Annotated in this window: 187 protein-coding genes and 1 pseudogene (1 of these 188 cut by a window edge); 91 read left to right on the forward strand and 97 right to left on the reverse strand. The window is 61.7% G+C overall.

What is annotated here, in order from left to right; translation table 11 throughout:
• Positions 1-356: 356 nt before the first annotated feature.
• The 3 genes from CAG02_RS28235 to CAG02_RS28245 form a co-directional block, all read right to left on the reverse strand.
• A complete protein-coding gene (locus tag CAG02_RS28235; protein WP_085708727.1) occupies positions 357-1,736 on the reverse strand; it encodes a VOC family protein in 1,380 nt (459 codons plus the stop codon).
• 111 nt (positions 1,737-1,847) lie between these two features.
• Positions 1,848-2,786, reverse strand: a complete 939-nt coding sequence (locus CAG02_RS28240; protein ID WP_085708726.1) for an alpha/beta fold hydrolase — start codon at positions 2,784-2,786, stop codon at positions 1,848-1,850.
• A gap of 16 nt (positions 2,787-2,802) precedes the next feature.
• Positions 2,803-4,257, reverse strand: a complete 1,455-nt coding sequence (locus tag CAG02_RS28245; RefSeq protein ID WP_085708725.1) for an NAD(P)/FAD-dependent oxidoreductase — start codon at positions 4,255-4,257, stop codon at positions 2,803-2,805.
• Between the two features lie 184 nt (positions 4,258-4,441).
• Between CAG02_RS28245 and CAG02_RS28250 the strand changes: the two genes are divergently transcribed.
• Together CAG02_RS28250 and CAG02_RS28255 are read left to right on the forward strand one after the other, a co-directional pair.
• Positions 4,442-5,515 carry a diguanylate cyclase gene (locus CAG02_RS28250; protein ID WP_085708724.1) on the forward strand — a complete coding sequence of 358 codons (1,074 nt, stop codon included), beginning with the start codon at positions 4,442-4,444 and terminating at the stop codon, positions 5,513-5,515.
• An 84-nt stretch (positions 5,516-5,599) separates the two neighbouring features.
• Positions 5,600-6,835 (forward strand): M20/M25/M40 family metallo-hydrolase, encoded by a 1,236-nt coding sequence (locus CAG02_RS28255; protein ID WP_085708723.1) that lies wholly within the window; start codon positions 5,600-5,602, stop codon positions 6,833-6,835.
• Between the two features lie 218 nt (positions 6,836-7,053).
• Here the strand turns inward: CAG02_RS28255 and CAG02_RS28260 are convergent, their stop codons facing one another.
• From CAG02_RS28260 to CAG02_RS28310, 11 genes are all read right to left on the reverse strand, one after another.
• Positions 7,054-7,749: a transposase gene (locus CAG02_RS28260; RefSeq protein WP_085708722.1), complete on the reverse strand. Its 696-nt coding sequence runs from the start codon at positions 7,747-7,749 to the stop codon at positions 7,054-7,056.
• A complete protein-coding gene (locus CAG02_RS28265; RefSeq protein ID WP_085708721.1) occupies positions 7,746-8,519 on the reverse strand; it encodes a hypothetical protein in 774 nt (257 codons plus the stop codon). Before CAG02_RS28265 ends, CAG02_RS28260 begins: the two co-directional genes overlap by 4 nt.
• 141 nt (positions 8,520-8,660) lie before the next feature.
• Entirely contained in the window at positions 8,661-8,840 is a 180-nt protein-coding gene (locus CAG02_RS28270; protein WP_085708720.1) for a hypothetical protein, read from the reverse strand.
• Positions 8,841-9,111: 271 nt separating this feature from the next.
• A complete protein-coding gene (locus tag CAG02_RS28275; RefSeq protein ID WP_085708719.1) occupies positions 9,112-9,981 on the reverse strand; it encodes an oxaloacetate decarboxylase in 870 nt (289 codons plus the stop codon).
• 160 nt (positions 9,982-10,141) lie between these two features.
• Complete coding sequence (astA, locus tag CAG02_RS28280; protein WP_085708718.1) at positions 10,142-11,176, reverse strand: arginine N-succinyltransferase; 1,035 nt, start codon at positions 11,174-11,176, stop codon at positions 10,142-10,144.
• Between the two features lie 55 nt (positions 11,177-11,231).
• Positions 11,232-12,248 (reverse strand): arginine N-succinyltransferase, encoded by a 1,017-nt coding sequence (locus CAG02_RS28285; RefSeq protein WP_085708717.1) that lies wholly within the window; start codon positions 12,246-12,248, stop codon positions 11,232-11,234.
• A 118-nt stretch (positions 12,249-12,366) separates the two neighbouring features.
• The gene (locus tag CAG02_RS28290) at positions 12,367-13,716 is read right to left on the reverse strand and encodes an APC family permease (protein WP_085708716.1); all 1,350 of its coding nucleotides are present in this window, start codon (positions 13,714-13,716) and stop codon (positions 12,367-12,369) included.
• 87 nt (positions 13,717-13,803) lie between these two features.
• Positions 13,804-14,556, reverse strand: a complete 753-nt coding sequence (locus CAG02_RS28295; protein ID WP_085708715.1) for an N-formylglutamate amidohydrolase — start codon at positions 14,554-14,556, stop codon at positions 13,804-13,806.
• Positions 14,540-15,871, reverse strand: a complete 1,332-nt coding sequence (locus CAG02_RS28300) for a glutamine synthetase (RefSeq protein ID WP_085708714.1) — start codon at positions 15,869-15,871, stop codon at positions 14,540-14,542. The genes CAG02_RS28295 and CAG02_RS28300 overlap by 17 nt, the downstream gene beginning before the upstream one ends.
• Positions 15,868-16,512, reverse strand: coding sequence for an isochorismatase family cysteine hydrolase (locus CAG02_RS28305; RefSeq protein WP_085708713.1), 645 nt, complete (start codon positions 16,510-16,512; stop codon positions 15,868-15,870). Before CAG02_RS28305 ends, CAG02_RS28300 begins: the two co-directional genes overlap by 4 nt.
• 2 nt (positions 16,513-16,514) lie before the next feature.
• On the reverse strand, positions 16,515-17,369 hold the full coding sequence (locus CAG02_RS28310; RefSeq protein WP_085708712.1) for a MurR/RpiR family transcriptional regulator: 855 nt from the start codon (positions 17,367-17,369) through the stop codon (positions 16,515-16,517).
• Between the two features lie 320 nt (positions 17,370-17,689).
• Here CAG02_RS28310 and CAG02_RS28315 point away from each other — a divergent pair, with 320 nt between their 5' ends.
• Both CAG02_RS28315 and cobF read left to right on the forward strand, forming a co-directional pair.
• A complete protein-coding gene (locus tag CAG02_RS28315) occupies positions 17,690-18,262 on the forward strand; it encodes a histidine phosphatase family protein (RefSeq protein WP_085708711.1) in 573 nt (190 codons plus the stop codon).
• Entirely contained in the window at positions 18,259-19,014 is a 756-nt protein-coding gene (gene cobF / locus CAG02_RS28320; RefSeq protein WP_085708710.1) for a precorrin-6A synthase (deacetylating), read from the forward strand. Before CAG02_RS28315 ends, cobF begins: the two co-directional genes overlap by 4 nt.
• A gap of 107 nt (positions 19,015-19,121) precedes the next feature.
• Here the strand turns inward: cobF and ftrA are convergent, their stop codons facing one another.
• The gene (ftrA, locus tag CAG02_RS28325; protein ID WP_085708709.1) at positions 19,122-20,096 is read right to left on the reverse strand and encodes a transcriptional regulator FtrA; all 975 of its coding nucleotides are present in this window, start codon (positions 20,094-20,096) and stop codon (positions 19,122-19,124) included.
• A 102-nt stretch (positions 20,097-20,198) separates the two neighbouring features.
• Here ftrA and CAG02_RS28330 point away from each other — a divergent pair, with 102 nt between their 5' ends.
• The 4 genes from CAG02_RS28330 (at position 20,199) to CAG02_RS28345 (ending at position 23,692) form a co-directional block, all read left to right on the forward strand.
• Positions 20,199-20,633, forward strand: a complete 435-nt coding sequence (locus CAG02_RS28330; RefSeq protein WP_085708708.1) for a rhodanese-like domain-containing protein — start codon at positions 20,199-20,201, stop codon at positions 20,631-20,633.
• A gap of 255 nt (positions 20,634-20,888) precedes the next feature.
• Positions 20,889-21,668: an ABC transporter substrate-binding protein gene (locus CAG02_RS28335; RefSeq protein ID WP_085686295.1), complete on the forward strand. Its 780-nt coding sequence runs from the start codon at positions 20,889-20,891 to the stop codon at positions 21,666-21,668.
• A gap of 127 nt (positions 21,669-21,795) precedes the next feature.
• The gene (locus CAG02_RS28340; RefSeq protein WP_085708707.1) at positions 21,796-22,908 is read left to right on the forward strand and encodes a succinylglutamate desuccinylase/aspartoacylase family protein; all 1,113 of its coding nucleotides are present in this window, start codon (positions 21,796-21,798) and stop codon (positions 22,906-22,908) included.
• 67 nt (positions 22,909-22,975) lie between these two features.
• Positions 22,976-23,692 (forward strand): alpha/beta hydrolase, encoded by a 717-nt coding sequence (locus tag CAG02_RS28345; RefSeq protein WP_085708706.1) that lies wholly within the window; start codon positions 22,976-22,978, stop codon positions 23,690-23,692.
• A 3-nt stretch (positions 23,693-23,695) separates the two neighbouring features.
• Here CAG02_RS28345 and CAG02_RS28350 read toward each other — a convergent pair whose 3' ends face one another.
• Positions 23,696-24,262 carry a hypothetical protein gene (locus CAG02_RS28350; RefSeq protein ID WP_085708705.1) on the reverse strand — a complete coding sequence of 189 codons (567 nt, stop codon included), beginning with the start codon at positions 24,260-24,262 and terminating at the stop codon, positions 23,696-23,698.
• Positions 24,263-24,348: 86 nt separating this feature from the next.
• Entirely contained in the window at positions 24,349-25,122 is a 774-nt protein-coding gene (locus tag CAG02_RS28355; RefSeq protein ID WP_085708704.1) for a hypothetical protein, read from the reverse strand.
• Positions 25,123-25,269: 147 nt separating this feature from the next.
• On the opposite strand from CAG02_RS28355, the gene CAG02_RS28360 reads away from it, so the two are divergent.
• Complete coding sequence (locus CAG02_RS28360) at positions 25,270-25,809, forward strand: chalcone isomerase family protein (RefSeq protein ID WP_085708703.1); 540 nt, start codon at positions 25,270-25,272, stop codon at positions 25,807-25,809.
• 76 nt (positions 25,810-25,885) lie between these two features.
• On the forward strand, positions 25,886-27,205 hold the full coding sequence (locus CAG02_RS28365; RefSeq protein ID WP_085708702.1) for an Nramp family divalent metal transporter: 1,320 nt from the start codon (positions 25,886-25,888) through the stop codon (positions 27,203-27,205).
• Here CAG02_RS28365 and CAG02_RS28370 read toward each other — a convergent pair.
• Positions 27,202-28,095, reverse strand: coding sequence for a LysR family transcriptional regulator (locus CAG02_RS28370; protein WP_085708744.1), 894 nt, complete (start codon positions 28,093-28,095; stop codon positions 27,202-27,204). The two genes, CAG02_RS28365 and CAG02_RS28370, sit on opposite strands and share 4 nt — an antisense overlap.
• 114 nt (positions 28,096-28,209) lie before the next feature.
• Between CAG02_RS28370 and CAG02_RS28375 the strand changes: the two genes are divergently transcribed.
• A complete protein-coding gene (locus tag CAG02_RS28375; protein ID WP_085708701.1) occupies positions 28,210-28,812 on the forward strand; it encodes an NADPH-dependent F420 reductase in 603 nt (200 codons plus the stop codon).
• A 106-nt stretch (positions 28,813-28,918) separates the two neighbouring features.
• On the opposite strand, the gene CAG02_RS28380 is transcribed toward CAG02_RS28375, so the two are convergent.
• Genes CAG02_RS28380 through CAG02_RS28390 form a run of 3 tightly spaced genes read right to left on the reverse strand, consistent with a single transcriptional unit; the run spans position 28,919 to position 31,500 of the window.
• Positions 28,919-30,100: an acetyl-CoA C-acetyltransferase gene (locus CAG02_RS28380; RefSeq protein ID WP_085708700.1), complete on the reverse strand. Its 1,182-nt coding sequence runs from the start codon at positions 30,098-30,100 to the stop codon at positions 28,919-28,921.
• Between the two features lie 11 nt (positions 30,101-30,111).
• Complete coding sequence (locus CAG02_RS28385; protein ID WP_085708699.1) at positions 30,112-30,777, reverse strand: CoA transferase subunit B; 666 nt, start codon at positions 30,775-30,777, stop codon at positions 30,112-30,114.
• 24 nt (positions 30,778-30,801) lie between these two features.
• Positions 30,802-31,500, reverse strand: a complete 699-nt coding sequence (locus CAG02_RS28390; RefSeq protein WP_085708698.1) for a CoA transferase subunit A — start codon at positions 31,498-31,500, stop codon at positions 30,802-30,804.
• Positions 31,501-31,721: 221 nt separating this feature from the next.
• On the opposite strand from CAG02_RS28390, the gene CAG02_RS28395 reads away from it, so the two are divergent.
• A complete protein-coding gene (locus tag CAG02_RS28395) occupies positions 31,722-32,600 on the forward strand; it encodes a LysR family transcriptional regulator (protein WP_085708697.1) in 879 nt (292 codons plus the stop codon).
• Here CAG02_RS28395 and CAG02_RS28400 read toward each other — a convergent pair.
• Entirely contained in the window at positions 32,584-33,432 is an 849-nt protein-coding gene (locus tag CAG02_RS28400; protein ID WP_085708696.1) for an NAD-dependent protein deacetylase, read from the reverse strand. The two genes, CAG02_RS28395 and CAG02_RS28400, sit on opposite strands and share 17 nt — an antisense overlap.
• A gap of 80 nt (positions 33,433-33,512) precedes the next feature.
• Positions 33,513-34,559, reverse strand: coding sequence for a class I SAM-dependent methyltransferase (locus CAG02_RS28405; protein WP_085708695.1), 1,047 nt, complete (start codon positions 34,557-34,559; stop codon positions 33,513-33,515).
• 448 nt (positions 34,560-35,007) lie between these two features.
• Between CAG02_RS28405 and CAG02_RS28410 the strand changes: the two genes are divergently transcribed.
• The 3 genes from CAG02_RS28410 (at position 35,008) to CAG02_RS28420 (ending at position 37,481) form a co-directional block, all read left to right on the forward strand.
• Positions 35,008-35,541 carry a hypothetical protein gene (locus CAG02_RS28410; RefSeq protein WP_085708694.1) on the forward strand — a complete coding sequence of 178 codons (534 nt, stop codon included), beginning with the start codon at positions 35,008-35,010 and terminating at the stop codon, positions 35,539-35,541.
• 358 nt (positions 35,542-35,899) lie between these two features.
• Positions 35,900-36,739 (forward strand): DUF692 domain-containing protein, encoded by an 840-nt coding sequence (locus CAG02_RS28415; protein WP_085708693.1) that lies wholly within the window; start codon positions 35,900-35,902, stop codon positions 36,737-36,739.
• A complete protein-coding gene (locus CAG02_RS28420; protein WP_085708692.1) occupies positions 36,732-37,481 on the forward strand; it encodes a DUF2063 domain-containing protein in 750 nt (249 codons plus the stop codon). Before CAG02_RS28415 ends, CAG02_RS28420 begins: the two co-directional genes overlap by 8 nt.
• 127 nt (positions 37,482-37,608) lie before the next feature.
• Here CAG02_RS28420 and CAG02_RS28425 read toward each other — a convergent pair whose 3' ends face one another.
• Positions 37,609-38,916: an ATP-binding protein gene (locus CAG02_RS28425; protein WP_085708691.1), complete on the reverse strand. Its 1,308-nt coding sequence runs from the start codon at positions 38,914-38,916 to the stop codon at positions 37,609-37,611.
• Complete coding sequence (locus CAG02_RS28430) at positions 38,913-39,653, reverse strand: response regulator (RefSeq protein ID WP_085708690.1); 741 nt, start codon at positions 39,651-39,653, stop codon at positions 38,913-38,915. Before CAG02_RS28430 ends, CAG02_RS28425 begins: the two co-directional genes overlap by 4 nt.
• Positions 39,654-39,961: 308 nt before the next feature.
• Between CAG02_RS28430 and CAG02_RS28435 the strand changes: the two genes are divergently transcribed.
• From CAG02_RS28435 to CAG02_RS28445, 3 genes are all read left to right on the forward strand, one after another.
• On the forward strand, positions 39,962-40,222 hold the full coding sequence (locus CAG02_RS28435) for a DUF2790 domain-containing protein (RefSeq protein ID WP_085708689.1): 261 nt from the start codon (positions 39,962-39,964) through the stop codon (positions 40,220-40,222).
• A gap of 32 nt (positions 40,223-40,254) precedes the next feature.
• Positions 40,255-40,551, forward strand: coding sequence for a hypothetical protein (locus CAG02_RS28440; protein WP_085708688.1), 297 nt, complete (start codon positions 40,255-40,257; stop codon positions 40,549-40,551).
• 78 nt (positions 40,552-40,629) lie between these two features.
• Positions 40,630-41,844: a cytochrome c biogenesis protein DipZ gene (locus tag CAG02_RS28445; protein ID WP_085708687.1), complete on the forward strand. Its 1,215-nt coding sequence runs from the start codon at positions 40,630-40,632 to the stop codon at positions 41,842-41,844.
• A gap of 25 nt (positions 41,845-41,869) precedes the next feature.
• On the opposite strand, the gene CAG02_RS28450 is transcribed toward CAG02_RS28445, so the two are convergent.
• Complete coding sequence (locus CAG02_RS28450; RefSeq protein WP_085708686.1) at positions 41,870-42,331, reverse strand: GNAT family N-acetyltransferase; 462 nt, start codon at positions 42,329-42,331, stop codon at positions 41,870-41,872.
• A 228-nt stretch (positions 42,332-42,559) separates the two neighbouring features.
• Between CAG02_RS28450 and CAG02_RS28455 the strand changes: the two genes are divergently transcribed.
• Positions 42,560-42,832: a DUF4242 domain-containing protein gene (locus tag CAG02_RS28455; protein ID WP_085708685.1), complete on the forward strand. Its 273-nt coding sequence runs from the start codon at positions 42,560-42,562 to the stop codon at positions 42,830-42,832.
• Between the two features lie 33 nt (positions 42,833-42,865).
• Positions 42,866-43,678, forward strand: coding sequence for a class I SAM-dependent methyltransferase (locus tag CAG02_RS28460; RefSeq protein ID WP_085708684.1), 813 nt, complete (start codon positions 42,866-42,868; stop codon positions 43,676-43,678).
• A gap of 18 nt (positions 43,679-43,696) precedes the next feature.
• Here CAG02_RS28460 and pcsA read toward each other — a convergent pair whose 3' ends face one another.
• Positions 43,697-44,419: a phosphatidylcholine synthase gene (pcsA, locus tag CAG02_RS28465; RefSeq protein ID WP_085708683.1), complete on the reverse strand. Its 723-nt coding sequence runs from the start codon at positions 44,417-44,419 to the stop codon at positions 43,697-43,699.
• A gap of 259 nt (positions 44,420-44,678) precedes the next feature.
• On the opposite strand from pcsA, the gene CAG02_RS28470 reads away from it, so the two are divergent.
• On the forward strand, positions 44,679-45,434 hold the full coding sequence (locus CAG02_RS28470) for a tellurite resistance TerB family protein (protein WP_085708682.1): 756 nt from the start codon (positions 44,679-44,681) through the stop codon (positions 45,432-45,434).
• A gap of 122 nt (positions 45,435-45,556) precedes the next feature.
• Positions 45,557-48,094 carry a DNA ligase D gene (gene ligD / locus CAG02_RS28475; RefSeq protein ID WP_085708681.1) on the forward strand — a complete coding sequence of 846 codons (2,538 nt, stop codon included), beginning with the start codon at positions 45,557-45,559 and terminating at the stop codon, positions 48,092-48,094.
• On the opposite strand, the gene CAG02_RS28480 is transcribed toward ligD, so the two are convergent.
• Both CAG02_RS28480 and CAG02_RS28485 read right to left on the reverse strand, forming a co-directional pair.
• On the reverse strand, positions 48,095-48,496 hold the full coding sequence (locus CAG02_RS28480) for a hypothetical protein (protein WP_085708680.1): 402 nt from the start codon (positions 48,494-48,496) through the stop codon (positions 48,095-48,097). It lies immediately after the preceding gene.
• A 114-nt stretch (positions 48,497-48,610) separates the two neighbouring features.
• Positions 48,611-48,925, reverse strand: coding sequence for a DUF2388 domain-containing protein (locus tag CAG02_RS28485; RefSeq protein WP_085708679.1), 315 nt, complete (start codon positions 48,923-48,925; stop codon positions 48,611-48,613).
• Positions 48,926-49,172: 247 nt separating this feature from the next.
• Here CAG02_RS28485 and CAG02_RS30350 point away from each other — a divergent pair.
• From CAG02_RS30350 to mqo, 3 genes and pseudogenes are all read left to right on the forward strand, one after another.
• Positions 49,173-49,931, forward strand: a pseudogene (locus tag CAG02_RS30350) (MCP four helix bundle domain-containing protein); the annotation flags it as partial.
• A gap of 129 nt (positions 49,932-50,060) precedes the next feature.
• Positions 50,061-50,786 carry a methyl-accepting chemotaxis protein gene (locus tag CAG02_RS30355; RefSeq protein WP_371856525.1) on the forward strand — a complete coding sequence of 242 codons (726 nt, stop codon included), beginning with the start codon at positions 50,061-50,063 and terminating at the stop codon, positions 50,784-50,786.
• Between the two features lie 471 nt (positions 50,787-51,257).
• Positions 51,258-52,907: a malate dehydrogenase (quinone) gene (gene mqo, locus CAG02_RS28495; protein WP_085708677.1), complete on the forward strand. Its 1,650-nt coding sequence runs from the start codon at positions 51,258-51,260 to the stop codon at positions 52,905-52,907.
• Between the two features lie 67 nt (positions 52,908-52,974).
• Here the strand turns inward: mqo and CAG02_RS28500 are convergent, their stop codons facing one another.
• A complete protein-coding gene (locus CAG02_RS28500) occupies positions 52,975-53,403 on the reverse strand; it encodes a nuclear transport factor 2 family protein (RefSeq protein ID WP_085708676.1) in 429 nt (142 codons plus the stop codon).
• A 452-nt stretch (positions 53,404-53,855) separates the two neighbouring features.
• Between CAG02_RS28500 and CAG02_RS28510 the strand changes: the two genes are divergently transcribed.
• Entirely contained in the window at positions 53,856-55,067 is a 1,212-nt protein-coding gene (locus CAG02_RS28510; RefSeq protein WP_085708675.1) for a helix-turn-helix domain-containing protein, read from the forward strand.
• Positions 55,068-55,098: 31 nt separating this feature from the next.
• Positions 55,099-55,731 (forward strand): PQQ-binding-like beta-propeller repeat protein, encoded by a 633-nt coding sequence (locus CAG02_RS28515; RefSeq protein WP_085708674.1) that lies wholly within the window; start codon positions 55,099-55,101, stop codon positions 55,729-55,731.
• Positions 55,732-55,735: 4 nt separating this feature from the next.
• Here the strand turns inward: CAG02_RS28515 and CAG02_RS28520 are convergent, their stop codons facing one another.
• On the reverse strand, positions 55,736-56,602 hold the full coding sequence (locus CAG02_RS28520; protein WP_085708673.1) for a CAP domain-containing protein: 867 nt from the start codon (positions 56,600-56,602) through the stop codon (positions 55,736-55,738).
• A gap of 140 nt (positions 56,603-56,742) precedes the next feature.
• Positions 56,743-57,513: an alpha/beta hydrolase gene (locus CAG02_RS28525; RefSeq protein WP_085708672.1), complete on the reverse strand. Its 771-nt coding sequence runs from the start codon at positions 57,511-57,513 to the stop codon at positions 56,743-56,745.
• 112 nt (positions 57,514-57,625) lie between these two features.
• Here CAG02_RS28525 and CAG02_RS28530 point away from each other — a divergent pair, with 112 nt between their 5' ends.
• Complete coding sequence (locus CAG02_RS28530) at positions 57,626-58,570, forward strand: aldo/keto reductase (protein ID WP_170931655.1); 945 nt, start codon at positions 57,626-57,628, stop codon at positions 58,568-58,570.
• 9 nt (positions 58,571-58,579) lie between these two features.
• On the opposite strand, the gene CAG02_RS28535 is transcribed toward CAG02_RS28530, so the two are convergent.
• The gene (locus tag CAG02_RS28535) at positions 58,580-59,476 is read right to left on the reverse strand and encodes a LysR family transcriptional regulator (protein ID WP_085708670.1); all 897 of its coding nucleotides are present in this window, start codon (positions 59,474-59,476) and stop codon (positions 58,580-58,582) included.
• A 148-nt stretch (positions 59,477-59,624) separates the two neighbouring features.
• Here CAG02_RS28535 and CAG02_RS28540 point away from each other — a divergent pair, with 148 nt between their 5' ends.
• Both CAG02_RS28540 and CAG02_RS28545 read left to right on the forward strand, forming a co-directional pair.
• Positions 59,625-60,650: an NAD(P)-dependent alcohol dehydrogenase gene (locus tag CAG02_RS28540; RefSeq protein ID WP_085708669.1), complete on the forward strand. Its 1,026-nt coding sequence runs from the start codon at positions 59,625-59,627 to the stop codon at positions 60,648-60,650.
• A 90-nt stretch (positions 60,651-60,740) separates the two neighbouring features.
• Complete coding sequence (locus CAG02_RS28545) at positions 60,741-61,937, forward strand: MFS transporter (RefSeq protein ID WP_085708668.1); 1,197 nt, start codon at positions 60,741-60,743, stop codon at positions 61,935-61,937.
• On the opposite strand, the gene CAG02_RS28550 is transcribed toward CAG02_RS28545, so the two are convergent.
• Complete coding sequence (locus tag CAG02_RS28550; RefSeq protein ID WP_085708667.1) at positions 61,934-62,827, reverse strand: LysR family transcriptional regulator; 894 nt, start codon at positions 62,825-62,827, stop codon at positions 61,934-61,936. The genes CAG02_RS28545 and CAG02_RS28550 overlap by 4 nt on opposite strands.
• 114 nt (positions 62,828-62,941) lie before the next feature.
• On the opposite strand from CAG02_RS28550, the gene CAG02_RS28555 reads away from it, so the two are divergent.
• From CAG02_RS28555 to CAG02_RS28565, 3 genes are all read left to right on the forward strand, one after another.
• Complete coding sequence (locus CAG02_RS28555; RefSeq protein ID WP_256576948.1) at positions 62,942-64,342, forward strand: amidohydrolase family protein; 1,401 nt, start codon at positions 62,942-62,944, stop codon at positions 64,340-64,342.
• Positions 64,343-64,355: 13 nt separating this feature from the next.
• A complete protein-coding gene (locus tag CAG02_RS28560) occupies positions 64,356-64,835 on the forward strand; it encodes a DMT family transporter (protein WP_085708666.1) in 480 nt (159 codons plus the stop codon).
• A 69-nt stretch (positions 64,836-64,904) separates the two neighbouring features.
• The gene (locus CAG02_RS28565) at positions 64,905-66,149 is read left to right on the forward strand and encodes an OprD family porin (protein WP_085708665.1); all 1,245 of its coding nucleotides are present in this window, start codon (positions 64,905-64,907) and stop codon (positions 66,147-66,149) included.
• A gap of 43 nt (positions 66,150-66,192) precedes the next feature.
• On the opposite strand, the gene paoC is transcribed toward CAG02_RS28565, so the two are convergent.
• Genes paoC through paoA form a run of 3 tightly spaced genes read right to left on the reverse strand, consistent with a single transcriptional unit; the run spans position 66,193 to position 69,982 of the window.
• Positions 66,193-68,391, reverse strand: a complete 2,199-nt coding sequence (gene paoC / locus CAG02_RS28570; protein WP_085708664.1) for an aldehyde oxidoreductase molybdenum-binding subunit PaoC — start codon at positions 68,389-68,391, stop codon at positions 66,193-66,195.
• Positions 68,388-69,344, reverse strand: coding sequence for a xanthine dehydrogenase family protein subunit M (locus CAG02_RS28575; protein WP_085708663.1), 957 nt, complete (start codon positions 69,342-69,344; stop codon positions 68,388-68,390). The genes paoC and CAG02_RS28575 overlap by 4 nt, the downstream gene beginning before the upstream one ends.
• Positions 69,341-69,982: an aldehyde dehydrogenase iron-sulfur subunit PaoA gene (gene paoA, locus CAG02_RS28580; protein WP_085708662.1), complete on the reverse strand. Its 642-nt coding sequence runs from the start codon at positions 69,980-69,982 to the stop codon at positions 69,341-69,343. The genes CAG02_RS28575 and paoA overlap by 4 nt, the downstream gene beginning before the upstream one ends.
• Before the next feature lie 283 nt (positions 69,983-70,265).
• Here paoA and CAG02_RS28585 point away from each other — a divergent pair, with 283 nt between their 5' ends.
• Positions 70,266-70,475, forward strand: coding sequence for a hypothetical protein (locus CAG02_RS28585; RefSeq protein WP_085708661.1), 210 nt, complete (start codon positions 70,266-70,268; stop codon positions 70,473-70,475).
• A 42-nt stretch (positions 70,476-70,517) separates the two neighbouring features.
• Here CAG02_RS28585 and CAG02_RS28590 read toward each other — a convergent pair whose 3' ends face one another.
• A complete protein-coding gene (locus tag CAG02_RS28590) occupies positions 70,518-70,790 on the reverse strand; it encodes a hypothetical protein (RefSeq protein ID WP_085708660.1) in 273 nt (90 codons plus the stop codon).
• 230 nt (positions 70,791-71,020) lie between these two features.
• Here CAG02_RS28590 and CAG02_RS28595 point away from each other — a divergent pair, with 230 nt between their 5' ends.
• Both CAG02_RS28595 and CAG02_RS28600 read left to right on the forward strand, forming a co-directional pair.
• Positions 71,021-72,085 carry a hypothetical protein gene (locus CAG02_RS28595; protein ID WP_085708659.1) on the forward strand — a complete coding sequence of 355 codons (1,065 nt, stop codon included), beginning with the start codon at positions 71,021-71,023 and terminating at the stop codon, positions 72,083-72,085.
• An 18-nt stretch (positions 72,086-72,103) separates the two neighbouring features.
• Complete coding sequence (locus CAG02_RS28600; RefSeq protein ID WP_085708658.1) at positions 72,104-72,457, forward strand: DUF1428 domain-containing protein; 354 nt, start codon at positions 72,104-72,106, stop codon at positions 72,455-72,457.
• A gap of 15 nt (positions 72,458-72,472) precedes the next feature.
• Here the strand turns inward: CAG02_RS28600 and CAG02_RS28605 are convergent, their stop codons facing one another.
• The gene (locus CAG02_RS28605) at positions 72,473-72,667 is read right to left on the reverse strand and encodes a hypothetical protein (RefSeq protein WP_007957125.1); all 195 of its coding nucleotides are present in this window, start codon (positions 72,665-72,667) and stop codon (positions 72,473-72,475) included.
• A gap of 107 nt (positions 72,668-72,774) precedes the next feature.
• Between CAG02_RS28605 and thpR the strand changes: the two genes are divergently transcribed.
• Positions 72,775-73,314, forward strand: a complete 540-nt coding sequence (gene thpR / locus CAG02_RS28610) for an RNA 2',3'-cyclic phosphodiesterase (protein ID WP_085708657.1) — start codon at positions 72,775-72,777, stop codon at positions 73,312-73,314.
• Positions 73,315-73,566: 252 nt separating this feature from the next.
• Here thpR and CAG02_RS28615 read toward each other — a convergent pair whose 3' ends face one another.
• From CAG02_RS28615 to CAG02_RS28635, 5 genes are all read right to left on the reverse strand, one after another.
• Entirely contained in the window at positions 73,567-74,664 is a 1,098-nt protein-coding gene (locus CAG02_RS28615; RefSeq protein ID WP_085708656.1) for a polyamine ABC transporter substrate-binding protein, read from the reverse strand.
• 102 nt (positions 74,665-74,766) lie between these two features.
• On the reverse strand, positions 74,767-75,651 hold the full coding sequence (locus tag CAG02_RS28620) for an ABC transporter permease subunit (protein WP_085708655.1): 885 nt from the start codon (positions 75,649-75,651) through the stop codon (positions 74,767-74,769).
• The gene (locus tag CAG02_RS28625) at positions 75,648-76,529 is read right to left on the reverse strand and encodes an ABC transporter permease subunit (protein ID WP_371321054.1); all 882 of its coding nucleotides are present in this window, start codon (positions 76,527-76,529) and stop codon (positions 75,648-75,650) included. The genes CAG02_RS28620 and CAG02_RS28625 overlap by 4 nt, the downstream gene beginning before the upstream one ends.
• A gap of 29 nt (positions 76,530-76,558) precedes the next feature.
• Positions 76,559-77,701 carry a polyamine ABC transporter ATP-binding protein gene (gene potA / locus CAG02_RS28630; protein ID WP_007957110.1) on the reverse strand — a complete coding sequence of 381 codons (1,143 nt, stop codon included), beginning with the start codon at positions 77,699-77,701 and terminating at the stop codon, positions 76,559-76,561.
• 219 nt (positions 77,702-77,920) lie between these two features.
• A complete protein-coding gene (locus CAG02_RS28635; RefSeq protein ID WP_085708653.1) occupies positions 77,921-78,682 on the reverse strand; it encodes a gamma-glutamyl-gamma-aminobutyrate hydrolase family protein in 762 nt (253 codons plus the stop codon).
• A 282-nt stretch (positions 78,683-78,964) separates the two neighbouring features.
• On the opposite strand from CAG02_RS28635, the gene CAG02_RS28640 reads away from it, so the two are divergent.
• From CAG02_RS28640 to CAG02_RS28660, 5 genes are all read left to right on the forward strand, one after another.
• Positions 78,965-80,341 (forward strand): glutamine synthetase family protein, encoded by a 1,377-nt coding sequence (locus tag CAG02_RS28640; RefSeq protein ID WP_085708652.1) that lies wholly within the window; start codon positions 78,965-78,967, stop codon positions 80,339-80,341.
• A gap of 78 nt (positions 80,342-80,419) precedes the next feature.
• On the forward strand, positions 80,420-81,910 hold the full coding sequence (locus CAG02_RS28645; RefSeq protein ID WP_085708651.1) for an aldehyde dehydrogenase: 1,491 nt from the start codon (positions 80,420-80,422) through the stop codon (positions 81,908-81,910).
• Positions 81,911-81,962: 52 nt separating this feature from the next.
• Positions 81,963-83,246, forward strand: a complete 1,284-nt coding sequence (locus CAG02_RS28650) for an FAD-binding oxidoreductase (RefSeq protein ID WP_085686396.1) — start codon at positions 81,963-81,965, stop codon at positions 83,244-83,246.
• Between the two features lie 205 nt (positions 83,247-83,451).
• Entirely contained in the window at positions 83,452-84,000 is a 549-nt protein-coding gene (locus CAG02_RS28655) for a cupin domain-containing protein (protein WP_011333561.1), read from the forward strand.
• A 329-nt stretch (positions 84,001-84,329) separates the two neighbouring features.
• A complete protein-coding gene (locus CAG02_RS28660) occupies positions 84,330-85,385 on the forward strand; it encodes a hypothetical protein (RefSeq protein ID WP_139831825.1) in 1,056 nt (351 codons plus the stop codon).
• On the opposite strand, the gene CAG02_RS30360 is transcribed toward CAG02_RS28660, so the two are convergent.
• Positions 85,267-85,776 (reverse strand): DUF6384 family protein, encoded by a 510-nt coding sequence (locus tag CAG02_RS30360; protein ID WP_371856524.1) that lies wholly within the window; start codon positions 85,774-85,776, stop codon positions 85,267-85,269. The genes CAG02_RS28660 and CAG02_RS30360 overlap by 119 nt on opposite strands.
• Positions 85,777-85,828: 52 nt before the next feature.
• Complete coding sequence (locus CAG02_RS28670; protein ID WP_256576949.1) at positions 85,829-86,212, reverse strand: hypothetical protein; 384 nt, start codon at positions 86,210-86,212, stop codon at positions 85,829-85,831.
• A 241-nt stretch (positions 86,213-86,453) separates the two neighbouring features.
• Here CAG02_RS28670 and CAG02_RS28675 point away from each other — a divergent pair, with 241 nt between their 5' ends.
• The 4 genes from CAG02_RS28675 to CAG02_RS28690 all read left to right on the forward strand — a co-directional run bounded on the left by CAG02_RS28675 (position 86,454) and on the right by CAG02_RS28690 (position 89,406).
• The gene (locus CAG02_RS28675; protein ID WP_085708647.1) at positions 86,454-86,843 is read left to right on the forward strand and encodes a hypothetical protein; all 390 of its coding nucleotides are present in this window, start codon (positions 86,454-86,456) and stop codon (positions 86,841-86,843) included.
• Between the two features lie 15 nt (positions 86,844-86,858).
• Positions 86,859-87,281: an HD domain-containing protein gene (locus CAG02_RS28680; RefSeq protein ID WP_085708646.1), complete on the forward strand. Its 423-nt coding sequence runs from the start codon at positions 86,859-86,861 to the stop codon at positions 87,279-87,281.
• Between the two features lie 28 nt (positions 87,282-87,309).
• On the forward strand, positions 87,310-88,329 hold the full coding sequence (locus CAG02_RS28685; RefSeq protein WP_085708645.1) for an AbrB family transcriptional regulator: 1,020 nt from the start codon (positions 87,310-87,312) through the stop codon (positions 88,327-88,329).
• Between the two features lie 291 nt (positions 88,330-88,620).
• Positions 88,621-89,406, forward strand: coding sequence for a DeoR/GlpR family DNA-binding transcription regulator (locus CAG02_RS28690; protein ID WP_085708644.1), 786 nt, complete (start codon positions 88,621-88,623; stop codon positions 89,404-89,406).
• 162 nt (positions 89,407-89,568) lie between these two features.
• Here CAG02_RS28690 and CAG02_RS28695 read toward each other — a convergent pair whose 3' ends face one another.
• The 8 genes from CAG02_RS28695 to CAG02_RS28730 all read right to left on the reverse strand — a co-directional run bounded on the left by CAG02_RS28695 (position 89,569) and on the right by CAG02_RS28730 (position 97,137).
• Complete coding sequence (locus CAG02_RS28695) at positions 89,569-90,852, reverse strand: FAD-binding oxidoreductase (protein WP_085708643.1); 1,284 nt, start codon at positions 90,850-90,852, stop codon at positions 89,569-89,571.
• Positions 90,853-90,885: 33 nt separating this feature from the next.
• Positions 90,886-92,250 (reverse strand): glutamine synthetase family protein, encoded by a 1,365-nt coding sequence (locus CAG02_RS28700; RefSeq protein ID WP_085708642.1) that lies wholly within the window; start codon positions 92,248-92,250, stop codon positions 90,886-90,888.
• Positions 92,251-92,673: 423 nt separating this feature from the next.
• Positions 92,674-94,020: a chromate efflux transporter gene (gene chrA / locus CAG02_RS28705; RefSeq protein WP_085708641.1), complete on the reverse strand. Its 1,347-nt coding sequence runs from the start codon at positions 94,018-94,020 to the stop codon at positions 92,674-92,676.
• A gap of 71 nt (positions 94,021-94,091) precedes the next feature.
• Entirely contained in the window at positions 94,092-94,553 is a 462-nt protein-coding gene (gene moaE, locus CAG02_RS28710) for a molybdopterin synthase catalytic subunit MoaE (protein WP_085708640.1), read from the reverse strand.
• Between the two features lie 3 nt (positions 94,554-94,556).
• Positions 94,557-94,808 carry a MoaD/ThiS family protein gene (locus CAG02_RS28715; protein ID WP_085708639.1) on the reverse strand — a complete coding sequence of 84 codons (252 nt, stop codon included), beginning with the start codon at positions 94,806-94,808 and terminating at the stop codon, positions 94,557-94,559.
• Complete coding sequence (moaC, locus tag CAG02_RS28720) at positions 94,805-95,290, reverse strand: cyclic pyranopterin monophosphate synthase MoaC (protein ID WP_085708638.1); 486 nt, start codon at positions 95,288-95,290, stop codon at positions 94,805-94,807. The genes CAG02_RS28715 and moaC overlap by 4 nt, the downstream gene beginning before the upstream one ends.
• Positions 95,287-96,129, reverse strand: a complete 843-nt coding sequence (fdhD, locus tag CAG02_RS28725; RefSeq protein ID WP_085708637.1) for a formate dehydrogenase accessory sulfurtransferase FdhD — start codon at positions 96,127-96,129, stop codon at positions 95,287-95,289. Before fdhD ends, moaC begins: the two co-directional genes overlap by 4 nt.
• Before the next feature lie 108 nt (positions 96,130-96,237).
• Positions 96,238-97,137, reverse strand: coding sequence for a LysR family transcriptional regulator (locus CAG02_RS28730; protein ID WP_085708636.1), 900 nt, complete (start codon positions 97,135-97,137; stop codon positions 96,238-96,240).
• Positions 97,138-97,435: 298 nt separating this feature from the next.
• Between CAG02_RS28730 and moaB the strand changes: the two genes are divergently transcribed.
• Entirely contained in the window at positions 97,436-97,975 is a 540-nt protein-coding gene (moaB, locus tag CAG02_RS28735) for a molybdenum cofactor biosynthesis protein B (protein ID WP_085708635.1), read from the forward strand.
• Positions 97,972-99,177, forward strand: coding sequence for a gephyrin-like molybdotransferase Glp (gene glp, locus CAG02_RS28740; RefSeq protein ID WP_085708634.1), 1,206 nt, complete (start codon positions 97,972-97,974; stop codon positions 99,175-99,177). Before moaB ends, glp begins: the two co-directional genes overlap by 4 nt.
• A gap of 6 nt (positions 99,178-99,183) precedes the next feature.
• On the opposite strand, the gene CAG02_RS28745 is transcribed toward glp, so the two are convergent.
• Both CAG02_RS28745 and CAG02_RS28750 read right to left on the reverse strand, forming a co-directional pair.
• Entirely contained in the window at positions 99,184-99,981 is a 798-nt protein-coding gene (locus CAG02_RS28745; protein WP_085708633.1) for a MipA/OmpV family protein, read from the reverse strand.
• Positions 99,982-100,081: 100 nt separating this feature from the next.
• Positions 100,082-100,570, reverse strand: coding sequence for a GFA family protein (locus CAG02_RS28750; RefSeq protein WP_085708632.1), 489 nt, complete (start codon positions 100,568-100,570; stop codon positions 100,082-100,084).
• 211 nt (positions 100,571-100,781) lie between these two features.
• Between CAG02_RS28750 and CAG02_RS28755 the strand changes: the two genes are divergently transcribed.
• The 3 genes from CAG02_RS28755 (at position 100,782) to CAG02_RS28765 (ending at position 103,981) form a co-directional block, all read left to right on the forward strand.
• Complete coding sequence (locus CAG02_RS28755) at positions 100,782-101,666, forward strand: LysR substrate-binding domain-containing protein (protein ID WP_085608994.1); 885 nt, start codon at positions 100,782-100,784, stop codon at positions 101,664-101,666.
• 99 nt (positions 101,667-101,765) lie between these two features.
• Entirely contained in the window at positions 101,766-102,881 is a 1,116-nt protein-coding gene (aguA, locus tag CAG02_RS28760; RefSeq protein WP_085708631.1) for an agmatine deiminase, read from the forward strand.
• Positions 102,882-102,883: 2 nt separating this feature from the next.
• Entirely contained in the window at positions 102,884-103,981 is a 1,098-nt protein-coding gene (locus tag CAG02_RS28765) for an extracellular solute-binding protein (protein ID WP_085708630.1), read from the forward strand.
• Between the two features lie 105 nt (positions 103,982-104,086).
• Here the strand turns inward: CAG02_RS28765 and CAG02_RS28770 are convergent, their stop codons facing one another.
• The 3 genes from CAG02_RS28770 to CAG02_RS28780 are packed head-to-tail and all read right to left on the reverse strand — an operon-like array spanning position 104,087 to position 106,610.
• Complete coding sequence (locus CAG02_RS28770) at positions 104,087-104,704, reverse strand: DNA-3-methyladenine glycosylase (protein WP_085708629.1); 618 nt, start codon at positions 104,702-104,704, stop codon at positions 104,087-104,089.
• 3 nt (positions 104,705-104,707) lie between these two features.
• A complete protein-coding gene (locus tag CAG02_RS28775; protein WP_085708628.1) occupies positions 104,708-105,505 on the reverse strand; it encodes an isocitrate lyase/phosphoenolpyruvate mutase family protein in 798 nt (265 codons plus the stop codon).
• A gap of 22 nt (positions 105,506-105,527) precedes the next feature.
• On the reverse strand, positions 105,528-106,610 hold the full coding sequence (locus CAG02_RS28780; protein ID WP_085708627.1) for a bifunctional transcriptional activator/DNA repair enzyme AdaA: 1,083 nt from the start codon (positions 106,608-106,610) through the stop codon (positions 105,528-105,530).
• A 109-nt stretch (positions 106,611-106,719) separates the two neighbouring features.
• Between CAG02_RS28780 and CAG02_RS28785 the strand changes: the two genes are divergently transcribed.
• The gene (locus CAG02_RS28785) at positions 106,720-107,133 is read left to right on the forward strand and encodes a VOC family protein (RefSeq protein WP_085708626.1); all 414 of its coding nucleotides are present in this window, start codon (positions 106,720-106,722) and stop codon (positions 107,131-107,133) included.
• On the opposite strand, the gene CAG02_RS28790 is transcribed toward CAG02_RS28785, so the two are convergent.
• Complete coding sequence (locus tag CAG02_RS28790; RefSeq protein ID WP_085708625.1) at positions 107,130-107,750, reverse strand: LysE family translocator; 621 nt, start codon at positions 107,748-107,750, stop codon at positions 107,130-107,132. The two genes, CAG02_RS28785 and CAG02_RS28790, sit on opposite strands and share 4 nt — an antisense overlap.
• A gap of 273 nt (positions 107,751-108,023) precedes the next feature.
• Here CAG02_RS28790 and CAG02_RS28795 point away from each other — a divergent pair, with 273 nt between their 5' ends.
• Positions 108,024-108,629: a biliverdin-producing heme oxygenase gene (locus tag CAG02_RS28795; protein WP_085708624.1), complete on the forward strand. Its 606-nt coding sequence runs from the start codon at positions 108,024-108,026 to the stop codon at positions 108,627-108,629.
• On the forward strand, positions 108,626-110,863 hold the full coding sequence (locus tag CAG02_RS28800) for an ATP-binding protein (protein ID WP_085708623.1): 2,238 nt from the start codon (positions 108,626-108,628) through the stop codon (positions 110,861-110,863). Before CAG02_RS28795 ends, CAG02_RS28800 begins: the two co-directional genes overlap by 4 nt.
• On the opposite strand, the gene CAG02_RS28805 is transcribed toward CAG02_RS28800, so the two are convergent.
• Positions 110,841-111,626, reverse strand: a complete 786-nt coding sequence (locus CAG02_RS28805; RefSeq protein WP_085708622.1) for a type 1 glutamine amidotransferase domain-containing protein — start codon at positions 111,624-111,626, stop codon at positions 110,841-110,843. The genes CAG02_RS28800 and CAG02_RS28805 overlap by 23 nt on opposite strands.
• Before the next feature lie 142 nt (positions 111,627-111,768).
• Between CAG02_RS28805 and CAG02_RS28810 the strand changes: the two genes are divergently transcribed.
• A complete protein-coding gene (locus CAG02_RS28810; RefSeq protein WP_085708621.1) occupies positions 111,769-112,356 on the forward strand; it encodes a LysE family translocator in 588 nt (195 codons plus the stop codon).
• 57 nt (positions 112,357-112,413) lie between these two features.
• Here the strand turns inward: CAG02_RS28810 and CAG02_RS28815 are convergent, their stop codons facing one another.
• A complete protein-coding gene (locus CAG02_RS28815) occupies positions 112,414-116,079 on the reverse strand; it encodes a hypothetical protein (protein WP_085708620.1) in 3,666 nt (1,221 codons plus the stop codon).
• Between the two features lie 590 nt (positions 116,080-116,669).
• On the opposite strand from CAG02_RS28815, the gene CAG02_RS28820 reads away from it, so the two are divergent.
• On the forward strand, positions 116,670-117,041 hold the full coding sequence (locus tag CAG02_RS28820; protein ID WP_085708619.1) for a DUF6124 family protein: 372 nt from the start codon (positions 116,670-116,672) through the stop codon (positions 117,039-117,041).
• A 41-nt stretch (positions 117,042-117,082) separates the two neighbouring features.
• Here CAG02_RS28820 and CAG02_RS28825 read toward each other — a convergent pair whose 3' ends face one another.
• Complete coding sequence (locus CAG02_RS28825; protein ID WP_085708618.1) at positions 117,083-117,913, reverse strand: AraC family transcriptional regulator; 831 nt, start codon at positions 117,911-117,913, stop codon at positions 117,083-117,085.
• A 35-nt stretch (positions 117,914-117,948) separates the two neighbouring features.
• The gene (locus CAG02_RS28830; RefSeq protein WP_085708617.1) at positions 117,949-118,452 is read right to left on the reverse strand and encodes a VOC family protein; all 504 of its coding nucleotides are present in this window, start codon (positions 118,450-118,452) and stop codon (positions 117,949-117,951) included.
• Positions 118,453-118,714: 262 nt separating this feature from the next.
• On the opposite strand from CAG02_RS28830, the gene CAG02_RS28835 reads away from it, so the two are divergent.
• Both CAG02_RS28835 and CAG02_RS28840 read left to right on the forward strand, forming a co-directional pair.
• On the forward strand, positions 118,715-118,963 hold the full coding sequence (locus tag CAG02_RS28835) for a transmembrane sensor/regulator PpyR (protein ID WP_085708616.1): 249 nt from the start codon (positions 118,715-118,717) through the stop codon (positions 118,961-118,963).
• A 1-nt stretch (position 118,964) separates the two neighbouring features.
• Positions 118,965-120,119: an NnrS family protein gene (locus CAG02_RS28840; protein ID WP_085708615.1), complete on the forward strand. Its 1,155-nt coding sequence runs from the start codon at positions 118,965-118,967 to the stop codon at positions 120,117-120,119.
• Positions 120,120-120,124: 5 nt separating this feature from the next.
• On the opposite strand, the gene CAG02_RS28845 is transcribed toward CAG02_RS28840, so the two are convergent.
• Together CAG02_RS28845 and CAG02_RS28850 are read right to left on the reverse strand one after the other, a co-directional pair.
• Entirely contained in the window at positions 120,125-120,796 is a 672-nt protein-coding gene (locus tag CAG02_RS28845) for a bifunctional 2-polyprenyl-6-hydroxyphenol methylase/3-demethylubiquinol 3-O-methyltransferase UbiG (protein WP_085708614.1), read from the reverse strand.
• 37 nt (positions 120,797-120,833) lie between these two features.
• Positions 120,834-121,982, reverse strand: coding sequence for a GGDEF domain-containing protein (locus CAG02_RS28850; protein ID WP_085708613.1), 1,149 nt, complete (start codon positions 121,980-121,982; stop codon positions 120,834-120,836).
• A 107-nt stretch (positions 121,983-122,089) separates the two neighbouring features.
• Between CAG02_RS28850 and CAG02_RS28855 the strand changes: the two genes are divergently transcribed.
• Entirely contained in the window at positions 122,090-122,482 is a 393-nt protein-coding gene (locus tag CAG02_RS28855; protein WP_085708612.1) for a GFA family protein, read from the forward strand.
• A 38-nt stretch (positions 122,483-122,520) separates the two neighbouring features.
• On the opposite strand, the gene CAG02_RS28860 is transcribed toward CAG02_RS28855, so the two are convergent.
• Complete coding sequence (locus CAG02_RS28860) at positions 122,521-123,351, reverse strand: alpha/beta fold hydrolase (protein WP_085708611.1); 831 nt, start codon at positions 123,349-123,351, stop codon at positions 122,521-122,523.
• Between the two features lie 227 nt (positions 123,352-123,578).
• On the opposite strand from CAG02_RS28860, the gene CAG02_RS28865 reads away from it, so the two are divergent.
• From CAG02_RS28865 to CAG02_RS28890, 6 genes are all read left to right on the forward strand, one after another.
• Complete coding sequence (locus CAG02_RS28865) at positions 123,579-124,511, forward strand: acetoacetate decarboxylase (protein ID WP_085708610.1); 933 nt, start codon at positions 123,579-123,581, stop codon at positions 124,509-124,511.
• Entirely contained in the window at positions 124,508-125,191 is a 684-nt protein-coding gene (locus CAG02_RS28870) for a type 1 glutamine amidotransferase domain-containing protein (protein ID WP_085708609.1), read from the forward strand. Before CAG02_RS28865 ends, CAG02_RS28870 begins: the two co-directional genes overlap by 4 nt.
• 136 nt (positions 125,192-125,327) lie before the next feature.
• Positions 125,328-125,783: a (2Fe-2S)-binding protein gene (locus CAG02_RS28875; protein ID WP_085708608.1), complete on the forward strand. Its 456-nt coding sequence runs from the start codon at positions 125,328-125,330 to the stop codon at positions 125,781-125,783.
• A 17-nt stretch (positions 125,784-125,800) separates the two neighbouring features.
• Positions 125,801-127,963, forward strand: a complete 2,163-nt coding sequence (locus CAG02_RS28880; protein ID WP_085708607.1) for a xanthine dehydrogenase family protein molybdopterin-binding subunit — start codon at positions 125,801-125,803, stop codon at positions 127,961-127,963.
• 1 nt (position 127,964) lies between these two features.
• A complete protein-coding gene (locus tag CAG02_RS28885) occupies positions 127,965-128,543 on the forward strand; it encodes a hypothetical protein (RefSeq protein ID WP_085708606.1) in 579 nt (192 codons plus the stop codon).
• A gap of 62 nt (positions 128,544-128,605) precedes the next feature.
• Positions 128,606-129,571, forward strand: a complete 966-nt coding sequence (locus CAG02_RS28890) for a diguanylate cyclase (RefSeq protein ID WP_085708605.1) — start codon at positions 128,606-128,608, stop codon at positions 129,569-129,571.
• Positions 129,572-129,665: 94 nt separating this feature from the next.
• Here the strand turns inward: CAG02_RS28890 and CAG02_RS28895 are convergent, their stop codons facing one another.
• The 9 genes from CAG02_RS28895 to gloB form a co-directional block, all read right to left on the reverse strand.
• Positions 129,666-130,091, reverse strand: coding sequence for a VOC family protein (locus CAG02_RS28895; RefSeq protein ID WP_085708604.1), 426 nt, complete (start codon positions 130,089-130,091; stop codon positions 129,666-129,668).
• Positions 130,092-130,314: 223 nt separating this feature from the next.
• The gene (fabI, locus tag CAG02_RS28900) at positions 130,315-131,109 is read right to left on the reverse strand and encodes an enoyl-ACP reductase FabI (RefSeq protein ID WP_085708603.1); all 795 of its coding nucleotides are present in this window, start codon (positions 131,107-131,109) and stop codon (positions 130,315-130,317) included.
• Positions 131,110-131,128: 19 nt separating this feature from the next.
• Positions 131,129-132,739: an ABC transporter ATP-binding protein gene (locus tag CAG02_RS28905; protein WP_085708602.1), complete on the reverse strand. Its 1,611-nt coding sequence runs from the start codon at positions 132,737-132,739 to the stop codon at positions 131,129-131,131.
• Position 132,740: 1 nt separating this feature from the next.
• The gene (locus CAG02_RS28910; protein ID WP_085708601.1) at positions 132,741-133,760 is read right to left on the reverse strand and encodes an ABC transporter permease; all 1,020 of its coding nucleotides are present in this window, start codon (positions 133,758-133,760) and stop codon (positions 132,741-132,743) included.
• Between the two features lies 1 nt (position 133,761).
• Positions 133,762-134,835 (reverse strand): microcin C ABC transporter permease YejB, encoded by a 1,074-nt coding sequence (locus CAG02_RS28915; protein ID WP_085708600.1) that lies wholly within the window; start codon positions 134,833-134,835, stop codon positions 133,762-133,764.
• Between the two features lie 4 nt (positions 134,836-134,839).
• Positions 134,840-136,681: an extracellular solute-binding protein gene (locus CAG02_RS28920; protein WP_085708599.1), complete on the reverse strand. Its 1,842-nt coding sequence runs from the start codon at positions 136,679-136,681 to the stop codon at positions 134,840-134,842.
• The gene (locus tag CAG02_RS28925; RefSeq protein WP_085708598.1) at positions 136,678-138,510 is read right to left on the reverse strand and encodes an extracellular solute-binding protein; all 1,833 of its coding nucleotides are present in this window, start codon (positions 138,508-138,510) and stop codon (positions 136,678-136,680) included. The genes CAG02_RS28920 and CAG02_RS28925 overlap by 4 nt, the downstream gene beginning before the upstream one ends.
• Before the next feature lie 165 nt (positions 138,511-138,675).
• Entirely contained in the window at positions 138,676-140,142 is a 1,467-nt protein-coding gene (locus tag CAG02_RS28930; protein WP_085708597.1) for a transglycosylase SLT domain-containing protein, read from the reverse strand.
• Between the two features lie 99 nt (positions 140,143-140,241).
• Complete coding sequence (gloB, locus tag CAG02_RS28935) at positions 140,242-141,009, reverse strand: hydroxyacylglutathione hydrolase (protein WP_085708742.1); 768 nt, start codon at positions 141,007-141,009, stop codon at positions 140,242-140,244.
• Positions 141,010-141,074: 65 nt separating this feature from the next.
• On the opposite strand from gloB, the gene CAG02_RS28940 reads away from it, so the two are divergent.
• Positions 141,075-141,833 carry a methyltransferase domain-containing protein gene (locus CAG02_RS28940; protein WP_085708596.1) on the forward strand — a complete coding sequence of 253 codons (759 nt, stop codon included), beginning with the start codon at positions 141,075-141,077 and terminating at the stop codon, positions 141,831-141,833.
• Between the two features lie 90 nt (positions 141,834-141,923).
• Positions 141,924-142,385, forward strand: a complete 462-nt coding sequence (gene rnhA / locus CAG02_RS28945) for a ribonuclease HI (RefSeq protein WP_039770807.1) — start codon at positions 141,924-141,926, stop codon at positions 142,383-142,385.
• On the opposite strand, the gene CAG02_RS28950 is transcribed toward rnhA, so the two are convergent.
• The gene (locus CAG02_RS28950; protein WP_085708595.1) at positions 142,386-142,691 is read right to left on the reverse strand and encodes a DUF2388 domain-containing protein; all 306 of its coding nucleotides are present in this window, start codon (positions 142,689-142,691) and stop codon (positions 142,386-142,388) included.
• Positions 142,692-142,880: 189 nt separating this feature from the next.
• Between CAG02_RS28950 and dnaQ the strand changes: the two genes are divergently transcribed.
• The 3 genes from dnaQ to CAG02_RS28965 all read left to right on the forward strand — a co-directional run bounded on the left by dnaQ (position 142,881) and on the right by CAG02_RS28965 (position 146,678).
• Entirely contained in the window at positions 142,881-143,639 is a 759-nt protein-coding gene (dnaQ, locus tag CAG02_RS28955; protein WP_085708594.1) for a DNA polymerase III subunit epsilon, read from the forward strand.
• Between the two features lie 154 nt (positions 143,640-143,793).
• Entirely contained in the window at positions 143,794-146,049 is a 2,256-nt protein-coding gene (locus CAG02_RS28960) for an Orn/Lys/Arg decarboxylase N-terminal domain-containing protein (protein ID WP_085708593.1), read from the forward strand.
• A gap of 14 nt (positions 146,050-146,063) precedes the next feature.
• Entirely contained in the window at positions 146,064-146,678 is a 615-nt protein-coding gene (locus tag CAG02_RS28965; protein WP_085708592.1) for a GNAT family N-acetyltransferase, read from the forward strand.
• Here the strand turns inward: CAG02_RS28965 and CAG02_RS28970 are convergent.
• Both CAG02_RS28970 and CAG02_RS28975 read right to left on the reverse strand, forming a co-directional pair.
• Positions 146,644-147,537, reverse strand: a complete 894-nt coding sequence (locus CAG02_RS28970; RefSeq protein ID WP_085708591.1) for a LysR family transcriptional regulator — start codon at positions 147,535-147,537, stop codon at positions 146,644-146,646. The two genes, CAG02_RS28965 and CAG02_RS28970, sit on opposite strands and share 35 nt — an antisense overlap.
• Before the next feature lie 85 nt (positions 147,538-147,622).
• Positions 147,623-147,859 (reverse strand): hypothetical protein, encoded by a 237-nt coding sequence (locus CAG02_RS28975; RefSeq protein WP_085708590.1) that lies wholly within the window; start codon positions 147,857-147,859, stop codon positions 147,623-147,625.
• Positions 147,860-148,045: 186 nt separating this feature from the next.
• Here CAG02_RS28975 and CAG02_RS28980 point away from each other — a divergent pair, with 186 nt between their 5' ends.
• Both CAG02_RS28980 and CAG02_RS28985 read left to right on the forward strand, forming a co-directional pair.
• Entirely contained in the window at positions 148,046-148,603 is a 558-nt protein-coding gene (locus CAG02_RS28980; RefSeq protein WP_085708589.1) for an NADPH-dependent FMN reductase, read from the forward strand.
• Positions 148,604-148,776: 173 nt separating this feature from the next.
• Positions 148,777-150,060, forward strand: a complete 1,284-nt coding sequence (locus CAG02_RS28985; RefSeq protein ID WP_085708588.1) for an arsenic transporter — start codon at positions 148,777-148,779, stop codon at positions 150,058-150,060.
• A 119-nt stretch (positions 150,061-150,179) separates the two neighbouring features.
• Here CAG02_RS28985 and CAG02_RS28990 read toward each other — a convergent pair whose 3' ends face one another.
• Entirely contained in the window at positions 150,180-151,130 is a 951-nt protein-coding gene (locus CAG02_RS28990; protein WP_085708587.1) for a DUF1853 family protein, read from the reverse strand.
• Between the two features lie 113 nt (positions 151,131-151,243).
• Here CAG02_RS28990 and CAG02_RS28995 point away from each other — a divergent pair, with 113 nt between their 5' ends.
• From CAG02_RS28995 to pepN, 6 genes are read left to right on the forward strand one after another with little or no spacing between them, the layout of a single operon-like run.
• Complete coding sequence (locus CAG02_RS28995; RefSeq protein WP_011333623.1) at positions 151,244-152,134, forward strand: NAD(+) kinase; 891 nt, start codon at positions 151,244-151,246, stop codon at positions 152,132-152,134.
• The gene (locus CAG02_RS29000) at positions 152,131-153,105 is read left to right on the forward strand and encodes a metallophosphoesterase (protein ID WP_371856526.1); all 975 of its coding nucleotides are present in this window, start codon (positions 152,131-152,133) and stop codon (positions 153,103-153,105) included. The genes CAG02_RS28995 and CAG02_RS29000 overlap by 4 nt, the downstream gene beginning before the upstream one ends.
• Positions 153,102-153,971 (forward strand): rhomboid family intramembrane serine protease, encoded by an 870-nt coding sequence (locus CAG02_RS29005; RefSeq protein WP_085708585.1) that lies wholly within the window; start codon positions 153,102-153,104, stop codon positions 153,969-153,971. The genes CAG02_RS29000 and CAG02_RS29005 overlap by 4 nt, the downstream gene beginning before the upstream one ends.
• A gap of 29 nt (positions 153,972-154,000) precedes the next feature.
• Complete coding sequence (locus CAG02_RS29010; RefSeq protein WP_085698878.1) at positions 154,001-154,261, forward strand: YeaC family protein; 261 nt, start codon at positions 154,001-154,003, stop codon at positions 154,259-154,261.
• Positions 154,258-155,088: a DUF2797 domain-containing protein gene (locus CAG02_RS29015; protein ID WP_085708584.1), complete on the forward strand. Its 831-nt coding sequence runs from the start codon at positions 154,258-154,260 to the stop codon at positions 155,086-155,088. The genes CAG02_RS29010 and CAG02_RS29015 overlap by 4 nt, the downstream gene beginning before the upstream one ends.
• A gap of 10 nt (positions 155,089-155,098) precedes the next feature.
• Entirely contained in the window at positions 155,099-157,756 is a 2,658-nt protein-coding gene (gene pepN, locus CAG02_RS29020) for an aminopeptidase N (RefSeq protein WP_085708583.1), read from the forward strand.
• Between the two features lie 62 nt (positions 157,757-157,818).
• On the opposite strand, the gene katG is transcribed toward pepN, so the two are convergent.
• The gene (katG, locus tag CAG02_RS29025; RefSeq protein ID WP_085708582.1) at positions 157,819-160,092 is read right to left on the reverse strand and encodes a catalase/peroxidase HPI; all 2,274 of its coding nucleotides are present in this window, start codon (positions 160,090-160,092) and stop codon (positions 157,819-157,821) included.
• A 359-nt stretch (positions 160,093-160,451) separates the two neighbouring features.
• Between katG and CAG02_RS29035 the strand changes: the two genes are divergently transcribed.
• Entirely contained in the window at positions 160,452-162,482 is a 2,031-nt protein-coding gene (locus CAG02_RS29035; RefSeq protein WP_085708580.1) for a TonB-dependent receptor, read from the forward strand.
• Positions 162,483-162,558: 76 nt separating this feature from the next.
• On the opposite strand, the gene CAG02_RS29040 is transcribed toward CAG02_RS29035, so the two are convergent.
• Entirely contained in the window at positions 162,559-164,769 is a 2,211-nt protein-coding gene (locus tag CAG02_RS29040) for an LTA synthase family protein (protein WP_085708579.1), read from the reverse strand.
• Between the two features lie 333 nt (positions 164,770-165,102).
• Here CAG02_RS29040 and CAG02_RS29050 point away from each other — a divergent pair, with 333 nt between their 5' ends.
• Positions 165,103-165,678 carry a hypothetical protein gene (locus CAG02_RS29050; RefSeq protein ID WP_085708577.1) on the forward strand — a complete coding sequence of 192 codons (576 nt, stop codon included), beginning with the start codon at positions 165,103-165,105 and terminating at the stop codon, positions 165,676-165,678.
• A 129-nt stretch (positions 165,679-165,807) separates the two neighbouring features.
• Here the strand turns inward: CAG02_RS29050 and CAG02_RS29055 are convergent, their stop codons facing one another.
• From CAG02_RS29055 to CAG02_RS29070, 4 genes are all read right to left on the reverse strand, one after another.
• Positions 165,808-166,287, reverse strand: coding sequence for a copper chaperone PCu(A)C (locus CAG02_RS29055; RefSeq protein ID WP_085708576.1), 480 nt, complete (start codon positions 166,285-166,287; stop codon positions 165,808-165,810).
• Positions 166,287-166,892, reverse strand: a complete 606-nt coding sequence (locus CAG02_RS29060) for an SCO family protein (RefSeq protein WP_085708575.1) — start codon at positions 166,890-166,892, stop codon at positions 166,287-166,289. The genes CAG02_RS29055 and CAG02_RS29060 overlap by 1 nt, the downstream gene beginning before the upstream one ends.
• Before the next feature lie 156 nt (positions 166,893-167,048).
• On the reverse strand, positions 167,049-168,461 hold the full coding sequence (locus tag CAG02_RS29065; protein ID WP_085708574.1) for an efflux transporter outer membrane subunit: 1,413 nt from the start codon (positions 168,459-168,461) through the stop codon (positions 167,049-167,051).
• Between the two features lie 60 nt (positions 168,462-168,521).
• The gene (locus tag CAG02_RS29070) at positions 168,522-169,316 is read right to left on the reverse strand and encodes a helix-turn-helix transcriptional regulator (RefSeq protein ID WP_085708573.1); all 795 of its coding nucleotides are present in this window, start codon (positions 169,314-169,316) and stop codon (positions 168,522-168,524) included.
• Positions 169,317-169,807: 491 nt separating this feature from the next.
• Between CAG02_RS29070 and CAG02_RS29075 the strand changes: the two genes are divergently transcribed.
• The 5 genes from CAG02_RS29075 to CAG02_RS29095 all read left to right on the forward strand — a co-directional run bounded on the left by CAG02_RS29075 (position 169,808) and on the right by CAG02_RS29095 (position 210,494).
• A complete protein-coding gene (locus CAG02_RS29075; protein WP_085708572.1) occupies positions 169,808-176,218 on the forward strand; it encodes a non-ribosomal peptide synthetase in 6,411 nt (2,136 codons plus the stop codon).
• Positions 176,219-176,404: 186 nt separating this feature from the next.
• A complete protein-coding gene (locus tag CAG02_RS29080) occupies positions 176,405-192,673 on the forward strand; it encodes a non-ribosomal peptide synthetase (protein ID WP_085708571.1) in 16,269 nt (5,422 codons plus the stop codon).
• On the forward strand, positions 192,670-207,318 hold the full coding sequence (locus CAG02_RS29085) for a non-ribosomal peptide synthetase (protein WP_085708570.1): 14,649 nt from the start codon (positions 192,670-192,672) through the stop codon (positions 207,316-207,318). Before CAG02_RS29080 ends, CAG02_RS29085 begins: the two co-directional genes overlap by 4 nt.
• A 66-nt stretch (positions 207,319-207,384) precedes the next feature.
• Complete coding sequence (gene macA, locus CAG02_RS29090) at positions 207,385-208,533, forward strand: macrolide transporter subunit MacA (protein WP_085708569.1); 1,149 nt, start codon at positions 207,385-207,387, stop codon at positions 208,531-208,533.
• A 2-nt stretch (positions 208,534-208,535) separates the two neighbouring features.
• Complete coding sequence (locus CAG02_RS29095) at positions 208,536-210,494, forward strand: MacB family efflux pump subunit (protein WP_085708568.1); 1,959 nt, start codon at positions 208,536-208,538, stop codon at positions 210,492-210,494.
• A 63-nt stretch (positions 210,495-210,557) separates the two neighbouring features.
• Here CAG02_RS29095 and CAG02_RS29100 read toward each other — a convergent pair whose 3' ends face one another.
• The 7 genes from CAG02_RS29100 to CAG02_RS29130 form a co-directional block, all read right to left on the reverse strand.
• Positions 210,558-211,331, reverse strand: a complete 774-nt coding sequence (locus tag CAG02_RS29100) for a helix-turn-helix transcriptional regulator (RefSeq protein WP_085708741.1) — start codon at positions 211,329-211,331, stop codon at positions 210,558-210,560.
• 926 nt (positions 211,332-212,257) lie between these two features.
• Positions 212,258-213,490 (reverse strand): glycolate oxidase subunit GlcF, encoded by a 1,233-nt coding sequence (glcF, locus tag CAG02_RS29105; protein WP_085708567.1) that lies wholly within the window; start codon positions 213,488-213,490, stop codon positions 212,258-212,260.
• A 3-nt stretch (positions 213,491-213,493) separates the two neighbouring features.
• Positions 213,494-214,558 (reverse strand): glycolate oxidase subunit GlcE, encoded by a 1,065-nt coding sequence (gene glcE / locus CAG02_RS29110; RefSeq protein ID WP_085708566.1) that lies wholly within the window; start codon positions 214,556-214,558, stop codon positions 213,494-213,496.
• Positions 214,558-216,057, reverse strand: a complete 1,500-nt coding sequence (gene glcD / locus CAG02_RS29115; RefSeq protein WP_085708565.1) for a glycolate oxidase subunit GlcD — start codon at positions 216,055-216,057, stop codon at positions 214,558-214,560. The genes glcE and glcD overlap by 1 nt, the downstream gene beginning before the upstream one ends.
• 38 nt (positions 216,058-216,095) lie before the next feature.
• Positions 216,096-216,935, reverse strand: a complete 840-nt coding sequence (gene yghU / locus CAG02_RS29120) for a glutathione-dependent disulfide-bond oxidoreductase (RefSeq protein ID WP_085708564.1) — start codon at positions 216,933-216,935, stop codon at positions 216,096-216,098.
• Positions 216,936-217,064: 129 nt separating this feature from the next.
• Positions 217,065-218,564, reverse strand: coding sequence for a glycine betaine/L-proline transporter ProP (proP, locus tag CAG02_RS29125; protein ID WP_085708563.1), 1,500 nt, complete (start codon positions 218,562-218,564; stop codon positions 217,065-217,067).
• 125 nt (positions 218,565-218,689) lie between these two features.
• Entirely contained in the window at positions 218,690-219,526 is an 837-nt protein-coding gene (locus CAG02_RS29130) for a helix-turn-helix transcriptional regulator (RefSeq protein WP_085708562.1), read from the reverse strand.
• A gap of 104 nt (positions 219,527-219,630) precedes the next feature.
• Here CAG02_RS29130 and CAG02_RS29135 point away from each other — a divergent pair, with 104 nt between their 5' ends.
• Positions 219,631-220,587, forward strand: coding sequence for a threonine dehydratase (locus CAG02_RS29135; protein ID WP_085708561.1), 957 nt, complete (start codon positions 219,631-219,633; stop codon positions 220,585-220,587).
• Between the two features lie 102 nt (positions 220,588-220,689).
• Positions 220,690-222,234, forward strand: a complete 1,545-nt coding sequence (locus tag CAG02_RS29140; protein ID WP_085708560.1) for a class I SAM-dependent methyltransferase — start codon at positions 220,690-220,692, stop codon at positions 222,232-222,234.
• Between the two features lie 64 nt (positions 222,235-222,298).
• Here CAG02_RS29140 and CAG02_RS29145 read toward each other — a convergent pair whose 3' ends face one another.
• Both CAG02_RS29145 and CAG02_RS29150 read right to left on the reverse strand, forming a co-directional pair.
• The gene (locus CAG02_RS29145) at positions 222,299-223,423 is read right to left on the reverse strand and encodes an alkene reductase (RefSeq protein WP_085708559.1); all 1,125 of its coding nucleotides are present in this window, start codon (positions 223,421-223,423) and stop codon (positions 222,299-222,301) included.
• Between the two features lie 106 nt (positions 223,424-223,529).
• A complete protein-coding gene (locus CAG02_RS29150; RefSeq protein WP_085708558.1) occupies positions 223,530-224,207 on the reverse strand; it encodes a type 1 glutamine amidotransferase domain-containing protein in 678 nt (225 codons plus the stop codon).
• A gap of 211 nt (positions 224,208-224,418) precedes the next feature.
• On the opposite strand from CAG02_RS29150, the gene CAG02_RS29155 reads away from it, so the two are divergent.
• A complete protein-coding gene (locus CAG02_RS29155) occupies positions 224,419-225,003 on the forward strand; it encodes a TetR/AcrR family transcriptional regulator (RefSeq protein WP_085708557.1) in 585 nt (194 codons plus the stop codon).
• Between the two features lie 4 nt (positions 225,004-225,007).
• Here the strand turns inward: CAG02_RS29155 and CAG02_RS29160 are convergent, their stop codons facing one another.
• Complete coding sequence (locus CAG02_RS29160) at positions 225,008-226,264, reverse strand: CdaR family transcriptional regulator (protein ID WP_085708556.1); 1,257 nt, start codon at positions 226,262-226,264, stop codon at positions 225,008-225,010.
• A gap of 248 nt (positions 226,265-226,512) precedes the next feature.
• Between CAG02_RS29160 and CAG02_RS29165 the strand changes: the two genes are divergently transcribed.
• Genes CAG02_RS29165 through CAG02_RS29175 form a run of 3 tightly spaced genes read left to right on the forward strand, consistent with a single transcriptional unit; the run spans position 226,513 to position 229,850 of the window.
• Entirely contained in the window at positions 226,513-226,782 is a 270-nt protein-coding gene (locus CAG02_RS29165) for a YtcA family lipoprotein (protein WP_085708555.1), read from the forward strand.
• Positions 226,783-226,791: 9 nt separating this feature from the next.
• Complete coding sequence (gene mdtN / locus CAG02_RS29170) at positions 226,792-227,844, forward strand: multidrug transporter subunit MdtN (protein WP_085708554.1); 1,053 nt, start codon at positions 226,792-226,794, stop codon at positions 227,842-227,844.
• Positions 227,841-229,850 carry an FUSC family protein gene (locus CAG02_RS29175; RefSeq protein WP_085708553.1) on the forward strand — a complete coding sequence of 670 codons (2,010 nt, stop codon included), beginning with the start codon at positions 227,841-227,843 and terminating at the stop codon, positions 229,848-229,850. The genes mdtN and CAG02_RS29175 overlap by 4 nt, the downstream gene beginning before the upstream one ends.
• On the opposite strand, the gene CAG02_RS29180 is transcribed toward CAG02_RS29175, so the two are convergent.
• Positions 229,847-230,686 carry the 3' portion of an AraC family transcriptional regulator gene (locus tag CAG02_RS29180; protein WP_085708552.1) on the reverse strand. Its footprint extends 99 nt past the window's final position, so the window shows 840 of its 939 coding nt (coding positions 100-939); its start codon lies off the right edge, out of view — the gene reads right to left on this strand; the stop codon is at positions 229,847-229,849. The genes CAG02_RS29175 and CAG02_RS29180 overlap by 4 nt on opposite strands.

The raw sequence follows: 230,686 nt of genomic DNA on the forward strand, positions 1-230,686 counted from the left end.
TTTCGCCGGTAACCGACATGTACGCTGGTGTTGCCATGGGAGGTGCTCCTTGCGGATAAAGTTAGGGTGCCCGGGAGGCGAAATCGCCCGGTGGGTGCCTGACTGTTATCAAAGAGCGTGCCAGTTTTTCAGAAGCCTTGTAGATCAAGGATATGGCACAGAGGGAACTGTTTCCTGGGCGAAAAAACCTGGATTTCAGGCAAAAAGTGCGCAAGAAGTTGCGCAGTACTGCGCAACTTCTTGCGCACTTGGCTGCAGCCCTTGATGGGCAAGGGCTGCAGCGATTCTGATGGGATTTTTATTACGGGGAACTGCGCAACTTCTTGCGCAGTATGGCCAAGCGCCGCTTCGTCGCGTTATCGGGCAAGCGCCTTCAAACATTCCTCGATCGAACGCCGCTGAGTCTCTGCATACAAGCCCAGTTCATCGATGGTCGAACGTCCCAGGGACAGTTCGAATGACTGCCGGTTGGAGTGCTCGCCATAGTGCGTCTGCGCGGCGTCCCCCAGGTTTGACTGAAAAATCCCCGCCGCACTCACCGGCAGAAAATCTTCGTACACCAGCGGTTCGGCTTTCACATAGCCGTCGCGCAATAAAGCTTGCAGCGAAACCTCGGCGGGACGACCCGCCGCCAGCCCTTTATCTGTCGGGAAATAACGGAAGTAGGCCAATTCCTGCTCGCGCATGCCATCGAGGCTGTCAGGGAATTCGCTGAAGTGGTGGGTCATCAGCGCGTTGTAGCGTGAGGCATTGGCTTCGTTGGGGAAGTCACCCAACTCATCTCGTGCGGCATTCAACAGACGGTCGTACAACGCCCGGCCCTTGGGTGTCAGCGCCGCACCGCGTTGCTCGATTTCGCCAAACCGGGCGCTGTGGCTGCCGCGAGTTTGCGTCTGGTCGGTGAAGGCGATCGGCTCGTCCAGTGCCTTGAAACTGGTCTGGCGCAGGAGGATCGGATGCTGCCGGCGCGGTGGCCCTTCAATCACCGCTTTGGGCGTGATGCCATGCAGTGGCATCTGCGCTTGAACAATGTCGATGTCCAGAGTACGCGGTGTCAGGTGGTTGATGTGCGGGCCCTTGAAGGCCACGACATCGGCGATCAGACGATGTTGGGCGCTAAGGGTCTGGTATTGCGCGGCGGTGACGGTGGCGCTGTGGTGCCAGCGAAAAGTCTCCAGTGCTTGCAGGACAAATTCCCCGGCTTCGGACTCAGTCAGTCCACCAACGGCTTCGGCCTGTTCAATCAGGCGCAATGCCTCTGACGTAAAGATCGAACGCTGATCCAGCACTGATTGGGCGAAGGCCCGCAACTCGGGATCTTCAATCAATTCCAGTCGCAACAACGAAGTGAACACCCGGAACGGGCTGACCTGCAGCGCATCTTCATGCACTGCTCGAAACGCCGTGGAATGCACCGGCACCCCGGCGGGCGTCAGGTCGTAATAACCCACGGGTTGCATGCCCATCACCGCAAACAGGCGGGCGAGGGTGGCCAGTTCGGCGGCGGTGCCGACGCGGATCGCGCCATGGCGCTCCATGTCCAGCCGTTCGATTTCGCCGGTGCTGTGCAACTGACTGGCGATCTGCGGCTCGCGGGCCAGCACTTCGCGGTTGGTCTGCTCCACCAGTTCCATCAGTGCGCCGTACAGCGGCACTTCTTCGCGGTACATGTCGGACATCGCTTTGGAGAAGCGTTGGCGGATCAGGTCGGGGCTGACGAACGGCTGCACGGTCATGAAAAAAATTCCTGGCACGGTCACGTAAAGGATGGAGGAAAAGATCGCAGCCTTCGCCGACGCGGGCAAACGAAGAATCCTACGAACTTCATTCTGCCAACGACTGACCGGTTACCTGTCTGCGCGTGAGTTTTCCCCCAGGAACTCCCGATACAAACGCGCCGTGTTTGACGGCTGCTCGACCATCGGCATGTGCCCGACGCCATCCCACACATCCACCCGCAGATTGGCGATGCCCTTGCTCCACACCGGCACACTGCTGACATCGATCAACCGGTCCTTGCGGCCCCAGAGCAACAGCGCCGGGCATTTGATGTCCGGCAACTTCGGTTCCATCGGCGGACTTGCGCGAAAATCCCGGAAGATTTCTTCCAGTTCGTCCCGCTGTTGTTCGTAGCGCTGGGCAATGGCGTCAAGCACCAGACCGGGTACCCACGGCGGCGAGGCCATGGTCATCGCATAGAAGTGTCGGAATTCTTCCCGGGAATTGATCAGGAACGGATTGTGCCCACGAGCGAGGTGACGCTCCATGTCGCTGGCCTCGGGCGCGGTGACGCCGGCCGGGTCGATCAGTGCCACCGAAGCGATGCGATCCGGGTAGGTCGCTGCCAGCCACGCGGCGATGTAACCGCCCATGGAGTTGCCGATCACGTGGACTTTCTCGACGCCGCAGACGTCGAGCAGCTGAATCATGCGTTTGGCCTGAACCGGAATGTCGTAGCCGCCGCCGGCCTTGAAGCCGGTTTCGCCGTGACCGGCCAGGTCCGGGATGATCACCCGGTACTGCCCGACAAAGTGCCGGGCGAAGCGCAGCCACAGGTTCTTTTCGGCGCTGTAGCCGTGCAGCATCAGAATGCTGCTCGACGCTTCGTAAGGCCCGCCTTGCCAGGTCGACACGGTCATTTCGGCGATCGGCACTTCAATCTTGTGCAGCCGGTACAGTTTCGCCTCCAATGCTGCGCTCAGGTCGTAGAGCCAGTGACCGACCGCCGGGTAGCTCAACCAGCTCCAGGCCACGAAAACTGCGAGGGCGACAAACAGCAAAAGCATCGTGGGTCTTCCTTGTTCAAGACAGAATGTGGTCGGCCGGTTTCAGCGCCCGGGTCAAGCGGTGATAGCTGAAACTGAAGCCGGGAAACATCGCGATCACGTGACCGCTCCTGCTTTGATACCAACTGTGGCAGCCGCCGGTTTTCCAGACCGTGCGTTCCATTTCCCGATGAATCATCTGAGTGTAGGTACGTTCTGCTTCGGGGCGAACTTCGATGCTGCGCAGACCTTTGGCCTGTACGGTACGGATGCAGTCGAGGATGTAGTTCATCTGCGATTCGATGATGAACAGCGCCGAGGTGTGACCGATACCGGTGTTCGGCCCGGTGACGATAAACAGGTTGGGAAAGTCCGGCAGGCTGGTGCCGAGGTAGGCGCGTGGGTATTGCGCCCAGACATCGCGCAGTTTTACGCCGTTTTTTCCGCTGACCGGGTAGGAAATCACGCCATCGGTGGCGTCGTAACCGGTCGACCAGACAATCAGATCGACGTCGATGTGCTGGCCATCCGTGGTGAGGATGCCGGTTTCATCGAGGGCGGCGATACCTTGTTCGCGGCTGTGCAAGGTGACGTTGGGCCGGGTCAGCGCCGGGTAATAGGTGTTGGAGAGCAATACCCTTTTGCAGCCGATGGTGAAGTCCGGCGTCAGTTTTCGCTGCAGTTCAGGGTCAGTCACCTGGCGTTTGAGAAATTTCAGCGCCTGGTTCTGCACCATGTGAATCGCCGGTTTCGAATATTTGAAGGCGATGATCCGGGTTTCGAACTGCCAGTAGATCAGCCAGCGCAGCAGCTTCCAGGCCGGTTTCAGCCCCAGCAGCCAGCGCTGGAAACGTCCGAATTTTCGGTCGGGGCGCGGCAGCACCCAATGGGGGGTGCGCTGAAAGACGTGCAAGTGCGCGACATCCGGTGCAATCGTCGGAATCACCTGCACGGCACTGGCACCGCTGCCGACGATCGTCACGCGTTTACCGCGATAGTCGTAGCTGTGATCCCAATTGTTTGTATGAAAGGTCTTTCCTTGAAAACGATCCCGACCGGGGAAGTGTGGGACGACCGGTTGACTCAGCGGCCCGGTGGCATTGATCACGAACTGCGCGTAATAGATGCCCTTGGCGCCGGTGTGTACGGCCCAGCGTTTTTCGTTTTCATCCCACTCGATGTGCTCGACATTGGCTTGCAGCTCCACCCGCTCGCGCAGGCCGAAACGCTCGATGACGTGTTCGGTGTAGCGATGCAGCTCGGCTTGCTCGGCGAACATCTGTGTCCACGGGTAGGGCGCAAACGACAGCGAATACAGGGGCGACGGCACGTCCACCGCCGCGCCGGGGTAGGTGTTCTGGCACCAGGTGCCGCCGAAAAAGTCCCGCCGCTCCAGCAAGCGAAAATCGTCGATGCCGGCCTTGAGCAAATTGACCGCCGCGCACTGGCCGCCAAACCCGCTGCCGATGATCAACACTTGATAGGTCTGCATGGGCCTCCTTCTTAGAGTCTTTTTCCATTTTCTACCTTTCATGTATAGCCAATCATTTGCCTGCCGTGTGCCGGAAATGGCGGGCCGCGGGGTCGGAGACTGCCGGCCGCTGGCCGGTGATGGCTATTTAACGTTGCCCTGTTAGACTCCGAGCACATCCTTTTGCGGTGTACTCGAGGCCCTTATGGGAAGAACGGGAGGAAAGGGACTTTCACTGGCCAGGAGGCTTTACACATCGCGAACCCTCGGGCTGGTCCTGGGGCTTTTGTGCGTGAGCGTCGCGATGTTTCCGCTCGATCCCCCGGCCTGGGTCTGGGCGCTGATGTTGTTCAACGGTCTGGTCTGGCCACACCTGGCGTATCAGTGGGCACGACGCTCGAAAGTCCCTTACCACGCCGAACACCGCAACTTGCTGATCGATGCCTTCCTTGGCGGCCTCTGGGTCGCTGCCATGCAATTCAATCCGCTGCCCAGTGCCACGACCATTTCGATGATGGCGATGAATAACGTTGCCATCGGCGGTCTGCGTTTTCTGCTGGCAGGGTCGGCGGCGCAGTTGCTTGGCGTCGGTGTCGGGCTGGTGGTGTTCGCCCCGGCCTTCATCCCGGCGACCACTCCGGCGCAGATGTATGCCTGCCTGCCGTTATTGATGCTGTACCCGTTGGCGCTGGGCTGGATCTGCTTTCGTCAGGCCTACACCCTGGGTGTGCAGAAACGTGAATTGCTGGCCCTGAGCCGTACCGACAGCCTCACCGGTCTGCTCAACCACGGCGCCTGGAAGGATCAACTGGAAATCGAGTTTCTGCGCTGCAAAGGGCAGCAAAAAGGCGCGGCGATTGCGCTGATCGACATCGACCACTTCAAGGCGATCAACGACACCTACGGCCATGTGGCCGGCGATATCGTCCTGCGCCAGTTGAGCAAGATGCTCAAGCAGAACCTGCGTATGGCGGACGTGGCCGGGCGCTACGGCGGCGACGAGTTTTGCGTGATCCTGCCGGACTTACCGCTGTTCAATGCGGCGCAGGTGATGGAAGCCTTGCGCGAGCGTTTTTCCTTTCTGGTCTACGAGCAGAATCCGGCGCTGAAAGTCAGCCTGAGCATCGGACTGGCCGCACTCGATCCGGCTCACGGCGATGCGACACGCTGGCTCAATGACGCCGACCAGGCGCTGTACGAAGCCAAGGCGACCGGGCGCAACCGGGTGATCTGTTGCAATGACGACAAGCCACGGCGCGAGGTGCTGGGTTCGGTTTGAACGGATGGGGTGTCGCATCCGGGATAGAGCCTTGCGGCGATGTCAGGTACGGTTCAGTACCCGACACGAAACAAGGATTGATTCATGACGTTCAAATTCCCTCGTTCCCTGCTGGCTGCCGGTCTCGGCCTGACCCTCTCTTTCGCAGCCGCTGACGCCTTCGCCGAACCGCACAAACAGGTGCTGGCCGACGCCGAACAATACAAGTCTGAAGCCCTGAAACTGCTGGAGCGGCTGGTCAATATCGACTCCGGCTCCGGCGATGAAAAAGGTCTCAAACAAGTCAGCGAAATCGCCATCGACGAGCTGAAAAAACTCGGCGCCACCATCGAGCTGGTGCCCAACACCCCGGAAAAAACCAACCACGTGCTCGCCACGCTCAAAGGCACCGGCAAGGCCAAAATCCTGCTGATGGCGCACATGGACACGGTGTTCAAGGAAGGCTCCGCCGCCGAGCGACCGTTCACCATCAAGGACGGCCGCGCCTATGGGCCGGGGGTGATGGACGACAAGGGCGGGATCGTCGCCGGCATTTATGCGCTGAAAATTCTGAAGAACCTCGACTTCAAGGACTACGCGCAAATCACCTTCCTGCTCGACGCCAGCGAAGAAACCGGCTCGGAGGTTGCCACCGACCTGATCAAGAAAACCGCCAAGCTTCACGACGTGACCCTTAACCTAGAACCGGGTCGCCCGGCGGATGGCCTGGTGGTGTGGCGCAAGGGCAGCGCCACCGCGCTGGTCGAGGTCAAGGGCAAGGCTGCTCACGCCGGCGTTGCGCCGGAACTGGGGCGCAACGCGGCGATGGAGGCGGCGCATCAGATCCTGCAACTGGGCAAGCTCGGCGACGAAGCCAAGAAAACCACCATCAACTTCACCGTGCTCAAGGCCGGCGACCGCACCAACGTGATCCCGGATCAGGCCACGGCCAAGGCTGACGTGCGGGCGGCGGTGCCGGAGGAGTTCGACCGGATCGAGAAGGATCTGGCGCGGGTGTCGCAGGACAAGTTGATCCCCGATACGGAAGTGAAGACCTCGCTGCAACGCGGCTTGCCGCCGATGCCGCAGACGGCGGAGTCGGATCGTTTGATGGCGATGGCTCAGGGGATTTATGGCGAGATTGGCCGCAAGTTGACTGAAGAAGGCAGTGGCGGGGCGGCGGATGCCAGTTTGTCGGCCGGAGTGGGGACACCGACGCTGGATGGATTCGGGATTGTTGGCGGCAACATTCATACGCCGGAGGAGTACGCGGAGGTGGAGAGCGTGGCGCCGCGGATTTATCTGTTGTCGCGGATGATTATGGAGTTGGCGGGCAACTAGTCTCCGTGCTTAAGGCGGCAGACCTCAAGGTTTACCGCCCATCAAGCGCCGAGGCGACAGGCCATCAGGATTGTTGCGGCATGTTCCAGAACTGTTTGATTTCGTGAATGTTACCCACGTTGTAGCGAGGCATGAAACTTGCGCATGGAGCAGCGGCGGTGGTCTTCACCGGAGTGCTGATCACGTTGACGCCTGCGTGCAGCAGCGGGGGTCTTCAGTTATCGAGTTGCCTGGTCTACAGATTTCCTTTCTGATTGAGTGGGCAGTGAAGTCTGCTCACGTTGTAACCGGGACAGCATGCTGTCAAAAAGCGCTGTCTCTTGGCGGGCGATGCCGGGATAAGTCGGCACCAGGTTGTCGTCGAAGCACCAGGCTTCTTCGGTTTTGGTTTCCTGCCGGGGATGGATGAGCAAACTCAGCGAGGCGGACATCGTTTCAGGTGGGAGCTGTTTGTGTACTTCCCTTAGCGCAATCATGTGCAGCACCCTACCCGGAATAAGTTTAAGCACTCGTTCTTCCCCGAACTCTGGTCTTCTGCCAGCCTGCAAGGGGGCTTGGTCCAGAATCTCTCGCGATACGGTGGTGTAACCGTCACCACTGTAACCCACGCTATAGAGTTCGAAGTCATGACTGTGATTGAGGTCGTAGATGAAGGTTTCCCTTTCATCATTTGATGTGACCGGCGACCAGAACCCGAGTCGAACGGTAAACAGGTCGTTGGAGTGCAGGACAAATGCATAAGCACCATAAAGTCTGTTTTGGGTGCTGAAACCGTCCTGTTGAATCGAGGTGTAAAGGTACTCGCTCAACAAAGTACGATTCGTGGCGAGTTGACGCAGATCCTCCATGATTTTTGGCCTGTCCAGCTGCAGGTCGTAGGTATTCATGCGCTCAACAAAAGTGTTCAGTTTCATGTGGCTTCGTACTGTTCGAGTAAGTGGTTCAGGCGACTGTTTTGCAGATTTCTCAATAGAGCAGAGTGTTTTAATGCGCTCTGTGGATCCGCTCTGCCGATAATCTGAAAAGCCTTCCAAGCGACAGCGGGGTGGTAGTGATAGATCAGCTCTTCAGCCACTTTGCAGGCACCGGAATCCTGTGCAGCTTCAAGCAGCTCAAGACTCACCAGAAAACGTGCGGCGCTGTCGTCATGGGGAAACCAGGCGATTTTGCGCAATGAGTCGGGGTCGAAAACACTGATGTCGGCAGTTTTTTCTGGCAGATTGATACTCCCAATAAACGCAGAGTGTCCGTTTCCATACGGGTTGCTGTCATAGAGCGTAATACTGCCGTCGATGAACAACGGACGATCGGCATTCACGATGACCAGATCGGCGCGAGTCAGATGTTCATCGTCGCGCCTGTAAAGCTGAACAGAAAACGATTGCCCGTTGATCGCGAACAAAACAGAGTTGCCAGGAACGGAATAGAGTTGTTCAGGCGCTGGCGCGTTGTCAGGCGCTTTGAGGCTGATATTTCCAACTTCATTGCAATATAACGTCAATGTTTTTGTATGGGCGTTTGTTGCGTTCATAATCGCAGCGTGGCGGGACAGGTTTTGAGTGCCAGTTATCGATTCGAGTAACTGGTCTGCGAGCTGGTTTATTTCGGCGCCCATGTTTATTGTCTTGATGCGGGTAATAAGTTGGTCGGACGTTAAGTCTGGGTTGAGCAGGTTTTTTATCATGGGCGTCTCTTTATTTTTATATCGCCAAATGAACTGGCACAAGTGTTGGAGCAGGCTGAAGAGTCTGTTTTTATTTACCGCTATGCAGACGTCAGCGCCTGTGCCTCTTGGTCGCTGACACCTGCACCACAGACCTGTGGTTTAAGATTGAGCGGGCAGGTTGCGGATTTTCTTGATTTCGTGAATGTTGCCAATGTTAAAGCGTAAACCATCCCATCCCGGACAATTGGCGGCGTTGTTAGACTTTGTTGGCGTGTTGATTATTTTGGTTTCGGCATGAAATAGAGGAGTTGTTTCCCAGTTGTCAGTAATTTTTTTCATGGTGGATCCTTGTTTGTAAGTTTTTTATGTATTGTTCGGAATATGTGATTATTTGTTAGGCGTGTTCGTTGCTTAACGGTTTTTATTATGGGGTGTTGATGTCAGGGGTCAATGCTGGATTTGTTATTGGGTGTTTGTGTTTATTTGTTGATGTGTATTGCCGGGCGGAAAGTTGCGAATTTTTAATCTGGTTTCTGTTGAAATCCGGCCGGTGACATTGCGTCTACCGGCCCTATTAGAAGTTGCCAGGTTGCTTCGGCTCAGTTAGCGGTTATTCCTTCACGCTCATGTATTCCTTGGCCCAGAGGATGTATTCCTCAGGCTGGGTGTAGGTGTGGGTCAGTTCAGTGGCGCTCAGGTCCGAGGCCTGGGTGAAGATCTGCCGCTGTTCGCGCAGGCTGTCGTAAGTGGCCTTGATCGCCGCGAAGTAAGCACCGTGGCCGTCGATGGTCACGCGCACACCCAGTTCGGCCAGGCGCTTGTCGTCGCGCAGCGCCGGATTGCCGTAGGTGACCAGCATCAGCGGGACGGTCAGGTGTTCGGCGATCTGCTCGAGCTGATCGAAGTCCTGGATGCCGACCATGCAGATACCGTCAGCGCCGGCGGCCTGGTAATGCTTGGTGCGGCTGATGATTTCCTGGTTCGGCAGGATACCGGCGTTGGTCCGGGCGATGATCGCCATTTCCGAGTCGACCCGGGCTTCCAGTGCCGCGCGGATCTTGCCGACGCCTTCGGCGACGGTGATCAGGTCGGTGGATTTACGGCCAAATTGTGCTGGAAGCAGGGTGTCTTCGATGGTCAGCGCGGCGACGCCGGCACGCTCCAGTTCGACGATGGTGCGCATCACGTTGAGCGCGTTGCCGTAGCCGTGGTCGGCGTCGGCGATCACCGGCAACTGGGCGACGCGGCCGATACGGGTGGCCTGCTCGGCGAATTCGCTGAGGGTGATCAGGGCAAAGTCCGGGGCGCCCAGCACCTGCAACGAGGCGACCGAGCCGCCGAGAATCCCTACTTCAAAACCCAGGTCAGCGGCGATGCGGGCGGACATCGGATCGAACACCGAGGCGGTGTGATAGCAGGTGTCGGAAGCCAGCAGCTGACGGAAGTTACGGCGCAAATCTTGATGAGAAAGCCTGGTCATACGAGTTCCACCAATACAAAGGAATGGAAAGGCTTGAGCAAAGGTGTCAACGCCGAAGGTGAAAAGGCTATCACGCCAATGGGTCAAGGATCATGACGAATTAACGAGGAAGTTAACCAGGAAAAACCTGTTCAGGCTTTCTTGCTGCAGGCAGAGGCGCTCAGGCCGCCACTGCCTGCTGCTGTTGATTGGGCAACGGCACTGCCCGTACCGAGTTGCCCGGCTGCAATTGCAGGCGTTTGGCGGTGAGGCGGTCGATCACCAGACTGCTGCCGACCCGGCGGCCCGCAGCGACGGTGATGCGGCAGTTTTCCAGACGGCGGTTATGGATCAGCCACAGCGGCGCCTGTTCGTCCGGCGTGCCGATGCTTAGCGTCAGTTCCAGGCTGTCGCGCACGGTACGGATGCTGCGGATCGGCGCCTCGATCACCGGGCCACCGTCAAAGATGTCGATGTAGCCTTTGTGGGCGAAACCCTCGGACTGAAGGATCTTCAGCGCCGGTTCGGTGTTGGGGTGGGCCTGGCCGATCACGGCCTGGGCCTGTTCGGTGAGCAGGCAGGTGTACAGCGGCTGGCGTGGCATCAGTTCGGCGATGAATGCCTTGTTGCCCAGCCCGGACAGGTGGTCGGCGTGGCTGAAGTCCATCTGGAAGAAGTGCCGGCCCAGACTGTCCCAGAACGGCGAACAGCCTTGCTCGTCGGCACTCCCTCGCAGTTCGGCGATCATCTTCTCGCCGAACAGATGCGGGAATTCGGCAACGAACAGCAAACGCCCCAGCGACAGCAGACGTCCATTGCTGCCGTGACGCTGGTCGTGGCGCAGGAACAGCGAGCACAGTTCCGATTGGCCGGTCAGTTCATTGTTGAGGAACAGGGTCGGGATCTGCCGCTGGATGCCAAGGTCCGGTGCCGAACTGACGGTCAGCCCGACCCGGTAGTTGTACCAGGGCTCGCGCAGGCCGACGGCGCCGGCCAGGGCGCTGACGCCGACCACTCGCTGTTCGTCGTCTTCAAGCACGAACAGATAATCGGCATCGGCCCGCTCGACCTGCTCGGCGAACGCCCGTTGCGCCCAGCGTACCCGGTGGGCCAGGCGATCTTCGTTGGCGGGCAGGGTGGTGAACCCCGGCCCGGCCTGTTGCACCAGCGTCATCAACGCTGGCAGGTCGCTGACTTGGACCGGACGGACAATCATGCTGCAACTCCTTTTGCGCGCCTGCTCGGGCACTGTCGTTGGGTGAGGGCGCGGTTCACAGGGCAATCAACCGGATCGTGTCGCCAGCGCCGACATTCAGCGCTGCGCATATCGCCGGCGTAAGTGCCAGGGGTTGACCAGGCTGGTAATCCAGCTCGGCGACCACCGCCCTGAAGCCGTGCAGTGCATCGTTGCTCACGAGATAACGACCGCGGGCGTCGATCAGAGGTTCCTCTTGAACCGTTGCGATCTGGCTCTGCACGATCGAACGGATGTTGGCGGTGCGCGCGTACAAGGTCGGGCCGGCATCGAACAGGTCGATGTAGCTGTTGGTTTCAAAGCCCTCGCGCTCAAGGATGTCGAAGGCTTCCTGGCCGTCCGGGTGAATACGACCGATGCACTCCTGCGCCGCCAGCGGCAGCATCGGCACGTAGATCGGGTATTGCGGCATCAGTTCGGCGAGAAACGTACGGCTCTGCAAACCGCACAGGCGCTCGGCCTCGACGTAGGGCAGGTCGAAGAAATGTTTGCCCAGCGCATCCCAGAACGGCGAGTGGCCCTGAGCGTCGCTGTAGCCAACGATTTCGGTGATGACCGCTTCGGCAAATCGTTGCGCGTGGGCAGCGATGAACAGCAGGCGCGCCCGTGACAGCAACTCGGAAAACGGCGTGCGCACTAGTGCTGCGTCGATGTGAAAGCCCCGCAGCAGGGTGTGACCGCTGAGGTCGTGGCACAGCGACAGCGCCGGCACGCCGTGTTCAATGTTCAGTTCCCGCGAAGCGCTGGTGAAGTGGCGGTTGCGCAGGCTGTAGAACGGTTCGTTGAATCCGGCAGTGGCGAGAATTTCCGAGCAGCCGACCAGGCGACGGCTGTCCAGGTCTTCGAGCACGAAAAAGTAATTCTCCGGGCCCTGAGCCGCAGCATCCATGTCGAACGAGGCGCAGGATGCGGCGATTTTTTCGCCCAGGTGCTGGCTGTCATCCGGCAGGGACGTGACGCCCACCAGGCTGTCGCGAGCCAGTTGTTGCAATTGAGGCAGGTCGTTTGGCTCGACTGGACGTAAGACCAGCATGGATGCACTCCTGTATCAAAAGGTTCGGCCCATTCGCCGAACCTGACTATCACTGTCGGTTTCCACGCGTTAAAGCGGCGGTTGCCTGATTTGTTGTCAGACACCGCCCTTTTTCTTGTCAGCCATTGCTCGGGTCAGGCAGCGCGGTACTGGCGCCGAGCTTGTTCAGGAAGAACAGATACACCAGACCCAGAGCGATCCAGATCAGGCCGAGTTTCTGTGCATCGACGCCCATGTTGTACATGATGGCCGCGACGATGCCGAAGCCGATCACCGGGCAGATCAGGTGACGGATCACCTGGCCGGACTTCTGCCGGCGCCAGTAGTAATTGATCACGGTCAGGTGCAGCAGCATGAAGCCGCTCAGGGCGCCGAAGTTGACCAGCGAGGTCAGGGTGTCCACCGAGTTGATGAACAGGTAGCAGATCACCAGCGACAGCACGGCCACCAGATAAATGCTCAGGTACGGCGTGTTGTGTTTCGGGTGGACCTTGGCCAGCACTTTCGGCAGCTTGCCGTCGCGGGCCATGCCGAACAGCAGGCGCGAGACCGCCGCTTGCGAAGTGATCGCCACCGCCACGCCCCAGGCCAGGGCCGTGGCCACGCCGGTCAGGGTCGCGAGCCAGCTGCCGGCAGCGATTTCGGCGATTTCATAGAACGCGGTGTCGGCGGACTTGAAGCCCATGCCGGCGGCCAGATCGGTGGCGATCCAGGTCTGTACGACGAAGATCGCGCCCATCACCACCAGGGTGATCAACGCTGCCTTGCCGACGCTGCGGCCCGGGTCGCCCTTGATCTCTTCGGCAAGGGTGGAGATCGCATCGAAACCGAGGAACGACAGCACCGCAATCGACACCGCTTGCATCAGCAGGGCGAAATTGAAGGTTTCCGGGTGATACAGCGGCGCCAGGGTCAACTGGCCGTTGCCGCCACCGTTGTGCAGGGCGTTCCAGGCGTAAAACAGGAAGATCCCCAGCACAACGAGTTGCGCCAGCAGGAACAGGATGTTCATGCGGGCGGTGAAGGTGATACCGCGCAGGTTGACGAAGGTCGCGCTGACCAGGAATGCCAGAATGAATCCGACTTTCGGGATGTCCGGGTACAAATGGTTGAGCGCCATCGCCGCATAAACGTAAAGCAGCGGCGGAATCAGCAGGTAGTCGAGCAGCATCAGCCAGCCGGCGAGGAAGCCGACGTGTTGATTCAGGCCCCGTTGTGCGTAGGAATAGACCGATCCGGCAATCGGAAAGGCCCGGGCCATGCTGCCGTAGCTCAGCGCGGTGAAAACCATTGCCACCATGCCGATGATGTATGCCAGAGGCACCATCCCCGGTGCCTCGGCGTTGACGTAGCCATACACGCCGAACGGGGCGATGGGGATCATGAAGATCATCCCGTACACCACCAGATCGGTCAGTGTCAGGCTACGTTTCAACTCCTGTTTGTAGCCGAACTCTTCTATTTCCATGAAGCGCAACTCCTTGTCAGCCAATCGTTCGTTTTAGTTGTTATGTCGGTCCGTCGTTTACAGCGTCAGCAGCGTTTACAGCAATCTTCAAAGCAGTGGAGCCAGATAATTTGCCCAGCGGGAAACCGCTTCCGGGCTGCGCAGCAGGTCATTGCGCACCTCGATCAATACCGATTCGAGGCCTCGGGCATCGCCGTGCACAGGCACGGTCATGTCGCCCAGCGGGTCGATTTTGTACGGCTGGTTGCCGGCGACTTTCAGCGGATGCTGACCGAGCCCGTCGAGCAGGCGCTGGGCGTATGCCTTTGCCTGACCGAACAGCACGCCGGCTTCCAGCTCACGCGGCTGGCCGTAATAGATCGGGGTGAAACTGTGAATCCCCACCACCCGCACCGGCCGGCCTTCGGCCAGACGCTCGTCGATCAGTTGTTGCAACCGAGTGTGAAACGGCTTGAACAGGCACTGGCGACGGTATTCGCGGGTGGCTTCGTCGAGCTCGCGATTGCCCGGCACCTGATAGATCTCGCTCTGCGCCGGAATGCTGTCCGGGGCATGGCGGGGCCGGTTGAGGTCGATCAGCAGTCGCGAATAATTGGCGCTCAACAGCGTGGCGCCGATCTTTTCCGACAGTTGTTCGGCCAGCTCCAGCGCACCGATGTCCCAGGCGATGTGTTCACGCGCAGCCGTGTCATCCAGGCCCAGATTGTTCAGGGCTTGGGGGATGTAGCGGCAGGCGTGTTCGCACACCAGAATCAGCGGGTGCGTCGAATCTTCACGGGTCAGGTTGTAGACCGGTCGGGTGTACAACCCAAGCTCGGCGGATTCAGTACAGGCGTGCATAGTGCTCACACAGGTCAGCGGGCGAGAGCTGTTCCGTCAGCGCCAGTTCCTCGGTTTTAAGGGCGAAATACGTGTCGAGCAACGGTGCCGGCAGCGCTGCCATCAGCGCTTCGCTGCGACGCAGGCAATCCAGTGCCTGAGCCAAAGAGGCGGGCAGGGCAACGATGCCCCGCGCCTCGCGTTGTTCGTCGTTGAGTGCATCGGGGATTTCATCGGTGATTGCGTTCAGCGCCAGACGCTGTTCGATGCCCAGGCGTCCGGCGATCAGCAGCGCAGCCATCGCCAGGTGCGGCGAGGCAGTGGCGTCCATGGCGCGGAATTCCAGGTTGTATTGCTTGGCCACGGGTTTGTTGCCCAGGCTCACGGTCGGGCAGATGCGCAGCGCCGCTTCGCGGTTCTGCTGGCCGAGGCAGGCGTAGGACGCGCTCCAGTGGTGCGGCTGCAGACGCTCGTACGACACCGGCGTCGGCGCGGTGAACGCGCACAGCGCCGGCAAGTAATGCAGCACGCCCGCCGCCCAGTGCTGGCCGAGGGTCGACAGACCATTGCTGGTGCCGGCGTCGTACAACATCGGCTGGCCGGCCAGATCCAGCAGACTGACGTGCAGGTGCACGCCGTTGCACACTGCGTCGGCAGCGGTCTTCGGCGCAAAGCTCAGATCCAGGCCCATCTGCCGGGCGATTTCGCGGGTGATCTCGCGCACGTTTACCGCGCGATCTGCCGCCGCCACGCCGAGGGTCGGGCGGCAGGTGATTTCGTATTGATGCTTGCCGTATTCGGGCAAGAACATTTCCGGCTCGACACCGCCGGCGCGCAACGCGCTGAGCAGCCAGCCACCGAATTCCGCGCCCTGGCGCTGGGACTCGAGGGAGAAGGCCAGGTGTTCGGCAAACCCGGCGTGCAGGTTGAATTCGTGTTCGAACGCGGCGTTGACCTGCAAGCCGAGCTGATCGCGATAACGCTCGATTTCATCGCTCAGCAACGTGCGCGGGCAGGCTCCCCAGGGGCGGCCGTCGGTTTCGCGGATGTCACCGTGAATGAAATCCAGCGCCGGGGCGGCGGCATCCGGGCCATTGCCGACCGTGACTCGGCTGGCCAGATCGGGAATCAGCCGCAGATCGCCATAGGCGCCCCACGGATTGCTCGAGGCGATGATGTCCTGCGGCGTCAAAGCGCTGTTGGCCGGCACCCAGCCGCAGCCGGCGGCCTGATAGTGTTCCAGTTCATCGGTGGGAAACGAACGGCCCCGGGTGATGCCGATCAGGTCGGTGGTGACGATGGTGGTCATCGGCAACGGCGACAGGCGTTCGCTCATGGCCGCATCTCCTGCAGCCGGCCGAGCACGGTGTCGGTGTCGGTGATCCAGCAATAGCCCTTGATTGCGTTCAGGCAGGCGTCGTGGCGTGCCTCGGTGTAGGTCGCGCAGGCGTCCGCCACCAGTGTCACCAGATAGCCCCGATCGGCGGCGTCGCGCACGGCCATGTCCACGCACTGGTCGGTGACGATGCCGGCGATGATCAGGTGTCGGGTTTCCAGATTGCGGAGCACGTAGTCGATGTTGGTCGAGTTGAAGACCCCGGAAGAGGTCTTCGGCAGCACGATTTCGTTTTCGGTCGGGGTCAGTTCGGCGATGACCTGTGCCTGCGGGCTGCCCTTGGGCAGGTGCATGTCCGACAGTTTGTGATCCAGCGAGCGGTCGCGGCCGTCGGCGGTCAGGCTTTCGATCAGGGTGTGCAGCACGTTCTGCCGTGCGTCGCGGAAGGCGTTGAGCAGACGGACCTGATTGGGCACCACTTGCGAGCGCGTGCGATTGAGGAAGTACGCGGCGTCCGGGCCTTCGAGGTGCGGGTCGAACTGCGGTTCGAGCCAGGCACGCTGCATGTCCACCAGCAACAGCGCGGTGTGGTCGGTGACAAACGGCAGGTCCCGCGGCGAGCGGTGGGGAAGGCTGAACATCCTTATTTATCCTCCAGCAAGTGGGTGTCGAAGTCGTTGCGCAGGGCATCGATGCCTTCCAGGCGATCGGCCAGGTCCGGGCTGCGCAGGGTCAGGCAAGCAATCAGCGCTTCGACCTGAGCCAGTGCCGGGACCATGGTGTCGAACGGCGAGGCCGACTCCACCGGGGCGCTGATGATCATGTCCGCCAGTTCCCGCAGCGGCGAGGCGTAGATGTCGGTGAACAGCACGACGCGCGCATTGTTGTTCTTTGCCGCAGTGGCCACGCGCAGGGCCTGGGTCTGGTAGCGGCGATAGTCGAACACCAGCACCACGTCCTGGCGTTGCAGGTCGAACAGGCGATCCGGCAGTTGCGCGTTGTCCTCCAGCGCAAAGCAACCGGGGCGCAGCAGACGCAAGTGATTGAGCAGGTAGGTGGCCATCAGGCTGCTGAAGCGCCCGCCGAAGCAGTAGACCTGATGGCGCGTATCGAGCAGCCATTGCGCGAGAATCCGCACGTCTTCGGGTTGGGTCAGGGCCTGGGTTTCCGCCAGCAGGTTGTGGCTGTGGGCCAGATAATGGCTCCAGGCATCGTCCTGATTCAGGTTCGAACGCGGTTGCAACAGCGTGCGCGGCGAGCTCAGGCGATGGTCCATGTCGCTCAGCAGGGCGTCCTGGAATTCGGCGTAACCGCCAAAACCGAGTTTTTTTACCAGACGCACGATGGTCGGATCGCTGACGCCGGCGTGTTCGGCCAGCCGCGCCATGGGCCCGAGGCCGTTGCGCGGGTACTGATCGAGCAAGGCCCGGACGACTTTGCGCTCTGACGGCGTAAGGTCCAGGCCGGGATCAGTAATCAGGTCTCTGAGAGGGGGCATCCGGGCTCCTGCTGGATGGGTGTGTTGAATTCGCTTCACAATCCGTTAAAACAGTATTTATGTAACTGACGTTACATGTCTAGTGAATTTTCCGCAGCGTCCGTGAAGCCCCAAAATGGGGCGAGATGCCCGTGTAGCAAGGGCTACACGTCTGTCGATCGATCTTGTAGTCCATTGCCCATTGTTGTGTCAGACATTGCCGCTTCGTTGAGGGTGGTCAATTGAATGGTGTTGCCCTGAACCCTCCGGTTTACGGCACAATTGCTGCCTTGTCGGCACTTCGCCGGGTGTTTTTTTACCTTCTGACCGAGTGATTCAATGTGCAAGCCACCCGTTTGACCTTGATTTGCCATGCCAGAACCGTCTCACAAAAATTGGCGCGTTTTCCTACGAACGAAGCTGTTGAAGAAAGCGCTGTAGCGTCTGACTCGCTGGCCGCTCGGTTCGAGACGCCACGTCGTTTGATCTGCGGCCCGGAATTGCGTACGCGTCAGACTGCCGAAGGGTTCGGTCACGATGCAGCGGTCGATGAAGCGCTGCGCGATTGCGATTGGGGGCGTTGGCACGGGCAGTCGATCAAGGACCTGCAGCGCAATGAGCCCGAAGCGCTGCAAGCCTGGCTCGAAGATCCCGCCGCCGCGCCTCATGGCGGAGAGTCGGTGGCACAACTCGGTGAACGGGTGGCCGCATGGCTGGCAACCCTGCAAACCTCGCCGGGTCATGTCGTGGCCGTCACGCATCCGTTCATCATTCGGGCGGCGCTGATGCAGGTCCTGCAGGGCCAGGCTTTCCACAGCATTGATGTCGAACCGCTGGCGGTGGTCGAGTTGAGTTTCTTCGGGCGCTGGCGGCTACGCTTGTCCGGCATCGGCACTGGAGGAGACCTTTCATGAAACGCTTGCTGGTCATCGGCATTGGCGCCGGCAACCCCGACTACATCACGATGCAGGCGGTGAAGGCGCTGAATCAGGTGGACGTGTTTTTCCTGATGGACAAGGGCCAGAGCAAGGACAAGTTGATCGACCTGCGTCGTGAAATCTGCGAACGCTACATCACCGATCGTACCTACCGTTTCGCCGAAGCCCACAGCCCTGAGCGTGAGCGCGGCGACGTGGACTACAGCGCCAGCGTCGATGATCTGAACCGCGCCAAGCAGCAAACCTTCGAACGCTTGATCAATGACGAATTGGCTGACGGGCAGTGCGGCGGTTTTCTGGTGTGGGGCGACCCGGCGCTGTACGACAGTACGATTCGCATCCTTCAGGCAATCCTGGCCTCAGGACAATGCGCGTTCGAATTCGACGTAATCCCCGGCATCACCAGCGTTCAGGCCTTGGCGGCGCAGCACAAGGTGCCGTTGAACACCATCGGTCGTTCGATTGAAATCACCACCGGCCGGCGTCTGGCGGCGGGGCAGGTGAGTGATACCGACAGCCTGGTGGTGATGCTCGACGCGGAAGATTCCTACCATCGGGTGGCGGATCAGGAGACAGAGATTTACTGGGGGGCCTACCTTGGCACGCCGGATGAGATCCTGATCAGCGGCAAGCTCAGTGATGTTGCCGATGAAATCGAGCGGGTGCGCAAGGCGGCGCGGGCCGAGCATGGCTGGATCATGGACACCTATCTGTTGCGCAAGCCTTGAGTCACATGTTGTCTGGAATGGCCCATTCGCGAGCAAGCTCGCTCCCACAGAAGTAGGTGGTTATCTGTGGGAGCGAGCTTGCTCGCGAAGAGGGCTGTGAGGTCAACTCATGAAGTGGATCTGATCTCACGCCCAAAGCGCTCGCGATACACCGACGGCGGCACCCCGACCACGCTGCGAAACGCCACGCGAAAGCTTTCCACCGAACGATAACCGCAGCGCTGGGCAATCTGCTCGGTGTTCTGCGGTGTGCTTTCCAGCAACTCCCGGGCCCGGGCCAGACGCTCGTGTTGCAGCCAGGCCTTGGGTGACTGGCCGCTGGCTTCGGTGAATTTGCGCAGGAAGGTGCGTTCGCTCATTGCCGCTTCGCTGGCCAGGTCGCGCACTTCCAGCGGTTCGTGCAGGCGCTCGCGGGCCCACTGCATCACGCGCGACAAGTCGCTGCGCGGGGTCGGGCTGACCGGTGTCGGAATGAATTGCGCCTGACCGCCGGTGCGTTGCGGCGACATCACCAGCCGCCGCGCTACCGAGTTGGCCACCTGGGTGCCGAAGTCCCGTGCCACCAGATGCAGGCAGGCGTCGATCCCCGCCGCACTGCCAGCCGAAGTGATCAACTGGCCGGAATCGACGTAAAGCACATCCGGGTCGACATCAATGGCCGGGAAGCGCTCGGCCAACTCCGAGGTGTAGCGCCAATGGGTGGTGGCGCCATGCCCGTCGAGCAGCCCGCTGACTGCTAAAACAAACACGCCCGAGCAGATCGACAGCAACCGGGCGCCGCGCGAATGGGCATCACGCAATGCCGTGAGCAATGCCTCGGGCACCGGCGCATTTCGGTCGCGCCAGCCAGGAATGATGATGGTGCGCGCCTGCGCCAGCAGCTCCAGACCGCCATCGGCCAGCACCTGAATCCCGCCCATTGCGCGCATCGGGCCTTGATCGACAGCGGCGATGCAGTGCTCGTACCACGGGAATTCGAACTCCGGCCGGGCGAGGCCGAAGATCTCCACGGCGATGCCGAACTCGAATGTGCAGAGGCCGTCATAGGCCAGGATCGCGACCAATCCAGGTGAATCAGGCATTTGGCGGAAAATTCCCGGTGAGTGTCTTGTGCGCCACTGTAGCGGCAAGCAGTGACTCGATAAAGTCTGTTCATCCCTTCACAGACGTAGGAGCAACACAACATGCCCAGCCTGGTTCGCGAAATTCCTGCCGCTCCGTCGGCGATTGCCCTGATGCACTTCAGCAACCGTCTGACCTTCGAAACCGATTGTTCCGACGTCTTCAACAGCCAGGAGGCCGGTGAGGTCGACTTCGTTCTGGTGGACGTGCGCGGGCCGCTGGCCTTCGAGCGCGGCCATGTGCCGGGGGCAATTAACATTCCCGGGCGTTTGCTGACGGCGGAAGGACTGGTGGACTACTCGAAAAACACACTTTTCGTGGTGTATTGCGCGGGTCCCCACTGCAACGGCGCCAACAAGGCCGCAGTGAAACTGGCGGCGCTGGGTTATCCGGTCAAGGAGATGATCGGCGGGGTGACCGGCTGGCTCGATGAGGGCTTCGAATTGAGTATTGCAGCACCGCGAGCCGCGACCCACCCGATTGCCTGCGATTGCTGATAATCAGTGAGTTGCCGCCCTCGGCGGCAACTTTTAATGGCTTTGTCCTACAACCCTTGCACCGCTCTGGCGCACACTTTTCCTACGTGATGGCACTCGCCGATTTTCTGTAAGTATTTGTCGCTTAAACACAATTTGCCCCGTGCGCGCCGCCATAGACTGCCGGCCACTTCGGTTTCTTTGCGCTCCATAGCCCAAGGCCGAACCTGACAATCGAAAGCTGCCAATAAAAGCCTCCGCACACGGGAGTAATAAATGAAAAAGCTGGTTATGTTCGGTGCCCTGGCACTGTCGATGTTGTCCCTGACCGCCGTGGCCGAAGACGCCAAGCCGATCCGTATCGGTATCGAAGCCGGTTACCCGCCATTCTCGATGAAAACCCCTGACGGCAAACTGGCCGGTTTCGACGTGGACATCGGCGATGCGCTGTGTGAGCAGATGAAAGTCAAATGCACCTGGGTCGAGCAAGAGTTCGACGGCCTGATCCCGGCGCTGAAAGTGAAGAAGATCGACGCGATCCTGTCCTCGATGACCATCACTGACGACCGCAAGAAAAACGTTGATTTCACCATCAAGTACTACCACACCCCGGCGCGCTTCGTGATGAAGGAAGGCTCCGGCGTGAAAGACCCGCTGGTCGAACTCAAAGGCAAGAAAGTCGGCGTGCTGCGCGCCAGTACCCACGACCGCTACGCCACCGAAGTGCTGGTACCGGCCGGGATCGAACTGGTGCGTTACGGCTCGCAGCAGGAAGCCAACCTGGACATGGTGTCCGGTCGTATCGACGCGATGCTGGCCGACTCGGTCAACCTGAGCGACGGTTTCCTGAAAACCGACGCCGGCAAAGGCTTCGAATTCGTCGGCCCGACCTACGAAGACGCCAAATACTTCGGCGGTGGTGCCGGTATTGCCGTGCGTAAAGGCGATACCGAGCTGGCAGAGAAATTCAACACCGCCATCAATGAAATCCGCGCCAACGGCAAGTACAAGCAAGTGCAGGACAAGTACTTCGACTTTGACGTGTACGGCCATTAATACGCCGTAGAAAAAAGTGGCCCCGTTGACGCGGTGGCCACTTTTTTTTCGCCTGTGATTTATCCTGTCAGCACATTTTCAATGCAGTCGCTGTCTGGCAGCGACTACAGAATTTCCGGAGTTCCCCATGCAACGCATCGATCATGTTCTGCCCTGGAGCCACCTGGGCAGCGAACGTTCCCTCAGCGTCTTCCGTTACGGCGCCGGCCCGCGCAAGGTCTACATCCAGGCCAGCCTGCACGCCGATGAGCTGCCGGGGATGCGCACCGCGTGGGAACTGAAAAAACGCCTGGCCGAGCTGGAAAGCAACGGCCAGTTACAAGGCGTGATCGAACTGGTGCCGGTGGCCAATCCGATCGGTCTCGATCAACACCTGCAAGGCAGTCACATGGGCCGTTTCGAACTGGCGAGCGGCAAGAACTTCAACCGCTCCTTCGTCGAGCTCAGCGGCCCGGTGGCCGCGCGCGTCGGCGATCAGTTGGGTAACGATGCCGGGGCTAACGTCGCGCTGATCCGCCAGACCATGGGCCAGGTACTCGACGAACTGCCGGCCCCGGCTTCGCAACTGGAAGCGCTGCATCGCCTGTTGCTGCGCCACGCCTGCGAAGCAAACGTCACGCTGGACCTGCATTGCGATTTCGACGCGGCGATTCACATCTACGCATTGCCGCAACACTGGCCGCAGTGGCAACCCCTGGCCGCGCGCCTGAAGGCTGGCGTGGCGCTGTTGTGCGAAGACTCCGGCGGCAGTTCGTTCGATGAATCGTGCTCCACTCCATGGTTGCGTCTGGCGCGGATGTTCCCGGGTGCGGCGATTCCACCGGCCAACCTCGCCACCACCCTGGAGCTGGGCAGCATGGGCGACACCCGGGTCGATCAGGCCCAGGCCAATTGCGAAGCGATTCTGGGGTTCCTCGCCGAGCAGGGCTTCATCAGCGGCGAATGGCCGAAGGCGCCAGAGGAATGCTGCGAAGGCATGCCGTTCGAAGGCACCGAATACCTGTTCGCCCCACACCATGGCGTGGTGAGTTTCCTGCGCAATGCCGGTGAATGGGTCGAGCGCGGTGATGCGCTGTTCGAAGTGGTCGATCCATTGAAGGATCGCGTGACCACTGTATGCGCCGGCACCAGCGGCGTGTTGTTTGCCATCGACCGTGGGCGCTACACCCAGCCGGGCATCTGGCAGGCGAAAGTGGCGGGGCGCGAGCCGATTCGCGCGGGCAAGTTGATCAACGACTGATGACCCCATCTTCCGGATCACAGTGTTAGGCTCTGCCCCGAACCCTGCACTGTGTGAAGGAAGGCTTATGTTGAAGGTGTTTGCTCTGTTGACCCTCTTGGCGTCCAGCGCCGTCCATGCTCAAACCTCGCTGCAAACCGATCTGCCACTGAACTACCTGGCCCAGGTTCACCCGGATGCCGAACAGCGTCCGCTGGTGGTGTTCCTGCACGGCTACGGCAGTAACGAAGCCGATCTGATCGGTATGAAATTTCAGCTGCCCAAGCAGTACAACTACCTGTCGGTGCAGGCACCGATGGCGTTGGGGGAAGGGCGTTTCCAGTGGTTTCGCAAGAAGGGTGACGGTGCCTACAACGGCGAAACCGATGATCTGAAGGATGCCAGCCAGAAGCTGCGGGCCTTTATCGCTGCGGCGGCGCAGAAATATCACGCGCAACCGGACAAGGTGTACCTGATCGGTTTCAGTCAGGGCGCGATGATGACCTACGAGGTTGGCTTGCGGCAGCCGGCGGCGGTCGGTGGTATCGCCGCATTGAGCGGGCGAGTGCTGCCGGTGCTCAAGGGTGAGCTGAAGTCAGCGCAACAGCATCCGCCGTTGGCGATCTTCATCGGCCATGGCACGGCGGATGACCGCGTGCCTTACAGTGGCGCCACGGCCGCCAAAGATCTGTTGGAGACGCTGGATTACAAACCGCAATTTCATGCCTATCCCGGCGTCGGCCACAGCATCAGCGCGGCCGAGCTTCGGGATCTGAACGATTGGTTGCAGCGACTCAATCCCTGAGCATCACTTTTCCTTGAGGATGGTTTTCACCAGGGCATCGTGACCGCTCTTGTCGCTGGCCCGGGAAATCACCTGGACCAGTGCCATGTGCGTGCCGGAGCCTGCGATCAGCGTGGTGTTGAGGGTCTGGCCGCCGCCCTGGGTGGCGGTGCTGTCCACCTGACGCAGGCCGAGGCCGTTGCCTTTCTGGGTCAGGCTTTTCTCGCTGAGCTTGTTGAAGTCCGGTAGTGCCTTGCGCTGGGCGTCGATGAAATCGGACACGGTGCCGTCGAGAAACGCACTGTCGTTGTCCTTGACGTTGTTGCCTTCGGGAATCTGGTTTTCGGCGGTGATGACCACCGTTTTGGTGGCGTCGTTGGTGAACATCGTGCCCTTGGCACCGGTCGGGCCGGCCGGCAGCGGGTCACCGACAAAGCCTTTGGGCAGGACAAAACTGAGCTTGCCGTCGAGCATCGAGACTTTCTCGGTGACAGCCTTCTCTTTGGCCTTGGCTGCCTGAGCATCGAGGGCGCCGAAACCGGCCACCGCCGCCAGCAACAGGACGACGGCTTTCTTGCTAAGCAATGACATTCGAATCTCCGAGGGATGGTCGCGCTTGGGCGGCGATCATCCCACGGAGCACACCCGGCACTCCAGAGCGGTTTGTCCGGGCAGGCTCAGTTTGTCGATGGCGCAGGCGCCGGTTTGGCCAGCAATTGCCGGGTAACCCCGAGCATCGCCACCGAAACGGCCACCGCCACCACGAAGCCGCCGAACCCCAGACTTGGAACGGTCAGCGCCAGGACCAGACAAAACGCCGAAAACGAATACATCCCCGTGGCTGTCGCCCGCAACAACGCAGCGGTAAACGCCGGCCCCCGCGTTTGCTGGGAGAACACCGCCATCACGCTGCCGAGCACCGGGAACACCGCGAGCAATCCGCTCCAGCGCTCGCCGACGGTGCTGGCCAGCATCGTCACCACCAGCGTCAACGCCGCGCCGGCAACCATCCGCCAGATCAGTTTGTCCGACTTCGGCGCCGGGCCACCGACCACCGGTTGCACCTTGGGGAACAGGTACGGCGCGGCGAGCAGGGCGGTCGCAGCGGCGGCGATGGAGAAGGGCAACGACGCCGGAATCAGCGATAGAATCAGCGCGAGCACGGCCCAGACCGACAAAGACACAACCAGCGCCAACGGCCAGTTCGCCCGCTGCGCCACCTGTGCATAGGTGACGCAAAACGCGATCATCGCAAACATGGCCGACAGCGCCGCGACCGCCGATTGCGCGGCAAACGCCGGCCCTTGCTCGATGGCGAGGAAAAACAGAATCGGCCCGACCACCACCGGCAACCCCGACAGCCACCCGGCGACGCTGGGACCCCAACGCTTGCCGGCCAGAGAAATCAGCAGCAGAAAACCGGGAATCAGCAGCAGTTTGAGGATCAGCACGCAAGTGTCTCCATCGGGTCAATGAGGGCCACGTTAGCACTGTCGTGAATGGATTGCCGCAAATGCATGCAATAAATGTATACAAAGTGCCGGGCGTGATCGCCGACTATGCTCTGACTATCAGGGTTTACCGGAGTCGATGTCGCGATGAGCAGACCACCGAAGGTGTTGCGTGGATGCTGCGGAATCGGCTTGTGGGCGCTGTTGCTGACGCCGACCTGGGCCAGTTGGCAGGACGCGGTGCCCGGGGCGCAGATCATCGGCACCGGGGATTTCAGCGTGTTCGGTTTCGATATTTATAACGCCCGGTTGTGGAGTGCCGCGCGTCCGTTGGCTGACGGTCAGCCTTTCGCCCTGGAATTGATCTACCGGCGCAGTGTGTCGCGCGAAGATCTGGTGAAGGCCAGTGTCGACGAGATCAAACGCCTGGCCGGTTCTTCCATCAGCCCGGCGCAATTGGCGGTGTGGCAAGCGCAGATGCAGCAATCGTTTGTCGATGTGCAGGCCGGCACGCGGATTACCGGGGTGTATCTGCCGGGGCAGGGGGCGCGGTTCTTTGTCGGCCAGCAGTTGCAGCACGAGATCGACGACCCGCTGTTCGCCCGGGCATTTTTCAACATCTGGCTGGATCCGCGCACGCGCAATCCCGAACTGCGCCAGCAATTGCTCGGCACTGCCAAACCCTGAGCGCAGCACATCGGCGCTTGGGCGCGTCGACTGAAACGTCTAAGCTGCGTCTTTCGACTTGTTTCTGGATGTGTGCGTGAAATTCAGCTTGCCCAAAATCGCCACCGCGCCATTCTGCCCGCCGGAAGTGGCCGGCAGCGTCCCGGTGGATCCGAATGCCTCGTTCTTCAAACGCGTGCTGCGCTTTGCCGGCCCGGGTTTGCTGGTGTCGATCGGCTATATGGACCCGGGCAACTGGGCCACCGCCATCGAGGCCGGTTCGCGCTTCGGCTACAGCCTGTTGTTCGTGGTGTTGCTGGCGAGTCTGGCGGGCATGGTCGTGCAATGCCTGTGTTCGCGGTTGGGTATCGCCACCGGGCGTGACCTGGCTCAGTTGTCCCGCGAACGCTACAGCACCCCGACGGCGCGGTTGCAATGGGTGCTGGCGGAAATCTCGATCATCGCCACCGACCTTGCGGAAGTGCTCGGCTGCGCACTGGCGTTTCACCTGTTGCTGGGTTGTTCACTGACGTTCGGCATCGCCCTCACGGCGTTCGATACATTGCTGGTGCTGGCTCTGCAAAACCGTGGTTTCCGCCGACTGGAAGCGATCATGCTGGTACTGGTGGGCACCATCGGCGTGTGCTTCTTCGTCGAGTTATTGCTGATCAAACCGTACTGGCCGGACGTCGCCCAAGGTTTCAAACCGTCACTGTCGGCGATCAGCGATGCGGCGCCGCTGTACCTGGCCATCGGCATCCTTGGCGCCACGGTGATGCCGCATAACCTGTACCTGCACACCTCGATCGTACAAACGCGGCTGATCGGCCAGGATCTGGCGAGCAAACAGGACGCGGTGAACCTGGCGCGCATCGACACCATCGGCTCGCTGGCGCTGGCGTTGCTGGTCAACGCGGCGATCCTGATTCTCGCCGCAGCTGCGTTCCATCAGACCGGACATTCCGATGTGGTGGACATTCAGGACGCCTACCACTTGCTCGATCCGCTGGTGGGCGGCGCGTTGGCCAGTGTGCTGTTCGGCGTGGCGCTGCTGGCGTCGGGGCAGAGTTCGACCTTCACCGGCACCATCGCCGGGCAGGTGATCATGGAAGGTTATCTGAACCTGCGGATTCCCTGCTGGCAGCGGCGCCTGATCACCCGAGGGCTGGCGCTGATCCCGGCGTTCATCGGCGTTTGGCTGATGGGCGATGGCGCGGTGGGCAAGTTGCTGGTGTTGAGTCAGGTGGTGTTGAGCCTGCAATTGCCGTTTGCGCTGTACCCGCTGATTCGCATGACCAACGACAAACAGCTGATGGGGCCGTTTGTGAATCGAATGCCGACCAAGGTTCTCGCGTGGGGATTGTTTGTGGTGATCAGCGGCGCCAATGCCTGGTTGATTCTGCAGCTGGCCGCCTAACGGCCAAAGGCACCCACCACAAAGTCAATGAACACCCGGGTCTTGGCCGGCATCAAGGTACGGCTCGGGTAGTACAGCGATATCGCCCCGGCATCGCATTGCCAGTCGGGCAACAGCCGCACCAGTTCACCACGCTCGATCTGCGCGCTGACATCGGGCAACACCAGCATCGTCACCCCTAGGCCCAGCAGCGCAGCCTTGCGCATGGCCATCGGATCGTTGAGCACGATGTCTGGATTCAGCAGAGCGCCGGCCTGTTCGCCAGCGTCGTTGTGCATTTGCCATTGGCGGATGCGTCCTGTGCGCAGGCCACGCATGACGATGCCCTGGTGGTCGGCGAGGTCTGTCGGATGCCGGGGCAGGGTGCGTCCGGCCAGATAGGCCGGCGAGGCCACTGCCAATATTTCAGCGGACGCCAGTCGCCGTGAAACCACGCCGGGCGTCAACTCGAATCCTCCACCAATCGCCACGTCATAACCCTCGGCGATCAAGTCCACCTGACGATTTTCGAAGTGCCATTCCGGGCGGATCAACGGATAGCGCGCCAGAAACTCCGGCAGCAGCGGCAGCATGTGATCGATGCCGAACGTCGGCGGCAGGCTGATCTTGAGCACCCCCGCCGGCCCGCCGCGCTCGGTCGTCACCCCTGCAATCGCTGCCTGCAACGCATCGAGGTTGCCGCCGATACTCGCCAGAAAACCCTCACCGGCCTCGGTCAGCGACAGCTTGCGGGTCGAGCGCTGAAACAGCCGTACGCCGAGATTGCGTTCCAGGATCGCCACGTTGCGGCTGACCGCTGCCGGAGTCAGCGCCAGCAACCGTGCGGCAGCGGAGAAGCTGCCGGTCTCGGCGCTGCGGACGAAGGATTCAAGGTTGGCAAGAGTTTCCATGGTTTCGGCCTGATAGCGATGCTTGAAGATCATTCAAGGCATTACCGGCTAATCAAGTGGGAATGGCAAGCGCAAGATTCGTTTCGAGTCTTGCCAAACCTTCTGGAGAACACCATGAGCACTATCGGAATTATCGGCGCTGGCGCCATCGGTTCAGCGTTTGCCAAAGCCTTGTCGCGTCAGGGCATCCCGTTGGTCATCGCCAACAGTCGCGGGCCGGAGACCCTGGCTGAACTGGTCGCAGAACTCGGCCCGACCGCCCGCGCCGTCACCCGTGAAGAAGCCGCCGCCCAGGACATCGTGCTGGTCGCGGTGAACTGGTCGAAACTGCCGACCGCACTGGCCGGGCTGCCGGACTTCGGCGGGCGGATCGTCATCGACGCCAACAACTCGATTGAAGCGCCGTCGTTCAAACCGGTGGATTTGCAGGGGCGACCGTCCAGCGAAGTGTTCGCTGAATGGGTGCCGGGCGCGCGGGTGGTCAAAGCGTTCAACCATTTGTTGGCGCGTTTGCTGGAAGCGGACCCGGCGTCGGAGGGCGGCAAGCGCGTGCTGTTCCTGTCCGGAGATGATGCGCAGGCCAAGGCTGAAGTCGGCGCGCTGATCGATCAGCTCGGCTTCTTCGGGATCGACCTGGGCGAGTTGAGCGTGGGGGCGCGGCTGGTGCAGTTCCCGGGCGGGCCGTTACCGGTGCTGAATCTGGTGAAGTTCGACTGACGCTCAGGCAAAAAAATACCCGGTGCGACGTGAGTCGCACCGGGCTTGTTGCCAACGGATGGCGGATGTCGTGGATCCGCCGTCCGCTGTTGTGCCTGTTTTGCGCTTACGCGCGTTCCAGCGCCAGGGCCACGCCTTGACCGCCGCCGATGCACAGGGTCGCGAGACCCTTTTTCGCATCACGCTTGATCATTTCGTGCAGCAGGGTCACCAGCACACGGCAGCCCGACGCACCGATCGGGTGACCGAGGGCGATGGCGCCGCCGTTGACGTTGACCTTGTCCAGATCCCATTGCAGATCCTTGGCCACCGCCAGGGATTGCGCGGCGAAGGCTTCGTTGGCTTCGATCAGGTCCAGTTGGCCGATGTTCCAGCCGGCCTTGTCCAGGCAGCGGCGAGTGGCGGACACCGGGCCGATGCCCATGATCGCCGGGTCAACACCGGCGTTGGCGTAGGCGGCGATTTTCGCCAGTACCGGCAGGCCCAGGGCCTTGGCTTTTTCGGCGCTCATCAGAATGACCGCGGCGGCGCCGTCGTTCAGCGACGAAGCGTTGCCGGCGGTGACGCTGCCGTCCTTCTTGAACGCTGGACGCAGTTTGGCCAGGGATTCGGCGGTGGTGTCGCCGCGCGGCTGCTCGTCGACCTTGAACGCTACCGGATCGCCTTTACGCTGCGGGATCAGGATCGGGGTGATTTCATCGACAAAACGCCCGGCCTCGATGGCGGCTGCTGCTTTCTGTTGCGACGCGGCAGCGAAGGCGTCCTGCTGCTCGCGACTGATCTCGTACTTCTCGACCAGATTTTCGGCGGTGATGCCCATGTGGTAGTCGTTGAACGCGTCCCACAGGCCATCGCTGATCATGGTGTCGACGATTTGTGCGTGCCCCATGCGCAGGCCGGTGCGCGCGCCCGGCATCACATAGTTGGCCAGGCTCATGTTTTCTTGGCCGCCGGCGATGATCACTTCCGCGTCGCCGCAACGGATCGCCTGGGCGCCGAGGTGCAGGGCCTTGAGGCCCGAGCCGCAGACTTTGTTCAGGGTCATGGCGGGTACGGCGTGGGGTAGGCCGGCCTTGATCGCCGACTGGCGTGCCGGGTTCTGGCCGGCGCCGGCGGTCAGCACTTGGCCCATGATCACTTCATCGACCTGGGCACCGTCCAGGCCGGTCTGCTCAAGCAACTGGCGGATGACCGCTGCGCCCAGATCCACGGCGGAGACGGTGGCCAGCGAACCCTGGAAACTGCCGATCGCGGTACGCGTGGCGGCAACAATGACGACGTCTTGCATTTTCGAATTCCTCACTCGGCAGCGAACTGCATTTCCGGCACGTGATCCGGGACGACAAGTTTACCAGCGGTTTTGGCGACGATTTCCTCGACACTGACGCCAGGTGCGCGTTCCTTGAGGACAAAAGCGCCATTTTCGATTTCCAGGTACGCCAGGTCAGTCAGCACGCGCTTGATGCAGCCGGCGCCGGTCAGCGGCAGGCTGCACTGGCTCAGCAACTTGGACTCACCGTCCTTGGACGCGTGGGTCATGATGACGATGATGTTGTCGGCGCCGGCCACCAGGTCCATCGCACCGCCCATACCCTTGACCAGTTTGCCGGGGATCATCCACGAGGCGATGTTGCCTTGCACGTCCACTTCGAAGGCGCCGAGCACGGTCAGGTCGACATGACCGCCACGGATCATCGCGAAGGACTCGGCGGAGTTGAAGATCGATGCGCCGATGCGTGCGGTCACGGTCTGTTTACCGGCGTTGATCATGTCGGCGTCGATGGTTTCTTCAGTCGGGAAAGGCCCCATGCCGAGCAGGCCGTTTTCCGATTGCAGCATGACTTCCATGCCTTCGGGGATGTAGTTGGCGACCAGGGTCGGGATACCGATGCCGAGGTTCACGTAGAAGCCGTCCTGCATTTCGCGGGCGACGCGTTGAGCCATTTGTTCGCGGGAAAGTGCCATGTTTTTGTTCTCCGTCAGCCTGGATTATTTGCGGATGGTGCGTTGTTCGATGCGTTTTTCGAACGTGCCGCAAATGACCCGGTCGACGTAGATGCCGGGGGTGTGGATCTGCGACGGATCCAGCTCGCCGGGTTCGACGATTTCTTCGACTTCGACCACGGTGATCTTGCCGGCGGTGGCGGCCAGCGGGTTGAAGTTCTGGGCGGTATGGCGGTAGATGACGTTGCCGAAATGGTCGGCTTTCCAGCCTTTGACGATGGCGAAGTCGCCGGTGATGGATTCTTCCATCAGGTACTTGCGACCGTGGAATTCACGCACTTCCTTGCCTTCGGCAACCGGAGTGCCGACGCCGGTGGCGGTGAAGAACGCCGGAATGCCGGCGCCGCCTGCGCGCATTTTTTCGGCGAGGGTGCCTTGCGGGGTCAGGACGACTTCGATGTCGCCTTTGAGCAGTTGCTCTTCGAACAGTTTGTTTTCGCCGACGTAGGAGGCGACCACCTTGCGGATCTGGCGGTCGGTCAGCAGCACGCCGAGGCCGAAACCATCGACGCCGCAGTTGTTGGAGACGACGGTGAGGTCGCGGGTGCCTTTGCGTTTGATCTCGGCGATCAGGTTTTCCGGAATGCCGCACAGGCCGAAGCCGCCGGCGATCACGGTCATGCCGTTTTCAAGGCCCGCCATGGCTTCCTCGTAGGAATACACGCGCTTGTCGAAACCTGCCATATGCACCTCTTTTATTGTTTGTCGGGCGGCTGGCTAGCCGAATGACTGGAGTGTCTCGCTGGGGGATATATTTGTTAAGTTGATTTTTAAGGTTGATTGATTGATAAAGCTCATCAAATGACTTGGTTCTCTGTTCCCACGCAGGAGCGTGGGAGCGATCAGGAAATGCTCGCCGTAGTCGGCGGGCGGATGTACAGCTTAGCCGTTGGAGCGACACGACCATGACCATCAAGCAGATCCGCGCCTTTCTCGCTGTCGCGCAGAGCCTGAGTTTCGCTGTGGCCTGCGAGCGTCTGCACCTGTCGCAATCGGCGCTGAGCCTGACCATCAAGGCGCTGGAAGAGGGGTTGGGCGGGCGCCTGTTCAGCCGCAACACGCGCAACGTGGCGCTGACCCCGGAAGGGGAATCGCTGTTGCCGCTGGCCCGGCGCCTGATCGCCGACTGGGACAACGCCGAAGACGAAATGCGCCAGCGCTTCAGCCTGCAACGGGGGCGAGTGACGCTGGCGGCGATGCCGTCGTTTGCCGGCAATCTGCTGCCGCCGATACTCAAGACCTTCCGCGCGCGTTATCCGAACGTCAACGTCACGGTCAACGACGTGATCAACGAGCAAGTGCTGGAAATGGTCCGCGATCGTCAGGTGGAACTTGGCGTGGCCTTCGAACCGTTGCAGAACACTTCGCTGACCTTCACACCTCTTTATAAGGATCGCTTTGTCGCGGTAGTGCCACAGGACTCACCGCTGGCCCGGCGCACCGATATCGACTGGCAGACCTTGCTGCAGGAGCCGTTCATCACCCTGCAACGCCCGTCCACGGTGCGGGTGATGCTTGAGGAACACCTGCAGGCCCGGGGCATGAAACTGCCGGTGGAATTCGAAAGCCATCAACTGGCGACGGTCGGGCGGATGGTTGCCAGCGGCTTGGGCGTCAGTGCGGTACCGGCGTTGTGCGCCGAGCAGATGCGCGAACTGGGGGCGCGCTGTCTGACCCTGCATGAGCCGGTGGTGGAGCGGGCGATTGGCGTGTTGACTGATTCCGGGAATGAGTTGTCGGCGGCGGCGCAGGCGTTGTTCGACATCCTTAAGGCTGAGCATTGAGGTGTTGTGTCAGTAACGGCAATAGCTGTTCGCAAGACGCCTCGATCTTCAAATCCAGCAACTCATCCGCCCGGGTCTTCCCAAGATTGATCGCAATCAGCGGCTTGCCGCGATCCGCGATCACCCGGCACAGGCGAAACGCCGAATACGCCATCAACGACGACCCGACCACCAGCATCCCGGCGGCATTCTCCGCCGCCGCCATGGCCCGTGCCGCCGTCGGTTGCGCCACGTTTTCGCCAAAAAACACCACGTCCGGCTTCATCCGTTCGCCTTCGCAATGCGGACAATGCGGCACCTGGAAACGCGCCTCGAAAGCCGGATCCAGCAGGGTGTCGCCGTCTGGCGCCTGCACCGCATCGACACCCGCCAGATACGGGTTCTGCGTTTCCATCAATTGCTGAATCGAATCCCGCTCGCTGCGCAAACCGCAATCCAGACACAGCACCCGATGCAGGCTGCCGTGCAGTTCGATGACGTCGTGGCTGCCGGCCTGATCGTGCAAGGTATCGACATTTTGGGTGATCAGACCGCCGATCCGGCCGTGGCTTTGCAGGCTGGCCAGCGCTTCGTGGGCCGCGTTCGGTTGCGCCTGACGCACACGTGGCCAACCGAGCATCGCCCGGGCCCAGTAGCGACGGCGCGACTCGGGCGCCGACAGAAATTCCTGATACATCATCGGCTGCCGGCCACGGCGCACGCCGTTGGTGTCGCGGTAGTCCGGGATGCCGGACGGCGTGCTGATGCCGGCGCCGGTCAGCACCACGAAATCGCCGTCGGCCATGGCCTGTTGCAGGTAATCGAGGTGTTCGTGGAGGGGGCGGTCGAGCATGGTCAGCGCTCCGCAGGCTGTGAGTGCCTTGCAGGTTAGCACCGCCGGGCGCCTCTTATGGAGGCGCCCGGTAACAACGTTTACTTGCGTGCCTCCAGAATCAGGTTGAACGGCGTCTGCGTCGCCCGCCGGAACTGCTTGAACCCGGCTTCGCTGAACACTTTGCGCAAGCGCATCTCGCCGGCTTGCGCACCGAGCCCCAGGCCCACCTCCTGAGACAGCGAGTTCGGCGTGCAGATGAACGTCGACGCTGCATAGAACAGCCGCCCGACCGGATTGATGTTGTCGTCCAGCGTGTCGTTGGCAAAGGGTTCGACCAACAACACCGTGCCGTCGTCCTTCAGGCAATCGTAGGCATGCCGCGCCGCACCGACCGGGTCGCCCATGTCGTGCAGGCAGTCGAAGTAGCAGATCAGGTCGTAGTCATCGCCGGGAAAGCTTTTCGCCGTGCCCTGGAAAAACCGCGCCCGGCTGCTCACTCCGCCTTCTTCGGCCCGCTGGGTGGCGACACTCACTGATGGCGCGTGGTAGTCGAAACCGACGAAACGCGAGTTGGGGTAAGCCTGGGCCATGATCACCGTGGAGGCGCCATGACCGCAGCCGACATCGGCGACCTTGGCGCCGTCTTCGAGTTTGGCCACCACGCCGTCCAGCGCCGGCAGCCATTCGGCGATCAGGTGCCCTTTGTAGCCAGGACGGAAGAACCGTTCGGTGCCGGTGAACATGCACGGATGGTGATCACCCCAGGGCAGGGCGCCATTGCCGCGCATGGCTTTGACCAGCTTGTCCTTGTCGTGGAAAAACGACGCCACCACGCCCAGCCCGCCGGCCACATAGACCGGCGAATCTTCCTTGGCCAGGGCCATGGCCTGTTCTTCCGGCAGACGGAATTTGCCGTCCAGGTGTTCCATATAGCCTGAGGCTGCATGGGCGCTGAGCCATTCGCGCACCAGTCGGGTGTTGCAGGCGGTTTTTTCGGCGAGGGTTTCCGGGGCGATCGGCTGGCTGTCGGCCATGGCCTTATACAAGCCAAGTTCTTCGCCGACGATGACATTGGCCAGCATCGCCGCGCCGCCCATGTCGTTGACCAGTTTGCCCATGAACTCGTTGAGTCTGGCCTCGTCCATGTCATGTGCTCCTGTCAAGGATCACAGTCCGGTGGTGATGGGGGTCGAGGCATTCACCACCGGGCGGTGGTCGTGGAAACGGGCAGGGCGACACTGCTGTCCTGCGTCCCCCTCGACTGGGTACTGATTGAGTCTAGTCGGTGTTGGGACCGCCGAAAGCACGATAGGCGCACTTCCTTACGCAACACGCAGATTTTGCCTACAACTTCGACGTGGCTCTATCCCATATTCTGAATCGACTCGGTCGAGGCAAGGACTTTTGAGTGCTGAAGTCTTTGTTTATCTGTGAAGTCCGAAGCCACTTCCTCGCACAGATTGATCGAGTCCGCCGAGAAATCATCCCCGCTAAAAGCCATGAACTCTGTCGTCTTGCCGGGTTACTCACCGATGGTGCTCGGGAGCCGAAGCACAGAAATAAAGTGATGCATTGGATGCAACGGAGAGCGAATTGACCGCCTACTTTCCACCGCTGTGCATAGGCGGAGTGACGTACAACCTTTCTCATCTAGAACCCTTTACATTCACGATTCAGAGTCAATTGGCGAGGCGTGATTTGCGCGTGCATGTCACTTTTTCGAATCATTGTTTCAGCACGGGGTACGATCAAGCCTTACATCCGGCCGGGGAGCCCATCCTGCTCGACCATGCCCAGCGGCAGCGTAGCTTTTGCATGACCCGCTACCGCCTTTCACTGTCACTGCCGCCAGTGATCAAGGGATTGAATCATCCCCAGGCGAAAGTCGGTGAAACGGCGGCGATGCGAAACTGGGCGTACTCCATCATGATTGAGGATCCGAGCGGGCCCTACCATGTTTTTTTTGAGTTGCGCCGCGCTGCAGAAGGGAAGCCACAAGATCTCAACCTGGTCGTGGAAAGCGCCTACCACCAGACTGAAAAGCCGCCCAGGCTGTTCGGGAAAATGGGATTTATGCTGCTATGCGGTAAGGTCTACCTTCGGCAACCGACCTCCACCAAACGCTGATGCCAGAAACGAAAAAAGGCGCCAGAGGCGCCTTTTTCGATTCGGTAAAGCAGATCCAGACACCACTTGCGAACCGCCTTGCGCGGTTACAGCTCTCGCTGCCGGGAAGCGCTCAATCTCATCTGGTCAGTCGCTTCGATGGGGGCAAAACTAACGAAAACTGGCAGATACGTCAATGAATTCGTAACTCGTCGTTCAGGAAGAGGGCAGCGGGTCTGTATCCCATTGTGTACAGGCTCGTCGCCGATACAAAAACCGCCATTTCCCGCGCAGCGCCCACACAGCCGCGATACACCCGCCGGTTTAACTGAGCCTCTCGGCCGCCACTGTCGGCGGCTCCTTTGCAGAGGTCTTGCCCATGCAGATTCCCCACCCCACCTTGCAGGCCAGCGTCGGGCTCGGCCTGCGTCGCGGCCTGATGAAAGATCTTCAAGCCGCCCGCACCGGCGATTTCGACTTTCTCGAAGTCGCCCCGGAAAACTGGATCGGCGTCGGCGGCGCTCACGGTGCCGCATTGCGTGAACTGGCCGAGCGTTATCCGTTGTCCTGCCACGGCCTGTCGTTGTCGCTCGGCGGGTCGGCGCCGCTGGACGTCGATTTCCTTCGGGAAGTCCGGGTGTTTCTCGATCATTACAACGTGCCGCTGTACAGCGAGCACCTGAGTTATTGCAGCGACGACGGTCACCTTTATGACCTGCTGCCGCTGCCGTTCACCGAAGAGGCGGTGCACCACGTTGCCGCGCGGATCCGTCAGGCCCAGGACATTCTCGGCCGGCGCCTGGCGGTGGAAAACGTTTCCTATTACGCCGCTCCCCGACAGGACATGGACGAGGTGACCTTCACCAATGCCGTGCTGCGCGAGGCCGATTGCGACCTGCTGCTGGACGTCAACAACGTCTACGTCAACTCGATCAACCACGGCTTCGACCCGCAGACGTTTCTGGCCGGGATCGAACCGGGCCGGGTGGTCGGGATGCACGTGGCCGGGCATTTCGACGAGTCCCACACACTGAAGATCGACACCCACGGCGCTTCGGTGAAACCGGTGGTCTGGTCGTTGCTGGCAGAGGCCTACGCACGCTTTGGCGCACAGCCGACCTTGCTCGAACGCGACTTCAACTTCCCGGCCTTCTCTGAACTGGTGGCCGAGTTGCGGACCATTCGCCGCTTGCAGCATCAGGGAGGCCAGCGTGGATAACCTTGAGCAGCAACAACAGGCCCTGACTCGTTATCTGCGCGATCCCGAGAACCAGACGCCCCCGGCTGACATGAACGCGGCGCGGGTCAACGTCTATCGCGACCTGGTGTTCAACAATGTCTCGCAACTGCTGGGCGGGACCTTCCCGGTGCTGATCCGGATCATCGGCCAGGAGCGCTGGCGCGCCCTGATTCGCGGCTTCCTGCGGGACTACCGCGCGCAGACGCCGAAATTCGGTGAGATCGCCGAAGAGTTCGTCGGTTACCTCGCCTCGGAGCCCGCAGCGTTGAGCACGGGTGAGTGGCCGGCGTTTCTGGTGGAACTGGCGCATTACGAGTGGGTGGAGATGGTGTTGCAGCAGTCCGATGCCGATCCGCTGCCGGCCAGTGATCCTGCATTGCTGCTGGAGCAGCCATTGCAGGTTTCGGCGCTGGCCTGGCCATTGGCGTACGCGTGGCCGGTGCAGATCCTCAGCCCTGAATATCAGCCGTCCACGCCACCGGCCCAGCCAACGTTGTTGCTGGTGCGGCGCGCGGCGGATTTCAGTGTGAAGTTTTCCGAGCTGAGTCCGTTAGCGTGGCGGTTGTTGCAGCGGGTTGGCGAGTTCCCGTTGCTGAGCGGTCGTGAGCAACTGGAGGGTCTGGCGATGGAGGTGGGTTTGCCGGGAACTGCATCGTTCATGGACAGCGGACTGGCGTTGTTGCAGCAGATGCATGAGGACGGTGTGATCGGAATCAACTGATCCCACCCATTCAACTAGGCATTGTGGGAGCGAGCTTGCTCGCGATTTTGGTCTGTCAGCCAATGAAAACTTTGGCTGAACTGGCGCTATCGCGAGCAAGCTCGCTCCCACAGGATTTGTGTGTCTTTCAGGATTGGTGAGGGAGTCTGAGTTCAGCACACAATCCGCCACCTTCACGGTTGCTCAGACTCAGCGAACCACCCAGCGCCATCGCCAGTTGCTGGGCAATCGCCAGACCGAGGCCGGTGCCGCCGGTGCTGCGGTTGCGCGAGTTTTCCACGCGATAGAACGGCTCCATTACCTGGGCCAGTTCCTCTTCGGCGATGCCCGGCCCGCGATCCATCACCTTGATCGAGAGGCCGGTCTTGTCCCGTTGAATCAACAGCTCGGCAGCGCCGGCAAACTTCAGCGCGTTGTCGGTCAGGTTGACCAGTACCCGGCGCAGGGCGTGGGGACGGGTGTCGATGACCGCTTCACTCTTGCCGCTCAATTGCACCTCTTTGCCCATGTCCTGGTAGTCGAACACCAGGCTGTCGAGGAACGAATCGAGGTTGGTGCGCCGGCTTTCTTCGGTCGAACCGTGGATGCTGCGGGCATACGCCACGCCCTCACGCACCAGGTGCTCCATCTCGCCGAGGTCGTTCCACAGTTTGTCCTTTTCCGCCGAATCGTCCATGAACTCCGCCCGCAGTTTCATCCGGGTGATCGGGGTTTGCAGATCGTGGGAAATCGCTGCCAGCAACTGCATGCGTTCTTTCAGGTACGCGGCGATCCGCGCCTGCATGGTGTTGAACGCACGGGCGGCGTACGCCACTTCGTTCGGGCCCTGTTCATCCAGATTGATCGGGTGGGCGTTGGGATCAAGGGTTTCCACCGCGTTGGCCAGACGGGTGAGCGGACGGATGGCGATGCGCACCGCCAGCCAGGTGCAGGCAATCATCAGCGCCAGTTGCCCCAGCAGCACCACCGGCAGCCAAGGCGACAGCGGCACCATCGACGGTCGAACGTCGATGGTCACCGGGCTGCCGTCGCTCAGGCGCAGGTGGCCCTGAAAGTGCTTTTTCGGCCCTGGAATGTCGGTGAAAGTCAGCGGATAGGCTTCGCCGATGGCGTCGGTGATCGAGGTGACCGCGATCGGTACTTCGCCGGCACCGATCGGTGTACCCGGTTCGCCCTCGCTGAGCAGGTAACCGTAGTTGGGCCGGGCCAGACGTTCGAGCCACATCGGACGCTCGTCGGCCGGCAGTCGGTCGAGGATCGCAATCGAGGTTGAAACGTCGGTTTCCAGGTTGCCGAGCATGGTGTTCTTCGCGCTTTCGTAGCGCTCGTAATACTGCGCGCCGAACGACAGGGCTTGGGCCAGGATCAGGCCGATCAGAAAAATCAGCGACAACCGCGAGGCGAGGGTACGCGGCCAGTGCAGCGCAACCTTCATGCCGGGGCTCCGAGGATTTCCACCGGCAGCGAGAACACATAACCCTCGCTGCGCACGGTCTTGATGTACGCCGGTTCGCGGGCGTCGTCGAGCAGACGCTGGCGCAGACGACTGACCAGCAGGTCGATGGAGCGGTCGAACAGATCGGCGTCACGGCCCTGGGTCAGGTTGAGCAACTGATCGCGGCTCAGCACCCGCTGCGGATGATCGAGGAACACTCGCAGCAAGCGGTACTCCGCGCCGCTCAAGGCGACCATGGTGCCGTCGGTGTCCAGCAGATGCCGGGCCGAGGTGTCGAGCTGCCAGCGACCGAAGGCCAGCAAGCGACCGCTCTCGGTGACCACCAGATTGGGCGGCAGCATGCGCGTGCGGCGCAGCACGGCATTGATTCGCGCCAGCAGCTCGCGGGCGGCGAAAGGTTTGGTCAGGTAGTCGTCGGCGCCCATTTCCAGGCCGATGATGCGGTCGGTCTCATCGTTGCGTGCGGTGAGCATCAAGACCGGCGTGGCTTTGTGTTTGCCGGCGCGCAATTCGCGGCACAGCAGCAGGCCGTCATCCCCCGGCATCATGATGTCGAGCACGATCAGGTCGACAGTGTTGGCTTCCAGAAAACTGCGCATCTGCCGGCCATCGGCGACCACGGTGGTGCGCAGGCCGTTCTTTTTCAGGTAATTGCCAACCAGTTCGCGAATCTCGCGGTCGTCATCGACGATGAGAATGTGATCGACATGATCCATGGAGCCAAACCTCTATCAAGTGGGGGAATGTCTCGCAGTCTATAGAGCCCGCGCGGGCTCGCCTGCCTGCCTTTGTATTGCAGTGTATCTGCCGCAACGACGGATACATGTGGACGCAAAATCAGGATTTTTTCAGGGTTTTGTATCGCTGTGTATCCCCAGGCGGGCGAGATACGTAGCGATTTATACCGGCCGTTTTCCGACACAGACGGGATACCTCGCGAGCTTTAAATGAGCTCCATCGAGGCACACCACAGCGCCTCGGCTCAATCAACCGATCTACCCATTGAAGCCCTGAGGAAAACGCCATGACCAACAAATCCGTAATCGCCGCTTGCCTGTTCGCTGCCCTGAACATCTGCACCCTGTCGGCCCGCGCCGAAGCCGTTGCCCCGCAAACCTACACCTACGGCACACATCTGGATATCCAGAAAGTGATCTCGATGAAAGAAGACAAATCGATGACCTGCGGCATCGTCGACGCCCGTATGACCTACCTCGATTCGGCCGGTCAGACCCGCGTGCTCGACTACAGCAAATTCGCCGACGGCTGCGACAACCAGAACTGATCCGCCACTCACTGACTTAAAGGAAGATTGCCATGAACAACGTATCGCGTTTCTTGACCGCCATTGCCTTCTCTTTTGCCGGTGTCGCGGCTCACGCCAACAGCGCCGTGGAGCAGAGCAGCTGCGCCGGCAGCACCTGCTTTCAGCTGAGCCCGGTAGCGAAACAGGGCAGCGATGCCTTGATCGCCGCCGACGGCGCCAGCCACACGCCACAAGGGCAGATGGTCGCGGCAGACGGCTCCAGCCATACACCGCAAGGGCAGATGGTTGCCGAAAACGGCGCCAGCCGCACGCCACAAAGCCAATGGCTGGACAGCCAGAACGCCTGAGTCCCCGTGCGTGTCTGCCGGTGAACGGCAGACACCTCTTTTATCGGCAGACCGCCCATCCTTCAAGAGGTGAACCTCATGTTCCTTATCGCTTTCCTGGGCGGTCTGTTGACTGTCCTCAGCCCCTGCATCCTGCCGGTGGTGCCGTTTCTGTTTGCCGGCGCCGACCGCACGCGCTCTTCGATCCTGCTGACCCTCGGCGGCATGGCTCTGACCTTCGCCCTGATCTCCAGCCTCGCGGTGGTCAGCAGCGAGTGGGTGATCCAGGCCAACAACACCGGCCGACACATCGCGCTGATCGTGATGGTGCTGTTTGCGCTGTCGCTGATTTCCGCACGCATCGGTGACTGGCTGGCACGGCCGTTCGTGTTGCTTGGCAATCGCCTGGACCCGGACACCCGCAAGAAGGCTGGCCCCATGGGGTCGGTGATGATCGGCGTGGCCACCGGTCTGTTGTGGGCACCGTGCGCCGGCCCGATCCTCGGTGTGATCCTCACCGGTGCCATGCTGCAAGGCGCCAGCGCCCAGACCAGCCTGTTGCTGCTGGCCTACGGCGCGGGCAGTGCGCTGTCGCTGGGGACGCTGATTTTCGCCGGTCGCGGCCTGGTCAACCGGCTGAAACCGTCGATCCCGTTCACGGGCTGGTTCCGTCGTGGCGCAGGTGTCGCCGTGCTGGCGGCGGCGGTGGTGATTTCCACCGGTGCCGATCGCACCCTGCTGGCCGGTACATCGTCCGAGGGCGTCGCCAGTGTCGAGAAAAACGTGTTGGAAAACGCACCGAAAGTGATCGATTACTTCATCAGCAAAGTGCGGGCGGATTCGACTTCGGACGAGCAAGGCAAAGGCGCGATGCCGTCGCTGGCCGGTGCAGTGCAATGGCTGAACTCACCGGAACTGAACGCTGAATCCCTGCGCGGCAAAGTGGTGCTGGTGGACTTCTGGACCTACGACTGCATCAACTGCCAGCACACACTGCCGTATGTGAAGGATTGGGAGAAGAAGTACGGCAAGGACGGCCTGGTGGTGATTGGCGTGCACACCCCGGAATACGGTTACGAGCGGATCATCGACAACGTCAAGGATCAGGTGAAGAAACTTGGCATCACCTACCCGGTGGCCATCGACAACAACTACGCGATCTGGCGCAACTTCGACAACCAGTACTGGCCGGCGCACTACCTGATCGATGCCAAGGGGCAGGTGCGTTACACCCACTTTGGCGAGGGTCGTTATGAGGCGCAGGAGCAGATGATTCAGCAATTGCTGAAAGAGGCCAAGGCACCGGCAGCCTGAAGCCTGAACCGCGGACATCAATGGCTCACAGGTCGCGCACCATGAGCCATTGTTCGTTGTCCCATGCTTGAAAACGTTCCATTACTGTCCAGCCGCGTTTGGCGTAGTAATCCTGCTTGTTCTGCGTGTGCAGGTAGAAGCGCGGCAGGCCTTGTTTCCTGGCTTCCCCGGCAATGCCTTCGATCAGTTTTTCTGCCAGACCCTGCCCGCGAGATTCCGGACTGACCAGTACACACGCCAGCCAGGGCCCCAGATCCGGTCGTTGGGCGAGATCCGCACGCGCCAGTGCCGCGCCACCGAGCAGACGCTCGCCGTCCAGTGCGATCAGGCAGCGCCAGTCACCATTGGTTTGTCCTTCGGCAAACTCCCGTTGCCATTCGGTCAGCGGCTGATCGGCGTATTCGTAGTGAAACTGGCGGTGGATCCACTCGGCGTAGGTGTTGCTGTGTTGCATGTGTTCGGCGAGCCATACGAGGCGTAATGACATGTTCGGATTCCATTCACGGGGCAGGTCTGCATGAAAGCCGATCCGCCTGCGTATTGGCAATCCCGGGCAGTGTTTCGAGCGCTTTACAGAATCCCGCCACTCATCGGCGAAGTCCCGGTTTACGGGGCTCTCCAGACGATTGGCAAGGACGCCGCACAGTCTCGGGACGATAGTGAAAGAGCAGGGCTGTATCCGCCCTGTCACTGATAAAAAGAAAGCGAGGTTGCCATGCCGAAATTCGTGATTGAACGCGAGATTCCAGGGGCCGGAAACCTGTCGGAGCAAGAACTCAAGGCGGTATCGCAAACGTCCTGTCAGGTGTTGCGTGAACTCGGGCCGCAGGTGCAGTGGCTGCAGAGTTACGTCACCGCCGACAAGATCTACTGCGTGTACATCGCCCCTGATGAGGAGCTGGTGCGCGAGCATGCGCGGCTGGGTGGATTCCCGGCCAACAGCGTGTCTCGGGTAATGAGTGTCATCGACCCGACCACCGCCGAGTGACGCCCGATCCAGCCTGTCTTGGAGCACCTGTTGATGAGCACCCCCATCGATCTCAATGTCCTCAAGGAACGCCAGAAAGTCGCGTGGGCCAGTGGCGACTATGCCGTGATCGGCACCACCTTGCAGATCGTCGGGGAGAATCTCGCCGAAGCCTGCGATCTACGCTGCGATGAAGAAGTGCTGGACGTCGCCGCCGGCAATGGCAATGCCACGCTGGCGGCGGCGCGTCGGGGTTGTCGGGTGCTGTCCACCGACTATGTCGCGGCATTGCTGGAGCGTGGCCAGGACCGGGCGCGGGCCGAACATCTGGACGTGACTTTTCAAGTGGCCGATGCCGAAGCGCTGCCGTTTGCCGACGCCAGTTTTGATGCGGTGCTGTCGACTTTCGGGGTGATGTTCGCCCCGGATCAGGCCAAGGCAGCGCAGGAACTGGCCCGGGTCTGTCGCCGTGGCGGGCGGATCGGTCTGGCCAACTGGACGCCGGAAGGCTTCGTCGGCCAGATGTTCAAGACCCTCGGTCGCCATCTGCCACCGCCGACCGGTGCGCAACCGCCGTCGAACTGGGGCGCGGAAGCCTGGCTGCATTCGCAGTTCGATGAGCGCCGGTTCCTGATGCAAGTGACTCGCCGCCACTTCAATTTCCGTTATCGCTCGGCGGCACACTTCATCGACATCTTCCGTCACTGGTACGGGCCGGTGCACAAGGCGTTCGCGGCGCTGCCACCGGAAAGCGGGCAGGCGCTGGAAGGGGATCTGACGCAACTGATCGACGGGCTGAACCGGGCGGGGCCGGGTTCGATGGTGGTGCCCAGTGAGTATCTGGAGGTGGTCATAACCAAACGTTGAGCGCTCCCACAGGTTCTTCTATTTCAGATGGGCACTGTCAAACCACTCCAGCGCCGTACGCCAGATGCAGATGCCGAGGAAATACGCCGACGCCAGCAGCCACAAACCCATCACCAGCGGGTTGATGACCGGGTGGTTGAGCACCAGCGACAGGCTGCACAACAGCCAGATCGCCGTCACCGCGATGTTGATCGGCATGAAGCGGCGCACACGGAACGGGTGCAGGAATTTCATCCGGGTGATGGTCAGCAGCGCGAGACCGATCACGGTCAGGAAGGTAATCCACGGCCCCGGGGCGATGATGTACAGGCACAGCGCGACCACGTTCCACGCGGCGGGGAAACCGACGAAGTAGTTGTCCTTGCTCTTCATGTTGACGTTGCAGAAGCAGAACAGCGACGACACCAGAATCAGCGACACGGTCAGCAGCAGGGTGTAGTCGGGCAGGGGAATGTAGCGATAGATGAACAGCGCCGGAATGAACACGTAGGTCAGGTAATCGATCACCAGATCGAGGATCGATCCGTCGAAACTCGGCAGCACCGACTGCACGTTGACCTTGCGCGCCAGCGCTCCGTCGAGGCCGTCGACGATCAGCGCGACGCCCAGCCACATCAGGCAGTGGGTCGGCTGGTTTTCCAGCAGGGCGAGGGTGGCGAGGAAGGCGGTGACCACGCCGGTCGCGGTGAAACCATGGGCGCCCCAGGCCTTGAGCCTGGCAATGTGGACGGTCGATATCACAGGGGCGTTCTCCAGAAAGTGAAGCAAGCCGGGAATCACACTTGAGCAACAAGGGTGGCGGCCAACCGGGTCGGGTTTGCAGCTATCGACCGGTCGGGCCGGGATAAGGTTCATCCTTCATGAATCTTAGCTGGCCGGGAAAATTTTTCGACGCCGAAATCGCTTCCCCGCAGCAGCGTCAGCCAAACGGTGCTGGCACAACCCGTGCGCAGGTCTATCGTTGCCTGACGCAGTTACGCCTTTGCCTGAGGATGACGTCATGAACACCAGTGATCTGCTCGAACAACTGCTGCGAGGCCAGGCCTCGGCGGGACAACAAAGTGGCGCCTCGGCCGGCGATGGCCTGGGCGGGCTCGGCGGTTTGCTGGGCGGCTTGCTCGGTGGCGGTGGCACCAGCGGCGGCGGTGCGCCTGCCGGCGGACTCGGTGGCCTTGGTGGGCTGCTCGGCGGATTGCTCGGTGGCGGCGGTTTGGGTGGCGGTTTGGGTGGCGGGGCGCTGGGCGGTGGAACGCAAAGTCGTTCCGGCGGGACCAACTACGCAGCCCTGGCCTCGCTGGGGATGATGGCGTTTCAGGCCTATCAGGCCTGGCAGCGCAGTCAGGCGTCGGCGGCGCCGCAACAGACACCACAGACGGCGGACCTGCTGGCCGGCCCGCAAGTCGAGGAGCACAGCCACGCGGTATTGCGCGCACTGATCGCGGCGGCCAAGGCCGACGGGCGGATCGACGAGTCGGAGAAACAGTTGATCAGCAGCGAAATCGGCCGCCACACCGATGACCCGGGCCTGCAGCAATGGCTGGACGCCGAAGTCGCCAAACCCCTCGATGCCCGCGAAGTCGCGCAAGCGGCGAACAACGATCCGGCGGTGGCTGCCGAAATGTATATCGCCAGCGTGATGCTGGTGGACGACCAGCAGGACGCCGAACGCAATTACCTGGATGAACTGGCGGCCGCCTTGCAGATCGATCCCGAGTTGCAGGTGCATCTGGAACAACAGGCCAAAGGCACCGCCTGAAACACCTCAACACCCGGGCCCCGGACGTTTCCATCCGTCCGGGGCTTTTTTACGTCGATTGAATTTTTCCGGGCAGGCGTCGCTCTTCTGCATAACAGCACCAGACTGCAGCCGGAGCCGCCATGAACAGGAACCTCGACGACTACAACCGCATGCGCGACTTCTCGGCGACCTCGGAACCGGCAGCGGTCAAGCGTCGGGGCAAAAAGACTGACGCCGATCACGCGCTGCAGTTCTGCATTCAGAAGCATGATGCCTCGCACCTGCATTACGACTTTCGCTTGGAACTGGACGGCGCACTCAAGAGCTGGGCGGTGCCCAAGGGCCCGTCGCTGGATCCCAAGGTCAAGCGCCTGGCGGTGCATGTCGAAGACCACCCGCTGGATTACGCCACCTTCGAAGGGCACATCCCCGAGGGGCATTACGGTGCAGGAGACGTCATCGTCTGGGATCGCGGCGTGTGGATCCCGCTGGAGGATCCGCAAAAGGCGTATGCCAAAGGCAAGCTCAAGTTCGAGCTGCAGGGCGAGAAGCTCGGCGGCGTGTGGAATCTGGTGCGCACCCACATGCCGGGCAAGCAGGAACAATGGTTTCTGATCAAGCACCAGGACAGCGCCGCCAGGCCGCAAAGCGATTACGACGTGCTGGTCGCCGAGCCGGACAGCGTGCTCAGCGAACGCACCCTCGTCGGCAAACCGAAGCTCGACGCCAGGCAAGTCAAACCGCTGAAACAGCCAGCGCGCAAACCGGCCTCGGGCAAACTTGTCGGCGCGCACAAGGCACGAATCCCCGCACAGTTGAAACCGCAATTGGCCACTCTGGTAGACAGCGCTCCGGCCGGTGACTGGAGCTACGAAATCAAATTCGATGGCTACCGGATCATGGCGCGCATCGATCATGAAACGGTGCAACTGTTCACCCGTAACGGCCATGACTGGACCCACAAACTGCCGGAGCAGGCCCAGGCACTGTCGGCGCTGGGGCTGGAGTCCGCGTGGCTTGACGGTGAAGTGGTGGTCACCAACGAAAACGGCATTCCGGACTTTCAGGCGCTGCAGAACGCCTTCGACGACAGCCGCAGCAGCGACATCCTTTATTACCTGTTCGACCTCCCTTACCTCAACGGTGTCGACCTGCGCGAAGTCCCGGTGGAAGAGCGGCGCGCGGCGTTGGCCACGGTGTTGAAGGCGCACAAGAGTCCGTTGCTGCGTTTCTCCGAAGCCTTCGACGAAACCCCGGAGGCCTTGCTCAACAGCGCCTGCCAGATGCAGATGGAAGGCTTGATCGGCAAACGTCTTGGCTCCCCCTATGTGTCACGGCGCAGCAGCGAATGGATCAAGCTCAAGTGCAAACATCGTCAGGAATTCGTGATCGTTGGTTACACCGATCCGAAGGGGTCGCGCAGTGCCTTTGGTGCTTTGTTGCTGGGCCTGCACGATCGCGACAGCGGCGAGTTGCGGTATGCAGGCAAGGTCGGCACCGGATTCAACGAGGCCACCTTGAAGACAGTGCTTGCCCGGCTAAAACCGTTGCGCGCGAAAAAGACTGCGCTGGTCAACCCGCCCAGTGGTTTCGAGGCCAAGGGTGTGCACTGGCTTAAACCGAGTTTGCTGGCCGAGGTGGCGTTCGCCGAAATGACTCGCGAGGGTTCGGTGCGCCATGCCGTGTTCCATGGTCTGCGCGAAGACAAACCGGCCAGGGACATCACCGAGGAGCGCGCCAAACCCATGAAGACCTCAAAGGCTCAAGCTACCGCGCCGTCCCAAGCCGGCCTGGCCGACGGCAAGGTGCGGATTACCCATCCCGACCGCGTGATCGACGCCAGCAGCGGCACCACCAAGAGACAACTGGCCGAGTATTACGCCAGCGTCGCCGAATGGATCCTGCCGCAACTCAAGGATCGGCCCGTGGCGCTGGTGCGGGCACCGGACGGCATCGCTGGCGAACTGTTCTTCCAGAAGAACGCCGAACACCTGACGATCCCCGGCATCCGCACGCTGGACAAGGAACTGACCGGCCAACCGATGATGCTGATCAACAACGCCGAAGCGCTGATCGGTGCGGTGCAGATGAGCACCGTCGAACTGCACACCTGGAACGCCACCACGGTGGATCTGGAAAAACCCGACCGCTTCGTTCTCGACCTCGACCCGGATCCGGCGCTGCCCTGGAAAAGCATGGTCGAAGCCACCGCCCTGACCCTGAGCGTGCTGGATGAACTCGGTTTGCGGGCATTCCTCAAGACCAGCGGCGGCAAGGGCATTCATCTGGTGGTGCCGCTGATTCGCAAGCACGGTTGGGACGAGGTCAAGGATTTCAGCCATGCGATCGTCAGTCACATGGCCAAACAGTTGCCGGAGCGGTTCTCCGCAGTGTCCGGACCGAAGAACCGCGTGGGGCGGATCTTCATCGATTACCTGCGCAACGGGCTCGGCGCCACCACGATTTGTGCTTACGCCGCGCGGACCCGCGAAGGGCTGCCGGTTTCGGTGCCGTTGTTTGTCGATGAAGTGAAGGCGATCAAGGGCGGCAATCAGTGGAATATTCATAACGTCCACGAACGTCTGGCGGATGTCGGCGATGAACCCTGGGCGGACATGAAGAAAACCCGCCAGAGCATTACCGCCGAGATGCGCAAACGGGTCGGCCTGAAAACGTGATCAGGCGTCGCGCAGCAAGTCGTGGGCGTTGAGCAGTTCGAAGGCGATTTCCGGGTGTTTTTCCAGCCCTCGGCGAATGGCGGCCGGGATCGCCTGACGAGTCTTGCGACACATTCCCGGCAGTTCATCGATTTCGATGGCAATGCCGCGCATGGTCCGCACTTCATTGAAGCCCGGCGCTATGGCCATGCGAATCCCCAACTGCTCGAACATCCGCTGTTGCAGCCGTTCGAGGTCAGCCAGGTTTTGCAGGTTTTCCAGGCGTTCGAGCAGGCGCTTTTCCTCCTGCCGCGTGAGCAAGAGAATGCGCAGATCCGCACCGGGCATTTCCAGCAACGGATCGCGCCCGCAGGTGCAGGCGCCGGGCGGGCAGGGGGAGCGAAGCGGGGCAGCAATCGTCATGGCCTCCATCATAGAGGCCGTTCGACGGTTTTGCCCATGGTCGCCCGGCTGCCGTCCATCGGCAGAACGCAGAGGTGGCAAATCCGTCAGCCACCGTCGTCGAGCGTGCAGCTGTTATTGCGACAGGCCTTCGTAGTGGACCAGGATCGCATTGGCCAGCTCTTCATCGCTGGCGTTCAAGCCCGGGTTTTCCCGACGAACCTGTTGCAGCGCCGACTCCAGATACGCGCCACGGATGGCACCGCCGCTGGCGACGAATGCGGACAGGTCGTCACGGGCCGGAATCACCATTTTGTGATCCTTGAAGGTGGAATACAGCGACGCGGAAACACCGGCCGAAGTGGCGACATCTCCCGCATCCACACGGGCGAAGGCCGAGCCAAAAGGCAGGCAGAGCACAAGAGACGAAACGAGTAATAAACGACGCATGACGGTGTTCCTCCAGCAGCGTAAAGCGAAAAGGAAGTACCACATAATGTGAGAGGTGCGGCGTGGCTCGGGAGTTCCATGCGCCGGAACAAGTTCTCGGGGCTGCAAACCGATAACTGCCGCACAGAATTCTTTTTTACCGGATGTGACGACATACCTTGAGACGCTCTAACCCGGCGGGTTCGCGGAAATAGGCTTAACTGAAGCGTTGAAAGCGCTGTGCGGCGCGACCAGGGAGGAAATCACCGTGTCGATCAAACTGCGTTTGGTGCTACTGATTGCGACCAGCCTGCTGACGGCGCTGATCGTGAGCCTGGTCAGCTATGTCGGCAATCAGCGCATGGCGTCGGCAGTCAGTGCCAACGCGGTGAGCATGAGCGCGCTGCGCAACCACATGGAAGCCGACATGATGCACGACGCCCTGCGCGCCGATGTCTACTCGGCCATGCTGGTGGGGCTGGGCAAAAGCACCGGTACGGCGGACGAAGTGCGCAGTTCTGTCGAAGAACACGCCGGGCATTTTCGCGAAGTGCTGGGCGAGAACCTGAAACTGCCGCTCGACACCACGATCCGGGCCGCGCTGGAGCAGATCAAGCCGAGCCTCGACACTTACATCAATGCGGGCGAGCGGATTGTCGGGCTGGCGCTGGACAATCCCGACACGGCGCAACAGGAACTCGGCACCTTCAGCGCAGCGTTCAGCCAGCTCGAAGAGCAGATGGCGTCACTGAGCGAGCTGATCGAAACCAACACCCGACAGACCAGCCTGGGCACCGAAGCGGCGATCCGCAATGCCAACATCGCCCTGGGCATCGTGCTGATTGCCAGCCTGTTGCTGCTGTTGGTGCAGGGGCGCTGGGTAATCCTGAGCATCACCGGCCCGCTGAAAACCGCCAGCCGCATCGCTGAAAGCATTGCTCATGGCAACCTCGGCGAGCCGATCGCCGAGCCTTCCGGCAAAGATGAAGCCAGCACGCTGATCCGCACGCTGGCGACCATGCAGCGAGACCTGCGGGACATGATCGACGTGGTGCGGCGCAACGCCCATGGTGTCAGCGGCATGAGCGAGCAACTGAGCCACGGCTGCCATCGGGTGGCCGACAGCAGCCAGCAACAAAGCACTGCCGCCGGCACCATGGCGGCTGCCGCGAGCCAGATGACCGCCAGCATCGAGGAAATCACCCGCCACGCCGAGCGGGCCCTGAGCATGGCGAATCAGGCCGAGTCACTGGCCAAGAACGGCGGGCAGGTGATTCATCAAGTGGTCAGCGACATGGACGACATCGCCCGCTCCGCCCAGCAGTCGGCACAGGTGATCCGCACGCTGGACCATGAGTCCGAAGGCATCTTCAATATCATCCAGGTGATCAAGAGCATCGCCGACCAGACCAACCTGCTGGCGCTCAATGCGGCCATCGAAGCGGCCCGGGCCGGGGAGCAGGGCAGAGGTTTTGCCGTGGTTGCCGATGAAGTGCGCAGTCTGGCTGCGCGCACCAGCGCCTCCACTCAGGAAATCGCCGCGATGGTCGCGCGCATCCAGAACAGCACCCGCGAAGCGGTCAGCAGCATGGAGGCGGGCGTGGCCCAGGTCGACAAGGGCATGGCCGTCACCGCCGATGTCGAACGCGCCATTCGCGAAATCCTCGACGCCACACTGAACACCACACAGCTGGTCAACGACATTACCCGCACCATCGGCGAACAGAGCCAGGCCAGCAACGAAATCGCTCATCAGGTGGAGATGATCGCCGGCATGTCGGAAGGCAACAGCAAGGTGATCGGCGAGACGGCCAATACGACGGACGAGTTGTCGAATCTGGCGGGGCGGCTGGCGCAGTCGGTTGATCGATTCCGGTTGTGAGGCGGGCGCCGTCCACCTCATTTGTAACAAGTGCAAGACCGCAGGCGAGCGAGGGGAAAGGCGACCAAATCGCTGAAAGGCTTCAGCCAGAGGCATTGCCGGGGTCATGTTCGGCGATTGGTTGCCGATAAGTCTCTGGGCGGATAAAGACCATCAAGTCGGGAACAGACGCGCGGGTTTGCCCTGACGTGATATTCTTCGCGCCACTTGGTTTGACCTAATTCAGTCTGGCGCGCTTTTCGGCGGGCCGACCGAACCCCTGTCGCTCAAGTAGCTGAAGCCAATAATGATAAAAAGTCAGTTCAGAAGGGACATATAACTGAGGTCGACGCAGCCTGTCGGCCTTGTGTGCCCACCCGTCAAAATTGAAGTGTGCCGGAACCCGCGACGCTGGCCTGAGTGTCGCGAAAAAAGGGGAACGCATACGCACAACAGCGGCGGGCGGAAGGCGTTTTATCATAGGTGCAACAGATGTTTAAAAAAGTGAACACAGCCTTGCTGGGGCTGGCTTTGGCGATGGGGATGTCTTCCGCCAATGCCGCAGAAGCAAAGAAAGTCGACGTCCTGCTGATCGGCGGCGGCATCATGAGCACCACCCTGGGTGTGTGGATCAATGAGCTGGAACCGAGCTGGTCGATGGAAATGGTCGAGCGCCTCGACGGCGTCGCCCTGGAAAGCTCCAACGGCTGGAACAACGCCGGTACCGGTCACTCCGCCCTGGCCGAGCTGAACTACACCCCGGAAGACGACAAAGGCAACGTAACGATCCCGAAAGCCGTCGAGATCAACGAAGCGTTCCAGGTTTCCCGTCAGTTCTGGGCCTGGCAGGTTCAGCAAGGCGTTCTGAAGAACCCTCGCTCGTTCATCAACACCACTCCGCACATGAGCTTCGTGTGGGGCGATGACAACATCAAGTTCCTGAAAAAGCGCTACGAAGCCCTGCAGGCGAGCCCGCTGTTTGCCGGCATGCAGTACTCCGAAGACCCGGCCGTAATCAAGAAGTGGGTCCCGCTGATGATGGAAGGGCGTGACCCGAACCAGAAAATCGCGGCCACCTGGAGCCCGCTGGGTACCGACATGAACTTCGGCGAAATCACCCGCCAGTTCGCCGGTTACCTGCAGACCAAACCTAACTTCGATCTGAAACTGTCGAGCGAAGTACAGGACATCACCAAGAACGCCGATGGCACCTGGCGCGTCAGCTACAAGAACCTGAAAGACGGCACCAAGACTGAAACCGACGCCAAGTTCGTGTTCATCGGCGCCGGCGGCGGTGCCCTGCACCTGCTGCAGAAGTCCGGTATCGAAGAAGCCAAGGAATACGCTGGCTTCCCGGTAGGCGGCTCGTTCCTGGTGACCGATAATCCGGCCATCGCCGAGCAGCACCTGGCCAAGGCCTACGGTAAAGCATCCGTTGGCGCGCCTCCGATGTCCGTTCCGCACCTGGACACCCGTGTCCTGGACGGCAAGCGCGTCATCCTGTTTGGCCCGTTCGCGACTTTCAGCACCAAGTTCCTGAAAGAAGGTTCGTACCTGGACCTGCTGACCAGCACCACCACCCACAACATCTGGCCTATGACCAAGGTCGGCATCAAGGAATACCCGCTGGTCGAGTACCTGGCCGGTCAACTGATGCTGTCGGATGAAGACCGCATGAACGCGCTGAAGGAATACTTCCCGAACGCGAAAGCCGAAGACTGGCGCCTGTGGCAAGCCGGCCAGCGCGTGCAGATCATCAAGCGTGATGAAGCCGCTGGCGGCGTGCTGAAACTGGGCACCGAAATCGTTGCTTCGAAAGACGGCTCCATCGCCGGTCTGCTGGGCGCATCCCCAGGCGCATCGACCGCTGCACCGATCATGCTGAGCGTGCTGCAGAAAGTCTTCAAGGACAAGGTCGCTACCCCTGAGTGGCAAGCCAAGCTGCACCAGATCGTTCCAAGCTACGGCACCCAGCTGAACAACGATCCGGCCAAAGTGGCCGAAGAGTGGGCCTACACCGCCAAGATCCTGCAACTGCCAACCCCTCCGGCGATTGGCCAGGCTGCACCTGCGGCGGCACCTGCTTCGGCTGAAAAGCCACAGGCTCCGAAGGAAAGCGCTGCACGTGACATGGCTCTGTAATTCAGACGCCTGACACACGAAGCCCACTGAACCGGTGACGGTCAGTGGGCTTTTTTGTGCCCGGATTTCAGGCTTTTGCGTTGGCCAGATACGCCCCCAACCGCCGTCCCATCTCTTCCCCCAACGCCTGCAACCCGCTCAGTGGCCGCACCATCACCTCGAATTCAACAATCTTCCCATGTTCATCGAAGCGGATCATGTCGATGCCTTTCAGCTCTTTCGCCCCGACCTTCGCGCTGAATTCCAGCACCACGTTCAAGCCATCCGCCGTCGCCAGTTCTCGGTGATATTTGAAGTCTTCGAACACGTTGAACACGGTGTTGAGGATCATCGAGACCACCGGTGCGCCGGAGTAAGGCGTGTGGGCCATCGGCGAGCGGAACACGGCTTGCGGATCGAGCAGGTCGGGCAGGGCTTTCAGGTCGCTGGTACGGATCATGTCGTGCCAGCGGTTCAGGGATTCGGCGGCGTTGGGGTGCAGGTTCAGCTCGGACATGGTTTCACTCCTGTATTTTTGTTGTTCTTGGCGCGGCGCCCATGACTCTAGATCAAAGCGGCGCAATGGAAACCCTCTGTACCGGTCTGAATATCGACACATGCACGGGCCGAATCCATCTGATCCGCTTTTTCCTGTTGAATCTGCATCTGTAACCGTCTCAGCCATAGGCCCAAAATACCCTTGCCGTTCGGCCATACGCGACGCGCTTCATTCCGAAGCGCCCGGTGCGCCGGACATTCAGTATTCAGGAGGCCTTCATGGCTAAGATGGCGTTTTTCCTCGGCGGCTTTCTCGTGTTGACCATCATGATCGGTGTTCTGGCCACGATTTCACCGGTCTGAACCGTCCCGCGTCAGTCGGTTTTCCGCAGGCCAAGACTGGTGCCTGCACAGGATTTGAACTAAACCGGGGTATCCCTTCACTGGAGTACCCACCGTGGCGCCTGTGTCATGGACTCGCTGATCAACGCCGCCGGCCGCGCCCTGGCGGCGGGTGACCCGTTGGCGGCGCTGAATTTCGTGGCTCTGCGTGAAGATCCACCGGCCCTGGCCTTGCGCGGAATCGCCATGGCCCAGCTCGGTGACATGGTGCGGGCCAAGGCCTTGCTGCAACGGGCAGTGAAAGCGTTCGGCGCCAACGAGCCCTTGTCCCGGGCGCGCTGCGTGGTGGCCGAGGCGGAAGTGGCGCTGGCGGCGCGGGATCTGGGCTGGCCGGTGAAGGCGCTGGAGGCGGCGCGGCAGGTCTTGCAGGATCACGGTGACCGGCTCAATGCGGCACACGCGCGCTATCTGCAGATTCGTCGGTTGTTGTTGATCGGGCAGCTGAATGAGGCTGACGCGCTACTCGATGAACAGAAACCTGCACCGTTACCCCCGGCCTTGCGCACCGCCCATGAACTGATGTCAGCCGGGATCGCGCTGCGGCGTGTGCAGGCGCACAAGGCGCAATCGGCGCTGGAGCGTGCGCAGCGGGCGGCGCAGTTGGCCGACATTCCGGCGCTGCTGGCGGAGATCGCACACGCCCGGCAAACCCTCGACGCTCCCGCCGCCCGATTGCGCATTGCCGGTGACGTGAAAACGGTGACGCTCGCACAGGTCGAAGCCTTGTTTGCGTCTGCGACGCTGGTGGTGGATGCCTGTCGCTACAGCGTGCGCGGTGCCGGCATGACGCTGGCGCTGGCAACCCGACCGGTGTTGTTCAATCTGCTGCAACTGCTCGCCGAAGCCTGGCCCGGGGATGTTCCCCGAGAGACGCTGATCGCCAGGGCCTTTCGTTTGAAACTCGATGATGAATCCCATCGCGTCCGATTGCGGGTCGAGATCGGCCGGCTGCGCGCCGCACTGAAGCCGTTGGCCGGAATCACTGCGACCTCCCGTGGCTATGCGCTGTTCGCGCAAGACGTGGCGCTGCTGACTTTACCCCTTGAAGACAAGCACGCAGCACTGCTGGCCCTGCTCGCCGACGGCGAGGCGTGGTCGAGTTCGGCACTGGCGCTTGCGCTGGGCAGCAGTCAGCGCCAGATACAACGGGCACTGGAAACCCTGGCCGCGCAAGGCAAGGTCCAGGCATTCGGTGTCGGCCGTGCGCGACGCTGGCTGACTCCGCCGGTGCCGGGTTTCGCGACGATCTTGTTACTCCCGGTGTCGTTGGGCAATGGCTAGGCTGGACTCACCACTCAACGAGGCAACCGGCATGAAACAGGCAAACGCAGAAATCCTTCGTGAATACGGCCCGTTCGAAGGCATCCACGGCGTCCATGGTGTGACCTTCGACGGTCAGCAAGTCTGGTTCGCCAGCGACGGCCAGCTCAATGCGCTGGACCCGGCCAGCGGCGAAACCGTGCGCACGATCAAGATCGGGGCCGATGGCGGCACGGCATTCGACGGCAAGCATCTGTATCAGATTGCCGACCGCCGTATCCACAAGATCGATCCGGCCACCGGCAAGGTGCTCCACACCATCGCAGCTCCCGGCGGTGGTGGCGATTCGGGCATGGCCTGGGCCGAGGGCACGTTGTGGGTCGGACAGTATCGCGAACGCAAGATCCATCAGATCGACCCGGAAACCGGCAAGATCCTTCGCACGCTGGAGTCCAACCGCTTTGTCACCGGCGTGACCTGGGTTGACGGTGCGCTGTGGCATGGGACGTGGGAGGGCGATGAAAGCGAGATCCGGCGTGTCGATCCGGGCAACGGCGAGGTGCTGGAAAGCCTCGCGTTGCCCAGCGGCATCGGCGTCTCGGGACTGGAGGCCGATGGCGGCGAGCGTTTCTACTGTGGCGGTGGGGACACCAGCAGCGTACGGGCGGTGCGCCGGCCGAAGTGAATGCTCAAGGCGCGCCGAACAGCATCGTCCAGTACACACCGTTGTCACTGCGGGCATCACTGGCAAAACCGGCGCCGACCTGGGTGAACATCGGGTTCATCAGGTTGGCGCAGTGCCCCGGGCTGGCGAGCCAACCCGCCATCGCGCTGCCGGGAGAGCTTTGCCCGGCGGCAATGTTCTCGCCGATCTGCCGGCCACGGTAACCGGCGGATCGGGCACGGTCGGCCGGCATGTCGCCATCCGGGTCCTGGTGAGCGAAGTAGTTGCCGTAAGCCATGGCCTTGCTGTGGCCCTGGGCAGCGGCGCCGAGGGACGGGTTCCAGCTCAAGGGCCGGGCGGCGGCGAAACGCTGGCGTCCGCACATCCGAGGCCGGGCGCGGGCAGCGTTGACTTGCGCCAGCAGGGCCTTGCCAACGCTGCGGTTGTCGCCCATGCGACTGTCGATCACCGGCCGCGCCAACACCACTTGCCATTCGCTGCGTGCGCGGCTGATACCGATGTCGGCGTATTGCGCGTCGATCAGTGCGCTGCAATGTTCGTCCTGCAACTGATCGAACGCCTCTTCGGCATCCTCGGCCCCGACAATGCGGATGCTGCGCACGGCCACCGCCGCATAACCGGAAGACTTCAACTGCTCGCGCAACCCGCCGCCGTAGCCATAACCGATGGGCAACGCAATATTCTGTTTGAGCGCCAGTGGCGCCAGGCGTTGTGCCGCGCGGCGGTCACAGCGCTGCGGATGGGCGCGCAGGTCATTGATGGCGGCTGCCAGTTGTCGTTCCGCGCCGGCATGGGCAGTGGGGGCGAGCAGAGGGGAGAGGATCAACAGGCACAGCGATACGAAGCGAGACGAACGAACGGCGTGGCGCATGGGACGCAGGACTCTGAAAAAAGACAGCGCTGACAGGGAGTTAACCGCGAATGCGGCGCGAGTAGGACTGGCCTTTCTGCACTTGGTTCACGGGGCGCCCATGGCTTTGTCCGGAGGCCGACGAACTGCGCAGTGGCCGCTCACCGGTTCAACACTTCCTTCATCCATTGCAGGTATTGCGGGCGTTCGGAAATCGAATTGTGCGTCGCCTCCGGCACCACTTTCAGGGTCGCCACGCCATCCGGGAAATTGCGCAGCAGGCGTTCGCTGCTGCCCCGTGGCACCACCTCGTCATCGCTCGCTGCCAGCAGCAGGGTTGGCGCGCGGATATGCTCGGCGTATTTGCCGGATTCGTAACGCTCGTTGAGCAGCCATTTCACTGGCACCCACGGGTAATGCCGGACGGCGAGTTCCTGGAGGCTATTGAAAGGCGTGACCAGAATCAGCCGGGTCACCGGCCGCTGACTGGCCAGCCGCACCGCGACGCCGGAACCGAGGCTGCGCCCGATCAGGGCGATCTGCGGATGCCTGGAAAACACCTGGTCGAACAACCCCAGGGCGTCCCGGGCAATCGCCTCTTCGGACGGCGAACCGCCGCTGCCGCCAAAACCGCGATAGTGCAGCAGGTAGATCGCGTAGTTGGGGAAGGCCTCGGCAAACGCCGGCAGATTGCGTGAAACGTCCTCGGCATTGCCACCGAAATAGATCAACGCCCGCGCCCCGGAATGCTCGCGAACACTGACCCGAATGTCCGCATCGGGCATGGTCAGAGTCATCCGCGATTCCGCCGAATCCACTGAGCCCGCCTGCGGAAAATAGATCAGCGAGCGCTGGAACACGAACAGCGCTGCACACAGGATCAGGTACAGGGCCAGCAGCAAAGCGACGAGTGACATCAGGATTCTGGACATTCGGCTAACTTTAACGGGGCGTGAGGGTTCGCCCATGCAGTGTAGTTGAGCCTTCCCCGGTGACCGCCGCCGCACACAAGGTGCAACAGATCCACCCGACAGAGAAGCCAGCATGAGCCACACTGAGGGCTATTCCCGCCGCCGTCTGCTCGAGCTGGCAGCGGGGATAACGACCGTTTTCACGTTTGACCGGGCGTTGGCTGCCGCCACGTCGTCGAGTGCCCCAGGAGGCCAGACCATGCAGACCCGCGCCATCCCTTCCAGCTCCGAGCTGCTGCCGTTGGTAGGGCTGGGCACCTATCGCGGCTTCGACGTCGCGCCCGGCGAACCGGCCTATAAACAATTGCCGGCGGTGCTCGACGAGTTGTTCAGAAAGGGCGGCACGCTGATCGACAGCTCACCCATGTATGGCCGCGCCGAAGAAACCACCGGCGAGCTGTTGTCGATTCACGAACCGCGTTCCCCGGCGTTTCTGGCGACCAAGGTGTGGACCCGCGGGCGCGAGGAGGGCATCGCGCAGATGGAAAACTCCTTCCGTCTGCTGCGCACCGATCGCATCGACCTGATGCAGATCCACAACCTGCTGGACTGGCAAACCCATCTGCCGACCCTGCGCGAATGGAAGGAACAGGGCCGCATCCGCTACATCGGCATCACCCATTACACGCCCTCGGCCTACGAGGAAGTCGAAGCCGTGTTGAAGGCCGAACCGCTCGATTTCCTGCAAATCAATTACGCCCTCGATGACCGGGGCGTGGAAAAACGCATCCTGCCGTTGTGCCGCGAACGCGGGGTGGCGGTGATCTGTAATCGGCCGTTTGGCGGTGGCGGGCTGTTGGCCCGGCTCAAAGGCAAACCCCTGCCGGGCTGGGTATCGGACGTGCAGGTCAACAGCTGGCCACAACTGGCGCTGAAGTTTTTGCTCTCGAACACGGCGGTGACTTGCGTGATCCCTGGCACCGGCAATCCGCGCTACATGGCCGACAATGCTGGCGCCGGGTTCGGGCCGATGCTGACGGATGCGCAGCGGCAGCAGTTGATTGCGTTGGCTGGTTGAGCGCTCGGTTCAAACCAGACGTTGCTCAGGAAACAGGTGCTCCTTGAGGAAGTCGATGAACACGCGGAGTTTCAACTGCGGGTGCTTGCCCGAAGGCCACATGATCCGGTAGACCCCGGTCTCCGCACAGTCCGGTAGTACGCGCTGCAGACGACCGTCAGCCAAGGCCTCGCCAACGCAGAAGTCCGGCAAATAGGCGATTCCCAAGCCTTGCAGAGCAAAGCAGATGCGCGCTTCGAGGTTGTTGCAGACCATCGAAGTCGGCACTTGCAGATCGACTTCCTGACCGGCTTCGCGCAACGGCCAGACCTGCAGTTTGCCGGTGTTGGGAAAACGAAACTGAATGCACGCATGGCTCAGCAGGTCGGTGGCTTGTTGCGGTATTCCATGGGCCTGAAAGTATTCCGGGGCACCGACCAGAATCATCCGGTAGCTGCCGATCAGGCGCGACGTGAGGCTGGAGTCCGGGACATCGCCGGCACGCAACACTGCGTCGTAGCCTTCCTCGATCACATCGACGCGACGGTCATCGAACGTCAGGTCAAGGTCCACCGCCGGATAGGTTTTCTTGAAGCGGGCCAGCACCGGCAGGAACGGCTCGCCCACCAGCGGCAGGCTGATTTTCAGGCGACCGCGCGGAGTCGCGTTAGTCTGGGAAAACTCGACTTCCGCCGCCTCGATCTCGGCGAGGATGCGCAGGCTGCGTTGCAGAAACCGGGTGCCGTCTTCGGTCAGGGTGACGCTACGCGTGCTGCGGTTGAAAAGGCGCACACCAAAGCGTTCTTCCAGGCGGGCGATGCTTTTGCCGATGGCCGACGCTGATACACCCAGCAGACGCCCGCTGGCGACAAAGCTGCGGGTTTCCGCCACTGAAACAAACACGTTCAACGCAGTCAGGCTGTCCATCACGACTCTCGAATTCACCGAAGGCGATCAATTTACCTTAGTCATTGCGGAACAAAACGTCCGCATATAACGGAGTGGCGACCTACTTAATCGGCACGGGGCATGGCTTCTATCATCGGCGCCACAGTCCTCCACCGAGTTCATCGCCATGTCCGACACAATGCAGCGCTGGGAAATTTCCGCTTTCGGCCTCGACAACCTCAACCGCGTCCAGGCTCCGCTTCCGGCCCCGAAAGCCGGAGAAATTCTGGTCAAAATCGACGCCGTCTCACTCAATTACCGCGACACTCAAGTGGCGGAAAACGGCATGACCGCCGCGCTGAAGTTTCCCTTCACGCCAGCGTCGGACATGGCCGGCACCGTGGTGGCGGTCGGTGAGGGCGTAACCCGCTTCCAGATCGGCGAGAAAGTCATCTCCACCTACATTACCAACTGGATCGATGGCAATCCCAAAACCTGGGCCGAGATGCCGACCCAGGGCGGGCCGATACCGGGCATGCTGGCCCGGTACGTCGCGACGCCGGCCGACTGGTGTGTGCGGGCGCCGAAACACCTCAGTGCGGTCGAGGCGAGCACCTTGCCGATTGCCGCGTTGACCGCGTGGATGGCCCTGATCGAACTGGGCCACTTGCACGCCGGACAAACCGTGGTGGTGCAGGGTACCGGCGGGGTGTCGCTGTTTGCCGTGCAACTGGCGGCGGCCAGTGGCGCGAACGTCATTGTCACCAGCAGCAGCGACGCCAAGATCGATCAGGCCATTGCGCTGGGCGCCACTCATGGCATCAACCGCACCACCACACCTGGCTGGCACACCGCTGTGCTGGAGCTGACCGACGGGCGCGGTGCCGATCACATTCTGGAAATGGCCGGCGGCGACAACCTCGGGCGTTCGCTGCAGGCGGTGGTCCCCGGCGGCCGGGTATCGATCATCGGCCTGCTCGACTCCGACGAACTGCGCACACCGATCATGCCGCTGCTCGGTAGCCGCGCATCGATCGTCGCTGTAGCGGTCGGGCCGCGCAGAGCGCTGGAGGATCTGGTGCGGATGGTCGATCACCACGGCATCAAACCGGTGATCGATGCGACCTATACCTTCGATCAGGTGCCCGAGGCGTTCGCCCATCTCAATCGCGGGGCGTTCGGCAAGGTTGTGGTCGATTTCAACAAATCCTGAGTACGACACCACTCAACTGTGGGAGCTCACTCGCTCCCACAGGGTTTTGTGCTGTCCGGTAGATTTTCTTTCCTGATGTGATGAGTGTTTATGAATCGTTCCCCCCATCCCATGTCCGTCATGCCCTTCATCATTCTTGGGCTGTTCGGGCTGTACACCCTGGAACTCGGCGTGGTCGGCATCCTGCCACTGATCGTCGAACGCTTCGGCGTCAGCGTCGCCCAGGCCGGGCTTTTGATGAGTCTGTTCGCGTTTATCGTGGCGTTGTCCGGTCCGTTTCTGGTGTTGCTGTTTTCGCGTTTCGACCGTAAGAAAGTGTTGGTCGGCGCGCTGCTGTGTTTTTCCGTCAGCAGCGTGTTCTCGGCCTACGCGCCGAACTATTCGACGCTGATGGCGCTGCGGATCGTTCCGGCGATGCTGCATCCGGTGTTCTTCTCGGCGGCGTTCGCTGCTGCGATTTCGCTGTACCCCAAGGAGCGCGCCACCCACGCGACGACGGTGGCCTTCATCGGCACCACACTTGGGCTGGTCTTCGGCGTGCCGATCACCGCGTGGGTCGCCGGGCGTTTTTCCTATGAGGCGTCGATCCTGTTCTGCGCCGTGGCGACCTTGCTGGCCGGGCTCGGCCTGTTGCTCAGGTTGCCTCGGCAAACGGCTGCGCCAGAGAGCTTCGCCAGCCAGTTGTCGATCCTGAAAAAACCTGCGGTATGGCTGGCGATCATTGCCACGGTGCTGGTGTTCACCACCAAGTTTGCGGTCTACAGCTACGCCGCCGAGTACCTGAAAAACCAGACCGGTCTGGACGGTGAAACCATCAGTTTTCTGTTGGTGATCTTTGGGGTGGGCGGGGTGCTGGGCAACCTGCTGGCCGGTCGCATGCTGGCGACGCATCTGGTGGCGACGGCTTTGCTGTTTCCGATCCTGCTGAGCATCGCTTACCTGATTCTGGCCACGTTCGGCAGCGCATCGCTTGGCTCGATGCTGTTGATCGTTCTGCTGTGGGGCGCGATTCACACCAGCGGCATGATCATCACCCAGATGTGGCTGACCAGCGCCGCGCCCGAAGCGCATTCGTTCGCCACCAGTCTGTATGTGTCGGCGGCGAATGCCGGGATCGCCCTCGGTTCGTGGATCGGCGGGGTATTCATCGACACCTGGGGCCTGCCGGGCACGATCTGGTGCGGGTTGCTGTTTGCGCTGTTGTCGTTGCTCACGATTGGCGCCAGGGCGATGTTCTACGGCGGTCACCAAAAGCGCCCCGACCTGCGCGGTGCAAGCGCCGCTTAGTGAGCCTTGCGCAACGCGGCGATGAAGGCCTGCAGCGCCGACGACATCTGTCGGTTGCTCGGGTAATACAGGTAGAACGCGGGGAAGGGTGTCGACCACTCTTCCAGCAGCGCCACCAGTGCGCCGCTGTCCAGTTCGTCCTTGATCCATTCACGGATCCACACCGTGATGCCCAGTCCATCCAGCGCCGATTGCATGGCAACGGCGCAGTCACTCACCACCAGTGATCCTTTCACACTCAATTCGAACGGCAGGCCGTCGCGGAAAAACCGCCATTTGTACAAACCGGTTTCGCCGGAGCGGCGCCAGTTCACGCAGCGATGGTCCAGCAGATCGGCCGGTTCTTGCGGATGGCGCTTGCCCTCAAGGTACTGCGGCGAGGCGATGGCGATCTGGGTCAGGGGTTCACTGAGTTTGAGTGCGACCATGTCCTGTTCGATGAACTCACCGAGACGGATCGCCGCGTCGTAGCCCTGGGCGACGATGTCGGCGGTGCTGTCGTCGGTGGTCAGTTCGAGCTTGATGTCCGGGTACGCTGCCTGGAACGACGGCAGGATCGGCTGGATGAAGTGCAGCATCGCCACCTGCGGCGCGCAGATGCGCAGGGTGCCGACCGGCGTGTCGCGGTAATCGTTGAGCTGTTCCAGCGCCGCGTCCAGGTCGGCAAAGATCTCGCCCAGGCGTTCGAACAACCGGGTTCCGGCCTCGGTGGTCGACACGCTGCGCGTGGTGCGATTGAGCAGGCGCACACCCAGGCGTTCTTCCAGACCCTTGATGGTCTGGCTCAGCGCCGACGGCGAAACCCCCAGCGATTGCGCGGCGCGGGAGAAATTAAGCTCCCGTGCAACGGCAAAAAACGCCCTGAGATGGCCGAACTCTTGATCGCGCATTATGTATATCCAGCTTCACAATGTGTGTAGGTGTTTGGGCATTCTAAATAAAGGCACCCGGTCAGACAATGCGGCTACAGGCCAATGTGCCGACCGCTACCGAGGAGCCACCCCATGTCTTTCAATGCTCATTTCGATGTTCTGACTTCTGCGCTCGAACCGCTGCCCGATGACCGGCGTCTGTTGCTGATCAAGGGCGGAACCCTCGTTACCCAGGACGAACGCCTAAGCAACTTCATTGAAGGCGACGTGCTGATCCGTGGCACCGAAATCGTCGAGGTCGGCAACGGTCTGTCCGCCCCGGACGCCGAGGTGATCGACGCCAAAGGCATGATCGTGATTCCCGGCATGGTCGATACCCACCGGCATGCCTGGGAAGGTCAGTTGCGCCGGATCAATCCGAACTCGCCGACCCTGGAAGACTACTGCAACGCCACGCATTTCTCGTTCGCCAAATACTACCGCCCGCAAGACATGTACGTCGGCAACCTGCTGACCGCGCTTGGTGCGATCAACGCCGGCATCACCACCATCATCGACAATTCGCACAACGCCCGCAGCGGTGCTCACTCGGACGCGGCCATCGATGCCCTGACCGACGCCGGCATTCGCGCCGTGCATGCGCCGGGCGCGCCGTTGTCGGGGGAGTGGGAATCCGCGCAATGGCCGGGCGACTTGCGACGCCTGAAAGACAAATACGCCAGATCGTCCGATTCGCTAGTGACCCTGGCGATGATGGCGCAGCTCGACCGTGAACAATGGGCGGTCGCCCGTGAGCTTGGTCTGAGCATCGTCACCGAGTTTTTCGGCGCCGGCATGGCCGCCGAGCTGGACGCACTGCACGAGGAAGGGCTGCTCGGTCCGGACAACATTTTCAACCACTGCACCTGCCTGCCGGATCACGGCTGGTCGATCCTGCGCCACGCCGGGGTCAAGGTGAACGTCTGCCCTCGCTCCGATGCGCACTATGGCCTGGAAGACGGGGTTTTCGCCTGGCAGAAAGCCGTCGATCACGGGATGAAACCGGGCCTGAGCGTCGACAACGAAAGCTCTTACGGCGGTGACATGTTCGGCGAAATGCGCGTGGCGTTTTACCTGCAACGGGCCGCCGCACACAGCGCGCGATTCCACGGTCAGCCGGCGCCGGAACTGGTCAGCGCCGCGCAACTGCTCAAGGCTGCGACTCTCGATGGCGCCGCGTGTGCCGGCCTCGATGCGCGCATCGGCAGCATCACCCCCGGCAAACAGGCCGACATCGTGCTGATCCGCACCGACAACCTCAGCGTCTATCCGTCGAACAATGCCCTCGGCACGGTGGTGCATGGCGCCGAACGTGGCGACATCGACACCGTGATCATCGCCGGGCGCATCCGCAAACAGGCGGGAGTGGTGCTGGGCGTGGATCGCGAGCAACTGAACCGGGCAACCGAAGAGTCGCGCAGCTACCTGTTCAACGCGGCCGGCTACAGCCCTGATCCCTTCGCGGAGCATTTCGCCCCGCTGCATTCCTGCTGAGAGGTGCACGGTCATGATCCTGATTTCCTTTGCCCTGGCCTTGTTGGCCGGTGTGGCGATTGCCGTGCAAGCGGCGGTGAACAGTCAGTTGGCCGGGGCCATGACCGGCAACACCTTGGCGGCGGCGTTCTACTCGTTTCTCAGCGGCATGCTGGTGCTAGGTGCACTGGCGTGGATGCGCGGCGGACTGGGCGATGCGTTGAGTGTGATTCCGGCGCAACCGGGCTGGCGTCTGGTCGGTGGCGTGCTTGGCGCCGGGGCGATTTTCTGCACCGTGTGGCTGGCGCCGCGCATCGGCCTGGCGAACCTGCTGGTGCTGGTGATTGCCGGGCAACTGCTGTCGTCGGTGGCCATCGATCACTTCGGCTGGCTCGGCGCAGTGGTACGGCCGGCGGCGTCGATCAAGATCGCTGGCGCCGTGGTGGTACTGCTGGGCGTGGCGCTGACGCTGTTCGGTGAACGGCTGATCGCGATGCTCGCCAGGGCTTTTTGACCTGCTTCTTCAGATCCTTTCGCCACTCATTTCATAGGTGTCGCCGTGACTGCATTCATTCATTCGGGGATGCGCAATGGACTGTCGACCCTGGCCGGTACGCTGCTGCTGGCAAGTTTGAGCCATGGAGCCCGGGCGGATTTTCTGGCGGACTCCCACGCCTCGTTCGAAACCCGCAACGTCTACTTCAACCGTGACTTTCGTGACGGGCCGTCGACTCTTCAGTCGAAGCGCGAGGAATGGGCCCAGGGCCTGATGTTCAGGTTCGAGTCCGGTTTTACCCCGGGCGTCGTGGGTTTCGGTGTCGATCTGCTGGGCATGGTCGGCGTGCGTCTGGATTCCAGCCCGGATCGTGCCGGCAGCGGTTTGCTGCCGGTGCGCAGTGACGGTCGAGCGGCCAGCGAGTACGGCAAGCTTGGGGTGACGGCGAAGGTGAAGTTTTCAAAAACCGAATTGAAGGCAGGTTCGTTGTTTCCCGTGCTGCCGACACTGCGCCCGCAGGACGGCATGATTCTGCCGCAAACCTTTCGCGGCGCCCTGGTGACGTCGCAGGATTTACCCGGTGTGGTGCTGACGGCGGGGCAGCTTGATCGGGTCAAGGGACGCAACGATACGAGCTATGAACCGATTGCCCTGAACAACAAGAACAACCGCTTCGTGACCAATGCCCAGGGCGACCACCTGAATCTGGTCGGGGTGGATCGCCAGGTGAACGAGCACCTCAAGGTCAGTTATCACTATGCATCGTTGAGCGATGTCTACGATCAGCACTTCATCGGCCTTACCGATACACGACCGATGGCCGGTGGAACGGTAAGCAGCGATCTGCGGTTTTTCTCCAGCGAAAGCCAGGGCGCGGCCAAGGCCGGGAAGATTCATAACCAGTCACTGAACGGCATGGTCGGCTATGCCGCCGGTGGGCATAAAGTCAGTGTCGGTTATCAGGCGATGTTCGGTGAAAGTGCATTTCCCTATGTCGAAGGCAGCGATGCCTATTTGGTTAACTACGCACAGATCGGCGATTTCGCCGAAGCCAAAGAACGCTCCTGGCAGGTGCGATATGACTTCGATTTCGAGCGCCTGGGCATTCCCGGCCTGACCTTCATGAGCCGCTACATTGATGCCGATCACGCTCAGGTCGCGGGCAAGACCGGGCAGGAATGGGAGCGCAACACCGAGTTGAAATATGTGATTCAAAGCGGCACGTTCAAGGATGTTGCCTTGCGGGTGCGCAATGCGACTTATCGCTCGTCGTTCAGCCGCGATGCCGACGAGACGCGGATCCTGATCACCTACACCAAAGCCCTCTGGTGAATCTGATAGTGCACTAGCCCCCCATGCTAGTGCGCGAGTGAATTCAGATCATCGGCGGCAGCGAATCGAGAATCTTGTCCAGGGTAATCGGATACTCCCGCACCCGCGCACCAGTGGCGTTGTAGATCGCATTCGCCACCGCCGCGCTGACCCCGCAGATGCCCAGTTCGCCCACGCCCTTGGCCTTCATCGGCGAAGAGATCGGGTCGGTTTCATCGAGGAAGATCACCTCCTGGTGCGGGATGTCGGCGTGTACCGGCACTTCGTAGCCGGCCAGGTCATGATTGACGAAAAAGCCCAGGCGCTTGTCCACCGACAGCTCTTCCATCAGCGCCGCGCCGACGCCCATGGTCATCGCGCCGATCACCTGGCTGCGGGCGGATTTCGGGTTGAGAATCCGCCCCGCAGCGCAGACCGCGAGCATGCGTCGCACACGGACTTCGCCGGTGGCGGCATCGACCGCCACTTCAACGAAATGCGCGCCGAAGGTCGATTGCTGATATTGCTTGGCGAGGTTGGCGAATTCGATGCTGTCCTCGGCTTCAACCGCCCCGTTTTGCGCGGCGTTGCGCAACGGCACGTGTTTGTTGCCGAGCTGCACCTGGCCATCGGCGAACACTGCGTCACCCTCGGTCATGCCCAGTTTTGCCGTCACCGCTTCGCGCAGTTTCATGCACGCCGCATAGACCCCTGCGGTCGAGCAATTGGCGCCGAACTGGCCACCGGAGCCGGACGACACCGGAAAACTCGAATCCCCCAGATGCACCACCACATCCTCCAGGCCCACGCCCATCATCTCGGCGGCGGTCTGCGCGATGATCGTGTAGCTGCCGGTGCCGATATCGGTCATGTCGGTTTCCACGGTGATCTTGCCGTCACGCTCCAGCCGCACCCGTGCGCCGGATTTCACCAGCAGGTTGTTGCGAATCGCCGCCGCCACGCCCATGCCGATCAGCCAGCGACCTTCGCGACGGGTGCCGGGCGTTGCATTGCGCTTGTCCCAGCCGAAGTGTTCGGCGCCGGTTTGCAGGCATTCGATCAGGCGTCGCTGGGAGAATGGTCGCTCGGTTTTTACCGGATCGACCTGGGTGTCGTTGAGGATACGGAACTGGATCGGGTCGAGTTTGAGCTTTTCCGCCATCTCGTCCATGGCGATTTCCAGCACCATCAACCCAGGGGTTTCGCCGGGGGCGCGCATGGCGTTGCCTTCGGGAAGATCCAGCGGTGCGAGGCGCATGCTCACCAGGCGGTTTTCCCCGGCATAAAGCAACTGGCTGGGCTGCGCGGCGACTTCGACCTTGCCCTCGGCCAGGTTGCCCGACCAGCCTTCGTGGGCGATGGCGGTGAGTTTGCCGTCCGCCGTGGCGCCCATGCGGATGCGCTGGATGGTGGCGGGGCGGTGGGTGGTGTTGTTGGCGATTTGCGGGCGGGCGAGGGCGACTTTCACCGGGCGGTTGGCCAGGCGCGCGCCGAGGGCGGCGAGGATCGAATCGGCGCGGATGAACAGCTTGCCGCCGAAACCGCCGCCGATGTAGGGCGAAATCAACCGCACTTTTTCTTTGGGCAGGCCGAGGGTGCTGGCGATGTCGCCGGCACTCCAGGCGATCATCTGGTTCGAGGTCCACAGGGTCAGTTGATCGCCTTGCCACGCGGCGAGTGTTGCGTGGGGTTCCATCATTGCGTGGGACTGGTCCGGGGTGCTGTAGGTCTGGTCGAACTGCACCGGGGCGGCGGCAAACGCGGTGGCGAAATCGCCGTGTTTGACGTCCGGCAGTTCTTCCTTCGGCTCCTTGCCCTGATCGCGTACGGCGGCCAGATCGAACTGGCCTTTATCCGTCGCGTACTCGACATGCACAAGCTGCGCGGCGGCCCGTGCCTGTTCGAAGGTTTCTGCGACCACCAGCGCCACTGCCTGGTGATAGTGCTGCACCTCGGGCCCGGCCAGCAGGTGTGCGGCGTTGTATTTGCCCTTGCCGAGTTTGCCGGCATTGGCGGCGGTGACGATGGCCAGCACGCCGGGGACGGCGTGGGCCTCGTCCAGATCCATGCGGGTGATGCGACCCTTGGCGATGGCCGCACCGACCATGACGCCGTAAGCCTGATTTTTTACCGCTTCGTGTTGTTCGTAAGCGTAAGGCGCCTGACCGCTGGTTTTCAGCGGGCCTTCGATGCGGTCGGTGGGTTTGCCGATGACCTTCAACTGGTCAATCGGATTGGTGGTGGCGGGCGTGTCGAATTTCATGCTTCGTCCCTCGCTTGGGCCAGCACCGAGGCGAGCGTGCGCTCCACCAGCGTTACCTTGAACTGGTTGTCATGGGTGGGCGTGGCGCCGTCGAGCAGGCGTGCACTGACGGCTTTCGCGCCATGAGGCAGCAGCGCTTCTGCGGCCTCGACCCGCCAGGGTTTCGGCGCGATGCCGCCGACGGCAATGCGGCCGCTGCCGTCCTTTTGCAGAATCAACCCGACAGATACCAGCGCGAAGGCATAGGACGAACGATCCCGCACCTTGTGATAGACGTGGGTGCCGCCAACCGGGGCGGGCAGGGTAACGCCGGTGATCAATTCGCCGGGCGCAAGCGCGGTTTCGATGTGCGGCGTACTGCCGGGCAGAGAGTGGAAGTCGGCCATGGCGATGCGTCGGGTGCTGCCATCGGGTTTGAGGGTTTCGATCTGCGCATCCAGCGCCCGCAGGGCAATCGCCATGTCGCTCGGGTGAGTGGCGATGCACGCGTCGCTGACGCCGATGATCCCCAGCTGTCGGGTGACCCCGCCAATCGCTGCGCAACCACTGCCGGGATTGCGTTTGTTGCAGGCCTGATTGGTGTCGTAGAAGTACGGGCAACGGGTGCGTTGCAGCAGGTTGCCGGCGGTGGTTGCCATGTTGCGCAACTGCCCCGAGGCTCCGGCCAGCAGGGCACGGGAGAGCAGGGCGTAGTCTTTGCGCACGCGCGGGTCGGCGGCCAGATCGGTGTTGCGCACCAGTGCGCCGATGCGCAAGCCGCCGTCGTCGGTCGCTTCGATCCCGTCGAGTCCCAGATGATTGACGTCGATCAGGTGCGGCGGCGTTTCGATGTCGAGTTTCATCAAATCCAGCAGGTTGGTGCCCCCGGCGATGAACCGCGCGCCTGCCACCTGCGCCGCTTGGGCAGCGGCTGCGGCGGGGGAGTCGGCGCGACTGTAATTGAACGCTCTCATGCCGAGACCTCCGCGACTTCGCTGATGGCTTCGATGATGTTGGAATAGGCGCCGCAACGGCAGATGTTGCCGCTCATGCGCTCCTGCAACTCGCTGGCGATCAGTTGCGGCGGCTCGGTCAGACTGGGGCTGGCGTGACTGGGAATGCCGTCGCGAATTTCCTTGAGCACCGCCACCGCCGAGCAGATCTGCCCCGGCGTGCAATAGCCGCACTGATAACCGTCATGCTTGATGAACGCCGCTTGCATCGGATGCAGGTGGTCCGGCATGCCGAGGCCTTCGATGGTGGTGACCTTGGCGCCGTCCTGCATCACCGCCAGGGTCAGACACGAATTGATCCGCCGGCCATCGACGATCACCGTGCAGGCGCCGCACTGGCCGTGGTCGCAGCCTTTTTTGCTGCCGGTCAGGTGCAGGTGCTCGCGAAGAGCATCCAGCAGCGTGGTGCGGGTATCGATATCAAGGGCCTGCGGCGTGCCGTTGACTTCAAGCGTCACTTTGCTCATGGCCGGTTGCTCCAGACTGGCCGCGTAGGCCTTGAGGCTGATGAAGGGCGGTAGCGCAAACGCTGTCGCTGTCACGGCGCCGAGTATCAGGAACCGGCGTCGGGACATCCCCGATGGCGGATGATCGTTCATGGCTGGGCTTCCTCTGATCAGGTCGGCGGGTTGCAAATGACCCGCACGTGCACGCCGGCGTGGTTGCCAGTCTTGGTCTGTTCTAGGAGTGACCGCGGGGGAGAGGAAAAGGTTTTGTCGGATTTTTGCCCGGACATCAGGGCCGCCACGCAGAGGCAAACGAAGCGATCAACGGTCACGGGTCGTCAGTGAATCATCGGTGTTTTCCCCGGTCGAAACCGCGGCTGCGCGCACCGCGCTGACCACTTCCGTCGTCAAGACCTTGGTTTTAGGGAAATTCTGAATGATGCGTGCAACGAGCCTGTTGCTGACTGTTTCTGCCGCCGTATTGTTGGGCGGTTGTGTGGCGGATTTTGATGATGACTACCGCCATGGCCGGCATTACGACCGCGACCACGGCCGTTATTACGATCATGACCGGCGCTGGGATGATCGCGACTACGACCGTCGCGACGGGCGTCGCTATCATCGCGGCGATAACGACGACCAGTAAGGAACAAAAAGGGGCGTTCCCTCACGGGAACGCCCCTTGGCATTAAAAATGAGCGTTCGCCCGGACGCTGGATCGCGCAGGCACGGAGGCCTCGATGTCCAGCAAATGGGTGGCGAGTATGTCGCTCAGAAAACGGAATTGATCGTTGAGGCCCACCACTTCATTGCTGAAATGATTACTCGCGGCGGGCATCAGCAGATCTTCGAAATCTTCGTTGAACACCAGCGGCTGTGTCTTCAGCGACACCGGCTGCTGGTCGTAATAGTCGTTGCCGAAGACCGGGAAGCTCACGGCGAGGGTGACGGTATGACTCATGATGTGAACTCCTCGTGGTGTGTGTCTCGGATGGGTGAATCCTGCGCCGGACGCGTCTGATGCGGAAGGCAATCGTCGTAATGGTGATCATCGACGTCAGTGATGGTTGGAACAAAAGCTGAAATCCCGCGCCCGGATCGAGGATCGATACAACCGGACAAACGGCTGAAACCCACACCTATACTCAAGTCGTTACCTCCAGATCTGACCCACCAAAGGACACCACCACCGTGAACCTGCGTGCGCTGCTCGTCGCCGCACTGATGTTGCTGGCCGGTTGCGCGAGTTCGGCGCGGGGCCCGGCGAGCGCGCCGGCGGTGGTGGTTTCGCCGGCCACCTGGCAACAGATCGACCGGGATATCGTTGTGGCTTCCCGGCAGTCCACCGAACAGGTCAAGGCTTTTGCCCGCGGTTCGATGGAACATTGGCGCATTCGCGTCTACGAGCAAACTGAAGAAAAATTCATCCCGTGGTTCAGCAGCTACTGGACCCAGGAATGGCTGTCGATGAAGGTCAGCTGGTACACCCTCAGCGCCGGTGGCGAGCAGGACGCCTCATCCAAGCGTCTGGCTGCCTATTTGCTGGAGCAATATCAGGAGCGGGTGCTGGTGCCCGTGGCTCAGGAGATCGACCCGGACGCGATCCTCGCCCAGTCCACCGCGTTCTACGCGCAACTGATGGCGCAGCAGATGCCGGTCATTGCCCAGCGCTATGGCGTGCCCGTCGCCCAGCTCAACGGGCATTTGCAGAAAATCCCCGCCATCGCCCTTGGGCCGCCGCCGGCCCGGGATGCCTCGCTGTATCAGGTCGTCAGCACCGAGCCGTTGAACACCTTGCCGGCCTATGCCGCGCTGATCGACAAGATCCACACCGAAGGCGGGGCCAAGGGCATCGCCTCGACGGATGCCGGCATGGCCCCGGTGGCCAAGCGTGCCAGCCAGCGCATGGAGGCGGAGATGGCACCCCGGGGCGCGGCCAGCGCGGTTGCGGCGGCGGCCGGCAAACTCGTCGGCGGGGTGATCTCGGTCGGCGTGGCGGGCATCCGCGCCATCCTTCAGGCCAATGATCGCCCGGACAGCGAAGCGCTGATCCGCAGCAGCCTGGGCAACACGTTCGACAAGGCCTGGCTGAAACTGGTGCAAAACCCGACGACCGGCGTGATGGCCGGCACGCTGCACATGGCGGCGCAGGTCGAAGGCAATCTCGGGGGAGCAGAGGAACCGTCGGTCGGATTGGGCGCCACACCTGTCGAATGGCGGCCGCCTGAGTCGACTACTCAGCAGATCGATCCCTAAACCCGCAGGAGCACGACCATGGCTTACATCGATGTTTTTGTCGCACCCGTTCCGAATGCCAATCGCGAACAGTACAAAAAACACTGCGAAATCGCCGAGAAGTTGTTCAAGGAATACGGCGCCCTGGAGGTGGTTCAAGGCTGGGGCGATGACGTGCCGGACGGCAAGGTCACCTCATTTCCGATGGCGGTAAAACTCAAGGAAGGCGAAACCGTGTCGGCCGGTTGGCTGGTCTGGCCGGACAAGGCCACCCGCGACGCTGGCATGGGCAAAATGATGGAGGATCCGCGCATGCAGCCGGACGTCAATCCGATGCCGTTCGATGGGATGCGGATGATTTTCGGCGGCTTCAAGAACATTCTCGAGTCTTGAGGCACAACAGCCGGATCACTCCGCCGACGGGGTGATCCGGCAGCCTTTGCGGTTGCGAATCTGCTCGTCCGTCGGCCGCTCGCGCACGAATTCGAAACGCGGTTCTCCCTCGCTGTAGTGCACCAGCCAGCCCCATTCCAGTTCGCTCTCATCCTGTCCGGGATTCGGTGGTCGAGCCCACCAAGGTTCTTTACTGAGGATCTCGCGCATGACGTCCTCCGGTTGATGGCAATCGTTGAACTATAAACCCCAGGCCGAGAGTCGCCAGAAACGGGCGTGTAGAATCCAGGGATCTCGACGAACGAAGGAGCGTGGCCATGACGGACGAAACACGCGGGGATCAACCGTTCAAGCGGCTGTTCTTCGCCCTGGACTGCTCGCCGGCGCAGCGCAAGGCGATTGCCCAGTGGCGCAGCGAACTGGGTTTGCGCACCGGCAAACCGGTGCCGGCGGACAATTTTCATCTGACGTTGCTGTTTCTCGGCGCAGTGCCGTTGGCGCAGATTGGTGAAGTCTGTGAGGCGGCAGCGAAAGTGCGCACGCCGGGTGAGGCGCTGAAAATTTCGCTGGACCGGTTGCAGGTCTGGCGGCGCGCCGGGGTGTTGTCGCTGGCGCCGGAGCAGGCACCGCAGGGTTTGTTGCGACTGGTTTACGGACTGGAGCAGGCGATGCTGCCGTTCGGATTTGAAGAGGCGACGCGTGAGTACCGTCCACACCTGACGCTGGCCCGGGACTATCGCGCTCCGGAGCCGGAATCTGCGACGCCACCGGAGTTCTTCCTGCGGGCCGAACGCTTTGCGCTGTTCGAATCCCACAAGGGCCGTTATCGAATTGTTCAGGATTGGCCGCTGACCTGAGCCCACAAAAAAAGGCGCCCGAGGGCGCCTGAATTCACCTGAACCGAGGGAGGCCAGGTGAGGCCGTTCAGAGCGAGGGTGCAGCGGTGGTAAGGCGCTGCGTGAACGGAAAACATGAATTCTTTCTGTTGCACCACTGATCCACTGTGGGAGCGGGCTTGCTCGCGAAAGCGGTGTATCAGCCACAGATGCATCGATTGACCCGACGCATTCGCGAGCAAGCCCGCTCCCACATTTGGATTTGTAACCTGTTTACTTGCCGAGTTTTACGCGAGTCCAGCCCCGGGTCATGATCCGTTGCGTGGCAATCGGTTGATCCGGCACCGCGTACAGCGTGGCCATCACTTCCTGCGACGGGTACGAGCCCGGGTCGTTGCGGATCGCTTCGTCCACCAGTGGCGTGGCGGCGGCGTTGGCGTTGCTGTAGCCGTTGCTGTTGGTGATTTCGGCGATGATGTCCGGACGCATCAAAAAGTCCATGAACAGGTACGCGTTCTCGACGTTCGCCGCATCGCGGGGGATGGCGACCATGTCGTAGAAACTACCGGCACCTTCCTTCGGAATGCTGTAGTCGATCACCACGTTGTTGCCCGATTCCACCGCGCGGGCCTTGGCCTGCAGCACGTCACCGGAGTAACCGACCGCCACGCAGATGTTGCCGTTGGCCAGGTCCGAGATGTATTTCGACGAGTGGAAGTACGCCACGTTCGGGCGAATCTTCATGAACAGCGCCTCGGCTTCCTTGATGTGCGCGGTGTCCTTGTCGTTCACCGGGTAACCCAGATAGTGCAGGGCCGCCGGGATCATTTCGGTCGGCGAGTCGAGGAAACTGATGCCGCAAGCCTTGAGCTTCTCGGCGTTCTCCGGTTTGAACAGCAGGTCCCAGGAGTTGGTCGGCGCGTTCTTGCCGAGCACTTCCTTGACCTTGGCCGGGTTGAAACCGATGCCGATCGAGCCCCACATGTACGGGAACGCATGGGCGTTGCCCGGATCACTGGCGGAGGCGTTTTTCAGCAGCACCGGGTTGAGATTCTTCCAGTTCGGCAGCTTCGATTTGTCCAGGGTCTGATAGACCCCGGCCTTGATCTGCTTGGCCAGGAAACTGTTGGACGGCACCACGATGTCGTAGCCGGACTTGCCCGCGAGCAGACGCGCCTCGAGGGTTTCGTTGCTGTCGAACACATCGTAGGTCACGCGGATGCCGGTCTCGTCCTCGAACTTCTTGACGGTGTCCGGGGCGATGTAGTCCGACCAGTTGTAAACGCGCAGCACCTTGTCGTTGGCCTGGGCGCCCGTGGCGATTGCGCCCAATAAGGACAGTGTCAGCAGAGTCCTGCCAAACATTTTCATCGGTACAACTCCATTCTTTTTATTCAAAAGCTTTATTCAAAAACACAAAGCGGAATTTCAGTGAATCGGTGGCGGGGGAGAGGCTCCCGCGCCACCCGGTACTCAGGCTGTCGCTGCCACTCGTTGAGGTTGCGGTTGCTGCCACGATTCGTTGGCGGTCTGATCCATCGCTTCCTGAATCGCCCGCTTGCGGTTGGCTTCTGCCTTGCGGCCGAAGTACCAGACCAGGAAAGTCACCAGCGACACCGCCAGCAGAATCAGGCTGGCCACGGCGTTGATCTCGGGCTTCACGCCCAGACGCACGGCCGAGAACACTTCCATCGGCAGGGTCGTCGAACCCGGCCCCGACACGAAGCTCGCCAGCACCAGGTCATCCAGCGACAGGGCGAACGACATCATGCCGCCCGCTGCCAGCGACGGCGCGATCATCGGGATGGTGATCAGGAAAAACACCTTGAACGGTTTCGCGCCCAGATCCATCGCCGCTTCTTCGATCGACAGGTCCAGCTCACGCAAGCGGGCGGAGACTACCACCGCCACATAAGCGGCACAAAACGTGGTGTGGGCGATCCAGATCGTGACGATGCCACGCTCCTGCGGCCAGCCGATCAGTTGCGCCATCGCCACGAACAGCAGCAACAGCGACAGACCGGTAATCACCTCAGGCATCACCAGCGGCGCGGTGACCAGGCCACCGAACAGCGTACGACCCTTGAAGCGCGTCACGCGGGTCAGCACGAACGCGGCGAGGGTGCCCAGCGCCACTGCTGCGACAGCGGTGTAGCAGGCGATTTCCAGCGAACGCACCACCGAGCCCATCAGTTGGGTGTTGTCGAGCAGGCCGACGTACCATTTCACCGACCAGCCACCCCAGACCGTCACCAGTTTCGAGGCGTTGAACGAGTAGATCACCAGAATCAGCATCGGCAGATAGATGAACATCAGGCCGAAGATCAGCATGAACTTTGAAAATCCGAAGCGTTTCATCCCCGTCCCTCCATCTCTTTGGCCTGGCTGCGGTTGAACAGCAGGATCGGCACAATCAGGATCAACAGCATCACCACCGCCAGGGCGGACGCCACCGGCCAGTCGCGGTTATTGAAGAACTCTTGCCACAGCACGCGCCCGATCATCAGGGTCTCCGGGCCACCCAGCAGTTCCGGAATCACGAACTCGCCCACCACCGGAATGAACACCAGCATGCAGCCGGCGATGATGCCGTTCTTGGCCAGCGGCACGGTGATTTTCCAGAAGTTGTTGAAGTTGCTCGAACCCAGATCCTGCGCGGCTTCCAGCAGGCTGCCGTCGTGCTTCACCAGGTTGGCGTAGAGCGGCAGCACCATGAATGGCAGATAGGCATACACGACCCCAATGTAGACGGCGGTGTTGGTGTTGAGGATCTCGATCGGGTGATCGGTGAGCCCGGTCCACATCAGGAACGCATTGAGCAGACCGTTGTTGCTGAGGATGCCCATCCACGCGTAAACGCGGATCAGGATCGCGGTCCAGGTCGGCATCATGATCAACAGCAGCAGGACGTTTTGCGCTTCCTTGCTGGCCTTGGTGATCGCGTAAGCCATCGGGAAACCGATCACCAGGCACATCATCGTGCTCAGCGCCGCGACCTTCAGCGAACCGAGGTAGGCCGACAGGTACAGCTCGTCTTCGCCGAGCATGGTGTAGTTGCCGATGTTCAGGAACAGCTGGAATTTCTGTTCGGCGTAGGTGTAGATCTCCGAGTACGGCGGGATCGACAGCGCGGCTTCCGAGAAGCTGATCTTCATCACCAGAAAGAACGGCAGCATGAAGAACAGGAACAGCCAGATGAACGGGATGCCGATGACGAACTTTCGCCCGCTGGGCACCAGGCGCAGGAATTGCTGATTGAAGGTTCTCATGAGCGCAGTACCACGCCGCTGTCGTCTTCCCACCAGACGTAGACCTTGTCGTCCCAGGTCGGACGCGCGCCACGGCGTTCGGCGTTGGCCATGAACGACTGGACGATCTTGCCGCTCGGCAATTCGACGTAGAACACCGAGTGGCCGCCGAGGTAGGCGATGTCATGCACCTTGCCTTCGGACCAGTTGTAGCGGGTCTCCGGCTTGATCGTGCTGACCAGCATTTTTTCCGGGCGGATCGCGTAAGTGATCGACTTGTCCTGCACCGACGTGCTGACGCCATGACCGACGTAGATCTTTTGCTGCAAGTCCGGGCTGTGAATGATCGCGTGACCTTCGAGGTCCTCGACCACCGTGCCGTCGAAGGCGTTCACGTTGCCGATGAATTCGCAGACCATGCGGCTGACCGGGGCTTCATAGATGTCGACCGGGCTGCCGATCTGGGCGATCCAGCCCAGGTGCATGATCGCGATGCGTTCGGCCATGGTCATGGCCTCTTCCTGGTCGTGGGTCACCATCACGCAGGTCACGCCGACGCGTTCGATGATTTCCACCAGCTCAAGCTGCATTTGCGAACGCAGCTTTTTATCCAGTGCGCCCATCGGTTCGTCGAGCAGCAACAGCTTCGGACGCTTGGCCAGGGAGCGGGCGAGGGCCACGCGCTGACGCTGGCCGCCGGACAGTTGATGCGGGCGGCGCTTGGCGTATTGGGTCATGTGGACGAGGCGCAGCATCTCTTCGACGCGGGCGTCGATTTCGCTGGCCGGCAAACGGTCCTGCTTGAGGCCGAAGGCGATGTTCTGCGCGACCGTCATGTGCGGGAACAGGGCGTAGGACTGGAACATCATGTTGATCGGCCGCTCGTATGGCGGCATGTCGGTGATGTCGACACCGTCGAGCAGAATGCGTCCTTCAGTCGGCCGTTCGAAACCGGCGAGCATGCGCAGCAGGGTCGATTTGCCCGAGCCGGAGCCGCCGAGCAGGGCGAAGATTTCGCCCTGATGGATCTCCAGGGACACGTCGTCCACAGCGGTGGTTTCGTCGAACTTCTTGGTGACTCGATCGACTTTCACCAGAACCTTTTTCGGTTGCTGATGACCTTCAAGAGCCTTCCTGTAAGTGCTGGAGGCGTTTGCCATGTGAAACTCCCAACAGGTTTCAGTCGCCGGGCCAACGCGGCCTGGCTTAAGAGTGGATTGCAGACCCGCACCGTGCGGGTTGTTCGGCGCCGCCGTCCTGGCTGCCGGGTGGTGCTTTTTGTTTTCGCGGTGTGTTGCTGATCGCGGATGACGGATGCGCAAGCGCGCAGCCGCCGACCCCGCGGGGGCAGTAAATGGTTTTGCAATCGTTGGGTGGCGTCAGCGCTGGTTGCGTCGCGCCGCACGCTGGCGGCAAGCCTCGCCGAACGCCTGGAAAATCCGCAGGTAGTTCGGGTTGTCCAGCACCTGCCATTCCGGGTGCCATTGCACGCCGAGGGCGAAGGTCGGGCTGTGCTCCACCGAGACCGCCTCGATCAGGCCGTCCGGCGCCACGGCTTCGGCGCGCAGGCCGGGAGCGAGGCGGTCGATGCCCTGACTGTGAATCGAGTTGACCTGGAATTCACCCGGCAGCTCCAGCGCTTCGAACACGCCACCGGGCAACACCGACACGGCATGGGCCGGGGCGTATTGCACGGCGACATCCGGGCTGTCGGCTTCGCGGTGATCGAGCATGCCCGGCAGCTCATGCACCTTCTGGTGCAGGCTGCCGCCGAACGCCACGTTCATTTCCTGGAAACCCCGGCAGATGCCGAGTACCGGAACGCCCGCCGCGATGGCTGCACGCAATAGAGGAAGGGTAGTGGCGTCCCGCGCCGGATCGTGATCCGTGCCGGGAGTGCTGGCCGGGCCCTGATAGTGGAAAGGTTCCACGTTGGACGGCGAGCCGGTCAGCAACAGACCGTCGAGCTGACCCAGCAGGTCTTCGATTTCAGTCAGTTTGCCAAGGGAAGGAATGACGACGGGCAACCCCAGCGCCGCAACGCTGACAGCGCGAACGTACTTGTCGCCGCTGATGTGATAGGGGTGCAGGCCAATCTGTTTGACGCACGCAGTAACGCCGATCAATGGCTTGAATGCCATTTTTATTCACCTCGAAGTTTGACACTTGAACGAGCTTTTCCGGAGCTTAGCCTCGTTGATTTTAATTAACAACTCCCATGTAAAAAATTCTAAACGCCGTTCATCAAATCTTCATCAAGACCGGGGCTCTGGCGCCTGCGTTGGCACGAGAGTGTTAAAAAAAGCCCGAAAAATAAACGCTGAACGGCCATGTGTTCGCTATTGACTTCACTTTGCCGTTCGGGTTGACTGGCTCCGCGAAACAGCAGTGAACATAATAATTAACAGCTAAATAGGTGCATCATGTCGGTCCCTCTGCGTGCCGTTCAACTCAACGAAGCAAACGCATTCCTTAAGAAACATCCTGAGGTTTTGTACGTCGACCTTCTGATTGCAGACATGAACGGTGTGGTGCGCGGCAAGCGCATCGAGCGCACCAGTCTTCATAAGGTGTACGAAAAAGGCATCAACCTGCCGGCCTCGCTTTTCGCCCTCGACATCAATGGCTCCACGGTGGAAAGCACCGGCCTGGGCCTGGACATCGGCGACGCTGACCGTATCTGCTACCCGATCCCGGGCACCCTGAGCATCGAGCCCTGGCAGAAGCGTCCGACCGCTCAACTGCTGATGACCATGCACGAACTGGAAGGCGAGCCGTTCTTCGCCGACCCCCGTGAAGTGCTGGCCAACGTGGTGCGCAAATTCGACGAACTGGGCCTGACCATCTGCGCCGCGTTCGAACTCGAGTTCTACCTGATCGACCAGGACAACGTGAACGGCCGTCCGCAATCGCCACGTTCGCCGGTTTCGGGCAAGCGTCCGGTGTCGACTCAGGTTTATCTGATCGACGACCTCGACGAATACGTCGACTGCCTGCAAGACATCCTCGAAGGCGCGAAAGAGCAGGGCATTCCTGCCGACGCCATCGTCAAGGAAAGCGCCCCGGCGCAGTTCGAAGTCAACCTGCACCATGTTTCCGATCCTGTTAAGGCGTGCGACTACGCCGTCCTGCTCAAGCGTCTGGTGAAGAACATCGCCTACGACCACGAAATGGACACCACCTTCATGGCCAAGCCGTATCCGGGCCAGGCGGGCAACGGTCTGCACGTGCACATTTCGATTCTGGACAAGGAAGGCAACAACATCTTCGCCAGCGAGGATCCCGAGCAGAACGCCGCGCTGCGCCACGCGATCGGCGGTGTGCTGGAGACCCTGCCTGCGCAAATGGCTTTCCTGTGCCCGAACGTCAACTCGTACCGCCGCTTCGGCGCACAGTTCTACGTGCCAAACTCGCCGAGCTGGGGCATCGACAACCGCACCGTGGCCGTCCGCGTGCCGACCGGATCGGCAGACGCCGTGCGCATCGAGCACCGTGTCGCCGGTGCCGACGCCAACCCGTATCTGCTGATGGCTTCGGTGCTGGCCGGTATTCACCACGGCCTGACCAACCAGATCGAGCCGGGCGCCCCGGTCGAAGGCAACAGCTACGAGCAGAACGAACAAAGCCTGCCGAACAACCTGCGCGACGCCCTGCGTGAGCTGGACGACAGCGAAGTCATGGCCCGCTACATCGACCCGATGTACATCGACGTGTTCGTCGCGTGCAAGGAAAGCGAGCTGGCCGAGTTCGAAAACTCGATCTCTGACCTTGAGTACAACTGGTATCTGCATACCGTCTGACGCTCGAGCGCCTACCTCGCAAGCACCGCCGCTCCCATGTGAGCGGCGGTCACCTCTTTCTCTGTGTGAGTCACCCCCATGACCATGACCCGCAACGACTGGGAACAACGCTTCCAGTCCCTGACCCTCGAATCCCGCGTCTTCATCAACGGCGAATACCGCCCGGCCATCAGCGGCGACACTTTCGAATGCCTGAGCCCCGTCGATGGCCGTTTCCTGGCCTCCGTCGCCAGCACCGATGAAGCCGACGCCAACCTCGCCGTCGAAGTCGCGCGCCAATCCTTCAATTCCGGCGTGTGGGCCAACAAGGCCCCCGCCGAGCGCAAGCGCATCCTGATCCGCTTCGCCGATCTGATCCTGCAACACCAGGAAGAACTGGCGCTGCTCGAAACCCTCGACATGGGCAAACCGATCAGCGACTCGATGAGCATCGACATCCCGGCGACCGCCAACGCGATTCGCTGGAGCGCCGAGGCCATCGACAAGATCTACGACGAAGTCGCCGCCACCCCGCACGATCAACTGGGTTTGGTGACTCGCGAGCCGTCCGGCGTAGTCGCGGCCATCGTGCCGTGGAACTTCCCGCTGATCATGGCCAGCTGGAAATTCGCCCCGGCGCTGGCGGCGGGTAACTCGTTCATCCTCAAGCCTTCGGAAAAATCCCCGCTGACCGCGATCCGCATCGCGCAGCTCGCACTGGACGCCGGTATTCCGAAAGGCGTGTTCAACGTCCTGCCAGGCTTCGGCCACACCGTCGGCAAGGCGCTGGCGCTGCACATGGACGTCGACGTGCTGGCCTTCACCGGCTCCACGGCGATTGCCAAGCAGCTGATGATTTATGCCGGCCAAAGCAACATGAAACGCGTCTGGCTCGAAGCAGGGGGCAAGAGCCCGAACGTGGTGTTTGCCGACGCACCGGACTTGCGCGCGGCAGCACAAGCGGCGGCCGGCGCCATTGCGTTCAACCAGGGCGAAGTCTGCACCGCCGGCTCGCGTCTGCTGGTGGAGCGTTCGATCCGCGAACAATTCATCCCGCTGCTGGTGGAAGCGCTGCAAGCGTGGAAACCGGGTCATGCCCTCGACCCGGCGACCACCGTCGGCGCCGTGGTCGATCAGCGGCAACTGGACAACGTGCTGCGCTACATCAGCATCGGCCGGGAGCAGGGCGCCGAGCTGATCGCTGGCGGCCGCCGTACCCTCGAAGAAACCGGCGGCACCTACATCGAACCGACGATTTTCGACGGCGTGACCAACGCGATGACCATCGCCAAGGAAGAAATCTTCGGCCCGGTGCTGTCATTGATCACCTTTGACACCGTTGAAGAGGCGTTGCAGATCGCCAACGACAGCATCTTCGGCCTCGCCGCCGGGGTCTGGACCAGCAACCTGAGCAAGGCCCACACCTTCGCCCGTGGCCTGCGCGCCGGCAGCGTGTGGGTCAACCAGTACGACGGCGGCGACATGACCGCGCCGTTCGGTGGCTTCAAGCAGTCGGGCAATGGTCGCGACAAATCGCTGCACGCGTTCGACAAGTACACCGAGCTGAAAGCGACCTGGATCAAGCTCTGACTCTTTTACAGCGGTGGTCGCCTGCAACCGGCGACCCTCGGAGAATAAAAAAATGAAACAACAACACGTGAACAGCTACTACGCCGCCACCCGCAACGAAGTGATCGATTTCCCGGTCCTCGAAGAATCGGTGGAGTGCGATGTCTGCATCATCGGCGCCGGCTACACCGGCCTGTCCTCGGCGCTGTTCCTGAGCGAAGCCGGCTACAAGGTGACGGTGCTGGAAGCGGCGAAAGTCGGCTACGGCGCCAGCGGTCGCAACGGCGGTCAACTGGTCAACTCCTACAGCCGCGACGTCGACGTGATCGAAGAGCGCTACGGCGACAAGACCGCGGAAATCCTCGGCAGCATGATCTTCGAAGGCGCCGACATCATCCGTTCGCGCATCAAGGAATACGACATCAAGTGCGACTACCGCCCGGGCGGCATTTTCGCAGCGATGAACAACAAGCAGCTCAAGGGCCTCGCCGAGCAAAAGCGCAGCTGGGAACGTTACGGCAATAAAAACCTGAAGATGCTCGACGCTGCGGACATCCGCCGCGAAGTCGGTTCCGACGCCTACGTCGGCGGCCTGCTGGACATGCAGGGCGGGCACATCCATCCGCTGAACCTGGCCCTCGGTGAAGCTGCGGCCATCGTGCGTCTGGGCGGCAAGATCTACGAGCAGTCCGCTGCGGTGGAAATCAAGTACGGCGAGCCCAACGTCGTGCGCACCGCCAAAGGCCAGGTCCGCGCCAAGTACCTGCTGATCGCCGGCAACGCCTACCTGCCGCAAGGTCTCGACAACCGCGTGACGGCCAAGAGCATGCCGTGCGGCTCGCAGATCTGCGTCACCGAACCGCTGACCGAAAAGCAGGCCCGCAGCCTGATCACCAACAATTACTGCGTCGAAGACTGCAACTACCTGCTCGACTACTACCGCCTCACCGCCGACAACCGTCTGCTCTACGGCGGCGGCGTGGTCTACGGCGCCCGTGAACCGGACGACATCGAAACCCTGATCCGCCCGAAGATCCTCAAGACCTTCCCGCAGCTCAAGGACGTGAAAATCGACTACCGCTGGACCGGCAACTTCCTGCTGACCATGTCCCGCATGCCGCAATTCGGCCGCATCGAGAAAAACGCCTACTACATGCAGGGCTACAGCGGCCATGGCGTCACCTGCTCGCACCTGGCCGGCAAACTGATCTCGGAAATGATCCGTGGCGACGCCGAACGCTTCGACGCTTTCGCCTCGCTGCCACACATGCCGATGATCGGCGGCCGCACCTTCTCGGCCCCGCTGACCGCCCTTGGCGCGGTGTATTACTCGCTGCGCGACCGTTTCGGCATCTGATTTACCTCCCCGGCGGCGCCCCCGAAAAGGGCGCTGCCGGCTTTTTCATGTGCCGTCCATCGAACCTGCTGAGCAACACCGACAAACGTGATTTAATAGCCGCCTTTCACGGTTCCGGGACACGGGAGCAACGTGATCCGCGCGCCTTGCGCGGCACCCGCCACCCACCCCCATTACCCTTAAGTCGTTCTCACATAAGGCTGTCATGGATACGGGTTCTCGACTCAAACTAGTACGCGAAAGCTACAAACTCTCCCAGCGCGAGCTGGCCCGGCGTAGCGGCGTGACCAATGCCACCATCTCCCTGATCGAACAGAATCGTGTCAGTCCTTCCGTCAGCTCACTGAAAAAGCTGCTCGAAGGCATCCCGATGTCCCTGGCCGACTTCTTCACCTTCGACCAGCCGCCCCGCGAACACCAATACGTCTTCCGCGCCAACGAACAACCCGACCTCGGCCGCCACGGCCTGCGCCTGCTGCTGATCGGCGCCTCGGTCCCCAGCCGCCAGATGCGCCTGCTGCGCGAGCAATACGCGCCGGGCGCGAGTTCCGGGGAAGAGCCGATCGTTCACGCGGAAGGCGAGGAGTGCGGGTTGGTGACCCGTGGCACCGTGGAGTTGACGGTGGACGGGCAGGTGAGCGTGTTGAGTGCGGGGGACGGGTATTACTTCCCGACGACGCTGCCGCACAAGTTCCGGAATATCGGGGCGGATGAGGCGGAGATTATCAGTGCGAATACGCCAGCGAATTTCTGAGTCTGATTTTTCGTAGCGCTTTCGAGTGATCTATAAAAAACCGCAGAAGTGCGGTTTTTTTGTGCCTGATTTTCAGTACCCCGTTTCGGTTCATGTGATAAATTTGGCGATGTCCATATGCCATCATTTAGGGCGAGAGCGAAGATAATCGCTAAGGCTCGCGATAAAGGCGCGTGATTTATTGCCCTCGTTGCTGCGGCTTCCACCTGTAAGGTCTTGAGAAAGTGGACGTGGCGATTGATTGAAATGAAAGCGACGAAAACCTTCTTCACGGGTTTTCGGATTGTTGAGCCAATGGGTTTTGATTGAATTTGTAATTGGGGTGAGTCTTGCTTGGGAAAATTGCTGGTTTGTTAGGGATCGTGAGTAAAGACAGATCAACTCCAGCTGTCATACTTAATACAAGGCGACTCAATCGTTTCTCGAAAGGTTTGTTGTGTTTTTCTTTTTTTCTGACGTTGATGGCCTATTCGCTCTGGATTTATCCAGTATTTGAAGAAGTCGATATCACAAACTCGGCAGTGGTGGGTGTTGTGACCTCGAAGGAGTATCAATCGATCACGAATGGGCAGTTTGAAAAGCTCGCTTCTTATAATGAAGGGTTTTTAAGTGAGAATGATTTTGTAAGGTATGACCTTCATGGGGTTCAGGGTTTTAGAGGTGTGGTTGTAAAGTTTGACCTTAATCTTGTTCCTGTGTCGGGAGAAAGGTCTGGAGGAGGGCATAAATACAAGTATGAGAGTGTTTACAGGTTGAGTTTGAACTTCGTTCACCTGGTTGTGTTTTTGATCATTGAAGCCTGTATTTTGTTGTTTGGCTGGTATTTTCTTCTTTGGAAGCCGCCTGCGGCGCAGATTGAGTTTGAAGAAGATGTGTTAAGGAACTTCTTTGCTTTTGAAACGGGTGAAAACGCCTCCAGCAACTTGAGCGTGGAAGATCGTGTAGAGTTGCTTCTTCGGAAATTTCATCGTTTCGCGAAAGACTTGAGTGTACGCAAGCGTAATCGTCCGGCACTTCTGGTGGAGGATGAGTACGATGTTCAGTATCTGGTTTTCGCATTGTTGAGAATGTATTTTTCAAATGTCAAATCAGAGGACATCGCGCCAAACGTCCTGGGTGGAGGGTCAAGGGTGGACTTCTCGATTCCCGATGAGGAACTGGTGGTGGAAGTCAAAATGGCACGAGCGAATATGACTGATCGCTCACTTGGTGATGAGTTGATTCTGGATATCGCCAGGTATCAGTCGCACACGGCGTGCAAGACAATTATATTTTTTGTATATGATCCGGGCGGTCATATAAGAAATCCGGCTGCCTTGAAAAAGGAGTTTTGCGCGGCTTCGGATAAGTTGAAAGTCCTTGTCGTGTTTGCTCCCGATTACTAAGTCTGCTTTGTAAGACAGAAAAGGTGACAGATTTATTTATGTGGATTGGCGGCGTCTCGAGGATCAAGCGCCGGGCAAAGAATTGATGCACACCCTGTTCGATCAGGTCGTCGTCCACGGGCAGGTCCTGGCTCAAGTAATAGGCACGGATGCGCTCGGCGATTTCTGCGCGACGGCGGGGCAGGTCGAGGTGCTCCTGGACCTGTTTGCGCTGATGGCGCAACTCATCGACCAAGGCCATTGCGCCCATCTGTTCGGAGAGTGGAATACTGCTCATCGGTGTCCTTTCCAGGTTGAGGCGTGATGCGAGCCAGGCATGGCAGAGGGGAGTGTACCGGGCGGTCAATCCCGAGTGCCCGCCTCGTGCCAGAGGCAGGCAAACATCATTCATGAGATGACCGGACCGGAATGACGCTTGATGGCTGCGACGTCAGCCGCGCCCATCAGCCATTGGTCGTGGCTCTGCAGTCTCTGCGCATGTCATCGTTTTTGATGTTCTGGCAGCCACCCCGGCCTTGTTGTGCCCTGCACAAGTTACGCAGGTCATCGTCGTGAATGTTCGTGCAGCTGTCGATGCCTCTCTTGCCTTTGCAGAGGTTGCGCTGATCATCGTCGCGGATATTCCCACAGCTATCGCTGCCTTCGGCTTCGGATTTGCAGGCGTTGCGCATGTCATCATTTTTGATGTTCTGGCAGCCGCCCCAGCCTTCCTTGGCCTTGCAATAGTTGCGTTGGTCATCGTCTTTGATGTTTTCACAACCGGCGTGTGCATAGCCGCTCAACATCAATAACATCACGAGAATCAGTCTCATCGGGGTTACTTCCATGATTGTCAGGAAACAGCCTGACGCTGAGTGATGCCGTATGCCTGAAGACAAACGGCGATATCGCATTGACATCATTTTAAAGAAAAGTTCATGGACGGCCTATTCGCGGTGAGGAAAATTTAAAGCGTGTCCGGATATTGATTGCCGCGATTCAGTTGATTTTTGATTTGCCATGACTGGGTGAATCCGTGATGGTATGCATGAAACAGTTTGTAACGCCTCGCCACGGACGGAACCGCGCATGATTCAGATCGGCCATCGCAACAACGCCCCCACGCCGCAACACAAAACCCAGGACATCTACATCTTCAGCATCGACCTGTCCCGACCGGCGACGCCGTTCTGTTTCGAGCAATCGATTGGCGGCGGCCATGTCGAGCAGGGTGGCGCGCGGTGGCTGGCGCTGGATGAGCTGGATGGCTGGCCCGGGGAGTGGCGCGAGCATTTGAAGAAGGCCAATTGCGCCTGGGTGGCCGAGTTGCTGGACGCGCATCCGGGGGAGAGTCAGGCTGATCTGGTTTCGCTGATTCTTCAGCGCTACGCCGAGCCGGCGCAGCCGACCGGGCGTTTGCAGGCGATCGGGCGCTGGTTCAAACGTCATTTCTATATTGGCGGCCGGTATGGCGTCTGACCCGAGGAAACGCCCATGACTCAGACTCTGGAACGCGCCATTGCCATTGCCGCCACGGCCCACGCCGGGCAGGTGGACAAGGGTGGTGCGCCGTACATTTTGCATCCGCTGAAAGTCATGCTGCGCATGAGCAGCCTGGAAGAACGCATCGTCGCGGTGCTGCACGATGTGGTCGAGGATTGCGGCATCAGCCTGGATGATTTGCGCAAGGAAGGCTTCAGCGAAGAAGTGCTGTCAGCCATCGAGTCGGTGACCAAGGTGCCGGGCGAATCCTACGAGGACTTCGTCGAGCGCGCCGCGCAGAACCCGATCGGGCGGGTGGTGAAACTGGCGGATCTGGAAGAGAACAGCGACCTGTCGCGGATTGCCTCGCCGAGTTGGGAGGATCTGGAGCGGATCGAAAAATATCGGCGGGCGATTGGACGGCTGCGCGCGTAACTCAAATTGAATAGCCAGGAAGGCGACCATGAAATCCATTTTGTGTTTGTTAATTGCTGCCGGATTCGGCGCGCTGTTGCAGTTCGAGGGCGTGCCCCACGGGTTGCTGCTGGGCTCGATCCTTGTCGCCGCTCTTGCCGCTACCAAATTCAGTTTTGCACCCAGGACCCCTTATGGCTTGGGTTACATCCAGGTCACTCTCGGCATCGCCACAGGCTTGATGTTCGAGGCCTGGGACAGTGCGACCGTCTCGACGATGTTGCCAAGCCTCGGCCTGTTGCTGCTGTGCCTGACAGTACAAGTGGCGCTGTCCGCCTGGTGGCTGGCGCGCGGGGCAGGGTGGAATCGCACCGATGCCTTGCTGGCGGTGTATCCGGGGGCGTTGGCGGCGGTGTTTGATTTGCTGGAATCGCATCAGGCCTCGAGCAAAGTCATCATCGTGCACCTGATGCGTTTGCTGCTGATCACGGTGCTGGTGAGTTTGCTGATTCCCGGACAGGCACCGGTCGCGGTGGCCGAGGTCGATCCGCTGTCCACGGGCATGGCGTTGACCGTGTTCTCGCTGATTGTTTCGAGCATTGTGGTCGGGCGATTGCTGCTGGCGATTGGCGTGCCGGCGCCGTTCATGTTGACCGCAATCATCCTCACCGCCGTGTTCCTGAAATCAGGATGGCTGCACGGCTTTCACATGCCGGACTGGAGCCTGAATCTGGCGGCGTTGATTCTCGGTGTGCGGATCGGCTCACGCTTCCAGGGCCTTGGGCTCGCGGAACTGGGACGTCATGGCCGCACGGCACTGGTGTCGGTGGGTTTGATGATCCTGATCGCGGCGGGGTTTGTCGAAGTGGCGGCGCGGTTGCTGGGCAGTGATGCGTTGTCGCTGTGGCTGGCCTACATGCCGGGAGCAATCGAGACCATTGCCATCGTGGCGTTTGGTGGCGGGTTGAACGTGGTGTTTATCCTGACTCACCATCTGGTGCGGATGGTGCTGCTGCACTTTGCGCCGGCGTTGTTGGTGCAGGTGCGTCGGGCGCGGGAAGAGGTTTGATAGTTTGTGCTCCCGAACCTGCTGTGCGGGAGCGTGCCACTGAATCACGCGTGTCCGAGGGCAATCGCAAACGACACTACGATCATGCACGCAAACGCAAAATTGAGATTCATGAGCTGTTCATCCTGAGCCTTATTGAAGTGGTGCCATTGTGAACAGGCTGAAAGCAAAGAAAAAATTCGGCTTCATGATTTCAAAGATCGAAACAATTGATATCAGCCGGTTTGTGTTTGGCAGATGCATTGGTTAGGCTCGCCAAACCTGCAACTACAAGCACAAACAGGCAAAACCATGCACGATCATTCCGCTTCCGAGCTTCCCTCCCTGCGTCGGCAGAAAATCCTGCTGATCCTCGAACGTGACGGCAAGGTCATGGCCTCCGAACTGAGCCAGCATTTTGCGGTGTCCGAAGACACCATCCGCCGGGATCTGGCGGAACTGGACAATGCCGGGCTGGTGCAGCGAGTGCACGGCGGGGCGTTGCCGCGACCGAAGGATACCGGCAAGGATTATTTCACGCGGATCAGTGAAACCGACGAGGTGAAAACCAGCCTTGCGCAGCTCGCGGCGGGGCGAGTGAAGGACGGTCAGATCGTGCTGTTCGATTCCGGCACCACCACGCTGCAGATCGCCCGTTCGTTGCCCTCGGATATTTCGATCACCGCCGTGACCACGTCACCGATGACGGCGATCACCCTGGCCGAATACAAGGGGATCAAGGTGATTCTGGCGGGCGGGCAACTGAATCTGGCGACGATGTCAGTCAGCGGTCACGAGACCGTGCGACTGCTGCAAAGCATCAAGGCTGACCTGTTGTTTACCGGAGTGTGTGCGATTCATCCGGAGGTGGGGTTGAGTTCGCTGTATTTCGATGAAGTGCCGGTGAAGCAGGCGTTGTTCGACAGTGCGGCGCAGGTGATTGCCGTGACCACGGCGGACAAGCTGGGGGCGGTGGAGCCGTTTGTGGTGGCGCCGTGCAGCCGGGTGCATACGTTGATTACCGAGCGGCATCTGGCATCGGGCAGTGCCGAGGATTATCGGCGGTTGGGGATTGAGGTTGAACAGCTGCAGGATTGAGGGCTTGTGGTGAGGCTGATGGCCCCATCGCTGGCAAGCCAGCTCCCACAAAGTCCGCCATGTACGCGATATCTATGTACAACTCCGAACCTGTGGGAGCTGGCTTGCCAGCGATGAGGCCAGTCGACTCAATGCATAAACCGGCATGCAGTCAAAAGGCGATCAGCGCAGTTTTTCCAGCATCTGGTAGTACCACATGCCAGCGGCCAACATCGGATTCCCCAGCAGATCCCCCATCGGCACGCGAATGTGCGAGCACGCGGCGAACGTGTCGAACTGCTGCATCTGCCCGGTGATCGCCCGGCTCATGATTTCGCCCATGATGTGGGTCGTGGCGATGCCATGGCCGGAGTAGCCCTGGCAATACCAGACGTTGTCCGAGAGCTTGCCCAGTTGCGGGATGCGGTTGATGACGATGCCCATCGCGCAGCTCCACTGGTAATCGATTTTCACCCCCTTGAGCGCCGGGAAGGTCTGTTCGATGCACGGCCGCAGTTCGCCGGCGATGTCCCGTGAGTCCTTGCCGCTGTAGTTGGCGCCACCGCCGAACAGCAGGCGGCCGTCGGCGGTGAGGCGGTAGTAGTCGAGGACGAAGCGGCAGTCGTAAACGGCGAGGTCTTCGGGGTTGATCTGCCGGGCCAGATCCCCCAGCGGTTCGGTGGTGACGATGCCGCCCATGGCCGGGAAGATCTTGCCCTTGAGCTGGCCCGGCTCGAGCTTGTGGTAGACGTCGCCGGCCAGCAGCACCTGGTTGGCGTCGATCTGGCCGTGGGCCGTGCGTACGCCCGGGCTATGGCCGTGGATGATCTCCAGCACTTCACTGTTTTCGAAGATCAGCGCACCGAGGCTTTCCGCCGCCCGCGCCTCGCCGATGCACAGGTTGAGCGGGTGCAGGTGCATGTTGCGAGTGTTTTTGATTGCGCCGTGATAGAGGTCGCTTTGCAGCAGATCGCGCACCTGGCTGCGGTCGAGCAGGCTGACTTCATCACCCATGCCGCGACGCACGGCTTCGTCGTAGTCGCTGCGCAAACCAGCCATGTGGCTCGGCTTGTAGGCCGCGTGCAAGTGGCCGTGTTTCAGGTCGCACTCGATGCCGTATTTTTCGACGCGCTGCTTGATGATTTCGTGGCCGCGCCAGCGCAGGTGCCAGATGAAATCGTCGACCTCATCGCCCAATGTATTGCGCATCTGTTTGCGCATCGCGCCGTCGCCGGACAAACTGCCGGTCACCTGTCCGCCATTGCGCCCGGTGGCGCCCCAGCCGATCTTGTGGCTTTCGACGATGGCGACTTTCAGGCCTTTTTCGGCCAGTTCGACGGCGGTGGCGACGCCGGTGAAACCGCCGCCGATGATCACCACATCGACCTTGTGCCGGCCTTGCAGGGACGGGTAGTCGGTGTCGCGGTTGAGGGTCGCGGTGTAGTAGGAGTTGCTGCGTTGAGTCATGTTGGTATCCAAGGCAAAAAGAGGAAAAAAGGATCAGGCTTCGGTCAGATACCAGCGCCAGTCCTGCTCACCCACTTCGGCCATGAACTGCCGGTATTCCGCACGCTTCACCGCCAGATACACCCCGAGAAATTCCTGCCCCAGCGCATCGCGCGCCCACGCCGATTTTTCCAGTGCCGTGAGTGAGGTCAGCCAGTCGGTCGGCAGCAATTCCTTCGCCTGCGCATAGCCATTGCCTTGCACCGGTTCGCCCGGATCGATGTCTTCTTTTATGCCGCGATGAATGCCCGCGAGGATCGCTGCCGCTGCCAGATACGGGTTGGCATCGGCGCCACAGATGCGGTGTTCGATATGCCGGGTGTTGGCCGGGCCGCCGGGCACGCGCAGGCTGACGGTGCGGTTGTCGACGCCCCAGGTCGGCGCCAGCGGCGCGTAACTGTTGGCCTGGAAGCGACGGTAGGAGTTGGCGTTGGGGCAGAACAGCAGCAGCGAATCGAGCAACGAGGCGAGCATCCCGCCAATCGCCGTGCGCAGCAGCGGGGTGCCGGCCGGATCTTCAGAGGCAAACAGATTGCGCCCCTCGGCATCGGCGAGGCTGACGTGCATGTGCATGCCGGTGCCCGCCAGATCATCGAAGGGTTTGGCCATGAATGTCGCCTGCATGCCGTGCTTGTGCGCCACGGCTTTGACCAGTCGTTTGTAGCGCACGGCCTGGTCCATCGCCTCCAGCGCATCGCCGTGTTCAAGGGTGATTTCCACCTGGCCCGGCGCGTATTCCGAGATCGCCGTGCGTGCCGGAATGCCGTGCAGTTTGCAGGCGCTGTAAAGGTCGGCGAGGAACGGTTCGATCTGCTCCAGCTCACGCAAACCGTAGACCTGCGTGTGCCTCGGTCGGCCGCCGTCGGCATCCAGCGCCGGTTGCGGGCGACCGTTGTGATCGCGTTTGGCGTCGAGCAAGTAGAACTCCAGCTCGCAGGCCATCACCGGGTGATAACCCTCGGCCTTGAGGGCGTCGATGACCTTGATCAGCAGGTGACGCGGATCGGCAATGCTCGCCGGCATCCCTTGTTCCGGGTGCATGCTGACCTGCACCGCAGCGGTCGGAATCTGCCGCCACGGCAGGCGCACCAGACTGCCTTCCAGCGGGTAGGCGCGGCAGTCGATGTCGCCGACGTCCCACACCAGACCGGAGTTTTCCACGTCCTCGCCGTGCACGGTCAGGCCGAGGATGGTGCTCGGCAGCGGGCGACCGCTTTCGTACACCGCGAGCAGTTCTTCGCGGTGCAACAGCTTGCCGCGCGGCACGCCGTTGGCGTCGAGGATGAACAGCTCGATCATGTCGATGTCGGGGTTCTGATCCAGAAAATTACGTGCGTCTTCAATGGCTGCGAATTTCATAATCAATCACTCACGATGGCGCCGCACAGGCGCGCAGATTCGGGCCGGACGCAGCTCGGCAAAAGGCGCGGGCGTCCTGGCAGGGATATCGAAAAAAGAGGGGGAGCTGTCGCGATTTTTAGCGGCGCGATCAGACGGGCAGGCAGATATCCGGCGGGCGTGCGGAGTGACGCAGCTTGGAACGGCTCAGGGCCATGGGGAGATTGACGATGCGATTCATGCGCGGCCCCTGTGAAGGAGGGCGCACAGTGCAGAGACGTTCAACGATTCTGATTGTTGTAGTGACGTGCTCATGACGCGTGTTTCCGTTGGCGGAAAACGTCGGCGGCGGGAGTGTCCCGCCATGCCGGTGTGGCTGGATAGTAAGGGGGAAGTCCGGGATAAGTAAACGCCTGATTCCGATGCGCGCGGCAAGCCACCGGCTCAGCGCAACAGATGAAACCCCAGCCCGACGAGGGCGCAAACGATCAACACCTCGATCACCCCGCGCTTGAAAACAAACAGCCCGAGGGTCGCGGCGAGGGCGAGCAACAGCGCAAAAAAATCAGGCTGTGCGGCAAAATCCTTGGGCCAGAACACGTGGTAAGCAAAGAAACACGCCAGATTGAGGATCACCCCGACCACGGCAGCGGTGATCGCCGTCAGCGGTGCAGTGAACTTCAATTCGTTGTGCGTCGATTCCACCAGCGGCCCGCCGGCAAGGATGAACAGGAACGAGGGCAGGAAGGTGAACCAGGTCACCAACGTCGCCGCCAGCGCACCGGCGGCAAACGCATGTTCCGGGCCGAACGCCGGTTGCACGTAAGCCCCGACGAACCCGACAAACGCCACCACCATGATCAGCGGCCCCGGCGTGGTTTCGCCCAGGGCCAGGCCGTCGATCATCTGCGTCGGGGTCAGCCAGCCGTAATGCCCGACCGCGCCTTGGTACACGTAGGGCAGCACCGCGTAAGCACCGCCGAAGGTGAGCAGCGCCGCTTTGGTGAAGAACCAGCCCATCTGGGTGAAGGTGCCGTCCCAGCCGAACAGCGCCGTCAGCAGCGCCATTGGCAGACACCACAGCAACGCGCCGATCAGTACCAGACGCAACAGCCTCGGAAGGTTGAGTCGCGCATGTTCGGGTGGCGGGGTGTCGTCATCGATCAGCGCCGGGCCGAAAGACTTTTCGCTGCCTCGATGACCGCCATTGTTGAATCGCTGTGGCGACCAGCGTCCGCCGAAATAGCCGATCACTGCCGCGCCAAGCACGATCAGCGGAAACGGCACGTTGAAGGCAAAAATCGCCACGAACGCCGCTCCGGCAATTGCCCACAGCCAACCGTTCTTCAAAGCCCGGGAGCCGATGCGATGGGCCGCGTGCAACACAATCGCGGTCACCGCCGGTTTGATTCCGTAAAACACCCCGGCCACCACCGGTACGTCGCCAAACGCGATGTACACCCACGACAGGGCAATCAGGATCAGCAGCGACGGCAGCACAAACAATGCGCCGGCCAGCACGCCGCCACGGGTTCGGTGCAGCAGCCAGCCGATGTAGGTCGCCAGTTGCTGGGCCTCGGGGCCGGGCAGCAACATGCAGTAGTTGAGCGCATGCAGGAAACGTCGCTCGGAAATCCAGCGCCGGCGCTCCACCAATTCCTGATGCATGATCGCGATCTGCCCGGCGGGGCCGCCGAAGCCGATGCAGCCGAGTTTGAGCCAGAAGGGCCAGGTTTGGCGCAGGCTGACAGGTTGAGGGCGGGGCAAGTCCTCGGGGGGCGTTGTGCTCAAATGCGGCTCCACGGTCCAATCGGTGCGAGCCGCTATCTAATCAGGCTTTTGTTGCAGCCGACAGTGCCCCGTCAGGCATGCGCCAGACTCCAGCGAAACGCCGCATTCTGATCACTCTCCCGCGCCTCGACCCAATGCGAACCCTCAGGCGTGGTCTCACGCTTCCAGAACGGCGCACGGGTCTTCAGCACATCCATGATGGACGCACAGGCTTCAAACGCCGCATGCCGATGCTTGCTGCTGACGCCGACGAACACGATCGGCTCGGTCACCGACAGCGCGCCGACCCGATGCACAATCTCCACCGCCAGCAGCGGCCAGCGTTCGCGAGCCTGTTCAGCAATCTGTTCCAAAGCCTTCTCGGTCATGCCCGGATAGTGCTCCAGAAACAGCTCCGTCACCGACTGCCCGACGTTCAGATCCCGCACATAACCAATGAAATTCACCACCGCGCCCACCCGTGGGTTGCGCGCATGCAAATCGGCAATCAACTGACCGGCATCGAAGCCTTTTCGCTGGACTCGAACCCCCATGGTTCAACCTCCCGTGACCGGCGGAAAAAACGCAATCTCGTCGAAATCCTCGATGGCCTGATCCGGCTGGCACAACTCCTGATTCACTGCACACATCAGGTTTCCGGCGCCGAGCACCTCACGCCAGATATCGCCGCGCTGCATCAGCATCTGCCGCACGTCCTCGACGCAGGTGAGGGTGTCGCTGGCCGGGATCTTTTCACCGCCCAGATTGAGCCGGTCACGGTAGCTGGCGAAGTAGTTGATCAGAATCATTGCGGGTTCTCCCATTGAAAGTGCCCGGAGCAGCCACCCTGTTTACTCAGCAGGCGGATGTCGCCGATGACCATCGCCCGGTCCACCGCTTTGCACATGTCGTAGATCGTCAGCGCGGCGACGCTGGCGGCGGTCAGGGCTTCGAGTTCGACGCCGGTCTGACCGGTGAGGCGGCAGGTGCTGGTGATCTGCACGCGGTCCGGCTCGCAGGCCTTGAGTTCGACGTGGATTGAACTGAGCAGCAATGCGTGACACAGCGGAATCAGTTCGTGGGTGCGTTTGGCCGCCTGAATCCCGGCGATCCGCGCCACGGCGAATACGTCGCCCTTGGGGTGGCCGTTGGACTGAATCATTTGCAGGGTTTCAGGACGCATCTGCACCCAGGCCTGGGCGGTGGCTTCGCGGCGGGTCGCGGCTTTGTCGCTGACGTCGACCATGTTGGCGCGGCCCTGATCGTCGAGGTGGGTGAGGGTGTCGCTCATGGGGTTTGCTCCTGGATCGGGCTGTAGATTCGCGGGGCGTTGCGGTGCGGAACGTGGATCAGGTTCAAGCGGTGCTTGAGCGCCCAGCGCACGGTCAGCGCGGTGGGCGCGGACAGGCTGACGAGGGTGCCGAGGCGAGCGCGCACGGCTTTGTGGATCAGTTCGAGACTGCAGCGGCTGGTGACCACGACGAAGCCCTGTCGCGCATCGAGGCCTTCGAACTGCAGGGCGCCGATCAGCTTGTCGAGGGCGTTGTGGCGGCCGATGTCTTCGCGGCACAGCAGCGCTTCGCCGTCGGCGTCGAAGTACAACGCCGCGTGCAGGGCGCCGCTGCTGCGGGCCAGTTGCTGGGCCTGTTCGATGCGTTGGCGGATGCCGTCGAAATGCGCGGCGGGTGGCAAGGGTGTCGGCGTCAGGATTTCCAGTTGAGGCAGCGCCTGCTCCAGCGCTTCCACGCCGCAGAGCCCGCAACCGCTGGTGCCCGCCATCTGCCGGCGATGGTCTTTCAGGGCCCAGAAAGCACGACTGGAAATCTGCACGTCGGCCTGGCAGGCCTGGTCGAAATGGGTCAGGCGGATGTCATGAATATCATCGAGGCTGTCGACGATGGCGTTGCTCAGGCTGAAGCCGCGAATGAAGTCTTCGATGTTGCCGGGCGAGACCATCATCACCGCCTGGTTCAAGCCGTTGTAGCTGATGGCCAATGCAATTTCCGCCGCGAGGGTCGCGTGGGACAGTGGCGCGTCGTCGAGATATTCGCGATAAGCCACTTGCGAAGGTTGTGGCGCGGGGGCGTTGGTATCGCCCGATTCGATGAGTTGTTCAACCTGGCACAGCATCTTGAAAATCCCCGAAGCGCTGAAGTGGGTTCAGGCTACGGGGCAGGGAAAAGTGCGTCCAATCGCTTGTTCCGATGCAGTGATTGGATTGGTCGATCACTGAAGGCGTTAAACGGCAGGCGCCTCGATCCCGAACATCTTCCGCGCCTCGGCAAAGCACTTCTCGGCAATCGCCGAGCGCGGTTCGGTCTTGCGCATCACCAGCCCCAACGGTGCGAGCACGCTGGCGTCCGGCAAATTGATGAAAGCCAAATGTTCGATCGGTTCTTCCAGACCGCTGTCCAGCGGCATGATCGAGCAGCAGAAGCCCTGGTGAATCGCCTGCAACAGTTGATAGGTAGAATCGCTTTCCATGATCGGCTGCGGGTTCAACCCGCGACTACGGAAGCTCAGGTCAATGGATTTTCGGTAATGCATGCCGGTGGTGATCATCCCCAGCGGCAGTTCGGCGGCGTCTTCCCAGCTCATTTCCGGGCCTTCGAAATGGAAGTGACGGGTGTCGTAAAGCAGGCCGACGCGGGTCTCGCCGATCTCGAAAAACTCGAAATAGTTAGGGTTGACGTGATCCAGATAACACACGCCCAGATCCAGTTGATTGTTGCCCAGGCCTTCGATGATCTCGTCCGAACTCAGGGACGACAGGCTGTATTTCAGCTCGGGAAATATCCCCGACAAACCCTGAATGTAATTGACCGGATTGAAGTTGCTCAGCGGCACCAGCCCCAGACGCAGGCTGCCGACCAGTTGCCCGCGACAGGCAGCGGCTTCGGCGAACAACCCGTCGTGGGCCGCCAGCAACGTGCGGGCCCAGGCCAGTACGCGTTCGCCGGCCTGGGTGAAACCTTCGAAGCGCTGGCCGCGATTGACCAGCACCAGATCCAGCTCGTCTTCCAGATTGCGCAGGCGCATCGACAGGGTCGGCTGGGTGATGTGGCAGCGCGCGGCGGCCTGGCCGAAGTGGCGGGTTTCGTCCAGCGCAATCAGGAACTTGAGTTGTTTGATGTCCACGATGGCACCTGCTCGAAGGGAAATTTGGATTGAGTATTGACGCAGATGCGTACGGCGCACGAAAAGCGCAGGTGGCGACGATCCCACTGATCGCGTTTTACGTCCAATCGGAAGCGTTGAAGAGGCTATCGAGGGATTCAATCATGGCCGGTTTCATTGGCTGGATCAGTGAGCGCCGGCCGATAAAAAACAGTCGATAGAGCGGGTCGATAGTGTGGTTGGTTAGAGTGATTAGACAGTCTTGATAAGTGGCACTTAGGCTCTGGCCCAATTGAATTGGCGAAGGCCGGAGAGTGCCATGAGTGTTAAAGCGGATGCCCTGTTTGTTCCCTTGAATATTGCCGTGCTGACGGTCAGCGATACCCGCGATTACGCCAGCGATACCTCCGGCCAGTTGCTGGTCAGCCGTCTGCTCGAAGCGGGCCACACCTTGAGTGAACGCAACCTGCTCAAGGACGATTTGTACAAGATCCGCGCCCAGGTCGCGCAGTGGATTGCCGATGACGGCATTCAAGTGGTGCTGATCACCGGCGGCACCGGTTTCACTGGCCGCGACAGTACCCCGGAAGCGGTGGCGTGTTTGCTGGACAAACAGATCGACGGTTTCGGCGAACTGTTCCGCGCCATCTCGATTCTCGACATCGGCACCTCGACCGTACAGAGCCGCGCACTGGCGGGCCTGTCCAACGGCACGCTGGTGTGCTGTCTGCCGGGCTCTACCGGCGCGTGCCGCACGGCGTGGGAAGGCATCCTCGCCGAGCAACTGGACAACCGTCACCGCCCGTGCAACTTCGTCCCGCACCTCAAACCGGTGCAAGCCTGCGGGTCACGGGGATGAGCAAGCCTGGATTGATGCCGGTCGAGGACGCACTCGATCAGTTGCTGGCGATGGCCAACGAACAGCGCCTGCCGGACAGCGAACCGGTGCCGCTCAATGAGGCACGGGGACGAGTGCTGGCCAGCGATCTGGTCGCCACCCTCGACCTACCGCCATGGCCGAACAGTGCCATGGACGGCTACGCCTTGAACCTCGCCGATCTGCATCGCCAGCCGTTGAGCGTGTCGCAACGGGTCTACGCCGGATTGGCGCCGGATGCCTTGCTGCCCGGCACATGCGCGCGGATTTTCACTGGTGCGCCGTTGCCACCCGGCGCCAATTGCGTGGAAATGCAGGAAAACGTCGAGGTACTGGAGGACGGTCGCGTGCGGTTTCTGCAACCGCTGAAGGTCGGCCAGAACATCCGCGCCCAAGGCCAGGAGAACCGCGTCGGCGACACTTTGCTGCGCGCCGGTAAACGCCTCGGCCCGTTCGAACTGGCGGTGGCGGCGGGGCAGGGCATGACTCATCTGCCGGTGGTCCGTCGTCCGCGCGTGGCATTGCTCTCTACCGGTGACGAACTGGTCGAACCGGGCCAGCCATTGCGCCCCGGCAGCATCTACAACAGCAATCGCACCTTGCTCGATCACTGGTTGCGCGAACTCGGTTGCGAGGTGATCGACGCCGGGATTCTTCCTGATCGTCCGGCACAAACCCGGCTCAAACTGGAGCAGTTGCAGGTGGCGGCCGATCTGATTCTGACCACCGGCGGCGTGTCTGCCGGTGATGCCGATTGCCTCGGCCAGGTGCTGCGCGACAACGGCAAACCGCTGCTGTGGAAACTCGCGATCAAACCCGGCAAGCCGCTGACCGTCGGCCATTTTGGCACGGTGCCGGTGATCGGCCTGCCGGGTAATCCAACCTCGGCGCTGGTGACCTTCGGCCTGCTGGCGCGCCCGTATCTGCTGCGCATTCAAGGCGTGGAAGAGGTGATGCCGCTGAGCTTCACGGTCAACGCCGGATTCGACTGGCCGAAACCCGGCAGCCGCCGCGAGTACCTGCGGGTGCGTCTGGAAGGCGGGCACGCGGCGCTGTATCCGAATCAGAGTTCCGGCGTGCTCCTCGGCGCGACGTGGGCCGACGGACTGGTGGAAATCCCGGAGAACAGCACGTTGCGAATGGGCGATCCGCTGCGCTTCATTCCGTTCAGCGAGCTGTTCTGAGGGCGATCAAAAGGTGTAGACCACTTGCCCGGCAAGGGACGACTGCAGCCGACGCTCGACAATCGGGCTGTCGGCGGCTTCGTGATTCAGGTACTGCACCGCCAGCACCGTCGAGACGCTCCACTGTTTGTCCAGCGGCAATGACCACGTCAGGTCTGCACCACGGCTGATCAACCCGGCCCGGGCCTTGTACGTGCGGAACTGGCTGCGCGAGGCCTGGGCATCGCTGACGCCGTACCAGGTGCGCATGTAGTTGCTGTCGCCGAAGTGGCTGTTGAGGCCGCCGGTCACCTTGCCGAAACGTCCTTCGTAGAGCGGCGCGCTGATGCTCAGCTTGAGGCGGTTCCAGGACGAGCCGGTGTCGTGGTCATCGTCGTCCTTTTCCAGTGCATGTTCGAAACTCGCGCCGAGTATGAGCGGGCCCAGGTGATACGTTCCGTCGAGCCCGATCACCGGGCGCGACTTGATCGAACCCATGCCGTTGAGTTCGTCCGAGCCCTTGTAACCGGTCTTGCGATCCTTGCGCACGTCGCTGGCGCCGACGTAGACGCTGAGGCCGAAATCCTCTTCGTCGAAACCCCAGCCCAGGCCTCGGCTGGTGTCGAGGAACACACCGTAAGGGCTGACGATTTCAACACCCACCAACGGCGCCACCACCCGTTCATCACTGCCGCTGTAACGTGGAGCGCTGGCGGCCCCGGCGCGCAGCGTGGTGTGCCAGTCTTCGGCGCGCAGCGAGTCGCCGGGCAGCAGCAGGCAAAGGGAGGTCAGGGACAGCGAGAACGTACGCAACGAAACCGGCATGGGGCACCCGATGGGGAATATGGATGCGCCATGCTAGGCGGGTGCCCACCGGCAATCTTTGGCAGCTTTGTCGGGAAACTGTCAAAGACTGTGAAGGCGGCTACCGGGTCAATCCGAGCCGTTCGTGCCATTGGGCGATGGATTCTTCGGGGTAGACCTCGAATTGCCGGTCCTTCGCGCTCGCCTGCACTTCGACCCACGGCGCTTTCGAGCCGAGCATCAGGTGGGTGTGCTCCGGCGGCACCGGCAACGGCGTGTCGATGGCCGAGGCGAACGGGTGGATCAGCTCCGGCCATTCCGGGCTGAACAGCCACAGTCCGCTGCCGCACAACGAGCAGAAGTGTCGTTCGGCGGTGCTGCGGTGGGCGCGTGTGTCGCCATCGTCTTTCATCTTCGCGTGGTAGATCGTGATGTTTTTGCGACCGCGCACCTTGAGACTGGTCGCGTCGCCGCCGAGGTTGATCGCATAGCCGCCACCGCCCTGGGTCTTGCGGCAGATCGAGCAGTAGCAGCGCTGATAAGGGTAGGGGTGGGCGCTGTCGAGGGTGAATGAAACCGCGCCGCAGTGGCAGGAGCCTTCGAGGTGCATGAGTGGGCCTCCGGTGGTTTTTTGTCGATGCGGTTCAGCCTAGAAGAGATGTCGCGCCTGTGCCGCCGCTATCGCGAGCAAGCTCGCTCCCACAGTTGGAACGCATTTCAAGTGTGGGAGCGAGCTTGCTCGCGATGAACGATAACGCGGTAAAACTGGACGCCCACGAATGCGAAGGTCAGCATGTCCGCAAAAAAAGGGACCCAAACCCATGCGACGACTACCTTCCCTGGCCGCCCTGCGAACCTTCGAGTGCGCCGCCCGCCACGCACATTTCGGCCGGGCCGCCGCCGAGCTGTGCGTCACCGACAGCGCCGTCAGTCATCAGATCCGCCAGCTCGAAGAGCAACTGGGCGTGTCGCTGTTCATCCGCGAGGGCCGGCAGATTCGCCCGACTATCGCCGCCGGACGCCTGATGCAGAGCCTGCAACAGGCCTTCGAACTGATCGGCGATGCCTGCGACGAGTTGCGCGATCCGTCCTCGCTCGCGGTGTTGCGGCTGGCGGTCACGGCGGAGCTGGCGCAGAAGTGGCTGATGAACCGTCTCACCGATTTCTACGCGCGTTATCCGCACATCACCTTGCACCTCTACGAACAACCGATCGACGCCACCGCACCCGGCGAAGACATCGATCTGGCGATCACCTACGGCACCGGCCCGGTGGACAGCAGCGCGTATTTCGTTCGCCCGTTGCCGGCGTTGCAGTTCTTCCCGGTGTGCAGCCCCGGCCTGTTCAACCAGGGCAACCTGAAAACCCCGAAGGATCTGGCCCGCCATTGCCTGCTGCACGACGATCAGGACGGCAAGACCTGGACCGCGTGGCTGACCAGCCATGCCGGCGACTTGCGCCCGGAGCGCCAGTTGTATTTCGCCCACGCCGGGCTGGCGCTGGAAGCAGCGGCGCAAGGGCAGGGCGTGGCGATGGGCGACAACCTCACGGCGCAGGAGGATTTGCAGAACGGGCGTCTGGTGCGGCCGTTCACCTCCAGCATGACCGCGCTGGGTCAATACGCGCTGGTCTGCGAGCGGGTGCGGCTGGAGCGTCCGGCGGTGGCGCAGATGCTGGAATGGTTCAACGATCAACTGGCGGATTGATGAGTTGAATTCAACTGTTCCGAAATAATCATCGTTGGCGGCGCTATGGCCGGCGACCGTAGCCTGAGGTCATTCCCATCCCGATGACGAGGTTTGACCATGGCACGTTTGCTCGACACCACCCCGAAACAGGACGGCTTCCGTCTGCCCGGCGAATTCGAAGCCAAATCCGGTTGCTGGCTCGGCTGGCCGGAGCGCACCGATGTCTGGCGCAACGGCGCCAAGCCTGCGCAAAAAGTCTGGGTGCAGATCGTCACCGCGATCTCCCACAGCGAACCGGTGACCGTCTGCGCTTCGGCCTCCCAGTTCGCCACCGCCCGCCGCCAGTTGCCGCCGCAAGTGCGCGTGGTGGAAATGACCTGCAACGACACCTGGTTCCGCGACAGCGGCCCGTGCTTCGTGGTCAACGATCAGAGCGGTGAAGTGCGTGGCGTCGACTTCGAATTCAACGCCTACGGCGGCCTCGATGGCGGGCTCTACTACCCGTGGGACAAGGATGACCAGATCGCCAGCAAGATCCTCGAAATCGAGCGCTTCGACCGCTATCGGGCACCGTTGATTGCCGAACTCGGCGGCATTCAGAGTGACGGCCAGGGCAGCATTCTGACCACCGAGCAGTGCCTGCTCAACCGCAATCGCAACCAGCACCTGGGCAAGGACGAAGTCACCCGCCGGCTGACCGATTACCTCGGCGCCGAGCAAGTGATCTGGCTGCCACGGGGTTGCAAGTTCGACGAAACCGATGGCCATGTCGACGACCTCGCGTGCTTCGTGCGCCCCGGCGAAGTGGTGTTGCAATGGACCGACAATCGCGACGATCCGCAGTGGGAAATCTATCAGGAGGCCTACGACATTCTGCGCAGCACCCGCGACAGCCGTGGCCGCGAACTGATCGTGCACAAACTGCCGCAACCGGACGTGCTGGAGTGGACCGCCGAAGAAGCCGAAGGTCTCGATCAGCAGGACAGCACCCACACCCGTCAGGCCGGCACCAAAATCTGTGCCTCGTACATCAACTACTACGCCGGCAACAGCTCGATCGTGGTGCCGCTGTTCGGTGATCGCAACGATCAGGTGGCGCTGGCGACCCTCGCCGAACTGTTCCCGCAGCACAAGATCGTCGGCATCGAAAACTCCCGGGAAATCCTGCTCGGTGGCGGCAACGTCGCGTGCATCACCATGCCGCAATACGCCGGCCAGAAAAAAGGAGCCTGACCATGGGCCTGCACAAACTGAGTAAAGCGTTATTGCTGGTGCTTGCACCCCTGTGTGTGCAGGCCGCCGAGCCGGCGAAACCGGTGGTCAATCTGTATATTTGGGGCGAGTACCTGGCCCCGGATACCCTGAAGAATTTCGAGGCGAAAACCGGGATTCGGGTGGTCGCCGATCACTTCGATTCACTGGAAACCGTCGAAACCAAATTACTGACTGGCCGCAGCGGCTACGACCTGGTGCTGACCGCCGGCCAGCACCTGTCGCGGGCCATCGAGAGCGGCGCGATCCAGACGCTGAACAAGCAGCAGCTCCCGCACTTTGCCGGGGTCGGTGACGAGTTCCGTCAGCACATGGCGGTGTTCGATCCGGGCAACCGCTACGCCGGGATTTACGCCTGGGGCACCACCGGCGTCGGCTATCAGGAGGAGGCCGTGAAGCAGCGCCTGCCTGAGGCGCCACGGGACAGTTGGGCGATGCTGTTCGATCCAGCGGTGGTGTCGAAATTCGCCGATTGCGGGGTGAGCCTGCTCAACGATCCGAACGAAGTGTTCGCAGCGGTCATGAAGTACATGGGCCTGGACATCAACCGCCAGAGCCTCGACGACCTGAAACTCGCCGAACAGCAACTGGCGAAGATCCGCCCGTACATCCGCTACTTCGACAACGACCTGAACATCAGCGACCTGGCCAACGGCAACACCTGTGTGGCGATGTCGTGGAACGGCAACGTTGCCATTGCGGCGGGCCAGGCTGAAGCGGCGCACAAGCCGTTCAAGTTGAATTACCGGATTCCGAAGGAGGGCACGCTGATCTGGTTCGATGCGATGGTCATTCCCAAGGATGCGCCGCATCCCGAGGCCGGCCTGGCATTGATGGATTATTTGATGACGCCGGAGGTGATCGCGCCCATTACCGATACGATTCACTACGCCAATGCGATCACGGCGGCGGACGGGTTGATTGATCCGGCGATTCGCAATGATCCGGGGACTTATCCGCCGGAGGCGGTGAGGGCTTCGTTGTATAGCAAGAATGACAATGGCAAGGCGTTTAATCGGGCGTTGGTGAGGGCGTTCAGTCGGTTGAAGTCCGGCCTTTGATGCAACATTGAACAGTCTGACGCAATCGCGAGCAAGCTCGCTCCCACACTTGAAATGCGATCCAACTGTGGGAGCGAGCTTGCTCGCGATGAACGATAACGCGGTCTACGGCTTGGCTACTCGCCACAAATACCACGCCGCCACGGTGCGAAACGGACTCCACCCCAACCCGATCTCAATCATCTGCTTACGCGTCGGCTGCACCTCCAGCCCCTTCAACCGCCGATACCCTTCGCGCACACCAAAGTCATCCGCCGGCAAAATATCCGGCCGCTCCAGGCTATAAATCAGCAACATCTCCACCGTCCAGCGCCCAACCCCGCGCAAACTGACCAACCGCTCGATCAGCGCCTCATCCTCCATCGCCAGCGCAGTCGAGTAATCCGGCACCACGCCGTCCAGTGTCGCCTGAGCAATCCCCTGAATCGTCGCAATCTTGCCCGCCGAAAACCCGCAACTGCGCAGTCGATCAAAGTCCGTAGCCAGAACTTGCTCGGGACGCGGAAACGTCTGCCCGGGGAACAACCCCACCAACCGCCCGACAATCGCATCGCCAGCCTTGGCATGCAGTTGCTGATAGGCAATCGCTCGCACCAGCGACTCATAAGGATCTCGCGCCGGATGCGGTTGATGCAGGCAAGGGCCAACGGCAGCAATGTGGCGCTGCCAGTCGGCGTCGAGGCTGGCCAGAAACTCGCTGGCCGGTTGATAAGGATCGGGCATGGCTTACTTCAGCAGACCGTTGACTTCGCCATAGGTGAAGGCCTTGAGGTCATGGGTGTCGAGCTTGCCGCTGGCGAGGAAGCTTTTCACCAGCGAGCCCATGGCGCCGTACATGAACTCGGCGATGCCGGAGCCGGCGCTCAAGCGGCGTACACCGAGGGTTTTCAGTTCGTCGGGGGAGGGCAGGCCGGCGAAGCCCAGAACGTTGACCGGCAGGGTCGTGCCTTTGCAGATCGCTTCGATTTCGTAGGCGGACGTCACGCCGGCAGCAAACAAACCATCGGCCCCGGCTGCTTGATACAGCGCGGCACGACGCAAGGTTTCGGCAACGCGATCCTCGGCCGGCACCAGACTTTTCAGATAAACGTCGGTGCGGGCATTGATGAACAACTTCACATCGCGCTTGTCGGCGACTTGCCGCGCGACTTCAATCTTGCGCGCCAGCAGTTCCGGCGTGCCGCTGCCGTCTTCGATATTGATCCCGACCGCGCCGGCGGCGACAACCGCATCGATCACTTCGGCGACCCGGTCGAGGTCATCGGAATAACCGGCCTCGATGTCCACGCTCAACGGCACCTTGATGACACGGGCAATCGACTCAACGGTGCTGATCAAACGCTCCAGCGGCAGGGTGTTGCCGTCCGGGTAACCATGGGCCCAGGCCACGGCGGCGCTGCTGGTGGCCACCGCTTTGCCGCCGAGCTGCTCGACCAGTCGCGCGCCGGTGGCGTCGGCGACGTTGGTCAGGATCAGCAAGCCATCGTGGTGCAACTGGTGAAACTGTGTGTCGAGCGCGTTCATCGAAATCCCTTCTTGTCGTCGTTCAGAAAGCCAGCGGTTGCGTCAGTTGCACAGCGGCGTTTTCCAGCCTGAGCAGAAACGCCTTGCGCGGTTGCCCACCACCATAGCCGGTCAGCGAGCCGTCCGCACCGATCACCCGATGGCACGGGACGACAATCGACAGCCGATTGTGCCCGTTGGCCAGGCCCACTGCGCGGCTGGCGCCGGGTTTGCCCAGCCGCGCGGCGATGGTGCCGTAAGTGCTGGTGTGGCCGTAGGGGATTTGCCGCAGTTCGGCCCAGACCTGGCGGGCAAACTCGCTGCCGGGCAGGTGCAACGACACGCTGAATTCGCTCAGTTTGCCGGCGAAGTACAGCGCCAGTTCGTTTTCGATCTGCTGCAAATGCGCGTTGTGCCCCGGTGCGACCACGTAGCCGTAGCGGTTTTGCAGTTCTTCGACTTCGCGGGTCAGCGCCGGGCGGTCGAGAAACTCCAGCAGCACCAGTCCGCGCCGTTCGGCCATGGCGATCATCGGCCCCAGCGGCGTGGTCAGGCGGGTGAACAGCAGCGGTTCGCTGGTCGCCGCACGGCCTGGCGTGATGTGGAATGATTTCTGGAACGCATCGCGAAATCCGCTGAGGGACTCATAGCCGGAGTCGAACGCCGCGTGGTCGATGGAGGTGCCTTGCTTGATCCCGCCCAAGGCCACGCCGAGCCGACGGGTGCGCAGCCACGCATGAAACGTCATGCCGAAATGCTGCTTGAACCAGCGCCGCAGCTTCAGCGGTTCGATGCCTTCGGCGAGCAATTGTGCGTCGCTCCAGCGCAGCTCCGGATCGGCGTCGACGGCTTTCAATAGCCGTTGTACCCAGTCCGGGGCGATGGCGGCAGCGTCCAGCGGCTTGCAGCGCAGACAGGCGCGGTAACCGGCGGACAGGCAGTCGTCAGCGTGGGCGAAGAATTCGACGTTTTCCGGTTTTGGCTTGCGCGCCGTGCAGGTCGGGCGGCAGAAGATCCCGGTGGTTTTCACCGCCGTGAAGAACACGCCTTCATAGGCAGTGTCGCTTGCGAGCATGGCGCGAACCATTTCGGCGTGAGGGGGCAGGACAGCGGTCTGTATGTTCATGGGCCGAGGATAAAACCAGTTATTCGATGGCTCCACCGAAAAATCGACAGTGAATTTTCGGGCCGCTGCACTACAGTGATCGGGTCGCTACAACTCGGGAAATGAAGGTATGCCACCGTTCACGATTCACCACATCGATCACATCGTGCTGCGCGTTGCCGATCTGCAACGCAGCATTGATTTCTACGACCGGGTCTTCGGCGCCGAAGTGGTCAAGCGCAACGAAAAGTTCGGTCTGGTGCACCTGCGCGCCGGTACGTCGATGATCGATCTGGTCGACCTCGACGGCGAAATCGGCCGCAAGGGCGGCGCCGCTGCCGGCAGCGAGCGGCGCAATGTCGATCACTTCTGCCTGCGCATCGAGCCGTTCGATGAAGCGGCGCTGGTCAGCCATTTGCAATCCTGTGGCCTGACCGTCGACAAGGCCGCCACCCGTTTCGGTGCCGAGGGCAACGGCCTGTCGCTGTACTGCTTTGATCCGGACGGCAATCAGGTCGAACTCAAAGGCCCGTCCGAAGTTTAGGCCCGCTTGGCCATCAACAACACCGATGCCGCCGCCGACAACAGCCCCGCGCAGCAACGATTGAAAATCCGTTTGCCGCGCGGCTCGGCGAACCAGCGGCGCATGTGCAACCCCATGTAGGCGTAGGCGCTGATGGCGATCCATTCCAGCAACAGGAACAGCACCCCCAGCAGCATGAACTGCGGGGTGATGGCGCGGTTCGGGTCGACGAATTGCGGCAGGAATGCGGTGAATATGAGAATTGCTTTTGGATTTCCTGCGGCCACCAGGAATTCCTGACGTGCCAGCGCCAACAGTCCACTTGCCGGCGCGGTAATGGCGTCTTCAGCGGCAGGATTCGCCCGCCACAGCTGCCACGCCAGATACAGCAGATACCCCGCACCGACAATCTTGATCCCGTAGAACAACAGCTCCGACGTCTGCAGCACCACCGCCAGCCCCGCCGCCGCGAGGGCGATCATCCCGGCGAACGCCAGCAGTCGCCCGATCCCGGCCACGCAGGCGCGGCGATAGCCGTAGCGGGTGGCGTTGCTGACCGACAGCAGGTTGTTCGGGCCGGGCGCCATGTTCAAGGCGAAACAGGCGGGCAGAAACAGGGAAAGGGTGGCGAGATCCATGGCACGGGCTCCGGTGGCGGGACGGCTATTTTTATCATGCTGGCGGCGGGCCGGAACCGTACAGTCAGGCTGCGGAGTCGCGGTACAGCAATTCTCGGGCGTGAATCCGTTCGAACTTTCTGCCGCCCCGTCAACTCTGAAACCGTCACAGGGTGATGAATCCGCCAGAAAAAATTATCTGCCGGGTCAGAAAGGACAATTGCCGTGTAAGCTTTCGCGCCATGCGTTTCCATTCCCCAATGGCCCCAGGCGGCCCACTGTACGAGCGACTACATGCAAGCAAAGGCCCGCGAGGTTCATGTGCCACCGGTGTTGCAGGACCTGCGCGCCGGCACCGCCGAACTGCACATCGCACTGGAAAAACGCCTTCCTTTTTTCTCCGACACCCTTGATCTGCACGCTTTCGAGCGATTGATGCGCGCCTATTACGGCTTCTATCAGCCACTGGAAGCCGCGTTGCAGGACAGCGGCGCGATCCCCGCCGATTTCGATCTGGCTTCACGCCTCAAGGCGCCGACCCTGCAACGGGATCTGCACGCGCTAGGCGCAAATGGCGGGGGCTTTTCACTCTGCCGTCAGTTGCCCGCCATCGATTCCGCCGCCGCCTGCCTGGGCGTGCTGTACGTGCTGGAAGGCGCGACCCTCGGCGGGCAGATCCTGCGCCGAGAAATCGCCACGCGACTGAACCTGGGCGCGGACAACGGCGCGGCATTTCTGGACGTCTACGGTGCCGCCACCGGCCGGCGCTGGCGTGACTTCATCGAATACCTGGGCAGTCGCCCGATGGACGCCGACGAGCGTGAAGCTGTCGTGGCGGCCGCCCACACCACATTCAGCTGTTTCGAGCGCTGGCTCGAAAGCCAGGAGGTTCTGGTATGACCCCGCAAGACAAAGAAGCCTTTGAAGAGTTGCTGGCCAACTGCGCCGACGAGCCGATCCGCTTTCCGGGCGCGATCCAGCCCCACGGTCTGCTGTTGACCCTGAGCGAGCCCGAGCTTTCGATCATCCAGATCAGCGCCAACGTCGAGACCTTGCTCGCGCGCCCGGCACCGGAACTGATCGGACAGCCATTGCAAAGCCTGATTGGCGATGCCCATGCCGCGCAGGTTCGCGAGGCCTTGCAGCAACCGACCCTGTCCGACGCGCCGCCGCTGCACTTTCGCCTCAACGGCACGGCGTTCGAAGGCTTGCTGCACCGGCATCAGGATGTGCTGATCCTGGAGCTGGAGATCCACGTCGAAAACTTCCAGCCGCGCAACGTCGCCGGCACCGAAACCCACCTGGGGCGGATGCTCGCGCGCCTGCAAAAGGCCCAGAGCCTGCAGGCGCTGTACGACATCAGTGTCAAGGAAATCCAGGCCATGACCGGTTACGACCGGGTGCTGATCTATCGCTTCGAAGAGGAGGGCCACGGTCAGGTCATCGCCGAAGCGTCCGATCCGTCGATGGAGGTCTTCAACGGCTTGTTCTTCCCGGCCTCCGATATCCCCGAGCAGGCCCGGGAGCTGTACCGCACCAACTGGCTGCGGATCATCCCCAATGCCGACTACCAACCGGTGCCGCTGGTGCCCAAGTTGCGCCCGGACACCCAGACCCCACTGGACCTGAGTTTCGCCACGCTGCGCAGCGTGTCGCCGATCCACTGCCAGTACATGAAGAACATGGGCGTGCTGTCTTCGATGAGCATTTCCCTGCTCAAGGGCGACAAACTCTGGGGCCTGATCAGCTGCGGCAACCGTCAGCCGTTGCACGTGCCGCATGAATTGCGCACGGCGTGCCAGACCATCGGCCAGGTGCTGTCGTTGCAGATCAGTGCGATGGAAGCGCTGGAAGTCAGCCGTCAGCGTGAAGAAAAGGTCGAGGCGCTGGCGCTGCTCAATCAAGCGATGATCGATTCGCCGCAGAACGTCTTCGATGGCCTGGCCAACCAGCCGCAGGTCCTGATGGCGCTGGCCAATGCCGGTGGCATCGCGATCATTGAAGACAAGCAATTGCACCGTTACGGCAACTGCCCGGAGCCGGAAGACATTCGCGCCCTGCACAAATGGTTGCAGGAGCGTGGCGAGCCGGTGTTTGCCAGTCATCACCTGGCCAGCGTCTACCCGCCGGCCGCGCAGTATCAGCAGGTCGCCAGCGGCGTGCTCGCCATGAGCCTGCCCAAACCGGTGGACAACGGCGTGCTGTGGTTCCGCCCGGAGGTCAAAGAGAACATCAACTGGAGCGGCGACCCGCGCAAGCCGCTGGATCTGGAAAACTCCGACGCCGGTCTGCGTCTGCGGCCGCGTACCTCGTTCGAAATCTGGAAGGTCGAGATGGCCGGGATCTCTACCAAGTGGAGCCACGGTGATTTGTTCGCCGCCAACGACCTGCGCCGCTCGGCACTGGAAAACGATCTGGCCCGCCAGGTGCGCCGCGAGCAGGAAGCGGTGCGGGCTCGCGATGAGCTTGTGGCGGTGGTATCCCACGATCTGCGCAACCCGATGACCGTGATTTCGATGCTGTGCGGCATGATGCAAAAGGCCTTCAGCTCCGACGGACCGCACACCTCACGACGCATCTCCACCGCCATCGACACCATGCAGCAAGCCGCCGGGCGCATGAACACGCTGCTGGAAGACTTGCTCGACACCTCGAAAATCGACGCCGGGCGCTACACCATCGCGCCACAGAAACTCGATGTCGCGCAGATGTTCGAAGAGGCCCAATCACTGCTCGCGCCGCTGGCGCTGGACAAGGACATCAGTATCTCGTTCGAGGCCGATCCCGATCTGAGCATTCATGCCGACCCGGAGCGGCTGTTCCAGGTGCTGTCGAATCTGGTCGGCAATGCGATCAAGTTCACACCGCGTCTGGGCACGGTCGATGTGTTTGCCAAATCGGTCGGCGACGATATCGTTTTCACGGTGCGCGACAGCGGCGAAGGCATTCCCAAGGATCACCTGCCGCACGTGTTCGACCGCTACTGGACGGTGAAGGAAGGCAACCCGAACGGCACGGGGCTTGGTCTTTACATCACGCAAGGCATCGTCGAGGCCCATGGTGGGCGGATCGTGGCCGAAAGCGAGCCGGGGCAGGGCAGCGAATTCCGCTTCACCGTGCCACGTCTGGACTGAGTACCGGCTCGCGGCGGGTGGCCTGTAGCAGGGCCACCCATTCGGCGGCGAATCGATGGCAGTCGCCGGGCCAGCGCGCCGTGAGCAGGTTGCCGTCGCGCACCACAAAACCGATTTGCGGGTTCTCTGCCTGGTCGCGTTTGGCAATGAGCGGGCCGCGTATGAAATCGGCCTTGCTGGCCAGTGCGGTTTTCACTTCCGCCTCGACGGTCTGTTTGTAGGTGCGGTAGTAGCGCCCCAGCCACGCAGCGGTCATCAGCCACGCCGGCAACTCCATGGTTGCCGCCAGCAGCGCCGTGACCTTGCGCCCGAACAGCACCGAACGCCCGGTGTCGGGATCGAGCGTGCGGGCCAGCAACAACACGCCATGACACACCGCCGCCACGGGCTTTTCGACCTTGAAAAATTGCAGGGCGATCTGCTGGGCCTGTGTGGACTCCAGCAGCGTACGCATGCCTTTGGCATGACCGCCGGGAATCAGCAGGCCATCGAACTGGCTCGGGTCGACATCGGCATACGCCAGCGGCTTCCTGAACGCTTCGGACTCGATCATTTTCGCGTAACTGTCCAGATCGGCCTTGCGCGTCATCAGCATCGAACCCAGCAGGCCGAATCCGATGTCCACCAACCGTGGATCGGCGTGGGCGGGCAAGCCTTGAGGGGTGGCAAAGCGTACGTCGATTCCTGCATCGCAAAGGGCCCGCCAAGGCACGCTGCTTTCGGTGGGGTCGTAATCGGCGGCTGGCAGCAGAATCAGAATCATGGAGGGCGACTTCCTGGTCGAGAGTGGTCACTGAGGTAGAGCGTAGTGGGTCTGCGGGCTCGGGGGTAATTTCATTCAATACCGAAGGGCAGGGCGCTGGTTACCGTGAGCGCCTTGTTCCTCGATTTGAAGCAGGTGTGCGATGAGTCTGATTGTGTCGATGGCGGCGTTTGCCCTGGCCGCGTCCATTACCCCGGGGCCGGTGAATATCGTGGCGTTGAGTTCGGGGGCGCAGTTCGGCTTTCGTGCCAGTCAGCGGCATGTGACTGGGGCGACGCTGGGGTTTGTGTTGTTGCTGGTGTTGATGGGACTCGGTCTTCACGAAGTGTTGAAACTGTGGCCGGCGCTGACCCGTGTGGTGCAACTGGCCGGGGTGGCGTTTCTGCTGTTCATGGCCTGGAAACTGGCTACCGATAACGGCCAGTTGAATGCGGGAGAATCGGGCAGGGCGCCGTCGATGCTCTATGGCGCGGTGATGCAATGGCTCAACCCCAAGGCCTGGCTGGCCTGCGTGGCGGGGATGGGGGCGTTTGTCGCCGATGGCGAGGCACGGCTGGTGTGGCAGTTTGCGGCGGTGTATCTGGTGATCTGTTATCTGTCGGTGGGGTGTTGGGTGTATGCCGGCACGTTCTTGCGTGGCTTTCTGCACAATCCGGCGGGAATGCGCTTGTTCAACCGGGTGATGGCGTTGCTGTTGGCAGTGAGTGCGGTGTACTTGTTGCTGCCCTGATCCGTACCCCGGCGGGCAAGGTACGGACCTGCTTGCAATCAGCTCAATCGGGCATCGTCAGAAAATACCGTTGAGCTCCCTGAATACGTGGGGTGGCATGGCCGTGAATCGGTTGTTGCGCAACTGACTGATCGAGTACAGCGCACTGGCAGTGCGGCCGTTGCCATCACCGAAACCCTGGAAGCCGACCACTGCCCCCAGCACCTGTTTATCAAAGTGCGGATGGCTTGGGTCCAGGTTCTTCAAATGCTGTTCGAGTAACGCGAACCCGGTCGGGCTGCTTCCATACTTGGTAGGGGCACCGGCATCGCGCACTTTGCCGACGGCCTCCGGTACGAGTCTGCGATGGATTTCCCTGATCACATTCGGGTCGGTCAAGGACGCCGTGTTTGAGCTGTATTCGCGCAGCACGCCAAGGACATTGTCGAAGTCATTACCGCTGGAACTCGAGCCTTTCAACATCCAGGCCGTCGCTCGTTGTGATGGATCGGTGTAGCCCAGGGGATTGAAGAGTGCTTCGGGCATCACGTCGTTGTACGGCGCCTTGCCCAGGTCCAGGTTCAGTACGTCTTGTTGATAGCCCTTCATGTAACGGGCTTTTTTGCTTTCCAGCTCGTAAAGGACTTCCAGTGTTTCGGCGTAGTTCTGCGCCGTGTTGCGCACATCGTTGAGTTGGACCGGGTGGCCCTTGATAAACGCTTGCGTCAGTTCGTCCATTGCCTGTCGGCCGATCAGTGACTCCAGGTCACCGGCCTGTTTCGATTGAAGCGCTGTTTCCTTGACGGCGTTATTCGCCAGGTGCCGCCATTCCGTTTCGCCAACCTTTGCAGGCAGCTTGAAGTGCTGGTCGCTCAAATGGGCGACAACTTGCTGCACAGTCTCGAGGGTATCGTTTTTCAGCAATGCCCGTGCGTGGGGTACCGTGTCCAGGGACATCCGTACCTGTGCAGCCGAACCCGTGTGGTCAATGGCCTTGAGCAGGTCGTAGCTATTGGCACCCGTCAGATAACGCAAATGCTGATGGGGTTTGCGCAGGGCCCCGACGAGATGACCGCCGAGTTTCGAAGCGCCGCGACCGATCAGCTTGCCACCGCTCTTGATCAGCCCGGGGAGCCCGCTCAACGGGTTGAACAAGCTCAGTGTCGTACTGGCAAGTACCCGGGACCCCGCAAGCAGCCGGGTAGCCAGGGACGAGGCCTTGCTGGCGGTCAGCGCGATTTTGGCGGGCACGGCTGCAAAGGACATCACCAGGACTGCGGCGTCAACGATGCAATCGAGAATGGCCGGGCCCTGCTTTTTGGGGTTGCCCGAGGAGAGCCCTTCCACGCAGCTCTTGAACGGAATGATCATGTTGAGAATGGCATTGAAAATGGCGTCGGTCTTTTCAATGGCTCGCTCCCGGTCGCTTTGATGCAGGCCCAGCTGGTGTATTTCGCTGTGCGTCAAATGTGGTTTTTTTTCGGCCACCAGTCTGCCCAGCGCCGTTTTGCGAGGCGAACGCAGGAGTGTTGTCGGAAAGTCCGGATCCGAGTCTGCGCCAGATGCGCGCAGTTGGCCGATCTTGCGCACGAACAGCCGGGATTTGATGCCGCTTCTCGGTGCCATGTTCTGTAGATAGGCCTGGAGGTCGACTGGCACATTTTCCAGTTTTTTCAAATCGGCGAATTGTGTGTCGAGTTTGAAGTAGTCACCTGAAACGAGAGGGGCGAAAAAGTCCTCGAGTTCAGGGGCTTCACGACACGCCATCCGCAGGGGAAACAATTCGAAGCAGGCAACTCTGTTGTGCAGGCACTGGGCACAGAGAATAACGCCGTAACGACCGGTTTCTCCGGGCAGTTCCGCCGCAGGAATCGTAACACCCGGACGACCGGATGGAGACTCAGCCCGATAGGCTATCTTCTGTACGCTGTACAGACCGATGGCACCATATTCGATCTCCGGTAAAAGTTGTGGCGAAAGTTGCGAAAGTGCAAATTCAATATTGTTCGCCAGTGCGCCGGTGATGTTGTCGAAGTATCTCCAGACTTCCGGGTCGTAAAGTTCGGCAACAGGAAACAGATGTTCCAGTTCCGGAAATGACTCGTAAATACTCTGGCCTCTGACACGGTCCCAGTCCCGCGTGTGAAGTTCATCCCCCAGGTACAGATCCAGTACGGATACCTTGCGTCCGCTGCCGCCACCGCTACCCCGGTGCTTGACCAAAGTCTCATCCGGGTCGCATTCGGGATACCGATGGTTCAGTTCTTTCAGTGCCAGTTGTCGACGGTCGGGGAGAGCGCTGCTCAAGGCTTCGACGGCACTCAGCATCTTGTCCGTGTAGCGTGCATATTCGTCGCAGGCGTGCCTGATGGCCGTTTCGTCGACGGTATTGTCACTGTTGCGGGAAATGACCTTGTTCATCAGTGCCCAGGTCACCACCGGATCGACCGAAAGAGGCGCCTGCATGGCTGCCAGTTGCGGCATCGCCCTGACCGACTGGCCAAACCCCATCAGATGCTGATAGGTCATGTCGCGGGAGACGCCCGGAACCAGCGACTCGACCAGATGGAGCGTCTGGCAGCCCATCACCCACGCCGGCGTTCCCATGCGCAGCTCGGCCGGCCAGTGCGCAAACTGATATTCCGGAGCCATGCCACCCAGTACCCATTGTGCGACCAGAGGGGCAAGCAACTCGTTCAGTTGCAGCGTTTCGACCAGATGTCTTTCCAGTCGCGTCCGCACCTGGGCCGGATGCAGGTGCAGGAAATCACTGGCATAAAGATCGAATCCTGCGAAGCGGGTGGACGCGATGTCCAGTTCCGGGTCGAGGTCCAGCAGCATGGCGGCAATCAGCAATTGCTCGATGAGTTCCCGTGGCGGCGGTTTGGCGGCATCGGCAAACCACCCCAGCGCATCGATGTATTCCCGAGCCTCCCCGGAAGCCCAGACGGCAATTTCCGTCAGTCGCTGCAAACGGTAGCTGTTGCTGGTTTGCAGGGTGTCTGGCGAAGCACTTTCCAGCAACAGGTGGTTGCCGAAGGCGGTTACCAGAGGCATTTCCCCACCCGTGTAGGCCTCGGTGACTTGCCCGATGATGGCGCGATTTTCTTCATCGAGCTCGTAAGGAGAATCGGCCGGAGCGTCCAGCACTTGCCAGTAATTTGCAAACCTGGGCGCGTCAGGCAGCCTTGAGAAATGCAACAGATCGATCAGTGCCCGCGTCTCCTCTTCATTGACCGGAAGGTGCAGTTGCTGGAAGCGCAGCCATTGGCCGACGAGCAGGGTTCCCCCCGTCGTTATCCAGCCGCCGCACAGACTGGCGATACGGGCCAGCGCGGTCAGTTCTTCGCTGAAACCCGCCAGGCCGGCGACGTCCGGGGTGATGTCTCGCGGCGACACATACCGTGTTGTGGGTACGTTTGTGTTGCCGGCGAGATTGGGAAAGGAAAAATAAAGACGGCCCGTTTCGTTCACCAGGAAGATCGCGTGTGCGGGAATCGAGCGCCATTCGCGAATCTCGGAAAAACCGGAGCGCCGAAGCAGAATCGACAAGGACACACTGGCGCTACGATGGGCTCCGGAAAACAGGGAGCCATCCACGATGGGGCCCTGGATACGATCCCACTCCCAGGCAAGTTGCTCTACAGCGAATGGACTTTCAATAAAGTGAGTGAGCGTGTCGGCAATACTCTGCTTTTGTTGTTCATCTAAATCAATCTCCGGTTTTGAAATGTCTGTTTGCATTGAATAAGCTCGGCTTGAAAAGAATGAGTGGGAGGGCGCCGAGATTAAATGAGCGATCGAAAAAGTGTTCTTGAAGTTGTGTGTGAAAGTGTTTTTTAGAATTGGCGGAGAGTGTGAGAGTTGAAATAAATATATTCTGGATGGTGTAAAAATGCTGATAGTTGGTGATGTTCTGGTGAGGTCTGGATTCTCTTGTTTCATATTGTTTGAAACATGATTTCTGTTTTTGCCGTGAGCGTGCCGGGCCTTGGGTTTAAAGGTGTTTAAGGATGCTTCCGGCAAGCTACAACACCTTGCGCCATTGCCTACGCATCCGCCAGAATCCGCCGGCTTGTGGGCCTTGGGGCCGGGTTCTATCGTGTGTCGGTCGCTGACGAATCAGCGACCGGACTTGACCGTCCGACTCAATCAAGGCGCCAGCGTGCCGTTTTCGTTCAGCTCTCGTGGCTGTTCGTGTTATGGCGGTTGTGCGCGGGATACCTTCGGGTATGCCGGGTTCCTTGATTCCCGGTCGGTCAACCCGCGTACAGCTGCCACCTGTTTCGATTGACCGCGAACGGTTGCAGCTCCGTCTATCAAGGAGCTTCACCATGATCAAACCAACGCCAAACCCACCCGAAACCGACCCGACCTCGCCTTACGAAACCCTCGACTCCAAGAAACTCCACGAAGCCGCCGAACGCGCCCTCGATCACTACCTCAATCCGTTCCATCCCAGAAAACCGCTGCTCAAACCCAATACCCGCTACCTCATCGCCCCCGGCATCCCGAATGAAGAACTGCTGGCCGACGCCTGCGAAACCCTGACCTCCGCCAAAACCATGGCCAGCGACTTCGCCGGGATGATCGATGCGCCGCAGCGGCATGTGCTGCTGGGCATTGGGCAACTGATCATGCTGGCGGAACTGGCGGTAAATCGGGTGCTGGATAATCTGGACGTGGCGGCTGAACCTCGTGTCTGAGTGCTGAAACCGAAACGGCCCATTGCGGGCCGTTTCTGCTTTTAGCCCCGATACTGCCCCGGCGTAGCCGCCAGATGCTGTTTGAACGCCCGCTGAAAATGCGCCTGATCGGCAAATCCCGCCTCCAGCGCCACGTCCGCAATCAACTGCCCGCGCCGCAAACACTCACGGGCAAACTGAATGCGCTGGTTGACCAGAAACGCGTGGGGCGTCATGCCGAAGTGCTGTTTGAAGGCGCGGATCAGGTAGGACGGTGAAAGCTCGGCAGCAGCGCAGATGTCGTCGAGGCTGAGCAGGTCGGTGCAGTGCCGGCGGATGAAGTCGGCGGCGCGTTCGAGTTTGAAGTTCGGTTCGCGCAACGGTTGTTCGATGGGGTTCAGGCGCAGTTGCAGGTCGCTGAAAAACTCCACCGCTGCGCTCTGTTTGCGCAGCACGTCTTGCTGATCGTCGACCAATATCGCGTACAACGCATTCAAGTCGTCAAACAGGCGAACGTCATTCAAATGGGTATCGGAAAACCGCCGAAACTCAAGCTCCGCACTAAAGCCCAACTGATGTTGCAGATCCGTCAGCCACGGCGTTTCCACATACAGCATCAGGTACGACCACGGCTGATCGTCGATCGGGTTGCAGGCGTGCACATCCCCCGGATTCATCAGCACCACGGTGCCGGCCGCCACTTCGAACGAGGATTGCTCATGCACGTAAGTGCTGCGCCCGGCAGTGATCGCACCGATGGAAAAGTGCGCGTGGGAATGCCGTGAATAGCAGACCTCACGCCCATCGGCGATGGCCCGTGCTTCGATGAAGGGCAGGGCGTCGTCGCGCCAGAAGCGCGGGGCTTGTTCGGGGTTCTTGGCGGCAACTTTCATTGTTGGGGTTCTCGGCAGGCCAGTGCCCGAGTGTATTAGCTCTGGCCGGCGAAGGCTCGCTCCAGTTCGGCGATGTCGAGTTTTTTCATCCCGAGCATGGCCTGCATCGCCCGTTGGGCCTTGGTCTGGTCGGCGTCGGTCATCATGTGCATGAAGGCCACCGGGACGATCTGCCAGGACACGCCGAACTTGTCCTTGAGCCAGCCGCATTGCTGCGCCTCCACCGGGCCGCCGGCGCTGAGGTTGCCCCAGAAATGGTCGACTTCTTCCTGGTTCTGGCAGTTGACCTGAAACGAAATCGCCTCATTGAACTTGAACATCGGCCCGCCGTTGAGGCCGGTGAATGTCTGGCCATCGAGTTCGAAACTGACGGTCATCACCGAGCCTTCGGGGCGGCCGTGAAACTCCTGGCCGGCCTTGCCGTAGTGGGTGACGGCGGTGATTTTCGAGTGGTCGAAGATCGAGCAGTAAAACTTCGCCGCCGCCTCGGCCTGATCGTCGAACCACAGGCAGGGCGTCAGTTTTTGAAAGCGTTGCATGGCAGTCTTCCTCGGCAGGTTGGACACGCTGGATTAAGAGCTTAGCCAGTCTGTGCCCGGCTGGCGGTGCCGCGGATCGATGGTTGGATGCAATGAAGATGGAGTGTAGTCGTATTGACCTTTGCGTTTGTCAAAATGACTCCTTCGTGTTTGTGTCAAATTGACTCGTTGTTTCGCAACTGACTGATATTGCTTGGCTAATCATCTGGCACGCAAGTTGAAGTGTCTTGCGTACAAACCGATCCGCTCAGGAGTACGAAACATGTTCACTTTCTTCGAGAATCCGCTGAACGTTCTGCACCTGTCGAGCAAAGTGCTCGTCGCCGGTCTGGTCATGTTGCTGGCCGGGATCTATGGCGCTTATCTGTATCAGGGCCACATGCCGATAGCGCTGTTGGTGGCGATGCATGCCATGACCATCGTCGGCCCGACGCTGATCAAGATCGGTTACGTCATGCGGTTGCTGTCGCAATATCGACTGGCCCGGTTCCCTGTCATGGCGGTGGCCTGAGATGCGCAGACTCGCCGCCGCGCCTGTGTTCAGCCTGGGTTTTCGGCCGCTGTTTCTGGCCGGTGCCGGATTCGCCGCAATGGCGATCCTGGTCTGGGGTTTGTGGCTTTACGGCCACTGGTTCGACCTGCAACCGGCGGGCGGCATGCTCGCATGGCATCGGCATGAAATGCCGTTCGGTTTCGCGGCGGCGATTGTTGCCGGGTTTCTGCTGACGGCGGTGCCCAACTGGACCGGGATTCCTGGCGTGCGCGGCGGGGCGTTGATTGCGTTGGTTTCGGTCTGGCTTCTCGGGCGTATGGCGTGGTGGATGCCGTTGCCCGGTGGATTGATTCTCGCGTTGCAATGGGCCTTTCTGCCCTTGCTGGCGGTGCTGCTGGCACGGGATCTGATCGCTGCGGGCAAACGCGACAACTACCCGATTGTGCTGGTGCTCGGGCTGATGGCCGGTTGTCAGGCGCTGACCTTGATCGGCCTGTTCAACGACTACACCGGTTTGCAACGACAAGGCGTACTGGGTGCGTTGTGGCTGATTGCAGCACTGATGACCGTGATCGGCGGACGGGTGATTCCCTTTTTCATTCAGCGCGGTTTGAACCGTCCGCCCGCACCGGCCATCCATCCGTTGCCCACGCGATTACTGTTGATTGGCAGTCTGCTGACGGCGATCACGTTTGCGGCGGGTCTAAACGACTCACCCCGGCAGTGGCTGGCAGCGCTGTTTGCGCTCACCGGCAGTTTGCAAATACTGCGGCTGATCCGCTGGCATGATCGCGGGATGTGGCGGGTGCCGCTGCTCTGGTCGTTGTACCTGGCTTACGCCTGGATGGCGCTGGCGACCTGGGCCATGGCGGCGTGGCATCTGGGGCTGCTCGGCCAGCAAAGTCTGGCAACCCATGCGCTGGCCGTTGGTGGTGTCGGCGGCTTGATTCTGGCGATGATTGCGCGGGTCAGTCTCGGTCACACCGGCCGGTTGTTGCAACCGCCGAAAGCCGTGGTGCTGGGGTTTGCACTGGTGTTGATCGCGGCGGGTTGCCGGGTGTTGCTGGTGCCGTTTTCCAGTCTGGGGCTTGGGTTGTCCGTGGTGCTCTGGTGCGCGGCTTTTGTTTTGTTTTTAAGGCATTACACCGCGATCCTGCTCAAACCGAGGCTGTAGCTTTTTCAGCCGCGCCGCTCGGCAATCATCAACAACGACTGCGGCACGGGGCTTTGCGGATGTTGCGGCTCGCGCAGGCTGGTCAACTGAAACCCGGCCATGTCCAGCGCATTCAGCCAACTGGACAAGGTGCGGAAATACCACGGCATCGGCTGCCACTGGCCTTTGAATCCGTTGAAGGTCTCTTCCCGCCAGCCATCCTGATAATCGCCGGCGGCCACCGACCATGGATGCAGCGTCTGGATCACCAGCGCGCCGCCGGGCACGAGCAGGGTGTTCATGGCGGCGAGCAGCGGGATGATGTCCTGATGCAGCAAGGAGAAGTTGGCGCAGATCAGGTCATAGTCGCAGCCGATGTCGACTTTCGCTTCCACCAGATCTTCATAGCTGGCGACATACACGGGAGACGATCCCGCCGCTTGTGCTGCCTCGACCAGTGTCGCGTCACCGTCCACGCCAACCGCTTCGATCCCGCGTTCCACCAGCGCCCGCAACAGCCAGCCTTCGCCGCATCCCAGATCGAGCACGCGCTCTGGCTGGCGCCCCATCACCGCCAGCAGCATGGCCTGATCGGTCACTTGCTGGCGGCTTTCGATGGCGCCGCTGCGGATGGTTTCGGTCCAGGCTTGAGCGTTGTGGCTCCAGCTCTGGAGGAGGGTGGACTCAGGCGAGGACATGGCGAACTCCGAGGATGCGGGTGCAGGCAAGGATAGGTCAGGTGCAGTCCGCCAGACGAATCCGGTTGCGTCCGCCGCGCTTGGATTCGTAGAGCGCGCTGTCACCCTGTTCGATCAATGCCGCGAGGCTGGCCGGCGGCTGGTCGAAGACCTTGGCGCCAATGCTCAGGGTGACGGCTTCAGGCGTGATGTAGGCCTGCGCAGTCATCGCCTGAAACTGCTCACGCAGCTCGCTGCCCAGCACCATGATCTGTTCGTGGGAAGCATCACCCAGCAACATGACGAATTCGTCACCGCCCAGCCTGGCCGCCAGTGCGCCCTGAGGCAGCTGCGAGCGGATCATTTCGCTGAGCGAAATCAGCAGGCGGTCGCCGGCTGTGTGGCCATACAGATCGTTGATCAGTTTGAAGTTATCGATGTCGATCAGCAGCAGGGCGCCGGGGCGGGCGCTGGAGACTTCCCCGAGCAGGCGCGGCGCGCGGACTTCGAGGGCGCGGCGGTTGTACAGCGCGGTCAGCGGATCCCGGGCGGCCAGTTCGGCAATCTGCTTTTCCCGGCGGTAGCGCTCGGTACCGGTCATCGACAGCGCGATCAGCATGATTGCCATCGCGCCTTCGACCAGAGATATCTGGATGATCGTGCCGCGAAACGCCGCCAGGTCGATCAGCGTGCCCGGGAGCACCGCCGTAATTGCCTTGGCAAAATAAAACAGCCCGTGAATCAACAGCACATAACGCAGTTGCACGGCGCCAATGCTCAATGATTTGCCGTGAGGGCGCAGCAGCAGACTGGCCCGCAGCATCAGCACGGCAACCAGCAGCGAGTTGGCCACCAGCATGGTCTTCGACCACGACGGATCTTCCGGTAACAGCAGCAACGCCAGCCAAACGAGGAACATCAAGTACCAGGCTCGCGACAACGACCGTTGGGTAAACCGCGCGACGCCCAGCAGGAACAACCAGTGCGCAACGACCAGCAAACCGTTGGCGAACCAGATGCCGATCAGCGGATAACCGTTGGCGCGCAGCAGGGCCAGGCTCGAGCCGACGGTGATGGTGGCGAAACCGGCACTCCAGAACAGCAACGAGGATTCGCGGATGCTGCGCCATTCGACCGCCAGGTAAAGGGCGGCCGCCGCTGCCAGGGCGGTGGAAATGGTCAACATCGTAAGGGGGTCGAGCGCCATGAAGGGAGTGGTCTGTCTGAATGGTGGTAATGGGCCACGATTGTAAGCGTTCCCCCAGTGCGCTGCTATTTTCACTCACCGGATATTCCATTTGCGGGAGGTGTGCCATGGATCGACTGACCGGCGGTTGTCTGTGCGGCGCGGTGCGGATCGAAACGACGGGCCGACCCTGGCGGGTTGGCGTTTGCCATTGTCTGGATTGCCGCAAACATCACGGCGCGCTGTTTGCGTCGGCGGCGATCTTTCCGGCGGAGGCGGTGACCATAACCGGCGAAACCCGTGACTACGACGGGCGGTTTTTCTGCCCGCGCTGTGGATCGTCGGTGTTCGGGCGCAGTGGTGATGAAATCGAGGTCAGTCTGGGTGCGCTGGATGCGCCCGATCAGTTGCAGCCGACTTATGAACTCTGGACGGTGCGTCGCGAGTCGTGGCTGCCCGCGTTTCCATTGGCCAGACACTATGTGGGTAATCGCGAGGGGGCGGGAAGAGCCGAAGAGTAGCCGGGGTCAGGTATGGCGCCTGACCCCGGCCAATAAAGTCAGCCGCGAATAAAGGCCAGCAGATCGGCGTTGATCGTCGGTGCTTCGGTGGTCGGCATGCCGTGAGGGAAGCCCGGATAAATCTTCAGCGTGCTGTTTTTCAGCAGTTTGGCGGAGAGCACACCGGAATCTTCATACGGAACGATCTGGTCGTCATCGCCGTGCATCACCAGCACAGGAATCGAAATGCCTTTCAGGTCTTCGGTGAAGTCGGTCTGCGAGAAAGCGACGATCCCGTCATAGTGCGCCTTGGCGCCGCCCATCATGCCCTGACGCCACCAGTTGAGGACGACGGGTTCCGAGGGCTTGGCCCCCGGCCGGTTGTAGCCATAGAACGGGCCGGCCGGCACATCGTGATAGAACTGCGCACGATTGGCTGCCAGTTGGGCCTGAAGATCGTCGAACACAGACTTCGGCAGACCACCCGGATTGCTTTCGGTTTTCACCATCAGCGGCGGCACAGCGCTGATGATCGCGGCTTTGGAGACCCGATCCTCGCCATGTCGGGCGATGTAGTGAATCACCTCGCCGCCACCGGTGGAGTGGCCGACATGCACGGCTTTCTGCGTTCCCAGATGATTGACCACCGCCGCCACGTCGTCGGCGTAGTGATCCATGTCGTGGCCGTCCCAGACCTGGCTCGAGCGCCCGTGACCCCGTCGGTCGTGGGCCACCACCCGGAAGCCCTGAGCAAGGAAGAACAGCATCTGCGCATCCCAATCGTCCGAGCTCAGCGGCCAGCCGTGATGGAAGTGGATCACCGGAGCGTCTTTCGGGCCCCAGTCCTTGTAGAAGATTTCGACGCCGTCTTTCGTTGTGACATAGCCCATGTTCGCTACTCCTGAAAAATGCGGAACGGAAACGTGAAGGGGGGAAGACAAGCGTTATGAACTCTAGGATTGAAGTGCACTTTAAGGTCAAGCAAGTTCCGAACGGTCATCGCTGGCGTGAATGGTAGGCCATAGCCGTTGTGCGCTTGACCTTAAAGTTTGGTTGAACCTTAGAGTGGCGCTGACCGGCCACCTGCCGGGCCACTCATCGAGAAAGGTCAGCGAACATGAGCAAGCGCTTTACAAAAGTCGAATTCGGATCGCACAAGGTCGAGGTGCTGGAGGGCGGTTACTACGACCGTTTCCGCATGAACCCCAACCTCGACGAAGTGGCCCGGGACAAGGCCGCCGGCAACATCGACTTTTTCCGGCGCATTCCCAAGCAGCAGGTGGCGTCCCGAGTCGGACCGACCTGGGCGCCGAACTTCTATTACCGATCCGGCAACGTGCAGCTGCTGTTCCTCGCACCGCTGGACCGCTTGCGCGCCACGTTGCCGGCGCCGCTTGAGCCGCTGCGGGCGTTTCCCGGTTATGGGCTGGTGGCGCTGACGTTTTTCTCCTACTCGGTTTGCGACAACGATCCGTACGACGAAGTCTCCGTGGCGATCGTCGTGCGTCGCCCCGGCGCCCGTGGCTCCCACGCGCTGGAATTGATGGACGCCATGCGCCGACGCAGCTTCACCGCCCATGTGCTGGCGCTGCCGGTAAACACCGAAATCGCCCGGGTGCGCGGCGTGCACGGCTATCAACTGCCCAAATGGCGCGCCGACATCAACGTGAACATCGGCACCAGCGTCAGCGCCCGCATTGACGGGCCCAAGGGCCTGCCGGATCTGGTCCTGAAAGCGCCGCTGCCGACTCTGAAAAACGTCACACCGCAATCACGCATGAGCACCGCCACCATGATTCATCAGGTCGATGGCCTGTGGCATCAGAGCGTGGTGCAGAGCAACACACTATCCTTTGCCCAACGCCTGTTTCCCCGCGATGTGCAGCTGGATCGCAATGGCGGGCCACTGAGCCAGTTGCTCGACGGCCTCGGGGCTATGCGGATTCTGCGTCTGGACGTGATCAAGGACGCCCAGATCGTGCTCAACCTGCCGGTGCCGCTGGCGGCGTTCGGTCAGGCTGGTGTTACTCCAAGAGAAGCTGCCAAATGACTCGTCGAATCCTGCACGTCGTGACCAATGTCGCCCACTATGCCGACCCGACCGATCCCACCGGGCTATGGCTCGGGGAGTTGACCCATGCCTGGCAGGTGTTCGCGGAAAAAGGCTTCGAGCAGCGGCTGGTCAGCCCCAAGGGCGGACAGAGTCCATTGGAACCTCGGGCACTGAAATGGCCGATGCTCGACCGCTCGGCCAAGGCCTGGTTGAACGATCCGGCGAGCATGGCGCTGCTGGCGAACACCGCCAGCCCGGAGCAGATCGACAGCGCGGATTTCGATGCCATCTACTTCACTGGCGGGCACGCAGTGATGTGGGACTTTCCCGATGACCCCGGCCTGCAACGGCTGACCCAGGAGATCTTCGAGCGCGGCGGAATCGTTTCGTCGGTCTGTCATGGTTATTGCGGGTTGCTCAACACGCGGCTGTCGGACGGCAGCCTGCTGGTGGCGGGGCGCAAGGTCACCGGTTATTCGTGGATGGAAGAAGTGCTGGCCGGTGTCGCGAAAAAAGTACCGTACGACTCGGAACAGCAGATGAAGGATCGCGGAGCGCGCTACGAAAAGGCGTTTCTGCCGTTCACCTCCAATGTAGTGACCGACGGCAAACTGGTGACCGGACAGAACCCGCAATCGGCCAAAGCCACGGCGCAACAAGTCGCCGCGATGCTGTAGATCCATGACCGGTGGTCGCGGCGGCTGGTCGTCGGGGCAAAATGCGCTTAGCTGAAAGGGATAAGCCGAGGCGTGCACGGCATCGAATGCTGTCGCAACGCCCCTTCAGAACACCGTGAGTCTGAGGAAATCCCCGATGCTGACCTTGAACATCAATGGCAAGGATCAGGAGCTCGATGTCCCCGCGGACATGCCGTTGCTCTGGGTTCTGCGCGATGTCGCGCACCTGACCGGCACCAAGTTCGGTTGTGGCATGGCCCAGTGCGGGGCCTGCACCGTGCACGTCGATGGCGCGCCGTTACGATCCTGCATCACGCCGGCCACCGCCGTCGCCCATGGCCAGAAAATCCTCACCATCGAAGGCCTGTCGACCGATGGTTCGCACCCGGTGCAACAGGCCTGGGCGGAGCTGGACGTGGTGCAGTGCGGTTACTGCCAGTCCGGGCAGATCATGTCCGCCGCCGCGTTGCTGGCGAAAATCCCCAAACCCACCGACAGCGACATCGATCAGGCGCTCTCCGGCAATATCTGCCGCTGCGGCACTTATCCAAGAATCCGCGCGGCGGTCAAACGTGCCGCCGACATCGGCTGAGCGAGGGGAGGTGAGCGATGAACAGTCCTGTATCCCGTCGCGGATTTCTCAAGGGCAGTGCCGTGCTTGGCGGTGGTCTCGTCGTGGCGTTCGTGGTGCCCGGCGGCAACCGCTTTGCCACGGCAGCGGAAAATGAAGGCAAGGCCTTTGCACCGAACGCGTTTCTGCGGATTGCGCCGGACAACAGCGTCACGGTGCTGCTGGGCCATTCGGAAATGGGCCAGGGCATCTGGACCGGCCTGACCATGCTGATTGCAGAAGAGCTGGACGCCGACTGGTCGAAAATCCGCGTCGAGCACTCGCCGGCCTCGGCTGCCGACTACGGCATGCCGGCGTTTGGCGGGATGCAGATCACCGGCGGTTCGACTTCGACCTGGATGGAGTTCGACCGTTACCGGCTCGCAGGTGCCACGGCTCGGCAGATGTTGATCGAGGCAGCCGCCAAGCGTTTCAACGTGGCGCCGTCGACGATCCGCACCGAATCCGGCGTGGTAATTGCCGGTGACAATCGCGCCACCTACGGCGAACTGGCGGACGCCGCCGGACAACTGCCGGTGCCGGATCCGAAGTCGATCACCTTTAAAGAAGCCAAGGACTGGAAAGTCATCGGCAAACCCACCAAACGCCTCGATACCCCGGAGAAAATCACCGGCCGCGCCAAGTTCGGTATGGACGTGCAATTCGACGGGTTGATGACCGCCATGGTCGCCCGGGCTCCGGTGTTTGGCGCCAGCGTCAAATCCTTTGAAGGCGCGCAGGCGCTGGCCGTTCCCGGCGTGCGCAAGGTGGTGCAGGTGCCGACCGGCGTGGCGGTGATTGCCGATCATTACTGGGCGGCGAAGCTCGGTCGTGATGCATTGAAAGTCGATTGGGATCTGGGGCCGCATGCGGATCTGAGCAGCGAAAAGCTGCTGGAGAGTTTTCGCAAACTCGCCGCCACACCGGGCATTTCCGCCAGTCAGGCCGGGGATGCCAAGGGCAGCTTCGGCAAAGCGGCGAAGAAAATCGATGTCGAGTACAGCGTGCCTTATCTGGCTCATGCGCCGATGGAACCGCTTAATTGCACGGTGAAAATCACCGCCGACAAGTGCGAGATCTGGACCGGTACGCAATTTCAGACGCTGGACCAAATGATCGCCGGCAAGATCACCGGGCTGAAACCGGAGCAGGTGGAAATCCACACCGAATTCCTCGGCGGCGGCTTTGGCCGGCGGGCCAACCCGACGTCGGACTTTGTTGCCGAAGCGGTGCAGGTGGCGAAGGCTGCCGCGATGCCGGTGAAAACCGTGTGGTCGCGGGAGGATGACATTCGCGGCGGCTACTACCGCTCGATGTTCCTGCATCAGGCGCGGATCGGTCTTGGCGCCGACGGCATGCCGCAAGCGTGGCAACACGTGCTGGTCGGGCAGTCGATCATGGCCGGCACCATGCTGGAAAAAACCATGGTCAAGAACGGCGTCGATCAGACCTCGGTCGAGGGCGTGGCGGACAGTCCCTACATCCAGGGGCTGGCGGATCATCAGGTCGATCTGCATTCGCCGGCCACCGGGATCAACGTGCTGTGGCTACGCTCGGTGGGCCACAGCCATACGGCGTTCGTCATGGAGTCGTTGATCGATGAGATGGCCACGGCGGCGGGCAAGGACCCGGTGGAATACCGACGAACCTTGCTCAAGGATCACGCCCGGCATCTCGGCGTGTTGAATCTGGCGGCGGAGAAGGCCAACTGGAAAGCGCCGCTGCCGGACGGTCATGCGCTGGGTGTGGCGGTGCACGAGTCATTTGGCAGCTATGTGGCGCAAGTTGCTGAAGTGTCTCAGGACAACCTGAAGATCCGCGTGCACCGGGTGGTCTGTGCGGTGGATTGCGGGATTGCGGTCAACCCGCAGAGCATCGCGGCGCAGATGGAGTCGTGCATCACTTTCGGCCTGGGCATGGCGCTGCACAGCAAGCTGACGCTCAAGGACGGTCAGGTCGTGCAGTCCAACTATCACGACTATCAAGTGTTGCGGCTGAACGAGATGCCGGTGGTCGAGGTGCATATCGTGCCGAGCACCGACAAACCCGGCGGTATCGGCGAGGCCGGCGTGCCGCCAACGGCGCCGGCGGTGGCCAACGCGGTGTTTGCCCTGACCGGGCAGCGCCTGCGGGAACTGCCGCTGCAACTGTCGGGGGTGTGAGATGAAACGACATCTGTTGTTGGGCACGGTGATTCTGCTCGGTCTGGGCGGTTACGCTTCGGACCTGTTCGCTGACGATCAGGAAGCCCTGAAGGCCTTTGGCACGGTGCAGAAAGTGTTCCAGAGCCCGCGTTGCCAGAACTGCCACATTCCCGGGGATTCGCCGTTGCAGTTCGACGCCGGTACGCCACACGCGATGAACGTGGTGCGCGGCATGGACGGCAAGGGCGCCGCCGGTTTGCCTTGCGCCACCTGCCACGTCGAGAGCAATCCGCCAGCCAGTTACGGCCCCCACGCACCACCCGGCGCACCGCACTGGAGCCTGCCGCCGGCCTCGCACAAGATGGCCTGGATCGGCCTGCCGCCGGATCGCCTGTGCGCGATGATCAAGGACCGCAGCAGCAACGGCGACCGGGACTTCGCCGCGCTGATCAAGCACGTCAGCGAGGACAAACTGGTGCTCTGGGGCTGGAACCCCGGAGCGGGGCGGCAACCGGTGCCGGTGCCCCACGACATCTTCGTCAGTCAGTTCAAGCTGTGGGCGGATGCCGGAGGGCCATGCCCGGTGGCCGGCGGATGAGCATTTGAGTCATCGCCGAATCGGTCTACGCTAAAGACCACTGATGACAATGGAGTGTACTGATGCTGGTTCCAGGCAAACCCGCCAATGAGGCGGCTCGGGTTCAGGCGCTGTATGGATTGAACCTCCTCGATACTGCCCCCGAAGAACGCTTCGACCGCCTGACCCGTCTGGCCAGGCGCCTGTTCAATGTACCGATTGCCCTGGTCACGCTGGTGGACAAGGATCGGCAGTGGTTCAAGTCCTGCGTGGGCCTGGACGCTACGGAAACCCCGCGGGACGTCTCGTTCTGCGGCCACGCGATCCTCAACGATGAATTGCTGCTGGTGCCCGATGCCCGCGAGGACGTGCGTTTTCACGATAATCCGTTGGTGACCGGCGATCCGAATATCCGCTTCTACGCCGGTTACCCGCTGACCGTGCCCAGCGGCAACAAGATGGGCACCTTGTGCCTGATCGACACCAAACCCCGGGAACTCGACGACGAAGAGCGCGATTTGCTGCGTGATCTGGCCGGCATGGCCGAGCAGGAACTGATGGCCGTGCAGATGGCGAGCATGGACGAGCTGACGCTGCTGTCCAACCGCCGGGGCTTCAAGATGCTGGCCCAGCATGCGCTGGACGCCTGCGCACGGATGGACAAACCGGCGACGCTGCTGTTTTTCGACCTCAATGATTTCAAGCAGATCAACGATCTTTATGGGCATGCCGAGGGCGACAGTGCGCTCAAGACCTTCGCCGATGTGTTGCGCATAGCGTTTCGCGAGAGCGACGTGGTCGGGCGCTTGGGTGGCGATGAGTTCGTTGCGCTGCTGACCGGCTCCAGCCACATTGAAACCACAGCGATCATGGCGCGGCTCAAGGAAATCCTCGAGGAGCGCAATGCCACGTTGCACCGGGGGTATGCGATTCGCTTCAGTGTCGGGCAGATCGAATACGACCCGCGACGGCACGAAACCGTGGACAAGCTGCTGGCGGATGCGGATGGGGCGATGTATGCCCATAAGCAGGCCTTGAAGCGCTGTTAGGGCTGGGCTCATCGCGAGCAAGCTCGCTCCCACAGGAGGCGTATTTCAAAAGGTGGGAGCGAGCTTGCTCGCGAAGGCGTCTGTACAGGCGCTGCTATTTGGCAAACAACTGCCCGATATCCTTGAACGCCTTGAACTCCAGGGCATTGCCGCAAGGGTCAAACAAAAACATCGTCGCCTGCTCACCCACCTGACCCTGAAAACGAATCCCCGGCTCGATCACAAACCGCGTGCCCAGCGATTTCAGGCGCTCGGCCAGGGCGTGCCATTCCTCCATTCCCAGCACCACACCAAAATGCGGCACCGGCACGTCATGCCCGTCCACGGCATTGGTATGGGCCGCTTCCTGCGAGGCGTTTTTCGGCGCCAGGTGAATCACCAGTTGATGACCAAAGAAATTGAAATCGACCCAGTGATCGCTGGAGCGACCTTCCTCAAGGCCAAACACTTCACGGTAAAAATGCCGGGCGGCGGCGAGGTCGTATACGGGAATGGCCAGATGGAAAGGGCTGAGCTGCATGGGAAGGCCTCGATCAACGGTTGAGTGACCTGAGTCTAGCGCTGTGCTTTTCAATTGTGGGAGCGAGCCTGCTCGCGATGACGGTATCAGGCGCACCGGGGGCGTGGATTGATACATCGCTATTCGCCAGCAGGCTGGCTCCCACTGGAAAAAGGAATGCTGACGAAATCGCTGCCGATAAAAAGCCCGCCAATCGGCGGGCTTTTTATCGGCAGCGCGAAGATTACTCTTCGATGTTGCCCATGGCGGTGGTGTTGAAGCCGCCGTCCACGTAGGTGATTTCACCGCTGATGCCGGACGCCAGGTCCGAGCACAGGAAGGCGCCGACGTTGCCGACTTCTTCGATGGTGACGTTGCGACGCAGCGGGGTCTGCGCTTCGTTGGCGGCCAGCATCTTGCGGAAGCTCTTGATGCCGGAAGCGGCCAGGGTGCGGATCGGGCCGGCCGATACGCAGTTGACGCGGGTGCCTTCCGGGCCCAGGGAGCCGGCCAGGTAACGTACGCCGGCTTCCAGCGAAGCCTTGGCCATGCCCATGACGTTGTAGTTCGGCATGGTGCGCTCGGCGCCCAGGTAGGACAGGGTCAACAGGCTGCCGTTGCGGCCTTTCATCATTTCGCGACCGGCCTTGGCCAGAGCGACGAAGCTGTAGGCGCTGATGTCGTGGGAGATGCGGTAGCCTTCACGGGTGGTGACTTCGGTGAAGTCGCCGTCCAGCTGGTCGCCCGGTGCGAAGCCTACGGAGTGCACGATGCAGTCCAGGCCGTCCCACTTCTTGCTCAGTTCTTCGAAGACCTTGGCGATTTCCGCATCGCTGGCCACGTCGCACGGGAAGCACAGCTCAGGGCTCGAACCCCAGCCCTGTGCGAACTCTTCGACGCGACCTTTCAGTTTTTCGTTCTGATAAGTGAAGGCAAGCTCAGCGCCCTCGCGATGCATGGCGGCAGCGATGCCGGATGCGATGGACAGCTTGCTGGCGACACCGACGATCAGTACGCGCTTACCGGCGAGAAAACCCATGTGTTGCTCCTCTTTCAGGTTATTGCGCAGTGGCTGGTGCCAGAAAAGCGGCTTCCAGCAACTGCTGTGTATACGGATGTTGGGGGGCGGCAAAAATACTTTGCGCGTCCCCCTGTTCGACCACTTGGCCATGCTTGACCACCATCAGCTGGTGGCTCAGCGCTTTCACAACAGCCAGGTCATGGCTGATGAACAAATACGTCAGGTTGTACTTGGCTTGCAGTGAACGCAACAGCTCCACCACTTGCCGCTGCACCGTCCGGTCGAGGGCCGAAGTCGGCTCGTCCAGCAGGATCAGCGCCGGTTTGAGCACCAAAGCCCGGGCAATGGCGATACGCTGCCGCTGCCCACCGGAAAATTCGTGGGGGTAGCGGTGCCGGGTTTCCGGATCCAGACCTACCTCCTTCAATGCCGCAATAATCGCCGCTTCCTGCTCGGCGGCGGTGCCCATCTTGTGAATCCGCAAGCCTTCGCCAACGATGTCGCTCACGCACATCCGCGGGCTCAGGCTGCCGAACGGGTCCTGGAACACCACCTGCATCTCCCGACGCAACGGGCGAACCTCGTTCTGCGTCAGGCAGTCTAGCTGCTTGCCTTCAAAACGGATTGCGCCTTTGCTGCCGATGAGCCGCAAAATCGCCAGGCCCAGGGTGGATTTGCCGGAACCGCTTTCCCCCACGATCCCCAGGGTCTGACCCTGAGGCAGGCTGAAGTTGATGCCGTCCACTGCCTTGACGTGATCCACCGTGCGTTTGAGCAGGCCCTTCTTGATCGGGAACCAGACTTTCAAGTCCTCGACCTGCAACAGCGGCGCGCCGATTTTATTGCTCGCCGGGCCTCCGCTGGGCTCCGCCGCCAGCAGCTCCCGAGTGTACGGATGCTGCGGAGAACGGAACAGCTCTGCGCACGATGCCTGTTCGACGATGCAACCGCGCTGCATGACACATACGCGATGCGCAATTCTTCGCACCAGGTTCAAATCGTGACTGATCAGTAGCAGCGCCATGCCCAATCGAGCCTGCAATTCCTTGAGCAGGTCGAGGATTTTCAGCTGAACGGTCACGTCCAGCGCGGTGGTCGGCTCGTCGGCGATCAGCAGTTCCGGCTCGTTGGCCAGGGCCATGGCGATCATCACCCGCTGGCGCTGGCCGCCGGACAATTCGTGGGGCAGGGCCTTGAGGCGTTTGTGCGGCTCGGGGATGCCGACCATTTCCAGCAGCTCCAGCGTGCGCTTGGTCGCGACCTTGCCGGTCAGGCCCTTGTGGATGCCGAGGATCTCGTTGATCTGCTTTTCGATGGAGTGCAGCGGATTAAGCGAGGTCATCGGTTCCTGAAAGATCATCGCGATCCGGTTGCCACGGATGTGACGGATGGTCTTTTCGCTCAGTTCCAGCAGGTTCTGCCCGGAATAAGTGATGCTGCCGGCCGGATGGCGGGCCAGCGGGTAGGGCAGCAGGCGCAGGATCGAGTGCGCAGTCACCGACTTGCCCGAGCCCGATTCGCCCACCAGCGCCAGAGTCTCGCCCCGCTTGATGTCGAAGCTGATGCCTTCGACCACCCGGTGCGCGCGATCGCCCGTGCCGAACTCGACGGCGAGGTCGCGGATTTCGATCAGATTGTCCTGATTCATTTCACTTCCTCGGGTCGAAGGCATCGCGAGCGGACTCGCCGATAAACACCAGCAGGCTCAGCATCAGCGCCAGCACCGCAAACGCGCTCATGCCCAGCCACGGCGCCTGCAGGTTGGATTTGCCCTGAGCCACCAGTTCACCCAGCGACGGACTGCCGGCTGGCAAGCCGAAACCAAGGAAATCCAGCGCGGTGAGGGTGCCGATGGCGCCGGTCAGGATGAACGGCATGAAGGTCATGGTCGAGACCATGGCATTGGGCAGAATGTGGCGGAACATGATCGCGCCGTTCTGCATCCCCAGCGCCCGGGCCGCACGCACGTATTCGAGGTTGCGCCCGCGCAGGAACTCGGCGCGCACCACGTCCACCAGGCTCATCCACGAGAACAGCAGCATGATCCCCAGCAGCCACCAGAAATTCGGCTGGACGAAACTGGCGAGAATGATCAGCAGGTACAGCACCGGCAAACCCGACCAGATCTCCAGAAAGCGCTGGCCAGCCAGGTCGACCCAGCCGCCATAGAAACCCTGCAAGGCCCCGGCAATTACGCCGATGATCGAGCTGAGCACGGTCAGGGTCAGGGCGAACAGCACGGAAATACGGAAGCCGTAGATCACCCGCGCCAGCACATCGCGGCCCTGATCGTCGGTGCCCAGCAGGTTCACCGTCGAGGGCGGGGCAGGGGCAGGGACTTTCAGGTCGTAGTTGATGCTCTGGTAGCTGAATGGAATCGGCGCCCACAGCACCCAGGCGTCCTTGGCCTTGAGCAGTTCCTGGATGTACGGGCTCTTGTAGTTGGCTTCCAGCGGGAATTCGCCGCCGAAGGTGGTTTCCGGATAGCGCTTGATCGCCGGGAAGTACCAGTTGTTGTCGTAGTGCACCACCAGCGGCTTGTCGTTGGCGATCAGTTCGGCGCCGAGGCTCAGGCCGAACAGGATCAAAAACAGCCACAGCGACCACCAGCCACGCTTGTTGGCCTTGAACAGTTCGAAGCGCCGGCGGTTGAGCGGGGACAGGTTCATCTCAATGCTCCCGGCTGGCGAAGTCGATGCGTGGATCGACCAGGGTGTAGGTGAGGTCGCCGATCAGTTTCACCACCAGCCCCAGCAGGGTGAAGATGAACAGGGTGCCGAACACCACCGGGTAATCGCGGTTGATCGCCGCTTCAAAACTCATCAGGCCGAGGCCGTCGAGGGAGAAGATCACCTCCACCAGCAACGAGCCGGTGAAGAAAATGCCGATGAACGCAGACGGGAATCCGGCGATCACCAGCAGCATCGCGTTGCGGAATACATGGCCGTAGAGCACGCGATGGCGGGTCAGGCCCTTGGCTTTGGCGGTCACCACGTATTGTTTGTTGATCTCGTCGAGGAAGCTGTTTTTGGTCAGCAGAGTCATGGTCGCGAAGTTGCCGATCACCAGCGCCGTCACCGGCAGCGCCAGGTGCCAGAAGTAGTCGAGGACCTTGCCGCCCAGGCTCAGCTCATCGAAGTTGTTCGAGGTCAGGCCGCGTAGCGGGAACCAGTCCAGATAACTGCCGCCGGCAAACACCACGATTAGCAGGATGGCGAACAGGAACGCGGGGATCGCATAACCGACGATGATTGCCGAACTGGTCCAGACGTCGAAGTGACTGCCGTGCCGCGTGGCCTTGGCGATCCCCAGCGGGATCGACACCAGGTACATGATCAGCGTGCTCCACAGCCCGAGGGAGATCGATACCGGCATCTTTTCCTTGATCAGGTCGATGACCTTGGCGTCGCGGAAAAAGCTGTCACCGAAATCCAGCCGCGCGTAGTTCTTGACCATGATCCACAGCCGTTCCGGCGCCGACTTGTCGAAACCGTACATGTGCTCGATTTCCTTGATCAGTGCCGGGTCCAGGCCTTGCGCGCCGCGATAGGCGGAGCCGGCCACCGACACTTCGGCACCGCCGCCGGCGATGCGGCTGGTGGCGCCTTCGAAGCCTTCGAGCTTGGCGATCATCTGCTCCACCGGCCCGCCGGGCGCGGCCTGGATGATCACGAAGTTGATCAGCAGAATGCCGAACAGGGTCGGGATGATCAGCAACAGTCGCCGAAAAATATACGCCAGCATCTGATTACTCCGTGCCCACAGGGTCGGCTTGCAGTTGGGTTTGCACTTCTACCGCAGGTTTCGTGTCGGGCTTGACCCACCAGGTATTAATGCCGATGTCGTACTTGGGGGAGACTTTCGGATGGCCGATGTGGTTCCAGTAAGCTACGCGCCAGGTCTTGATGTGCCAGTTGGGGATCACGTAGTAACCCCATTGCAGCACGCGATCGAGGGCGCGAGCGTGGGCCACCAGGCTTTTGCGCGAGTCGGCGTTGATCAGGCTCTCGACCAGTTGATCGACGATCGGGTCTTTCAGGCCCATGGAGTTGCGGCTGCTCGGCTTGTCGGCGGCGGCGCTCATCCAGAACTCCCGTTGTTCGTTACCCGGTGAGTTGGATTGCGGGAAACTGCCGACGATCATGTCGAAATCCCGCGAGCGCACACGGTTGACGTATTGCGAGACGTCGACGCGGCGGATCACCAGATCGATACCCAGGTCGGCAAGGTTACGCTTGAACGGCAGCAGCACCCGCTCGAATTCGGTCTGGGCCAGCAGGAACTCGATGACCACCGGTTTGCCGGTGGTGTCGACCATCTTGTCGTCGACGATCTTCCAGCCGGCCTCTTGCAGCAGTTGATAGGCTTCGCGTTGCTGCAGGCGGATCATGCCGCTGGCATCGGTCTTGGGGTTTTCGAAGGCTTCGCTGAACACCTGCGCCGGGAGCTGGCGACGGAACGGGTCGAGGATTGCCAGTTGATCGGCGTCCGGCAGGCCGGTGGCGGCCATTTCCGAGTTTTCGAAATAACTGCGGGTGCGCACGTAGGCGCTGTTGAACAGTTGCTTGTTGGTCCATTCGAAGTCGAGCAACAGACCCAGCGCCTGACGCACACGAACGTCCTGGAACACCGGACGGCGCAGGTTGAAGACGAAACCCTGCATGCCGGTCGGGTTGCCGTTGGGGATCAGTTCCTTGACCAGTCGGCCCTCGGTGACCGCGGGGATGTTGTACGCGTTGGCCCAGTTCTTCGCGGTCATTTCCAGCCAGTAGTCGAACTGGCCGGCCTTCAGCGCTTCCAGGGCGACGGTGTTGTCGCGGTAGTAGTCGGTGGTCATCACATCGAAATTGTAGAAGCCGCGATTGACCGGCAGGTCCTTGCCCCAGTAATCCTTGACCCGCTCGTATCGTACCGAGCGCCCGGCCTTCACTTCGGCGACCTTGTACGGGCCGCTGCCCAGCGGGATTTCCAGATTGCCCTTGTTGAAATCGCGACTGGCCCACCAGTGTTTCGGCAGCACCGGCAACTGGCCGAGGATCAGCGGCAGCTCGCGATTGTTGTTGTGCTTGAACTTGAACAGCACCGTGAGCGGATCTTCGGCGACGGCTTCTTCGACGTCGCTGTAGTAACCGCGAAACATCGGCGAGCCTTCTTTCGTCAGGGTCTCGAAGCTGAACACCACGTCTTCGGCACGCACCGGGTGACCGTCGTGGAAACGCGCTTCGGGGCGCAGATAGAAGCGCACCCAGCTGTTGTCCGGGGCCTTTTCGATCTTGCCGGCGATCAGGCCGTATTCGGTGAAGGGTTCGTCGAGGCTGTGCCGGGTCAGGGTGTCGTAGATCTGCCCGACGTCATCGGCCGGCACGCCTTTGCTGATGAACGGGTTGAGGCTGTCGAAGCCGCCGAAACCGGCCTGACGGAAAACCCCGCCCTTGGGTGCATTGGGGTCGACGTAATCGAAATGCTTGAAGTCGGCGGGGTATTTCGGCGGCTCGTTGTACAGGGTCACGGCGTGTTGCGGGGCGGCGCAGGCCAGCCCGGCGAACAACAGGCCGCAAGCCTGCACGAGCAGGGTGCGAACGGCGTTCATTGACCTTTCTCCGAAGATTTCAGCCACCACGCGCTCAGGCCCAGGGTGTAGGGCGGCGTGGTGACAAAGGCGAACCGGTTGCGGTACGCCAGACGGTGATAATTGAGGTACCAGTTGGGAATGCTGTAGTGCTGCCAGAGCAGCACGCGGTCAAGCGCCTTGCCGGCGGCGACCTGTTCATCGCGGGTGCGGGCGGCGAGCAATTGCTCAAGCAGATGATCGACCACCGGGTTGGCGATGCCCGCGTAATTCTTGCTGCCCTTGACCCCGACCTGGCTCGAGTGGAAATACTGCCACTGTTCCAGCCCCGGGCTGAGGGTCTGGTTGAGGGTCATGAGGATCATGTCGAAGTCGAACTGATCCAGGCGCTGCTTGTATTGCGCGCGATCCACCGTGCGCAACCGCGCGTCGATGCCGATGCTGTTGAGGTTCTCGATGTACGGCTGGAGGATCCGCTCAAGGTTCGGATTGACCAGCAGCAGTTCGAAGCTCAGTGGTTGCCCGGCGGCGTTCTGCAGGCGTTGGCCATTGAGCTTCCAGCCGGCCTCGGCCAGCAGCGCGAGGGCCTTGCGCATGGTTTCCCGGGGAATGCCTCGTCCGTCGGTCTGTGGCAGCGTGAACGGCTCGGTGAACAGCCGGGCCGGCAGTTGATCCTTGTAGGGCTTGAGCATCAGCCATTCGTGGCCGACTGGCAGACCGCTAGCGCTGAATTCGCTGTTCGGGTAGTAACTGGTGGTGCGCTGGTAGGCATCGCTGAACAGCGCGCGGTTGGTCCACTCGAAGTCGAACATCAGGCCCAGGGCTTCGCGGGTCTTGACGTCCGAGAAGGTGGCTCGCCGGGTGTTCATGAACAGGCCCTGGCTCTGGGTCGGGATCTGGTGCGGAATCTGCGCCTTGATCACGTCGCCACGACGGACCGCCGGGAAGTTGTAGCCATTGGCCCAGTTCTTCGCCTGATGCTCGATATAGATGTCGAACTCGCCGGCCTTGAACGCTTCGAAGGCCACGTCGCTGTCGCGATAGAACTCGACTTCCATGCGATCGAAGTTGTATTTGCCGCGATTGACCGGCAAGTCCTTGCCCCAATAATCCTTGACCCGTTCGAAAATCAGCTGCCGCCCGGGTGTCACCGAAGTGATGCGATAAGGCCCGCTGCCCAATGGCGGCTCGAAGGTGGTGGCCTTGAAGTCGCGGCCCTTCCAGTAATGCTGGGGCAGCACCGGCAACTCGCCCAGGCGCAGGATCAGCAGCGGATTGCCCGAGCGCTTCATGATGAAGCGGATGCGCTGCGGGTTGAGGATGTCGACCCTCGACACTTCTTGAAGCGCCGTGCGGTACAGCGGATGACCTTCCTTGAGCAGCGTCCGATAGGAGAACGCCACGTCATAGGCGGTAATCGGCGTGCCGTCGTGAAAGCGCGCTTCCGGGCGCAGGTTGAACACCACCCAGCTGCGGTCCTCGCTGTATTCCACCGATTGCGCGATCAGGCCATAGCTGGAGGCCGGCTCGTCGCCGGACGGTGAATACTGACCGGTGCCGACCATCAGCGGCTCGTTCAACTCGTTGATGCCGTACTGCAGGAAATTCGGGGTGGTGACCGGGCTGGTGCCCTTGAAGGTGTAGGGATTGAGCGTATCGAAAGTGCCGAACGCCATCACCCGCAATGTGCCGCCCTTGGGCGCTTGCGGGTTGACCCAGTCGAAGTGGGTAAATCTGGCCGGGTACTTGAGCATGCCGAACTGCGCATAACCGTGACTCTCGGTGATCGTCGCGCTAGCGGGGGAGCTCAAGGCCAGGCTGATCAGGAGCAGGAGGAGGGGACGCTTCAAGTCAGATCCGATCCAGGCGGCTTGGGCTTTGTGGGCCGTACAGTAACAGCTTGTATGGACAGGAAAAAGACAGGGGCTTAATGCGCGGTTAATTGCGGCAGTGGCCTGCATTGCCAGCAAAAAATGACAGGCAAAAAAAAGCCCCTGAAATTCAGGGGCTCTTTGTCAGTGCGGCTGGTAGACCGTAAGCATCTGCCCAGGCTTGAGTGCCTTGCCGGCACCCGGGTTCCAGCGCTTGAGATGCTGCATCTCGACGTTGAAACGCTTGGCAACAACATACAGCGTGTCGCCGCGCTGGACCTTGTACTGGGTCTGCTGCTTGCTGTCGTCCTTGGCTTTGCTCTTGCTGTTGGCCGCGATCACGGTGTTGATGCGCCCGCCGGACTTGCCGGCCGGGGTGCGTTTGCTGGTGTCCTGCATGACCAGGGTCTGGCCGACCTTGAGGTTCTTGCCGGTCAGCTTGTTCCAGCGTTGCAGGTCCTTGACGTCGACCTTGTTGGCCTTGGCGATGGAGCCGAGGTTGTCGCCGCGCTTGACCCGGTACGCACGCTTGAGCTTCGCGACTTCGGTCGGGTCGGCGCCTTCGAAGACCGGCTTCAGCGAACGAGGGCTGATCAGCTCTTCAGGACGCATGGTCTGCAGGCTGGCGGTCAGCAGCTGGGCCTTCGACGTCGGCACCAGCAGGTGTTGCGGGCCGTCGATGGTGGTGCGCTGCTTGAACGCCGGGTTGAGCTGGAACAGCTCGTCTTCGTCGATGTTGGCCACGGCGGCGACCTTGGACAGGTCCATGCGCTGGTTGATTTCGACGACCTGGAAGTAAGGTTCGTTGGCGATCGGGTTGAGGTTGACCCCGTAGGCTTCCGGCGAGAGCACCACTTGCGACAGCGCCAGCAGTTTCGGCACATAGGCCTGGGTTTCCGCCGGCAGCGGCAGGTTCCAGTAGTCGGTTGGCAGGCCGAGCTTCTCGTTGCGTTCGATGGCGCGGCTGACCGTGCCTTCGCCGGCATTGTAGGCCGCCAGGGCCAGCAGCCAGTCACCGTTGAACATGTCGTGCAGGCGGGTCAGGTAGTCCATCGCTGCCGTGGTCGAGGCGGTGATGTCGCGACGGCCATCGTAGAAACGGGTCTGGCGCAGGTTGTAGTAACGCCCGGTGGACGGGATGAATTGCCAGAGCCCCACCGCGTCGGCCCGGGAATAGGCCATCGGGTTGTAGGCACTTTCAATCACTGGCAGCAGGGCCAGCTCCAACGGCATGTTGCGTTCTTCGAGGCGCTCGACGATGTAATGAATGTAGAGGCTGCCGCGCTCGCCGGCGTTCTCGAGAAAGGAAGGGTTACTGGCGAACCACAGGCGCTGTTGCTCGATGCGCGGGTTTACGCCCAGGCCTTCCTGAAGCTGAAAACCACCGCGCATGCGTTCCCAGATGTCTTGGGGCACCTGCGGGCTGGGCTTCTCGGACAACCAGATCGGCTTCTGCTTGGCTCGCGCAGCAATGTTCGGCGTATGGGTCGCTTCAGTCTGCGGAGCATGGCTGGAACAGCCCGCCAGCGTGGCGGACACAGCCACCGCGATGGCTTGCGCCAGGCGGGTCAATGCGTCTGAATTGACGGACTTACGTATGGATGACGACATTGGCTGGAAGTAAGTTCCGGGCAAAAATGTCGGGCGATTCTAGAAAGCGCACCCCCTGCGGTCAACCATTCAGCGTTTTTGTACCAAGTGGTGAACGGCTTAGAACTTATCTTTCCAAGCCCGCAGAGCCGCAAAAACCTCACTCGGCGCCCGGTTTTGAGCGCCATTCCGTTCGTCCACTTTTTGTGTAACTAATGTTTCACTGGTACGCAGAAACGGGTTTGTGAGCTTTTCCAGGGCAATGGTCGAGGGCAGGGTCATGACCCCGTTTTGCCGTTGCTGGCTGACTTTTTCCAGACGGGCGGCAATGTCCGGGTTGCCCGGCTCCACCGCAGCGGCGAATTTCAGGTTGCTCAGGGTGTATTCGTGGGTGCAGTAGACCAGCGTGTCTTCCGGCAGGGCCGCCAGACGACCGAGGGAGTGGTGCATCTGCTCCGGCGTACCCTCGAACAACCGGCCGCAACCGGCGGCGAACAGGGTGTCGCCGCAGAACAGCAGGCCGTGATGGTAATAGGCGATGTGCCCCAGGGTGTGACCGGGAACGGCGTAGACCTCGAAGTCCCAGCCGAGCACGCGCACCTTGTCGTTGTCCTTGAGCGCGACGTCGCGTCCCGGAATGCTTTCGCTGGCCGGACCATAGACAGTCGCGCCCGTAGCTTTTTTAAGCGTCTCGACACCGCCGACATGATCATGGTGATGGTGAGTGATCAGAATATCGCCCAGCACCCAGCCCGGATGCGCGGCAAGCCACGCCTGCACGGGGGCGGCATCTCCCGGATCGACCACGGCGCAACGCTGGGTGGCATGATCCTGTAACAACCAGATGTAGTTGTCGGTGAAGGCGGGCAGGGCACTGATCTGTATCATCTTCGGATTCGCCAAGCGGGTAACATTGGCGCATCTTAGAGGTTCCTGGCGTGTTGGAGAATGCAATGATTGATAAAGCGTTCGCTCAGGCCGATCCTGACTGGCTTGCCCTGATCGGGGCGGCCCGTGAATGGCTGTCCGGTCCCCTCGGGCAATTTTTGCTGGACGAAGAGCGGCGCATGCTCGAAGACGAGCTTGGCCGGTTCTTCGGCGGCTATCTGGTGCATTACGGGCCTTCTGCGGAAACACCGCCGTCGGCGCCGCAGGTGCAGCGCAACGTGCGGCTCGGTGCGCCATTGCCCGGTGTCGAGATCGTCTGCGAAGAGCAGGCCTGGCCGTTGAGTGAACACGCCGCCGACGTGGTGGTGTTGCAGCACGGTCTGGATTTCTGCCTGTCGCCCCACGGCCTGCTGCGTGAAGCGGCCAGCAGTGTGCGCCCCGGCGGGCATCTGTTGATTGTCGGCATCAATCCCTGGAGTACCTGGGGCCTGCGCCATGTGTTCGCCCATGACGCATTGCACCAGGCGCGCTGCATCTCGCCGTCGCGGGTCGCCGACTGGCTCAACCTGCTGGGCTTTGCGCTGGAGAAACGCCGCTTCGGGTGCTATCGTCCGCCGCTCGCGTCACCCAAGTGGCAGGCCCGTCTGGCCGGCTGGGAACGCAAGGCCGGCGACTGGCAACTGGCGGGCGGCGGCTTCTATCTGCTGGTCGCACGCAAGATCGTGGTGGGCCTGCGTCCGGTGCGCCAGGAGCGCCGCGAACCGATGGGCAAGCTGATTCCGTTGCCGATGGCCAAGGTCAATCGGCGCCGCATCGAACCGTAAACCTTCTTTTATTGTGGCCGGGTCTGTCCCGGCCCGGGCCGTTGTCGATCCGTGATCGGCGAGGCCAGGCATTTTTCTGGATAGATTGGCATGAGCGAAAGCGTCGATAGCGTAGAACTGTTCACTGACGGCGCCTGCAAGGGCAACCCCGGCCCGGGCGGCTGGGGCGCCTTGCTGGTGTGCAAGGGCGTCGAAAAGGAACTGTGGGGCGGCGAAGCCAATACCACCAACAACCGCATGGAGCTGCTCGGCGCGATTCGCGGCCTCGAAGCCCTCAAGCGTCCTTGCGAAGTGTTGCTGGTGACCGACTCGCAGTACGTGATGAAAGGCATCAACGAGTGGATGGCCAACTGGAAGAAACGCGGCTGGAAAACCGCCGCCAAAGAGCCGGTCAAGAACGCCGACCTGTGGAAAGAGCTGGACGAGCAGGTCAACCGCCACAAGGTCACCTGGAAATGGGTTCGCGGCCACATCGGCCACCACGGCAACGAACGGGCCGACCAGTTGGCCAACCGTGGCGTGGATGAAGTGCGCGGCTACAAGCAGGACTGATCAGAGCATCAGAATGGCCGTGGCCAGTTGCTGGTCGGTCGCGGACAGTTCCGGCAACAGGCTGCGAATCCGCTTGAGCGCCGCTTCCATTTGCGCGCCACGAATGTCTCCGTCGCTGGCAACGAAGGCCGCCGCATCGTCCTTGGCGGCCAGCACGAGCTTGTCGTCCTTGAACGACCCGCTGGTGCCTTTGCTGGAGCTGAGCGTCAGGCTCAGGGTGATGTCGGTGCTGATGACGAAACTGGTGGCGTGCGCTTCGGCCATCAGCAGGCAGGCGCCAACCAATAAAACATATGCAGTCTTCATGACGTGCTCAAATCCACTGGGAAACAGGCCGCGCACGCTAACAAGCCGGTTTGCCCCAGACTTTATGAACATTGCTAATGATTGTTAAAAACTGCATGAGTGCCGATCAAGCGGCGGTGCGCGACTCCCGCCACCAGCGTGTTAACATCGCCGCTTTTGCACGATTGACCCGTTGAGAGCTGAACACTGATGGCCACCAGATCCGTTGTACTCGATACCGAAACCACCGGCATGCCGGTGACCGATGGTCACCGGATCATTGAAATCGGTTGCGTCGAGCTGATCGGTCGACGCCTGACGGGGCGGCACTTTCACGTCTACCTGCAACCGGACCGCGAAAGTGACGAAGGCGCGATCGGTGTCCACGGCATCACCAACGAATTCCTGGTCGGCAAGCCGCGTTTCGCCGAAGTGGCCGATGAGTTCTTCGAGTTCATCAACGGCGCACAGCTGATCATCCATAACGCGGCGTTCGACGTTGGCTTCATCAACAACGAATTCGCCCTGATGGGTCAGCAGGATCGCGCGGACATCACGCAGCACTGTACGATCCTCGACACCCTGATGATGGCCCGGGAACGTCACCCGGGTCAGCGCAACAGCCTCGATGCCTTGTGCAAACGCTACGGCGTCGACAACTCAGGCCGTGAGCTGCACGGCGCTTTGCTCGACTCGGAGATTCTCGCCGACGTCTACCTGACCATGACCGGTGGCCAGACCAGCCTGTCGCTGGCCGGTAACGCCTCCGACGGTAATGGCACGGGCGAGGGCGCGGACAACTCCGCCACTGAAATCCGCCGTCTGCCGGCGGATCGCAAGCCGGGGCGGATCATTCGCGCCACCGAAGCGGAACTGGCCGAGCATCAGGTGCGCCTGGAGATCATTGCCAAATCCGCTGGCGCACCGGCGCTGTGGACGCAGTTGCTGGAAGCCGAAGCCCAGGCTTGAAGATAAAAGGATCGTCCGAAGGCGCAGGCCGCGTTCGGACGATCTTTTGTTTTTGGCAGTACTGACAACTGGCCACCCTCGCCACATCCGCTCCGACCCTCTACCCTGAGGACATTGGCAGATCACTCTCCGCCGCCTCAGGACACTGAGCCCCATGTACAAAGATCTGAAGTTCCCGGTGTTGATCGTCCACCGCGACATCAAGGCCGACACGGTTGCCGGCGAACGCATTCGCGGCATTGCCCGAGAGCTTGAGCAGGAAGGTTTCAGCATCGTTTCGGCCACGGACTACACCGAGGGCCGGCTGGTGGCGTCGACCCACCATGGTCTGGCGTGCATGTTGATTGCCGCCGAAGACGCCAGCACCAATTCCCATTTGTTACAGAACATGGCCGAACTGATCGGCCTGGCCCGGGTGCGGGCGCCGGATCTGCCGATCTTCGCCCTCGGCGAGCAGGTCACCCTGGAAAACGCCCCGGCCGATGCCATGGCCGAACTGAATCAGTTGCGCGGCATTCTTTACCTGTTTGAAGACACCGTACCGTTTCTGGCTCGGCAGGTTGCACGGGCGGCGCGCAAGTATCTGGACGGGCTGCTGCCGCCGTTCTTCAAAGCCTTGGTGCAGCACACCGCTGACTCCAACTATTCCTGGCACACCCCGGGGCATGGCGGTGGGGTGGCTTATCACAAGAGTCCGGTGGGGCAGGCGTTTCACCAGTTCTTCGGCGAAAACACCCTGCGTTCGGATTTGTCGGTGTCGGTGCCGGAGCTGGGTTCGCTGCTCGATCACACTGGCCCGTTGGCCGAGGCAGAAGCAAGGGCTGCGCGCAATTTCGGCGCCGATCACACCTTTTTCGTGATCAATGGCACCTCGACCGCCAACAAGATCGTCTGGCATTCCATGGTCGGGCGCGATGATCTGGTGCTGGTGGATCGCAACTGCCACAAGTCGGTGTTGCACGCGATCATCATGACCGGGGCCATTCCGCTGTACCTGTGCCCGGAGCGTAACGAGCTGGGGATCATCGGCCCGATTCCGTTGAGTGAATTCAGCCGCGAATCGATCCAGGCCAAGATCGATGCAAGCCCGCTGACCAAGGGCCGGGAGCCGAAGGTCAAACTCGCGGTGGTTACCAACTCCACTTACGACGGCCTCTGCTACAACGCCGAACTGATCAAGCAGAGCCTGGGCAACAGCGTCGAAGTCCTGCATTTCGACGAAGCCTGGTACGCCTACGCGGCGTTTCACGAATTCTTTGCCGGCCGTTACGGCATGGCCACCTCGCGCAGCGCCGACAGCCCGCTGGTGTTCACCACCCATTCCACCCACAAACTGCTGGCGGCGTTCAGTCAGGCTTCGATGATTCACGTACAGGACGGCGGCGCGCGGCAGCTGGATCGCGATCGTTTCAACGAAGCATTCATGATGCATATCTCGACGTCGCCGCAGTACAGCATCATCGCTTCGCTGGACGTGGCCTCGGCCATGATGGAAGGCCCGGCCGGGCGTTCGCTGTTGCAGGAAACCTTCGATGAAGCCCTGAGCTTTCGCCGGGCGCTGGCCAATCTGCGGCAACACATCGACGCCAATGACTGGTGGTTTTCGATCTGGCAGCCGCCGGGTGTCGAGGGCATCGATCGGGTGCAGACCGAAGACTGGCTGCTGAAGCCCGAGGCGGACTGGCACGGTTTCGGCGAGGTCAGCGACGACTACGTGCTGCTCGATCCGATCAAGGTCACTCTGGTGATGCCCGGCCTGACCGCTGGTGGAGCGCTGAGCGATAAGGGCATCCCGGCGGCGGTGGTCAGTCGTTTCCTCTGGGAGCGCGGACTGGTAGTGGAGAAAACCGGGCTGTATTCGTTTCTGGTGCTGTTCTCCATGGGCATCACCAAGGGTAAATGGAGCACGCTGCTGACCGAGCTTTTGGAGTTCAAGCGCAGCTACGACGCCAACGTCAGTCTCGACACCTGCCTGAAGTGCGTCGCCCAGGAAGATCCGGCGCGCTATCGCGGCATGGGCCTGCGCGACCTGTGCGATCAGCTCCACGCCTGCTATCGCAGCAACGCCACCGCCAGGCACCTCAAACGCATGTACACCGTGCTGCCGGAAATCGCCATGAAACCGGCCCACGCCTACGATCAACTGGTGCGCGGCGAAGTCGAGGCGGTGCCGATCGATGAGCTGGAGGGGCGTGTCGCGGCGGTGATGCTGGTGCCGTATCCGCCGGGGATTCCGCTGATCATGCCCGGCGAACGCTTCACCGAATCCACCCGGTCGATCATCGATTACCTGAAATTTGCCCGCACGTTCGATGCGAGCTTTCCGGGTTTCGTGGTCGATGTGCACGGACTGCAACACGAAGACGAGGGCAATGGACGGCAATACACCGTCGATTGCGTCAAGGAATGAGGGCGTTTCCCAGTATGCAACCGGTCATGAATCCAAAATACCCCGGGCTGTCGGTGCGCGTTGCCGACGACGGCTTTGCCGCTTATATCTGGGGCAGCGATTTCAGCTTCGAGGTCGCCGCCTATGGCGCCGCCGAAATCGGCAAACCCGTCGCGCAGTGGGGCGTGACGCCGATCGTGCCGTACCGCAAGTGCTACGGCATTGATCCCGAGGAATTCAGCAGTTTTCGCGATGCCGCCGACAGTGCGATTTTCATGGCGTATCTGGAAGACCAGCCGGTAGGGCATCTGGTGATCAGCACCAACTGGAACGGTTTCGCCCATATCGATGAGCTGGCGGTGCATGCGCCGGCACGCCGCCATGGTGTGGCAAAGGCGTTGCTCGATGTTGCGCAGTTCTGGAGCCGCAAGAAAAAACTGCCGGGGATCATGCTCGAGACCCAGAACAACAACCTCGGCGCCTGCCGCTTGTATGAGCGTTGCGGTTATGTGATCGGTGGCATCGACCATCTGCGTTATCGCGGCATTGATCCGAACACCGCCGAGGTGGCGTTGTTCTGGTATCGATTGTTCGATAATCCGCTGGAAAACCCGATCAGCTCGCCAGCATCGCCTCGGCTTGTTCCGTAACGATGCCGAGCAATGTCTGGACTGCCGATGTCGGCGGCGCGTGCTTGAAGGTCAGAGCATAGAGGCTGACCGGCACCGCCGGTGACAACGGGCAAGTGTCGATTCCACTGGCCCGGGCACCCAGCGCGGTGAACGGGTCGACGATGGCCAGACCTTCGCCGGCCTCGACCATGCTGCGCATCATCTGATGGGTCTGCACCCGGGTGTGGATGCTCGGTGCCGGGCGCAGTGCCTGGAGTTTGTGCTCCAGCGCCGGACTCAACGGGTCCTGGCCTTCGAGGCCGACCATCGCCTGACCGGCCAGGTCCTGCAGCGAAATGTACTTCTGCTTCGGTTGCAGCCAGCCGTGAGGCGCGAGCAATTGCAGCTTGCCTTGGGCCAGCGGCTGGCAATGGATATCGGGATGCTCGGGATCGTGCAGGCTCAGGCCCAGATCGCTCTCGCGCAGCAACAGACTGCGAACGATGTGACGGGTGGGTTCACTGAGCAGCGTGCAGGGCACGTCCGGCAGGCGTCGGCGCAAGGCGGCGAGGCTTTGCGGCAACAATTGCTGGGCCAGCGGCGGGGTGCCGATGATTCGAAGGGGCGGGGCGAGGTATTGCTTGAGGCTGCTGGCCAGCCGTTGTACCGGCTCCAGCGCATCATAGATGTGGGCGATTTCGACTTGCAGCGCGCGGGCTTCGGCCGTGGCCTGAAGCCGTCCTCGCACGCTGGCGAACAGCATGAAACCCAACTGACTCTCGGCTTCACGCAGTCGCTCCTCGACATCGCCCGCCGGCAGTTGCAGCCATTCGGCGGCGGTGCCCACGTGACCCGTCTGTAAAAGCGCCTGTATCACCTCGATATGACGTAAACGCATGCGTGAAGTCCATGTCCGGCCGTTGGGGTCAGTGGCTGAATCCTACCCCAACTCGGCGCGGATGACTTCTGCTCATAACAATCGGTTATGAAGCGACAGTCGGCTCGGGTTCGCGAATCAACGTGATGCCCGACTGAACCAGCAGGAATTCGTTGTCGTCGATTTTATTGACCCGATCACCAATCGCCAGTTTGTAGGTGGTAACAGGCTCCATGCCGGTGAAACCGTCTGCCGACGGGTTGGATTCCTGGAACTCATGCACGGAATAAACGCGGCCTTCCGCATCTCTTGCATGGAACTGACCGACGAGTACTGCTGCCATCTGCTTAGAACCTCTGGAGATAAAACGCTTGATTTGCGGCTTGGTAGACCGCCATCGAGCTTGGTAAGTTTTCCTACAGGAAAAAAATAATCCGGACGCGGGAAAAATCCCTCGTCGTCTGGTGGAATCGTCGCTGGATCATCTATAACTACAGGCTCCTCCCACGGACAGTCGAGAGTCTTCCCCATGAGCAATGTCTATAACGTCGCGGTAGTGGTCGGCAGCCTGCGTAAAGCATCGATCAATCGCAAGGTCGCGCTGGCGCTGGCGGAACTGGCACCGGCCAACCTCAAGCTGAACATTGTGGAAATTGGCGATCTGCCACTCTATAACGAAGACATCGACGGCGATTCACCGCCGGCAGCCTACAGCACTTTTCGGCAAAAAGTGGGCTCATCCGACGCGGTGCTGTTTGTCACCCCGGAGTACAACCGTTCGGTGCCGGCACCCTTGAAGAACGCAATTGACGTCGGCTCGCGGCCTTATGGCAAGAGTGTCTGGGGTGGCAAACCGGGGGCGGTGATCAGCGTTTCGCCGGGTGCCATCGGCGGTTTTGGCGCCAACCAGCATTTGCGCCAGTCCTTCGTTTTCCTCAACGTGCCGTGCATGCAGCAGCCGGAGGCCTACCTGGGCGGCGCCGGTACGGCGTTCGATGAGTCGGGCAAGCTGAACGAGTCGGTCAAGCCGTTCCTGCAGAGTTTCATCAATGCCTATGGCGAGTGGGTGGCGCAGCACAAGAAGTGAACCACTGATTTTTCTGACAAGATATCGACCCTGTGGGAGCGAGCTTGCTCGCGATGGCGGTGTATCAGCTGACACATCAGTTGAATGACACATTGCAATCGCGAGCAAGCTCGCTCCCACAGGTTTTTTCGTGTGGTTTGATTTCCCCCAAACATTATTGAAGGCTGTCGCGAATGCTCGCTGCGTCACTGATTTTCCTGCTGACCATTACCCTGGTGATCTGGCAACCCAAAGGCCTCGGGGTCGGCTGGAGTGCAACGCTCGGCGCCATCGTCGCGCTGATTTTTGGCGTGGTGCACCTGAGTGATATTCCGCTGGTGTGGCAGATCATCTGGAACGCCACCGGCACTTTTGTGGCGCTGATCATCATCAGCCTGTTGCTCGACGAGGCGGGCTTCTTTGCCTGGGCTGCGTTGCACGTGGCGCGATGGGGGCGGGGCAGCGGGCGCAAGCTGTTCGCCTTCATGGTGTTGCTCGGTGCGCTGGTGTCGGCGTTGTTCGCCAATGACGGCGCGGCGCTGATCCTCACGCCCATCGTGATTTCCATGCTGCTGGCGCTGCGTTTTTCGCCGGCGGCGACTCTGGCGTTCGTCATGGGCGCGGGGTTTATCGCCGATACCGCGAGCCTGCCGCTGGTGGTGTCGAACCTGGTCAACATCGTCTCGGCAGACTTTTTCCACATCGGCTTCAATCGTTATGCGGCGGTGATGGTGCCGGTCAACTTTGTCAGCGTTGCGGCCACGCTGGTGGTGTTGCTGTGGTTCTTCCGCCGCGACATTCCAAAAGACTACGACCCTGAACAGCTTGAGCACCCGGAGACGGCGATCCACGACAAGGCCACGTTCTACGCCGGTTGGGCGGTGTTGGTGATCCTGCTGGTGGGCTGTTTTGCCCTGGAGCCGCTGGGCATTCCGATCAGCGCCATCTCGGCCGTGTGCGCGGCGTTGTTGCTGGGTATCGCTGCTCGCGGGCACAAGATTTCCACGCGCAAAGTGATGAAAGAGGCGCCGTGGCAGATCGTGATTTTCTCCTTGGGCATGTATCTGGTGGTCTACGGGCTGCGTAATGCCGGGCTCACGGATCATCTGGCCGGCTGGCTGGATGCCTTTGCCGGGTATGGCGTGTGGGGCGCGGCCATGGGCACTGGCGTGCTGACCGCGTTGTTGTCGTCGATCATGAACAATCTGCCGACGGTGCTGATCGGTTTGCTGTCGATCGATGCCAGTCAGGCGACCGGTGTCGTGAAAGAGGCGATGATCTACGCCAACGTGATCGGCAGCGACCTTGGGCCGAAGATCACCCCGATCGGCAGTCTGGCGACTCTGCTCTGGCTGCATGTGCTGGAGCGCAAGGACATCCGGATCGGCTGGGGTTATTACTTCAAGGTCGGGATTGTGCTGACGGTGCCGGTTCTTTTGGTTACGTTGGCGGCACTCGCCGTGAGACTTTCCATTTAGACCGAGTCGGCCCCTTCGCGAGCAAGTCGAATCGTCGCACCGCCGCTCCCACATTTGAAATGCATTCCACTGTGGGTGCGAGCTTGCTCGCGAAGGGGGCAGATCAGGCGGCACAGAAATCAGGATTGGCCGGGCACGTTCGGCCACAGATCCGAAACCAGAAACAGCCGCTCGGCTTCTTCCCATTCGCCCCGGGCATTTTCGGTCAGGCGCACCATCAACTGCGCCGGGGCCAGCGGTTCGAGCTCATCGAGCCAGGCCCGCAACTGCTCGCGGCTCCAGGCCTGATCCGCCGGGTAATGCGCCGGCGCCAGCCACGCATGGCGGGGCAGGGGTTGCCAGCGTCCGGCCGGGCGCTGGGCGATAAATGCCGGCCAGTCCTTTTGATGCAACCAACTGCCGCGCAAATGCTGCGGATGGGCGCCGCTCGGCGGTTCGGACTGTCCGGGCCATGGATACAGCAGATAACCGCCCAGCCACAACTGCGCACTGAATGACTCGATATCCAGCGCCGCCAAGGCCTCGCGGCTTTCCGGGCGGGCGGAGATCGGCAGTTGATGTTCGCTTAAATGCGCCAGTTTGCGATCCAGTCGATCATGACAACCCGGCCCGAGCCACTTTGCCGGATCGCGGCCGTCACCGTTCTGCGGGCCGAGGTAGAGCTTGATTGCCAGTTCCAGGTGATGCACGCCGTCACGGTCGCGCAGCAGCATGTCGAGTTCGCCGAGGGTGTGGCCTTCGCGGCGGATCGGCAGGTTGGCGGCGATCAGTTCGATCCCCGGCGCATGCTCCACGGCAAACTGCCACAGCCGTTCGTAATACAGGCCCAGACGCCGGGTGCGAGCCTGGGACAGCCATTGCAGCAGGCCGTAACTGTCACGGTCGAGCCGGTGCAGCCAGTGCGCCAGCCGCTCGGGGTCGTGCACCCAGTCGCTGCCCGCCAGCGGATGACGTTGCGGCCACGGCGTGGCGGCGAGCATCGGCGGGGCGAGGATCACCCACGCCAGATCGCGCACTTCCGGGTGGCGCAACTGATGGGGCAACTGGAGCAAATCGGGAAATAGGATCATCTTGCGAGCATAGCCTTAAACGCAGGCGCACTCTCGGGCTGAAAGGGTTTTGTCTATCCGGCGCTTTCGCCCATAATCGTCGTTTTCGCCGTCGCAGCCCCAGCAGGAGTCCCATGGAGCAATTTCGTAATATCGGCATCATCGGTCGCCTGGGCAGTTCCCAGGTGCTGGATACCGTCCGCCGACTGAAACGCTTTCTGCTCGATCGTCACCTGCATGTGATCCTCGAAGACACTATCGCCGAAGTCCTGCCCGGCCATGGCCTGCAAACCTCGTCGCGCAAGATGCTCGGCGAAGTCTGCGACATGGTCATCGTCGTCGGCGGTGACGGCAGCCTGCTCGGTGCGGCCCGGGCGCTGGCCAAGCACAACATTCCGGTGCTCGGGATCAACCGTGGCAGCCTCGGATTTCTCACCGACATCCGCCCGGACGAGCTGGAAATCAAGGTCGCCGAAGTACTCGACGGCCACTATCTGGTGGAAAACCGCTTCCTGCTGCAGGCCGAAGTCCGCCGCCACGCCGAGGCCATCGGCCAGGGCGATGCGCTGAACGACGTGGTGCTGCACCCGGGCAAATCGACGCGGATGATCGAGTTCGAGCTGTACATCGACGGCCAGTTCGTCTGCAGCCAGAAGGCCGACGGCCTGATCGTCGCCACGCCGACCGGCTCCACGGCGTACGCATTGTCCGCCGGCGGCCCGATCATGCATCCCAAGCTCGACGCTATTGTGATTGTGCCGATGTACCCCCATACCTTGTCGGGCAGACCGATCGTGGTCGATGGCAACAGTGAGCTGAAAATCGTCGTGTCCAAAGATATGCAGATCTACCCGCAGGTCTCCTGCGACGGGCAGAACCACTTCACCTGCGCGCCGGGCGACACCATCACCGTCAGCAAGAAAGCGCAGAAACTGCGGTTGATCCATCCACTCGACCACAACTACTACGAGGTCTGCCGCACCAAACTCGGCTGGGGCAGCAAGCTGGGCGGTGGAGGCGACTGATGCTCGATCCCGCGCGCAGTTATGACCTGATCGGTGACGTGCACGGATGCGCCCTGACCCTGGAACACCTGCTGGACCGCCTCGGTTACCACAAGCAGGGCGGAGTCTGGCGGCATCCTTCGCGCATGGCCGTGTTCGTCGGCGACATCATCGACCGTGGCCCGCGGATTCGCGAGGCGCTGCACATCGTCCACGACATGGTCGAGGCCGGCCAGGCCTTGTGCATCATGGGCAACCACGAATTCAACGCACTGGGCTGGAGCACACCGGCGCCACCTGGCAGCGGCAAGCAGTTCGTGCGCGAACACACGCCGCGTCATGCCCGTTTGCTGCATGAAACCCTGACCCAGTTCGAAGACCATCCCGGTGACTGGCACGACTTCCAGCGCTGGTTCTATGAGCTGCCGCTGTTTGTCGACGCCGGACGCTTCCGGGTGGTGCATGCCTGCTGGGATGCCGGTCTGATCGAGCCGCTGCGCGCGCTGTTCCCCGATGGCTGCATCGATGAGCACTTCCTTCAGGCTTCCGCCGTACCGGGCAGCTTTGCCTGCACGGTGTTCGATCGCCTGCTGCGCGGCACCGACATGCGCCTGCCGGATGGTCTGACCATGACCAGCGGCGACGGTCTGGTGCGTTCGTTCTTCCGCACCAAATTCTGGGAAGACGATCCGCAGACCTACGGCGACATCGTGTTCCAGCCCGACGCCTTGCCGGAGCCGGTGGCGCAGAAGCCGCTGACCTCCAGCGAAAAGAATTCCCTGCTGCGTTACGGCGTCGATGAACCGTTGCTGTTCGTCGGCCATTACTGGCGCAGCGGCAAACCGGCGCCGATCCGCCCGAACCTCGCGTGCCTGGATTACAGCGCCGTGCTCTACGGCAAACTGGTGGCTTATCGTCTGGATCAGGAAACTCGCCTGGATCCGCATAAATTTGTCTGGGTCGATGTCGAGCGGCCGGAGGTGCTGCGATGAGCGCGGTAGCGGTATTGCGTCTGCCACTGGCGGCGGACCTGAGCGGTTTCGTCAAACTGCTGCAACGCATGCAGGTGCCACATCGCGTCAGTGAAGAATCGGGCGAGCAGGTGTTGTGGGTGCCGGCGGAAATCAGCGAAGACGTGCGTTCGCTGTATGAGCGCTTCCCGGCAGGTGACCCGGATCAGCAACTGGACATTCCGGTGGCGCCGACTTTCAAGCGTCCGAGCTTCGCCGAGCAACTGAAACACGCCAAGGCCACCGGGTTCATCCTGTTGCTGAGCCTGCTGGTCGGCGGCCTGACGTATCTGGGCGATAACCTCGACACGATGCGCTGGCTGACCTTCCTCGATTTTCGCGTGGTCGGCGACTACATCCACTTCACCTCACTGGCCGACAGCCTGGCGGCGGGGCAGTGGTGGCGTCTGTTCACGCCGATGCTGATCCACTTCGGCATCCTCCACCTGGCCATGAACGGCATGTGGTACTGGGAATTGGGGCGGCGCATCGAGTCGCGCCAGGGCAGTATCAACCTGATCGGCCTGACGTTGCTGTTCAGCCTGGTGTCCAACTACGCACAGTTTGCCTGGAGCGGCCCGAGCCTGTTTGGCGGTCTGTCCGGCGTGCTTTACGGGCTGCTCGGCCACTGCTGGATCTTCCAGCTCCTGGCGCCGAACCCGGCCTATCGCCTGCCGCGCGGCGTGCTGGTGATGATGCTGGTGTGGTTGCTGGTGTGCATGTCGGGGCTGATCTCGATGATCGGCTTCGGCCAGATCGCCAATGCCGCCCACGTCGGCGGGTTACTCATCGGATGCTTCACCGGTTTGTTGGGCGGTTTGTACAACCGCCGTAAACTGGCCGCCTGAATTTTTGAATAAAGAGCACGGAGACCCTGATGTCCTCTTTTAACGACCTGATCAAGAACATCACCCCGGATATCTACCAGAGCCTGAAACTGGCCGTGGAGATCGGCAAATGGTCCGACGGTGGCAAGCTTACCGCCGAACAGCGCGAGCTGTCGCTGCAGGCGATGATCGCCTGGGAAATCCAGAACCTGCCCGAAGAAGAACGCACTGGTTACATGGGCCCGCAGGAGTGTGCGTCGAAGTCGATCGAAGTGCCGAACATCCTGTTCAAATCGGACGCCATCCATTGATCGAGATTGGCCGCGGTGCAATCAGCAAAATGTCGGCGCGCCTGGACGGGCCGAACGTGCAATACGCGTTTCGTCTGGATGACGTCGAGGTGCCGGTCAACCCGTTGATCGGCACCACGGTGCGTCTGGAATACCTGGGGGCGATTCACTGCACCCATTGCGGGCGCAAGACCAAGACCAGCTTCAGTCAGGGTTACTGCTACCCGTGCATGACCAAGCTGGCCCAGTGTGACGTGTGCATCATGAGCCCGGAGCGCTGCCACTTCGACGCCGGCACCTGCCGGGAACCGGAGTGGGGCGAGAAGTTCTGCATGACCGACCACGTCGTCTACCTGGCCAATTCGTCGGGGATCAAGGTCGGCATCACTCGCGCCACCCAGCTGCCGACCCGCTGGCTCGATCAGGGCGCCAGTCAGGCGCTGCCGATCATGCGCGTCGCCACGCGCCAGCAGTCCGGTTTCGTCGAAGACCTGTTTCGCAGTCAGGTGGCGGACAAGACCAACTGGCGCGCACTGCTCAAAGGCGATGCGGCGGCGGTGGATCTTGCCGAGGTGCGCGATCAGTTGTTCGCCAGCTGCGCCGAAGGTTTGCAGGGCTTGCAGGAACGTTTCGGTCTGCAGGCGATTCAGCCGGTCACCGACGTCGAGCCGCTGGAAATCCGTTACCCGGTCGAGCAGTACCCGGCCAAGATCGTCAGCTTCAACCTGGACAAGAACCCGATTGCCGAAGGCACGCTGCTGGGGATCAAGGGTCAGTACCTGATCTTCGACACCGGCGTGATCAACATTCGCAAGTACACGGCCTATCAGCTCGCCGTGCATCAATAAGGACTTCAGCATGCGCACCGAACAACCGAAGATGATTTACCTGAAGGACTATCAGGCGCCCGAGTACCTGATCGATGAAACACACCTGACCTTCGAGTTGTTCGAGGACCACAGTCTGGTCCACGCGCAACTGGTGATGCGCCGCAATCCGGCCCGTGGCCCGGGCCTGCCGCCGCTGGTGCTCGATGGCCAGCAGCTGGAATTGCTCTCGGTAACCCTGGCCGACCAGGAACTGAGCGCCGCCGACTACCAGTTGACCGAGAATCACCTGACCCTGCAGCCGAAGAGCGAAACCTTCACGGTCGACACCAGCGTCAAAATCCACCCGGAAACCAACACCGCGCTGGAAGGCCTGTACAAGTCCGGCACGATGTTCTGCACCCAGTGCGAGGCCGAAGGTTTCCGCAAGATCACTTATTACCTCGACCGCCCGGACGTGATGAGCAAGTTCACCACCACGGTGGTCGCCGAGCAGCACAGCTATCCGGTGCTGCTGTCCAACGGCAACCCGATCGCCAGCGGCCCCGGCGAAGACGGCCGGCACTGGGCGACCTGGGAAGACCCGTTCATGAAACCGGCGTACCTGTTCGCGCTGGTGGCCGGTGACTTGTGGTGCGTTGAAGACTCTTTCACCACCATGACCAACCGCAACGTGGCGCTGCGCATTTATGTCGAGCCGGAAAACATCGACAAGTGCCAGCACGCCATGAACAGCCTGAAGAAGTCCATGCGCTGGGACGAAGAGGTCTACGGTCGCGAGTACGATCTGGATATCTTCATGATCGTCGCCGTGAACGACTTCAACATGGGCGCCATGGAGAACAAGGGCCTCAACATCTTCAACTCCAGCGCCGTGCTGGCCCGCGCCGAAACCGCCACCGACGCCGCGCACCAGCGGGTCGAGGCCATCGTCGCCCACGAATACTTCCACAACTGGTCGGGCAACCGCGTGACCTGCCGCGACTGGTTCCAGCTGTCGCTGAAGGAAGGCTTCACCGTATTCCGTGATGCCGGTTTCTCGTCCGACATGAACTCGGCCACGGTCAAGCGCATTCAGGACGTGGCGTACCTGCGTACCCACCAGTTCGCCGAAGATGCAGGTCCCATGGCCCACGCCGTGCGCCCGGACAGCTTCATCGAGATTTCCAACTTCTACACCCTGACCGTGTACGAAAAGGGCTCGGAAGTGGTCGGCATGATCCACACCCTGCTGGGTGCCGAGGGCTTCCGCAAGGGCAGCGATCTGTACTTTGAACGTCATGACGGCCAGGCCGTGACCTGTGACGATTTCATCAAGGCCATGGAAGATGCCAACGGCGTCGATCTGACTCAGTTCAAGCGCTGGTACAGCCAGGCCGGTACGCCGCGACTGGCGGTGAGCGAGTCTTACGACGCCGCCGCGAAAACCTACAGCCTGACCTTCCGCCAGAGCTGCCCGGAAACCCCGGACAAGGTTGAAAAGCTGCCGTTCGTGATCCCGGTGGAATTGGGCCTGCTCGACAGCCAAGGCAACGAGATTGCCCTGCGTCTGGCCGGCGACGCTTCGGCCCAAGGCACTACCCGAGTGATCTCGGTGACCGAAGCCGAACAGACCTTCACCTTCGTCGACATCGCCGAACGGCCGCTGCCGTCCTTGCTGCGTGGTTTCTCGGCGCCGGTGAAACTGAGCTTCCCGTACAACCGCGATCAACTAATGTTCCTGATGCAGCACGACACTGACGGTTTCAACCGCTGGGATGCCGGCCAGCAACTGTCGGTACAGGTGTTGCAGGAACTGATCGGTCAGCAGCAGAAGGGCGAAAGCCTGGTGCTCGACCCACGTCTGATTTCCGCGCTGCGCACTGTGCTGGCTGACCAGACGCTGGATCAGGCGATGGTCGCGGAAATGCTCTCGCTGCCGAGCGAAGCCTACCTGACCGAAATCAGCGAAACCGCCGACGTGGATGCGATCCACACCGCCCGCGAATTTGCCCGTCAGCAACTGGCGGACAACCTGTTCGAGGCCCTGTGGCAGCGTTATCAGGCCAACCGCGAACTGTCGAAAAAGACCCCGTACGTGGCCGAAGCCGAGCATTTCGCCCGTCGCGCGTTGCAGAACATTGCGCTGTCGTATCTGATGCTCAGCGGCAAGCCTGAAGTGCTGGCGGCAACGCTGGAGCAGTTCGACAGTTGCGACAACATGACCGAGCGCCTGACCGCGCTGGCGGTGCTGGTCAACTCGCCGTTCGACGCCGAGAAGGCCAAGGCCCTGGCCAGTTTCGCCGAACACTTCAAGGACAATCCGCTGGTCATGGATCAGTGGTTCAGCGTGCAGGCCGGCAGCACCTTGCCGGGCGGTCTGGCGCGGGTCAAAGCCCTGATGCAGCACCCGGCGTTCAACATCAAGAACCCGAACAAGGTGCGTGCACTGGTCGGTGCGTTCGCAGGGCAGAACCTGATCAACTTCCACGCGGCGGACGGTTCGGGTTATCGCTTCCTCGCGGATCTGGTGATCGAGCTGAACGGCTTCAACCCGCAGATCGCTTCGCGTCAATTGGCGCCGCTGACTCGCTGGCGTAAATACGACAGCGCTCGTCAGGCGTTGATGAAGGCGGAGCTGGAGCGGATCCTCGCGTCCGGTCAGCTGTCCAGTGATGTGTATGAAGTGGTCAGCAAAAGCCTTGCCTGAAGCTGTTTCAGCGCAATAAAAAACGCCGCTCGATGAGCGGCGTTTTTATGGGTGGGTGAAAACTATTTGCGCAAATCAAACCGGTCCAGATCCATCACCTTCGCCCACGCAGCAACGAAGTCGTTGACGAACTGCTCCTTGGCATCGGAACTGGCATACACCTCCGCCAGCGCCCGCAGTATCGCGTTGGAACCGAACACCAGATCGACGCGCGTTCCTGTCCATTTCACATTGCCGGTCTTGCGGTCGCGGCCTTCGAACTCGTCCGCTGCCTTGGACGTCGGTTTCCATTCCACGCCCATGTCCAGCAGGTTGCGGAAGAAGTCGTTGGTCAGGGCGCCGGGCTTGTCGGTAAATACGCCGTGCTTCGTTTTGCCGACGTTAGTGTCCAGCACGCGCAGACCGCCGACCAGCACAGTGAGTTCTGGCGCCGAGAGCGTCAGCAGTTGCGCCTTGTCGATCAGCAACGCTTCGGCCGGCACGCGATAGGTGCTGGCGGCGTAGTTGCGGAAGCCGTCGGTGTGCGGTTCAAGGAAGCCGAACGATTCGACGTCGGTCTGCTCCTGAGTCGCATCGGTACGGCCGGGAGAGAAGGGCACGGTGACCGAATGGCCGGCGTTTTTAGCCGCCTGTTCGACCCCGGCATTGCCGGCCAGCACGATCAGGTCCGCCAGCGAGACTTTCTTGCCCGACGCCCCGGCGTTGAACTCGCTCTGAATGCTTTCGAGGGCTTTGAGCACCTTGTCCAGTTGTTCCGGCTGGTTGGCCTGCCAGAACCGTTGCGGTGCCAGACGCAGACGTCCGCCGTTGGCGCCGCCGCGTTTGTCCGAGCCCCGGAAGGTCGAAGCAGCAGCCCAGGCGGTGGAGACCAGTTCCGATACGGATAGCCCCGACGCCAGTACTTTGCCTTTCAGTGCGGTGACATCGGCGTCGCCTATCAGCGGGTGATTGGCTTCTGGAATCGGGTCTTGCCACAGCAGTTCTTCCTGCGGCATTTCCGGGCCGAGATAGCGTGACAGCGGGCCCATGTCGCGGTGGATCAGCTTGTACCAGGCCCGGGCGAAGGCGTCGGCCAGTTGATCGGGATTGGCCAGGAAGCGCCGCGAAATCTTCTCGTAGGCCGGGTCGAAACGCAGGGCCAGGTCAGAGGTGAGCATCGTCGGGTCGATGCGTTTGTTCGGGTCGTGAGCATGGGGAATGGTGCCGGCCCCGGCGCCGTTTTTCGGTTTCCACTGGTGGGCACCGGCCGGGCTCTTGGTCAGTTCCCACTCGAAGCCGAACAGGTTTTCCAGATAGTTGTTGCTCCACCGGGTCGGGGTGGTGGTCCAGGTCACTTCCAGGCCGCTGGTGATGGTGTCCGCACCTTTGCCGCTGCCGAAGCTGTTTTTCCAGCCCAGGCCCTGAAGCTCGAGGCCGGCGGCTTCCGGTTCCGGACCAACGTTATCGGCCGGGCCGGCACCGTGGGTCTTGCCGAAGGCGTGGCCGCCGGCGATCAGGGCAACGGTTTCTTCGTCGTTCATGGCCATGCGGCCGAAGGTTTCGCGAATGTCCCGGGCCGAGGCCACCGGGTCGGGATTGCCCTCGGGGCCTTCCGGGTTCACGTAAATCAGGCCCATCTGCACGGCGGCGAGCGGGTTTTCCAGATTGCGCTCGCCCTGGTTGGTGCGGCTCTGTTCATGGCCGTGCTCGGCAGGTTCGGCGACCAGGGTGCCGTCGCCCGGTTCCTGCATGGCTTCGGGGTGTTTGCCGTAGCGGGTGTCACCGCCCAGCCAAGTGTTTTCCGACCCCCAGTACACATCTTCATCCGGCTCCCACACATCGGGACGTCCGCCGGAGAATCCGAAAGTCTTGAAGCCCATGGATTCCAGCGCGACGTTGCCGGTGAGGACGATCAGGTCGGCCCAGGAAATGTTGCGGCCATATTTCTGTTTGATCGGCCACAGCAGGCGGCGGGCCTTGTCGAGGCTGACGTTGTCCGGCCAGCTGTTGAGCGGGGCGAAGCGTTGCTGGCCGGAGCCGGCGCCGCCACGGCCGTCAGCGGTGCGATAGGTGCCGGCGCTGTGCCAGGCCATGCGGATGAAGAGCGGGCCGTAGTGGCCGAAGTCGGCGGGCCACCAGTCCTGGGAGTCAGTCATCAGCGCCGTCAGATCGCGTTTCAGGGCCTGGAAGTCCAGGCTTTTGAAAGCCTTGGTGTAGTCGAAGTCCTTGCCCAGCGGATCGGAGGCGGGCGAGTGCTGACTCAGGATTTTCAGGTTCAGTTGATTCGGCCACCAATCGCGGTTCGTCGTGCCACCGCCGGCGGCGTGATTGAACGGGCATTTCGATTCATTTGCCATGTTCGGGTCCTTATCAGGTCTTCTGCGGCCGGCTCGTGCCGACTTCGGATTAGTAAGGCTAGACCCGACTGGGCAGGTCAGCTAATAGGCCGACTATTGGTGGCTGATAGGCAAAGTCTTTTACCGCTGTCTGTTCAGGATTTTTTCGAAGAAACGCAGGACGTGCTTGCGCAAGCGGCGATACCGCGTGCTGAAAGACGCGTCCTTGAGCGGTTGTTGTAAACATCGGGCAAGAATCATGATGGCCATTGGAAATGTTATTGTATAACATAAAAATGATTTCATCTGATCGATGTCACTGACATGTCCGTGTGGCAGTGGCATCGATCCCTTCCTTTCTGCCTTACGGAATACTAGAAATGTCTGCCCGTTTTCCCTCCTTCCCGCCAAGCCTGCTGGCCTCTGCGCTGCTGATCGCATCCCCCGCATTCGCTGCCGAACCCCTCGAACTGCAACCTCAAGTCATCACTGCCAATCCACTGGGTAGCCAGACCCTGGCTTCGCCCTCGACGGTGTTGAGCGGTGATGACCTGACGCTGCAGCAAAAGGGCAGCCTGGGCGAAACCCTGAACAAGCAGCCGGGCGTGTCGTCGTCCTACTTCGGGCCGGGAGCCAGTCGTCCGATCATTCGCGGACAGGACGGCGATCGCATCCGCATTCTGCGCAACGGCGTCGGTGCGCTGGACGCCTCGTCGCTGTCCTACGATCACGCGGTGCCGTTGGACCCGATCAACGTTGACCGCATCGAAATCGTCCGTGGCCCTGCCGCGTTGCTCTATGGCGGCAGCGCTATCGGCGGGGTCGTGAATACCTTCGACAACCGCATCCCGACCGAAGCCATCGACGGCATCCACGGCGCCGGCGAACTGCGCTATGGCGGCGCCGACACCACCCGCAGCAGCGCGGGCAAACTCGAGGCCGGCAACGGTCAGTTCGCCCTGCACCTGGACGCCAGCGCCCGCGAGTTCAACGACCTGAAAATCCCCGGCTACGCCAAAAGCAGCCGCGAACGGGCGGGCGACGATGGCGACTCCAGCAAGCATCGCCTGGCCAACAGCGACGGTCGCCAGGACGGCGGCGCGGTGGGCGGCTCGTACACTTGGGATGACGGTTACGCGGGTCTGTCTTACAGCAACTACGACTCCAACTACGGCTCACCGGCCGAAGACGACGTGCGGATTCGCATGCAGCAGGAGCATTACGCGTTCGCCTCGGAAATCCGCAACCTCCAAGGGCCGTTCAGCTCGGTCAAGTTCGACGCCGGTTACACCGATTACCAGCATCGCGAGATCGAGGGCGGCGAAGTCGGCACTACGTTCAAGAACAAGGGTTACGAAGCGCGGGTCGAAGCCCGGCACCAGCCGTTGGGGCCGTTCAACGGGGTGATCGGCGCGCAGGTCAGTCGCAATGAATTCTCGGCGCTGGGCGAAGAAGCCTTCGTGCCGCACACCGATACTAATGCCGGCGCACTGTTCATTCTGGAAGAGTTGCAAGCCACGGATCGCCTGCTGTTCACCCTCGGCGGTCGCCTGGAACACACCACGGTCGACCCGGACGCCAAAGGCAACGAGCGCTTCGCCAACGCCGACCGCTCCAGCAGTTTCACCGCCGGCAGTCTGTCGTCCGGCGCGGTCTACACGCTGACGCCGATCTGGTCGGTCGCCGCCACGCTGGGCTACACCGAGCGGGCGCCGACGTTCTACGAGCTGTACGCCAACGGCGCCCACGTCGCGACCGGCACTTATGAAGTCGGGGATGCGGGTCTGTCGAAAGAGAAAGCCGTCTCCAGCGATCTGGCCCTGCGTTTCGACAATGGCACGCACAAGGGCAGTGTCGGCGTGTTCTACAGCCACTTCTCCAATTACATCGGCTTGCTCGGCACCGGGCGCACCCTCAATGATGAAGGCGAAGAAGACGCCGCCGGCATTCCCGAATATGCCTATTCCGGTGTCCGCGCACGCTTCAGCGGCATCGAAGCCCAGGATCGCTGGCAGCTCGGTGAGAGTGCCTACGGCAAGTTTGCGCTGGAATTGTCGGGCGACTACACGCGGGCCAAGAACCTCGACAACGGCCAGGATCTGCCGCGCATTGCTCCGCTGCGCTTGAACACCGGGCTGCTGTGGGAGCTGGATCGCTGGCAGGCACGGATCGATGTGGAGCACGCCAGTTCCCAGCATCGGGTACCGGACAATGAAAGCAGCACCGATGGCTACACCACGCTGGGTGCGAATGTGGGGTATCACTTCGACGTTGGCCAGAGCAAATGGCTGGCCTTCGTCAATGCCGAGAACCTGACCAACCAGACCGTGCGCTATGCCAGCTCGATCCTGCGCGACATTGCGCCGGCAGAAGGGCGGAGCATTCAAGTGGGGTTGCGCACTACCTTCTGATCGTCCCTGCGCCAGCGTCCCGCGAACCGCGAACCGCGAACCGCGAACCGCGAACCCCGTGACGCTGGCGTCCGCATCAGCTCGATTGAGCGGTGTCGTCTTCCGGGAGTTCTTCCCGCAGATCCTGTTGCCCCGGCAGCTCGGTGATCACGCTGAAATCCGTGACTTCCACCGCCCCCAGCCCATAACCCAGCAAGTGGAACGAGAAGGCCTTGCGCGGTTGCGGGTTGTCGAAGCTGAAATCCATTTCCAGCGGCTGGTCCGCCGTGGCGACCATTTCCGATGGCAGGCCCAGTTGCACGTCCTGTTCGAACTCCTTGGCCTTGAGCTGGATGTACGCCGCCTGTTGCGGATCCATCGAGCGCACGGTCAGGCGTACGCGGGTGTGCGAGCCCTTGGGCATTTCCAGGTATTGCGCGCCGATCAGGTTGTCGGCCCAGTCATCCTTGATCTGCGCTTGCAGCGGGATGACGTTGTCGCTGCCGAACTGATAGCGCTGGTTCAGTGGAGTGCGCAGCAGCGAGAGGTCCAGCGCATCGGCGCGGGCCGCAATCTGCCGCGCATTCTGGCCGCTGGCATTGCCCTTGAACGTGGCGCGTTCGGCGATGAAGCCTTCACTGACGTAAGCGCGGCAGCGGCGTGGCATGTCGCACTCGGTCAGGATGCCGTGGCCGTCGTGGTAGCGCAGTTTGCCGTTGGTGAACGACATGATTTCGCGCCCGGTGTCGTAGTCGCGAAACAGCGAACGGCCGCTGAGTGCGGCGGGCACCGGCAGGTCAAAGTAGTCGAGGATCGATGCGCTCAGATCGACATGTCCGTAGACCCCGGCGTTCAGGTGTGGCAACTGCGCCTGTTCCGGTGCCAGGGTCAGGTTGAAACCCCAGGACGAGGCGAGCCGCACGCCATCGATGCCATGGGATTCGTCCGAGGTGATCACCACCAGCGTGTCTTTCAGCACGCCCTGACGTTCGAGGCCGCTGAGGAACTGGTCCAGGGCATCGTCCAGATAACCGACGGCGGCCTGTTTCGGTGTGTCGTAGCGTTGCAGGTATTCATCCGGCGCGGAGTAGGGCTGATGGGTACCGACGGTCAGCAGGGTCAGCATCCACGGTTTTTTCTGTTTCTTCAGTTGGCCGACGTAACCCAGTGCGCCTTCGAAGAAGGCCTTGTCGTCCTTGCCCCACGGGAATTCCAGGTAGTTGGCGTTGGTGAACCACTCCAGGCCATGGGTCGCATCGAAGCCTATGTGCGGCATGATCTTGTCTTTGGCCATGAAGCGCAGGCCGGCGCCTTGCAGGTAGTGGGTGGTGAAACCGTTCTGACGCAATTGGGCCGGCAGGCAGGCCTGGTTGCGTTCGTTCTGGGTCAGCATTTCCACGCCTTTGGGCGTGCCGTTGTTCAGTTTGTCGTAATCGCCGCAAAGCATGGCGTACAGGCCGCGAATGGTCTGGTGCGTGTGCAATACGTAATCCGGCGTGTTCATGCCGCGCTCGGCCCAGCGGCTGAGCTTGGGCATCAGGTCTTCCTGATAATGGCTGCCGATGGCCTCGCGATTGGCGCGGATGTAGGCGCCGGGAATGCCTTCTACGGCAACGATCAGCACGTTGCGCGCCTGACCTTTAGCGGCCAGTAACGAGTGGCCGTTCAAGTCGAGGTCGGTGAGCCCGGCCATCGATGGCGCGGGTACTTCGCTACCACCCTCCAGCCATTCTTCGGCCTGCATCTGCGCGTCGGCCACCTGCGCGGCGAGCAACTGATGCGGCAGGTTGTACAGGCGCCATGGGTCGGCGTCGCTCGGCGAAAGATTCTGTGCGCCCCAATGGGCGGCGAACAGCAACACCGGTGCCGACCACACGGCGCGGGGCAACGCCGGCGCCAGCGTTCCGCGGTTTGCCCACTGCGTCGCCAGCCACAGCAACAGGGCCAGCAGCAAGGCACCGGCCACCGCCGGATGGGCAAAACCGCCGCCGGTGGAGTTTTCCACGAATTGCGGGTCGATCAGGTAATGCAGATCCTGGGGATTGGGCAGGCGCCCGACCGCGCTGACCAGTTCCGCCGTCGCCACCGCCAGCAGCCCCCAGAACACCAGCACCGGCAGGGCCAGCCACCACGGCCGGCGATGCAACAGAACCACCAGCAGGCTGCCGATGGCCAGGTCCGAAAGATAGCCGAACAGGCTCGACCAGCCGAGTGCCGCACGCAGGCACACCGGTACGATCAGTACCAGAAAAACCAGAGAAAGAAGACGGGCGTCGGGGTGCCGAAGCCGTTGAAAAAGAGCGCTCACAAAAAAGACCTTCCAGCCATCAAATCGTCATAAAAGTGTGCGCGATGATACCAAGGGTGAGCTGTCTGATCGCCTTTTTAAACACGGGGCTGATCTGCTTGCCAAAGCGCGGCACAGGGCTTGAAGTCGTGAGCGGCGTTCGTATCAGCTCGATTGCGGCCAATGAACGGGGAGCCACCGACGGCAGATTTATTGTTTCAGGCTGTTTAAGGCTTGCAGTCGCAGGCCCACTCTCGCCGCCTTTCTGGACAGGGTAGTGGCCACTCAGTAGCATTCGGGGCCCAATGTATTTTCCCTTTACGTATCGTTCTGCAGGGATCTCAAGGAATTGCCATGAAGGATTATGTCTTCGATAACATCGTGATCGAGTTCTGGGAGACGGTAGGGAAGGTTGTTCGCGCCGATCAACTCAGCGAACCACGTCACCGGGAAGAGGATGTGATCTGGGTCCGGGACGAGGAGGGCGATGAGAGTGCGATTGACATTTCACGCTTGAATTTCCAGGTTCGTCCAGGTGATGAGGTCCAGATTATTTCTGCCTCGACCGAAACGACCGACGACATTATTTATGCGCTTCTGCGTAATTACCGCAGCGGTGACGCGGGTTTGCTGGATGATGGCGAATACATCTACACGGAACTTGTCGAGGCAAAACCGAGCAGCACACCTTTCTGGTTTGCACTGCTGCTGGGGTCTGTTGGAACCTGGTTTTTCGCGGGCTGGGGCCTGTTGATCGGTATTGCTTTCTACATTCTTGTGCGAATAGAGAAAAAACTGCGCAAGCAGCGTTTGATCGCGGGTTTGCTGGAACATGTCCAGAAGCTTGATCGGCAGAACGTTTCCCGGTCGGTCGTTCACTACGCATTGGCCCGTAATCTTGAAGAAACGCAGCCTCATGAAGACAACTGACCTGTCGCTGCGCGTATCAACGGGCAATGCTGATTTGAGGTAAGCGAAGCGACACACGCTAAAAACAAAAAAACGGGACAGTCTGATTGTCGATCAGTCTGTCCCGTTTTTTGTCACCGCAAAGTCAGATCAATGCATCTTGCTGTGATCGTGGCCTTCCATGTTGGTCAACGAGCGTACCGGCGCCTGGACTTCGATGGCCTGTTTCTCGCCCTTGGCGTTTTCCACAGTCAGAGTCAGCGGCACGGTTTCGCCTTCCTTCAGTTGACCGTTCAGGCCCATCAGCATCACGTGGTAGCCGTTCGGATCGAACTTCACAGCCTTGCCCGCCGGCAGGTCTACCGAGTTGACCGGGCCCATGCTCATCACGTCGTTCTTCATGGTCATTTCATGAATCTGTACGTCCTTGGCCACGGGCGATGCAACACTGAGCAGCTTGCTGTCGCTGTCGGCGGTGACGGTCATGAACGCACCGCTGGCCGACTGGTTTGGTACGGTTGCACGAACCCAGGCGTCATCGACCCTGGTCTGCGCCGAAACCTGGAAGGCCAGGCCCAGCAGGGACAGGCCCAGTGCGGCACGTTTGATGTTGTTCAGAAAAGGGTTCATCAGCAGACCTCCATGACGGTTTGCAAATCTTCCGTACACTCTTGTGCAGAAAGCGATTGGGACAGACCCACGCGCAGGTTGCCGCGGGTGTCGTAGACATAACTGGTAGACGTGTGCGACAGGGTGTAAGTGTCGCCGGCAGGGACTTTTTCGTAGAAGACGTCGAATTCCTTGGCGGTGGCCTTGGTTTCCTCGAGGGTGCCGTACAGGGCGACGAAGCTCGGGTCGAAGGTCTTGACGTAGGCGTCGAGGATTTGCGGCGTGTCGCGTTCCGGGTCGAGGGTGATGAACACCACTTGCAGGATGTCGCCATCCTTGCCCATCAGCTTCTTGATTTTCGCCGCGCGGGCCAGGGTCGTCGGGCAGACGGCCGGGCACTGAGTGAAACCGAAGAAAATCATCGGCATCAGGCCACGAAAGCTCGACAGCGTCACGGTGTTGCCTTCGGTGTCCTTGAGCTTGAAGGTGCGTCCGAGGATCTTGTCGCTCAGATCCTTGCCGTACTTGTACGACAGTTGGCCACGGGTGTCGCAGCCGGCGAGCAGGCCCAGACCGAGCACGCCCATTCCCGCAAGCACCTTGCGGCGAGTCAACAAAGCCGTCATCTAATACCGCCTTTTGCAGCCCGCCGGTCAGCAAGACAGGCGGGGGGTTAACCGTAAAAGCGGCGCATGATACCAAAATGAACCGGCAGGTCGGTTTTTGATCACCTACGGATGTCAGATCTGGCGACAAAAGGTGTAAGAAAACATGACCTGCGGTTATTGCGGCGACGGTTCCGCAGGGCTCCAGCTACCGCCCAGTGCGGTATACAGGTTCACTTGCGCCACCAGTTGCGCCAACCGGTCGGAGATCAGACTTTGCTGCGAACTGAACAGCGAACGCTGGGCATCGAGAAACGTCAGGCTGCTGTCGACACCGGTCCGGTAGCGGTGCTGCGCCATGTCGTAATAGTCCTGAGTGGCCTGCACCAGATCGCGCTGAGCCTGTAGCTGTTGCTGATAGGTTTCCCGCGCGGCGAGACCGTCGGACACTTCCTGGAAGGCGGTCTGAATGGTCTTTTCGTATTCGGCGACCGTGATGTCCTTCTGCAACTTCGCGTAATCGAGGCTGGCGCGCAGGCTGCCGGCGTTGAAGATCGGCAGGTTGATCTGCGGCTGGAAGGTCCAGGCGCCGGAGCCGCCCTTGAACAGCCCCGACAGGTCCCGACTCGACGTGCCGGCATTGGCGGTCAGGCTGACACTGGGGAAAAACGCCGCCCGGGCTGCGCCGATATTGGCGTTGGCAGCTTTCAGCTTGTATTCGGCCTGGAGAATGTCCGGCCGGCGTTGCAGCAGATCCGACGGCAATCCGGCCGGTACCTGCGCCACCAGATCACTGGCCAGTGGACGTGCCGGCAAGGTTTCCGGAACCGGCGCACCGACCAGCAGGGTCAGGCTGTTCAAGTCTTGGGCGACCTGGCGTTGATAGCGGGCGAGGCTGGCACGGGTGCTGTCGACACTGGTCTGCGCCTGGATCTGATCCAGCGCCGAAGATTTCCCGGCCTCGCGATTGCGGGTGGTCAGGCGCAGGCTTTTCTCGTCGGCGGCCAGGGTTTCCTGGGCCAAGGCCAGCAATTCCTGATCGGCGCGCCAGGTCAGGTAGGCATTGGCAACGTTGGCCACCAGGCTCAACTGTGCGCTGCGCCGGGCTTCTTCGGTGGCCAGCCAGCTCATCAAGGCCTGTTCACTGAGGCTGCGGACCCGGCCGAAAAAATCCAGTTCGTAGGCGCTGATGCCGAGGTTCGCCGAGTAGGTCGAGGTGATCGCCGCTTTGGTTTTGGTCACGCTCGCCGGCACCCGTTGGCGCAATTCGTTGGCATTGGCTGAAACCGCCGGCAGCAGATCGGCGCGGTGAATGCGGTACTGCGCCTGGAATGCTTCGACGTTCAGCGCGGCCACCCGCAAGTCGCGGTTATTGACCAGTGCGCTCTCGATCAACTGCTGTAACGCCGGGTCATTGAACAGCCCGCGCCAGTCCTCGACAGCGGTCGTGGTCTGGGTTGGCGCGGGGTAGGCGGGGCCTTTTGGATACTGCGCCGCGCTGGGTGACGCCGGACGCTGGTAATCGGGAATCAGCGAGCAGCCGCCCATCAGCAACGCCATGGACAGCAGGGAGATCGGCAACCTGGACATCAAACAGCCTCGTTCACAAATAGGAGTGGGCGCGAAGACCCGTGATGAGAAAACGCCGGATCAGGCCCCGGCCATCCATTTCGCCAGACCGTGACGCCCGCTGACCCCGAGTTTGGCTGCCGCGCGCTTGAGGTAGGTCTCGATCGAGCTGTTCTTGACCCGCAACCGCTCGGCCATCTGCGGCACGGTGCCGCCGGTCAGCAGGCCCAGACAGACTTCCTTCTCGCGCACGGACAGGGTGATGTCGCCCAGTGCCAGGCGCTCGTCGAACACCTGTTGCAACGGTGTCTGCTCCTGATCGGCCTGAAGTGGGCGCGGTTGTCGGGCGATGATTTGCCGACGGATCTGCGCGTGACGCTCGATCAACGGCAGCAGGGTGTCGGACAGGCTTTTGAGGAACGACAGCTCCGGCAGGGAAAACACCCGGTGCGTGTGAGGGCGACAGAACGAGATGACACAGCGGCGGTTGGAGGTGCGTGACACCAGATTGCACTGGTGGACGCTGTGGTGCGGGTGTCGTTGCTGCAGCGAGGCCTTGAGTTGAATCAGCAGCGAGTCATTCATCTCGATCATCTTCTGCAACAGCGGATGATCGTCCTGGCATTGCAGCGGGTCCGGGGGCGGGAAGGTATCCGGCAAACCGGCGCTGCCCAGGGCCTTGATCTCGACCACGCTGGCCTCGCGCTCGTCGAGTGTCCATTCGCTGAGATCGACCCGGTTGACCGGCACCAGGGTGTCGACCAACTGAAACATGTTAGAGGCGAATCGTTCGTTACCCGTACTGGCGATCAACTCGCCCAGTTGCCAGTAGAAGTGCGGGTTTTCCATGTTGCGAAGACTGCCGGTCAGATTCATATCCTTGTCATCCCTGATTTAAAGCCATTACCGAATCATCTGCCGTGCATACACCTGTGAAGCCGCCAACCAGTGTTTCTCCTTGAAATCGATCTGGAGCGGGATTTAAGCCTATGCATTTGTCCTACGTCTGTAGGGGAAAACGGGGACACAAAGTGCCACTAATTCCGAAAAAATGGCGTCACGTTTCTGTCAGATCAATGTGTAAGGACTCGTGGTCCGTGACTGTACGGTCTAGTGGGAACCCCGAAAACCGGGTCTCGGACCGATGCGTCCCACATTTGCGAGGCGCTGGTCGGTAGTAGCGTGTGGCGATTGTCCTACAGGATTTTCAGCCATTTCTTTCCGAACTTTCGGGGGAATAACTGACTTGTCCGGGGTTGGGGACCCTCAGTGCGGGGCAAAGAGGGGGGAGTTGTCCGGGTTTCACGTGTCATGCGGGTTTCGGGGCCGATGCTTGAATACGCGCCAAATCACATGAGACGGATCTTATGAACCAATTTGCTGCCGATGCGGCGGACGGTCTGTCCGCGATTTCCGAAGCCTTCCCGCTGACCGCTGCCCAGCGTGACATCTGGCTCGATCAACTGCGTCAGGGGGATTCGCCGGTGTACAACATCGGTGGTTATGTCGAGATGAGCGGTGCCCTTGATCCTGCGTTGATGCAAGCGTCCCTCGAAGGCCTCGTGGCCCGGCATGACGCCCTGCGCACCAGCCTGCTGCTGGGTGCCGGTGAGCACGGTCTGCCGTTGCAGCGTTTTGCGCCATCGATGCCGGTGCCGATGCCGTTCCATGACTTCAGCGCCCATCCCGAGCCGGAGGCTGCGGCGCGCCGGTTGACTCAGGAGCGCATCGAACAGCCGTTCACGCTGGACGGCGGGCCGCTGTTCCGTTTCTGCCTCATTCGCCTCGATGATCGCTGCCACTGGTTTTCGCTCCAGGCCCACCACCTGATTGTCGATGGCTGGGGCTTTGGCGAAATGCTCAAGTCCCTCGACGAGATTTACAACGCCCTGGCGCTCGGGCAACAGCCGCCGGATTCGGCGCCGTCCTATATCGACTTCATTCATGACGACGCACGCTATTACGAGTCTGCCCGCTATGCGCGTGACCGTGCGTACTGGCTGGACAAATACCGGCATCTTCCCGAGCCGCTGTTATTGCCGCGCTATCAGGAACGCTTTGCCGGCGCGACGGCACCGACGCGGATTTTCTCGCAGGTCTTTCCGGCCCGCCTTCACGACCGTATGAAGCAGGTGGCCGCAGAATACGGGGCTTCGGCGTTGCACTTTCTGCTGGCGGCGATGCATGTGTACTTCAGCCGCATTGGCCAGCGTGATGAATGGGTGGTGGGCTTACCGTTGCTCAATCGATCCGGCGCCCGTTTCAAGTCGACCCTGGGGCTGTTCACCCAGGTCAGCGCCGTGCGCATGGGGTTCGGGCGCGAGCTGGCGTTCGGTGCGCTGGTCAAGGCTGTTCGCGATGAGCTGAAACAGGATTTCCGCCATCAGCGTTTTCCCCTGAGTGAGATGAACCGCGCGCTGGGTCTGCTGCGCGAGGATCGTTCACAGCTGTTCGAAGTGACCGTCTCCTACGAGCGGGACGCCCATGAATACCGCTACGGAGAGGCCCGGGGGCGGGTGGTCAAAGTGTCCAACCACGAAGAGGGCACGCCGCTGTCCGTGCACCTGCTGAGCAGCCGTGGCGACGAAGAGGACAGTTTGTACCTGGTGTACAACGAGGCCTACTTTGACGCGGATGAAATCGCGGCATTGTGCGGCCGATTGCTGTGGGTGCTGGAGCAGGGACTTGAAGATACTTCGCTGGCGGTGGGCGATTTCAGTCTGAACCTGCCAGCCGAGTCGGCGTTGCTGCAAGAGTGGAATGACACCCACGCCGATTACCCCGACGTGCAGACCATTCATCAGCGCATCGAAGCGCAAGCGGCGATGCGGCCGGATGCGGTGGCTGCAGAATCCCAGGGGCAACGGCTGACTTATGCCGAACTGAACCGAAAGGCCAACGCCCTGGCCCATCATTTGATCGGGCTGGGTGTGCAACCCGATGACCGTGTGGCGCTGGTCGCCCGTCGAGGGCTGGACACGCTGGTCGCGCTGCTGGCGATCCTCAAGTCCGGCGCCGGTTATGTGCCGGTCGATCCGGCCCATCCTGCGGAACGTTTGAGCTATTTATTGAGTGACAGTGCGCCGGTCGTGGTTCTGACCCAGGGCAATCTGCGTGAGCGTCTGCCGGTACTGAATGTGCCTGTGATCGACATCGACTCGCGCACCTGGCCGGTCAACGATCTCAACCCCGACGTCTCAGGCCTGACCACCGCGCATCTGGCCTACGTGATCTACACCTCCGGCTCCACCGGCCAGCCCAAAGGCGTGATGGTCGAACACCACACGTTGTCGAACCTGGTGGACTGGCATTGCACGGCTTTCGACCTGGGCGCAGGTCGCCACACCTCGAGCCTGGCCGGCTTCGGTTTCGACGCCATGGCCTGGGAAGTCTGGCCGGCATTGTGTGCCGGCGCGACCCTGCACCTGGCGCCGACCCGTGACGGCGGCGAAGACATCGACGCGCTGCTCGACTGGTGGCGCGCACAACCGCTGGACGTGAGTTTCCTGCCGACCCCAATTGCCGAATACGCCTTCAGCCGCCACCTCGAACACCCGACCTTGCGCACCCTGCTGATCGGCGGTGATCGCCTGCGTCAGTTCAATCGCGAGCAGACGTTCGCGGTGATCAACAACTACGGGCCGACTGAAGCGACGGTGGTCGCCACCTCGGGTCGCATCGAACCGGGCCGGACGCTGCACATCGGCAAACCCGTGAGCAACGCCACGACCTATCTGCTGGATGACCGACAGCGACCGGTGCCGATTGGCGTGGCCGGTGAGCTGTACGTCGGTGGTGCCGGGGTGGCGCGGGGTTACTTCAACCGGCCGGAACTGACCGCCGAACGCTTTCTCGACGATCCGTTCAGCGGCCAGCCCAACGCGCGGATGTACCGCACCGGCGACCTCGCACGCTGGCGCCCGGACGGCAATATCGAGTATCTGGGCCGCAACGACGATCAGGTGAAAATCCGTGGCGTACGCATCGAACCCGGCGAAATCGAAGCCGCGTTGAGCAGTCATGAATCGGTGCGCGATGCGGTGGTGCAGGTGCGTGACGGACAATTGCTGGCCTGGTTCACCGAACACCAGCCGCTGGACATCACGCAGCTGCATGCCCATCTGCAAACCCGTCTGCCGAGCGCGATGCTGCCGTCGGCTTACGTGCGCTTGACGGCGTTGCCCCTGACCGCCAACGGCAAACTGGATCGCCAGGCGTTGCCGGCTCCGGGGCCGGAAGCGTTGATCCGCCGCGAATATGAAGCCCCGCAAGGCGACGTTGAAATTCTCCTGGCGCAGATCTGGGCCGAGGTGCTGCAAGTCGAACGGGTAGGGCGTCACGATCACTTCTTCGAGCTGGGCGGGCATTCGTTGCTGGCGGTCAACCTGATCGAGCGCATGCGCCAGCTCGGCATGAGCAGCGACGTGCGCGTGCTGTTCGGCCAGCCGACGCTGGCGGCGCTGGCCGCGTCGGTGGGCAGTGGTCGCGAAGTTGAAGTGCCGGCCAATCGCATTCCGCCGGGCTGCACGCAGATCACCCCGGACCTGTTGCCGTTGGTCGAGCTGGATCAGGCCACCCTCGACCGGATTATCACCACTGTGCCGGGCGGGGCAGTCAACGTGCAGGACATTTATCCGCTGGCGCCGTTGCAGGAAGGCATCCTTTATCACCACATCACCGCCGCCCAGGGCGATCCGTACCTGTTGCAATCGCAGCTGGCGTTCGACAGCGTCGAGCGGGTCGAGGCCTATGCGGCCGCGTTGCGTCAGGTCATGGCGCGACACGACATTTTGCGCACGGCGGTGGTCTGGGAAGGTTTGACCACGCCGGTGCAAGTGGTCTGGCGCGAAGCCGAACTGCCGGTGCAGGAAATCACCCTCGATCCGGCCGAGGGCGATGTCCTCACGCAGCTGCACGAGCGCTTCGATGCCCGGCGTTATCGCATCGACGTCAGCCAGGCGCCGCTGATCCGGCTGATGTATGCCCGCGATCCGGCCCATGGGCGGATCGTGGCGATTCTGTTGTTCCATCACCTGGCGCTGGATCACATCGCCCTGGAAGTCCTGCGCCATGAAATGCGCGCCAACCTGCTGGGGCAGGGCGAGCCGTTGCCGCCGGCGGTGCCGTATCGCAATTACGTGGCCCAGACCCGGCTCGGTGTCAGCGAGCAGGAACATGAAGCGTTTTTCCGCGAAATGCTCGCCGACATCGACGAACCGACCCTGCCGTTCGGTTTGCAGGACGTACAGGGTGACGGTCGCGGGATCGACGAAGCCGTGCGAACCCTTGCGCCAGAACTGGACCGCCGCTTGCGTCTGCAAGCGCGGCAGGCAGGCGTCAGCGTGGCCAGCCTGATTCACCTGGCCTGGGCGCAGGTGCTGGCGGCGACCTCGGGGCAGGAGCGTGTGGTGTTCGGCAGCGTGTTCATGGGCCGCATGCAGGGCGGTGAGGGCGCGGACCGGGCGCTCGGGGTGTTCATCAACACCTTGCCTTTGCGAGTGGACATGGACCGCGGCGCGCGCGATGCGGTGCTGCTGACCCACGCCCGACTGACCGACCTGCTCGGGCATGAGCATGCATCGCTGGCGTTGGCCCAGCGGTGCAGCGGTGTTGCGTCACCGGCACCGCTGTTCAGTGCGCTGCTCAACTATCGGCACACCGATCTTGAGGTGCAGGAATCGACGGCGGATCCGGCCTGGCAAGGTATCCAGACCCTGGACAACGAAGAACGCACCAACTACCCGCTGACCTTGAGCGTCGATGACCTGGGCAGCGCCTTGCAGATCACCACGCGAACACTGATGAGCATCGGCGCCCGGCGCATCGGCGACTACGTGCAAACCGCGTTGCAGGCGCTGGTCGATGCGCTGGAGCAAACCCCGCAACAGCCGCTGAATCGCTTGTTGATCCTGCCGGCAGCGGAGCTTGAACAACTGCTGGTCAAGTTCAATGTCAGCGAAGTCGATTGCCCGATCGATCAGCCGCTTCAGGTGTTGTTCGAGCAGCAGGCGCAACGCCGTCCCGACGCCATCGCCTTGCAGGCCGGTGAACAACAGCTGACGTATCGCCAGTTGAATGAGCAGGCCAACCGCTTGGCGCATCATCTACGCGAGCAAGGTGTGCAACCGGATTCCAGGGTGGCGATCTGCGTCGAACGCAGCCCGGATCTGATAGTCGGCCTGCTCGGCATTCTCAAGGCGGGCGGCGCGTATGTGCCGCTGGATCCCGACTATCCGCTGGAACGCCTGCATTACATGTTGCAAGACAGCGCCCCGGTGGCAGTGCTGGTACATGAGGCCACCCGCAATCTGCTGGCTGATCCGGGTGTGCCGCTCATCGATTTCGACCGTTGCACCTGGCAGCACGCTTCCGCCGACAACCTGCACGTACCGGGTTTGAGTGCTGCACACCTGGCCTACATGATCTACACCTCGGGCTCCACCGGCACGCCGAAGGGCGTGATGATCGAACACCGCAGCGCCTGCAACATGGTGCACTGGGGCTCGCAGATCAGCCCGCCGACCGGGCACGGTGCGCTGTTGCAGAAGGCGCCGTTCAGCTTCGACAGTTCGGTGTGGGAGATCTTCTGGCCGCTGTGCTCCGGTCTGCGGCTGGTGCTGGCGCGTCCCGACGGCAACCGCGATTCGGCCTATGTGACCCAGGTGATTCGCGAACGGCAGATCACCGTGGTCAAGTTCGTGCCGGCGCTGCTGCAACAGTTCATCGAGCAGGACGATGTCAGCCAGTGCACCAGCCTGACCGACGTGCTCAACGGTGGTGGTGAACTGACCGCCGCACTGGCCCGGCGCGTCCGCGAGCTCCTGCCGTGGGTGCGTCTGCATAACGTTTACGGCCCGACCGAAACCACGGTCGACAGCACCGGCTGGACGCTGGAACCGGACCAACCGGTGCCGGAAACCGTCATACCGATCGGCAAGGCGTTGAGCAACACCCGGCTCTACGTGCTGGACGCTCACGATCAGCCGGTGCCATTCGGTGTCAGCGGTCACTTGCACATCGGCGGGGTCGGGGTCGCGCGGGGTTATCTGGGACTGCCGGACATGCAGGCCGAGCGCTTCATCGACAGCCCGTTCGTGGCCGGTGATCGCCTGTATCGCACCGGCGATCTGGTGCGCTACCGGGCGGACGGCAACCTCGAGTTCCTCGGGCGTAACGACTTCCAGGTCAAGCTGCGTGGCTTGCGTCTGGAGCCGGGGGAAATCGAGGCGCGGCTGATCGAGCATCCGGCGGTGCGTGAAGCCGTGGTGCTGGTGCGCGACGAGCGACTGGTGGCGTATTTCACCGTGCGCGAAGGCTTCGACGCGCCACGCATCGAAAGCTTGCGCGCCCACGTGCTGGAGCGCTTGCCGGAGTACATGGCGCCGGGTGCCTACGTGAAGCTCGATGCGTTGCCCCTGACCCCCAACGACAAGGTCGATCGCAAGGCCTTGCCGGCACCGGGGGCGGAGGCGGTGCTCAGTCGTCGCTACGAGGCGCCCGAAGGAGAGGTCGAAATCAGGCTCGCGCAGATCTGGGCCGAGGTGCTGCAACTGGAGCAGGTCGGACGCAACGATCACTTCTTCGAACTCGGCGGGCATTCATTGCTGGCGGTCAGTCTGGTGGCGCGCATGCGTCAGGCCGGGCTGCACGTCGATGCCCGCACGCTGTTCAGCCAACCGACCCTGGCCGCGCTGGCGGCGCAGACTTCGGCGCAGGCCAGACAGGTTGAAGTCCCGCAAACCACCATACCGACGCTCAACCGCAAACGCCGGCTCTGAGCCGACATCGGCGTCGATTCGCGGTTCCCGCGGATCGACGCCATGACTGGCCGGTCACGGGGCTTGTCCCCGCTTCCCATGTCAGACACCCAAGCCCCGATGTTTTAGCTTTTCCGGGCTGCGCGTGGCCGCACGGATTCGCCGCTGCGCGCTCCTTTTTTCCCGAATTTACAGCAGGTTACCCCCATGCAATTTCGCGAGCTGATGGCTGTTATTTCCACCCATGCGATCCGCCTTCAACAGGACGATGAAGACCTGGTCATTCTGGGCGACGACGAGGCGCTGGACGACGCGCTTTGGGACAGCCTCGCCAAGCACAAGGCGCAGTTGCTGGAGCTGGTGGCGAGCCACGGCGGCGACTGGTCGAGCCCGGCGCTGCGCATCACCCCGGACATGCTGCCGCTGGTGCAACTGGATCAGCCGGCCATCGACCGCATCGTCGCCACCGTGCCGGGTGGCGTGGCGAATGTGCAGGACATCTATCCGCTGGCGCCGTTGCAGGAAGGCATGCTGTATCTGCACCTCGCCGCCGGTGAAGGCGATCTGTATGTGCAACAGGCGCAATTCACGTTCGACAGTCACGAGCGCCTCGACGCGTTTGCCCAGGCCTTGCAATGGGTGATCGACCGTCACGACATTCTGCGCACCTCGTTTGTCTGGGAGCGCCTGGACGAACCGGTGCAAGTGGTCTGGCGCCAGGCGCCGCTGGTCTGCGAAGAGGTGCAGCTCGACACGTCCACCGATGTGTTCAGCCAGTTGCAGGCGCGTTACGACGCCCGTCACTTGCGCCTTGATCTGCAACAGGCGCCGCTGCTGCGCCTGGTCTATGCGCGGGATCCGGCGCAGGGGCGGATCGTCGCGCTGCTGCTGTTCCATCACATGATCATCGACCACGTGGCGCTGGACGTGGTGCGCCGGGAAATCCAGGCCTGGCTGCAAGGGCAGACCGAGCTGGTCGCGGCGGCGGTGCCGTTCCGCAATCACCTGGCGCGGGCGCGCATGGCGCTCAATGAGCAGGCCCACGAAACGTTCTTCCGCGAGATGCTCGGCGATATCGACGAGCCGACACTGCCGTGGGGCCTGCAGGATGTTCAGGGCGGCGGGCAGGATTTCGAAGACGCACAGCTCAGACTTACTGACGATCTGAACCTGCGACTGCGCACGCAGGCGCGGCAACTCGGCGTAAGCGTGGCGAGCCTGATGCACCTGGCGCTGGCGCGGGTATTGGGCCAGTTGTCCGGGCGCACCTCGGTGGTGTTCGGCACCGTGTTGCTGGGGCGGATGGAGGCGGGCGACGGCGGCGAGCAGGCGCTGGGCATGTTCATCAACACCTTGCCGCTGCGGGTCGATGTCGGCGCGCAAAGCGTCCACGACGGCGTGCTCGCCACGCACCGGCGGCTGAGCGCCTTGCTCGCCCATGAACAGGCCTCGCTGGCACTGGCCCAGCGGTGCAGCGCGTTGAGTGCGCAGACGCCGTTGTTCAGCGCCATGCTCAACTATCGCCACAGCGCTGTCGGTGATGTTGCCGCGGTGATCGACCTGGCCCCCGGCGTCCAGGTCCTGAGTGGCAAGGAACCGACCAACTATCCGCTGACCCTGAGCGTCGATGACCTGGGCAGTGGTTTCCGGTTATCTGCCATCGCCCCGACCGGCATCGGTGCCGAACGGGTCTGCGCCTATGTGCAAACCGCACTCGACGGCTTGCTCGATGCCCTGGAACAGTCGCCTGAGACGCTGATCAACCAGTTGCCGGTTTTGCCGGAGCAGGAGCGGCAGCAATTGCTGGTGGACTTCAATGACACACGTGTCGATCTCGACCTGGAGCGGACCGTTCATGGCCTGTTCGAGACTCAGGTCGAGCGCACGCCGCAGGCCATCGCGTTGCAGTCCGGCGAGCAGTCACTGACGTATGTCGAACTCAATGCCCGGGCCAATCGCCTGGCTCACCGGTTGCGTGAGCTGGGTGTCGGGCCGGATACACCGGTGGCGATCTGCGTCGAACGCGGGCCTGAACTGGTGATCGGCCTGCTGGGCATTCTCAAGGCCGGCGGTGCTTATGTGCCGCTGGATCCGGCGTACCCGGCGGAACGCCTGAGCTACATGCTCAAGGACAGCGCCCCGGTGGCGCTGCTGGCGCACGGCGCGACCCGGGCGCTGTTCGAGGCGGGCGGCGTGCCGTTGCTCGATTTCGATCAGGATCACTGGCAGGACTACCCCGATCAGAACCCTCAGGTGCCGGGCCTCAACGCTTCGAACCTGGCCTACGTGATCTACACCTCGGGTTCCACCGGCACGCCGAAAGGGGTGATGGTCGAGCATCGTGGCCTGGGTAATCTGCTGCATTGGAGCTCGCAGGTGTGCCCGCCTGTGGTGGACGGCGCCCTGTTGCAGAAAACCCCTTACAGTTTCGACGCCTCGGTCTGGGAGCTGTTCTGGCCGCTGACGACTGGTCTGCGTCTGGTACTGGCGCGCCCTGACGCGCACTTCGAACCGGCGTACTTGACGCACGTGGTGCGCGAGCAGCGCATCAGCGTGATCCAGTTCGTCCCGGCGCTGTTGCAACAGTTCCTCGACGTGGCAGACGTCAGCCAGTGCACCAGCCTCACGGATGTGTTCTGTGGCGGCGGCGAGCTGACGCCGGCGTTAGCCCGTCAAGTCCGCGAGCGTCTGCCGCAGGTGCGCTTGCACAACGTCTACGGCCCGACCGAAACCACTGTGGACAGCACGGTGTGGACGCTGGAGCCGTCGATGCCGGTGCCAGAGGTGCTGCTGCCCATCGGCCGGCCGGTCAGCAATACCCGTTTGTACATCCTCGATGAACAGTTGCAACCGTTGCCGCTGGGCGTGGCCGGTGAGCTGTACATCGGTGGCGTGCAGGTGGCGCGTGGATACCTGAATCTTGCGTCGCTCACCGCCGAGCGTTTCCTCGACGATCCGTTCAGCGATCAGCCGAACGCGCGGCTGTACCGCACCGGTGACCTGTGCCGCTATCGGGCCGACGGCAACCTCGAATACCTCGGTCGCAACGACGATCAGGTGAAGATTCGCGGCTTGCGTATCGAACTCGGGGAAATCCAGGCGCGGCTGATGCAACTCGACACCGTGCTCGCCGCAGAAGTGCTGGTGCGCGAAGACGTGGCCGGCGATCCACGGCTGGTGGCGTACTACAGCGGTGAGCCGCTGGACATCGGCGAACTGCGCAGCCATCTGCTGGAGCAGTTGCCGGATTACATGGTGCCGACGGCATTCGTCCATCTCGACGCCATGCCCCTGAGCCCCAACGGCAAACTCGACCGCAAGGCCTTGCCGACGCCGGATCAAAGCGGCCATTTGCTGCGCGGGTACGAGGCGCCGGTCGGCGAGGTGGAATGCCGAATCGCCGAGATCTGGCAGACCCTGCTGAACGTCGAGAAGGTCGGGCGCCATGACAATTTCTTTGAGCTGGGCGGCCATTCCTTGCTGGCGGTGAAACTGGTCGAGCGCATGCGCCAGCAGGAATTGAGCTGCGATGTGCGGGTTCTGTTCGGTCGGCCAACCGTGGCAGGACTGGCGGCAACCCTGGGTGCGTCGTCCGGCGTTCAAGTACCGGTCAATCGCATCACCCCTGACTGCCAACACATCACGCCAGACATGCTGCCCCTGGCCTCACTCGATCAGGCCGGCATCGACCGGATCGTGGAAAGCGTTCCCGGTGGCGTCGCCAACGTGCAGGACATCTACGCCCTGGCGCCGTTGCAGTCGGGGATTCTGTATCACCACATGGCCGCGACTGCGGGCGATCCTTACGTGTTGCAGGCGCAGTTTGTGTTTGACGGGATCAAGTCGGTCAAGGCGTTTGTCCGCGCCGTCAATGTGGTGATCGCGCGCCACGACATCCTGCGTTCCAGCGTGGTCTGGGAAGGCCTCGAAGAGCCGGTGCAAGTGGTCTGGCGTGCGGCACCGCTGGCGCTTGAGCGGGTGGATGACGAAGCACTGGAAGGCGACGTGCTGCAACAGATGCAGGCGCGCTTCGACCCGCGTCACTACCGTCTGAACCTGGGCCGCGCACCGATGATGCGTTTTGCCTACACCGAGGATCCGCAGCAAAAGCGCTGGGTCGGCATCCTGCTGATGCATCACTTGATGCTCGATCACACCGCGCTGGAAGTGCTGGTGAGCGAGATGAACAGCGTGCTGCACGGTCACGCCGCCGAACTGGCGACCCCGGTGCAGTACCGCAACTATGTCGCGCAGGCACGGCTTGGTGTGGATGCCAAGGCCCATGAAGAGTTTTTCCGCGACATGCTCGGCGACATCGACGAGCCGACCCTGGCGTTCGGCGTGCAGGACGTGCACGGCGACGGCAGCGCGGTGCTCGACAGCCAACTCACGCTAGACACCGCGCTGGCCTTGCGTCTGCGTGAGCAGGCACGCCGGCTCGGCATCAGCGTGGCGAGTCTGGCGCACCAGGCCTGGGCGCAGGTTCTGGCACAGATTTCCGGCCGGGACGAGGTGGTGTTCGGCACGGTGCTGCTGGGCCGGATGCAGGGCGGCGAGGGCGCCGACCGAGCGTTGGGCCTGTTCATCAACACCTTGCCGCTGCGGGTCAGCGTGACCGCCACGGCGGTGCGCGACAGCGTGCTCGCCACCCATGAACGGCTGGCGCAATTGCTCGCCCATGAACAGGCGTCACTGGCGCTGGCCCAGCGTTGCAGCGGGGTTTCCGGCTCGTTGCCGCTGTTCGGCACGTTGCTCAACTATCGCCACAGCGCACCGCAGGCGGCGGGGCTGACGCTGGATGGCATTGAACTGCTCAGCTCCCGCGAGCGCAGCAACTATCCGCTGGTGGTCAGCGTCGATGACCTTGGCGAAGGTTTGCGTCTGAGTGTGCAGGCGGTGCCGGGCATCAATGGGGCGCGGGTCTGCGAGTACATCAACATTGCCTTCGACAGTCTGGTGCAGGCGCTGGAGCAGACGCCGCAACGGGGCGTCGATCAGTTGTCGATTTTGCCTCCGGATGAGCGTCGGGAATTGCTGGTCGGGTTCAATGCGACTCAGCGGGAGTACCCGTCAGGTTCGACGGTGCATGGTCTGTTCGAGCAGCAAGTGAAACGGCATCCGCAAGCCGTGGCGGCGGTGCATGGCAACACCGAGTTGACCTATGAAGAACTGAATCAACGGGCCAATCGCCTGGCCCATCACCTGATCGGGCAGGGCGTGCAGCCGGGCGACCACGTGGCGATCCTGCTGTCGCGCTCGCTGGATCTGCTGGTCACGCAACTGGCCATCGGCAAATGCGCGGCGGCTTATGTGCCGCTGGATATCAACGCGCCGGCCGAGCGTCAGGCGTTCATGGTTGAAGACTGCGGGGCGAAAGCGCTGCTGACCTTGAGCACCGAGTCAGTCGACTACAGCGTGCGTCGGATCGACCTCGATGCGCTGAAACTCGACGCGCAACCGACGCACAACCCGGACCTGCCGCAGTCTTCGGAATCCGTGGTCTACATCATGTACACCTCCGGTTCCACCGGCACACCGAAAGGGGTGATGGTGCCGCACCGGGCCATCGGGCGACTGGTGATCAACAACGGCTATGCCGATTTCAATCCGCAGGATCGCGTGGCGTTCGCCTCCAACCCGGCATTTGACGCCAGCACCATGGACGTCTGGGGGCCGTTGCTCAACGGCGGGCGCGTGGTGGTCATCGATCATGACACCTTGCTTGATCCAAACGTGTTCGGGCAGGTATTGGCGGCTTCGGGCGTCACGATCCTGTTCGTCACCACTGCGCTGTTCAATCAGTATGTGCAACTGATTCCCGAAGCCCTGAAGGGCCTGCGCATGGTGCTGTGCGGTGGCGAACGTGCCGACCCAGCCGCGTTCCGCCGCTTGCTCGCCGAGGCGCCGGACCTGCGCATCGTTCACTGCTACGGCCCGACCGAAACCACCACCTACGCCACAACCTTCGAAGTGCGCGAAGTGGCAGAAGATGCTGACAGCGTGCCGATTGGCGGCCCGATCTCCAACACCCAGGTCTATGTGCTCGACGCCTGTCAGCAACCGGTGCCGATGGGCGTTACCGGCGAGCTGTACATCGGCGGCCAGGGCGTGGCGCTGGGCTATTTGAATCGCCCGGACCTGACCGCCGAAAAATTCCTGCAAGACCCGTTCGGCGATCAGCCGGACGCGCTGCTGTATCGCACCGGCGACCTCGCACGCTGGCTGGCACCGGGCCAACTGGAATGCATCGGACGTAACGACGATCAGGTGAAAATCCGTGGTTTCCGCATCGAACTGGGGGAAATCGAAAACCGCCTGCTGAATTGCGAAGGGGTCAAGGAAGCCATCGTGCTGGCCCGTCGGGACGGTCAGGAACCGCTGCGCCTTGTGGCGTATTTCACCGCCGAAGAGGGCGTGGACAGCGCCAGCCTGCGCGAACAATTGCAGTCGCGCCTGCCGGAATACATGGTGCCCTCGGCCTGGGTACAACTCGACGCCTTGCCGCTGAACAACAACGGCAAGGTCGACCGCAAAGCCTTGCCAATGCCGGATCCGGGCGCCTGGCTCAGTCAGGCATACGAAGCCCCGCAAGGCCCGGTGGAAACCGCGCTGGCGCAGATCTGGGCTGATGTCCTGAAGCTGGAAAAGGTCGGTCGCCACGACAACTTCTTCGAGTTGGGCGGGCACTCGTTGCTGGCCGTGAGCCTGATCGAGCGCCTGCGTCGGATCGGCCTGAGCACCGACGTGCGCGTACTGTTCAGCCAGCCAACCCTGGCCGCGCTGGCGGCAGCGGTGGGCAGTGGTCGCGAAATCGAAGTGCCGGCCAACCGCATTCCTGCTGATTGCACGCGCATCACCCCGGACCTGCTGAGCCTCACCGAACTGGATCAGGCCGGCATCGACCGGATCGTCGCCACGGTGCCGGGCGGCGCCGCCAACGTGCAGGACATCTATCCGCTGGCGCCGTTGCAGGAAGGCATCCTTTATCACCACTTGAGCGCGGAGCAGGGCGACCCGTACCTGCTGCAATCACGGCTGGCCTTCGACAGTGTCGAACGCCTGCGCACCTTCACCGACACCTTGCAGCAGGTCATCGCACGCCACGACATCCTGCGTACCAGCGTTGTCCACGAAGGCCTGGCGACGCCTCATCAAGTGGTGTGGCGCCACGCCGAACTGGTGGTTCAGCACGTGACGCTGGACTCGGCCCAGGGCGACATCCTCGAGCAATTGCACGAGCGCTTCGATGCCCGTCACTACCGCCTCGACATCAGCCAGGGACCGCTGCTGCGCATGGTGTATGCCGAAGATCCGAAGCAGCAGCGCGTGGTGGCGATCCTGCTGTCTCACCACCTGATTCTCGATCACACCGCGCTGGAGGTGATCGTCGATGAAATGCGCGGTGTAATGTTCGGTGAGGTCGATAGCCTTTCGGCGCCGATTCCCTATCGCAACTACGTGGCCCAGGCACGCCTGGGGCTCAGCGAGCAGGAACACGAAGCGTTTTTCCGCGAGATGCTCGGCGACATCGACGAGCCGACCCTGCCGCTGGGGCTGCGGGACGTGCAGGGCGACGGTCACGGCATCGAAGAAGCGCTGCAACCGGTGGCCACCGAACTCAACGTGCGTCTGCGTGAACAGGCGCGGCAACTGGGCGTGAGCGCTGCCAGCCTGATGCACCTGGCCTGGGCGCAAGTGCTGGGCGTGCTGTCGAACCGCCGCGATGTGGTGTTCGGCACGGTGATGATGGGGCGGATGCAGGGCGGCGATGGTGCCGACCGGGCGCTGGGGGTGTTCATCAACACCTTGCCGCTGCGCATCGATGTCGGCGCTGGTGCGCGGGACGGGGTCAAGGCGACTCACGCAAGACTGACCGCGTTGCTGGGGCATGAACACGCCTCACTGGCGCTGGCCCAGCGTTGCAGTGGTGTTGCGGCGTCGTCGCCGCTTTTCAGTGCCTTGTTCAACTACCGTCACAGCGCGCCTGCGCAACAGTCGCAGAACGGCCAGGGCATCTGGGAGGGCGTGCAGAAACTCGGCGGTGAAGAGCGCACCAACTACCCGCTGACCCTGAGCGTTGACGATCTGGGTGAAGGGTTTGCCTTGTCGGTTCTGGCGGTGAGCCAGATCGGTGCGCAACGGATTTGCAGTTACATGCACACCGCGCTGGAACAACTGGTGCAGGCGCTGGAACAGACGCCGCAAAAACCGTTGAACCGCTTGCCGATCCTTTCGACCGCAGAACTGGAGCGTCTGGTCGAGGGTTTCAATCCTCCGGTCACGGCCTATCCCCGTGGCGCGACGATTCACGCACTGGTCGAGGCGCAGGCCCGGCACAACCCGAATGCACTCGCCGTGATTCAGGGCGCGCAACAGCTGACCTACGGGCAGCTCAATCAGCGCGCCAACCAACTGGCCCATCATTTGATCGGCCTCGGTGTGCAACCGGACGACCGCGTCGCCATTTGCGTGCGTCGCGGGCCGCAGATGCTGGTGGGGCTGCTGGCGATTCTCAAGGCCGGCGCCGGTTATGTGCCGGTGGATCCGGCGCACCCGGTGGAGCGTATTGCTTACCTGTTGCAGGACAGCGATCCGGTGGCTGTGCTGGTCCAGGCCTCGACCCGGGATCTGCCGGGCATGATGCCGGTGATCGATCTGGACAGCGACGCCTGGCAACACCTGCCTGACAGCAACCCGCAACTGCCGTACCTGACCCCGGCAAATCTTGCGTACGTGATTTACACCTCGGGCTCCACCGGCCAGCCGAAAGGCGTGATGGTCGAACACGCGACTTTGGAAAACCTCGTGCACTGGCACGCCGAAGCCTTCGACCTGCATGTCGGCAGCCACACCGCCAGTGTTGCCGGTTTCGGTTTCGATGCGATGGCCTGGGAGGTCTGGCCGGCGCTGTGCGTCGGCGCGACCCTGCACCTGCCGCCGGAATCGGTGAGCAATGAACACCTGGACGAACTGCTCGACTGGTGGCGGGCGCAGCCGTTGCAGGTGAGTTTCCTGCCGACGCCGGTGGCCGAATACGCCTTCAGCCGTGAGTTGCAACACCCGACCCTGCGCACCTTGCTGATCGGTGGCGACAAACTGCGCCAGTTCAACCGTGCGCAGCGCTTTGCGGTGATCAACAACTATGGCCCGACCGAGGCCACGGTGGTCGCGACCTCCGGCCCGGTGGAAGTCGGTCAGCCGCTGCACATCGGCCGGCCGATGGCCAACGCCCGCATCTATCTGCTGGATGACCAGCAACGCCCGGTGCCGGTGGGTGTGGCGGGGGAGTTGTACGTCGCTGGCGCCGGTGTAGCGCGGGGTTACCTGAATCGTCCAGAAATGACCGCCGAACGCTTCCTCACTGATCCGTTCAGCGATCAGCCGCAGGCGCGGATGTACCGCACCGGCGACCTCGCACGCTGGTTGGCGGACGGCAACATCGAATACCTCGGTCGCAACGACGATCAGGTGAAACTGCGCGGCGTGCGGGTCGAACTGGGGGAAATCGAAGCCGCGCTGGCCTGCCATCCGACGGTGCAGGACGCCGTGGCGCTGGTGCGCGACGGGCAGTTGCTGGTGTGGTTCACCGAACGGGCACCGGCCGATATCGAAACCCTGCGCAATCATCTGCAAGGGCTTCTGCCGCAAGCCTTGATTCCGGCAGCTTACGTGCGACTCGACACGTTGCCGCTGACCGCCAACGGCAAACTCGACCGCAAGGCCTTGCCGGAACCGGATCAGAACGCCTGGCTCAGCCGCGAATACGAAGCCCCGCAGGGCCCGGTGGAAACCGCACTGGCGCAGATCTGGGCGGATGTCCTGAAGCTGGAAAAGGTCGGTCGTCACGACAACTTCTTCGAACTGGGCGGCCATTCGCTGCTGGCCGTGAGCCTGATCGAGCGCCTGCGTCGGATCGGCCTGAGCACCGACGTGCGCGTACTGTTCAGCCAGCCAACCCTGGCCGCGCTGGCGGCAGCGGTGGGCAGTGGTCGCGAAATCGAAGTGCCGGCCAACCGCATTCCTGCTGATTGCACGCGCATCACCCCGGACCTGCTGAGCCTCACCGAACTGGATCAGGCCGGCATCGACCGGATCGTCGCCACGGTGCCGGGCGGCGCCGCCAACGTGCAGGACATCTATCCGCTGGCGCCGTTGCAGGAAGGCATCCTTTATCACCACTTGAGCGCGGAGCAGGGCGATCCGTACCTGCTGCAGTCACGGCTGGCCTTCGACAGTGTCGAACGTGTGGAAGCGTTCGCGGCGGCGCTGCGTCAGGTCATTGCCCGCCACGACATCCTGCGCACGGCGGTGATCTGGCAGGAACTGGCCGCGCCGATGCAGGTGGTGTGGCGTCTCGCCGGACTGGCGGTGCAGGAGATTGTGCTCGACCCGGCGGATGGCGACGTCCTTGAACAGTTGCACGGGCGTTTCGATGCCCGTCACTACCGCCTCGACATCAGCCAGGCACCGTTGCTGCGGCTGGTGTATGCCCGTGATCCGGCTCATGATCGGGTGGTCGCGATGTTGCTGTTCCACCATGTGGTGATGGATCACACCGCGCTGGACGTGGTGCAGCACGAAATGCTCGCCTGCCTGCAAGGGCGCGAAGCCTCGCTGGGCGCGGCGGTGCCTTATCGCAACTACGTGGCGCAGGCGCGGCTGGGTGTCAGCGAGCAGGACCACGAAACGTTCTTCCGCGACATGCTCGGCGACATCGACGAGCCGACCTTGCCGTTCGGCTTGCAGGATGTGCAAGGCGACGGTCGCGACATCGAGGAAACGCAACAGGCCCTGACGGCTGCAACCGGCCAGCGTCTGCGCAGCCTGGCCCGGCAACTGGGCATCAGCGTGGCCAGCCTGTTCCACCTCGCCTGGGCGCAGGTGCTGGCGGCGACATCCGGGCAGGATCGTGTGGTATTCGGCACGGTGCTGATGGGCCGGATGCAGGGCGGCGAGGGTGCCGACCGGGCGCTGGGGATGTTCATCAACACCTTGCCGCTGCGGGTCGATCTCGGTGAAACCCCGGTGCGCGATGGGGCTCGGGCGACGCATGCGCGCTTGAGCGCATTGCTCGGTCATGAGCACGCTTCGCTGGCGCTGGCCCAGCGTTGCAGCGGGGTGGCCGCGCCGTCGCCGCTGTTCAGTTCGATGCTCAACTACCGGCACAGCGCCGACGAGGCGCAACAGCAAAACCTGCGTCAGGCCTGGCAAGGCATCGAGACCCTGAGCAGCGAAGAACGCACCAACTATCCGCTGAGCCTGGGCGTCGATGATCTGGGCAATGGTTTCGTGCTGACTGCCATGACCCCGGCGAACATCGGTTCACAGCGCATCTGCGACTACATGCAGACCGCGCTGGAGAAACTCGCGGACGCCCTGGAACAGGCACCGGATCAGCCGCTGAATCGCTTGCCGATCCTCGACGGCGCAGAGCGTCAGCAGGTGCTGTACGACCTTAACGACACCGGCACCACAGACAATCTGGAGCAGACCGTTCACGGGCTGTTCGAAGCGCAAGTCCAACGTACGCCGCAAGCCATCGCGTTGCAGGCCGGTGAACAGCGGCTGACCTACGCCGAACTCAATGCTCAGGCCAACCGTCTGGCCCATCACCTGCGCGAACTGGGTGTGGGGCCGGATTCGCGGGTGGCGATCTGCGTCGAGCGCGGGCTGGAACTGATGGTCGGTCTGCTTGGCATCCTCAAGGCGGGCGGTGCCTACGTACCGCTGGACCCGGCGTACCCGGCGGAGCGTCTGGATTACATGCTCAAGGACAGCAACCCGGTGGCAGTGCTGGTACACGGGGCGACTCGCGCATTGCTCGACGAGAGCTCCGCGCTGGTGATCGATCTGGATCAGGACCACTGGACATTCAACCCGCAGGACAATCCGCAAGTACCGAACCTGAGCGCTTCGAACCTGGCCTACGTGATCTACACCTCCGGTTCGACCGGGGCGCCGAAAGGTGTGATGGTCGAGCATCGTGGCGTCGGTAACCTGCTGCACTGGAGTTCGCAGCTGTGTCCCGTCGTGACGGACGGCGCGCTGTTGCAGAAAACCCCGTTCAGTTTCGATGCCTCGGTCTGGGAGCTGTTCTGGCCGTTGAGCGCCGGGCTGCGGCTGGTGCTGGCGCGTCCTGACGGACACCGCGAGCCGGCGTATCTGGCGCAGGTGATTCGTGAGCAGCGGATCAGCGTGATCCAGTTCGTGCCGGTGTTGTTGCAACAGTTCCTCGAGCAGGACGACGTCAGCCAGTGCAGCAGCCTCACTGATGTGTTCTGTGGCGGCGGCGACCTGACACCGGCGCTGGCGCGCCTTGTGCGCGAGCGTCTGCCGCAGGTGCGCCTGCACAACGTTTACGGCCCGACCGAAGCCACGGTCGACAGCACGGTGTGGACGCTGGAACCGTCGATGCCGGTGCCGGACGGCGCCTTGCCGATCGGGCGGCCGATCAACAACACCCGTCTGTATGTATTGGATGCTGCCGAGCGGCCGGTGCCGATGGGCGTCATCGGTCAGTTGTTCATTGGCGGTGCCGGGGTTGCGCGGGGCTATCTGGGCCTGCCGCAGTTGATGGCCGAACGGTTTATCCCGAGCCCGTTCGTGGCCGGCGACCGGTTGTATGCCACGGGCGACCTGGTGCGCTACCGCGCCGATGGCCAGCTCGAATTCATCGGGCGCAACGACTTCCAGGTCAAGCTGCGTGGCCTGCGCCTGGAGTTGGGTGAAATTGAAGCGCAACTGCTCAGCCATCCGGCCCTGCGTGAGGCTGTGGTGCTGGTGCGTGAAGAGCGTCTGGTGGCGTACTTCACCTGGCACGCCGAGGTCGGGCAACCGGGGATCGAGGCGTTGCGTGAACATTTGCTTGCACGCCTGCCGGACTACATGGTGCCGTCGGCCTTCGTCGTGCTCGACAGCCTGCCACTGAGCCCCAACGGCAAGGTGGATCGCAAGGCACTGCCGGCTCCCGGCGCCGAGTCGGTGCTGGTGCGCGAGTACGAGGCTCCGCTCGGCGAGACCGAAATCGCCCTGGCCCGATTGTGGGGCGAGGTGCTGAACGTCGAACGGGTGGGGCGCCACGATCACTTCTTCGAACTGGGCGGGCACTCGCTGCTGGCGGTGAGCCTGATCGAACGCATGCGCCAGATCGGCCTGAGCACCGATGTGCGCGTGCTGTTCAGTCAGCCGACCCTGGCCGCGCTGGCTGCGGCCGTGGGCAGCGGTCGCGAAATCGAAGTGCCGGCCAACCGCATCGCAGCCGATTGCACTCGCATCACTCCGGAGATGCTGACGCTGGTCACGCTGGATCAGGCCGCCATTGATCGTGTGGTGTCCAGCGTGCCGGGCGGCGCTGCCAATGTGCAGGACATCTATCCGCTGGCGCCGTTGCAGGAAGGCATTCTTTACCATCACTTGAGTGCGGGCGAAGGCGATCCGTACCTGCTGCAATCGCGTATCGCGTTCGACAGTCTTGAACGTGTGCAGCGTTTCAGTGCGGCGTTGCAACAGGTCATCGATCGCCATGACGTGCTGCGCACGGGTGTGGTGTGGGAAGGCTTGAGCGTGCCGGTGCAAGTCGTGTGGCGAAAGGCTGAACTGGTGGTGCAGGAGGTCCTGCTCGATCCTGCGGCTGGCGACATTCTTGAGCAGCTGCATGCCCGATTCGATGCGCGGCATTGCCGCCTCGACATCGCCCAGGCGCCGTTGCTGCGTCTGGTGTATGCCCGGGATCCGGCCCGTGGCCGGGTGGTGGCGATGCTGTTGTTCCATCACATTGTGCTCGACCACACCGCGCTGGAAGTGGTGCGCCACGAAATGCAGGCGTACTTGCGCGGTTCCGACGAGCCGTTGCCGGCGGCGGTGCCGTACCGCAATTACGTGGCGCAGGCGCGGCTGGGTGTCACCGAGCAGGAGCATGAAGCGTTTTTCCGAGACATGCTCGGCGACATCGACGAGCCGACCCTGCCGTTCAGTCTGCGCGATGTGCGCGGCGACGGACGCGGCATCGAGGAAGTGCAGCAGGTCCTCGACAGTGGCCTGAACCTGCGCCTGCGCAGTCAGGCACGGCAGATGGGCATCAGCGTGGCCAGCCTGTTCCACCTTGCCTGGGCCCAGGTACTGGCGGCGACCTCCGGGCAGGACAATGTGGTGTTCGGCACCGTGCTGATGGGCCGGATGCAGGGTGGCCAGGGTGCCGACCGCGCACTGGGCATGTTCATTAACACCTTGCCGTTGCGGGTCGATCTGGGTGACACCCCGGTGCGCGAGGCGGTCAAGGCGACGCATCAGCGTCTCACCGCGTTGCTGGGCCACGAACACGCTTCGTTGGCACTGGCCCAGCGTTGCAGCGGAATCGCGGCGCCGTCGCCGTTGTTCAGCGCGATGCTCAACTACCGACACAGCCACGGTGCAGAGCATGCGGACAGCGTGGTTCAGGCCTGGCAGGGCATCGAGACCCTGAGCAGCGAAGAGCGCACCAACTACCCGCTGAGCCTGAACGTCGATGACCTGGGCAACGGCTTCTCGCTGATTGCCATGGTGCCGGCGGACATCGGCGCGCAGCGGATTTGCGGTTACATGCAGACGGCGTTGTTGGCGTTGGTGGAGGCGCTGGAGCAGGCACCGACGCGGGCCATGAATCGTTTGCCGATTCTTGAGGGGGCAGAGCGGCAGCGGCTGTTGTTCGACTTCAACGCGACCGATGTCGGTTATGACCTTCAGCAGAGCATCCACGGTCTGTTCGAGGCGCAGGTCTTGCGGTCGCCGCAGGCTGTGGCGGTGCTTTCCGGCGAGCAGCGACTGAGTTATGCCGAGCTGAATGCTCGGGCCAATCGCTTGGCCCATCACTTGCGCGGTTTGGGTGTTGGCCCGGATGCGCGGGTGGCGATCTGCGTCGAGCGGGGGCTGGAAATGGTGGTCGGGTTGCTGGCCATTTTGAAGGCTGGCGGCGGTTATGTGCCGCTGGATCCGGCGTATCCGTTGGAGCGTCTGGCCTACATGCTGGAGGACAGCGCACCGTCGGCGGTGCTGGTGCAGGGTTCGACTCGCTCGTTGCTGGGTGAAGTCGCGGTGCCGGTGGTCGATCTGGATCACGACACCTGGCAATCGTTGTCGGCGGATAACCTTTCCGTCGATGAACTGACCCCGCAACACACGGCTTACGTGATCTACACCTCAGGCTCCACCGGCCAGCCGAAAGGTGTGATCAACGAGCACTCCGGAGTGGTCAACCGCTTGCTGTGGATGCAGGACGCCTATCGCCTGACGGCTGAAGATTCAGTGCTGCAAAAGACGCCATTCAGCTTCGACGTCTCGGTGTGGGAATTCTTCTGGCCGTTGATGACCGGTGCGCGACTGGTGATGGCCCGTCCCGGCGGGCACAAGGATCCGCTGTATCTGAGCGAAGTAATCGAGCAAGAACGCATCACCACGCTGCACTTCGTGCCGTCGATGCTCGACGTGTTCCTTGCCCATGGCGACACCGCAAGTTGCGGCGGTTTACGTCAGGTGATGTGTAGCGGTGAGGCCTTGCCGGGCAGTCTGGTGCGGCGCTTCAAGCAGCAATTGCCGAACAGTGGTCTGCATAACCTGTACGGCCCGACCGAAGCAGCGGTGGACGTTACCGCATGGGATTGCGCCGGGCCTGTCGACACTACCCCGGACAACACGCCGATCGGCAAACCGATCGCCAACACCCGTATGTACATCCTCGATGCCCAGCAACAACCGGTGCCGCAAGGCGTAGTCGGCGAGCTGTACATCGGTGGTGTGCAAGTGGCACGCGGTTATCTGAACCGTCCAGAACTCAGCGCCGAGCGGTTCCTCAACGACCCGTTCCAGCCCAAGGGCCGGATGTACCGCACCGGCGACGTCGCCCGTTATCTGGCCGACGGCAACATCGAATACCTGGGCCGCAACGACGATCAGGTGAAGATCCGTGGCCTGCGTATCGAACTGGGTGAAATCCAGTCCCGCCTGACCGACATCGGCGGCGTGCAGGAAGCCGCGGTGCTGGCTCGCGAAGACGTGCCGGGGGACAAACGCCTGGTCGCTTATTACACCGGCGCCCGGCTGGAAATCGACGTGCTGCGCGGTCACCTGCTGGAACACCTGCCGGATTACATGGTGCCGGCGGTGTTCGTGCACCTCGATGCGCTGCCGCTGAGCCCCAACGGCAAGCTCGACCGCAAGGCCTTGCCGGCACCGGATCAGGCTTCGGTCATCACTCGCGAGTACGAAGCGCCAGTCGGCGAGGTGGAAATTCTCCTCGCCGGATTGTGGGCCGAGCTGCTCAACGTGGAACGGGTAGGGCGCCACGACAACTTTTTTGAACTGGGCGGGCACTCATTGCTGGCGGTCAGTCTGATCGGCCGGTTACGTCAGGAAGGCATGGAAGCCGAGGTCAGGTCGTTGTTCGAACAACCGACCCTGGCCGGATACGCCGCAATTACGGAAAGAATGGAGATCGTCCTGTGAACGTGATCGAACTGTTGGCAACACTTAAAGCGAAAGACATCCAGTTGGCGGTCACCGACGACCAGTTGCGCGTACAAGGCAACAAACAGGCGCTGAGCGATCCGGCGGTGCTGGCGCTGTTGCGCGAGCACAAACCGGCGCTGATCGAGCTGATCAAGGCTGGGCAATATTCAGCGACCAAGAGCGGTCAGGTCGACGTGCCGGCCAATGGCATTGCACCCGGCACCACGCGCATTACCCCGGCGATGCTGACCCTGGCCGAACTCGATCAGGCGACCATCGACCGACTGGTGGACGATGTGCCGGGCGGCGCGGCCAATGTGCAGGACATCTACCCGCTGGCGCCGTTGCAGGAAGGCATTCTTTACCACCACGTCAGCGCCACCCAGGGCGATCCGTACGTGATGCAGGCGCATTTCGCCTTTGCCGATCGCGGGCGTTTGAACGCGTTCGTTGAGGCCTTGCAGGCTGTGATCGATCGCCACGACATCCTCCGTACGGCGGTGGTCTGGGAGGGGCTGGATACGCCGCAGCAAGTGGTCTGGCGTAAGGCCGAATTGCCGGTGGAAGAGATCGATGCCGAAGGCGATGCGCTGGCGTATTTGCACGAACGTTTCGATGCCCGGGAATTTCGCATGGATGTAAGCCGGGCGCCGATGATGCGCCTGGCCCATGCCTGGGATGAAGCCGGGCAGCGGGTGGTCGCGACTTTGCTGTTTCACCACATGGCGCTGGATCACTCGGCGCTCGACGTGGTGCGTCACGAGATGCGTGCGTTCCTCACGGGGCAGGGCCATCTGCTGGGGCGGCCGGTCGCGTTTCGTGACTATGTGGCGCAGGCGCGGCTGGGTGTCAGCGAAACCGAGCACGAATCGTTCTTCCGCGAAATGCTCGGTGACATCGACGAGCCGACTCTGCCATTCGGCCTGCAGGATGTGCAGGGCGACGGGCACGGCATCACCGAACTGAGCGTGCCGGTCGAACCGGCCTTGGGCCAACGCCTGCGGGGGCAGGCACGGCAGCTTGGAGTGAGTGCGGCCAGTCTGTTCCACCTGGCCTGGGCGCAGGTGCTGGCCACGCTCGCCGGCAAGCAACGCGTGGTGTTCGGCACGGTGCTGATGGGCCGTCTGCAAGGCGCCGAAGCCACCGACCGGGCGCTGGGCATTTTCATCAACACCCTGCCGGTGCGAGTAGACGTCGATGCTCAGAGCGTGCGCAACGCCGTGCAGGCGACCCACGCACGCCTGACCACCTTGATGCGCCATGAACACGCGCCGCTGGCGCTGGCCCAGCGCTGCAGCAGCGTGGCCGCACCGACGCCGCTGTTCAGCGCCTTGCTCAATTACCGTCACAGCCATGGCGCCGCTTCGGCCAGCGCACAAACCCTGTCGGCATGGGAAGGCATTACTACCCTGCACTCGGAAGAGCGCACCAACTATCCGCTGACCCTGAGTATCGACGACCTGGGCGACGCCTTCAGCCTGACCCTGCTCGCCACCACTGAAGTCGATCCGCAACGGGTGTGCGATTACATGCTCGGCGCCCTGAACGGTCTGGTGTCCGCGCTGGAGCAGGCGCCGGATTCGCCGGTCAGCCAGGTGCCGATCCTCCCGGAGGCGGAGCGCGAGCAGATTCTGCGCGGCTTCAACGCCACTCCGGCCGACTACCCGCAAGGGTTGACGATTCATCAGCGTTTCGAGGCGCAAGTCATCGAGCGGCCGGAAGCGGTGGCGGCGGTGTTCCTCGGTGAACAAGTGACCTATGCCGAGCTGAACCTGCACGCCAACGCACTGGCGCATCATCTGATCAGCCTGGGTGTTCGCCCCGATGATCGCGTGGCCATCGTCGCCCGCCGAGGGCTCGATACGCTGGCGGGGCTGCTGGCGATTCTCAAGGCCGGGGCCGGTTATGTGCCGGTTGACCCGGCGCATCCGCCCGAACGCCTGAGCTACCTGCTCAGCGACAGTGCCCCGGTCGTGGTGCTGACCCAGAGCGATCTGCGTGACCGGTTGCCGACGCTCGATGTACCGGTGATCGACCTTGACCGCCGCACCTGGCCACTGAGCCTGGCCCTCGATCCGCAGGTGCCGGGCCTGACCGCCGAGCATCTGGCCTACGTGATCTACACCTCGGGCTCGACCGGTCTGCCCAAGGGCGTGATGGTCGAACACCGCACCCTGTCCAACCTCGTCGACTGGCATTGCGGCGCGTTCGATCTGTGCGCCGGGCGCCACACTTCAAGCCTTGCCGGGTTCGGCTTCGACGCCATGGCCTGGGAAGTCTGGCCGGCCCTGTGTGCCGGCGCGACCCTGCACCTGGCCCCGACCCGCGACGGCAACGAAGACATCGACGCCTTGCTCGACTGGTGGCGTGCGCAACCGCTGGATGTGAGCTTCCTGCCGACCCCGGTGGCCGAATATGCCTTCAGTCAGAACCTCGAACACCCGACCTTGCGCACACTGCTGATCGGCGGGGATCGCTTGCGGCAGTTCAGTCGTCACCGGCATTTCGACGTGATCAATAATTACGGCCCGACCGAAACCACGGTGGTGGCGACCTCTGGCAAGGTCGAAGCCGGGCAGGCGCTGCATATCGGCCGGCCGGTGAGCAATGCCACGGTGTATCTGCTGGATGAGCAGCAACGTCCGGTGCCCATTGGCGTGGCGGGGGAGTTGTATGTCGGGGGCGCCGGGGTTGCCCGGGGTTATCTGAATCGTCCGGACCTGACGGCCGAGCGCTTTCTCGACGATCCGTTCAACAGCGGGCGCATGTACCGCACCGGTGACCTCGCGCGCTGGCAGGACGACGGCACCCTCGAATACTTGGGACGCAACGACGACCAGGTGAAGATTCGCGGGGTGCGAATTGAGCTGGGCGAGATTGAAACCCGTCTCAACCAGCTCCCCGGCATTCAGGAAGCGGTATTGCTGGCTCGTGAAGACGAACCCGGCCAGCCACGTCTGGTGGCCTATTACACCGAACAGGCTCAAGTCGAACCGCAACCGGTGGCCGAGCTGCGCGCCTGCCTGCTGGCGCAGTTGCCCGAGTACATGGTGCCAGCGGCCTTCGTGCGACTGGACGCATTGCCGCTGACCGCCAACGGCAAGGTTGACCGCAAGGCCCTGCCGGCGCCGGATCGCGCGGCGTTGTTCACCCGCCATTACGAAGCACCGCACGGCGAACTGGAAATCGCGCTGGCACGGATCTGGGGCGAAGTGCTGCAGGTCGAGCAGGTCGGGCGCCGGGATCACTTCTTCGAACTGGGTGGCCACTCGTTGCTGGCGATGCGCATGGTGTCCCAGGTTCGCCAACGTCTGGGCGTCGAACTGGCCCTGAGCGACTTGTTTGCCAATGCCGAACTGGCCGCGGTCGCCGAAGTGCTGGCCCAGGCCGGACGCAGCTCGCAGCCGGCCATGTTGCCGGTGCCACGGGACGGCGCGCTGCCGCTGTCGTTCGCCCAGCAGCGGCTGTGGTTCTTGGCGCGTATGGAAGGGGTCAACACCGCCTACAACATCCCGCTGGGCCTGCGCTTGCGCGGTCATCTCGACGAGGCGGCGCTGCAACGGTCACTGGCGCGGATCATCGACCGCCACGAAACCCTGCGCAGCCGTTTCGTCCCGCACGACGATGACGTGCAGGTGATGATTGCGCCGGTCGACAGCGGCCTGCTGCTGCGGGTCGAGGATCTGCGTCAGCATCCACACGCCGACGAAGCCATGCAGGCGTTGATCCGTGAACAGGCCTCGACCCCGTTCGACTTGCAGAACGATCCGTTGATTCGCGGATGTCTGGTGCGGTTGGCCGACGATCACCATGTATTGCTGTTGACCCTGCACCACATCATTTCCGATGGCTGGTCGATGGGCGTGCTGACCCGCGAGCTGATGGCGCTGTATCAAGCGTTCAGCCAGGGTGAGGCCGATCCGCTGCCGCCGCTGGCGCTGCAATACGCCGACTACGCGATCTGGCAACGCCGCTGGCTGAGCGGCGAAGTGCTGCAGCAACAGAGCGATTACTGGCAGCAGACCCTGGCCGGGGCCCCGACCTTGCTGGTGCTGCCGACCGATCGACCGCGTCCGGCGCAACAGGATTACACCGGCAGCAGCGTCGAGTTCCGGCTCGATGAACCGCTGAGCGCCGGCCTCAAAGCACTCAGCCAGCGCCATGGCGTGACGATGTACATGACGATGGTGAGTGCCTGGGCGCTGCTGCTCGGTCGCTTGTCCGGCCAGTCGGACGTTGTGATCGGCTCGCCGGTTGCCAACCGTGGTCGTGTGGAAATCGAAGGGCTGATCGGCTTGTTCATCAATACCCTGGCCCTGCGGATCGACACCTCGGGCGGGCTCAGCGTCGAGGCGTTGCTGGCCCGGGTGAAAACGCTTACATTGCAGGCCCAGGCCCATCAGGATTTGCCGTTCGAGCAGGTGGTGGAAGTTACCCGGCCGGCGCGCAGCCTGTCCCACAGTCCGTTGTTCCAGACCACCCTGAGCTGGGAAAACAGCGTCGGGCCGGCGCTGGAACTGGGGGAGATGGCGCTGGAAAGCGTGGCCGGTCCGACCCGCTTCGCCAAGTTCGACCTGTCGCTGACGTTGGGCGAAACCCGCGATGGCATTCGCGGTGTGCTGGAATACGCCACGGCGCTGTTCGATGAATCGACGATCCAGCGTTATGTCGGTTACTTCGAGCAACTGCTGCACGCGATGGTCGCCAACGATCAGGCGCAGCTGGAACAGCTCGATATGGTGCAGGCTCACGAGCGTGAACAGTTGCTGGTTGCGTTCAACGACACGCACGCGGAGTTTGTGTCGGGGCTGACCATTGCGCAGCGATTCGAAGCGCAGGTGATCGAGCGGCCCGCAGCGGTCGCGGCAGTCAGTCAGGGGCAGGCGTTGACCTTTGCCGAGCTGAACCGGCAGGCCAACACCTTGGCTCATCACCTGATCGGGCTGGGCGTTCGTCCTGATGATCGGGTGGCCATAGTCGCCCGACGCGGGCTGGATACATTGGTCGGACTGGTGGCCATTCTCAAGACCGGGGCCGGTTATGTGCCGGTGGATCCGGCGCATCCGGCGGAGCGTCTGAACTATCTGTTGAGCGACAGTGCGCCGGTGGCGGTGCTGTGCCTGAGTGATTTGCGTGAACGACTGCCGGCACTGGACGTGCCGGTGATCGACCTCGATTTGCAGGCCTGGCCGGACACCGAGACCGGCAATCCACAGGTGCCGGGCATGACCCGCGAACACCTGGCCTACGTCATCTACACCTCGGGCTCCACCGGTCTGCCCAAGGGCGTGATGGTCGAGCACCACACCTTGAGCAACCTCGTCGACTGGCACTGCAAGGCGTTCGACCTGTGCGCCGGGCGCCACACGTCGAGCCTTGCCGGTTTCGGTTTCGACGCCATGGCCTGGGAAGTCTGGCCGGCCCTGTGCGCTGGCGCGACCCTACATCTGGCGCCGGCCCGCGACGGCAGCGAAGACGTGGACGCGTTGCTCGACTGGTGGTGCGCGCAGCCGCTGGACGTGAGTTTCCTGCCGACACCGGTGGCCGAATACGCGTTCAGCCAGAACCTCGATCACCCGACCTTGCGCACACTGCTGATCGGCGGCGACCGTCTGCGTCAGTTCAACCGTCAGCAGTCCTTTGATGTGGTCAACAACTACGGCCCGACCGAGGCCACGGTGGTTGCCACCTCGGGCATCGTCGAGGCGGGGCAGGCGCTGCACATCGGCAAACCGATCGCCAACGCGACGGTGTACCTGCTCGATGAACAGCAGCGCCCGGTGCCGGTTGGCGTGGCCGGAGAACTGTATGTGGGTGGCGCCGGTGTGGCTCGGGGTTACCTGAATCGACCTGATCTGACCGAAGAGCGCTTCCTGCGCGACCCGTTCAACCACGGGCGCATGTACCGCACCGGCGACCTGGCGCGCTGGCGCGCCGACGGCTCCATCGAGTACCTGGGGCGCAACGACGATCAGGTGAAAATCCGTGGCGTGCGGGTCGAACTGGGCGAAATCGAAACCCGCCTCAACCAGTTGCCCGGCATTCAGGAAGCGGTGCTGGTGGCCCGTGAAGACGAACCCGGGCAGGTGCGACTGGTGGCGTATTTCACCGAACAGGCACAGGTTGAGCCGCTGGCCGTGGCCGAACTGCGGGCGCACCTGTTGACCCAGTTGCCGGAGTACATGGTGCCGGCGGCCTTCGTCAGGCTCGACGCGCTACCGCTGACCGCCAACGGCAAAGTCGATCGCAAGGCCTTGCCGGTGCCGGATCGCAGCGCCTTGTTCACCCGCGACTATCAGGCACCGCAAGGTGAACTGGAAACCACCTTGGCGCAGATCTGGGCAGAGGTGCTGCAGGTCGAGCAGGTCGGACGTCAGGATCATTTCTTTGAACTGGGCGGCCACTCGCTGCTGGCGATGCGCATGCTGTCTCAGGTGCGCCAGCGGCTGGGGGTGGAACTGACCCTCGCCGAACTGTTTGCCAACGCCGAGCTCGCCGCTGTGGCCGAGGTGCTGGCCCAGGCCGGACGCTGCACGCAACCGGCGATCATGCCGGCGCCGCGTGACGGCACGCTGCCGTTGTCGTTTGCCCAGCAACGGTTGTGGTTCATGGCGCAACTGGAAGGGGCGAATACCGCCTACAACATTCCCCTCGGGCTGCGCCTGCGCGGTCGCCTCGACGAAGTGGCCCTGCAACGGGCATTGGCGCGGATCGTCGAGCGTCACGAAACCCTGCGCAGCCGCTTCGCTCAGTTCAACGATGAAGCCCAGGTGCTGATCGCGCCCCTCGACAGTGGAGTGCTGCTGCGGGTCGAGGACTTGCGCCGGCACCCGCAGGCCGACGACGCCTTGCTCGCGCTGATTCAGGGCGAAGCCTCGGGGCCGTTCGATTTGCAGGACGATCCGCTGATTCGCGGGCGCCTGGTGCGACTGGCCGATGATCATCATGTGTTGCTGCTGACCCTGCACCACATCGTCTCCGATGGCTGGTCGATGGGCGTGTTGACCCGCGAACTGATGGCGCTGTACCAGGCGTTCAGCCACGGCGAGAGCGATCCGCTGCCGCCGCTGGCGTTGCAGTACAGCGACTACGCCGTGTGGCAGCGCCGCTGGCTGAGCGGCGAAGTCTTGCAGCGTCAGAGCGATTTCTGGCAGCAGACCCTGGCCGGTGCGCCGGCCTTGCTGATGCTGCCGACCGACCGTCCACGCCCGGCCTTGCAGAATTATGCCGGCAGCAGTGTCGACATCCGGTTGGATGAGCGTTTGAGCGCAGGCCTCAAGGCGCTGTGCCAACGCCACGGCGTGACGCCGTACATGGCGGTGATGAGTGCCTGGGCGATGTTGCTCGGTCGCTTGTCCGGGCAGTCGGATGTGGTGATCGGCTCGCCGGTCGCCAACCGTAACCGGGCGGAAATCGAAGGGTTGATCGGGTTGTTCGTCAACACGCTGGCCGTGCGCATCGATACTTCGGGCTCGCTCACCGTCGAGGCGCTGCTGGCGCGGGTCAAGGCGTGCACGCTAGAGGCGCAGGCCCATCAGGACCTGCCGTTCGAACAGGTGGTGGAAATCACCCGGCCGGTACGCAGCCTGTCTCACAGCCCGTTGTTCCAGACGTTGCTGAGCTGGGACAGCGGCAGCGGTGCGACCCTGGCCCTCGGTGATCTGACACTTGAGGGCGTGGCCGAGCCGAGTCACTTCGCCAAGTTCGACCTGTCGCTGACGTTGGGCGAGGCCCAGGGCGTGATCCGGGGTTCGCTGGAATATGCCACGGCGCTGTTCGATGAATCGACGATCCAGCGTTACGCCGGTTACTTGCAGCAATTGCTGCAGGCCATGGTCAGCAATGATCAGGCATTGCTGGAGCAGGTCGATGTGCTGGCAGAGGATGAGCGCCGGCATTTGCTGCACGGCTTCAATGCCACTGACGTTGATTACAACCTTCAGCAAAGCATTCACGGGCTGTTCGAGGCGCAGGTGTTGCGCACGCCGCAGGCTGTGGCAGTGCTTTCCGGCGAGCAGCAACTGAGTTATGCCGAGCTGAATCAGCGGGCCAACCGTCTGGCGCATCACTTGCGTGGCTTGGGCGTTGGCCCGGATGCGCGGGTGGCGATCTGCGTCGAGCGCGGGCTGGAAATGGTGGTCGGGTTGCTGGCCATTTTGAAGGCTGGCGGCGGTTATGTGCCGCTGGATCCGGCGTATCCGTTGGAGCGTCTGGCCTACATGCTGGAGGACAGCGCACCGTCGGCGGTGCTGGTGCAGGGTTCGACTCGCTCGTTGCTGGGTGAAGTCGCGGTGCCGGTGGTCGATCTGGATCACGACACCTGGCAATCGTTGTCGGCGGATAACCTTTCCGTCGATGAACTGACCCCGCAACACACGGCTTACGTGATCTACACCTCAGGCTCCACCGGCCAGCCGAAAGGTGTGATCAACGAGCACTCCGGAGTGGTCAACCGCTTGCTGTGGATGCAGGACGCCTATCGCCTGACGGCTGAAGATTCAGTGCTGCAGAAAACCCCGTTCAGCTTCGACGTCTCGGTGTGGGAGTTCTTCTGGCCGTTGATGACCGGCGCCCGACTGGTGATGGCCCGTCCGGGCGGTCACAAGGATCCGCTCTATCTGAGCGAAGTGATCGAGCGCGAACACATCACCACGCTTCACTTTGTGCCGTCGATGCTTGACGTGTTCCTCGCCCATGGCGAGACCGCACGTTGCAACGGCTTGCGTCAGGTGATGTGCAGCGGTGAAGCGTTGCCGGGCAGTCTGGTTCGGCGCTTCAAGCAGCAATTGCCGAACAGTGGTCTGCATAACCTGTACGGCCCGACCGAAGCAGCGGTGGACGTTACCGCATGGGATTGCGTCGGGCCAATCGACACCACGCCGGACAACACCCCAATCGGCAAACCGATCGCCAACACCCGTATGTACATCCTCGATGCCCAGCAACAACCGGTGCCGCAAGGCGTGGTCGGCGAGCTGTACATTGGTGGTGTGCAAGTGGCACGCGGTTATCTGAATCGTCCTGAATTGAGCGCCGAGCGGTTCCTTCAGGATCCGTTCCAGCCCAACGGCCGGATGTACCGCACCGGCGACGTCGCCCGTTATCTGGCCGACGGCAACATCGAATACCTGGGCCGCAACGACGATCAGGTAAAGATCCGTGGTCTGCGCATTGAGTTGGGTGAAATCCAGTCCCGCCTGACCGACATCGGCGGCGTGCAGGAAGCGGCGGTGCTGGCCCGTGAAGACGTGCCGGGGGACAAACGACTGGTCGCCTATTACACCGGCGCCCGACTGGAAATCGACGTGTTGCGCGGTCATCTGCTGGAACACCTGCCGGATTACATGGTGCCGGCGGTGTTCGTGCATCTCGATGCGCTGCCGCTGAGCCCCAACGGCAAGCTCGACCGCAAAGCTCTGCCGGTGCCGGATCAGGCGTCGGTCATCACTCGCGAATACGAGGCGCCGGTCGGCGAGGTGGAAATCCTGCTGGCGGGGCTCTGGGCCGAGTTGCTCAACGTGGAGCGGGTAGGGCGCCACGACAACTTCTTCGAGCTGGGTGGGCATTCGCTGATGGCGGTCAATCTGGTGGCGCGGATGCGCCATGTCGGGCTGACGGCCGATGTGCGTGTGCTGTTCAGCCAGCCGACGCTCGCCGCTCTGGCCGCTGCGGTCGACGATGAGACGGAGGCCGAAATCCCGGCCAATCGCATTGCACCGGACTGCAAGCACATCACCCCGGACATGCTGCCACTGGTTGCACTGGATCAGCCTGCCATTGACCGCATCGTCGCCAGCATTCCCGGTGGCGCCACGAACGTGCAGGACATTTACCCGCTGGCGCCGTTGCAGGCCGGCATCCTGTTCCATCACTTGTCGGCGCCTCAGGGCGATCCGTATGTGTTGCAGGCGCAGTTCGCCTTTGCCGATGAATCCCGTCTGCGGGTGTTCGCCGAAGCCTTGCAGGCCGTGATCGAACGCCACGACATTCTGCGCACGTCGCTGTTCTGGGACGGGCTGGAAGAACCGGTGCAAGTGGTCTGGCGTCAGGCGTCGCTGGTGTGTGAAACGGTGGAGCTGGACGAGAGTGAAACGGATGCATTGAGCCAGTTGCGCAGCCGGTTCGATACCCGGCACTACCGCATGGCCGTCACTCAGGCGCCGCTGATGCGCGTGGTGCACAGCTGGGACGCGGTTAATCGGCGTGTGGTGGCGCTGCTGCTGTTCCATCACCTGGTCATGGACCACATTGCGCTGGAGGTGCTGCGCCACGAGATGCAGTCGGTCCTGCTCGGCCAGGTGCGGCAGCTGGCCGAACCGGTGCCGTATCGCACCTATGTTGCCCGCACTCGCTCGGGGCTGAGCGAGGAGGAGCATGAGACGTTCTTCCGCGACATGCTCGGCGATATCGACGAGCCGACGCTGCCGTATGGCCAGGGCAATGTGGCGGACGGCGGCAACGGGCATGCGCAGCGGCTGCTGAACACCGCGCTGAGCCAACGGGTCAGGGCCAAGGCCAGGCGTCTGGGTATCAGCGCTGCCAGCCTGATGCACCTGGGCTGGGCCAGCGTGCTGGGGCAACTGTCGGGGCGTGAAAACGTGGTGTTCGGCACCGTGATGCTCGGCCGCTTGCACGGTGGTGAAGGTGCCGAACGGGCGCTGGGCGTGTTCATCAACACCTTACCGCTGCGCATCGATCTGGACGGGCAAACGGTGAAAGAAGCCGCGTTGGCGACCCATCAGCGCTTGAACCGCTTGCTGCATCACGAACACGCGCCGCTGGCGCTGGTACAACGTTGCAGCGCCATGGCGCCGGGGATGCCGCTGTTCAATGCCTTGTTCAATTACCGCCACAGTGGCGGCGGGGGCACGCCGTCCGACGAGGTTGTGGCGGCATGGCAAGGCATGCAGTTGCTCGATGCCGAGGAACACAGCAACTACCGCCTGAGCCTGAGCGTCGATGACCTGGGCGAAGACTTCAGCCTGACCGCGTTGACCATGGCCGGGATCGACGCCGGTCGGATCTGCGACTACATGGATCTTGCGGTCGAGAGCTTGTTGCAGGCGCTGGAGCGGACGCCGCAACTGGGCATCGACCAGTTGTCGATCCTGCCGCGGGATGAGCGGCGGCAATTGCTGGTCGAGTTCAACGCCACTCAACGGGACTACCCGGCGACGTTGACGGTTCATCGTCTGTTCGAGCTGCAGGTGATGAAGCATCCGCAAGCGGTGGCGGTGGTGCATGGCCGCGCGGCGTTGACTTATGAAGAGTTGAATCAACGGGCCAATCTCCTGGCCCATTACTTGATCGGACATGGCGTGCAACCGGGCGACCACGTGGCGATCCTGCTGCCGCGCTCGCTGGATCTGCTGGTCGCGCAACTGGCTATCGGCAAATGTGCGGCGGCCTATGTGCCGCTGGATATCAATGCCCCGGCTGAACGTCAGGCGTTCATGGTTGAGGATTGCGGGGCGAAAGCGCTGCTGACCTTGAGCACTGAAACGGCTGATTACGCTGTGCGCCGGATCGACCTGGATGCGCTGCCGTTGGACGCACAACCGACGGACAACCCGGACCTGCCGCAGTCCTCGGAATCCGTGGCCTACATCATGTACACCTCCGGTTCCACCGGCACACCGAAGGGTGTGATGGTGCCGCACCGGGCCATCGGGCGACTGGTGATCAACAACGGTTACGCTGATTTCAATGCGCAGGATCGGGTGGCATTCGCTTCCAACCCGGCGTTCGACGCCAGCACGATGGATGTCTGGGGGCCGCTGCTCAATGGCGGTCGAGTGGTAGTCATCGATCACGTGACCTTGCTTGATCCGCAAGCCTTCGGACGTGAACTGGCCAACACCGGTGCCACGATCCTGTTCGTCACCACCGCGCTGTTCAACCAGTACGTGCAACTGATTCCCGAGGCGTTGAAGGGCCTGCGCGTCGTGCTCTGCGGTGGTGAACGCGCCGACCCGGCCGCGTTCCGCCGGTTGCTGGCCGAGGCGCCGGACCTGCTCATCGTCCACTGCTACGGCCCGACCGAAACCACCACCTACGCCACAACCTTCGAAGTGCGCGAAGTGGCAGAAGATGCTGACAGCGTGCCGATTGGCGGCCCGATCTCCAACACCCAGGTCTACGTGCTCGACGCCCGTCAGCAACCGGTGCCGATGGGCGTGACCGGCGAGCTGTACATCGGCGGCCAGGGTGTGGCGCTGGGCTATTTGAATCGCCCGGACCTGACCGCCGAGAAATTCCTGCAAGACCCGTTCGGCGATCAACCGGGCGCGTTGCTGTACCGCACCGGCGACCTCGCACGCTGGCTGGCACCGGGGCAGCTGGAATGCATCGGCCGCAACGACGATCAGGTGAAAATCCGTGGTTTCCGCATCGAACTGGGAGAAATCGAAAACCGCCTGCTGAATTGCGAAGGAGTCAGGGAAGCCATCGTGCTGGCGCGTCAGGACGGCCAGGAACCGCTGCGTCTGGTGGCGTATTTCACCGCCGATGAGGGCGTCGACAGCACTACTTTACGCAGCCAATTGCAGGCGCGCCTGCCGGAATACATGGTGCCCTCGGCCTGGGTACAACTCGACGCGTTGCCGCTGAACAACAACGGCAAGGTGGACCGCAAGGCGTTGCCGGTCCCGGCGCAGGACGCGCTGGTCAGCCGCGCCTATGAGGCCCCGGCCAATCTGCTGGAAGAGACTTTGGCTCAGTTGTGGGCCGAGGTGTTGCAGGTCGAGCAGGTGGGTCGTCACGACAACTTCTTCGAACTGGGCGGGCATTCGTTGCTGGCGATTCGTCTGGTCAATCTGATGCAACAGAACGGCCTGGAAGTGACGCTGGCCGAGCTGTTCCAGCACGCCAGCATCGAGTCGCTCGGCACGTTGCTCAGCCAGCGCACCGGCGCAGAGCAACAGAATGACGGGCTGGTCGTGGTGCGGGCCGGTGGCGCAGGCACGCCGCTGTTCCTGATGCATGAGTTCAGCGGGATGGACGCGTACTTCCCGGCGCTGGGCCTGCACATCGAGGGTGATTTCCCGATCTACGGCCTGCCGGGCATCCCGTTCGGCCAGGCACCGCTGCGCACCATGGAATGCCTGGCGGCGCGCATGGTGGAGATCATCCGTTCGGTGCAGCCGCACGGGCCGTATCGTCTGGCCGGCTGGTCGTTCGGCGGGGTGCTGGCCTATGAAGTGGCGATGCAGTTGCTCGGCATGGATGAGACGGTGGCGTTCGTTGGCCTGATCGACAGTTTCGTGCCGCGCCTGACCGATCAGGGCAAGGCGCGCTGGAGTGACGAGCATGCGCACAAGCGCCAGTTGCTGCAGCACTGCACGATGTACCGGGCCTCTCTTGGTGACGCGGGGCAAGCCGCACTGGCGCATCTGGCACTGTTGCAGACCGAACTGGAACAGATCGACTTCCAGCCGCTGTTGCAACGCTGCCGGGACGAGCAATTGCTGCATCCGGAGATGGCCGCCGCCGCGCCGCAAGACCTCTGGCATTACCTCGACCGCGAGGTCGCCCACGGGCATGCGCTGGCGCATTACCGGATCAATCCGTTGGGCTTGCCGCTTTATCTGTTCCGGGCGCAGGAGCATCCGACGGAGCTGTCTCGTCGTCACCCGACCCTGGGCTGGTCGGATGAAGTGCCGGCCACGCTGTTGCACTGCATCGACGTGCCGGGCGATCACCAAAGCATGATGCAGGCGCCGCATGTGCAGGTGCTTGGTCAGGCGCTCGGTCAGGCAGTTCAGGCTTCGGCGGTGATCGAATCCCGGGCCTATCAGCCGCTGTTGACGATCCAGACTGGTCACTCCGGGCATGCGCCGATTTTCTGTGTGCCGGGGGCCGGCGACAGTGTCACCGGGTTCATCCATCTGACCGAGGCGCTGGGGCCGGAGTGGCCGATTTACGGGCTGCAACCCCGAGGCCTCGACGGCGCGACCGTGCCGCACAGCCGTGTCGAAAACGCCGCTACGTTCTACCTGCGGGCACTTGAGCAGTTGTATCCGCAAGGACCGGTGCATCTGATCGGGCATTCGTTCGGTGGCTGGGTGGCCTACGCCATGGCAGCGCAGTTGCAGGCGGCAGGGCGCGAGGTGGCATCCCTGACCCTGATCGACAGCGAATCGCCGGGCGGCAACAGCGTTGTGGGCAAGCCGTACACCACGACGGCGGCGTTGTTGCGGCTGATCGAGTCGCTGCAACTGTCCAGCGGCAAGTCTTTGGGTATCGATGCACTGGCGTTTGCTGAAGCCGATGACGCTGCGCAAATGCGCTTGCTGCATGACGGCATGGTGCATGCCGGTGTGCTGTCCGAACGCTCGTCAGCTGACGCGATGCAGGGTCCGGTGCGTACCTTCGCCACGGCGCTGCGCACGGTCTATCAGCCGGCGCTGGCCTATACCGGCCCGGTGCGCCTGGCCTTGGTGGACGACCCGACACTGGACGCCTCGGGCAACCAGCGCGAACAGGCAGCGATGCTCGAAGGCTGGCAGCGCGAGGCCCGGGATCTGGCGGTGTGGTACGGCCCCGGCAACCACTTCACGATCCTCAAGGCGCCCAACGTCTTCAGTCTCGCGGCGTGGTGGCATGACGGGCTGACGGTGGCGGCGGGTCAAGTGTTGTCCTGATTGAAGTCTTTATCCTGGAACCCGGCCGCTGGCCGGGCTCAACCCTGAACGGAATTGTGGTCATTTATGGAACAGTCGAAGTTGCGCAAAGTCGGTCTGGGAATCGCGTTGACGCTGGTGGCCGGGTTGGTGTTCTACACGGTGCAGGCACCAGCCGAAGCACCGCAGTACCTGACCGCCACGGTTGAACGCGGTGACATTGAAAACGCAGTGCTGGCCACCGGATTGCTGGAAGGCATCAAGCAGGTGGACGTCGGTGCCCAGGTTTCGGGGCAGTTGAAGTCGCTGAAGGTCAAGGTCGGCGACAAGGTCAAGAAGGGCCAGTGGCTGGCGGAAATCGACCCGCTGGTGCTGCAGAACACCTTGCGTCAGGCGCAGGTCGACGAGGAAAACCTGCAAGCCCAGCGCCGGGCAACTCAGGCTCAGTTGCGCCAGACCAAGGCAATCTACGAGCGCTATCAGAACCTGCAGGAGGACGCGTCAATCTCGCGGCAGGATTTCGAAACCGCGCAATCGAACTACGAGGTGCAACAGGCCAATCTGTTGTCGCTGGATGCGCAGATCAAGAGCGCGCATATCCAGATCGACACGGCCAAGGTCAATCTGGCCTACACGCGGATCGTCGCGCCCATTGACGGCGACGTGGTGGGCATCGTCACCCAGGAAGGCCAGACCGTGATCGCCAACCAACTGGCGCCGATCCTGCTGAAACTGGCGGACCTGGACACCATGACCGTCAAGGCTCAGGTGTCGGAGGCGGACGTCATCCACATCGCGCCGGGGCAGGAGGTGTATTTCACCATTCTGGGTGAAGACAAGCGTTACTACGGCAAGCTGCGCGGCACTGACCCTGCGCCGCAGAACTTCCTTGAAGCGCCACCTGCCGGCACGCCGAAACAGAACACGGCGGTGTTCTACAACGCGCTGTTCGAGGTGCCGAACCCGGATCATCGCCTGCGTATTTCCATGACGGCGCAGGTACGCGTGGTGCTCGACACCGCCAAGTCGGTGCTGACGATTCCGGTGGCGGCACTCGGTCCGCGCAACAACGACGGCAGCTTCCCGGTGCGGGTGCTGGACGCCAAGGGGCAGGCGCAGTCGCGCAATGTGCAGACCGGAATCAACAACAACGTCAAGGTGCAGGTCAACGACGGTCTGGCCGAGGGCGACCGGGTGGTGATCGGTGATCCGGTGGCGAAAGTGGCAGGGGCATGAGCATGACCGAACCTCTGCTGCAACTGAGCGGCATCAGCCGCAGTTTCACCGCTGGCGACCGTGAATTTCTGGCGCTGAAGAATATCGACCTGACGATCAATGCCGGGGAAATGGTGGCGATCATCGGCGCTTCGGGTTCCGGCAAGTCGACTCTGATGAACATCCTCGGCTGCCTCGACTACGCCACGGCCGGCAGCTACAAGATCAACGGCCGGGAAACCCGGGATCTGGACAATCAGGCGCTGGCCGAACTGCGTCGCGACTATTTCGGCTTCATCTTCCAGCGCTATCACTTGCTGCCGCATCTGAGCGCGATGCACAACGTCGAAATGCCGGCGATCTACGCCGGCACGCCAGAGCCGCAGCGCCACGCCCGGGCCCGTGAGCTGTTGGCACGGCTGGGACTGGAAGGGCACCTGACGCATCGACCCAGCCAGCTCTCCGGCGGTCAGCAGCAGCGGGTGAGTATCGCCCGGGCCTTGATGAACGGCGGTGAAGTGATCCTCGCCGACGAGCCCACCGGCGCCCTCGACACCACCAGCGGCAAGGAGGTGATGCGCATTCTGCTGGAGCTGCACGCCGCCGGGCACACGGTGATTCTGGTGACTCACGACCCCAAGGTCGCCGCCAACGCCGAGCGCATCATCGAAGTCAGCGACGGCGAAATCCTCAGCGACCGCCGCAACGAGCGCGACACCACGGCACTGACCAACGAAGACGCCGTGTCGCGCAAATCCGGTGCGGCACGACGTCTGGTGGCCAGCTTCGGCTTGTTCAAGGAAGCGTTCAACATGGCCTGGGTCGCACTGATCTCCCATCGGATGCGCACCTTGCTGACCATGCTCGGGATCGTTATCGGTATCACCTCGGTGGTATCGATCTCGGCCATCGGCGAAGGGGCCAAGCGCTATGTCTTGAAAGACATTCAGGCCATCGGCAGCAACACCATCGATATCTATTCCGGCACCAGTTTCGGCGACAGTCGCTCGGCGGCCATCGAAACCCTGGTGCCGGCGGATGTGACCGCTCTCAATCAGCTCTACTACGTCGACAGCGCTACGCCGGTGGTCGGGCGCAATCTGTTGCTGCGCTATCGCAATATCGACCTCGATGCGCAGGTCAACGGCGTCAGCGATCTGTATTTCCAGGTACGCGGAATCAAGATGGAGTCAGGCATCGCGTTCAGTGAAAGCGATGCCCGGCGTCAGGCGCAGGTGGTGGTGATCGATCACAACACCCGCCATCGGTTGTTCGGCGAGGGCGTCGATCCGCTGGGGCAGGTGATCCTGATCGGCAATCTGCCGTGCACCGTGATCGGTGTGGCGGCGGAAAACAAAAACATCTTCTCGTCGAGCAAGTCGCTCAACGTCTGGGTGCCTTATGAAACCGTCGCCGGCCGACTGTTGGGCCAGCGTTATCTGGACAGCATCAGTGTGCGGATCAAGGACGGTCAGCCGAGCAAAGTGGTGGAAGACAACGTCAACAAACTGATGCTGCAGCGCCACGGCACCAAGGATTTCTTCACCAACAACCTCGACAGCGTGATGCAGACCGTGCAGAAAACCAGCCGCTCACTGGCCTTGCTGCTGTCCCTGATTGCGGTGATCTCCCTGGTAGTGGGCGGTATCGGCGTGATGAACATCATGCTGGTGTCGGTCACCGAGCGTACCCGTGAGATCGGCATCCGCATGGCGGTCGGGGCGCGGCAGTCGGACATTCGCCAGCAGTTTCTGGTGGAGGCGGTGATGGTCTGCCTGCTCGGTGGCGCCATCGGTATCTCGTTGAGTTATGCAATTGGCCACCTGTTCTCGCTGTTCATCAAGGAATGGGAAATGGTGTTCTCACTGACCTCGGTACTGACCGCCGTGATCTGCTCGACCCTGATCGGCATCGTGTTCGGCTTTGTGCCGGCACGCAATGCGTCGCGGCTCGATCCGATCGAGGCCCTGGCCCGGGATTGAAGCGGGCACGAAAAAACCGCCGTCCTTTGCAGGAGGGCGGTTTAGTCAGAGGTGTGTGAGCCTTCAGGCTGCGTTCGAAGGGCCGCAGGCTGCCGGGCAGTCCTTCGGCGAATACATCCAGCGCATCAGTGAGTGACGTCCGCTGATGCCCAGTTTGATGGCTGCGCGTTTGAGGTAGCTTTCCACGGTATTGACCTTCAGTTGCAACTGCTCGGCCAGTTCAGGCGCGGTGCGTCCGGCCAGCAGGCCGACACACACTTCCATTTCGCGGTTCGACAGACTCAGCCCCAATTGCTCCACTCGTTCGCAAAAGCGCAGGCGCAGGGTTTCCAGGCCCAGCAGGGTGGAATCCGATTGTTCCTGGGATTGTCCCTGGGCGTCAGTGTTTGCCGGTTGCAGGGCGTTGATGTGTTTTTCCACCATCGGCAGCAGCACTGGGGAAATATCCTGCAACAAACTGCGCTCATGAGCGGAAAAGCGTTTTGCCGGGCCACAACGGTAGACCGAGATCACATAGCGATAGCCGTCCTTGCGCCGGGTCAGGTGCAATTGCGAGGCGTCGGTGACCGTCGAGGGTTCGGGAGTGGGCAAATCATTGGCACTCGGCAGGGTGCTCAGTTCGGAGTACACCGTTTCAGCCGGCAGTGGCGCTTCCTTGATGCATTCGGGTTCGCCGCGCGGTTGTGTGCGTCCGACCGGTTCCACGCGCATCTGCCGGATGTGCGTGGCGTCCACCGCCAGTTGGGTCAGGATCAGGTCGTGCAGCATCCGTGGGAAATGTCGGCTGCCAGTGCTGGCGATGACCTTGCCAATGTGAGGAAACAGCTGTGAGTTCATGTCGTTCATCCATGAGTTGCAGTGTGGTACTCGTGTTCCTGAACCACCGGAAAACAGCTCCATGCCCGGCGACAGCGAATCAGGAAATTGGATCCTATCCTAGTACAACGTTTCAGCGACGGTTTAATGAAGGTGCTATTAGCTCATAACTGACGGTGAGGAGGATGTCGGGATGACAGATGTCAGAGAAATGCCTTACAGCAGAACAGGATCAATTTTATAAAAAGTCCTACAAGTGACAGTTTATAAGAACAAAAAAAGCCCGTTTCAGCCGAAGCCAAAACGGGCTTTTTCCCGCATCGACAACCGTTACTTCAGGTTGTCAAAGTGGTCTCGCAGGAACTCGTAAAAGCGAAACGCTTGAAACGATCTCCATACGAGGCTCAGCGTACGCAGCAAAAGCTTCATACGTTTTGGCCTCCAGGTCGGGGGCCAATCCTCCAGCGCACTTACCGGATCATGTGTGCCTTCGGACATGCTCGTCAGAGTTGCCCATGAGGCGGCCGGTTGTGATCCCTCCGAGCCATCATTCCGGCACGGGTGCAAAACCGTGTCGAAGGGCATGAAACCGTTATGGTTCCAGCCAAACCTCATGGAAGCACTGGCGAGTGAGCGTCGGCATATTAACCTGTCCTGAGGCGGGATTTTGAGAATGCTGGGGGAAAGCTTTGGTATGTTTTGTAATTCGTTATTTCTGTCAGTATGGTTTGGTGTGGTCAAGGCTCGCCAGGAATACGGATCTTTCGAATAACGCCATTCAGCGCACGCAAAATAACGTTGCAACGAAAACCAAAGATTAATAGTATTCCCGCACGTCAGAGTTGTCCGTGAGACAGCAGACCCCAGCCGCAAACTGAGGCTTGCCGAAAAAACCGCCCCGCAAAGGCGGTTTTTTTTGGCCCATCGTTTGACCACCGCCAGCAATCCTACGCGTCTCTCACCAAGGGCATCGCGGCATCCATCAGCTCGATCCAGTGCCTGACCGGCGTGCGTCCCGCGCCGTCGAGATGGGCCTGGCAGCCGATATTGGCGGTAGCGATGACATCCGGATGACCGCTTTCCAGTGCATTGAGCTTTTGGTCGCGCAGTTGCCGGGCCAGTGCCGATTGGGTTATCGAATAGGTGCCCGCCGAGCCACAGCACAGATGGGCGTCCGGCACGGTCGTGAGGTTGAAGCCCAGCCGGGTCAGCACCGACTCCACCGCGCCGCCGAGTTTCTGTGCATGTTGCAGGGTGCAGGGGCAATGGAAAGCCAGGCGTTGATCGGCATGGATGCCAAGAGATTCCAGCGGTTCCTCGCGCAGCACTTCCACCAGATCTTTCGCCAGTGCACTGACGGTTTTCGCCTTCTCGGCATAGGCCGGGTCGGTGCACAGCAAATGTCCGTAATCCTTGATGAACGCGCCACAACCGCTGGCGGTCTGCACGATCGCTTCGGCGCCTTGCTCGATGGCCGGCCACCAGGCGTCGATGTTCTTGCGGGCCCGCTCAAGTCCTTTGGCCTGGGCATCGAGGTGATAGTCCACGGCGCCGCAGCAGCCGGCATTTCGCGCCGGAGTAATGCTGATCCCCAGTCGATCCAGCACCCGTGCCGCCGCCGTATTGGTGTTGGGCGACAATCCAGGTTGCACGCAGCCTTCAAGCATCAACACCTGGCGGGCATGCCGGGTTACCGGGCGGCGCTCGGTTGCAGAAGTGCTGCGCGGCAGTTTGGTTTGCAGAGTCTCGGGCAGCAGTGCGCGGAAGATCTGGCCAGCACCGAGCAATCCCTTGAACAGAGAGGCATCGGGCGCCACTGCGCGTAAACCTTCGCGTAACAAGCGTTGGCCGATGGGGCGCTCCACGGCGGCATCCACCACGGCGCGGCCGATATCGAGCAGGTTGTGGTAATCCACCCCCGAGGGGCAGGTGGTTTCGCAATTGCGGCAGGACAGGCAACGATCCAGATGCAGTTGGGTTTTGCGGGTGACTTCGTTGCCTTCCAGCACTTGCTTGATCAGATAGATGCGACCCCGTGGGCCGTCGAGTTCATCGCCGAGCAATTGATAGGTCGGGCAGGTCGCGTTGCAGAAGCCGCAGTGCACGCAGGTGCGCAGGATGCTTTCGGCTTCTTCGGCGCGGGGCAGTTGCAGGGCCTTTTCGCTGAGAGTGGTTTGCATGGCTCAAAGCTCCGCGTACAGACGACCGGGGTTGAAGATGCCCAAAGGGTCGAGTTGTTGCTTGAGGCGACGGTGATAATGCAGGAGCGCGGGCGGCAACGGATGAAACGGCGCGTCGATCAAACCATGGCTGTAGCAGGTAGCATGGCCGCCAACAGCCGAAACCACCTGCCGAATCAATGCCGCTTCCGCCCCTGACTTGAGCCACCGCTGTGCACCGCCCCAGTCGAGCATTTGCACACCGGCCAAGGCCAGCGGCGGGGTGTTGTTCGGCACCGACAGGCGCCACAGGGGCTGGTCCTCATCAAAAAAATCCAGGCGCTGTTCATTCAGGTCTGACCAATAGGCGCCATCAAGCAGTTCGCCACCGAGACGATCACGGGCCGCAGCCACCGAGCCTTCGCCACCCTCCAGACGCAAGTGCAGGCGCTGGCCATCGTGGCAGGCGGCGCTGATCGGCAGCGGTTGCTGACCCCATTCCGCCAGGCGCTGCAAGGCACGCTCGCTGCCCATTTCCAGGCTGATGCTCAGGCACTCACGGGGTTTGGGCAGGACTTTAAGCGAGACTTCGGTAATCACTCCCAGCGAACCATAACTGCCGGCCATCAGCCGCGACAGGTCATAACCCGCGACGTTTTTCATGACTTCACCGCCAAAGCGCAGGTGTTTGCCATGACCCGTGATGATCCGCGTACCGAGCACGAAATCCCGCACCGACCCCGACCACGGCCGCCTCGGGCCCGACAGTCCGCTGGCGATCATCCCGCCCACCGTTGCATCGTCGGCGAAGGCCGGTGGCTCGCACGGCAACATCTGTTGTGAAGCATCCAGCACCGCCAGCAGTTCGCTCAGCGGAGTACCGCAACGTGCAGTGATTACCAGCTCGGTCGGGTCGTAGCTGACGATGCCGCGATGGGTGCGAGTGTCGAGGATTTCCCCGGCGACGATTCGTCCCAGAAACGCCTTGCTGTTGGCGCCCTGAATCCGCAAGGGTGTGGCGTCCTGCAACGCCTGATTGACCTGATCGAGCAGCACGACGCTGTCGTCGACATCCTTTTCTCGGACCATCAAAAACGCTCCAGCTCGGGAAAGGGCAATTGGCCGGCATGAATATGCATGGCGCCGAATTCGGCGCAGCGGTGCAACGTCGGTATGTTCTTGCCCGGGTTGAGCAGACCGCCGGGATCGAACGCCGCTTTGACGGCGTGAAACAGGGTCAGCTCATCGTTGTTGAACTGCGCGCACATCTGGTTGATTTTCTCCCGCCCCACGCCGTGCTCGCCGGTGATGCTGCCGCCGACCTTCACGCACAATTCGAGGATTTTGCCTCCCAGGGCTTCGGCGCGTTCCAGCTCGCCGGGTTGATTGGCGTCGAACAGAATCAACGGGTGCATGTTGCCGTCGCCGGCATGGAACACGTTCGCCACGCGCAAGCCATATTCGGCGGATAACTGCGCAATGGCCTGCAGCACACCGGGTAGTTCGCGGCGCGGGATGGTGCCGTCCATGCAGTAATAATCCGGCGACAAGCGGCCCACGGCCGGAAAGGCATTCTTGCGACCGGCCCAGAAGCGCACGCGCTCGGCTTCGTCCCTGGCCTGGCGCACTTCGCTGGCACCGGCGTTTTCCAGCACCTGGCGCACGCGAATGCAGTCATCGTGGACGTCGGCTTCAACGCCATCGAGTTCGCACAGCAGGATCGCTTCGGCATCCACCGGGTAGCCGGCGTGGATGAAATCCTCGGCGGCACGGATCGCCAGGTTGTCCATCATTTCCAGGCCACCGGGAATGATGCCGGCGGCGATGATGTCAGCCACGGCGCGGCCGGCGTTTTCCACGGAATCGAATGCGGCCAGCAGGACTTTGGCGGTCTGCGGCTTGGGCAGCAGTTTGACCGTGACTTCGGTGATCACGCCCAGCAGGCCCTCGGAACCGGTGAACAGCGCCAGCAGATCGAAACCGGGAGAATCGAGGGCGTCGGAGCCGAGCGTGAGGTGTTCGCCCTCGACGGTCAGGATCTCGACCTTGAGCAGGTTGTGCACGGTCAGGCCGTATTTGAGGCAATGCACGCCGCCGGCGTTTTCCGCGACATTGCCGCCGATGGAACAGGCGATCTGCGAGGAAGGATCCGGCGCGTAATACAGGCCGAACGGAGCGGCAGCCTGGGAAATCGCCAGATTGCGCACCCCGGGCTGAACCCGCGTAGTGCGGGCAGCCGGGTCGATGTGCAGAATGTTGTTGAAGCGCGCCATCACCAGCAGCACGCCTTTTTCCAGCGGCAGCGCGCCGCCGGACAACCCGGTGCCGGCACCCCGGGCAACCACTGGCACGCTCATCTCATGACAGGTGCGCAAGATGCCCCGCACCTCATCCAGATGCCGGGGCAAAACCACCAGCAGCGGCGTGGTGCGATAGGCGGACAGACCGTCGCACTCGTACGGGGCGAGATCCTCGCGCTGGTGCAGGATTTCCAGTGCCGGCCACCGGGTTTGCAACGCCTGCAACAGCGCGGCTTTATCGACCTCCGGCAGTGCGCCGTCGACCTGCTCGTCGTAGAGAATGTTCATGCGGACGCCCCTTGGTTTTTGTTATCGGGTGCGAGCGATCAGTCCAGATCAGCGGCCTCATGCCGTTCCGGCACTTGGCTCGCTTCATCACCCCAGGTCCGGTTGACGCGTTGCCCACGAATGACCGCCGGCCGTTTGGCGATGTCCTCGGCCCAGCGTTGCACATGGGTGTATTCGTGCGCCGAGAGGAATTCGGCCGCACCGTACACGTTGTTGCGCACCAGTTGCCCGTACCACGGCCAGACCGCGATATCGGCAATGGTGTAGCTGTCGCCGGCGAGATAAGGGCTTTCGGCGAGGCGCCGGTCGAGCACATCCAGCTGACGCTTGGCCTCCATGGTGAAGCGGTCGATCGGGTATTCGAGTTTCTCCGGCGCATAGGCATAAAAATGCCCGAAACCGCCGCCCAGGTAGGGCGCCGAACCCATCTGCCAGAACAGCCAGTTCAGGGTTTCGGTGCGGCCGGCGAGGTCGGTGGGCAGGAAGGCGCCGAACTTCTCGGCGAGATAAAGCAGGATCGAGCCTGATTCGAACACCCGGATCGCCGGCTCGACACTTCTATCGAGCAGCGCAGGGATCTTGGAATTCGGATTGATCTCGACAAAGCCGCTGGAAAACTGATCGCCTTCGCCGATACGGATCAGCCAGGCATCGTATTCGGCCCCGGTGTGCCCGAGCGCCAGCAACTCTTCCAGCAGGATGGTGACCTTCACACCGTTGGGCGTGGCCAGCGAGTACAGCTGCAACGGATACTTGCCGACAGGCAAGATTTTGTCATGGGTCGGCCCGGCAATCGGGCGATTGATGTTGGCGAACTGGCCGCCGGACGGAGCGCTGTGTTTCCAGACCTTGGGTGGTACGTAAGGCGTTTTGCTCATGAAGCGAACCTCATCGTCAGCTGCTGAATGGGCGTGAGCCGGCGGAAAAAACCACCGGCTCCTGACGAACAGAACACCACAGAAGGGCGTTTGAATTCCACCCTGTTGTCCCATCAACTCTTTATATCGTTATTCGATTCGCGGGTGCTGCTGCACGAGGTGCTCGCGTTTGGCTTCCAGCTCGGCGATTTCGGCGTCGATGTCTTCGATCTTCTGTTCGATGTTGTCGTGATGCTCCTGCAGCAGCTCCCTGGCTTCCTCGATATCGGACGCCGCAGGGGCTGCTCCGCGTAGCGGTTTGTTGGCGGTTTCTTTCATGGTCACACCGGTGATCAGCCCGATGACGGCAGTCACCATCAGGTAATAGGCCGGCATGTACAGGTTCTGGGTGCTTTCCACCAGCCAGGCCACCACGGTCGGCGTCACACCGGCGATCAGCACCGAGACGTTGAAGGCACTGGCCAGTGCGCTGTAGCGGATGTGAGTCGGAAACATCGCCGGCAGCGTAGAGGCCATGACCCCAATGAAGAAGTTCAGCACCACGGCCAGTATCAGCAGGCCGGAAAAGATCAGACCGATCTTGCCGCTGTTGATCAGCATGAACGCTGGAATGGCGAGGATGAACAGACCGATGCTGCCGAAGATGATGAAGGGACGACGGCCGATCTTGTCGCTGATGAAACCGATGGCAGGCTGCACGAACAACATGCCGACCATGATTGCGATGATGATCAGCACCCCGCGATTTTCGCTGTAGTGCAAGTTGTGCGAGAGGTAACTCGGCATGTAGGTGAGCAGCATGTAGTAGGTGACGTTGGTCGCTGCCACCACACCGATGCAGGTCATCAGGCTGCGCCAGTGTTTGGTCGCGACTTCCTTGAACGACACTTTCGGGCCGCCGGCCAGGCCTTCGCGGTCACCTTGTTCAAGCTTCTCGACATGCTGCTGGAACGCCGGGGTTTCTTCGAGCGCATGGCGCAGGTAAAGCCCGATCATGCCCAGCGGCAGGGCGAGGAAGAACGGCAGGCGCCAGCCCCATTCCTGGAATTTTTCTTCGCCGATGATCGCGGAAATCAGCACCACCACACCGGCGCCGAGGACGAAGCCGGCGATTGAGCCGAAGTCCAGCCAGCTGCCGAGGAAGCCGCGTTTGCGATCCGGCGCATATTCGGCAACGAAGATCGAGGCCCCGGTATACTCGCCTCCGACCGAAAAGCCCTGGGCCATTTTCGCCAGCAGCAGAAGGATCGGCGCCCAGATGCCGATCGAGGCATAGGACGGGATCAACCCGATGGCAAAGGTGCTGAGCGACATGATCACGATGGTCGCCGCGAGGACTTTCTGGCGTCCGTACTTGTCTCCCAGCGCACCGAAGAACAACCCGCCCAGCGGCCGGATCAGAAACGGCACCGAGAAGGTCGCCAGTGCCGCGATCATCTGTACGCCGGGATCGGCGCCGGGGAAGAAGACTTTGCCCAGCACATAGGCGACGAAGCCGTAGACGCCGAAGTCAAACCACTCCATCGCGTTGCCCAGCGCGGCGGCCGTAATGGCTTTGCGCATCTTGGCATCGTCGACAATGGTGATGTCTTTCAGTCCGATCGGGCTGACGCTTTCCTTTGATTCCATGGGATTCACTCTGCATCTGATCTGTCTTTGTGCAAACCGCGAGTCAGAGCGGTTTGCCGTGACCGATGCCATCTCTGTGATGGCACGGCTTCTTCCTGATCAGATACAAGTGGACACGAAAAAATTCACCACTGATTTGTCTTTTTGCCAATGGCGGGATTGTGACGCGATCCTGCGCGCAATTGCGCCGGACTCACGCCAAGTCGCTGCTTGAACGCACTGGTCATGTGCGCCTGGGAATTGAAACCGCAGGCGAGGGCGATTTCCGCGAGGCTGGCCTTCGAGTCACGCATCAGTGCCCGGGCCCGGGCCAGGCGTCGATCAATCAGATAGCTATGGGGACTTTTGCCGGTCGCCTGCTTGAAGGCTCGAATGAAATAGCCTTCGGACAGTTCAAGCAATTGCGCCATGGACTGGATATCGAGCGGACCGTTGAGGCCGGCGTCGATGAACTCGTCGAGCAGGCGCAGGCGACGTCCGGTGATAGTGCCTTGAGGCAAGAGAATGTCTTTGCCTTCGGCGCGTTCCGCCAGTTCCAGGGCCCAGGTTTCCCATTCATCGTCCACCGAGGCCATCAGCATCGCGTTGCGCATTTGCGAGGCAAGACGAATGGCCTGTGGATCGATGCGATTGTTGAACGCGTGCTCGCCCGACAACGCGATGCCGTCGGTGCGGATCACCCGCAGGTATTCACCGCCCATGGGCGATTCGGACATCACGTCACAGCCGGCAGGCACGAACGCCAGGCCATTGGGCATGGCATCGAAGGGGCGCACCCGGTCGCTGCCGATGGCGTGCACGCCGCGCTGGCTGTCGAAGGCAAAGCCGATCGCCGACTGGCTCGCCACATAACGCGTAGCGTAGGCGGCGCCGGGCAGCAATTCGATCGCCCACGGGCCGGCCTCGATACGACGGACCGGTTCCGGGACGACGGCTGGCTGCTGGCGGTTTCGATGGCTCATGAGCGCCATAGTAGTGAAGAGTGTAGGCGAAAGTCAGGTCAGTTTTTTGAAAGCCGACGTGATGTGCCTGTGCCTAGACTGGGGCCAGGCACAAGGAGATTCCCATGCATTCACTTACTCGCGAAGACATCGAACAGGCTGCTCGTCAGGTTTACCAGGTGATGCCGGCCACTGCCCAATACCGCTGGCCATTGCTGGCCGAGCGGCTGGGTTGCACGGTGTGGGTCAAGCACGAAAACCACACCCCGACCGGTGCGTTCAAGGTACGCGGCGGCATTACCTTCATGCACTGGCTGCGCCGCGAACATCCCAACGTCAAAGGCATTGTCTCCGCGACGCGTGGCAATCACGGGCAAAGCCTGGCACTGGCAGCCAGTGCCGTCGGATTGAAGGCGTTGATCGTGGTGCCGCTGGGCAATTCGCTGGAAAAGAACAACGCCATGCGCGGCTTCGGCGGCGAAGTGGTCGAGTACGGGCGAGATTTCGACGAGGCCCGCGAGGAAGCGGCACGTCTGGCGCTGGAACACGGGCTCTATCTGGTGCCGCCATTCCACACCGAACTGGTCAAGGGCGTGGCGACCTATGCGCTGGAGCTGTTCAGCGCGGCACCGGATCTGCACACCGTCTACGTGCCGATCGGATGCGGCTCGGGCATTTGTGGCGTGATCGCCGCTCGTGATGCGCTGGGTCTGGATACCCAGGTGGTGGGCGTGGTGTCCACGGAAGCAGCGGCCGCCAAGCTGTCCTTCGAGGCGAAAACGATCTGCGAGACCGCCTCCGCCAATACCTTTGCCGATGGCCTGGCCGTGCGCAAACCGATCGCCGAGGCGTTCGACGTTTATGGGGCCGGCGCTGCACGAATCGTGTCCGTCAGCGAGGGCGAAATCGCCGAAGCCATGCGCGTGTATTACACCGACACCCACAACCTCGCCGAAGGTGCGGGCGCCGCCGCGCTGGCTGCATTGATGCAGGAGCGGGACAGGATGCAGGGCAAAAGGGTGGGGGTGATTCTGTCCGGGGGCAACATCGACAGGGCGGTGTATGCGCGGGTGATTGGCTGATAGACAACGGCTGGCTACGGGACGTCGCTTTTGCGCTTGTGATTGGTCCCGACTACCCCTTATAAGATCGACTTTCACTTTCGATATAAAAGGGTGTCACGCATGAGCAATGCCTGGAACGAAGGTTATTTCACGGACGAAGGCTACACCTACGGGTATAGCCGCGAGATCAATCCGGTTTTCCAGCGCTATTGTTTGTTGTTGCGTGGTTTCGCCACGCTGGAGAGCACCGACGGCTATCACTGCGAGCTGGGTTTTGGTCAGGGCGTTTCGATCAATATCCATGCGGCGGGTAATCCGGGCACCTACGTCGGTACGGATTTCCATCCGGGCCAGGCCGCCCATGCCATCGGGCTGGCAAACGACTGGGGCAGCGATGCGCGGCTGTATGACGACAGCTTTGAGCAACTGCTGGCCCGCCATGACCTGCCGCAGTTCGACAGCATCAGCCTGCACGGCATCTGGACCTGGGTCAGCCGTGACAATCACAAACTGATCGTCGAGTTCGTCCGTCGTCATCTGAAGCCGGGCGGTCATGTGTACATCAGCTACAACTGCTTCCCGGGCTGGTCGCCCATGGCGCCGTTGCGCCAATTGTTCAGCCTGCATGACCGCTTTGCCACACAGACTTCGGCACGCCCGGACCAGCGGATCGACGCCGCGCTGCAATTCTCCGAGGCGCTGCTGGCGGCCAATCCCAATTACTCCAATTCGGTGCCGGGGCTGGACGCCAAGCTGCAGAGCATCAAGGGCCAGAATCGCCAGTACGTCGCCCATGAATACTTCAACCGCGACTGGAACTGCATGTACTTCACCGACGTGGTCGAAGCCATGGCCCCGGCCAAGCTTGACTACGCCACCACCGCCGTTCCGCTGGACACGGTGGACCCGCTCAACCTGAGCGCCGAAGGCATGGACTTTCTGGAAGGCATCGAGCATCCGGTCATGCGCGAGCAGGCGCGTGATTACTTCGTCAATCAGAACTTCCGCCGGGACCTTTACGTGCGCGGCGCCAACCGGTTGTCCGCCAGTGAACACCGCGAGCGCATGCTCAGTACCCGTTTTGTCCTGATGCAACTGGCAGACAGTGTTGCGGGCAGCGTCACCGGACCGGCAGGCTCCGCGACGTTGCAGGTGGATATTTACGGCCCGGTACTCGACGCGCTGGCGGATGAGGCCCATGTGCCGAAAACCTTGCGCCACTTGCTGGAAGCCTCGCCTGCATTGGGTTATGGCGATGTGGAGCAGGCTCTCAACGTGTTGATCGGGATGGGCGCCGTTGCACCGTGCCAGAGCGAAGCGGCCGAGAAGCTGGCACAGGCGCGCTGCAACACCCTCAACCTGCAACTGTGCCGACGCTCGTTGTTCGATCACAAGATTCAGGTGCTGGCCAGCCCGGTGACCGGTGGTGGCGTGACGGTCAGCCGTTTCCAGCAGTTGTTCCTGATATCGATCAAACAAGGCAAAACCCGTCCGGCCGACTGGGCACTGCTGGCGTGGGGCATCATCGGCGGTCAGGGTGAAGGCTTGCTCAAGGACGGCAAGGCACTGACCACCGCCGAAGAAAATATTGCCGAACTGACCGAGCAGGCCGAGGCATTTGCCGAGCAGTCGCTGGTCATTCTCAAGGCCCTGAAAATCGTTTGAAGGTGAGAGGTGCAGGACGGGGCAGGTTTCGACCTGTCGCCGTCCCGCATTGCCGCATTTCTGGTTATCCGCCGTAGGTCGGGTAATCCACATACCCTTCGGCATTGCCACCGTAGACCGTGGCCGGATTCAGTGAATTCAGCGGCCAGTCATTGGCGATGCGCGCCGGCAGGTCCGGGTTGGCCATGAACGGACGACCGAAAGCCACGAAATCCGCCAGCCCGGAATCCAGCAACTGCGCACCGGATGCTGCGGTGTAACGCCCGGCGTAAATGATCGCGCCACTGAAGGTGTCGCGCACTGCCTGACGGAACGTGAGCGGCATCGCCGGCGCATCGTCCCAGTCGGCTTCGGCGATGGACAGGTAGGCGATGCCCACGTCCTGCAACACCTTGATTGCTTCGATGTAGGTGGTGTGCGGATCTTCCTCGACCATGCCCAGGTAGGTGCGTGCTTCATCGGTGGTGGTGAACAGCGGGGCGAAACGCACACCGACTTTTTCACGCCCGATGCACTCGGCAACACCAGCCACCACTTCACGCAAAAAGCGCAGGCGGTTGTGCAGCGAGCCGCCGTACTGGTCGGTGCGCAGATTGCTGTGGGCCGAGATGAACTGGTTCACCAGATAGCCGTTGGCGCAGTGCAGTTCGATCCCGTCAAAACCTGCCTCCATGGCATTGCGCGCGGCCTGGATGTACAGCTGAACCAGTTCCTGCACTTCATCGGTGGTCAGGGCGCGCGGGGCGGACGGAGGCACCAGGGCGCCAGCGCCGGGCGCGGTTTCGATGAACACGCTGACCCGGTCGGTGGCCACCGCAGAGGCCGAAACCGGTGCGGCACCGTCAGGTTGCAGAGCCGTATGGGACACGCGGCCCACATGCCAGAGCTGAGCGAAGATCACGCCGTCCCGCGCATGGACTGCCTCGGTGACCTTGCGCCAGCCGGCGATCTGATCCGGGGTATGAATGCCCGGCGTCCACGCATAACCCTGGCCGCGCGGCTCGATCTGCGTACCTTCCGTCACCAGCAGACCGGCGCCGGCGCGCTGCTGGTAATACTCGGCCATCAACGCGTTGGCGATGTTGCCCGGTTGCGTGCTGCGCTGGCGGGTGAGGGGCGGCAGTACGATGCGGTTTTTCAGGGTGTGACGACCCAAAGTGGCGGGTTTGAAGAAACTGCTGTGATTCATGGATGTGCCTTGATTGGTGTTTATTAGACCAGTCGACTAGTAGTCGGGCGAAAAAAATACGCCGTGCAACACGCGCACGGCGTCCAGGTGGATGACGGCTGAAAAGTCAGCCGAGCAGCTTCAACAGTTTCTCGGCGACAGCGGCGGAACTGGCCGGGTTCTGGCCAGTGACCAGTTTCCCGTCAGTCACCACGTGTACCTGCCAGTCGGCGACTTTGGAATAACGGGCGCCGAGACGCTGGAACTCGTCTTCGACCAGGAACGGCACCACATCCGTCAGACCGACCGCCGCTTCTTCGGAATTGGTGAAACCGGTGACGTCACGATCCTTGACCAAGGCTTTGCCGTCAGCGCCGAGCACATGCCGCAGCACCCCCGGGGCGTGGCAAACGAAACCATGAGGCTTGTTGCTGCGGGCGAAGGCTTCGATCAGGGCAATCGAATGCTTGTCTTCGGCCAGGTCCCAGAGCGGGCCGTGGCCACCTGGATAAAACACGGCATCGAAATCCTCGGCGCTGACATCGGCCAGGCGCCCGGTGTTTGCCAGCGCTTGTTGCGCTGCCGAATCCTTGCGGAAACGGTCGGTTTCGGCGGTCTGGGCGTCGGGTTCGTCGCTTTTCGGATCAAGCGGTGGCTGGCCGCCGGCGGGCGAGACCAGCGTGATATCGGCGCCGGCGTCCTTGAAGGCGTAGTAGGGCGCGGCGAACTCTTCGAGCCAGAAACCGGTTTTCTTGCCGGTGTTGCCGAGTTGATCGTGGGAAGTCAGAACCATCAAGATTTTCATAGAGCACCTTGGGTGGGTCGGGTGTCGATCGTGTGCGAGGGATTCGCACACGATCGACACCGGGGAAAAGGTTTGTCGGGGCGCAGCATAGATTCCAATTAGACCAGTCGTCTAGTAATTTTTTATCCGCATGTTTTTCATGGACCGGTGTGGCAAACTCCCGTTCCTTCGAGTTAAACGACTGGTCTATTGCCTGGTAATCTGCGCCCCGATGAAACCGACCTACGACGACACCCGCCAACACCTGCTCGACACCGGCCACCGGATGATGGCCGAGAAAGGCTTCACCAGTGTCGGCCTGAACGAGATCCTGCAAACCGCCGGTGTGCCCAAGGGCTCGTTCTATCACTACTTCAAATCCAAGGAGCTGTACGGCCAGGCGCTGCTCGAGGACTACTTCGTCTGTTACCTCGCCGACATGGAGCGGCGCCTGACGCTGCCCGACCTGAATGCCCGCGAGCGGCTGATGGATTACTGGCAGGGCTGGCAGGATCGCTGCACGCTGGAAGGGCACGGTGACGAGTGTCTGGTGGTGAAGCTCAGTGCCGAGGTGGCCGATCTGTCCGAAGCCATGCGCCTGACCTTGCGCGATGGCGCCGAGCGCGTGGTGGCGCGCATCACCACCTGCATCGAGCAGGGCCAGGCCGATCAATGCCTGCCCGACGGAGATGCCCGGCAGCTGGCGGAAACCCTGTATCAGCTCTGGCTGGGGGCGAGTCTGTTGAACAAGTTGCAACGGACCGGGCAGTCGCTGGACACGGCGATGACGACCACCAAGCGACTCTTGAACGCCTGAATTTTCAGCGTTCCTGTCCCTTGCTGATCGAATGCCGGCGAAGTTTCAGGGCCGTGTCGAGCCGGCTCACCCAGTTGATGTCATTCAGATCCGCGCCCAGCAGATTCTCGATGCGTCCGGTCCGGTAATTGAGGGTGTTGGGGTGGATGCCGAGGGTCTTGGCGGTCTGGGCGCGGTGACGGCCGCTCGAGAAAAACGCTTCCAGCGTCAGCAGCAGCTCGGGTTCATGGCTGAGTTGCTCGATGAGCGACATCAGGTACCTGAGGGTGTTGTCGTGGCTGCGCACGCTGTCTTCGATGAGCACGCTGGAGTAGCGTCTGACACGTGCTTCGGCCCCGTCGAAAGGGAACAGGTCGATGGCCTTGATCGCTTCTTCCGCCGTGCCGATCCAGCCGGCGATTCCCTGATTCAGCAGACCGATGCCGATACCCCGCAACGACGGCAGCAACCCCGGCAGTGACGCGGCGCTGTCGCTCATGCGCTGGTCGCATTGCGTGAGGGTTTCGCCTTTGATGCCCGGCAGCCAGATCACCAGTCTGTCGCGATACCAGACGCGGATCAGCTCCTTGACGGGAATCTTCAGGTGCCGGGCAACCTGCAGGGTCATACGGTCGAATTCGTCCTCGCGCTGCAACGGCTGGACCGGGCGCAAGGGCAGTTCCAATGCAAGTGCCACGCGGGGCGTGCTGGCGTCGAGGCCGAGTGCCGACAGGGTGTCTTCGAACCCTTCTGTATCCTGCGGCGAGTGCAGCAGGAAGTGATAAAGCCGCTGGTGCAGATGTTCCCGCCAGCGAACTTTCTGAATCTGTTCTTCCAGATAGGCCTGGACCACTTCTTCGGCAATGTCGTCGAAGAAGTCGAACATGTAGCCGGAGATTTGCAACAACAACTCTTTGCTCAACGCATCGTCGTCTCTGGCAAGTTCCAGATAGCCGCTCCAGATTTCACGCACTCCCAGACTGAAACCGCGCATCAACGATTGCAGGGGCACGCCCTGATGGACGCGCCGGCAACCGATCTCCTTCAGCGTACGGCGAGTGTCCTGCGACAGACCCTCGCCGGTCAGCAGCGTTTCGCACCACAGGCGCGCGGTGTAGCTCAGGGAGTTTTCCAGATCCTTGCGCGCTTCGGGCGTGAGGTCCTTGTAGCCTGCCATCCCGTTGAGCTGGCTGTTGATCTTCGCGGTGAGCAGGGAAGGGGTGTTCGCAAACTCGCGGGTGATCGTTGCAAGTCGAGCGCTGAGGGTGGGAATGGGCGTCATTGCGTTCACCTTTTTGCGCCTGGAAGTGTCGGTTTCACTCGCCGGCGAGTGTCTGTGCGCGCTCTATACTCTTACGTTCACCAGGCCAGTTCAACAACGCTTTCAGGCCGGTTTTGCGGTTGTTTACTGTCACAACGAAGTTATGTTTTTTTCCAATATCGGGGCCGTCTTCGGATCGGTAAGGTGCGCAGGTCAATTCCTTGCCCAGAGGTTCCGGTTTGCGTCAGTCGTCACTCGCGGAGGTAGACATGCCTTCATTCGATCCCGTCAGGCTGGCACTGATACCTGTCGTTCTCCTGCTCAGCGGATGCTCCACGTCCCCCTCGCTTGTACTATTCGGTGCGGCTTTTCCCGACTGGCTGTTCTGCATTGTCGGCGGCGTTCTGGCGACCACGGCGATCCACGTGATCCTGGGCAAATATTCGCTGCGCGAACGCATTTCTCCTCTGGCACTGAGTTACCCGGCACTGACCGGACTCCTGGCGATGCTGTTGTGGCTCGTCGTCTTCCACGGATGAATGCCCGCCATGAATAAACCCGACGCAAAACCGCATTCAAGCCGTGTGCCGGCGCTGCTGATCGTGCTGGCGGCGTTTCTGTTGCTGGGTTATGTGCTCTGGCAAACCGAAACCCGGCCGAGTACCGATGATGCCTACGTGTACGCCGACACCATCGATGTCGTTCCGGAAGTGAACGGCCGGATCGTCGAAATGCCGGTGCGCGACAATCAGTTGGTCAAGCAGGGCGATCTGTTGATCCGCATCGACGCGCGTCCGTATCAGGACGCACTGAATCAGGCCCGGGCGCGGCTGGTGACTCTCAATCATCAGATCGGTTTGACCCAACGCAGCGTGAACGCCCAGCAATACGAAGCCGCATCGGCGGTGGCATCGGTCGAGCGGGCGAGGGCGCAGGCCACGCAGTCCAACGACACCCTGCAGCGGCTGGAGAAGTTGCTCGCCAAGGGCTACGTGTCCGTGGAGGCCGTGGACCAGGCGCGGACGGCGCAACGTTCGACGGCCGCTGAACTCAATGCCTCTCGATTGCAGGCGCAACGGGCCGGGGCTGCCGTCAGTGGTGTGGACGCGCTGGTAGCGCAACGGGCCGAGGTTGAGGCGCAGATTTCTCTGGCCGAACTGAGCCTGGAGTTCACCGAAGTGCGCGCGCCTTTCGACGGGCGCATCGCCTCCTTGCGCACCACCGTCGGCCAGTTCGCTTCGGCCTACAAACCGATCTTCACCCTGATCGATACGCGCCACTGGTACGTGGTGGCGAACTTTCGCGAGACCGATCTGAAAGGCATCAAGGCCGGCACGTCCGCCACCCTTTATCTGTTGGGTGACACCGGCAAGCGCTTTCAGGGGCGGGTAGACTCGCTCAGTTTCGGCGTGCTGCCGGATGACGGCGGGACCGTCATCGAAGGCCTGCCGCGCGTCCAGCGCACCATCAACTGGGTCCGGGTTTCGCAACGTTTTCCGGTGAAGATCTCCGTGCAGGATCCCGACCCGGAACTGTTCCGTATCGGCGCCTCGGCCGTCGCGGTACTGCGCCCTGACGAACCGGCCAAGACCGGTCAATGAAACACTCGGTGGAAGACTGGAACCGGGGCGGTCTGGAGCGCCTGTACCGGTTTCTGGTCGATGAACTTCAGCCCTATCCTGGTCGTATGAACCTGTTGCTGCGCACGCTGCTCGGCAGTGCGCTGGTGATCATCATCTCGATGACCCTGCAGGTGCCGTTGCTGGCGCTTTCGCTGATCGTGGTCTTCTACGTGACGCAGACCAACGTGGTGCTGACTCGCATGGTCGGGATGCTGTTTCTGGTCGGCGCGACACTGGCCATCGGCTTGACCATCCTGCTTCTGAAATTCACCTACGGATACCCGCTCCTGAGAATTCTCGGCGCGAGCGTGCTGTTTTTCTGCAGTGCGTATCTGATTCGTGTGACCCGGATCGGTGTGGTGTTTTTCGTGGTCGGCATTGTGGTGATCTATGCCCAGACCTTCGTCGACCTGACCGATCAGGCCGAGGCGGTTTTGCGTCTGGTGCTGTGGGTGTGGGTGGCAGTCAGTTACGCCATCGGCCTGACGCTGTTGGTCAACACGTTGCTGTTGCCGGCGGAGCCCGTCAGGCAATTGCAGAATCATCTGCGCTCACAGTTGTTGATCGTTGCCCGGTGTCTGAGCGGCGAGCAGAGCGGGGTAGAGTTGGGCGCTGCTGCGATTCAGCGTAGCGTGTTGGCCTCGCAACAACTGTTGCGATTCGCCTGCATGCGCGACGCTGATTATCGCAGTCAGCAGGCCGCGCATCTGGCACGCATCAGTAGTATTTCCCGGCTGTTGACGCTGGCGGCTCAACTGCCGCCGCCCACAGCGAATGCCCGGGCCACCGAATTATTGCGTCAGGCCGTGCTCGATCTGGAGGCTTCTCTGGAAACGGGCCAGGTGCCTGAGGGATTGTCTGCTCTTGATCAGATCGATACGACCGGTCTGCCCGGCGTGTACGAGGAAATGCGTCTGGAGTTGTTGTCTTTTCTCAATGTGCAGGCGCCTGACAGCATCCCGGAAACCAAGGCGAAGGGGCCGCCGATGTGGGTGCCGGATGCGTTCGAAAACCCGGTGTACACGCAGTTTGCCGTCAAGACGCTGCTGGCCGCGTCGCTGTGTTACCTGTTCTACATGGGCACGGACTGGCAAGGCATTCACACCATCATGCTGACCTGCCTGATCGTCGCTCAACCCAGCCTCGGCGCGACCGGGATGCGTGCGACATTGCGCGTCGGTGGTGCTCTGGTAGGCAGCGCTTTGGCATTGGCGATGGTGATTCTGGTGGTTCCGCACATCGATGGAATCGTCGGCCTGCTGTTCATGTCGTTGCCGGTGATTGCGCTGGGTTCCTGGATCGCCGCCGGCTCCGAGCGCATCAGCTACGCCGGTGTGCAGATCGTGTTCACCTTTGCGTTGGCGCTACTGGAGCAATTCGAGCCCAGCACCAACCTGACGGAGATTCGTGATCGCATCATCGGTGTGCTGTTGGGTGTCGGGATTTCCCTGTTGATTCACGCCTTTCTGTGGCCCGAGGCAGAGGGTGAAACGCTGCGTCAGCGATTGGCGACGCTGGTTGGCCGGCTCGCGGATTCGCTGAAAACCAGACGAACAGCCGACGATGCGCCCCGTGATCTGCGGGTGTGGAGCGAGTTGGCCGATTGCCAGGCGATGGTGGCCCGCGTGGCGCTGGAGCCCGGTTGGCAAGTCGCCGAGAGTCATCAGGAAGTGTTGGTTTTTCGCATGCAGGAATTGCTGGTGCGACTCAGAACCATCGCCATGGCAATCGATGCGCTTCAAGTGGAGCTGTCTCACGGTCAGTCCCAAGGCGAGGTCTGGCTGGCATCACTTGAGCTGTGCAACGAAACAGCCGCCGTGCTGGGTGACTATGCGCAACAACTGAAAGGTCAGCAGGGCTTTGCGGTTGCGAGCGGGGAACTGGGACGCTTGCGGGAATACGCCAGCGCAAGGCTGGCGGACGATGTACTAAAAGCGCGTTTTCTTCAGTTGCTGGCGAGCGTGGAAAACCTGCCCGCCAGTTAATGCGACGAAACATACTCCGAAGGCGTAGTCGGCGCAGGCAAGGCGTACGTCGCCTTCATCCATTCGATCTCCGCCTGCGGCGTTCTGCCAAAGAAGCGTTTGAACTCGCGACTGAATTGCGAGGCGCTTTCATAACCCACGTTGAACGCCGCTGCCGAAGCGGTCATGGCGTTGCGCAGCATCAGCAGTCGCGCCTGATGCAGACGTGTCGACTTCAGATACTGCATGGGTGAGGTGTCCGTCACGCCGCGAAAGTGCAGGTGAAAGTTCGGCACGCTCATACTGGCTTCGTGGGCGAGTTGCTCGACGTCGAGGCGCTCCTGATAACAACTGTGGATCTTGCGGATCGCCCGGGTCACTTTGCCGAAATGCCCCTGTCGATTGAGCGCGGCACGCATCGATCCGCCTTGTTCGCCCGTCAGAATGCGGTAGTAGATTTCCCGCAGCAGCGATGGGCCCAGTATCTGCGCGTCCCCGGGAATGCTCATCGCTTCAAGAAAACGCAACGTCGAAGTGCGGAGCTTGTCGTCCATCGGTGAGGCGTACATGCCCTTGGGTTGCGCATCGCTCGGGCCGTGCAGGTCATCCACTTGCTGCATCAACTCGCTGGCCAACTGGAAGTCGAGGTGCATGTAGATCGCGAGCATCGGCTCGGCCTCCGACGCATCGGTTTCCATGGTGAAGGGGATGGGCACGGACACCACCAGATAATGCTGGGCGTCGTAAACGTAGACGTCGTCGCCCAGATAACCGCGTTTCTGCCCCTGACAAAGAATCACGATACCCGGATCGTACAGCACCGGCGTGCGGGTCAGCGGCCGGTTCGAGCGCAGGAA

Source organism: Pseudomonas sp. R43(2017) (assembly GCF_002112345.1).
In the GTDB taxonomy this organism is placed as follows: Bacteria; Pseudomonadota; Gammaproteobacteria; order Pseudomonadales; family Pseudomonadaceae; genus Aquipseudomonas; species Aquipseudomonas kribbensis.

Coding starts and splice junctions, on each gene's coding strand:
- CAG02_RS28235 (WP_085708727.1), bottom strand. CDS start 1,736: ATGACCGTGCAGCCGTTCGTCAGCCCCGACCTGATCCGCCAACGCTTC.
- CAG02_RS28240 (WP_085708726.1), bottom strand. CDS start 2,786: ATGCTTTTGCTGTTTGTCGCCCTCGCAGTTTTCGTGGCCTGGAGCTGG.
- CAG02_RS28245 (WP_085708725.1), bottom strand. CDS start 4,257: ATGCAGACCTATCAAGTGTTGATCATCGGCAGCGGGTTTGGCGGCCAG.
- CAG02_RS28250 (WP_085708724.1), top strand. CDS start 4,442: ATGGGAAGAACGGGAGGAAAGGGACTTTCACTGGCCAGGAGGCTTTAC.
- CAG02_RS28255 (WP_085708723.1), top strand. CDS start 5,600: ATGACGTTCAAATTCCCTCGTTCCCTGCTGGCTGCCGGTCTCGGCCTG.
- CAG02_RS28260 (WP_085708722.1), bottom strand. CDS start 7,749: ATGAAACTGAACACTTTTGTTGAGCGCATGAATACCTACGACCTGCAG.
- CAG02_RS28265 (WP_085708721.1), bottom strand. CDS start 8,519: ATGATAAAAAACCTGCTCAACCCAGACTTAACGTCCGACCAACTTATT.
- CAG02_RS28270 (WP_085708720.1), bottom strand. CDS start 8,840: ATGAAAAAAATTACTGACAACTGGGAAACAACTCCTCTATTTCATGCC.
- CAG02_RS28275 (WP_085708719.1), bottom strand. CDS start 9,981: ATGACCAGGCTTTCTCATCAAGATTTGCGCCGTAACTTCCGTCAGCTG.
- astA (WP_085708718.1), bottom strand. CDS start 11,176: ATGATTGTCCGTCCGGTCCAAGTCAGCGACCTGCCAGCGTTGATGACG.
- CAG02_RS28285 (WP_085708717.1), bottom strand. CDS start 12,248: ATGCTGGTCTTACGTCCAGTCGAGCCAAACGACCTGCCTCAATTGCAA.
- CAG02_RS28290 (WP_085708716.1), bottom strand. CDS start 13,716: ATGGAAATAGAAGAGTTCGGCTACAAACAGGAGTTGAAACGTAGCCTG.
- CAG02_RS28295 (WP_085708715.1), bottom strand. CDS start 14,556: ATGCACGCCTGTACTGAATCCGCCGAGCTTGGGTTGTACACCCGACCG.
- CAG02_RS28300 (WP_085708714.1), bottom strand. CDS start 15,871: ATGAGCGAACGCCTGTCGCCGTTGCCGATGACCACCATCGTCACCACC.
- CAG02_RS28305 (WP_085708713.1), bottom strand. CDS start 16,512: ATGTTCAGCCTTCCCCACCGCTCGCCGCGGGACCTGCCGTTTGTCACC.
- CAG02_RS28310 (WP_085708712.1), bottom strand. CDS start 17,369: ATGCCCCCTCTCAGAGACCTGATTACTGATCCCGGCCTGGACCTTACG.
- cobF (WP_085708710.1), top strand. CDS start 18,259: ATGAAACGCTTGCTGGTCATCGGCATTGGCGCCGGCAACCCCGACTAC.
- ftrA (WP_085708709.1), bottom strand. CDS start 20,096: ATGCCTGATTCACCTGGATTGGTCGCGATCCTGGCCTATGACGGCCTC.
- CAG02_RS28330 (WP_085708708.1), top strand. CDS start 20,199: ATGCCCAGCCTGGTTCGCGAAATTCCTGCCGCTCCGTCGGCGATTGCC.
- CAG02_RS28335 (WP_085686295.1), top strand. CDS start 20,889: ATGAAAAAGCTGGTTATGTTCGGTGCCCTGGCACTGTCGATGTTGTCC.
- CAG02_RS28340 (WP_085708707.1), top strand. CDS start 21,796: ATGCAACGCATCGATCATGTTCTGCCCTGGAGCCACCTGGGCAGCGAA.
- CAG02_RS28345 (WP_085708706.1), top strand. CDS start 22,976: ATGTTGAAGGTGTTTGCTCTGTTGACCCTCTTGGCGTCCAGCGCCGTC.
- CAG02_RS28350 (WP_085708705.1), bottom strand. CDS start 24,262: ATGTCATTGCTTAGCAAGAAAGCCGTCGTCCTGTTGCTGGCGGCGGTG.
- CAG02_RS28360 (WP_085708703.1), top strand. CDS start 25,270: ATGAGCAGACCACCGAAGGTGTTGCGTGGATGCTGCGGAATCGGCTTG.
- CAG02_RS28370 (WP_085708744.1), bottom strand. CDS start 28,095: ATGGAAACTCTTGCCAACCTTGAATCCTTCGTCCGCAGCGCCGAGACC.
- CAG02_RS28375 (WP_085708701.1), top strand. CDS start 28,210: ATGAGCACTATCGGAATTATCGGCGCTGGCGCCATCGGTTCAGCGTTT.
- CAG02_RS28380 (WP_085708700.1), bottom strand. CDS start 30,100: ATGCAAGACGTCGTCATTGTTGCCGCCACGCGTACCGCGATCGGCAGT.
- CAG02_RS28385 (WP_085708699.1), bottom strand. CDS start 30,777: ATGGCACTTTCCCGCGAACAAATGGCTCAACGCGTCGCCCGCGAAATG.
- CAG02_RS28390 (WP_085708698.1), bottom strand. CDS start 31,500: ATGGCAGGTTTCGACAAGCGCGTGTATTCCTACGAGGAAGCCATGGCG.
- CAG02_RS28395 (WP_085708697.1), top strand. CDS start 31,722: ATGACCATCAAGCAGATCCGCGCCTTTCTCGCTGTCGCGCAGAGCCTG.
- CAG02_RS28400 (WP_085708696.1), bottom strand. CDS start 33,432: ATGCTCGACCGCCCCCTCCACGAACACCTCGATTACCTGCAACAGGCC.
- CAG02_RS28405 (WP_085708695.1), bottom strand. CDS start 34,559: ATGGACGAGGCCAGACTCAACGAGTTCATGGGCAAACTGGTCAACGAC.
- CAG02_RS28415 (WP_085708693.1), top strand. CDS start 35,900: ATGCAGATTCCCCACCCCACCTTGCAGGCCAGCGTCGGGCTCGGCCTG.
- CAG02_RS28425 (WP_085708691.1), bottom strand. CDS start 38,916: ATGAAGGTTGCGCTGCACTGGCCGCGTACCCTCGCCTCGCGGTTGTCG.
- CAG02_RS28430 (WP_085708690.1), bottom strand. CDS start 39,653: ATGGATCATGTCGATCACATTCTCATCGTCGATGACGACCGCGAGATT.
- CAG02_RS28435 (WP_085708689.1), top strand. CDS start 39,962: ATGACCAACAAATCCGTAATCGCCGCTTGCCTGTTCGCTGCCCTGAAC.
- CAG02_RS28440 (WP_085708688.1), top strand. CDS start 40,255: ATGAACAACGTATCGCGTTTCTTGACCGCCATTGCCTTCTCTTTTGCC.
- CAG02_RS28445 (WP_085708687.1), top strand. CDS start 40,630: ATGTTCCTTATCGCTTTCCTGGGCGGTCTGTTGACTGTCCTCAGCCCC.
- CAG02_RS28450 (WP_085708686.1), bottom strand. CDS start 42,331: ATGTCATTACGCCTCGTATGGCTCGCCGAACACATGCAACACAGCAAC.
- CAG02_RS28455 (WP_085708685.1), top strand. CDS start 42,560: ATGCCGAAATTCGTGATTGAACGCGAGATTCCAGGGGCCGGAAACCTG.
- CAG02_RS28460 (WP_085708684.1), top strand. CDS start 42,866: ATGAGCACCCCCATCGATCTCAATGTCCTCAAGGAACGCCAGAAAGTC.
- CAG02_RS28470 (WP_085708682.1), top strand. CDS start 44,679: ATGAACACCAGTGATCTGCTCGAACAACTGCTGCGAGGCCAGGCCTCG.
- ligD (WP_085708681.1), top strand. CDS start 45,557: ATGAACAGGAACCTCGACGACTACAACCGCATGCGCGACTTCTCGGCG.
- CAG02_RS28480 (WP_085708680.1), bottom strand. CDS start 48,496: ATGACGATTGCTGCCCCGCTTCGCTCCCCCTGCCCGCCCGGCGCCTGC.
- CAG02_RS28485 (WP_085708679.1), bottom strand. CDS start 48,925: ATGCGTCGTTTATTACTCGTTTCGTCTCTTGTGCTCTGCCTGCCTTTT.
- CAG02_RS30355 (WP_371856525.1), top strand. CDS start 50,061: ATGGCGGCTGCCGCGAGCCAGATGACCGCCAGCATCGAGGAAATCACC.
- mqo (WP_085708677.1), top strand. CDS start 51,258: ATGTTTAAAAAAGTGAACACAGCCTTGCTGGGGCTGGCTTTGGCGATG.
- CAG02_RS28500 (WP_085708676.1), bottom strand. CDS start 53,403: ATGTCCGAGCTGAACCTGCACCCCAACGCCGCCGAATCCCTGAACCGC.
- CAG02_RS28510 (WP_085708675.1), top strand. CDS start 53,856: ATGGACTCGCTGATCAACGCCGCCGGCCGCGCCCTGGCGGCGGGTGAC.
- CAG02_RS28515 (WP_085708674.1), top strand. CDS start 55,099: ATGAAACAGGCAAACGCAGAAATCCTTCGTGAATACGGCCCGTTCGAA.
- CAG02_RS28520 (WP_085708673.1), bottom strand. CDS start 56,602: ATGCGCCACGCCGTTCGTTCGTCTCGCTTCGTATCGCTGTGCCTGTTG.
- CAG02_RS28525 (WP_085708672.1), bottom strand. CDS start 57,513: ATGTCCAGAATCCTGATGTCACTCGTCGCTTTGCTGCTGGCCCTGTAC.
- CAG02_RS28530 (WP_170931655.1), top strand. CDS start 57,626: ATGAGCCACACTGAGGGCTATTCCCGCCGCCGTCTGCTCGAGCTGGCA.
- CAG02_RS28535 (WP_085708670.1), bottom strand. CDS start 59,476: ATGGACAGCCTGACTGCGTTGAACGTGTTTGTTTCAGTGGCGGAAACC.
- CAG02_RS28540 (WP_085708669.1), top strand. CDS start 59,625: ATGTCCGACACAATGCAGCGCTGGGAAATTTCCGCTTTCGGCCTCGAC.
- CAG02_RS28545 (WP_085708668.1), top strand. CDS start 60,741: ATGAATCGTTCCCCCCATCCCATGTCCGTCATGCCCTTCATCATTCTT.
- CAG02_RS28550 (WP_085708667.1), bottom strand. CDS start 62,827: ATGCGCGATCAAGAGTTCGGCCATCTCAGGGCGTTTTTTGCCGTTGCA.
- CAG02_RS28555 (WP_256576948.1), top strand. CDS start 62,942: ATGTCTTTCAATGCTCATTTCGATGTTCTGACTTCTGCGCTCGAACCG.
- CAG02_RS28560 (WP_085708666.1), top strand. CDS start 64,356: ATGATCCTGATTTCCTTTGCCCTGGCCTTGTTGGCCGGTGTGGCGATT.
- CAG02_RS28565 (WP_085708665.1), top strand. CDS start 64,905: ATGCGCAATGGACTGTCGACCCTGGCCGGTACGCTGCTGCTGGCAAGT.
- paoC (WP_085708664.1), bottom strand. CDS start 68,391: ATGAAATTCGACACGCCCGCCACCACCAATCCGATTGACCAGTTGAAG.
- CAG02_RS28575 (WP_085708663.1), bottom strand. CDS start 69,344: ATGAGAGCGTTCAATTACAGTCGCGCCGACTCCCCCGCCGCAGCCGCT.
- paoA (WP_085708662.1), bottom strand. CDS start 69,982: ATGAACGATCATCCGCCATCGGGGATGTCCCGACGCCGGTTCCTGATA.
- CAG02_RS28585 (WP_085708661.1), top strand. CDS start 70,266: ATGATGCGTGCAACGAGCCTGTTGCTGACTGTTTCTGCCGCCGTATTG.
- CAG02_RS28590 (WP_085708660.1), bottom strand. CDS start 70,790: ATGAGTCATACCGTCACCCTCGCCGTGAGCTTCCCGGTCTTCGGCAAC.
- CAG02_RS28600 (WP_085708658.1), top strand. CDS start 72,104: ATGGCTTACATCGATGTTTTTGTCGCACCCGTTCCGAATGCCAATCGC.
- CAG02_RS28605 (WP_007957125.1), bottom strand. CDS start 72,667: ATGCGCGAGATCCTCAGTAAAGAACCTTGGTGGGCTCGACCACCGAAT.
- thpR (WP_085708657.1), top strand. CDS start 72,775: ATGACGGACGAAACACGCGGGGATCAACCGTTCAAGCGGCTGTTCTTC.
- CAG02_RS28615 (WP_085708656.1), bottom strand. CDS start 74,664: ATGAAAATGTTTGGCAGGACTCTGCTGACACTGTCCTTATTGGGCGCA.
- CAG02_RS28620 (WP_085708655.1), bottom strand. CDS start 75,651: ATGAAACGCTTCGGATTTTCAAAGTTCATGCTGATCTTCGGCCTGATG.
- potA (WP_007957110.1), bottom strand. CDS start 77,701: ATGGCAAACGCCTCCAGCACTTACAGGAAGGCTCTTGAAGGTCATCAG.
- CAG02_RS28635 (WP_085708653.1), bottom strand. CDS start 78,682: ATGGCATTCAAGCCATTGATCGGCGTTACTGCGTGCGTCAAACAGATT.
- CAG02_RS28640 (WP_085708652.1), top strand. CDS start 78,965: ATGTCGGTCCCTCTGCGTGCCGTTCAACTCAACGAAGCAAACGCATTC.
- CAG02_RS28645 (WP_085708651.1), top strand. CDS start 80,420: ATGACCATGACCCGCAACGACTGGGAACAACGCTTCCAGTCCCTGACC.
- CAG02_RS28650 (WP_085686396.1), top strand. CDS start 81,963: ATGAAACAACAACACGTGAACAGCTACTACGCCGCCACCCGCAACGAA.
- CAG02_RS28655 (WP_011333561.1), top strand. CDS start 83,452: ATGGATACGGGTTCTCGACTCAAACTAGTACGCGAAAGCTACAAACTC.
- CAG02_RS30360 (WP_371856524.1), bottom strand. CDS start 85,776: ATGAATGATGTTTGCCTGCCTCTGGCACGAGGCGGGCACTCGGGATTG.
- CAG02_RS28670 (WP_256576949.1), bottom strand. CDS start 86,212: ATGGAAGTAACCCCGATGAGACTGATTCTCGTGATGTTATTGATGTTG.
- CAG02_RS28675 (WP_085708647.1), top strand. CDS start 86,454: ATGATTCAGATCGGCCATCGCAACAACGCCCCCACGCCGCAACACAAA.
- CAG02_RS28680 (WP_085708646.1), top strand. CDS start 86,859: ATGACTCAGACTCTGGAACGCGCCATTGCCATTGCCGCCACGGCCCAC.
- CAG02_RS28685 (WP_085708645.1), top strand. CDS start 87,310: ATGAAATCCATTTTGTGTTTGTTAATTGCTGCCGGATTCGGCGCGCTG.
- CAG02_RS28690 (WP_085708644.1), top strand. CDS start 88,621: ATGCACGATCATTCCGCTTCCGAGCTTCCCTCCCTGCGTCGGCAGAAA.
- CAG02_RS28695 (WP_085708643.1), bottom strand. CDS start 90,852: ATGACTCAACGCAGCAACTCCTACTACACCGCGACCCTCAACCGCGAC.
- CAG02_RS28700 (WP_085708642.1), bottom strand. CDS start 92,250: ATGAAATTCGCAGCCATTGAAGACGCACGTAATTTTCTGGATCAGAAC.
- moaE (WP_085708640.1), bottom strand. CDS start 94,553: ATGGGGGTTCGAGTCCAGCGAAAAGGCTTCGATGCCGGTCAGTTGATT.
- CAG02_RS28715 (WP_085708639.1), bottom strand. CDS start 94,808: ATGATTCTGATCAACTACTTCGCCAGCTACCGTGACCGGCTCAATCTG.
- moaC (WP_085708638.1), bottom strand. CDS start 95,290: ATGAGCGACACCCTCACCCACCTCGACGATCAGGGCCGCGCCAACATG.
- fdhD (WP_085708637.1), bottom strand. CDS start 96,129: ATGCTGTGCCAGGTTGAACAACTCATCGAATCGGGCGATACCAACGCC.
- moaB (WP_085708635.1), top strand. CDS start 97,436: ATGAGTGTTAAAGCGGATGCCCTGTTTGTTCCCTTGAATATTGCCGTG.
- glp (WP_085708634.1), top strand. CDS start 97,972: ATGAGCAAGCCTGGATTGATGCCGGTCGAGGACGCACTCGATCAGTTG.
- CAG02_RS28745 (WP_085708633.1), bottom strand. CDS start 99,981: ATGCCGGTTTCGTTGCGTACGTTCTCGCTGTCCCTGACCTCCCTTTGC.
- CAG02_RS28750 (WP_085708632.1), bottom strand. CDS start 100,570: ATGCACCTCGAAGGCTCCTGCCACTGCGGCGCGGTTTCATTCACCCTC.
- CAG02_RS28755 (WP_085608994.1), top strand. CDS start 100,782: ATGCGACGACTACCTTCCCTGGCCGCCCTGCGAACCTTCGAGTGCGCC.
- aguA (WP_085708631.1), top strand. CDS start 101,766: ATGGCACGTTTGCTCGACACCACCCCGAAACAGGACGGCTTCCGTCTG.
- CAG02_RS28765 (WP_085708630.1), top strand. CDS start 102,884: ATGGGCCTGCACAAACTGAGTAAAGCGTTATTGCTGGTGCTTGCACCC.
- CAG02_RS28770 (WP_085708629.1), bottom strand. CDS start 104,704: ATGCCCGATCCTTATCAACCGGCCAGCGAGTTTCTGGCCAGCCTCGAC.
- CAG02_RS28775 (WP_085708628.1), bottom strand. CDS start 105,505: ATGAACGCGCTCGACACACAGTTTCACCAGTTGCACCACGATGGCTTG.
- CAG02_RS28780 (WP_085708627.1), bottom strand. CDS start 106,610: ATGAACATACAGACCGCTGTCCTGCCCCCTCACGCCGAAATGGTTCGC.
- CAG02_RS28785 (WP_085708626.1), top strand. CDS start 106,720: ATGCCACCGTTCACGATTCACCACATCGATCACATCGTGCTGCGCGTT.
- CAG02_RS28790 (WP_085708625.1), bottom strand. CDS start 107,750: ATGGATCTCGCCACCCTTTCCCTGTTTCTGCCCGCCTGTTTCGCCTTG.
- CAG02_RS28795 (WP_085708624.1), top strand. CDS start 108,024: ATGCAAGCAAAGGCCCGCGAGGTTCATGTGCCACCGGTGTTGCAGGAC.
- CAG02_RS28800 (WP_085708623.1), top strand. CDS start 108,626: ATGACCCCGCAAGACAAAGAAGCCTTTGAAGAGTTGCTGGCCAACTGC.
- CAG02_RS28805 (WP_085708622.1), bottom strand. CDS start 111,626: ATGATTCTGATTCTGCTGCCAGCCGCCGATTACGACCCCACCGAAAGC.
- CAG02_RS28810 (WP_085708621.1), top strand. CDS start 111,769: ATGAGTCTGATTGTGTCGATGGCGGCGTTTGCCCTGGCCGCGTCCATT.
- CAG02_RS28815 (WP_085708620.1), bottom strand. CDS start 116,079: ATGCAAACAGACATTTCAAAACCGGAGATTGATTTAGATGAACAACAA.
- CAG02_RS28820 (WP_085708619.1), top strand. CDS start 116,670: ATGATCAAACCAACGCCAAACCCACCCGAAACCGACCCGACCTCGCCT.
- CAG02_RS28825 (WP_085708618.1), bottom strand. CDS start 117,913: ATGAAAGTTGCCGCCAAGAACCCCGAACAAGCCCCGCGCTTCTGGCGC.
- CAG02_RS28830 (WP_085708617.1), bottom strand. CDS start 118,452: ATGCAACGCTTTCAAAAACTGACGCCCTGCCTGTGGTTCGACGATCAG.
- CAG02_RS28835 (WP_085708616.1), top strand. CDS start 118,715: ATGTTCACTTTCTTCGAGAATCCGCTGAACGTTCTGCACCTGTCGAGC.
- CAG02_RS28840 (WP_085708615.1), top strand. CDS start 118,965: ATGCGCAGACTCGCCGCCGCGCCTGTGTTCAGCCTGGGTTTTCGGCCG.
- CAG02_RS28845 (WP_085708614.1), bottom strand. CDS start 120,796: ATGTCCTCGCCTGAGTCCACCCTCCTCCAGAGCTGGAGCCACAACGCT.
- CAG02_RS28850 (WP_085708613.1), bottom strand. CDS start 121,982: ATGGCGCTCGACCCCCTTACGATGTTGACCATTTCCACCGCCCTGGCA.
- CAG02_RS28855 (WP_085708612.1), top strand. CDS start 122,090: ATGGATCGACTGACCGGCGGTTGTCTGTGCGGCGCGGTGCGGATCGAA.
- CAG02_RS28860 (WP_085708611.1), bottom strand. CDS start 123,351: ATGGGCTATGTCACAACGAAAGACGGCGTCGAAATCTTCTACAAGGAC.
- CAG02_RS28865 (WP_085708610.1), top strand. CDS start 123,579: ATGAGCAAGCGCTTTACAAAAGTCGAATTCGGATCGCACAAGGTCGAG.
- CAG02_RS28870 (WP_085708609.1), top strand. CDS start 124,508: ATGACTCGTCGAATCCTGCACGTCGTGACCAATGTCGCCCACTATGCC.
- CAG02_RS28875 (WP_085708608.1), top strand. CDS start 125,328: ATGCTGACCTTGAACATCAATGGCAAGGATCAGGAGCTCGATGTCCCC.
- CAG02_RS28880 (WP_085708607.1), top strand. CDS start 125,801: ATGAACAGTCCTGTATCCCGTCGCGGATTTCTCAAGGGCAGTGCCGTG.
- CAG02_RS28885 (WP_085708606.1), top strand. CDS start 127,965: ATGAAACGACATCTGTTGTTGGGCACGGTGATTCTGCTCGGTCTGGGC.
- CAG02_RS28890 (WP_085708605.1), top strand. CDS start 128,606: ATGCTGGTTCCAGGCAAACCCGCCAATGAGGCGGCTCGGGTTCAGGCG.
- CAG02_RS28895 (WP_085708604.1), bottom strand. CDS start 130,091: ATGCAGCTCAGCCCTTTCCATCTGGCCATTCCCGTATACGACCTCGCC.
- fabI (WP_085708603.1), bottom strand. CDS start 131,109: ATGGGTTTTCTCGCCGGTAAGCGCGTACTGATCGTCGGTGTCGCCAGC.
- CAG02_RS28905 (WP_085708602.1), bottom strand. CDS start 132,739: ATGAATCAGGACAATCTGATCGAAATCCGCGACCTCGCCGTCGAGTTC.
- CAG02_RS28910 (WP_085708601.1), bottom strand. CDS start 133,760: ATGAACCTGTCCCCGCTCAACCGCCGGCGCTTCGAACTGTTCAAGGCC.
- CAG02_RS28915 (WP_085708600.1), bottom strand. CDS start 134,835: ATGCTGGCGTATATTTTTCGGCGACTGTTGCTGATCATCCCGACCCTG.
- CAG02_RS28920 (WP_085708599.1), bottom strand. CDS start 136,681: ATGAACGCCGTTCGCACCCTGCTCGTGCAGGCTTGCGGCCTGTTGTTC.
- CAG02_RS28930 (WP_085708597.1), bottom strand. CDS start 140,142: ATGTCGTCATCCATACGTAAGTCCGTCAATTCAGACGCATTGACCCGC.
- gloB (WP_085708742.1), bottom strand. CDS start 141,009: ATGATACAGATCAGTGCCCTGCCCGCCTTCACCGACAACTACATCTGG.
- CAG02_RS28940 (WP_085708596.1), top strand. CDS start 141,075: ATGATTGATAAAGCGTTCGCTCAGGCCGATCCTGACTGGCTTGCCCTG.
- rnhA (WP_039770807.1), top strand. CDS start 141,924: ATGAGCGAAAGCGTCGATAGCGTAGAACTGTTCACTGACGGCGCCTGC.
- CAG02_RS28950 (WP_085708595.1), bottom strand. CDS start 142,691: ATGAAGACTGCATATGTTTTATTGGTTGGCGCCTGCCTGCTGATGGCC.
- dnaQ (WP_085708594.1), top strand. CDS start 142,881: ATGGCCACCAGATCCGTTGTACTCGATACCGAAACCACCGGCATGCCG.
- CAG02_RS28960 (WP_085708593.1), top strand. CDS start 143,794: ATGTACAAAGATCTGAAGTTCCCGGTGTTGATCGTCCACCGCGACATC.
- CAG02_RS28965 (WP_085708592.1), top strand. CDS start 146,064: ATGCAACCGGTCATGAATCCAAAATACCCCGGGCTGTCGGTGCGCGTT.
- CAG02_RS28970 (WP_085708591.1), bottom strand. CDS start 147,537: ATGCGTTTACGTCATATCGAGGTGATACAGGCGCTTTTACAGACGGGT.
- CAG02_RS28975 (WP_085708590.1), bottom strand. CDS start 147,859: ATGGCAGCAGTACTCGTCGGTCAGTTCCATGCAAGAGATGCGGAAGGC.
- CAG02_RS28980 (WP_085708589.1), top strand. CDS start 148,046: ATGAGCAATGTCTATAACGTCGCGGTAGTGGTCGGCAGCCTGCGTAAA.
- CAG02_RS28985 (WP_085708588.1), top strand. CDS start 148,777: ATGCTCGCTGCGTCACTGATTTTCCTGCTGACCATTACCCTGGTGATC.
- CAG02_RS28990 (WP_085708587.1), bottom strand. CDS start 151,130: ATGATCCTATTTCCCGATTTGCTCCAGTTGCCCCATCAGTTGCGCCAC.
- CAG02_RS28995 (WP_011333623.1), top strand. CDS start 151,244: ATGGAGCAATTTCGTAATATCGGCATCATCGGTCGCCTGGGCAGTTCC.
- CAG02_RS29005 (WP_085708585.1), top strand. CDS start 153,102: ATGAGCGCGGTAGCGGTATTGCGTCTGCCACTGGCGGCGGACCTGAGC.
- CAG02_RS29010 (WP_085698878.1), top strand. CDS start 154,001: ATGTCCTCTTTTAACGACCTGATCAAGAACATCACCCCGGATATCTAC.
- pepN (WP_085708583.1), top strand. CDS start 155,099: ATGCGCACCGAACAACCGAAGATGATTTACCTGAAGGACTATCAGGCG.
- katG (WP_085708582.1), bottom strand. CDS start 160,092: ATGGCAAATGAATCGAAATGCCCGTTCAATCACGCCGCCGGCGGTGGC.
- CAG02_RS29035 (WP_085708580.1), top strand. CDS start 160,452: ATGTCTGCCCGTTTTCCCTCCTTCCCGCCAAGCCTGCTGGCCTCTGCG.
- CAG02_RS29050 (WP_085708577.1), top strand. CDS start 165,103: ATGAAGGATTATGTCTTCGATAACATCGTGATCGAGTTCTGGGAGACG.
- CAG02_RS29055 (WP_085708576.1), bottom strand. CDS start 166,287: ATGAACCCTTTTCTGAACAACATCAAACGTGCCGCACTGGGCCTGTCC.
- CAG02_RS29060 (WP_085708575.1), bottom strand. CDS start 166,892: ATGACGGCTTTGTTGACTCGCCGCAAGGTGCTTGCGGGAATGGGCGTG.
- CAG02_RS29065 (WP_085708574.1), bottom strand. CDS start 168,461: ATGTCCAGGTTGCCGATCTCCCTGCTGTCCATGGCGTTGCTGATGGGC.
- CAG02_RS29070 (WP_085708573.1), bottom strand. CDS start 169,316: ATGAATCTGACCGGCAGTCTTCGCAACATGGAAAACCCGCACTTCTAC.
- CAG02_RS29075 (WP_085708572.1), top strand. CDS start 169,808: ATGAACCAATTTGCTGCCGATGCGGCGGACGGTCTGTCCGCGATTTCC.
- CAG02_RS29080 (WP_085708571.1), top strand. CDS start 176,405: ATGCAATTTCGCGAGCTGATGGCTGTTATTTCCACCCATGCGATCCGC.
- macA (WP_085708569.1), top strand. CDS start 207,385: ATGGAACAGTCGAAGTTGCGCAAAGTCGGTCTGGGAATCGCGTTGACG.
- CAG02_RS29095 (WP_085708568.1), top strand. CDS start 208,536: ATGACCGAACCTCTGCTGCAACTGAGCGGCATCAGCCGCAGTTTCACC.
- CAG02_RS29100 (WP_085708741.1), bottom strand. CDS start 211,331: ATGAACTCACAGCTGTTTCCTCACATTGGCAAGGTCATCGCCAGCACT.
- glcF (WP_085708567.1), bottom strand. CDS start 213,490: ATGCAAACCACTCTCAGCGAAAAGGCCCTGCAACTGCCCCGCGCCGAA.
- glcE (WP_085708566.1), bottom strand. CDS start 214,558: ATGGTCCGAGAAAAGGATGTCGACGACAGCGTCGTGCTGCTCGATCAG.
- glcD (WP_085708565.1), bottom strand. CDS start 216,057: ATGAACATTCTCTACGACGAGCAGGTCGACGGCGCACTGCCGGAGGTC.
- yghU (WP_085708564.1), bottom strand. CDS start 216,935: ATGAGCAAAACGCCTTACGTACCACCCAAGGTCTGGAAACACAGCGCT.
- proP (WP_085708563.1), bottom strand. CDS start 218,564: ATGGAATCAAAGGAAAGCGTCAGCCCGATCGGACTGAAAGACATCACC.
- CAG02_RS29130 (WP_085708562.1), bottom strand. CDS start 219,526: ATGAGCCATCGAAACCGCCAGCAGCCAGCCGTCGTCCCGGAACCGGTC.
- CAG02_RS29135 (WP_085708561.1), top strand. CDS start 219,631: ATGCATTCACTTACTCGCGAAGACATCGAACAGGCTGCTCGTCAGGTT.
- CAG02_RS29140 (WP_085708560.1), top strand. CDS start 220,690: ATGAGCAATGCCTGGAACGAAGGTTATTTCACGGACGAAGGCTACACC.
- CAG02_RS29145 (WP_085708559.1), bottom strand. CDS start 223,423: ATGAATCACAGCAGTTTCTTCAAACCCGCCACTTTGGGTCGTCACACC.
- CAG02_RS29150 (WP_085708558.1), bottom strand. CDS start 224,207: ATGAAAATCTTGATGGTTCTGACTTCCCACGATCAACTCGGCAACACC.
- CAG02_RS29155 (WP_085708557.1), top strand. CDS start 224,419: ATGAAACCGACCTACGACGACACCCGCCAACACCTGCTCGACACCGGC.
- CAG02_RS29160 (WP_085708556.1), bottom strand. CDS start 226,264: ATGACGCCCATTCCCACCCTCAGCGCTCGACTTGCAACGATCACCCGC.
- CAG02_RS29165 (WP_085708555.1), top strand. CDS start 226,513: ATGCCTTCATTCGATCCCGTCAGGCTGGCACTGATACCTGTCGTTCTC.
- mdtN (WP_085708554.1), top strand. CDS start 226,792: ATGAATAAACCCGACGCAAAACCGCATTCAAGCCGTGTGCCGGCGCTG.
- CAG02_RS29175 (WP_085708553.1), top strand. CDS start 227,841: ATGAAACACTCGGTGGAAGACTGGAACCGGGGCGGTCTGGAGCGCCTG.